The organism is Streptomyces sp. NPDC093089, from assembly GCF_044754405.1.
Lineage (GTDB): Bacteria > Actinomycetota > Actinomycetes > Streptomycetales > Streptomycetaceae > Streptomyces.
In genome coordinates this window covers 1-181,311 of the sequence record NZ_JBIVPA010000005.1, presented here as the reverse complement: position 1 = coordinate 181,311, position 181,311 = coordinate 1, and the positions used below count along the sequence as shown (strand labels likewise).

Genomic DNA, 181,311 nt, shown 5'->3' with positions numbered 1-181,311 from the left:
GGGGGGGGGGCCCGGGGGGGGGGGGGGGGGGGGGGCCCCGCCCGGGGGGGGGGGGGGGGGGGGGGCCCCCCGGGGGGGGGGGGGGGGGGCGGGGGGGGGGGGCGGGGGGGGGGCCCCCCCCCCGCGGCACCCGCTGATGGTGTCGTCGGTGCTCACGCACGCGGGTGCGCGCGTGCCCCGCTCATGGGGACGCGGCGGTGTCCGCGCGTCGGCGCGCGGGCGTCAGAGGGCGAGCGCCTGCGCTCGGCGCTTCACCTCCGTGCCGCGATTCTCGTTGAGCGCCTGCGCGGGCGTGCCCGGCAGGCTCTCGTCCGGAGTGAAGAGCCACTCCAGCATCTCCTCGTCGGTGAAGCCGTCGTCCCGGAGCACGGTCAGCAGCCCGACGAGGCCCTTGACGATCCTGTCGCCCTGGATGAAGGCGGCGGGAATCTGCAGGGCGTTGTTCTCTCCACGGCGTACGGCGATCAGCTGGCCTTCCTTGATCAGCTGCCGCACGCGCGTCACCTCGACGTCGAGCATCTCCGCGATGTCCGGCACATAGAGCCAGGCGGGGATGAGCGCATCGGTCTTCACGTCAATCTCGGTCACGGGACAAGCCTGCCATCCCGGACTGACACCCGGTAGTCGGGCCCTACCCGACCGCCGCCTTCAGGGGGACGGACGGGTCGGACGCGCGCGCGGGATCGACCGGGGTGGCGCTCTCGATGAGCTTGCGGCCCTGGGCCAGGTCGCGGGGGCGGCCGACGGCGAGGAGGGCGACCGGAACGCCGTCCCGCAGCCAGAGCACGGACCAGGCCTCGTCGGCCGGGTCGCCGCGCCACAGCAGTTCGTCGGCGCCCGTGTGGTGTCCCGCGTACTGGACGAAGCGGCCGAACTGCTCGGACCAGAAGTACGGCACGGGGTCGTACGGCCCGGAGTCGGCTCCGGTGATCGCGGCGGCGACCGTGCGGGGGCCCTGGAGCGCGTTGTCCCAGTGGTGGACGAGGAGCCGCTCGCCGTAGCGGGCGGAGGGGAAGGAGGCGCAGTCGCCGACGGCGTACACGTCGGGCAGGGAGGTGCGCAGCCGGTCGTCGGCGGTGACGGCGCCGCTCGGGTCGAGGGCGACGCCGGAGCCGGCGAGCCAGCCGGTGGCGGGGCGGGCGCCGATGCCGACGACGACGGCGTCGGCGGGCAGGGCGCGGCCGTCGGCGAGGACGACCCGGCCTGGTTCGACGGTGTCCACGCGCGCGTGGGTGAGGAGTTCGGCGCCGCTGCCCGCGTACCACTGGGCCATCGGGGCGGCGACCTCGGCGGGGAGGGCGCCGGTGAGGGGGAGGTCGGCGGCCTCGACGACGGTGACGGCGCAGCCGGCCTCGCGCGCGGCGGTGGCGAACTCGGCGCCGATCCACCCGGCGCCGACGACCACGACGGCGTGCCGCCGTTCCAGGACGGGGCCGAGGCGCACGGCGTCGTCGAGGGTGCGCAGCAGATGGACGCCGGGGACGCCCTCGGCGCCGGGCAGGGTGATCGGGTGCGCGCCGGTGGCGAGGACCAGGGTGTCGTATCCGACGGGTCCCGCCTCGGTGTCGATCTCGTGGTCGGCGGCGCGCAGGCCGGTGACGTCGAGGCCGAGGCGGAGTTCGATCCCGAGGTCCTCGAAGTCGATGTCGAAGGCGGAGTCCTCGGCCTTTCCGAGGAGGATGGCCTTGGACAGCGGGGGCCGGTCGTAGGGCTGGTGGGGTTCGGCCCCGATGAGGGTCACGGGGCCGGTGAAGCCCTGCTCCCGCAGGGCGACGGCGGTCTGGACGCCCGCCATCCCCGCACCCACGATCACCACGCGCTGCTGGGCCTGCTTCTGCTCGCTCACCCGACCACCTTACGTATCTGACGGATCATCAGGAAGGGTGGGGTCTGTGACGCCTCCACCGCGGAAGCTAGTGTGGCGGGCGTAAAGCACTCGCGGGAGCCCGGACGACCGGGCTGAGAGGGAGGCTGGACCGGCCTCCGACCGTACGAACCTGATCCGGGTCATGCCGGCGAAGGGAGGGGCTGGACGCCCATGCGTTCTTCCGATGTCCTCAGCGACGACGGCGCATCCGATTCCGGATCCGACGTCCTCGTGATCGGGGGCGGCATCATCGGCCTGGTCACGGCCTGGCGGGCCGCGCAGCGCGGACTGCGCACCGCCGTCGTCGACCCGGACCCGGGCGGCGGCGCCGCACGGGTCGCGGCCGGCATGCTCGCCGCCGTCACCGAACTCCACTACGGCGAGGAGACCCTGCTCGGTCTCAACCTCGCCTCCGCCGCGCGCTATCCCGCGTTCGTCGCCGAACTGGAGGAGTGCACCGGCCACGACGTCGGCCACCGCTCCTGCGGCACCCTCGCCGTCGCCCTCGACGCCGACGACCGGGCCCACCTGCGCGAACTGCACGCCCTCCAGACCCGCTGCGGGCTCAGCTCCGAGTGGCTCAGCGGGCGCGAGTGCCGCCGCCTCGAACCGATGCTCGCCCCCGGGGTGCGCGGCGGTCTGCGGGTGGACGGCGACCACCAGGTCGACCCCCGCCGGCTCGCCGCCGCGCTCCTCGTCGCCTGCGAGCGGGCCGGGGTGGTCTTCCACCGCGCCCTCGCCGAACGGCTGACGGTGGTACGGGACCGGGCCCGCGGCGCCGTGCTCGCCGGCGGCGGCGAACTGACCGCCGACCAGGTCGTCCTCGCCGCGGGCAGCCTGAGCGGGCGGCTCGCCGGCGTGCCGGACGAGGTGCTGCCGCCCGTGCGCCCGGTCAAGGGCCAGGTGCTGCGGCTGCGCGTGCCCGCCGCGTACGCCCCCTTCCTCTCCCGGACCGTCCGGGCCGTCGTCCGCGGCAGCCACGTCTACCTGGTGCCCCGCGAGAACGGCGAACTGGTCGTCGGCGCCACCAGCGAGGAGCTCGGCTGGGACACCACGGTCACGGCCGGCGGAGTGTACGAACTGCTGCGCGACGCCCACGAGCTCGTCCCCGGGATCACCGAACTGCCGCTCACCGAGACCCTGGCCGGCCTGCGCCCCGCCTCTCCGGACAACGCGCCGATGCTCGGCCCCACCACCCTGCCCGGCCTGCACCTGGCCACCGGCCACTACCGCAACGGGGTGCTGCTCACTCCCGTCACCGGCGACGTCATGGCCGAGGCACTCACCACCGGCGTCCTCCCCGACGAGGCGCGCCCCTTCACACCCCGCCGATTCTCCCCCGTACGTCTGGAGCAGTCCGTATGAGCCTGTCCCTGTCCGTATCCGTGAACGGAGAACCCCGCGAGCTCTCCGGCCCCGTCTCCCTGGACACCCTCGTGGCCACCCTGACCACGGCCCGCTCCGGGGTCGCCGCCGCCCTCAACGAGACGGTCGTGCCGCGCGGCGAATGGGCCGCGACCCTGCTCGGCGACGGCGACCGGATCGAAGTCATCACCGCGGTGCAGGGAGGCTGAACGCGATGTCCGACGACACCTTCCTGCTCGGCGGCACGGAGTTCTCCTCCCGCCTCATCATGGGCACCGGCGGCGCGCCCAGCCTCGACGTCCTGGAACGCTCCCTGGTCGCCAGCGGTACGGAGCTCACGACGGTCGCCATGCGGCGCCTCGACCCGACCGTCCAGGGCTCGGTCCTCTCCGTGCTCGAACGGCTCGGCATCCGGGTCCTGCCCAACACGGCGGGCTGCTTCACGGCCGGCGAGGCGGTCCTGACGGCCCGGCTCGCCCGGGAGGCGCTCGGCACCGACTGGATCAAGCTGGAGGTCGTCGCCGACGAGCGGACCCTCCTGCCGGACGCGGTCGAGCTCCTCGACGCGGCGGAGACCCTCGTCGACGACGGCTTCACCGTCCTGCCCTACACCAACGACGACCCCGTCCTCGCCCGGAAGCTGGAGGACGTGGGCTGCGCGGCGATCATGCCGCTCGGCTCCCCCATCGGCTCGGGCCTCGGCATCCGCAACCCGCACAACTTCCAGCTCATCGTCGAGCGCGCCGGCGTTCCCGTCATCCTCGACGCCGGGGCGGGCACCGCCTCGGACGCGGCCCTGGCCATGGAACTCGGGTGCGCGGCGGTCATGCTGGCCTCCGCCGTGACCCGCGCCCAGGAACCCGCCCTCATGGCCTCGGCCATGCGGCACGCCGTCGAGGCCGGCCGCCTCGCCCACCGCGCCGGCCGGATCCCGCGCCGCCACTTCGCCGAGGCCTCCTCCCCCGTGGAGGGCCGGGCCCACCTGGACCCGGAGCGTCCCGCGTTCTGAGCCCGGGCGGCCGGGGCGCTCGTCACAGCTGCGCTGCAGTACCCGCCCGTCCGGGCGGGCGGCGTGTCCACGGCTCGTAGACTCGACGCCGTGGACACGACCCTTCAGGACCCCCTCGTCGGGCGGCTGCTCGACGGCCGCTACCGCGTCGACGCGCGCATCGCCGTCGGCGGGATGGCCACGGTCTACCGGGCCGTGGACACCCGCCTCGACCGGGTGCTCGCGCTCAAGGTGATGCACCCGGCACTGGCGACCGACGCCGCGTTCGTGGAGCGCTTCATCCGCGAGGCGAAGTCGGTGGCCCGGCTCGCCCACCCGAACGTCGTGGGCGTCTTCGACCAGGGCGCCGAGGGCGCGTACGTGTACCTGGCGATGGAGTACGTCGCCGGCTGCACCCTGCGCGACGTCCTGCGGGAGCGCGGCGCGCTGGCGCCCAGGGCTGCGCTCGACATCCTGGAGCCGGTGCTCGCCGCGCTGGGTGCGGCGCACCGGGCGGGGTTCGTGCACCGGGACATGAAGCCGGAGAACGTCCTGATAGGGGACGACGGGCGGGTCAAGGTCGCGGACTTCGGTCTGGTGCGGGCGGTGGGTTCGGCGACCGCGACGACCGGCTCGGTGCTCGGCACGGTCTCGTACCTGGCGCCGGAGCAGATCGAGCACGGCACCGCCGACACCCGCGCCGACGTGTACGCCTGCGGTGTCGTCCTGTACGAGATGCTGACCGGCGCGAAGCCGCACGGCGGCGACACCCCGGCCCAGGTGCTCTACCAGCACCTCAACACCGACGTGCCGGCCCCGTCGGCCGCCGTCCCCGGGCTCGCCCTGGAGCTGGACGAGCTGGTCGCGACGGCCACCGCCCGCAACCCCGACGTCCGCCCGCACGACGCCGTGGCGCTGCTCGCGCTGCTCCGCGAGGCCCGCGCCGCGCTCGGCGACGACCAGCTCGACGCCGTACCCCCGCAGGCGCGGTCCGAGGACCGGGACACCGCCGACGACCGGACCAGCGTGATCGCCCGGCCCGTGGCGGCCCCGGCGGACGCCGCGCAGGTGCTGCACACCAACCGCATGCCGGCGCCGGAGGCGCCGCCCTCGTCCCGGCGGCGGCCCCCGCGCGGCCCGCTGCTCGCCGTCGTCGCCGTCCTGCTCGCGCTGGGCCTGGGCACCGGCGTCTGGTACATCAACTCCGGCCAGTTCACCCGCGTCCCCGCCGTCCTCGGGCAGACCGAGGCCGTCGCGACGCAGCGGATCACCGACGCCGGCCTGGAGGTCGGCTCGACGAAGCGCGCCTTCAGCGACGTGTACGCGCGCGGCACGGTCATGGCCGTCGACCCGGCGCCCGGCGAACGCCTCCGGGGCAACGGCACGGTCGTCCTGACGCTCTCCCGCGGCCCCGAGATCGTGAAGGTGCCCAACCTCAGGAACAAGCCGCTCGCGGAGGCCAAGCGCCTCCTGGAGCGGGAGGGCCTGGTGCCCGGGGTGATCACCACCGAGTTCAGCGACTCCGTGGCACAGGGTGCCGTGATCGGCTCCGACCCGGAGCCCGGCACCGAGCGCGCCCCGGACTCGGCCATCGCCCTGGTGGTCAGCAAGGGCACCCCGATCGACGTGCCCGGCGTCACCGGCGAGACGGTCGCCGACGCCACGGCCGCTCTCCAGGAGGCCGGACTCACCGTGAAGGTCGCCCCGGAGCGGGTCCACTCGCCCGAGGAGGCCGGCACCGTCGCCGCCCAGTCCCTCGCCGAGGGCAGCCGCGCCGCCGAGGGCGACACCATCACCCTCACCGTCTCCAAGGGCCCCCGGCTGGTCGAGGTCCCGGACGTCACGGGCGAGACGACCGCGGACGCGCGCGCGGCCCTGGAGGACGCGGGCTTCGAGGTGAAGGTCGACAAGTCCTTCCCCTACCTCGGCGACACGGTGTCCGGCCAGTCCGTCAAGGGCGGCGGGACGGCCCCCGAGGGCTCCACCGTCACGATCACGATCAAGGGACTGTAGAGACTGATGCGCAACCCCGTCGGCGGCCACGTCCCCGTGGCCGGTGGTCTCGCCACGACCGGCCTCGGCTACGCCCGTGAGCTCGGAGCCGAGACCGTCCAGGTCTTCGTCGCCAACCCGCGCGGCTGGGCCACCCCGGTCGGCAACCCGGCCCAGGACGAGCGCTTCCGGGCCGAGTGCGAGGCCGAGTCGATCTCGGCCTGGGTCCACGCCCCGTACCTGATCAACTTCGGTTCCCACACCGAGGCCACCGTCGAGAAGTCGGTCGAGTCGATGCGGCACTCGCTGCGGCGGGGCCGGGCGATCGGCGCGAAGGGCGTGGTCGTGCACACCGGCTCGGCCACCGGCGGCCGCCCGCGCGCGGTGGCGCTGGCCCAGGTCCGGGAGCGGGTGCTGCCGCTCCTCGACGAGCTGACGCACGAGGACGACCCGCACCTCCTCCTGGAGTCGACGGCCGGCCAGGGCTTCTCGCTCTGCTCGCGCGCGGAGGACTTCGGGCCGTACTTCGACGCCCTCGACCACCACCCCAAGCTCGGGATCTGCCTCGACACCTGCCACATCTTCGCCGCGGGCCACGACCTGACCGGCCCGCACGGCGCCGCGCGGACCCTCGACCAGCTGGTGGCGACGGTGGGCGAGGGACGGCTGAAACTGATCCACGCCAACGACTCCCAGGACGTCGTCGGCGCCCGCAAGGACCGCCACGCGAACATCGGCGTCGGCCACATCGGCGAGGACGGATTCCGCAACCTCCTCCGCCACCCGGCGACCGACGGCGTACCGCTGATCATCGAGACGCCCGGCGGCAAGGCCGGCCACCTCGCGGACGTGGAGCTGCTGAAGAAGCTCCGGGACTGATCCGCATTCCCGTTGAGGAATACCCCAGGGGGGTATACGGTTCTTGTGAAGGCAGGCACCGCTACCCGACCATGGGGGGCACCCGATGCAGCACGACGAGCACACCCACCACGAGCACGGCACCCACACGGACCACTCGGCTCACGGGAACGACGCGGCGCACACCGCCCACGAGGGGCACTCCGCCCACACGGGGCACGCGGGGCACCACGGAACCGGGCACGACAACCACACCGGCCACGCGGGCCACACAGGGCACGCCGACCACCAGGGTCACCACGGCCACCAGGATCACGCCATGGGCGAGGTCTCCTGGGCCATGGCCGCGAAGGCCACGCTGCACTGCCTCACCGGCTGCGCCATCGGCGAGGTCCTCGGCATGGTCATCGGCACCGCGCTCGGCTGGGGCAACGTGCAGACGATGATCCTCGCGATCATCCTGGCCTTCTTCTTCGGCTACGCGCTGACCCTGCGCGGCATCCTGGCCGCCGGCGTCGACTTCAAGACGGCCTTCAAGGTCGCCCTCGCCGCCGACACCCTCTCCATCACGGTCATGGAGGTCATCGACAACGGCGTCATCGCCCTCTGGCCCGGCGCCATGGACGCACACCTCTCCGCACCGAAGTTCTGGATCGTGCTCGCCATCGCGCTCGCCGCCGCCTTCGTGATCACCACGCCGATCAACAAGTGGATGATCGGCCGCGGCAAGGGCCACGCGGTGGTCCACCAGTACCACCACTGACCGGCCCGCGGGACGACCCGCACCGAGGGACCCCCGACGGTCCGGAGCCCCTACAGCTCCGGGCCGTCTCCCGGTTCCTCCTGGTACGAGTAGCGCTGCTCCGTCCACGGGTCACCGAGGTTGTGGTAGCCGCGCTCCTCCCAGAAGCCCCGACGGTCGGCCGCCATGTACTCCACGCCCCGGACCCACTTGGGGCCCTTCCAGGCGTACAGGTGCGGGACGACGAGGCGGAGCGGGAAGCCGTGCTCGGCGGTGAGCAGCTCCCCGTCCTTGTGGGTGGCGAAGATCGTGCCGTCGGCCGCGAAGTCGGCGAGCCGCATGTTGGCGCTGTAGCCGTACTCGGCCCAGACCATCACATGGGTGACCGAGGGCGCGGGCGGGGCGAGCTCCAGGATCTTGCGGGCGGCGACGCCGCCCCATTCGGAGCCGAGCATGCTGAATTTCGTGACGCAGTGCAGATCGGCCACGACCGAGGAGAACGGGAGCGCCGAGAACTCCTCGTGGTTCCAGCACCGCTTGTCGCCGTCGGCCGTCGCCCCGAAGACGCGGAACTCCCAGCGGTCCGGCTTGAACTTGGGTACGGGCCCGTAGTGGGTGACCGGCCAGCCGCGCTGGAGCCGCTGGCCCGGCGGAAGATCCGGCGAACGATCCGGCTGCCCCGCTTCCCGGTGTACTCCGCTCTCCGGCTGACCCATGTCATCCATGGTGACAGACCGCGAGGGGTGGTCATGACCAGCCGACCTTCCGGCCGATCCAATTCGGGCAACTGCCACTAAGCCTGCACTTACTGGACGCCCCCCATTCGGGGTGCGAGGATGCGGCCATCCTGCCCAGTGACGGCGTAGACACACAGCGTGGAAGTGGAAGGAGCCTCTGCGATGCAGGGCGACCCCGAGGTCCTCGAGTTCCTCAACGAGCAGCTGACCGGCGAGCTGACGGCCATCAACCAGTACTGGCTGCACTACCGCATCCAGGACAACAAGGGCTGGACGAAGCTCGCCAAGTACACCCGCGAAGAGTCCATCGACGAGATGAAGCACGCGGACAAGCTGACCGAGCGCATCCTGATGCTCGACGGCCTGCCCAACTACCAGCGGCTCTTCCACGTCCGTGTGGGCCAGACGATCACCGAGATGTTCCAGGCGGACCGCCAGGTCGAGGTGGAGGCGATCGACCGCCTCAAGCGGGGCATCGAGGTGATGCGCGCCAAGGGGGACATCACGTCGGCCAACCTCTTCGAGGAGATCCTCGCCGACGAGGAGCACCACATCGACTACCTGGACACGCAGCTGGAGCTGATCGAGTCCCTGGGCGAGGCGCTCTACATCTCGACGCTCATCGAGCAGCCGAGCTAGTCGGGGAAGTCGCTCAGGCCGCTTCGCCGAGTTCGGCGACCGCGTCGGACCCAGAGGCCAGGGCGGGCATGCCCTGGTCCACGAGCTCCCGTCGCGGGCAGTTGCCGCGCCCGAGAATGGCCTGAATCCGACGGACGCAGGAACCGCAGTCCGTTCCGGCCTTGCAGGCGGAGGCGATCTGGCGGGGAGTGCAGGCGCCCGCGTCGGCGTGCTCCTTGACCTGCTTCTCCGTGACACCGAAGCATGAGCAGACGTACACGCGGTTCACCTCCCGCCGAGATCGATAAGGCTAACCTAACCTTACCCGGCGGCCGGGAGCCTCAAAAGCCCCCGATACCACGATGGGGCGCGGATCACATGGATCCGCGCCCCATCGTCGTAGGTATCTACTTACTGATCGCGGTACATCTCGGCCACCAGGAACGCCAGGTCGAGCGACTGGCTCCGGTTGAGGCGCGGGTCGCAGGCCGTCTCGTAGCGCTGGTGCAGGTCGTCGACGAAGATCTCGTCGCCGCCGCCCACGCACTCGGTGACGTCGTCGCCGGTGAGCTCGACGTGGATGCCGCCCGGGTGGGTGCCGAGGCCCTTGTGGACCTCGAAGAAGCCCTTGACCTCGTCGAGGACGTCGTCGAAACGGCGCGTCTTGTGGCCGGAAGCAGCCTCGAAGGTGTTGCCGTGCATCGGGTCGGTGACCCACGCGACGACCGCACCCGACGCGGTGACCTTCTCGACCAGCTCGGGGAGCTTGTCGCGGACCTTGTCGGCGCCCATGCGGACGATGAAGGTCAGCCGGCCCGGCTCGCGGTCCGGGTCCAGGCGGTCGATGTACGTCAGCGCCTCGTCCACCGTGGTGGTCGGGCCCAGCTTGACGCCCAGCGGGTTGGCGATCTGCGAGCAGAACTCGATGTGCGCGTGGTCCAGCTGACGGGTGCGCTCGCCGACCCAGACCATGTGGCCGGAGGTGTCGTACAGCTTGCCGGTGCGCGAGTCCGTACGGGTCAGGGCGCCCTCGTAGTCGAGCAGCAGCGCCTCGTGGGAGGCGTAGAACTCGACCGCCTTGAACTCGGCCGGGTCGGTGCCGCAGGCCTTCATGAAGTTCAGCGCGTTGTCGATCTCGCGGGCGAGCGCCTCGTAGCGCTGACCCGAGGGGGACGACTTCACGAAGTCCTGGTTCCAGGCGTGCACCTGGCGCAGGTCGGCGTAACCACCGGTGGTGAAGGCGCGCACCAGGTTGAGCGTCGAGGCGGAGGCGTTGTACATCCGCTTCAGGCGCTCGGGGTCCGGGATGCGGGACTTCTCGTCGAAGGCGAAGCCGTTGACCGAGTCGCCCCGGTAGGTCGGCAGGGTCACGCCGTCACGGGTCTCGGTGCCCTTGGAACGGGGCTTCGAGTACTGGCCGGCGATGCGGCCGACCTTCACCACGGGCACGGAGGCCGCGTAGGTGAGGACGGCGCTCATCTGGAGCAGCGTCTTGAGCTTGGCCCTGATGTGGTCGGCGGACACGGCGTCGAAGGCCTCGGCGCAGTCGCCGCCCTGGAGCAGGAACGCCTCGCCACGGGCGACGGCTCCCATCCGGGCACGCAGCTGGTCGCACTCGCCGGCGAAGACGAGCGGAGGATACGACTCGAGGTCCGCGATCACATCGCGCAGAGCCTCGGCATCGGGGTACTCGGGCTGCTGCGCCGCGGGCAGGTCTCGCCAGGTCGCCTTGGCGACGGCGTGGGAATCAGCGTTCACGGTCACGCGCACAACATTACGGGGTTCTTCGTCCGCTCCTGTCCCACTGACCAGTGGCTGAGACGCGTGCCCGAAATGTCACCCGGTGCCGTTCACGCATTCGAGTGGTGTTACCCTCTGGCCCGTTTCACAAGTACACAGTCGAACCACAGGGGTGGGTGTGACCCAGAGGCACCGCAGGGACCGCAAGAAGAAACGACTCCTGTACGGAGCGGCGGCCGCAGTCGTCGCCACCGCCACGATCGGCACCATCGCGGTCGCCTCCCCGGGCCTCCTCGGCGCGGCCGGCGACTCGTCCGGAGGTGACCTTTCCCTCCAGGCGCAGTTCGCAAACGCGGCACGCGAGTTCGACGTGCCGCAGAGCGTGCTGATGGCGGTGTCGTACAACCAGACGCGGTGGGAGTCGCACGACGGGCTGCCGAGCGTCACCGGCGCTTACAACGTCATGGGTCTGACCAAGGTCGACCCGGAGGACATCGAGGAGGACGCGGCCGAGGACCTCGCCCACCTCCTGAACGGCACGGGCGACCCGTCGATCGACAAGAAGATCGACAAGAAGAAGGTGCTGGCGTCGCTCCCCAAGGAGACCGTCGACACCGACGACCCGAAGCTGCACACCCTGGACAAGGCCGCCGAGCTGATCGACGGCTCGACCGACGCCGTCCAGAAGGACAGCGCCGCGTCGATCCGGGCAGGTGCCGCGCTCCTCGCGGAGTACCAGAGGCAGGCGGGCGCGGAGCTGTCCGACGACCCGGCCGCCTGGTACCCGGCGGTGGCCCGCTACAGCCAGTCCGATCGCAAGGGCTCCGACCTCTTCGCACAGCGCGTCTTCGAGTCCATCAAGACGGGCGAGCAGGAGATCACGACGGACGGCGAGCAGGTCGTCCTGCCGGCAGACCCGTCGGTGAACCCGGTCAAGCCCTCGAACGTGCCGCTGGCCGCGAGCTTCGCGGCCACGACCGCGACCCCGGCGGCCGAATGCCCGACCACCGTCGCCTGCACCTTCACCCCCGCGCTGTACACGGAGGACCAGGGCAACTACAACATCGCCAGCCGCACCAAGAACGGCGGCGGCGGCTTCGACGTCCGCCAGATCGTCATCCATGACGTCGAGGGCAGCCACGACGGCGCGGTGAGGGTCTTCACCACCCCCGATGCGTGGGCGAGCGCGCACTACATCGTGCGGGCCGACGGTCGTGTGACCCAGATGGTCGAGACCAAGAACGAGGCGTTCCACGCCAACAACAAGACCGTCAACATGCACTCGATCGGCATCGAGCACGAGGGCTACGCGATCAAGGGCGACGGCGGCTGGTTCACCGAGCCGCAGTACGAGGCCTCCAAGAACCTCGTGAAGTTCGTGGCGGCGAAGTACGAGATTCCCCTGGACCGCGAGCACGTCATCGGGCACGACGAGGCCCCGAGCGTCCACGACGCCCTGACTCAGGACCACTGGGACGCAGGCCCGTTCTGGGACTGGAACCACTACATGCAGCTGCTCGGCGCCCCCACCGGTGCCGGCAACGCGGGCGGCCTCCTCCAGGCCGGCCAGCTGGTGCGGATCGTCCCGCCGTTCACGTCGGCGAACCAGCAGGCGATGAAGTACAGGGAGAAGGTGGACGGGGTCGTCGTCACCAAGACGACCGTCCCGCTGCCGGTCAATTTCGGGTACCTCTTCTCGGAGCCCGTGGCCGACCAGACCAAGGCGCTGACCGACCCGTACTTCACCGAGGGCTGGCAGTACGGCTCCAACTGGGCGAACAAGGTCACGGCCGGCAGCAGCCATGTCGTCGCCGACGTCAAGGACGACTGGACCGCCGTCTGGTACGGCGGCAAGAAGGCCTGGTTCCACAACCCCGGCGGCCAGTACACGTCCGTCGTCGACGTGAAGAACGCGATCACGGCCAAGGACGGCGCCACCTCGATCCCGGTGTACGGGCGCGCGTACCCGGAGGACGCCGCCTACGCCGGGACCGGTGTCGCCGTCCAGCCGAGGAACGGAGAGTCGCTCACCAGGTACAGCCTCCCCGCGGGGCAGCTGTACACCAAGGCCGGCGGCCCGGTGCCGGGCGACTACTACTCCAGCGCGTTCAACGTCGACGGCACCCGGGTCGAGGGCAAGACCAACGTCTTCATCCCGATCCGGTTCAACCACCGCATGGGTTACGTGAAGGCGAGCGACATCAAGGAAGTCGCCACCAAGGCCCCCGTACGTACGGACAACCGCTACAACCTCCTCGCCCGTGACACCTCCGGTGGGCTCTGGCAGTACCAGGGCAGCGGGAAGGCCTCCGCGCCGTTCCTGGCGCGGTACAAGGTGGGCACGGGGTGGAACGCGTACAACCTGGTGACGCCGCTGACGGCGCTGCGGGCGGACGGTACGGGTGACGTGATCGCGCGGGAGCCGAGCGGTGCGCTCTGGTACTACCCGGCCAGCGGGAACCCGGCGCAGCCGTTCAAGACGCGGGTGAAGGCCGGCACCGGATGGGGCGTGTTCAACCAGGTCGTCGGCGTGCGGGACCAGACCGGCGACGGCAAGCCCGACGTGATCGGCCGGGAGAGCTCGGGCGTGCTGTGGCTGTACCCGGGCACCGGGAACCCGAGCTCGCCGCTGGGGCCGCGCCTGAAGGTGGGTACGGGCTGGCAGACGTACAACAGCATCGTCAGCACGGGTGACCTCACGGGCGACGGCAAGCCCGACGTCATGGGCCGCGACACGACGGGCGCGCTGTACCTCTACAACGGCACCGGCGTGGCGTCCAAGCCGTTCGGGCCCCGGCTCAAGATCGGCACGGGCTGGCAGACGTACAACACGATCCTCGGCCCGAGCGACCTGAACAAGGACGGCCGTCCGGACGTCATCGCCCGGGACGGATCGGGTGCGCTGTGGCTGTACGCCAACAACGGCAACCCGACGTCGCCGTTCCCGCCGCGCATGCAGGTCGGCAACGGCTGGCAGATCTACAACCTGATCTTCTGATCGGGTAGTTCGGCACACGGCCACGGCCTCCGGGGCCCGGTCCGCACCGTTCACGGTGCGGACCGGGCCCCGTTCCGTGCCCGGCTGGGTTACAGTGCTCGCATGTTCGCGCCTCAGATCCAGAACTGGTGGTGGACCGCTCATCCGGCGGCCCACTGACTGCGCGTACACCGAACGCACACAGGCCGCCCCGAGGGGCGGCCTTTCTCGTACCCGGGCCGTTCCTCCCCGCACTCCACCGGAAGGAACGACGCACCCCATGGACCTCTCCCGTCTCCTCGACGACGACTGCCCTCCCTTCGCCCTGCTGCGCAGGCGCACCCCGGGCCGCGACCACGACACCGTCGAGGTGCTGATCGGCCCCGTCCACGAGGCCGAGCGCCTCGCGGACCTGCCGGTGGGACCGCTGCCGACGCTCGCGCTCGTGCCCTTCCGGCAGATCAGGGAGCGCGGCTTCGACGTGCGGGACGACGGCACCCCGCTCTCCGTCCTCGTCGCCGAGGAGTCGTACGAGCTGCCGCTCGCCGACGCCCTCGACGCGCTCCCCGCGCACGGCGTGACGGTCGAGGGCGGCCGGTTCGACGTCTCCGACGAGGAGTACGCCGGGACCGTGCGCCGGGTCGTCGACGAGGAGATCGGCTCGGGCGAGGGCGCGAACTTCGTCATCCGGCGCACCTACACCGGTGAGATCCCCGGCTTCGGGCGGGCCGACGCGCTGGCCCTGTTCCGGCGGCTGCTCGCGGGCGAGCGGGGCGCGTACTGGACGTTCGTCGTCCACACCGGCGACCGGACGCTCGTCGGGGCCAGCCCCGAGGTGCACGTGCGGATGTCGGGCGGGGGGAGCGAGCGCGAAGCGCTCTCGGCCGAGGGCGGTGGTGGGCGACGGGCGGGCGGGACGGTCGTGATGAACCCGATCAGCGGCACGTACCGCTACCCGGCCGGCGCCGCCCCGACCGCCGAGGGCCTGCTGGCCTTCCTCGCCGACCGCAAGGAGACCGAGGAGCTCTCCATGGTGGTGGACGAGGAGCTGAAGATGATGTGCACGGTGGGCGACATGGGCGGGGTGGTGATCGGCCCGCGCCTGAAGGAGATGGCCCATCTCGCGCACACCGAGTACGAGTTGCGCGGACGGTCCTCCCTCGACGTGCGGGAGGTGCTGCGGGAGACGATGTTCGCGGCGACCGTGACCGGCTCGCCCGTGCAGAACGCCTGCCGGGTGATCGAGCGTCACGAGACCGGCGGCCGCGGCTACTACGCGGGCGCGCTCGCGCTGCTCGGCACGGACGAGAACGGGGCGCAGACGCTCGACTCCCCCATCCTGATCCGCACCGCCGACATCGACGCGGAAGGGCGGCTGCGGGTGCCCGTCGGGGCGACCCTCGTCCGGCACTCGGACCCGGCCGGCGAGGTGGCCGAGACGCACGCCAAGGCCGCCGGGGTGCTCACCGCGCTCGGTGTGCGGGAGGGCCGGCCGGCCGACGGCGACGCCCCGGCGCCCGTGCGGCTCGCGGACGATCCCCGGGTGCGGGCCGCCCTGGACGCGCGCCGGGCGGACCTCGCGCCGTTCTGGTTGAAGATGCAGGTCAGGTCGGCGGAACTGGCCGGGCACGCGCTCGTGATCGACGCCGAGGACACGTTCACGGCGATGCTGGCGCACGTGCTGCGCTCCTCGGGCCTTGAGGTGTCGGTGCTCCGCTACGACGAGCCGGGGCTGCGGGAGCTGGCGCTCGCCCACGAGGGGCCCGTCGTCCTGGGACCCGGCCCCGGGAACCCCTCGGACACCGCCGACCCCAAGATGCGCTTCCTGCGGGCCCTGACGGCCGAGCTGGTGCGGGACCACCGCCACGGCCTGCTCGGCGTCTGCCTCGGGCACGAGCTGATCGCCGCGGAGCTGGGCCTGGAGATCGTCCGCAAGCGGACCCCCTTCCAGGGGGCGCAGCTGCGGATCGACCTGTTCGGGCAGGAGCGGACCGTCGGCTTCTACAACAGCTTCACGGCCCGCTGCGACGACCGGTCGGCGACGGAACTCGCCCTGCACCGGATCGAGGTCAGCCGTGACGAGGAGACGGGCGAGGTGCACGCGCTGCGCGGGCCGGGCTTCGCCGGCGTCCAGTTCCACCCGGAGTCGGTGCTCACGACGGACGGCGCGGCCCTGACGGCCTCGCTCCTCGCCGGGGTGCTGGTCTAGGCGCGGCGCCGGGCCCTGCGAGCCCGGCAGGACCCCCGCTAGGACGCCCTCGGGACCAGGACGTTCTCGCTGCGCCGCCCGGCGGTGTAGTCGAGGACGTTCCGCACCGTGGTGTCGATGATCTGGCCGACCGCGTCGACGGTGTAGTAGGCCTGGTGCGAGGTGACCAGCACGTTCGGGAAGGTGACGAGGCGGGCGAGGGTGTCGTCCTCGACGACCTCCAGGGACTTGTCGAGGAAGAAGAGCCCGGCCTCCGCCTCGTAGACGTCCAGGCCGACGCCGGCGAAGCGGCCGGCCCGGAGTTCGGTGACGAGGGCGTCGGTGTCGATGAGTCCGCCGCGGCTGGTGTTCACCAGGATCGCGTCGTCCTTCATGGACCTGAGGGCGGCGGCGTCGATGAGGTGCCGGGTGACGGGGAGCAGCGGTACGTGGAGGCTGACGAGGTCGGCCTCGGCGAGGAGCCGCTCCTTCTCGACGTACGTCATGCCCAGCTCGGTGCAGGCGGGGTTCTCGGCGACGTCCCAGCCGAGCAGTTTCATGCCGAAGCCGTGGGCGATCCGGGTGAAGGCCTCGCCGATCTTGCCGGTGCCGAGGACGCCGGCGGTGCGGCCGCGCAGGTCGCGGCCCATCAGCCCGTCGAGGCGGAAGTCGAAGTCGCGGGTGCGGATGGAGGCGCGGGTGATGCGCCGGTTGACGGCCGTCGCGAGGGTCCAGGCGAACTCGGCGACGGAGTACGGCGAGTAGTACGAGACGCGGGCGACGGTGATGCCGAGGCGTTCGGCGACCTCCAGGTCGATGTTGTTGAAGCCCGTGGAGCGCTGGGCGATCATCCGGGTGCCGCCGGCGGCGATGGTCTGCAGGACCCGGTGGTCGAGGCTGCAGTTGACGCTGGTGGAGACGATCTCGTAGCCGGCCGCGATGGGGGCGGTGTCCTCGGTGAGGAAGACGCCCAGGGAGCGGACGTCGTGGTGGGCCTCGAACGCCTTCTCGATGAGGGGCGCCTCGTCCGCCTGCACGCCGAATGCCAGGATCTCCACGGGTTTCCCCTTGTCGTCGCCTTGGGCCGCACATGCACGAATATCGCGAATATACGGCCCCTCGCGGCGCCCGGCCGCCTCAGGCGTCGTCGAGGCCGCGTTCGATGGCGTAGCGGACGAGCTCCACCCGGTTGTGCAGCTGGAGCTTGCCGAGGGTGTTCTGGACGTGGTTCTGGACCGTCCGGTGCGAGATCACCAGGCGCTCGGCGATCTGCTTGTAGCTGAGCCCCTTGGCGACGAGCCGCAGGACCTCGGTCTCGCGCTCGGTCAGCTGCGGGGCCTTCGGCTCGTCGCCGCCGGCCGCCGGGGCGGGCTCGGAGGCGAGCCGGCGGTACTCGCCGAGGACGAGCCCGGCCAGTCCGGGGGTGAAGACGGGGTCGCCGACGGCCGTGCGCCGCACGGCGTCGGTCAGCTCCTCCGTACTGGCCGACTTGAGGAGGTAGCCGGTGGCGCCGGACTTGACCGCCTCCAGGACGTCGGCGTGCTCGCCGCTCGCCGAGAGGACGAGGACGCGCAGGGCGGGGTGCGCGCCGACCAGTTCCTTGCAGACCTGGACGCCCGGCTTGACCGGCAGGTTGAGGTCCAGGACGAGGACGTCGGGCGCCGCCGCCGTGGCCCGGCGCACGGCCTGCTCGCCGTCGCCCGCGGTGGCCACCACGTCGAACCCCGCCTCGGCGAGGTCGCGGGCGACCGCGTCCCGCCACATCGGATGGTCGTCGACGACCATCACCCTGATCCGGCGCTCGGCCTGCTGCTCGCTCACTTCTCCCCTGCCTTCCCCCGTGGAACCTTCAACTCGACTTCCGTGCCCTGGCCCGGTACCGAGATCAGCTCGGCCGTGCCGCCCAGATCCCGCAGCCTGCCCCGGATGGAGAGGGCGACGCCCATCCGGCCCTCGCCCTCCGCCTGGGTGAGACGGCCCTCGGGGATGCCGGGGCCGTCGTCCCTGACGGTGACGATCACTTCGTCCGGCCAGTCCTCGACCAGGATCCAGGCGCGGGCGTCGTCGCCCGCGTGCACCCGCACATTGTCCAGGGCGGCGCCGACTGCGGCGGCCAGCTCCCGGGCGGCGGGCGCCGGCAGCAGGACCGGGGCGCCCGGCTCGGAGAGGGTGACGCGGGCCCCGGCGCGCGGGGCGAGGAGCAGGCGCAGGTCGACGGGTGCGTCGTCGCCGGGCTCCTCGTCGACCTCGACGACCCTGACGACCGCCCCTTCGGACTCGTCCTCGGAGACGAGGCTGGGCCGGGCGAGCCCGCCGGCGACGAGGGTGCGGAGCGCCACCTCCTGCTCGCCCGCCATCCGGCCGAGTTCGGCGGCCTCGCCGCCGAGGGCGGTGCCGCGCCGCTGCACCATGGCGAGGACCTGGAGGACGCTGTCGTGGATGTCGCGGGCGAGCCGTTCCCGTTCCCGGGTGGCGGCCTCGATCTCCAGGGCGCGGGCGAGGGTGCGCTCGGAGGCGCGGGCGACCTCGACGACGTAGCCGATGGCGATGGAGGCGACCCAGACGAGCAGCACGTTGTGGAGGGTGTCCCGGCTGGGGTGGCCGCGCTCGACGATGTTGGCGACGGCGACCAGGGAGGAGGCGACTCCGGCCCAGCGCCAACCGCCCTTGATCGCGTACGCGAGGACGGAGCCGGCGGTCCATATGGACGGCAGCGTGGGGCCGTCGACGGACTGGGCCTGGGCGTCGGCGAGCGGGGTGAGGAGGATGCCGGCGAGGGCGATGGTGAGGTCGGCGACGAGGAAGCTCTTGGTGCAGCTGGCCGCGTTCGCCACCTTGGGGAGGGTGGCGAGGGTCCAGACGCACATCACCGCCAGGTAGCCGACGGCGATCCAGGGCCGTTCGTAGGCGCCCCGGTCGAACGCGAACAGCAGGACCGCGTAGACCATCGTCAGCACGCGGTAGCCGGTCAGCGCCCGCCACAGCGGCTGCTCGACCGACATGCGCACGACACGCTCGCGCTTGACCATCTCCCCCACCCCCGGAAAAACCCCTCGCGGGGAGCTACGCGCCGGACTCTTCCCGCGCGGCGATCTCGGCCTTGACGGCCTCCTTGGCCGCCTTCTCGGCGTCCGCGATCTGCCGCTTGGCGGCGGTCGCGTAGATGTCGACGTACTCCTGGCCGGACAGCTTCATGATCTCGTACATGACCTCGTCGGTCACCGAGCGGAGGATGAAGCGGTCCCCCTCCATGCCCTGGTAGCGGGTGAAGTCCAGCGGCTTGCCGATCCGGATCCCGGGGCGCATCAGCTTGGGGACGACCTTGCCGGGCGGCTGGATCTTCTCGGTGTCGATCATCGCGACCGGGATCACGGGCGCGCCGGTGGCCAGGGCCACGCGGGCGAGGCCGCCGGGCTTGCCGCGGTAGAGGCGGCCGTCGGGCGAGCGGGTGCCCTCGGGGTAGATGCCGAAGAGGCCACCGCCCTCGATGACCTCGATGCCGGCCTTGATGGCCGCCTCGCCGGCGCCGCGGGCGCCCGAGCGGTCCACCGGGAGCTGGCCGACGCCCTTGAAGAAGGCGGCGGTGAGCTTGCCCTTCACACCGGGCGTGGTGAAGTACTCGGCCTTCGCGATGAAGGTGACCTTGCGGTCGAGGACGGCGGGCAGGAAGAAGGAGTCCGAGAACGAGAGGTGGTTGCTCGCCAGGATCGCCGGCCCGTCGGCGGGAACGTTCTCCAGACCCTCCACCCAGGGCCGGAAGGCAAGCTTGAGAGACCCTCCGAGGGAGAACTTCATTGCGCCGTAGATCAACTCGCCATGCCTTCCGTGTGCCGTCGCCACGACTTTATCCCGTACCGGCGCACGCCCCCCGCTACGGCCCTGGTCGGTGTCGGTCCGGTCGCGTAACGTGAAGGTCCTTCCCCATTTTCCGTCGCTCCGGCGCCCCCGAACACGCCGGAGTCGCAACGAACAGGAGACCCCGGTGCCGGTCCTTCCCGGAGCCGAGCCGTACCGCCATGAAGGCGGAGAGGTCGGCGTCCTTCTCTGTCACGGATTCACCGGTTCCCCGCAGTCGATGCGCCCGTGGGCCGAGTATCTGGCCGAGCGCGGGCTGACGGTGTCGGTGCCGCTGCTGCCCGGCCACGGGACCCGCTGGCAGGACATGCAGGTCACCACCTGGCACGACTGGTACGCGGAGGTGGACCGGGCGCTGCGCGAGCTCCTCGACCGGTGCACGACGGTCTTCGTCTTCGGGCTCTCCATGGGCGGGGCGCTGACCCTGCGGCTCGCGGCCCGGTACGGGGACGCGGTGAAGGGCATCGTCCTGGTCAACCCGGGGAACAAGGTGCACGGCCTGGCGGCCCACGCGCTGCCGGTGGTCCGGCACCTGGTCCCCTCGACCAAGGGCATCGCGAGCGACATCGCCAAGGAGGGCGTGACCGAGGTCGGCTACGACCGGGTGCCGCTCCACGCGGCGCACTCCCTGCGCCAGTTCTTCCGGACCGTGGACGGGGAGCTTCCGCAGGTCACGCAGCCGGTGGTGCTGCTGCACAGCCCGCAGGACCACGTCGTGCCGCCCGTCGACTCGGCCCGGATCCTCTCCCGCATCTCCTCGACCGACGTCCGGGAGATCCTGCTGGAACAGAGCTACCACGTCGCGACGTTGGACCATGACGCGGAGCGGATCTTCGACGAGAGCCTGGCCTTCGTCGAGCGCCTCGCGCCGGGGCTTGTCGACGGAAAGGGGAGCAGGAGCGGTGGCTGAGCAGCAGGACGGCGGCGAGCGGGAGCCGCAGCCCATCGACGAGGAGGCGGCCTGGGCCGCGATCGTCGCCGGGTACGGCCAGGAGCCCGCGGACCCGCCGGGGGCGAAGCCGTTCCGGCCGATAGAGAACCTGCCGCTGCCGGAGCCCGAGGACGAGGCCGGCGACGGGTCCGACGAGGAGGTCCGGCCCGTGCGGCCGAGGCCGACGGTCGGGGAGGGCACGCCCTGGAAGCCGCGGCCGAAGACCGGGGGGACGCCGCCGGAGGCCTCGGACGGGCCCGGGACGGACGACGGGCCCGGGGCGGGCGACGGGCCCGGGACGGACGACGGGCCCGAGGACGGCGACGGCCCCGAGAAGCCGGCGCTCGGCAGCTCGATCGTCTTCGCGCCCGGGGTGCGGCCCGCCGGCCCCCGGGACTACTCACCCGCCGAACCGGAGGACGGCCCGGAGGGCTCCGACGAGGGCCATTTCGTCCCGCCGGAGCCGCCGCCGCTGCCCGAGACCGACGTGACGACCAGGTTCGCCTGGCTCGCCGTGGTCGGCGGCCCGGTCCTCATGCTGGTGGCCGTCCTCCTCCGGTGGGACATGACCTGGTGGCTGACGACCCTCTGCATCGGCGGCTTCCTGGGCGGTTTCGCCACCCTGGTCGGGCGCATGAAGCACGACGACGATGACGACGGGTTCGACGACCCGGGCCGCGGGGCGGTCGTCTGACCCTCCCGGCGCCGACCCGGCACCGGTCGGCGCCGGGGCGCCTCCCTGGCCGCGGCGGCCTCGCCCGACTCCGTACGGCGGGGGCGTGGCGCGGCCGTCGGCGCCCGTCGTTCAGTCGGCCGCGGGGACGCGGACGGCCGCGAGGACCGGCAGGTGGTCGGTGGCGGCCCGCAGGTCCGCCGGGTCGAGGTGCGGGGGGACGCCGCAGCCGAGGAACTCGACGCCGGGCGTGGCCAGGATCGCGTCGATGCGCTGGTGGGGGTCGCCGGGTGTCCAGGTGTGCTCGCCGCCCCAGGGCGCGGTCTCCCAGCCGTCCCGGAGTTCCGCGGTCAGCCGGGTGTGGGCGGGGCCTCCGGGACGTTCGTTCAGGTCGCCGGCGACGACGGTGTACGGGGTGCCCAGGGCGGCGACCCGGTCGAGGACCAGGCCTGCCTGGGCGTACCGCTCGTCCTTTCGCAGGCTCAGGTGGCAGCTGATCAGCCCGACCCGGGCCCTGGCGAAGCGGACGACGGCGGTCGCCAGGCCGCGGCGGTGGAGGCCGGGGGTGAGCGGCAGCAGGACGTCCTCGGTGCGTTCGACGGTGGCGCGCAGGGAGCAGAGCAGCAGGGGGCCGGCCGCGGGGGCGCCGCCGCCGAGGACGACGAGGTCGCTCTTGGCGGCGAGCCGGGCGGCGTGCTTGCGCCAGCGGAAGAAGCGCGGGGCCTCCTGGACGAGGACGACGTCCGGGGCGCAGGCGCGGACGATCCGGGCGAGGGCGTCCTCGTCGTCGCGCAGGGAGCGGACGTTGTAGCTCATGACCCGGACGACGGCCGAACCGTCGTCCTCGGTGCGGGAGCCGGGCAGTTCGCTGATCGCCATGTCGGGCAACATACGCCGACCGCCCGCCGGGTCCGTGGGGACGCGGCGGGCGGTCGGCGTACGCCTTGGAGGCCTGTCGGTGCGGGCGGTCAGCCCTGGCGTGCCAGGTCGGCGGCGCCGACGAGACCGGCCTTGTTGCCGAGCTGGGCGGCGAGGACCTGGGCGTGCGGACGCCACTGTCCGCCGATCAGCCAGCGCCGGAAGGACTTACGGATCGGGTCGAGGACGAGGTCGCCCTCGTCCGAGACGCCGCCGCCGACGATGAACGCCGACGGGTCGAAGAGCGAGGCCAGGTCGGCCAGTCCGGCGCCGGCCCAGCGGGCCAGCTCGCGGAAGGAGTCGACGGCGACCGGGTCGCCGGCGCGGGCGGCCTGGCTGACGTGCTTGCCCTCGATGCCCTCCGGGGTGCCGTCGCCGAGACCGAGCAGGATCTCCGCCCGTTCCGGGGTGGCGTTGGCGCGCTGCCGGGCGTACCGGACGAGCGCGCGGCCGGAGGCGTACTGCTCCCAGCAGCCCTGGCTGCCGCAGCCGCAGAGCAGGCCGTCCGGGACGACCCGGATGTGGCCGAATTCGGCGGCCACGCCGAAGCGCCCGCGGCGGAGCTTGTTGCCGATGATGATGCCGCCGCCGAGGCCGGTGCCGAGGGTGATGCAGATGACGTCCTCGTGGCCCTGGCCGGCGCCGAACTTGTACTCGCCCCAGGCCGCCGCGTTGGCGTCGTTCTCGACGACGACGGGCAGGCCGACCCGCTGCTCGACCTTGTCCTTGAGCGGCTCGTGCCGCCAGTCGATGTTCGGCGCGAAGAGGACGGTGGCACGCTTGTCGTCGACGTAGCCCGCGGCGCCGATGCCGACGGCCTCGATCGAGTGTCCCTTGCCGGCCTCGGAGACGGCCGCGCTGATCGCGTCGACGATCCCCTCGGGGGTCGGCGGGGTGGGCACCTTGTGCGTGTCGAGGATCTTGCCGTCCTCGTCGACCACGCCGGCCGCGATCTTCGTGCCGCCGATGTCGACGCCGATGGTGAGTCCCATGTGTCCCTCAGTTTTCGGTCGAGCCCCGCTAGGGCCCACCGTACCCGAGGGCGGGACGGCTACTGATCAGTCAAGGTCGATGTGCTGGCCGGTTCCGGGCCCTTCGTCGTCCTTCCGCGGCCCGTCGCCGTCCGCCCGGGGCCCGTCGGCGTCGCGGCGCGGGTCGTCCTCGGCCACGGGGCCGCCGCGGGTCCAGCGGCTCTCGTGGCCCTCGACGGCCGAGCGGTAGGCGGCGAGGAGTTCGCTGCCGGCGGCGGCGAGGTGGTCGAAGACCTGCGGGTTGCGCTCGATGACGGGCTCGACGACGGCCTTCGCCTGGTTGACGAGCTGCTGCACGGTCTGCACGGCCTGGCCCGCGAGGAGCGGGTTCCCGAGACCGCCGGACACCTTGTCGGCGACGGCCTCGAAGAGCTTGCGGAACTCCTCCGCGGGCGAGCCCGGCTCGGCCCCGCCCTGCGCCCGGCGGCGGGCCTTCTCCGCCTCCAGGTCCTCGGCGCAGGCTTTGGCCCAGGCGTCCGAATCGCTCATGGCGCACTCCTCACTGGCTGGTACTTCGACGGTACACGGCCTCAGGGAGTGCGCGGCCAGAGTCCCGGGTCGGGCGTGAAGCGCACGCGGAGGTCCCCGTCGACGAGGCCCGCCCCGGTGACGGTGCAGCGGCGCAGGGCGCCCGGCAGGGGGATGCTGCGCCGGAACGGCCCGACGGTGAGCAGCAGTTCGTCGCCGCGCCGGACGAGCCCGAGCTCCTCCTTGACGGCGCCCGGCAGGGCGATGTGCCAGACGAGGACGCCGTCCTCCTCCCGCCGGTCCTCGACGGGCCACGCCGGTACGGGGGCGGGCGGGGCGTCCGGCCGTACCGGCGCGAGGAGGGCGAGGTCCTCGGCTCCGCGCGGGTCCCGGCCGAGGTGCGGGAGCTCGTGCAGGACGTCGGTGGCGGTACGGAGCTCCGCCAGGTGCCGGTGCTGCTCGGCGGTGAGTCCGGCGAGCCAGGGGTCCTCGGACGCGGCGGGCAGCAGCCGGTTGGCGACGACGGCCTCCAGCGCGAGGCCCTGGAGGGCGAGTCCCAGCCGTGCGGTGCGCAGGGCCCGGACGGCGGCGGGGCCGGGTTCGACCACGAGCCGGACGCCGGTCCGGGGGGATTCCACGACGGCCTGGACGGCGGCGAGCTCCGCCTCCCAGCGTGCAGTCGTCTCGTACAGCCACTGCGCGGGCATCGGGACGCCGGCGAGCTGGGCCAGCATGGGGCGCAGGGCGCGGGCGGCCTGCCGCTCGGGCGGGAGGAGGCGGCGCACGTAGCGGCGGAGCTGCTCGGGCAGGGCGAGGACGGCGAGCGCCTCGGCCGTCGGCGGCAGGTCGACGACGGCGACGTCGTGGTCGCCGCGGGCCGCGTCGCGGACCGCTCTCAGCAGCGCGAACTGCCGGCTGCCGGGCAGCTCGGTCAGTTCCGCGTCCTCGAACGGGGCGGCTCCGAGGAGGTCGAGCGCGGCCCGTGACCTCGCCTGGAACCCGAGGAACTCGCGCCGGAAGTCGGCCGCGGGATCGGGCCGCAGCACCGTGAGCCCCTCGCCCTCCACGCCGGCGGCGGCGTCCTCGGAGAGGAGCACCACCCGCTTCCCCGCGCCCGCCTCCGCGAGGGCGGTCGCGGCGGCGACGGTGGTGCGCCCCGCGCCGCCGGGCCCTGTGACAAGGATGATCCGCATGCGGAGGACGTTACCCGCGCCCTCCGAGGGGTCACGCGCCGGATTCGACGCGCTTCTTCAGGCCGGCGAGGGCGCGGTCGATGATGACCTTCTCTGCCTTGCGCTTGATCATGCCGAGCATGGGGATCTTGACGTCGACGGTGAGCTGGTAGGTGACCTCGGTGCGGTCGCCGCCGAGCGGGGCGAGCCGGTAGGAGCCGTCGAGGGAGCGGAGCATCTGGGACTTGACGAGGGTCCAGCTGACCTCGTTGGCGCCGGTCCAGGTGTAGGCGAGGGTGTGGTCGTCCTTGATGGCGCCGGCGTCGAGGAGCAGGCGGACCTTCTCGGCGCGGCCGGAACCGTCGGTCTCCAGGACCTCGGCCTCCTTCACCTCGCCGGTCCACTCGGGATAGCGGGCGAAGTCGGCGATCACGCCCATGACGTCGGCCGGCGCCGCCTCGATGGTGATGCTCGAGCTGGTGTGTTCGGCCATCGCGGTGGCTCCTCCACGGTGCGGTCCGGCGGAAGTGAAAGGGCACAGGCGTGCCTACACGGCAGGCTATCGCGCCGCGAGTCGGGCCCCGTCACCACTCCAGGGCGAAGGGGGTGCCGGTCGAGGCGAAGTGGCCGACGTTCACGCACTCGGTCGAGCCGATCCGCATCCGCCGCGCGAGCGGCTGGTGGACGTGGCCGAAGAGGGCGTAGCGGGGCCGGACGCGGTGGATCGCGTCGAGCAGGGCCCGGCTGCCGCGCTCGAAGCGGCGGGCGACGGTGTCGTAGGTCAGGTCCGGCACGTCCGGCGGGATGTGGGAGCAGAGGACGTCGACGTCCCCGAGCGCCTCGACCTTCGCCGCGTACTCCTCGTCGGAGATCTCGTAGGGGGTGCGCATGGGGGTGCGCAGGCCGCCGCCGACGAAGCCGACGGTGAGGCCGCCGAGCTCGATCCGCTCGCCGTCGAGGACGTTGGTGCCCGGTCCGGCGAAGTCGGGCCAGAGCCGGGGGATGTCGACGTTGCCGTAGGTGGCGTAGGTGGGGGTGGGGAAGGCGGCGAAGAGTTCGGCGTACTGGCGGCGCACGGCGGCCTCGATGGCGGTGTCCCGGTCGACGTCGAGCGCGGCCCAGAGGCTGCGCCCCAGGTCACGGGCCTCGTCGAAGCGGCGGGCGGTGCGCAGCTCGACCAGCCGGTCGGCGTTCTCGGTGCCGAAGAGGTCGGGGAAGATCCCGCGGCTGTGGTCGGCGTAGTCGAGGAAGAGGACCAGGTCACCGAGGCATATCAGGGCGTCGGCGCCCTCCCCGGCCTTGGCGAGGTCGCCGGCGTTGCCGTGTACGTCACTGACCACATGGACTCGCATGAGCCCACCTTAGGGGGTGTCACCTGCGGTTACTTGGGAGTCGCGAAACCGGTGGATTACTGTGCGCAGAGCACCGCCACATATGTGTGACGCACGGAACATCTGGCCGGGACCCCCTATCGGGAACCATGTACTGGTGGGTAACGTCCGGGCAGTCCAGTCGTGCTCACCCCCACTGAGCACCTGCCCGAACATGGACTTCACCGGTGCATCACACAGAGCCGTGGCGCCGGCGCCCGATGAGGAGCAGCAGTCTTGCGCGAGTTCAGCCTTCCGGCCCTGTACGAGGTCCCCGCGGACGGCAACCTGACGGATCTCATCCGCCGCAACGCCTCCCAGCACCCAGACGTCGCCGTGATGGGGCGCAAGGTCGACGGCGCCTGGACGGACGTCACCGCCACGCAGTTCCTCGCTGAGGTCCGCGGGGCGGCCAAGGGCCTGATCGCCGCGGGCGTGGAGCCGGGCGACCGGGTCGCGCTGCTCTCCCGCACGCGCTACGAGTGGGTCCTGCTCGACTTCGCGATCTGGAGCGCCGGCGGCGTGACCGTGCCGGTGTACGAGACGAGCTCGCCGGAGCAGATCCAGTGGATCCTCGGCGACTCGGGCGCGACCCTGGCCCTCGTCGAGAGCGCCGCGCACCTGGCCTCGGTGGAGTCCGTACGGGCGAACCTGCCCGCGCTCAAGGGCGTCTGGCAGATCGAGGACGACGCGGTCGCGCGGCTCACGGCCACCGGCGCGGACGTCTCGGACGAGCTGCTCGACGCGCGCATGTCGGCGGCGAACGCGGACGACCCGGCGACGATCGTCTACACCTCGGGCACGACCGGCCGCCCCAAGGGCTGCGTCCTGACCCACCGGGCCTTCTTCGCCGAGTGCGGCAACGTGGTGGAGCGGCTGAAGCCCCTCTTCCGTACGGGCGAGTGCTCGGTGCTGCTGTTCCTGCCGGCCGCGCACGTCTTCGGGCGGCTCGTCGAGGTCGCGTCCGTGATGGCGCCGATCCGGCTGGGCTGCGTCCCGGACATCAAGAACCTCACCGACGAGCTGGCCTCGTTCCGGCCGACGCTGATCCTGGGCGTGCCGCGGGTCTTCGAGAAGGTCTACAACTCGGCGCGGGCGAAGGCCCAGGCCGACGGCAAGGGCAAGATCTTCGACAAGGCCGCGCACACGGCCATCGCGTACAGCCGGGCGATCGGCACCCCGCAGGGCCCGTCCCTCGGACTGAAGCTGAAGCACAAGCTCTTCGACAAGCTGGTCTTCAGCAAGCTGCGGGCGGTGCTCGGCGGGCGCGGCGAGTACGCGATCTCGGGCGGCGCGCCGCTGGGCGAGCGGCTCGGCCACTTCTTCCGGGGCATCGGCTTCACGGTCCTCGAGGGCTACGGCCTGACGGAGTCGTGCGCGGCGACGGCGTTCAACCCGTGGGACCGGCAGAAGATCGGCACGGTCGGCCAGCCGCTGCCGGGCTCGGTGGTGCGGATCGCCGACGACGGCGAGGTGCTGCTGCACGGCGAGCACATCTTCACGGAGTACTGGAACAACCCGGCGGCGACGGCCGAGGCGCTGGCGGACGGCTGGTTCCACACGGGTGACATCGGCACGCTCGACGAGGACGGCTACCTCGCGATCACGGGCCGCAAGAAGGAGATCCTGGTGACGGCGGGCGGCAAGAACGTCGCCCCGGCGGTCATCGAGGACCGGATCCGGGCGCACGCGCTGGTCGCGGAGTGCATGGTGGTCGGCGACGGGCGCCCGTTCGTGGGCGCGCTGGTCACCATCGACGAGGAGTTCCTCGGCCGCTGGGCGAGCGAGCACGGCAAGCCGGCCGGTTCGACGGCGGCTTCCCTCCGCGACGACGCGGACCTCATGGCGGAGGTCCAGCGGGCGATCGACGACGGCAACGCCGCGGTCTCCAAGGCCGAGTCGGTCCGCAAGTTCCGCATCCTGCCGGCCCAGTTCACCGAGGAGGCGGGCCACATCACGCCGTCCCTGAAGCTGAAGCGGAACGTGGTGGCGAAGGACTTCGCGGACGAGATCGAGGCGATCTACCAGGGCTGAGGCCCGCGGACGGATCATCCGGCCGGAGGCCCGGGGCGACACCGCCCCGGGCCTCCGGCCGTTCCGCACCCTCCCCGGAATCAGAGTTGAACACGTTCAACTCCGGGTGGCAGGATGACCCCCGTGAAGACCACGAGGGGAAACGCGCCGCGCGCGCTCACGAGGTACGGGGCGGTGGCGGCCCTGCTCGCCACCCTGACCGCCTGCCTCGCCGGGCCGGCCCAGTACTACGAGGGGACGGGCGTCCACGACGCCACGGCGGCCGAGGTCGCCGGGGCCTGGGAGTCCGTGGAGGGCACCGCGATGACGCTGCGCCCGGACGGGACGGCGAGCGTCACCCGGCTCGACGGCCAGGACTTCGACTTCGACCAGGGCTGGCGGCTCTCCGGCAAGGGCACCTGGTCCCTGGCCGACGACCGCGGCGGGCAGGGCGTGCGCCTGGAACTCACCACGCGCACCGAGGTCGACCACCGGGCCGACGCGACCATGCCGCTGCCGGCCGGCACGGACGCGCCCACCACCTACTCCTGGTGCTTCCACGTGGACCGCGACGACAAGCGCAGGCTCGTCCTGTTCTTCTTCTTCGGCGACCCCGACGGCGGCAGCACCTACGTCATGACGCGGAAGCCGTCCGCTACAGCAGCTCCCTGAGCCGCTCCGCCAGCAGGTCCCAGCGCCACTTCTCCTCGACCCAGGCACGGCCCCGCTCCCCCATCCGCTCCCGCAGCTCGGGGTCGAGGAGGAGGGTCGCGACGCGGTCGGCGGTGTCCTCGGGGGAGTCACCGCGGACGACCCAGCCGGTCTCCCCGTCGAGAACGGCGTCGGGGGCGCCGCCGGAGTCGCCGGCGACGACCGGAAGACCGGTGGCCGAGGCCTCCAGGTAGACGATGCCGAGGCCCTCCACGTCGAGGCCGCCGCGCCGGGTGCGGCAGGGCATGGCGAAGACGTCGCCGGCCCCGTAGTGGGCGGGGAGCTCCGACCAGGGGACGGCGCCGGTGAACCGTACGGATCCGGCCACGCCGGTCTCCGCGGCGAGGCGCCGCAGATCCTTCTCGTACGGGCCGCCGCCGACGATCAGGAGGACCGCGTCCGGCACCCGGCCGAGGATCCGCGGCATGGCCCTGATCAGGGTGTCCTGGCCCTTGCGCGGGACGAGCCGCGAGACGCAGACGACGACGGGGCGGTCGCTGAGCCCGAGCCGGGCACGGACCTCGTCACCGCCCGAGCCGGGGTGGAAGGTCCTCTCGTCCACCCCCGGCGGCAGCTGCACCATCCGGTCGGCCGCGGCGGGCGTGAGGGCCGCCGCGATCCGGGAGCGGGTGTACTCGCCGAGGTGGGTGATCGTGTCCGTGCCCTCGCCGATCCGGCGCAGCAGCTGCCGGGAAGCGGGCAGCTGGGCCCAGCCCGCCTCGTGGCCGTGGGTGGTGGCGACGAGCCGCCGCGCTCCCGCCCTGCGCAGGGCGGGAGCCATCAGGCCGAGCGGCGCGGCGGCACCGAACCACACGGACTCGCAGCCGTGCTCGCGGAGCAGCGCGGTGGCGCGGGCCGTGACCCGAGGGGTCGGCAGCAGCATGGTGGTGCGATCCCGGACGACCGTGAAAGGCTGCTCGGCGTCGAACGCGGCCGTCGCCTCGATCCCTTCGCGGCTGCGCTTCCACGTGGAGGCGTAGACGACGATCCGATCGGGATCGAGGCGGAGCGCCATGTTGTGCAGGAAGGCCTGGATTCCGCCGGGACGCGGCGGGAAGTCGTTGGTTACGATCAGGGTCTTGTGCATCGTGGCCGACAGTACCGCGAGCGCGCCCACCACCCGGCACCACCACTTCCTCCCGTACGAACGAGCCGACAGGACAGGAACCAGGACGGTCATGACGGGTGCGGCGGGCAAGGACTCCTGGATACACCTGCGGCTCCCCCTCCTCCTCTGGGGCCTCACCCGGATCGTCGTGCTGCTGTGCGCCTTCAAGGTCGTGGTGGTCCCCGGACCGGACGTGACGCGCGAGGTCGGGGAGATCTACCGGGGCTGGTTCGAGGTCCTGCGGTCCGGTACGTACCCTCTGGACGACGCGACCTGGCAGTACCCGCCGGCCGCCGCCTTCGCCGTGCTCGCGCCCGCGCTGCTGCCGTTCCTCGGCTACACGGCCGCCTTCTTCCTCCTCGCGTTCCTGTGCGACGCCTTCGTCTTCGGACTCCTCGTGCGCACGGGCCGCCGTCCCGGCCGGTCGATGCGGGGCGCCTGGCTGTGGCTGGCGGCGGTGCCGCTGCTCGGCCCGACCGCGTACGCCCGCTACGACATCATGGTGGCCGCCGTGGCCGTGGCGGCCCTGCTCGCCGCCGTCCGCAGCCCGCGGACGCTCGGCGTGCTCGCCGGCTTCGGCGCGGTGCTCAAGGTGTGGCCGGCACTGCTGCTGGTGGGCACCCCCAAGGGGCGGGTGACCTGGCGCTCCTGGCCGGTGGCGGCGGGCGCGGGTGCCGCGGTCCTGCTGTGGTGCGCGGTGTGGATGCCGGGGTCGCTGGCCTTCCTCTCCTACCAGAGCGAGCGGGGCACGGAGGTCGAGTCGATGGGCGCGATGGTGTTCCACGTGGCCCGGAACCTCGGCTGGGACGGCGTGGCGCGGATGAACTACGGCTCGATGGAGTTCATCGGCCCCTACGTCCCGTGGGTGTCGGCCGCCGCGATGGGGACGACGGTCCTGGCCTTCGGCTGGCTGGCGCTCTGGCGGTTCAGGGCCCGGCGCTTCGTCTCCTCGACGACGGCGGACGCGGCGTTCGTCGCGGTGCTGCTCTTCACCGTGACGAGCCGGGTGATCTCGCCCCAGTACATGATCTGGTTGTTCGGTCTCGCCGCGGTCTGCCTCGCCTACCGGTCGAGCAGGATGCGGCGCCCCGCCCACCTGGTGCTGTGGGCGACGGCCGTCACGCAGTTCGAGTTCCCCGTCTGGTTCTGGCACGTGACGGAGAGCGATCCGCTGGGCATCGCGGTCCTGTTCCTGCGCAACGGCCTGCTGGTGGCCGCCGCCCTCTCGGCCTGCCGCATCCTGTGGCGGCACACGGTGACGGAGGCCGGCGTGGTCCGCATCGCCGTCCCCGCGGACCGGCCGGAAGGCGAGCGGATACTGACGGGTTCGGGCCCGTCCCGTCGATAGGTGCCGGTGCTACCCTGATGGACCTTTGTCTCCCTGTTAGGTTCCCCTACTGACATGAACAACCCGAATATCTCGGTCGACACGCTTCAGCGGCGCACGGGGACAGAGGGCGCCGGGAGAGCCGTACGGGAATCACGGCAGGCCTCGGCGGGGAAATTCCCGAAGCGCGCGTACCTGGTCCCCGGCGCTTTCTTCCTGGTGTACCTGCTCCTGTCGGTGCGGCGCCACGCGGCGAACCTCTCGACGGGCTACGACCTGGGCATCTTCACGCAGATCGTGAAGTCCTATTCGGAACTCTCCGCTCCGTATTCACCCCTGAAAGGGCCCGACTACAACACCCTCGGGGATCACTTCCACCCGATCCTCGCCCTGCTCTCTCCGGCTTATCGGGCATTTCCGTCCAGTTATACCCTGCTCGTCTGCCAGGCGGCCCTCGTCGCCTTTTCCATAACCCCCTTGATGAAGTGGGCGTACGAGGTCAGAGGGCGTAAATTCGCCTACTGGATCGGCGTCTCGTACGGGGCGTCCTGGGGCCTCGCCAAGCTGATCTCCTTCGACTTCCACGAGGTCGCCCTCGCCGTACCGCTGCTGACGCTCTCCCTCTGCGCCGCCGGGCGGAAGAACTGGCGCGCGGCCCTCCTGTGGTCGCTTCCGCTGGTGCTCGTCAAGGAGGACCTCGGCCTCACGGTCGCCGCGATCGGCGCCTACGCGGCATGGAAGGGGCCGCGGACCGTGGGGCTCGCCGTCGCCGCCTTCGGGGTCGCCTCGACGGCCCTGGAGATGCTGGTGATCCTCCCGTACTTCAACCCCGTCGGGAAGTTCGCCTACTGGCCCACGCCGACCCCCGAGGAGACGGGCCTGCTCGTGCAGGCCGCCGAGGCCTTCTGGCCCCCGATCAAGTGGCTCACGGTCTTCATGATCGTCGCCCCCACCGGATTCCTCGCCCTCCGCTCCCCGCTCCTGCTCGTCGCACTGCCGACGCTGGCCTGGCGCTTCACCTCGCCGAACCCCTTCCACTGGGGGACGGACTTCCACTACAGCGCCGTCCTCATGCCCGTCGCCTTCGCCGCCGCCGTCCACGCCGTCGCCACGGGCCGGGTGACCGCGCGCGCGTTCCTGCCCGCCTGCGTCATCGGCGCGCTCACCACCGGCGTCACCTTCTTCACCCACCCCCTGCACGAACTCGTGCTCCCGCGCACCTGGAGCGAGACCGCCTACGTCAGGACGGCGGACTCGCTGCTCGCCGAGATCCCCGACGGCGCGACCGTGGCCGCGTCCAACCGCCTGGCCGCCCAGCTCGCCGACCGAGCCACCGTCAGCGAGATATGCCTGTTCCCCCGGTCCTTCCCCCCGTCCGAGCCGCCCCAGTGGCTGATCTACGACGCCGCCGACCCGAGCGACCCGGAGTGCGCCGCCGGCAAGGCGATGGAAGCGGCCGCACCGGACGTTCCCGGCTACCGCATGGTCGACCGGCGCGACGGGATCTCCCTCTTCCGCAGGGACTAGGCCTGGGACCAGGCCTAGGACTCGCCGCCGTCGAGCCGCTCGGCCAGGTAGGTCCGCCAGTCGGCGGTGAAGCGCTCCGGGGTGGTGTCCAGGACGTCGTGGAAGGCCTTCTCCGCCGCGCCCTCACGGGCCGGGTGCGCGCCGACGGCACGGTAGAACTCCGTCAGCTTCGCGGCGCCCCAGCGGTCGGCGATCAGCTCGCAGGCGAGCCAGCCGCCCTCGTAGGCGCGCGCGAGGACGTCCGCGCCGCCACCGAAGGTGAAGTCGGCGTCGTCCGGGAGCCGGGCGGGCGGCTCGCCGGCGCGGACCGCGCGGCGCAGCTCGGGCGCGGCCTGGGCGGCGGTGCGGCCGGTGCCCCGGTAGGCGACCCAGTCGGCGAAGCCCTCGGAGAGCCAGACCGGGGTGGCCTCGGTGGTCTGGACGCGCGTGGCGACGTGGGTGGTCTCGTGGGTGAGGACCAGCTGCCGGCCGAAGGAGCCGAGCACCGCGTACGCGTCCGGGTTGACGATCACCCGGTCGGCGGGCGCCAGCGGGCCGCCGCCCGTCTCGCCGGTCGTGACGGCCGCGATCCCCCGGTAGTTCGCGGCCGGCCCGCCGAGGAGCCGGCCCATCGCGTCGACCGACGCGGGGACGAGGACCACGATCCGGCCCGCCCAGCTCCCCTTCCAGGCGTCGCCGACCGCGGGCACCGCCCGGTCCGCCGCGGCCGCGATCTCCCGCAGCCGCTCCGTGCTCTGCCCCACGCCGAGGACGAGGCTGCGGCGGCCGGTCACCGTCTCCACCTCGCCCTGCTGCCACAGCTGCTGCGGGGCGCCCTCGGCGGCGCGGTCACCGGTGACGTACCAGCGGCCGTCCCGTTCGACGAGGTCCAGGATCCGCTCGGTGGTGGCGGGCCCGGAGTCGTAGCCCTTGATCCGGTATCCCAGCTCGACCTCGGCGGTGGCCCTGCCCTCGCCGGTCCGGTCGACGTCGGTGACCCGGTAGTCGAGGCCGCCGAGCGGGATCTTCGCGAGCCGGTCGAACTCGGTGCGGGCGGCCGGTGCGAGCGCGGGGTCCAGGGCCGAGAGGTAGCCGGCCTCGTCGCGGTCGAGCAGCGCCTCCGCGTGCCGGTCCAGCAGGCTCTGGATCTCCCGGGGCGACGGGTCGGCCGGCCCGGGGGCGGTGCACCCGGCGAGGGCCAGCACGGCCGCCGCCGCGCACGCGACCGCGCCGCGCGCCGCTCCACTCCCCTGACCTGCCACGCCCCGATCGTACGGGCGGATCGGCGGGCGCGGCCTCCGGCCCGGTCTCAGACCCGGGTCACCGTCGCGTGGGACATCATGTTCACCGGGTCGTAGCGGACCCGGGCGCCCGGGTAGGGGGCGTGGATGACCTGGCCGTTGCCCGCGTAGATCGCGACGTGGCTGGCGTCCCCCCGGTACGTGACCAGGTCCCCGGGCTGCGCCTGCGACAGCGGCACCCGGCGGCCCGCGTACCGCTGCGCCGAGGAGGTGCGCGGCAGGCTGATGCCGGCCTGGCGGTACGACCAGACCATCAGGCCCGAGCAGTCGAAGGCGGAGGGCCCGGTGGCCCCCCACACGTACGGCTTGCCGATCGCGCTGCGGGCGGCGATCACCGCGGCGGCGGCCCGCGAGGAGGCCGGGCCGAGGTCGGCGAGGGGCGGCAGGTCCTCGGCGGCAGCGCCGTCGCGGCGGCCGTCCTGGCCTCCTTCACGGCCGCCGTCCCGGGACGCGCGGTCGAAGTCGGCGCGCTCCTCCGCGGTGAGGGAGGCGAGCACCCGGCGGGCCTCGGCGAGCTTGCGCTCGACGGTGCGCTTGTGGCGGGCGACCTCGGCGCGGCTGCGCTCCAGTTCGTCGAGGGCCGTGCGGGCCTCGGTCCGCTTCTGGTTCAGCCGGCGCTGCTCCCGCTGGAGTTCGCCGAGCGCGGCGCCCTGGCGGGCGTTGGCCCGGTCGAGGGCGGAGGCGCGGTCGAGGTAGCTGTCCGGGTCGGAGGAGAGCAGCAGCGCGAGGGTGGGGTCGATGCCGCCGGAGCGGTACTGGGCTCCGGCGACCGAACCGAGCGCGCCCCGCATGCGGTTGATGCGCTCCTGGCCGCGGGCGAGGCCGTCGCGGGCCTCGGCGACCGTGCGGCGCAGCGCGTCCGCCTTCTCGTCCGCGCGGTTGTAGCCCTCGGTGGCCCTCTCCGCCTCCTCGAAGAGGCGGTCGACCGTGGCGCGGGTGGCCTCGGTTCCCGCCCCGGGGTCGGCGCTCGCGGGGACGGCCCCGAAGGACGCCGCCGCGGTGGCCGCGGCGGCGGCGGTGAGGACGGTGACCCTGACGGGTCGGCGGTGGGACGCCACGAAGCGCGCTCCGTTCGTGTCGACGCGGACTGGCGCGGCAGACAGTAGCCGCTGATCACTCCGCGTCCAACGAAGGCGCCGGGCACACAAAGTGACGCCCCGCCGGAGAACACAGGTCACCGGCGGGGCGTCAGGTCAGTGTGCGTCGCGGCGAACCACCCGATTGGGCGCCTTGCCGTGGCGGTTCGTCGGGTGTCAGCCGCCGATCCGGACGCCGAACTGGAAGGTGCCCATGTAGTTCATGGACTCGTAACGGACGACGGCGCCCGGCTTGGGGGCGTGGAGGATCGTGTTGTTGCCCGCGTACAGACCCACGTGCGACAGGCCGTTGAAGAAGACGAGGTCGCCCGGCTTGAGCTGGCTGCGGCCGATCTTCACACCGTCGTTCTGCTGGGTGTACGTGGTGCGGGTGAGGTCGACGCCTGCCTGGCCGTACGCCCACTGGGTCAGACCCGAGCAGTCGTACGCGCTGGGGCCCTCGGCACCGGAGACGTACGGCTTGCCGAGCTGGGTGGCAGCCGCCGAGAGCGCGGCGGCACCGAAGCCGTTCGCGGGAACCTCGTTGCCCAGGTTGACGCGCTCGCCGGCGTCGCGGCTGGCGCGCTGCTCCGCCTGCTCGATCTTGGCCCTCTCCTCCGCCGTGAGGGTGTTGAGGAGCTTCTGGGCCTCGGCCAGCTTGCCCAGGTACTTCTTCTTCTTCTCGCCGAGGGTCTTCCGGACGTCCTCGAGGTCGGCCAGCTTCGTGGTGGCCTCGGCCCTCTGCTGGGCGAGCGTGCGCTGCTTGGCCTGGATCGAGGTGAGCACGTCGGCCTGCTGGGCGCTCAGCTGGTCGATCGCGGACGCCTTGTCGAGGTAGGTGTCCGGGTCGGCGGAGAGGAAGAGCTGGAGCGCCGGGTCGATGCCGCCGGAGCGGTACTGGGCGCTGGCGACGGAACCGATCTGGTCGCGCAGGGTGTTGAGCTCCTGCTGACCGCGGGCCACCTTGTCCTGAAGGTCGCCGATCTCCTTCTGCAGCTTGCCCCGCCGCTCCTCGGCGAGGTTGTACTGCTCCGTGGCCTCCTCGGCCTCGTGGCCCAGCTTGTCGACCTTCGACTTGACGTCGTCGATCTTGGGGTTGGCGGGAGCCGCCTGGGCGCCGGACTGGGCGGAGAGCGCGACGGCGGCGGCCGCTGCCGCGGTGAACACGGTCACACGGGCACGGCTCGGCTGCTTGGGTCGACGGTGGGACGCCACGAAGGCGAGCTCCTTCTTCCTCAGAGCCGCCCAACCGGTCAGGGGCAGGCGGTTCCTCCGCCGTCACCCCGGATGGGTGATCAACCGCGCGAAGGTTCGATGCCCGACCCTAGTGACCAAGCTGTGATCAGTTCAAATCCCACCGGCAAAAATATTGCTCACGCGGCACTTTGTTTACACGTACCGCACGCGCGGTGACGGCGACTTGACGATCCGCCATCCACAATCCGGGCATAAAGCGCACTAGTTGCGAGGGGTCACGAGAGGCGCGAAAGCCGCTTCAGGAGCAAGACGGACGCGACGGGCCGCGCGCCCGCCTTCGCCACCCCGTCGGCCACCTCGCGGTCGGTGGAGACCACCACCACCGGCCGCCCCGGCGGCTCGGCCCGCACCAGCTGACGGATCAACTCGTCCGCCGTGACGCCCGGCTTGGAGAACAGCACCCGCACCCCGCGCGGCGGCGCGAGCAGCACCGGCGCCGCCAGCTCCGCCCCGTCGAAGACGCAGGTGACCTCGGCGCCCGAACGCGCCGCGAGCGCCGAGAGGCCGCCCAGCAGCCGCAGCCGCTGCTTCTCCAGCGGCATCGTCGGATAGCCGGTCTTGGTGACGTTGTAGCCGTCGACCACCAGATGGGCCTGCGGCAGTGCGAGCAACTGGTCGAGCAGCGCCGGATCGGTCTCGGAGAGCGCCCGGGCCGCGATGTCCTTCGGGGACATCCGCCCCGGCTCCACCGCGTCCACGGTGTCCGCCGGGTGCACCGACACGGGCGGCAGCGCCAGTTCGCGACGCAGCCCCTGGGCGGCGTCGAGCACCGTGTCCAGGAGCAGCCGCAGCCGCATGTCCTCCACCGAACGCCCCTCGCGGGCCGTCCGGCGGCTCGCCTCCAGGGCCGCCTCGACCTCGCCGAGCCGCGCCTTGAGCCGCCTCGTCTCGCTCTCGGCGGACGACAGCTGGGCCGCCCCCTCGGCGCGTACGGCGTCGATCTCGCCCTGGACGCGCCGCAGCGCGGCCTCACCGCGCTTCACGTCGCTCTGGGCGCTGCGCAGCTTGCGGTGAAGCGATTCCGCTTCCTTGCGGGCCGCTTCGAGGTCGTGGCGCAGCTGCTCGGTCTCGCCCCTGGAGCGGTCCCGGGCGGCCGTGAGCTCCTCGCGGAGCCGCTCCAGCTCGCGCCGGCCCGCCTCGTCGGCCCGCTCGGCGTCGGCCCGCTGGGCCTCCTCGCCCGCGGCGGCCACGAGCTTGACCCAGCCGGGCGGCCGCAGCACATAGGCGGCGGCGGCCACGTCGACGGGGTCTGCGGCGGCCGGCGGGGCACCGGTCTCCACGGCGCCGGCCAGTTCGGGCTGGCCCTGCTTGAACCGCTCGCCGATCCGCTGCCGGAAGAGCGGGTCGCTCTCCAGGGCGGCCGCCATGGCGTTGCCGGCGAACTTGGCCCGCCGGCTGGCGGTGAAGCGGGCGTACTGCCGCAGGGGTGCGGGGAGCTCCGCGACGGTCAACCCGCCGAAGGCCTCCGCGACCAGCGCGACGACCCGCCGCCGTACGCCTTCCGGCAGTGGGTGGTCGAGCGTCTCGGCAGCGTCACCTGCCGCGCCGGCCGGCTCTCCACCGTGCGCGGGCTGCTCCACGATCCGTCACCCCTATGTCGTCCGCGCCGTCCCTCAGGAGGCGGCGCCCGGCCTGTCCACCAGTTCGATCTGGTCCACCGCGTTGCACCAGCGGCAGCGGACCGACTCGATGGTCTCACTGACCACCTGCCGCTCCTCGACCGTCGGATCGCCCGCGAGGTCCAGATGGACGTACTCGACGACCTTCGAGGAGCGCGTCACGTCGAAGCGGGTCAGGTTGCCGCAGAGGGTGCAGCGCCAGCGGGTCTCGGCGGTCGGCAGGGGAACCGTCGTCATCGTGCCGTCCTTCTTCCTGTTGCGTGGTACCAGGTGCGGGAGCCGCGGTGCGCCGTCGAACTGCGGTCGTCGTGCCCGTAACCCTACGGCCTCCCCGGTACCCCGGGGCACGGCGAGGCACTCTGTCCACTTCGGCCCCGGTACGCCATGATCTGTCCATGATCGACTGGCGAGGAGCGGCCCGCGGTGCCTGGCAGGGCGCGCGCAAGGGGCCCACGGTGACCTACGGACTGATCGCCGCCTGCTGCCTCCTCTTCGTGGTCAGTCCCGTCTCCGGGGTCAACCCGGTGTACGGCACGGGGGACGCGCTCCTGGCGGCGCAGGGGACGTACTTCCGCCGCTGGGGCGTCGTCCCGGCCGAGCTGACGGGCGGCGAGCCGCACGCCCTGCTCACCCCGCTCACCGCGCTGTTCGTCCACGGCAGCTGGCTCCACCTGCTGGGGAACATGCTCTTCCTGTACGTCTTCGGGGCCATGGCCGAGGAGCGCATGGGCCCGGCCGGCTTCGCCCTCTTCTACCTGAGCACCGGCTACCTGGCGCTCCTCGGGTACGCGGTGGCGCACGCGGACAGCGAGCAGACCCTGGTGGGGGCGTCGGGGGCGATCTCCGGGGTGCTCGGGGCCTTCCTCTTCCTCTTCCCGCGCGCCCGGGTCACCAGCCTCTTCCCCTTCCTCCTCTTCCTGCCGCTGCGCTTCCCCGCGTGGATCGTCCTGATCTTCTGGTTCGTGCTCCAGTGGCTGGCCGCGCGCGCGGCGGGGCCGGGTCCCGGCGTCGCCTACCTGGCCCATGTCGTGGGCTTCTCCGTCGGATTCCTCTACGCCTGGGGGTGCTACCGGGGTGGGGATAGAGTGAAGGCTCCAGCCGCGGCGACCGAGGGAGAAAGCCAGCCGTGATCACCGCGATCGTGCTCATCAAGACCAGCGTGGACCGCATCCCCGAGATCGCCGAGTCGATCGCCGCGCTCGACAGCGTCAGCGAGGTCTTCTCGGTGACCGGCACGTACGACCTCATCGCCATGGTCCGGGTGCCCCGCCACGACGACCTGGCGGACGTGATCCCCGGCCGCATCAGCAAGATCCCCGGCGTCGAGGCCACGGACACCCACGTGGCGTTCCGCACGTACTCCCAGCACGACCTGGAGGCGGCCTTCGCCATCGGTCTGGAGTCCTGAGCGCCGGACCGCGGGACACGTGAAGGGGGCCTCCCGGACGGGAGGCCCCCTTCACCCGTACGAGTGATAGATCAGCCGCGGTCCGGGACGCAGCGGCCGTCCTCGGTGCGGTACTTCCACTGCGCGCCGTCCCGGACGAGCTCCTTCACGGCACCGACGAACCGCTCCACGTGCTCGTCCGGCGTACCGGCGCCGAAGCTCACCCGGATGGCGTTGAGCGAACGCTCGCCGGGCGCGGCCTCCGGGGCGCCGCACTCGCCCGGGTCCTGCGGGTCGCTGCCGAGCAGGGTGCGGACCAGCGGGTGGGCGCAGAAGAGGCCGTCGCGGACGCCGATGCCGTACTCGGCGGAGAGCGCGGCGGCGAAGTGGGAGCTGTTCCAGCCCGCCACGACGAAGGAGATGACGCCCACGCGCGGCGCGTCGTCGCCGAAGAGCGAGAGCACGCGCACCTCGGGCACCTCGGCCAGGCCCGCGCGGACCGTGTCGATCAGGTGCTGCTCGCGGGCGACGAGGGAGTCGAAGCCGGCCTCGGTGAGCGCCTTGCAGGCGGAGGCGATCGAGTAGACGCCGATGACGTTCGGCGAACCGGCCTCGTGCCGGGCCGCGGTGGTGTGCCACTCCACGTCCACACCACCGTCGGCCCGGCGGGCCACCTTGCGGGAGGCGCCGCCGCCCGCGAGGTAGGGCTCGGCGTCCCCCAGCCAGTCGGCGCGGCCGGCGAGGACGCCGGAGCCGAAGGGCGCGTACAGCTTGTGCCCGGAGAAGGCGACCCAGTCGACGTCCAACTCCCGCACGGAGACCGGGTGGTGGGGTGCGAGCTGGGCGGCGTCGAGCACGATCCGGGCGCCGTGGGCGTGCGCGGCGGCGGCGAGTTCCCGCACCGGCCACAGCTCCCCGGTGACGTTGGACGCGCCGGTGACGCAGACCAGCGCGGGACCGTGAGGATCGCGGTCGGCGAGGGCGCGCTCCAGGGTCTCGACCGCCTCGGCCGGGGTGCGCGGCGCGTTGAGGTAGGTGACGCGGGCGTCGCGCCAGGGCAGCAGCGAGGCGTGGTGCTCGGTCTCGAAGACGAAGACCTCGCAGTCGGCGGGGAGCGTGGCGGCGAGCAGGTTCAGCGAGTCGGTGGTGGAGCGGGTGAACACGACCTGGTCGCCGGGACGGCAGTCGAGGAACTCGGCGACGGTGGCGCGGCTGTTCTCGAAGAGGTCGGTGGAGAGCTGGGAGAGGTAGCCGGCGCCGCGGTGGACGCTGCCGTAGTAGGGGGCGTACGCGGCGACGTCGTCCCAGACCCGCTGGAGGGCGGGGGCGCTGGCCGCGTAGTCGAGCGCCGCGTAGGTCACCTCGCCGCCGGTGACGAGCGGGACGGTGACGTCCCGGCCGAGGACGGGCAGCGGGGCCGCGCAGCAGGGGTCGGCGGACTCGGCGGCGACGGAATCGACGGTGGCGGCGGCGGTGTTCGGGCGTGCGGACATGGCGGTATCTCCCGGCGGGCGGTGCGGAATGGCTTCGGTGATCCCGTACGCGGCCGGATCGGCGGGGTACGGGTGATGCCTCGGAGGCGACGGGGGACGCACGCCGGTACGCGGGTACGCGGAAGTGACCCTGTTCCGAGGGTGAAGAAAGGGGCGGATTCGCCCTATCGCATTCGCTTGCTCACGGAAAACGCTCCTCGAGAGACCAGGACCCCTGGTGTTCGAGGGGTCCGCGCTTGCCGTAGACCTCGCTGCCTACGGCCTGGTCATCACCCGGGGCACCCCGCCACGGACGGAGGGTTGCCGGACAGCAAGCCGGGGCCTAAACGCTGTCACTCGTGACCTGGAAAGCATCCTGCCACATGATCGCCGATGCGCAAGACCCCGGTCCGCATGGCGGACCGGGGTCGTACGACCGAAGGCGGCGGCCGTCAGGCGTTGCTGGCCGCGATCCAGCGCTCCAGGCTCCGACGGGCCGCGCCGGAGTCGATCGACTCGGCGGCCTTCGCCATGCCCGCGGACAGCTGCTCCGCCAGGGTGCCCCGGCCGGGCTCCAGGGCGGTCAGCGCCGCCGCCGCGTTGAGCAGCACCGCGTCCCGGACCGGACCGGTCTCCCCCGCGAGCAGCCGACGGGCCACGTCGGCGTTGTACGAGGCGTCCGCGCCGCGCAGGGCCTCCAGGGGCACGAGCTCGATGCCGACGTCCCGCGGGTCGAAGCGCTCCTCGGCGACGGCGCCGTCCCGGACCACCCAGACCCGCGAGGTGGCGGTGGTCGTCAGCTCGTCCAGGCCGTCGTCGCCGCGGAAGACCAGGGCGGAGTTGCCGCGCTCGGCGAGGACTCCGGCCACGATCGGCGCCATGCGCGGGTCGGCGACCCCGACGGCCTGGGCCTTCACCTTGGCCGGGTTGGTCAGCGGACCGAGGACGTTGAAGGTCGTCCGGATGCCCAGCTGGCCGCGCGCCGCGGCGACGTGCCGCAGCGACGGGTGGAACTTCACCGCGAAGCAGATGGTGATGCCTGCTTCCTCGGCGACCTCGGCGACCCGCTGCGGGGTGAGGTGCAGGTTGATGCCGAGCTTCTCCAGGACGTCGGAGGAGCCGGAGGCGGAGGACGCGGCGCGGTTGCCGTGCTTGACGACCTTCGTGCCCGTGCCGGCGACCACGATCGACGCCATGGTGGAGATGTTCACCGTCTTGGCGCCGTCGCCGCCGGTGCCGACGATGTCCACGGCGGGACCGGGCACCTCGATCACGTTGGCGTGCGCGTACATGGTCCGCACGAGGCCGGCGATCTCCTGGACGGTCTCGCCCTTGGCCCGCAGCGCCACCATGAAGCCGGCGATCTGGGCGTCGGTCGCCTCGCCGCTCATGATCAGGTCCATCGCCCAGGCCGTGTCGTCGGCGGTGAGGTCCCTGCCGTCGAGCAGGCCGTTCAGGAGGACGGGCCAGGAGCGGCCCGCCGACGTAGGTCCTCCAGCGGGGGTCGCAGCGCTCATGGCAGCTCCTGATGATCGTGACGGGTACGGACCCACCCTATCGAGCCGGGGGGACGGCAAAGAGCCCCGTCCATCGAATGGACGGGGCTCTCGCCGTGGCGACCTTCAGGAAGTCAGGAGGTCAAGGTGATCAGTGGTGGCCGTGGCCGCTCTGGATCTCCTTGTACTCCTCGGCCGTCGGCTTGGCGATCTGGCTGTCGCCGCCGTAGTAGCCCTTGTTGAGCTTGACCCGGAGCTTCTCCAGGGCACCGACCTTGCGCTCCACGCCGTTCTCGTCGACGGCCGGCGGAAGCTCCGCCGCGTCGTACTGCTCGTGCGCGGTGAGGCGGTGCAGTTCGCCCTGGCTGAGCGGCTCGTGGATCTCGACGAACTCACCGTGCGGCAGGCGCTTGATGATGCCCGACTCGCGGCCGTGCAGCACCTTGTCCTTGTCGCGGCGCTGGAGGCCGAGGCAGATCCGCTTGGTGGCGATGAACGCGATGACCGGTCCGACGAAGAAGAAGATCCGGACGAACCAGGTGATCGAGTTCAGCGACAGGTGGAAGTGGGTCGCCCAGAGGTCGTTTCCACCACCGATCAGCATGATCATGTACGCGGTGATCCAGGCGACGCCGAAGGCGGTGCGCGTCGGAGCGTTGCGCGGGCGCTGCGCGATGTGGTGCTCGCGCTTGTCGCCGGTGATCCAGGACTCGATGAACGGGTACACCGCGATCGCGGCGAGGACCGCCGGGAAGATCGCCAGCGGGATCATCACGCCCAGGACCAGCGTGTGGCCCCAGAGGTTGATCTCCCAGCCCGGCATGACACGGATCAGACCCTCGGCGAAGCCCATGTACCAGTCGGGCTGGGCGCCGGTGGACACCTGGTCCGGGCGGTACGGGCCGAGGGCCCAGATCGGGTTGATCGAGGCGATCGCCGAGATGACCGCGATGACACCGAAGACCAGGAAGAAGAAGCCTCCGGCCTTGGCCATGTAGACCGGCAGCAGCGGCATGCCCACGACGTTGTTGTTCGTGCGGCCGGGGCCGGCGAACTGCGTGTGCTTGTGGAAGAACACCAGGATGAGGTGCGCCACCACGAGGCCGAGCATGATGCCGGGCAGCAGGAGCACGTGGGCCGAGTAGAACCGGGCCACGAAGTCGCCGCCGGGGAACTCCCCGCCGAACAGGAACATCGACAGGTACGTGCCGATGACCGGCACGGACAGGATCGCGCCCTGCATGAAGCGGACACCGGTGCCGGAGAGCAGGTCGTCCGGGAGCGAGTAACCGGTGAAGCCGGTGAACATGCCCAGGAAGAACAGCAGGAAGCCGAACAGCCAGTTGATCTCACGCGGCTTGCGGAACGCGCCCGTGAAGAAGACGCGCATCATGTGCACGAACATGCCGGCGAGGAAGATCAGCGCCGCCCAGTGGTGGATCTGCCGGATGAGCAGACCGCCGCGGACCTCGAACGAGATGTGCATCGTCGAGTTGAACGCCTCGGACATCAGCTGTCCCTGGAGCGGGACGTACGGTCCGACGTACTCCACCTCGTTCATCGACGGGTGGAAGAACATCGTCAGGTAGACGCCCGTCAGGATGATGATGAGGAAGCTGTAGAGGCAGATCTCGCCCAGCATGAAGGACCAGTGGTCCGGGAAGATCTTCCGCATGTTGGCCTTGGCCAGCGTGTAGATCCCCAGGCGTCCGTCGGCCCAGTCGGCGACCCGCTCACCGGCGGGTGCTTTCTTCGTATCGGTCACGGTGCTCATCCGCGCTCCCAGAAGGCAGGACCGACGGGCTCGTCGAAGTCGCCGAGCGCCTCCAGGAAGCCCTTGTCGTTCACGCCGATCCGCAGCTGCGGGAGGGCGTGACCGGCCGGGCCGAAGATGACGCGGGCGCCGTCGGAGAGGTCGAAGGTGGACTGGTGGCACGGGCAGAGCACGTGGTGCGTCTGCTGCTCGTACAGGGAGATCGGGCAGCCCACGTGGGTGCAGATCTTCGAGAAGGCGACGATGCCCTCGTGCGACCACTCGAGCTCGCGCTTGTCCTTGATGTCCTCCGGCTGGATCCGGACGATCATCAGGGCGGCCTTGGCGATCTCGACCTGGAAGTGGTGGTCGTGCTCCGAGAGGCCCTCGGGCATCGCGAACGTCAGCGAACCGACGGCGACGTCCTCGGGACGCAGCGGCTCGTTGGTGTTCATGTTGATGAGCTGGAGGCCCTTGGTCCACATGGTGGTCCGGAGCTTCTTCTCGGGCAGCGGGCCCATGTCACGCAGCAGCACGAGGCCGGAGAGCGGGACGAGCGACAGCGCGCCGAACATCGTGTTGCGGATGAGCTTGCGGCGGCCCATACCGGACTCGGCGGCACCGGCCGCGAAGTCCGCCATGACCTTCGCCTTGGTCTCCGGGTCGGCCTGGATCGGGTGCCGCTCGTCCGCGATCTCGACGTCGGACATCAGGGTGCGGGCCCAGTGGACCGCGCCCGCGCCGATGAAGAAGAGAGCGAGACCGAGGGTCCAGCCCAGGGCGAAGTTGAGCGCGGACACCCGGCCGAACGGCCAGATGTACACGATCTTGTCGACCGGGAAGATCACGTACGAGGCGATGAAGCCGACGGTGGCCAGCATCGACAGCGTGAACATGAAGGCGACCGCGCGCTCGGACCGACGGGCGGCACGCTCGTCGATGTCCTGGATGCGGGGCTTGTGGGGCGGGAGGCCCGGGTCGGCGAACGGGTCGTCGGCGACCTTCACCGCGCCGTGCGCGGTGTCCTGCCCTGCCGGCAGGTTCTCTTCTGGAATCTCTTGGCTACTCATGACTTCTTGGCCTTAGCGGTGTGGGCCGCGACCCAGATGGCAACTGCGATCAGCGCACCCAGACCGAAGACCCAGGCGAACAGGCCCTCGCTGACGGGGCCGAGGCCACCGAGCTTGAGACCGCCCGGGTTGTCGGCCTTGTCGCTGTTGACGGCCTGGACGTACGCGATGATGTCCTTCTTCTCCTTCTCCGGCATGGTCGTGTCCGGGAAGGAGGGCATGTTCTGCGGGCCGGTCTGCATGGCCTCGTAGAGGTGCTTCGGGCTCACGCCTTCGAGGTTCGGGGCGTACTTGCCGTAGGTCAGCGCGCCACCCTCACCGGTGAAGTTGTGGCACTGGGCACAGTTGGTGCGGAACAGCTCGCCGCCCTTGGCGATGTCCGCACCCTCAGGGCTGTACTGGCCCTCGGTCGGCGTGATCGGGCCGGCACCGAGAGAGGCGACGTACGCCGCGAGCTGATCGATCTCAGCCTGCGAGTAGATGACCTTCTTCTTCGGGACCTGGGCGCCCGGCTGCTGGGCCGGCATGCGGCCCGTGCCGACCTGGAAGTCGACCGCGGCGGAGCCGACGCCGACGAGAGACGGGCCGTCAGAGGTGCCCTGACCGCCGGTTCCGTGGCAGCTGGCGCAGCCGACGGAGTAGAGCTTCTTCCCCTCCTCGATGGCGAGGGACTGGGCGGTTTCATCGGCCTTCGCCGTGCCCGCGGGCGCGAACGCGGCGTACAGCCCCCCAGTGGCCGCCAGCGCGAGAAGTAGGACGACGACCGCCGCCAGCGGATGGCGTCGTCGTGCGGAGAGCTTTTTCACGGATTACCCCGGTGTCAGGATCTTCTGCGTCGATGCTTGCTGGATGTCTCGGTCCGCCGTGTCGGCGGGACCGATTACTTGATCATGTAGATCGTGGCGAAGAGGCCGATCCAGACGACATCGACGAAGTGCCAGTAGTAGGACACGACGATGGCGGCGGTTGCCTGCTCGTGGGTGAACCTCTTGGCGGCGTACGTCCGGCCGAGGACCAGCAGGAAGGCGATGAGACCGCCCGTCACGTGCAGGCCGTGGAAGCCGGTGGTCAGGTAGAACACCGAGCCGTACGGGTCGGACGAGAGCGAGAGGCCCTCGTGCTTGACCAGCTCCGTGTACTCGAAGACCTGGCCGCCGATGAAGATCGCACCCATCACGAACGTGATGATGAACCACGTCCTGAGCTTCTTCACGTCGCCCCGCTCGGCGGCGAACACGCCGAGCTGACAGGTGAGGGAGGAGAGCACCAGGATCGTGGTGTTGGTCGCCGAGAAGGGGAAGTTCAAGGCCGAAGCCTGTTCCGCCCAGAACTCGGGACCCGTCACCGATCGCAGGGTGAAGTACATCGCGAAGAGGGCCGCGAAGAACATCAGCTCGGAACTCAACCAGATGATGGTTCCGACGCTGGTGAGGTTCGGTCGATTGACCGACGGGTGCGCGTGCCCTGTTTCTACTGTCGTTACTGTCGCCACGACCGACATTATGTCGGTCGCTTATCCCGCCCTCACTCCGGGGGGTGCCGTTCGGAGTGTCCGGGGGCCGTGTCCAGCCCGAACGGCCCAGTGGAAGCGCCCCGGAGCACCCTTCGAACAGGTGTTGAACGGGTGTTGACGGGGTGTGGACCGGAGTAGCATCCGGCGCATCGATCGACGACCATCCCACGGACTTCCACGCGGAGGAACGATGCAGTCGAGTGCCACGGTCCTGCTCTACAGCGACGACGCGAACACCCGCGAGCAGGTACGCCTCGCGGCCGGGCGCAGGCCGGCGGCCGACGTTCCCCCGGTCGAGTTCGTGGAGTGCGCGACGCTGCCGGCGGTGCTGAAGCGCCTGGAGGAGGGCGGCATCGACGTCTGCGTCCTCGACGGCGAGGCGGTGCCCGCCGGCGGCATGGGCGTCTGCCGCCAGATCAAGGACGAGGTCTTCCGCTGCCCGCCGGTGCTGCTGCTCATCGGGCGCCCGCAGGACGCCTGGCTGGCCACCTGGAGTCGCGCAGACGCCGCGATCACCCTTCCGGTGGAACCGGTGGAGTTCGCGGCGTCCCTGGCGTCCCTGCTGCGCTCGCGCCTGTCGATCGACGCGTGAGCCGGTCAGATCGACGGGCGTAGGCGGGCCTTCTCGGTGGGGGCGACCGGGCTTCCGGCGGCCTCCACCAGGGCGCTTCCCTCGCGCCACTTGTCCCAGGACAGGTTCCAGTCGCCGAAGCCGTTGCCGAAGGCGTCCATCGTCTCGCCGATGCTGTTGACGACGCGGACGACGTCTCCGGGGCGGACGGTCTTGTAGAACCAGGCCGCGTTCTCGGTCGACATGCCGACGCAGCCGTGACTGACGTTCGCCACGCCCTGCGAGCCGACCGACCAGGGCGCGGCGTGGACGTACTCGCCGCTCCAGGTGACCCGGGTGGCGTAGTAGACCGGGAGGTCGTACGACTCCGCGCTGCCCTCGGCTATGCCGATGCTGGTGCCGCGCATCCGGACGTAGTACTCCTTGCCCAGGATCACTTTGACGCCGTTTCGGGTGGAGAAGCCCGGTTTGCCGGTGGTCACCGGAATGGTATTGATCACTTCTCCGTTGCGCTTCACGGTCATGTGGTGCGACCCGGCGTCGGCGACCGCTTCTATCCGGTCGCCGATCGTGAGTTTCAGGGGCTTGGACGCGCCGCCGTAGAGCTTGTCGCCCACCTTGAGGCCGTCCAGGTTGCCGGTGACCGTGACGAGGGCGCCGGCGGGCCAGTACTCCTTCGGACGGAAGTGCAGTTTCTTGTCGTCCACCCAGTACCAGGAGCCCTCGACGAAGGGCGTGGAGCGGACCTTGAGGGCCCGTTCGACGGCCGCGCGGGCGGCCAGGTCCTTGACGGGGAGGCTGAGGTCGGCCGTGATGGGCTGCCCGACGCCGTAGGTGCCCGCCTGCGGCCCGAAGGTCGCGGTGAGGGCCCGTTCGGCCGGAGCCGTCTGGAAAGTGAACGTACGGGCCCCTGGGGCGCCGTCGGCGTCCTCCGTGGCCACCCGGACGGTGTAGCGGGCGCCGGCCGCGAGGGCGACCGTGGAGCGCCAGCGCCGGCCGTCCGCGGTGAGTTCGCCCGCGAGGTGGCGCCCCGACTCGTCGGTGGCGGTGACGTCGGTGATCCGGCCTTCGTCGCCCTTGGCCGTGACCTCCAGGGGCTTCTCGGGGTCCGCCTTGGCTCCGTCGGCGGGGGCACTGACCGCGAGCTGGTCCGCCGCGTCGTAGGCCTCGGCCGACAGCGGGTGGCCGTCGGAGCCCGCACACGCCGTGGCGGCTGCGGTGACGGTGACGGCCAGAAGAGTGGAGCTCAGAACAGTCCGAATGCGCGGCGTGTCGTTCATGACTTCACGCTAAGGACTGTCCTCGGCGCCAGCGCGCCGAGTGCGGCAAAAGAGGGGCCCGGACACTTCGGTGACGAAGTGTCCGGGCCCCTCTGCGTGCTCCGGAGCGGAGCGGGGTACCGCTACTGGTTCTGGTTCTCGCCGCGGTAGAACTCGAAGACCCAGCCGAAGAGGCCGACCAGGATCAGCGGGGCGGAGAAGTACAGGATCCACCAGCCCATCGCGATGGCGAGGAAGGCGAGCGCGCCACCGACGGCCAGCGAGAGCGGCTGCCAGCTGTGCGGGGCGAAGAAGCCCACCTCACCGGCCTCGTCCGCGACGTCGGCCTCCTTGTCGTCCTGCGCCATCGCGTCGACACGCTTGGCCGTGAAGGCCAGGTAGTAGCCGATCATGATGGACAGGCCGAAGGCCAGGAAGAGCGCCGTCGTACCGACCGGCTCCTTGGACCAGACGCCGTAGAGGATCGCCATGGCAAGGATGAAGACGCTCAGCCAGATGAACATCTTGCCCTGGATCTTCACTTGCCGGCCTCCTTGCCGCCCGTGACGGCCTCAACCACGTGGCCCTTGTTCTCGAGCTGGTCGAGAGCGGCGATCTCGGGGTGGTGCAGGTCGAACGCCGGCGATTCCGAACGGATCCGCGGCAGGGTGAGGAAGTTGTGCCGCGGCGGCGGGCAGGACGTCGCCCACTCGAGCGAACGGCCGTAGCCCCACGGGTCGTCGACCTCGATCTTCTTGCCGTACTTGGCGGTCTTCCAGACGTTGTAGAGGAACGGCAGGATCGACAGGCCGAGCAGGAACGAGGAGATCGTCGAGATCGTGTTCAGCGCGGTGAAGCCGTCGGCGTCGAGGTAGTCCGCGTAACGACGCGGCATGCCCTCGGCACCGAGCCAGTGCTGCACCAGGAACGTGCCGTGGAAGCCGATGAACAGCGTCCAGAACGTCATCTTGCCGAGCCGCTCGTCCAGCATCTTGCCCGTGAACTTCGGCCACCAGAAGTGGAACCCGGCGAACATCGCGAAGACCACGGTGCCGAAGACGACGTAGTGGAAGTGCGCGACGACGAAGTACGAGTCGGAGACGTGGAAGTCCATCGGCGGCGAGGCCAGGATGACACCGGTCAGACCACCGAAGGTGAAGGTGATCAGGAAGCCGATCGTCCAGAGCATCGGGGTCTCGAAGGACAACGAGCCCTTCCACATCGTTCCGATCCAGTTGAAGAACTTCACGCCGGTCGGTACGGCGATGAGGAACGTCATGAAGGAGAAGAACGGCAGGAGCACACCGCCTGTGACGTACATGTGGTGGGCCCACACCGTCACGGACAGACCGGCGATCGCGATGGTCGCGGCCACCAGACCGATGTAGCCGAACATCGGCTTGCGGCTGAAGACCGGGATGACCTCGGAGACGATGCCGAAGAACGGCAGCGCGATGATGTACACCTCTGGGTGTCCGAAGAACCAGAAGAGGTGCTGCCAGAGCAGCGCTCCACCGTTGGACGCGTCGAAGATGTGCGAGCCGAACTTGCGGTCCGCCTCCAGGGCGAACAGCGCGGCCGCCAGGACCGGGAAGGCGAGCAGGACCAGGACACCGGTCAGCAGCACGTTCCAGGTGAAGATCGGCATGCGGAACATCGTCATGCCCGGAGCGCGCATGCAGATGATCGTGGTGATGAAGTTGACCGAACCGAGGATCGTGCCGAAGCCGGAGAAGGCCAGACCCATGATCCACATGTCGGCGCCGACACCCGGCGAGCGGACGGCGTCCGACAGCGGGGAGTAGGCGAACCAGCCGAAGTCGGCGGCACCCTGCGGGGTGAGGAAGCCGGCGACGGCGATGATCGAGCCGAACAGGTAGAGCCAGTAGGCGAACATGTTCAGCCGCGGGAACGCCACGTCGGGCGCGCCGATCTGCAGCGGCATGATCCAGTTCGCGAATCCGGCGAACAGCGGCGTCGCGAACATCAGCAGCATGATCGTGCCGTGCATCGTGAACGCCTGGTTGAACTGCTCGTTCGACATGATCTGCGTACCCGGACGGGCCAGCTCGGCGCGCATGAAGAGCGCCATGAGTCCGCCGATGCAGAAGAAGACGAACGACGTGACGAGGTAGAGCGTACCGATCGTCTTGTGGTCGGTGGTGGTCAGCCACTTGATGACCACGTTGCCGGGCTGCTTGCGCCGTACGGGCAACTCGTTCTCGTACGAGTCCTCAGCTGCGGCGGCACCCTGGGTTTCGTTGTGGATGCTCACAGTTGGTTCTTCTCCGCATTCCTGGCCGGGTCCGTCTGCTCGATGCCAGACGGGATGTAGCCGGTCTGCCCCTTCTCGGCCAGCTCCTTCAGGTGCTGCTGGTAGCGCTCCGGGGAGACCACCTTGACGTTGAAGAGCATCCGGGAGTGGTCGACACCGCACAGCTCGGCGCACTTGCCGAGGAAGGTGCCTTCCTGCGTCGGAATCACTTCGAAGGAGTTGGTGTGACCCGGGATGACGTCCTGCTTCATGAGGAAGGGAACCACCCAGAAGGAGTGGATGACGTCACGAGAGGTCAGGACGAACCGGACCTTCTCGCCCTTCGGCAGCCACAGGGTCGGACCCGGGTTGCCGGTCTGCGGGTTCCGGTCGCCGGGGATACCGGCGTCGTAGACACCGCCCGCGTTCTCCGGGAAGTCCGCGAGGAACTTGTCCGGAATGGACGCGAGGTTCTTGTCCGTCTTGGCGTCGCCCTCTACACCGGGCACGTTCTCGACGTAGTTGAAGCCCCAGCTCCACTGGTAGCCGACCACGTTGACCGTGTGAGCCGGCTTCGGGGTGAGCTCGAGGAGCTTCGACTCGTCGCGCGCGGTGAAGTAGAAGAGCACCGAGACGATGATGAGCGGGGTGACCGTGTACAGCGCCTCGATGGGCATGTTGTAACGGGTCTGCGGAGGTACCTCGACCTTGGTCCTGCTCCGCCGGTGGAAGATGACGGACCAGAGGATCAGGCCCCACACCAGGATTCCGGTGATGAGCGCGGCGGCCCAGGAGCCCTGCCACAGGGAGAGGATCCGAGGCGCCTCTTCCGTCACAGGGGTGGGCATGCCAAGGCGAGGGAAGTCTTCCCAGTTGTACGAGCAGCCCGTGGCTGTCGCCAGGATCAGGCCCGCAGTCAGCACCTGCGGCAGCTTCCGCCGCATCGGGCGCCGCGACGAGCGGTCGGAGCCGTTGGGACTCACGTAGCGCCTTCCCGAGAGTCTCGGCCCGCAGTGGTCGGCCACGGCCGTCCGTCTCGCTGGTCGGTCGCCGCCCCGGCCGCGGGCAGGGGTTTGGATGTTTATGCGGACCAAACCCTACTGGACGCTATTTGGGGTCGCGCGGGGAGGGTGCCCAACGCGCCGTCCGAGCCCCCGAAGGGGTGGACTCCACCGTTCCGGAGGGGGGTCCCACACCCCCGTTCGGCCGCCTGCCGACGCACCGCACCGCACTTCTGACGGGGGCTCATCGGGGGGGTGGGGGTGCGTGGGGAGTGCCCCGGGGGGTGGTGAGGGGAAGGGGTGGGAGCGCTGGGGGTGGGAGGAGGGGATGAGGTGGGGGTGGGGCGGGGTGGGGGCTGCCTCGGCGGGGTCGGGGTCAGGGTCGGGCCCGGTGCCCCGCTCACCGTCGCGGCGGGCGCGGGGGGCCTGGGGTCGGCCGGATGCGGGGGGCCGCGGCTGTCGACGTGGGTGGGAGTGGATCGGACGGGGGCAGGGCCTACCGTGGGCGGATGCCGTACTTCGATGCCGCGTCCGCCGCTCCGCTGCACCCCGTCGCCCGCCAGGCGCTGCTCGCTTCTCTGGACGAGGGGTGGGCCGACCCGGCCCGGCTGTACCGGGAGGGGCGGCGGGCCAGGCTGCTGCTCGACGCGGCGCGGGAGGCCGCGGCAGACGCCGTGGGGTGCCGTCCGGACGAGCTCGTGTTCACTCCTTCGGGGACACGCGCGGTTCACGCGGGGGTGTCAGGGGCGCTCGCGGGGCGTCGGCGCGTCGGAGACCGGCTCGTGGTGTCGGCGGTCGAACACTCCTCCGTCCTGCACGCGGGCGAGACCCACGCGGCGGCCGGCGGCACGGTGACCGAGGTACCCGTGGGACGGTCCGGCGCCGTGGACCCGGCGGTCTTCGCCGCCGCGCTCGGGCCCGACACCGCCCTCGCGTGTCTCCAGTCCGCCAACCACGAGGTCGGCACCGAGCAGCCGGTGGCCGAGGTCGCCGAGGCCTGCCGCGCGGCAGGCGTCCCCCTGCTCGTGGACGCGGCCCAGTCACTCGGCTGGGGGCCGGTCGACGGCGGCTGGTCCCTGCTCACCGCCAGCGCCCACAAATGGGGCGGCCCCGCGGGCGTGGGCCTGCTCGCCGTACGGAAGGGCGTCCGCTTCGCGCCCCAAGGCCCTGCGGACGAAAGGGAATCGGGGCGCGCGCCCGGCTTCGAGAACCTCCCCGCGATCGTCGCCGCGGCGGCCTCCCTGCGAGCGGTACGCGCCGAGGCCGCCGCCGAGGACGCCCGCCTCCGCGGCCTGGTCGACCGCATCCGCACCCGCGTGCCCGAGCTGGTTCCGGACGTCGAGGTCGTCGGCGACCCGGTCCGCCGGCTCCCCCACCTCGTCACCTTCTCCTGTCTCTACGTCGACGGGGAGACCCTTCTGCACGAACTCGACCGCGAGGGCTTCTCCGTCTCCTCCGGCTCCTCCTGCACGAGCTCGACCCTGACCCCCAGCCACGTCCTGCGCGCGATGGGCGTCCTGAGCGAAGGAAACGTCCGGCTCTCCCTGCCCGCCGGCACCGCCGCGTCCGACGTCGACGACTTCCTCGACGTCCTGCCCCGCGTCGTCGCGGTCGTACGCGAACGCCTCGGCGCCACCTCCTCCGCCCCCGCCGCCTCGGCCGCGCCCCCCTCCGACTCCCCCTCCCTCGTCGTCGACGCCCTCGGCCGGCGCTGCCCCATCCCCGTCATCGAACTCGCCAAAGTCATCGGCGACGTCCCCGTCGGCGGAACCGTCACCGTCCTCGCCGACGACGCGGCCGCCCGCCTCGACATCCCGGCCTGGTGCGAGATGCGAGGGCAGGAGTACGTAGGTGAGAGCCCGGCGGGTGGGGGCGGCTCGGCGTACGTCGTCCGCCGGCTCTCCTGAGAACGGCGGGCGTCGCTCGACCGCGTCGCTCGACCGCGGGGCTCGGTCTGCGGGCTCGGCCGCCGGGCTCGGCCTGCGGCGGGGCGGCCCTTCCGTGACGTGGGCCGTGCCGCTCCGCGCGCCGCGTGGGCATGTGCCCGCCGCCCTCGGCTCGTGCGGGCCGCGGCCTGCCGCCCACCTCCGTGTGGGGCGGCGCCCCGCCGCGTGGCCCGTGCCTGCCGCCGGCCGCCGCGCCCTGCCGCGTGGGCCCCGCGCTCCGGGCCCTTGTGCGGGATGCGGCCCCGCCCGGGCCGTCGCCCACCCCCGTGTGGACCCCCACGCCCCAGCGGGACGATTGCCCACAACGAGGCGGGCCAGGCCGAGCCCGGACGGGTCGGACGGAGGTGCGACGTCCGTTGTGGCACAACGAGGTGGGTCGGGCCGGGGCGCGGCAGCCGTTGTGGCGCAACGGGGTGGGTCGGGCCGGGGTGCGGCAGCCGTTGTGGCGCAACGGGGTGGGCCGGCGGTTGTGGCCCGGCGGGGAAGGGGCGTCCCCCGGGGTGGGGGGTTAGGGGAGGTGGGGGTGGAGGTCGGCGGTGGCGGGGTCGCCGTAGGCCTTGGTGAAGCGGTCGATGAAGTTGGCGCGGGCGAGGGTGTACTCCTGCGTCCCGAGCGTCTCGATGACGAGCGTGGCGAGCATGCAGCCGAGCTGCGCCGCGCGCTCGAGGCCGACGCCCCAGGAGAGCCCGGTGAGGAAGCCGGCGCGGAAGGCGTCGCCGACGCCGGTCGGGTCGACCTTGGCGTTCTCCTCGGGGCAGGCGACCTCGATCGGGGTCTCGCCGACGCGCTCGATGCGGACACCGCGCGAGCCGAGCGTGGTGATGCGGTGGCCGACGCGGGAGAGGATCTCGGCGTCGGTCCAGCCCGTCTTGGACTCGATGAGGCCCTTCTCGTACTCGTTGGAGAAGAGGTAGGTGGCGCCGTCGAGGAGCGTGCGGATCTCCTCGCCGTTCATACGCGCGATCTGCTGGGAGAAGTCGGCGGCGAAGGGGATCTCGCGGGCCTTGCACTCCTCCGTGTGGCGGAGCATCGCCTCGGGGTCGTCGGCGCCGATGAGGACGAGGTCGAGGCCGCCGACGCGGTCGGCGACGGCCTTGAGCTCGATCAGCCGGGCCTCGCTCATCGCGCCCGTGTAGAAGGAGCCGATCTGGTTGTGGTCCTGGTCCGTGGTGCAGACGAAGCGGGCGGTGTGGAGGACCTCGGAGATGCGCACCGAGCCGGTGTCGACGCCGTGCCGGTCGAGCCAGGCGCGGTACTCGTCGAAGTCGAAGCCGGCGGCGCCGACCAGGACGGGGCGGCTGCCGAGCTGGCCCATGCCGAAGCAGATGTTGGCGGCGACGCCTCCCCGGCGCACGTCGAGGTTGTCCACGAGGAAGGAGAGGGACACCGTGTGGAGCTGGTCGGCCACGAGCTGGTCGGAGAACCGGCCGGGGAAGGTCATGAGGTGGTCGGTGGCGATGGAGCCGGTGACTGCGATACGCACGGCGGGGTGCTCCTGCGGGAAGGCGGTAATGACAGTTCACGCTACCGGTTGGGCGGTGTCCTGCCGAACAGTGGAAACTACCCCAGAGTAGGGCTTTTCTCCGGAGCGGTGCCGTGCATACGGTGCGGCCATGACCACCTACCCCGCTCCTCGTGAGCGACACGAGTCCGAGTTGAGCCTCGCGCAGCTGTGCGGGGACGGCGCCCGGATGGCCCCGCACTGGGTCGCTCCGGTCTCCCCCGCGCCCGCTCCGGTCTCCCCCGCCCTGATCCACGGGGTGGTCGTACCGGACGCCTCGGCCCGGCTGATCGACGCGACCGCCGAGTACGGCGGCTGACGGACGGAACCGTCCGCCCGCCCGCTCCGTCCCACCTCTGTCCGATCGAGACGAGGGAGCGTTGCGGTGAGCGGTACGGAGAACGTACGGAGGCGACGGAACGTCATCGCCGCCTCGGTGGCGGCGGGAGTGCTGCTCGCCGGCGGCGGCGGGGTCTACCTGGCCGCGACGGCGTCCGGCGAGGCGACACCGGCCGGGGCGGGTGGCGCGGCCGCCGACGCGGGCGGCTCGCCGCCGCCCCTGCGCCTGGAGAGCGGCAGCGGCGGCGCCGGCATCGCGCCGGGTGAGCCGGACCCGGGCGGCGACCCCCGGGGGACCGTCTACACAGCCAAGGGCCCACTCCCCCAAGGGCCCTCCTCGGCCGCGGTCCACCGGCCCGAGGGCCTGGTCACCTCGGCCGAGGTGACCAGGCTGGCCGAAGCGCTGGGCGTCTCCGGCAGCCCGGTCCTCGACGGCCAGGTCTGGACGATCCGTCCGGAGAAGGACGGTTCGGGACCGCGTCTCGACGTGGCGCGGAAGGCCCCGGGGAACTGGACGTACTCCTGGTACGACGGCGGTCCCGTCGGCGACACCTGCCTCAAGGGCAAGGCCTGCCCGCCGCCGGGCGAGGCGAAGCCGTCGCGCGGCGGCTCCCCGGTGAGCGAGGCGGCGGCGAGGGCCGCGGCGGCACCGATCCTGAAGGTGCTCGGGCAGGACGACGCGAAGGTGACCGCGTCGCAGGTCATGAACGGCTCGGTGCGGGTGGTCAACGCCAATCCGGTGATCGGCGGACTGCCGACCTACGGCTGGTCGACGGGGCTGCACATCGGTCCCGACGGCCGGGCGGTCGCCGGCAGCGGGATGCTGGACGAACCCGCGGCGGGAGCCACGTACCCGGTGATCGGGGCCTCGAAGGCGCTCGCCGAGCTGAACGAGAAGTCGAAGGGCACCGGCCCGATCGACATCGGCGGCTGCGCCACGGACCCGCCGGCGAGCACCGACGGCAGCGAAAGCGGGAACGGGGCCGGAGCCGGCAGCGGCAAGGGCGAGGACCCGACCGGTGTCGACGGGAGCGGGAAGGGCGACGACCCGGCCGCGCCCTGTCAGTGGATCGCGCAGATGGCGCCGCCGGCGGAGGTCCCGGTGACGGGTGCGGTGTTCGGGCTGGCTGCGAAGGACGTGGCGGGCGAGCGGGTGCTCGTACCGGCGTGGCTGTTCACGGCGGACCCGGTGGACGCGGCGCCGTACACGGTGGTCGAGACGGCCGTGGCGCCGGAGTTCCTGGCGCCGCCGGTGAAGCCGACGCCGCCGGAGCAGGGCGCGGCGCCGGTCCGGCAGGTCGAGTCGTACCGGACGGGCGAGGACGGCCGGAAGCTGACCGTCACGTTCTGGGGCGGGGTGTGCAGCACGTACACGGTGACGGCGCAGGAGACCGCGGAGCGCGTCACGGTCCGGATCACGGAGGCTCCGACCGATCCCGACCGGGTGTGCGTCGCCATGGCGGTCGAGGTCTCGAAGACGGTGGCCCTGGACAACCCGGTCGGCGCGCGGACCGTGGTCGACGCGGCGAGCGGGCAGCCGGTGCCGCGCCGCTGACGGAGCCGGCGCACGCGTGAGGGCGGCGGCCCGGGACCTGGTCCCGGGCCGCCGCCCTCACGTGCGTACGGGTTTAGCTGAACGAGTCGCCGCAGGCGCAGGAGCCCGTGGCGTTCGGGTTGTCGATGGTGAAGCCCTGCTTCTCGATCGTGTCGACGAAGTCGATCGAGGCACCCCCGAGGTACGGGGCGCTCATGCGGTCGGTGACGACCTTGACGCCGTCGAAGTCCTTCACGACATCGCCGTCGAGCGAACGCTCGTCGAAGAACAGCTGGTAACGCAGGCCGGAGCAGCCACCGGGCTGAACGGCGACGCGCAGGGCCAGGTCCTCGCGGCCTTCCTGGTCGAGGAGGGCCTTGACCTTGGCCGCGGCGGCGTCGGACAGGAGGATGCCGTCGCTGACAGTGGTCTTCTCGTCCGATACGGACATCTGCTTCTCTCCCGGTGTGTACGGAGACTGCTTGCCGACGGTTGCAACCGGCGGTGCCCCGGATTCATTCCGGGTCGGGCGGGTCTTTGCTTCTTTCATGCTCGCACACCATGTCCACGAGTGCGGACGGCGAATTCGTCACATCGACACTATGGACATCGTCAACATGACGTGAAGCAGTTATGATAGATAGCGTCATTTAGACGAAAAGGTTTCCCCGAAGACCCGAATGAAAGGGTGCGTGACGTGACCACCGCCCAGCCCCTGGATGTGCAGCCGACGCCGCTCGCCCTGCTCCTGCTCGGCCGCGAGGCCGACCCGAAGAGCGAGCGGGGTGTGGAGTGTCCCGGCGACCTGCCGTCGCCCTCCGACCCGGACCTCGTGGAGCGCGCCCGCGCGGCCAAGGAGAAGCTCGGGGACAAGGTGTTCGTACTCGGCCACCACTACCAGCGTGACGAGGTCATCCAGTTCGCCGACGTCACCGGCGACTCCTTCAAGCTCGCCCGCGACGCGGCGGCCAAGCCCGAGGCCGAGTACATCGTCTTCTGCGGTGTGCACTTCATGGCGGAGTCGGCCGACATCCTCACCGGCGACGACCAGAAGGTCGTCCTGCCCGACCTCGCGGCCGGCTGCTCGATGGCCGACATGGCCACCGCCGAGCAGGTCGCCGAATGCTGGGACGTGCTGACCGAGGCCGGCATCGCCGAGCAGGTCGTGCCCGTCTCGTACATGAACTCCTCGGCCGACATCAAGGCCTTCACCGGCAAGCACGGGGGCACCATCTGCACCTCCTCCAACGCCGAGCGGGCCCTGAACTGGGCCTTCGAGCAGGGCGAGAAGGTGCTGTTCCTGCCGGACCAGCACCTGGGCCGCAACACCGCGGTGCGCGACATGGGCATGTCCCTGGACGACTGCGTGCTCTACAACCCGCACAAGCCGAACGGCGGCCTGACCGTCGAGGAGCTGCGGGCGGCCAAGATGATCCTGTGGCGCGGTCACTGCTCGGTGCACGGCCGGTTCTCGCTGGACTCGGTGAACGACGTCCGCGAGCGCATCCCGGGCGTGAACGTGCTCGTCCACCCCGAGTGCCGGCACGAGGTCGTCGCCGCCGCGGACCACGTGGGCTCGACCGAGTACATCATCAACACCCTGGAGGCGGCCCCGGCCGGCTCGAAGTGGGCGATCGGTACGGAACTGAACCTGGTCCGGCGTCTGGCGAACCGTTACGCCGACCAGGGCAAGGAGATCGTCTTCCTCGACAAGACGGTCTGCTTCTGCTCGACGATGAACCGCATCGACCTGCCGCACCTGGTGTGGACCCTGGAGTCGCTTGCCGAGGGCAACCTCGTCAACCAGATCCAGGTCGACGAGGAGACGGAGAGCTTCGCGAAGCTCGCGCTGGAGCGGATGCTCGCTCTGCCGTAACGGTTCTCCATCGCGTACGACGGAAGGGGCGCCCCGCGGAGACCCGCGGGGCGCCCCTTCCGTCTGCCGTCCGGACTCAGTCCAGGAGATCCAGCAGGCCGGCATCCAACGGCGTGACGTCCGGCTGCTCCGGGATCTCCGTCGCGTCGCCCTTCTTGCCCTTCCTGCCCTTCGTCAGGGTGCTCTCGGCCCCCCTCTTCGCCGCCCTCTTCTGCGCGCGGCGCTCCTTGCGGAGCTCCACCATCGCGTAGAGCGTCGGGACGAGGAGCAGGGTCAGGAGCGTCGAGGTGATCAGGCCGCCGATCACCACGACGGCCAGCGGCTGGGCGATGAAGCCGCCCTCGCCGGTGATGCCGAGGGCCATCGGCAGCAGGGCGAAGATCGTCGCCAGGGCGGTCATCAGGATCGGGCGGAGCCGGTGCCGGCCGCCCTCGACCACCGCTTCGACGACGCCCAGACCCTGGGCCCGGTACTGGTTGATCAGGTCGATCAGGACGATCGCGTTGGTGACGACGATGCCGATGAGCATCAGCATGCCGATCATCGCCGGGACGCCCATGGCGGTGCCGGTGATCACCAGCAGGCCGATGGCGCCCGTCGCCGCGAACGGGATCGAGACCAGCAGGATCAGCGGCTGGATCAGCGACCGGAAGGTCGCCACCAGCAGCATGAAGACGATCGCGACGGCCGCGAGCATCGCCAGGAGGAGGTTGATCTGGGCCTCCTCCAGGTCCTCGGTGGCACCGCCGACGGTGGCGGTGGCACCCTTCGGCAGGTCGAGCTTCGCGACCTTCTGTGTGAGGGCGTTGCCCACCGCGCCGGTGTCGTCACCGGTCGGCTTGGCCGTGACCGTCGCGGAGCGGGCGCCGTCGATCCGGGTCATGGAGACCGGGCCGGGGACCAGTTCGACGGTGGCGATGTCGCCCAGCTTCAGCGGGCCGACGGGCAGGGCCTTCAGCTCGGCCAGGGTGGTGGCCGGCTTCGCCGAGGTGATGAGGACGTCGCGCTCGCTGTCGTCGAGGATCGCCTTGGCGGCCGGGGTGCCCCGGACGGCCTGGGCGACGATCGCGCCGAGCGAGGTGGTGTCGAGGCCGGCGTCGGCGGCCTTGTCGTTCGCCTTCACGGAGATGCGCGGGACGGACCGCGAGAGGTCGCTCTGGACGTCGGTGACGTCCGCCAGCTCGGCGACCGCGGCGCGGACCTGCTCGGAGGCCTGCTTCAGGACCTCCGGGTCGGCGGCCTTCACGACCACGCTCAGGTCCTGGTTGCCGAAGCCGTCGCCCGCGGCGATCGTGGTGTCGCCGATGCCGTCGAGCGCGCCGAGCGCCGTGTCGAGGGCGTTCCGGGTCTTCTCGTACGAGGCGGACTCCTCCAGGCTGACCTTGTAGGTGGCCTGGTGGGAGCCGGTGGCGCCGCCGAAGGCCGCCATGAAGCCGGAGGAGCCGACGGTGACCTGGTAGTCCTTGACGCCGTCGGTCTCCGCGAGGACCTTCTCGATCTTCTTCGCGGCCGCGTCGGTGGCGTCCAGGCCGGTGCCGGGCTCCAGCTCCTGCCGGATGTTGAGCACCTCCTGATCGCCGGGCTCGAAGAAGTTCGTCTTCAGGAGACCGCCCATGGCCACGGTGCCGGCCAGCACGGCGAGCGCGATGGCCACGCTGGTGAGCCGGCGCCGGGTCGCGAACCGCAGGACCGGCACGTACGCGCGCTGGAGACGGCTCTTCTCCTCCTTCTCCTCGGCCAGGCGGCGGGCCTGCTCCGGGTCCTCGGACGTGCCCTTGGGCGCGCGCAGGAACCAGTACGAGAGGACCGGGACCACGGTCAGGGAGACCAGCAGCGAGGCGAGCAGGGCCGCCGTCACCGTCAGCGAGAACGAGCCGAACATCTCGCCGACGATGCCGCCGACCAGGCCGATCGGCAGGAACACGGCGACGGTGGTGAGGGTCGAGGAGGTGACGGCGCCCGCCACCTCGCGGACCGCGGTGAGGATCGCGCTCCGGCGCTCCTCGCCGTATCCCAGGTGCCGCTTGATGTTCTCCAGGACCACGATCGAGTCGTCGACGACCCGGCCGATGGCGATGGTGAGCGCGCCGAGCGTCAGCATGTTGAGCGACAGGTCGCGGGCCCACAGCACGATGAGGGCGAGGACGACCGAGAGCGGGATGGAGACCGCGGTGACCAGGGTCGAGCGGATCGACGCGAGGAAGACCAGGATCACCAGGACGGCCATGACGAGGCCGAGCGCGCCCTCGGTGGTCAGGCCGGAGACGGCCTTGGCGACGGCCGGACCCTGGTCCGAGACGATGGTGAGCTCGGCGCCGGCGCCGAGGTCGCGGCGCAGCTCGGGGAGCTTCTCCTCGACCGCGTCGGAGATGGCGACGGCGCTGCCGTCCTTGTCCATGGTGGCCATGACGGCGAGGGTCGGCTTGCCGTTGGTGCGGGTGAGGGAGACGCGCGGCGACTCCTCCTGGCGCACGGTGGCGACGTCGCCGAGGCGGACCGCCTTGCCCTTGCCGGGGACGGCCGCCGGGATGCGCAGGTCCTCGATCTGGCGCAGCGAGGTGTAGCCGCCGCCGATCTGGATCGTGCGGGACTTGCCGGCCTCCGAGAAGGCGCCGGCCGGCATCGTGGCGCCGCCGGAGCGCAGGGCCTCGGCGAGCTTCATGGTGGTGAGTCCGGCGGCGGCGAGCTTCCGCTGGTCGGGGGTGACGGAGACCTGGAGGTCCTGGACGCCGCTGACGGCGACCTGGCCGACGCCGTCGATGCCCTCCAGGGCGGGCACGACGGTCCGCTCCAGCTGGTCGGCGAGGGCCTGCTGGTCCTTGTCGGACGCGGCGGCGAGGACGACGGTCGGCATGTCGTCCGTCGAGCCGGCGATCACCTGCGGGTCGACGGAGTCGGGCAGCTGGGCGCGGGCGCGGTTCACGGCCTGCTGGACGTCGGCGACGAGCTGCTTCGTCGACTCGTCGCCGTAGTCGAAGGAGGCCATGACGACGGCCATGCCCTCGGAGGCGGTGGAGGTGACCGACTTGAGTCCGTCGACGGACTTGAGGTTGTTCTCCAGCGGCTCGACGACCTGCTTCTCGACCACATCGGGAGAGGCGCCCTGGTACGGGGCGAGGACCGAGACCATGGGGAGCTCGATCGAGGGCAGCAGTTGCTGCTTCAGCTGCGGGATCGCGATCACCCCGAACAGGATCGCGACGATGGACATCAGCCCGATCAGGGCCCTTTGCGCGAGGCTGAATCTGGACAGCCAGGACATGGGGTCTCTCTTCTGTGGCGTACTCGTCGGCAGGCGGGAGCAGCGAAGACCCGGGCCTTGATCCGCCGGAGATGCCCCCGCCCATACGATCTGCCATCCGCGGCCGGAAGTCCTCGGCCCCCGGGTGCACTTCCTTATCCCGCGCATACCGCGTCTGGAGTACGCCGCCGTGATCCGTCAGTCCACCCGGGGACGTACCAGTCCCGATTCGTAGGCCGTGACCACCAGCTGGGCCCGGTCGCGGGCGCCCAGCTTCGCCATGGTCCGGTTGACGTGGGTCTTCACGGTGAGGGGGCTGACGTCGAGCCGCTCGGCGATCTCGTCGTTCGACAGCCCGCCCGCGACGAGGACGAGGACCTCGCGCTCGCGGGCGGTCAGGGCGGCGAGGCGTTCGGAGCGGGCCTTGCCGCCGCCGGTGTCGGCGCCGGACCCCGCGCCCTGGGCGAGGAAGGTGGCGATCAGGCCCTTCGTCGCGGCCGGGGAGAGCAGCGCCTCGCCGGCGTGCGCGATCCGGATCGCGCCGAGCAGCTCCTCGGGTTCGGCGCCCTTGCCGAGGAAGCCGGAGGCGCCGGCGCGCAGCGACTGCACGACGTACTCGTCGACCTCGAAGGTGGTCAGCATGACGATCCGTACGTCCGCGAGCTCGGGGTCGGCGGTGATCATGCGGGTGGCCGCCAGGCCGTCCGTGCCCGGCATGCGGATGTCCATCAGGACGACGTCGGGCCGCTCGGAGCGGGCGAGGGCGACGGCCTCGGCGCCGTCGGGCGCCTCGCCGACGACCTCCATGTCCGGCTCGGAGTTCACCAGGACCTTGAAGGCGCTGCGCAGCAGGGCCTGGTCGTCGGCGAGCAGTACCCGGATCGTCATGTGTCCTCCCCCGTGCGGGACGTCACCGGCAGTATCGCCTGGACGCGGAAGCCGCCGCCGTACCGGGGAGCGGCGGTCAGGGTGCCGCCGAGCGCGCCGACCCGCTCGCGCATGCCGAGGAGGCCGTGGCCGCCGGACCCCTCGGGCGCCCCGGTCTGCGGGACGCCGTTGTCGAGGACGGTGATCTCGACCGTACGGCCCACCCGGACGACGCTGACCTCGGCCTCGGCGTCCGGTCCCGCGTGCTTGCGGACGTTGGTCAGCGCCTCCTGCACGATCCGGTACGCGGCGAGGTCGACGGTCGCGGGCAGCGGCTTCTCGCCGTCGGCGCGTGCCAGGGCGACCGGGAGGCCCGCCTTGCGGAAGCTGTCGAGCAGCCCGTCGAGGACGGCGAGCCCCGGGGCGGGCTCGGTGGGCGCCTCGGGGTCGCCGGACTGGCGCAGCAGGCCGACGGTGGCGCGCAGCTCGTCGAGCGCGGAGCGGCTCGCCTCGCGGACGTACGAGAGGGCTTCCTTCGCCTGGTCCGGGCGCTTGTCCATGACGTGGGCGGCGACGCCGGCCTGCACGTTCACCAGGGCGATGTGGTGGGCGACGACGTCGTGGAGGTCGCGGGCGATCCGCAGCCGCTCCTCGGCGACCCGGCGGCCCGCCTCCTCCTCCCTCGTCCGCTCGGCCCGCTCGGCCCGTTCCCTGATCGCGTCGACGAACGCCCGGCGGCTGCGGACGGCGTCCCCGGCCGCGGCCGCCATGCCGGTCCAGGCGAACACCCCGAGGTTCTCCTGCGCGTACCAGTTCGTCGGCCCGAAGATCATGGCCGCGGTGGTGAGCAGCGCCATCGTGGCCAGGCCGACCCGCCACGTGGTGGGCCGGTCCGTGCGGGCGGCGACCGTGAAGAGCGCGACGACCACGCTCATCGCGATCGGCGCCGGCCGGCTCGCGCTGACCAGCTCGAAGAGGCTGATCGCCACGGTGAAGCAGAGCACGCCGAACGGCCTGCGGCGGCGCAGCACCAGCGCGGCCGCCCCGAGGACCATGACCAGCACGCTCCACACGTCCGGCGCGTGGTCGCCGAACGTCGGCCCGTCCGGACTGCCGTGCGGGTCGGTGAACGACGCCGCGATCATGGACACGAGCACGCCGAAGGCCAGCACCGCGTCGAAGGCCAGCGGATGGGCCCGGAACCCGTCGCGCACACGGACGTACGGGGTCCCGGTGGAAGGGCCGGTGGGGGTCACGGGTGACAACGGTACGGGGCGCCGGACCCCAGGGGTACGGGGCCGGGCCCGGAAACCGGACGGAGGACGTACCGGGGGCTCGGGGCGGCGCCGGCGCACAGGGGGCGGCAATGGTGCGGGCCGGGCGCGGAGGGGCTCCGGGGGCCGGAGACACGGCCAGGCCGGGTGTGGCGGCGTCAGGCCGGGTGTGGCAGCGACTTGCGGGCCGGGGTGGCAGCGGATGCGCGGGCCGGGGGCGGACGCGCCGCGGTCCCGGCGCCCGTGGGGGCGGCGGGACCGTCGGGTGAGGGGTTCAGCCCGGGATGAGGCCGTCGTCGGAGAGCATCGCGCGGACCTCGTCGAGGCTCGCGTCCGGAGCGGGGAGGATCAGCTCCGAGGGCTCCAGGGCATCGTCGGGGAGGGGCTCACCGAGCCGCCGGACGGCGTCGAGCAGGCCGCCGAGCGTGCGCAGGAAGCCTTCCTGGTCCCCCGACTCCATCTCCGCGAGCAGCTCGTCGTCGAGGCCGTTCAGCTCGGCGAGGTGGCTGTCGGCCAGCTTCCACTGGCCCTCCCCCATGATCCGTACGATCATGACGCGTCCTGTCTGTCGCCTACTTCTCGAAGCGCGGGTGGGACTGCTGGGTGCGGTCCTCCGGCGCGGCCGCGCCACCGCCCTCGATGGCCTGCTGCTGCGCCGACGGGCCGCCGGCCAGTTCGGCCTTCATCCGCTGGAGCTCGAGCTCGACGTCCGTACCGCCGGAGAGCCGGTCCAGCTCCGCCTGGATGTCGTCCTTCGCGAGCCCCGACTGGTCGTCCAGGGCGCCCGAGGCGAGCAGCTCGTCGATCGCGCCCGCGCGCGCCTGGAGCTGGGCGGTCTTGTCCTCGGCCCGCTGGATCGCGAGACCGACGTCGCTCATCTCCTCCGAGATGCCGGAGAAGGACTCGGCGATCCGGGTCTGCGCCTGGGCCGCCGTGTAGGTCGCCTTGATCGTCTCCTTCTTGGTGCGGAAGGCGTCGACCTTGGCCTGGAGGCGCTGGGCGGCGAGGGTGAGCTTCTCCTCCTCGCCCTGCAACGTCTGGTGCTGCACCTCAAGGTCGCTGACCTGCTGCTGGAGGGCGGCCCTGCGGGACAGCGCCTCGCGGGCCAGGTCCTCGCGGCCGAGCGCCAGCGCCTTGCGGCCCTGGTCCTCCAGCTTGGCGGACTGCCCCTGCAACTGGTTCAGCTGGAGTTCGAGCCGCTTGCGGGAGGTGGCGACGTCGGCGACGCCGCGCCGCACCTTCTGCAGCAGCTCCAGCTGCTTCTGGTAGGAGTAATCGAGCGTCTCGCGCGGATCCTCGGCCCGGTCAAGGGCCTTGTTCGCCTTCGCGCGGAAGATCATCCCCATACGCTTCATGACACCGCTCATGGGCTTCGCGCGCCCCCTTCTGACGGACTTCGGCTCCAGCTCTCCAACAGGATCCACAGTACGGGCCCTGTCTCCATTACCGCACTGTTCGGAGCCTGATGCGCTCCTCCCCAAGGACGACTACGAACGGCGTTTCCTCCGGCCCAGGGTGTAGAGGGATCTAGGGGAAACCACGCCCTTCCTTCGTGCGTACGACCAGAGACGCAGTCCGTTAGCGGATCGTTCCCGCCCCGCATGGGGTTCATGCCCACCACCCCGTACCCTTGGGTTTTGTGTTCCGTAGCCGTTCGAAGGACGAGAAGGCCCCCACCGACAAGGTGACGGCGGACCTCTCCACCAAGCAGCCCCGCGACCCCGAGGCCCCCAAGGGCCGCCCGACCCCGAAGCGGAGTGAAGCGCAGACCCAGCGTCGGCGTGCCGCGACGGTGCCGACCGACCGCAAGGAGGCCGCCAAGCGCCAGCGCGAGGCACGCCGCTCCGACCTGGCCCGGCAGCGCGAGGCGCTGGCGAGCGGCGACGAGCGTTACCTGCCGGCCCGCGACAAGGGTCCGGTCCGCCGTTTCGTGCGCGACTTCGTCGACTCGCGGTTCGCGATCGCCGAGTTCTTCCTGCCGATGGCCGTCGTGATCCTCGTGCTGTCGCTGTTCGGCAACGCCAACCGGGCGCTGCAGAACATCTCCCTGCTGCTCTGGCTCGGTGTGATCATCCTGATCGTCATCGACTCGATCGGCATCTGGCTCCGGCTGCGCAAGCAGCTGAACGAGCGCTTCCCGAACGAGCCGAAGCGCGGCGCGGTCGCCTACGGTCTGATGCGTACGCTCCAGATGCGCCGACTGCGACTGCCGAAGCCGCAGGTCAAGCGCGGAGAGCGGCCCTGAGCGCCGACAGCTCGGAGCGCGGCGAACCCACTCTCGGCGAACCCACGCCCGGCGAGGGCGCCTTCGGTGAGGGCGCCTTCGGCGCGGCCACCTCGGAGGCGGGCGGTCCCGTACTGCCCGCCGTCGCGCAGCCGACCGGTCCCGGTGGCCTGCGCGACACCATCCGCCAGGAGATCGTCGCCCGCCAGCTCGACGAGCAGATATCCGGCCGCTACCCCGTGGGGCAGCGGCTGCGCATCCTCGACGCCGGCATGGGGCAGGGCGCGCAGACGCTGCGCCTCGCCCGCGCCGGGCACACCGTGACCGGCCTGGAGGCCGACCCGGAGCTCCTCAAGGCGGCGCGCGAGTCGCTGGCGACGGAGCCCGCCGGAATCCGCGAGCGGGTCCGGATGATCGAGGGCGACGGACGCGAGACCGGCGTCCACTTCCTGCCCGGCAGTTTCGACGTGGTCCTCTGCCACGGCGTGCTCATGTACGCGGACGAGCCGGACGCGCTGCTCGCGGGCCTGGCCCGGATGCTGGCGCCCGGCGGTCTGCTCTCCCTGGTGGTGCGGAACGCGGAGGCCCTCGCCATGCGGCCGGGTCTCGCCGGGGACTGGTCGGGGGCGCTCACGGCCTTCGACTCCGACGTCTACACCGACGACCACGGCGTGAAGGTGCGGGCCGACCGCCTCGACGCGCTGACGGCGACGCTCGCGGGCATCGCGGCGCCGCTGCACGCCTGGTACGGGGTGCGGGTCTTCACGGACGGCGTCCCCGCCGGCGCGGGCCTGCCGGCCGCCGAGGAGCTGGACCGACTGCTCGCCGCCGAGGACCGGGCGGGACGCGTGGAACCGTACCGGCGGATCGCGGCCCTGCTGCACCTCTGCGGAGTACGGCGGGCCTGAGGGCCCGCACTTCCTCGGCGCACCGCGTGCGTGTGCCCGTGCGCGTCGACACACCGTCCTGCGGCGCGGCCGGAAGGGAGCGGGGAGAACCGCGCCCCCTTCCGGGCGCCGGGGTGTCAGCCCTCGGCGTCGAGGGGCATGGGGCCGTAGATCTTGGTGCCGTCCTCGGAGAGGGTGACCTGGTCGGCGCCGCCGCCGAGGAGGTCACGCCAGTGCTCGCCGATCCAGCTCTCGGCGTCGCCCTGGGTGGTGAACTCCTCGGGGGTCACCACCGGGTCGACCTGCGTGCCGTCGGACTTCTCGAACCGCCACGTCCATGCCATGTCCGCCTCCTGGCGCTCACCGGATGATCGGTTTCCTGCCCGCAGCGTAGCCGGGCGCGCACGCCTCGCGGCGGCGCGGGAGGATCTGAGGGTGGAACTGACTCTGCTCGGCACCGGAGCCCCGCTCGGACTGCCCCGCCCCGCATGCCCCTGCGCCGTGTGCGCGCTCTCCCGCGGAACCCGGGCGCGGGCCGCGACGGCGCTGCTCATCGACGGGGCGCTGCTGCTCGACCTGACCCCGGGGGCCGCGCTGGCGGCGGCCCGTTCGGGGCATTCACTCGTGGGTGTGCGGCAGGTGCTGCTCACGCATCCGCACGACGGTCCCGCGGTGGAGGTGCCGGCGGGGCTGCCGACGGCGGGCCGGGTGCCGGACGGCCGGGAGTTGACGCTGATCAGCGGGCACGCGGTGCGGGCGGTGCCGATGGACTCCCCCGGGACGGGGTACGAGGTGACGTCGGCGGACGGCGAGCGGCTGCTGTACCTGCCGCCGGGCGGGGCACCGGCGGGGCTGTCGGATGACCACCGGGTGCCGTACGACATGGTGATCGGCGATGTGACGGGCCGCCCGGACGGGCTGGCACGGCTGCGGGCGACCGGGGCGGTCGGGCCGGCCACCGAGGTGATCGCGGTGCACCTGGACCACGACGCGCCGACGGGGGCCGAGCTGGACCGGCGGCTGGCGGCGGCGGGCGCGCGGACGGTGCCGGACGGGACGACGCTGTACGTCGGCGAGTACCACGAGGTGCCGGACGTGCCGCGGCGGACGCTGGTGACCGGCGGGGCCAGGTCGGGGAAGTCGGTGGAGGCAGAGCGGCGCCTGGAGGCCTTCCCCGAGGTGCTGTACGTGGCGACGGGCGGGTCCCGGGAGGGCGACGCGGAGTGGGCGCAGCGGGTGGGCCTGCACCGGGAGCGGCGGCCGGGTTCCTGGCGTACCGCCGAGACCTGCGAGCTCGTACCGCTGCTCGCCGGGGACGGGCCCGCGCTGCTGATCGACTGCCTGTCGCTGTGGCTGACGGACGCCATGGACCGGGTGGGTGCCTGGGACGACGAGAAGTGGGCGGACGGCGGGCAGGCCGCGCTGCGGGAGCGTACGGCGGAGCTGGTGGCGGCGGTGCGGGCGACGGGCCGCACGGTCGTGGCGGTGACGAACGAGGTGGGTGCGGGCGTGGTGCCGGGCACCGCGGCGGGGCGCCGGTTCCGGGACGAACTGGGCCGACTGAACGCGGCCTTCGCCGACGAGTGCGAACAGGTCGTCCTGGTGGTCGCAGGACAGCCGCTGGTGCTGCGCGGGTAGGGTGCGATCACCGATGGCCACCGGACAGGCCCTGGCTGATTGTCACAAGGCGGAACCCGTGAACCTGGACGACTTCTCCGATCTGATCGAACGCCCCGACGGCGGGATCCGGCGTGACGCCGAGGAGCGCCGGGAGCGGCTGGTCGTGCCGCCCGGAGCGCTGGGGCGCCTGGACGAGCTGGGCGAGTGGCTGGCGGCCGCGCAGGCGACCGTCAAGGTGCGGGCGATCGAGCAGCCGAGGGTGGTGCTGTTCGCCGGTGACCACGGGGTGGCCTCGCTCGACGTGTCCGGCCGTGCGGCGGGCACCGCGCACGAGCTGGTGCGGGCGGTCCTGGACGGGGCGAGCCCGGTCGCCGTGCTCGCCCGGTCGATGAACGTGCCGGTGCGGGTCGTGGACGCCGGTCTGGACTGCGAGCCGGAGCTGCTGCCCGCCGACGTGGTGCGGCACCGGGTGCGGCGCGGCAGCGGCCGGATCGACGTGGAGAACGCGCTGACGGTCGAGGAGACGGAGGCGGCGGTCCGGCTCGGCATCGCGATCGCCGACGAGGAGGCGGACTCGGGCACCGATCTGGTGGTGCTCGGCGACCTGAGCGTCGGCGGGTCGACGCCGGCGTCGACGCTGATCGCGGCGCTGTGCGGGACGGACGCGTCGGTGGTGACCGGCCGGGGCGGCGCCGGGATCGACGACCTGGCCTGGATGCGCAAGTGCGCGGCGATCCGGGACGCGCTGCGGCGGGCCCGGCCGGTGCTCGGCGATCAGCTGGAGCTGCTCGCGGCGGTCGGCGGGGCCGACCTGGCGGCGATGACCGGTTTCCTGCTGCAGGCGTCGGTGCGGCGGATGCCGGTGATCCTGGACGGTGTGGTGGGTGCGGCCTGCGCGCTGGTGGCGCAGCGGGCGGCGTTCCGGGCGCCGGACTGGTGGCTGGCGGGCCAGGTGAGCGGGGAGCCGGCGCAGTCGAAGGCGCTGGACCGGATGGCGCTCAACCCGCTGCTCGACCTCGGCGTCCATGTGGGTGAGGGAACCGGGGCGTTGCTCGCGCTTCCCCTCGTCCAGGCCGCGGCGGCGCTCGCCGCGGAGCTGCCCGAGCGTCCGGATCCGGCCATGTCGGCCGCCCCGGACTCCTCGGACGCCTCGGCCGCCTCGGCCGCGCCGGACGGGGAGCACTGAGGGAGGACGGACCGAAGGGCTCCGGAGGCGGTCGGCGCGCCACGCGCGCGGCCGCCTCCGGCGTCTCGGCACGGCAAGCAGCGCCCCATATGATCGCTTTTCATGGGAGAGGTCCGTTTGTCCGCCGAAGCAGCGCCCCGGGGCACCACCGTCCGATCGCGGCGCAGCGCCGCGTTCGCCGTCTGGTACCTGCGCGTCGTCACGTTCATCAACTTCCTGAGCGCCGTCTGGGTCTCCTTCGGACAGGACCTGCGCCGGCACAACGAGGACAACTACTTCACGCCGTACATGCTCACGGCGGGCTTCGCCTCCGGGGTCTTCACCCTCTTCCTGGCCATCACCATGCGGCGCCGCAAACGGGCCGCCTGGATCCTCAACATGGTGCTCGGCGGCCTCTTCCTGCTGCTCTTCGCGCTCGTGATGGTCTTCCCCGAGATCCGGCAGCACGCCCAGAACTGGATCTCGCTCGGCCTGACCGCCGCCTTCGTCGTGGCGCTGCTGCTCGGCCGCAAGGAGTTCTACGCGAAGGGCGACCGCTCCAACCCGCTGCTCGCCGCCGCCGTCGCCGTCGGCGGACTGCTCGTCACCTCGCTGCTCGCCGCCGTCCTGGTCACCGTCACCAACACGTCCACGGTCCCCTCCACCTTCCTGGAGCGCTGGCGGTACGGCGTGATGCGGCTGATCACCCTGGCCGCCGACGACTCGCGCCTGCCCGGGATCTCCACCCCCGGCTGGGTCGACGTCACCATCAACGTGCTGTCCACGCTGCTCCTGTTCGCCGTGCTCTTCGCGGCCTTCCGGTCCCGGCGGGCCACCGACCCGCTGACCGAGGAGGACGAGGAGCGGCTGCGGATCCTCCTCGACAAGCACGGCGACCGGGACTCGCTCGGCTACTTCTCGCTGCGCCGCGAGAAGAGCGTCGTGTGGTCGCCGAGCGAGAAGGCGGCCGTCACCTACCGGGTGGTGGGCGGGGTGTCCCTCGCCTCCGGCGACCCGATCGGCGACCCCGAGGCCTGGCCCGGCGCCATCGAACCGTGGCTGGCCGAGGCCCGCGAGCACGGCTGGATCCCTGCGGTGATGGGCGCGAGCGAGGAGGCCGGGGTCATCTACGCCCGGCACGGCCTCGACGCCCTGGAGCTCGGCGACGAGGCGATCGTGGAGACCGACGAGTTCACCCTGGACGGCCGGGCCATGCGGACGGTCCGGCAGGCGTACAACCGGGTCAAGCGGGCCGGTTACGAGGTCCGGATCCGGCGCCACGAGGACATTCCGGCCGACGAGACGGCCGAGCTGCTGCGCAGGGCCGACGACTGGCGGGACGGAGCCACCGAGCGGGGCTTCTCGATGGCCCTCGGCCGGCTCGGCGACCCCAGCGACGGCCGCTGCGTGATGCTGGAGTGCACCGACGAGCAGGGCGAGCTGCGGGCCGTGCTGTCCTTCGTGCCGTGGGGCCCGAAGGGCCTCTCGCTCGACCTGATGCGCCGTGACCGGGAGTCCGAGAACGGACTGATGGAGTTCATGGTCATCGAACTCCTCCAGCGCGCGAAGGAGATCGGGATCACTCAGGTCTCGCTGAACTTCGCGATGTTCCGCTCCGTCTTCGAACGTGGCTCGAAGCTCGGGGCGGGACCCGTGCTGCGCATGTGGCGTTCGCTGCTCAGCTTCTTCTCCCGCTGGTGGCAGATCGAGTCGCTGTACCGCGCCAACGCCAAGTACCGACCCATCTGGGAGCCCCGATTCATGCTCTTCGAGAAGAGTGCCGACCTGCTGCGCATCGGCCTCGCCGCCGGCCGGGCCGAGGGCTTCCTGGAAGCCCCCGTCCTGCCGAAGTGGATGCACCGCAGGCATCTGGAGAGCGGCCGTTGAGCGGGGGCTTCAAGGGATTCGCCCGCCGCGAGTGGGGGCCGCTGTTCACCACCGTGCGGACCGGGCTCGCCACCCGGCACTGGCGGGCGGTTCCGATGACGCTGGCCGCCGTCTGCCTCACCGCCCTGTTCCAGGTCGTGCAGAACCAGGACTGGGGCTACCAGCCGGTCCAGAACATCGGTTCCGTACGGGCCGAGGACCCCTTGTGGCTCTCGCTGCTGAGGACCCCGCTCTCGCTGTTCGTCCCCGCGCTCGACCTGCCCGTGTGGGGCGCCCTCGCCCAGGTGCTGCTGGTGTTCGGGATCGCCGAGATCTGCCTCGGGCGGTGGCGGACGCTCGCCGTCGCCTACCTGGCGACCCTGGGCGGCACCCTCTACGCGCGCGTGGGCATCGCCCTCGGCCCCGACAGCCCCCTCGGGCTGCCCGCCGGCGACGCGCAGGTCGTCGACACCGGCCCGTCGGCGGCCGTCGTGGGCCTCGCCGTCTACGCCTGCTGGCGGTACGGGGCCCGGTGGACGGGCGGTCTCGTCGTGGTGGCGATGGTGATCGAGGTGGTGATCAAGCCGAACCTGGCCGGCAAGGAGCACCTCGCGGCGATCTTCGCCGTCCTCGTCCTGATCGGCGTCCAGGCCTGGCGCGAGCGGCGTCAGGACGGGGGCGCGTCCCGCCCCGGCGCGCGCTCCTGGAAGCCGCCGATCACGTCCTGAACGCGGCGCCGCACCTTGTTCCAGCGCTTGTCGTGGTGGTAGGCGCGGATCGCGCAGCGGGCCCTGGCCCGGTGGCGGCGGCCGTAGAAGCGCCGGAACCACCAGGAGCCGGGGCGGGCGAGGCGGACGGCGCCGACGATCGCCACGAACGGGATCAGGGCGCCGAGCACGGCCATCCGGAACTTCCCCTTCAGCAGGGCGACGAGGACGAAGAGGAAGTTCACCGCCAGGGTGAGGAGGAACGTGCCCCGGTTCTGGCGCTCGTCCGCCGTCATGTCGTCGACGCCGAGCGGTGAGAAGCCGCTGAGCGTGAGCCCCACCAGCGCCGCGGTGAGGACGACCACCTCGACGCTCTTGCGGCCCTCGTCCGTCCAGTACACGTCGTCGAGGTGGAGGATCAGCGCGAACTCGTCGAGGACGAGCCCCGCGCCGACCCCGAAGACGACGGCGAAGACGCACGCGCCCACGCCGTGCCGATCGCTGGCCACCGCGCCGAATCCGCCGACGACGGTGAGGACGACGCCGGGCACGACGTGATGGATGTGGAGCCCTCCTGAGGAGACGTTCCGGAAAGGCCCCTTCCCCGCCCGGATGAGCCGGGTGACGGTGCGGGTGACCAGGAATGTCAGGACGAAGGAGGTCAGAGCGAGCAGCATCGGGAGCTTGCCCGGCTCGACGATGTTGCGGGAGAACCAGTGACCCATGCCACCCCGTTCCGATATGCGCGATATGCGCAATCTACCGTCCGGGGGCGGCGATTACCCTGCCCGGATGGACGGCCTGCGTTTCGCCTTCGGCACCCTCACGGTGTTCCCCGCCCGCATCACCCGCTGGGACCGGGACGCGGCGCGCGCCGGCATGCTCTGCGCCCCCGTGGCCGGACTGGTCGTGGGACTCTCCGCCGCCGCGCTCGGCGGGACGCTCCTGCTGCTCGGGGCCGGCCCGCTGCTCTCGGCCGTCGCCGCCACCGCCGTTCCCGCCGTGCTCACCCGCGGCCTCCACCTCGACGGCCTCGCCGACACGGCCGACGGCCTCGGCAGCGCCAAGCCGGCCGAGGACGCGCTGCGCATCATGAAGCAGTCGGACATCGGACCGTTCGGCGTCATCGCGCTCGTCCTCGTCCTCCTCGCCCAGGTCGCCGCACTGTTCCGGCTGTACGAGCAGAGCTGGGCGCACGGCACCGTCGCCATCACGCTCGCCGCCACCGTCGCCCGCCTCGCCCTCACCCACGCCTCCCGCCACGGCGTCCCGCCCGCCCGGCCCGAGGGCCTCGGCGCGATCGTCGCGCAGACCGTCCCGGTCCGCTCCTCGACCTTCTCCACCGCCGTCGTCCTGGTCGCCTGCGCGGCCGCGGGCCTCCTCTCCTCCCCGTACGACGCCGTCCGCAACGTCCTCGCCGCCGGCGCCGCCCTCGGCGCGGCCGCGCTCCTCCTCCGCCGCTGCGTCCGCCGGTTCGGCGGGGTCACGGGCGACGTCTTCGGCGCCGTCGAGGAGACCGCGGCGACGACGGCCCTGGTGGCGCTGACCCTCGGGTGATCGTTCCGTGACCCTCCGGGGGGCAACCCTCCGCTCCGCCGCCGGGTCTTGAAGGCGTGATCAGACACGCCGTCCGCGCCTCCGCCCTGCTCGCCGCCGCGGTCCTCTCCCTCACCGCCTGCGGCGGCGACGACACCGCGACCCCGGCCGCCCCGGCCCACCCGGTGTTCTCCGAGCCGGTCGCCCGGCAGGTCAACCTCGCCCTCCGGCACACCCAGAAGACCGGCGGCGCCGCCTTCCGGCAGACCCTCACCTTCGGCACGGGCAAGAGCACGGCCGTCCAGGACCTCGCCGGCCGACTGGACTTCGCGGGCTCACGCGGCGAGGCGACGAGCCGCTGGACCATCGACGGGGCCTTCCCCGTGGACGCCCGGGAGACGGTCCTGGGCGCCTTGCCCGGACGCGGCACCGGAACCACGGCCGGGCGCTACACCGTGGACACCCGGGCCATCCACTACCGCGCGGACTCCGCCGGATACTGGCTGCGGTACGCGGGCGACATCAGGCCTCTGTGGGGCGTCGACTCGATCAGCCACCTGCGGGGCACCGAGGGCGCGATCGGCGGCACGCTCCTGGAGGTGCTGGGCGGCGTACGGCCGGCCGCGCAGGTGCCCGGCGCCGACGGCGGCCGGTCGTACCGGGCGGACTTCCCGATCGGCGAGGCCCTCGACCTCTTCCCGCTGGACCTGCGCCAGGAGTTCGTGCCCACGCCCCTCTACGACACGGTCGCCGGCCCGCCGATCCCGGTGACCGTGGACGTCGACCGCGAGGGCCGGATCGTCCACGCCCGAGCCGACCTCTCTCCGCTGCTCTCCGACGACGAGGACAGCCTGCTCGCCGGGGTGACCACCCTCCGCGCCGACCTGACCCTGAGCGGCTTCGGCGCGCCGGATCCGGCCGTCGCCGCCGTCCCCGGCGGCCGGATCCTGGACGGCGCCGACGTCGTCACCCCCACCTACGAGATCGCGGCCGGGGCCTGCATGGACTTCAACACCGGCATGCGGCACAGCCGCCTGGTCACCCGCGTGCCCTGCACCGGCCCCCACGACGGGAAGGTCCTCGGGCAGCACGCGCTGCCGGGCACCTACCCGGGGTACGACGCCGCCCACGACCGGGCCGAGCGGGCCTGTGCGAAGGTCACCGGCCGCGGGGCCTCCTGGTACACCTGGTCGACCGAGCGGGAGTGGACCGACCGGGGCGCGGGCCACGCCACCTGCTGGGCCGTGGCCGCCCGGCCCGCGACGGTCTGAGGCGTCGCGCCGGAGGCCGCGGGACCTAGCAGGGCTTGCGCCAGGCGCCCAGGTCGTAGTGCTTCAGCATCGAGCTGAGGCCGAGTTTGCGGGCCTGGGGGCAGAACTGGGAGGTCGTCAGCTCGTACTCGACGTGGAAGACCGCCTTGCCCGCCGCGACGAACGGGGCGAGGCGGCCGCACTCGTCGTACTCGGCGCACTGCTCGTTGACGGCGAAGTCGAAGTCGGGGAGGAGCTGGGGGATCTGGTCGAGGTCGTTCTTGAGGCCGACGGAGAGGCCGCGGTCGTGGGCGAGGCGGGCGATGAGGCGGTTGTAGCGGAGCTGGTCGGCGGCGGTCAGGGGGAAGCCGGTGGTGTTGCGGTAGCCGTCCATGTTGTCGGGCTCGACGGCGTCGAACCCCTTGTCGCGGCACATGTCGAGGCGCGCGGCCATGAGGGGTTCGAGGAGGTCGGTGCGGCGGATGTCGAGCCAGCGCTCGCCGTCCCAGCCGTTGCCCTTGCCGAGGATCGACCGGGGGAACTTCGCCGCGTCCGGCCGGAAGTCCTCCCAGGCGCCGGTGGAGAGGTAGCAGACGACCTTGCGGCCTCGGGCGTGCAGGTCCTTGACGGTGGCCGCCGAGTGGTCGAAGCCGTCGATGTCGTACACGGGGACGTCGACCGTCGGGTCGAGGCGGCCGCTGAGCTGCCACTGCCAGGCGAGGCCGGGCTTCGGCCGCCAGCGGTCCGCGTCCGTCGCCTTCGGGTCGGGGCCTGGGCCGGGGCCCGTCGTGCAGGCGGTGGCGAGCAGCAGCAGCCCCGCGAGCAGGGGCAGCAGGCGCCGCGTCGGGCGGGCGGTTCTCATCGGGCGGGCTCCAGGAGGTGCGGAAGGGTGCCCCAGGGGTGGGCGCCGGCGCCGGGGACGGCGCAGTGCACCGGAGTGGCGGGGCGGACGCCGGACGGGGCCGCGTAGACGAGGTGGCAGTAGTGCGGGGCGACCGGGAGGTCGAGCGTGCGGTACGTGTCCCAGGGGCCCTCGAAGGTGACGAGGAGGTCGGCCTGGGCCTCGTAGCCGGGGTCGGGGTGGGCGCCGTGGTTGAAGACGAGCGTGGCGGCCCCGGCGGCCCGCGCCGCGACCGCGATCCGGTGGTAGTGGGCGAGCGCGCCGGGCGCGGTCGCGACCTGGTCGAGGAAGGCCCCGGCGGCGCCGTACCAGTCGCGGTGGCGGAGCAGTTCGGCGACGACCTCGGCGTGCGGGCGGCGGCCGTAGGCGGTGTCCACGTAGCCGAGGACGCGCACGCCGGCGGCCCGCAGGCGCCCGGCCGCGTCGGCGAACGCCGGGTCGGGCGCCTCACCGGCGCCGCTCGCCGGGTTGAGGACGACGCCGTACAGCGAGGGCGCCGCGTCGACGAGGGCCGCCCAGGCCTCGGGGCGCTCGGCCGGGTGCTCGTAGTACGGCACCAGGAGCGAAGGGGTCGTCACGGTCCCCCCTAGACGCGGTGGACGGTCGGTCGTACCAGCAGAACACAGCTCAGCACGGCCAGCAGCGCCGCCGCTCCCCCGGCCGCCGCCGGTCCCGCGGCGGCCGGCAGCGCGGTCTGGGCCGCCGCCGCGAGCAGGCAGACGGCGGCCGCGCTGAGCACCGCGCCGAAGGCCTGGAGCAGCAGGCCGAGCCAGAGGACGCTGCCGATCAGGAGCAGGGTGACCAGGCGCGGGAGCGTCGGCCAGGGGGCGTCCGGCCAGACGAGGGTGGCGGCGAGGGTGAGGGCGAGCAGGACGGTGAGGTAGCCGCCGAGGCAGAGGACGAGGGTGCCGGTGACCGCCCGGCGGAACTCCCGGGCCGTCGTGAGGGTCCGCAGCCGGGCGAGGCTCTCGTCCCTGAACCGGTGGAGCAGCCACTCGGCGGGGCCCATCGACAGGGTGAGCGCGATGACCGCCCCCGCCCCGCCGACCAGCGTGTCGTCCGCGCCCGCCCGGAGCACGAGCAGGCCGCTGCCGAGGCCGAACAGGCCGTACGGCAGCGAGACCGCCTGCGGGGGCCCGCCGCGCCCGCGCGCGCCCCGCCGCACGCCCGGCCGGAGCACGAGCGCGGCGCAGGCCGCGGACGCGGCCAGCGAGGCGAGGAGCAGACCGGCCCGCAGCGGGTCGGGCAGGTCCCAGCGGAACGCTGGCACCGCCCCGGCCAGCGGCGACAGGGCGCAGAGCAGGGCCCGTTCGCGACCCAGGACCAGGAGGACGGTCGCGGCGGCGAGGTACAGCGACTGGCCGGCCGCGAACACGGCGGCCGGGGTCTCGCCCGGCCCGGCGACGGCGAGGGCGACGGCCGTCCCGGCGAGCGCGCCCGCCGGTGCGCCGACGAGCAGCGCGCGGGCGGCGGCGGGCCGGTCGCCGAGGCCCAGCCAGGTGTACGCCCGGTGGGACAGGGCCTGGTTCCACACCCAGCCGGTGACGGCCCCGGCGAGGAGCGGGAGCGCCCCCGCGGGAAGCCCCGACCGGCCCTGCTCTCCGGCCAGGAGCGGCGCGGCGAGCACGTACGCCAGGCCTGGCAGGGCGAAGACGAGCCCCCGCAGCAGGCAGCCCGCGAGCTCCGAGTGCCAGGGGCCGCCCCGTCGCGCGGTCGGCTCCGGGTGGCGCCGCTCCACGCGCGCGTAGAGGTCCTCGGCGAGTGCGAAGGAGTCGGCGCGGCCGTAGGTGAGCCGGATGTGGTCGTCGGTCATGCCGTCGGACTCGAGGATCGCGGCGATCTCGTCCGGGTGCACGGCGACGGCGACGAAGCCGTCGAGCCGCTCGGCGAGTTCGTCGAGGGGATCCCCGGCGAGCCCGTCCGCGGGCGCGGTGTCGGAGGCGGGCGGGGGCAGGGTGTCGGGCGCGGTGTCGGAGGCGGGCGCGGGTGGGGTGTCGGGCGCGGGCGGCGCCGCGGGCGGGTGCGGGTGCGGGTGGGCGGCGCGTTCCGCGGGCCGCGGCGCGGTGCGTGCCGCCGGGTTCCCGCAGCGGCGGGGGCGCGGGATCGCGGGGAGCGGGGTCGTGGTCGCCGGGGGTTTCAGCCAGAGGGAGCCGCTCATGCCGGAGTGCCTCCTGGGACGAGGGCCGCGGGGGCACGGCGCGGGGCGGGGATGCTGAGGCGGAGGGGCGCGGGGGTGACGGTCGGCGCCGGGCGCGGCGGGCGGGCGCCCGCCAGTTCGCGGTAGATCTGGCGGAAGCCGTCCACCGAGCGGTTGAGGGTGAAGCGGTCGATGACGCGCTGCCGCGCCAGGCGGCCGAGTTCGGCGCGCCGGGCGCCGTCCCGGAGGAGTGCGGTGACGGCGGCGGCCATGACGGCCGGTTCGCGGGGCGGGACGACGATCCCGGTGTCTCCGACGGCCTCCCGTACGCCGCCGACGTCCGTGGAGACGGTGGCCCGGCCGCAGGACATGGCCTCGATGAGGGAGAAGGGGAAGCCCTCGCTGATGGAGGAGAGCATGACGACGCTTCCCGCGGCGTAGGCGGAGGGCACGTCGGAGACGCGGCCCTCGAAGGACACCCCGTCGGTGACGCCGAGTTCGGCGGCGAGCTTCTCCAGGCGGGTGCGGTAGTCCTCGTTGCCGGCCGGGACCGGGCCGAACAACCGGAGACGCAGTTCGGGCAGTTCGGCGCGGCAGATCGCGTACGCCCGGACCAGGGTCTCCAGGTCCTTGATGGGGTCGACGCGGCCGCACCAGCTGAGGGTGGGGGTCTCGGGTTCGGGTCCGGCCTCGGGGAAGAGGGCGGGGTCGACGCCGTTGTAGACGGTGCGGATGCGCTCGGCGGGGGCGCCGCCGCGCTCCTCCCAGCGCCGGTTGTACTGGTTGCAGGGGGTGATGAGGTCGGCCTTGACGTATCCGAGGGTGTTGAGCTCGCGGTAGAAGCCGAGCATGAGGGCCTTGACGGGCCAGCGCTGTGCTTCGGTGCGGTAGCCGAGGTAGCGCTCGCGGAGGTAGATGCCGTGTTCGGTGAGCAGGAAGGGCACCCCTTCGAAGTGCTGCGCGGCGAGCGCGGGCAGGGTGGCGAGACCGCTGGAGACGGCGTGGGCGACGCTGTCCTCGGCCAGCCTGGCGGCGAGCGGCCGCAGGGCGTGTTCCAGCAGGTCGGTGGCGGTGAGTGCGTCGTGGACGGTGGGCCGGGCCGCGCGCGTCGGCAGGTGCGGCATGGTCCAGATCCACATGAGGGAGCGGAGGGCCGGCTCGGAGCGGAGCGCGGCGGTCAGCCGCCCCTGCCGGGCGAGGGCGGCCAGTTCGTAGAGGCTCGCGCCGAAGTCGCGGCCCGCGTCGGGGTCGAGGAGGGCGAGCAGGAGCCCTTCGTACGCGTCGAGGAACAGGCGGCGTTCGCGCCCCCGCAGGGGCCGGCTCGCTCCGGTGAACAAGCCGGGGGCGGCCGGTCCCTGCGGGGGCCCCCAGAGGGGGTACGCGGTGTGCCGGGTGACGTTGGCCGGCAACTCCCAGGTGACGGGTTCGCGACCGCTGCCGGTGAGGGCGAGGATCTCGAAGTCGACCTCGGGCATGCCGCGGACGAGCTGGTCGCACCAGGTGCTGACGCCTCCGTGGACGTGCGGGTAGGTGCCTTCGGTGAGCATGGTGACGTGGCGGCCACGGCTCGGCATGTGCGTTCCCCCCAGAACGTGCTGGTCAGGCGGTCGGGAGCGTGAGTGTGACGGTGCTCTGGAGCGGTTCGGGCGTGGTCCAGGCGGAGCGGCTGCCGGCGTAGGGCGTGCCGAAGGCGGCGGTGCCGAGGAGGAGCCGCTTGCGGGTGCCCTCGGGGGCGGTGACGGGCGCGGTGACGCCGGAGGGGGCCTTGACGGTGACCGTGGTGCCGATGCGGTAGGCGGTGACCTTGCCGGCGGCGAGGGCCTGGTCCCAGGCGGTGCGGCGGCCCAGTTCGGTGCCGACGTCCCGCTGGGCCGGGTTGACCAGCGGCGCGTTGGGCGCGAACAGGCCCCGGTAGTCGGCGAGTACCCGGTCGAGGACCGGGTAGAGGAGTCGTTCCTCGGCGAGGTTGGACTGGTGCACGTAGTGCGGGCGGGGGTCGTTGTTCATCACGTGGGAGAGCGCGGTGCGGGCCTCCTGCGGGACGATCCGCTCGGCGTAGCCGGTGGCGGTGTCGAGGGGGGCGGGCAGGCAGGTGGAGGCCGGGTTGGACTCGCAGATGCCGCTGCCGCCGTCGGCGCGGGAGGTGTAGACCCAGTTGTACTCGTCGGCCATCTCTGCGGCCGTGCCCACGTTGTAGTACACGTTCATGGGGTGGCGGGGCACGGTCCGCGCGGCGCCGGAGCCGGTGCCGACCGCGCGCTGCTGCGGTTCGCGGGAGTTGTCGCTGCCGATCCACTTGACGCCGTTGTCCGCGAGGGCGCCGGCGAGGTGGGGGTTGTCGACGGGCTGCTGGGGCAGGGTCTTCAGACCGGAGTGCTCGCCGGTGACGAGTTCGCCGCGGTCGACGGAGATGCCCTTGCCGACGGCCCAGTTGTGGTTGTTGCGGATCTGTGCGGAGAGTTCGGAGCGGCTGACCCAGAGGGTGTTCCCGGCGGTGTCCTTCGCGCACTGCCAGGGGACGACGGTGTTGTCCTGGACGCATCCGAGGAAGGGGTGGGTGTAGGTGTGATTGATCCACCGGTACTGGGCGCGGTCGGCCACCAGCCGGTCGGTGAGCGGGTCGGTGCCGCCGTGTTCGGTCTTCCACTGCTCGCCCTGGCCGCCGTTGTAGACCATGTCGAGGGTGAAGCCGGAGGACTTCTGCCAGGCGGCGGCGTACTGCGCGTCGGCGACCGTCATGCGGATCGGGTTGACGCCCTCGCCCTCGTCGCCGACGCAGTCGAAGTCGCCGGGGGTGCAGTTGAGGGCGGTGTCCCAGCGGGCGTCGGGGGCGAAGACGTCGTCGACGTGGACGGAGAGGTAGTTGCGGCTCTGTCCGAGGTGGACGCCCTGGGTGAGCCATTCGACGATGCCGCGGGCGAGGGCCCGGAACTGCCGCTGGTACTGGTTGTAGGCGAAGGTGACGACGAGCTCGCGGCGTCCGTCGGCGGCGTACTCGCCGACGAGGCTGGCCCGGCCGCCGCCGGTGACGGGGATGTCGACGTAGCTGGTGTAGCCGGCCCGAGGGCGGCCCGCGTAGCCGTAACTCTCGCTGATCGCGGGGTCGTTGTCCTCGAAGGTGAGCGATCCGGTGAGGTAGCGGAAGGGGCCGGCCCGGCCGGCGGTGGTGACGCCGGCCGTGGTGCCGTCGAGGACGCCGGACCAGCCGCCCTGGTCGGTGTAGTCGAGGCCGACGCCGGGGTGCGACCAGGTGTAGGCGTCGACCTGCGGGATCCCGAAGGTCCGCTCGTACGTCTGGAGGGCGGTGTGCTCGGCGGAGCCGGGGCCGAAGGCGCTCTCGTGGGGCAGGACCACGCCCTGGTACTTGGCGCGGGGGCGGCCGTCGACCGTGTCGCTGAGGAAGGCCGCGTCGAGGACCGGCCGGTTCGGGTCGTCGAGGTCGATCGTGCGGTACGGGACGCCGGAGCCCTTGAGCTCGGCGGTGATCGCCTCGACCGCGCTGCCGCCGTCGTCGACGACGAGGACGGTGAGGTCGATCCGGGGCACGGGTGCGGCGACCGCCTGCGCGGACGGCACGACGGTGGCGAGCAGCGCGGCGGCCGCGAGGACCGCGAGCCGGGCGCCGCGGGGAGCGCCGGTACGGGGTGCGGGGCGGGCGCCGTGCGCGGCGCGGGGCGCGGTTCTGGGCATACGGATTCGGCCGGAGTCCATCGGGTGTGTCCCCCCTCGAACAGGTCAGCCCGGGCCGTCGTGGGATCGGGGGGACCTGTGGAGATGATGCAGATGGTGCAAAGGCGAGAGAGTCGTCCTTGCGGGAATGAGGCGAGTGTGGAGCAGCTCTCCGGGCCTGGAAGGTAAACATGAAAGAGACACCACGGATGAGTGAACCAACGCCGCCGTGAGCGAACCGGGCGAGCGAGCGTAGGCTCGTTCTCGGCCCTCTTCGGGCCGAAATACGATGAGGCGGGCACGGTCGGCCCATCCCTCGACCACCCCGAACCGAACGAAAGCGAGATTTCACCACCGTGACTGCTCTCACTCTCAGCACCGCCGGCGCGGCGACGCTGCGTGCCGACGCCCTCGTCATCGGCGTCGCGAAGTCCGGCAAGACGCTCGTCGTCGCCCCGGGCGCCGAGGCCGTCGACAAGGCCTTCGACGGCCGGCTCGCCGCCGTCCTGGAGACCCTGGGCGCCTCGGGTGCCGAGGGTGAGGCGACGAAGCTCCCCGCCCCCGCCGGCGTGAAGGCCCCGGTCGTCGTGGCCGTCGGCCTCGGCACCGCCCCCGAGGACGGCGAGTCGTACGGCTCGGAGGTCCTGCGCCGCGCCGCGGGTACCGCCGCCCGCGGCCTGACCGGCGTGAAGAAGGCCGCGTTCGCCCTGCCGATCGCCACCGCAGACGACGCCGCCGCCGTCGCCGAGGGCGCGCTGCTCGGCGCGTACTCCTACACCGCGTTCCAGGACACCACCGACGCGAAGAAGCCGCTGGCCGAGGTCGCCCTGCTCGGCGCCAAGCCCCGCGACAAGGCCTACAAGGCCGCCGCGGAGCGCGCCCTGGCCGTCGCCGAGGAGATGAACCGCGCCCGCGACCTGGTCAACATGCCGCCCAACGCGCTGACCCCGGCCACCTTCGCCGCCGCCGCCCAGGCCGCCGGCAAGGAGCACGGCCTCAAGGTCCAGGTCCTCGACGAGAAGGCGCTCGCCAAGGGCGGCTACGGCGGCATCCTCGGCGTCGGCAGCGGCTCCGTGAACCCGCCGCGCCTGGTCCGCGTCGCCTACACCCACCCGAAGGCGGAGCGGACCCTCGCCCTGGTCGGCAAGGGCATCACCTACGACTCGGGCGGCATCTCGCTGAAGCCGGCCGGCCACAACGAGACGATGAAGTGCGACATGGCCGGCGCCGCCGCCGTCCTGTCCACCGTCGTCGCCGCGGCCCGCATCGGCCTCGAGGTCAACGTCACCGGCTGGCTGGCGCTCGCCGAGAACATGCCGTCCGGCTCCGCCACCCGCCCGGGTGACGTGCTGAACATGTACAGCGGCAAGACCGTCGAGGTCCTGAACACCGACGCCGAGGGCCGGCTCGTCCTCGCCGACGCGCTGACGAAGGCCTCCGAGGAGCACCCGGACGCGATCGTCGACGTGGCGACCCTGACCGGCGCGATGGTCCTCGCCCTGGGCGACCGCACCTTCGGCATCATGGCGAACGACGACGACTACCGGACCGCGATCCACGAGATCGCCGAGGAGGTCGGCGAGCAGTCCTGGCCGATGCCCCTCCCCGCGGACCTGCGCAAGACGATGGACTCCCCCACCGCCGACATGGCCAACATGGGCGTCCGGATGGGCGGCGGCCTGATCGCCGGCCTGTTCCTGCAGGAGTTCGTGGGCGAGGGCATCACCTGGGCCCACCTGGACATCGCGGGCCCGGCCTTCCACGAGGGCGCCCCGTACGGCTACACCCCCAAGGGCGGCACCGGCTCCTCGGTCCGCACCCTGGTGAAGCTGGCCGAGCGCACGGCGGCCGGCGAGCTCTGAGCTCACCCGTGACAGGTACGGCCCCGGGCTGCGCGCCCGGGGCCGTACCTGTTCGCCTATTGTTCGCTCGCGACGAAATCCGTAGGTTCGTACGCCGCGCCGACCCCGCCGTACGGACGATCGGCCGTCTCAGAGCACGGCCCCGCGTCCCGCCGTCCGTCAACAAGTGCGAAGATGGGTTCTCGGCAGGACAGGGCCCCCACCACAGGGCCGAAATAAAGCGGCCGAACACCAGCCGCCGCCCGGTCATCGAAGACCGGCGACGAGCGCACATGCATGGAGGACGTGACGTGGCGAACGACGCCAGCACCGTTTTCGACCTAGTGATCCTCGGCGGCGGTAGCGGCGGTTACGCCGCGGCGCTGCGCGGAGCGCAGCTGGGCCTGGACGTCGCACTGATCGAGAAGAACAAGCTCGGCGGCACCTGCCTGCACAACGGCTGCATCCCGACGAAGGCCCTGCTCCACGCCGGCGAGGTCGCCGACCAGGCGCGCGAGGCGGAGCAGTTCGGTGTCAAGGCCTCTTTCGAGGGCATCGACATCAAGGGCGTGCACAAGTACAAGGACGACGTGATCTCGGGCCTGTACAAGGGTCTGCAGGGTCTCGTCGCCTCCCGCAAGGTGACCTACATCGAGGGCACGGGCCGCCTGTCCTCCCCGACCTCCGTCGACGTGGACGGCCGTCGCGTCGAGGGCCGGCACGTCCTGCTGGCCACCGGCTCCGTGCCGAAGTCGCTCCCCGGTCTGGAGATCGACGGCAACCGGATCATCTCCTCGGACCACGCGCTGACCCTGGACCGGGTCCCGGAGTCCGCGATCATCCTGGGCGGCGGCGTCATCGGCGTCGAGTTCGCCTCGGCGTGGAAGTCCTTCGGCACCGACGTGACGGTGATCGAGGGCCTGAAGCACCTCGTCCCGGTCGAGGACGAGAACAGCTCGAAGCTTCTTGAGCGCGCGTTCCGCAAGCGCGGCATCAAGTTCAACCTCGGCACCTTCTTCCAGTCCGCCGAGTACACCGACAGCGGCGTCAAGGTCACCCTGGCCGACGGCAAGACCTTCGAGGCCGAGGTGCTGCTGGTCGCCATCGGCCGCGGCCCGGTCTCCGCCGGTCTCGGTTACGAGGAGCAGGGCGTCGCGATGGACCGCGGCTACGTCCTGGTCGACGAGTACATGCGCACCAACGTGCCGACGATCTCGGCCGTGGGCGACCTCGTCCCGACGCTCCAGCTCGCGCACGTCGGCTTCGCCGAGGGCATCCTCGTCGCGGAGCGCCTGGCCGGCCTGAAGGCCGTCCCGATCGACTACGACGGCGTGCCCCGGGTGACGTACTGCCACCCCGAGGTCGCCTCCGTCGGCATCACCGAGGCCAAGGCCAAGGAGATCTACGGCGCGGACAAGGTCGTCGCCCTGAAGTACAACCTCGCGGGCAACGGCAAGAGCAAGATCCTCAAGACCGCGGGCGAGATCAAGCTCGTCCAGGTCAAGGACGGTGCCGTGGTCGGCGTCCACATGGTCGGTGACCGCATGGGCGAGCAGGTCGGCGAAGCACAGCTGATCTACAACTGGGAGGCGCTGCCGGCCGAGGTCGCGCAGCTCATCCACGCCCACCCGACGCAGAACGAGGCGCTCGGCGAGGCCCACCTGGCCCTGGCGGGCAAGCCGCTGCACTCCCACGACTGACGCTCACGTCATCACAGGGCGCGACGACCACTTTCCGCAATTCGTTAGGAGCAACTGAAACCATGTCGGTTTCCGTAACCCTGCCGGCGCTCGGCGAGAGCGTCACCGAGGGCACCGTCACCCGCTGGCTCAAGGCCGAGGGTGAGCGTGTCGAGGCCGACGAGCCGCTGCTCGAGGTCTCGACCGACAAGGTCGACACCGAGATCCCCGCCCCCGCCTCGGGCATCCTGGCCTCCATCAAGGTCGCCGAGGACGAGACGGTCGAGGTCGGCGCCGAGCTGGCCATCATCGACGACGGCACCGGCGCCCCCGCCCCGGCCGCCGCCGCCCCGGCCGCCGAGGCCGCTCCGGCCCCGGCCGCCGCCCCGGCCCCCGTGGCCGAGGCCCCCGCCGCCCCGGCGCCGGTCGCCGAGGCCCCGGCCGCGGCTCCGGCCGGTGCCGCCTCCGGCACCGACGTCGTGCTGCCCGCGCTGGGCGAGTCCGTCACCGAGGGCACCGTGACCCGCTGGCTGAAGTCGGTCGGCGAGACCGTCGAGGCCGACGAGCCGCTGCTCGAGGTCTCCACGGACAAGGTCGACACCGAGATCCCGGCCCCCGTCTCGGGTGTCCTCCTGGAGATCGTCGTCGCCGAGGACGAGTCCGCCGAGGTCGGCGCCAAGCTGGCCGTCATCGGTGCCGCGGGTGCCGCTCCGGCCCCGGCCGCCGCTCCGGCTCCGGCCGCCGCTCCGGCTCCGGCCGCGCCCGCCGCGGCTCCGGCTCCGGCCGCTCCGGCCGCTCCGGTCGCCGCCCCGGCTCCGGCCGCCCCGGTCGCCGCCCCGGCCCCGGTCGCGCCCGCCGCCCCGGTCGCCGCTCCGGCCCCGGTCGCCGCCGCCCCGTCGATCGCCCCGGCCGTCGTGACCCCGGTCCCGGCGACCCCCGCCCCGGCTCCGGCCGAGGACGGCGCGTACGTGACCCCGCTGGTCCGCAAGCTCGCCACCGAGAACGGTGTCGACCTGGCGGCCGTCAAGGGTTCGGGCGTCGGCGGTCGCATCCGCAAGCAGGACGTCCTCGCGGCCGCCGAGGCCAAGAAGGCCGCCCCGGCCCCCGTCGCCGCCGCTCCGGCCGCCGCGTCGAAGGCCCCGGCCCTCGAGGTCTCCCCGCTGCGCGGTCAGACCGTCAAGATGACCCGCATGCGCAAGGTCATCGGCGACAACATGATGAAGGCGCTGCACGGCCAGGCCCAGCTGACCTCGGTCGTCGAGGTCGACATCACCAAGCTGATGAAGCTGCGCGCCCGCGCCAAGGACGCCTTCGCCGCCCGTGAGGGCGTCAAGCTCTCCCCGATGCCGTTCTTCGTGAAGGCGGCGGCCCAGGCGCTGAAGGCCTTCCCGGTCATCAACGCCCGGATCAACGAGGACGAGGGCACGATCACCTACTTCGACACCGAGAACATCGGTATCGCGGTGGACTCCGAGAAGGGTCTGATGACCCCGGTCATCAAGGGTGCGGGCGACCTCAACATCGCCGGCATCTCGAAGAAGACCGCGGAGCTGGCCGGCGCCGTGCGCGCCAGCAAGATCACGCCGGACGACCTGGCCGGTGCGACCTTCACCATCTCCAACACCGGTTCGCGCGGCGCGCTGTTCGACACGATCATCGTGCCCCCGAACCAGGTCGCCATCCTGGGCATCGGCGCCACCGTGCGCCGTCCGGTCGTCATCAACCACCCGGACCTGGGTGAGACGATCGCGATCCGCGACATGACGTACGTCGCGCTGTCCTACGACCACCGTCTGGTGGACGGCGCTGACGCCGCCCGCTACCTGACGGCCGTCAAGGCGATCCTGGAGGCCGGCGAGTTCGAGGTCGACCTCGGCCTCTGAGCCGCGGTCGCAGGCCCTCCCCGAGGCGCAACGTAACGAGCCTCACCTGCGGCGCCCCCGTTCGGAAGTGTTTCCGGACGGGGGCGCCGCCGTATTGTCTAAGGGTCAACACTCCCCGAGGAGCCTTCATGACCGTCCCCGTCGTCCACTCGCTGCGCGAACAGATCCGCGAGCACATCGTGGAGGGGATCGTCAGCGGCCGCTGGAAGCCGGGGGAGCGGATCGTGGAGCGCCGGATCGCGACCGAGCTGGAGGTCAGCCAGACCCCCGTCCGCGAGGCGCTGCGCGAGCTGGAGTCGCTGCGGCTGATCGAGTCGGCGCCCAACAAGGGCGTCCGGGTCCGCAACCTCACCGCCGCGGACCTGGAGGAGAGCTACCCCGTGCGGGCCGGCCTGGAGCAGATCGCGGCCGAGCTGGCCGCGGGCCGGCTGGCGACCGACTGCTCGGCCCTGGAGCCGCACGTGGCGGCGCTCTACGAGGCGGACGCGACCTCCGACGGCACGGCGCAGGTGCGGCACACGGTGGCCTTCCACCGGGAGTTGGTGAAGGCGGCCGGGAACGGCGTCCTGCTGCACACCTGGGAGACGCTCGGCATCGAGGTCTTCACGGCCCTGTCGATCCGCTGGCTCGGCACGGTCCAGAAGTCGTACGCGGAGGAGCACCAGGAGCTCGTGGAGGCCTTCCGGCGGGGCGACCCGAACATCGGGGCCCTCGTGAAGGCCCATGTGCTCGGCTGCGCCCCGAGGGCCTGACCCACGGCGTGACGCACAGTGATCGGGTCCACCGTCCGGTGGGCCCGCTCATTCGTGCGCACTCCCCCTCAGACAGCGGGTCCCACCTGCGAAAACGGGGCGGAAACCAGGCACCGGGTGCCCTTTTCGCTGGCACCCTGTGCCGACTTTCTCGATCTGAAGAGGTTTTCCCCTTCAACCCTTTGATCGATCATCGATCGCCGGTTTACAGTCTTCGGCGGGCCGTCACCCGGCCCTTCGCCCTGTCCTGCCAGACAAGGCCCCCTTATCTCCACCCCCACCTGTCCGGAAGGCGGCGATCATGACCGATCCCGTAGGCAAGATTCCGAGCGAGCTCGACCAGCTCCCGGACCGTGACACCGAGGAGACCGCCGAGTGGGCGGCCTCCCTGGACGCCGTCACCAAGGCCGCCGGCCCCCACCGGGCCGCCTACCTGATGCGCCGCACGCTCCAGCACGCCGAGGGCGCGGGCCTCGCCCTGCCCAAGCTGCTGGAGACCGATTACGTCAACACCATCCCCACCTCCGCGGAGCCCTCGGTCGGCGAGTTCGGCGGCGACGAGGAGATGGAGCGGAAGATCACCGCGTGGAACCGCTGGAACGCGGCCGCGATGGTCACCCGCGGTTCCAAGTACGGCGTCGGCGGCCACATCGCCACCTTCGCCTCGGCGGCCTGGCTCTACGAGACCGGCTTCAACCACTTCTTCAAGGGCAAGGAAGCCGACGGTTCCGGCGACCAGCTCTTCATCCAGGGCCACGCCTCCCCCGGCATCTACGCCCGCGCCTTCCTCGACGGCCGCCTCACCGAGGCGCACCTCGACAAGTTCCGCCAGGAGTCCGTCGGCGAGGGCCTGCCCTCCTACCCGCACCCGCGCCGGCTGCCCTGGCTGTGGGAGTTCCCCACCGTCTCCATGGGCCTCGGCCCGCTCTCCGCGATCTACCAGGCGCGCTTCAACCGCTACCTGACGAACCGCTCCATCAAGGACGTCTCCGCGTCCCACGTGTGGGCGTTCCTCGGCGACGGCGAGATGGACGAGCCCGAGGCGACGGCGGCGCTCGCGCTGGCCGCCCGCGAGGGCCTGGACAACCTGACCTTCGTCGTCAACTGCAACCTGCAGCGCCTCGACGGCCCGGTCCGCGCCAACTTCAAGATCGTGCAGGAGCTGGAGGCCCAGTTCCGCGGCGCCGGCTGGAACGTCGTGAAGTCGCTGTGGGGCAACGCCTGGGACGAGCTGTTCGCGCTCGACACCACCGGCGCCCTGGTCCGCCGCCTCCGCGAGGTGCCGGACGCGCAGGTCCAGACGTACCAGACCCGCGACGCCGCCTACATCCGCCAGGACTTCTTCGGCAAGGACCCGGCGCTCGCCGCGATGGCGCAGCTGCTGAGCGACGACAAGATCCTGGAGTGCTTCCACCTCTCCCGCGGCGGCCACGAGCCCCGCAAGGTGTACGCCGCGTACAAGGCCGCCGTGGAGTTCAAGGGCGCGCCGACGGTCATCCTCGCGCAGACCGTCAAGGGCTTCACCCTCGGTGAGGGCTTCGCGTCGAAGAACGCGAACCACCAGATGAAGAAGCTCTCCACCGACGAGTTCAAGAACATGCGGGACCTCCTCGAACTCCCGATCTCGGACGCGCAGTTCGTCGACGGCCAGGTGCCCTACGGCCACCCCGGCGCCGACTCCCCCGAGGTCCGCTACCTCCAGGAGCGCCGCGCGGCCCTCGGCGGCCCGGCCCCGGCCCGCCGCACCCACGCGCTCGCGCCGCTGCCGGCCCCGGCCGACAAGTCGTTCGCCGCGTTCGACAAGGGCTCCGGCTCGCAGTCGATGGCCACGACGATGGCGTTCGTCCGCCTCGTCAAGGACCTGGTCCGCGACAAGGAGACCGGCAAGCGCTGGGTCCCGATCGTCCCGGACGAGGCCCGCACCTTCGGCATGGAGTCGCTCTTCCCGTCGCTCGGCATCTACTCGCCGAAGGGCCAGACGTACGAGCCGGTCGACCGCGACCAGCTGATGTACTACAAGGAGGCCAAGAACGGCCAGATCCTCAACGAGGGGATCACCGAGGCCGGTTCGATGGCCGACTTCATCGCCGCGTCCACCGCGTACTCCACGCACGGTGAGGCGATGATCCCGTTCTACATCTTCTACTCGATGTTCGGCTGGCAGCGGACCGCCGACCAGATGTGGCAGCTCGGCGACCAGCTCGGCCGCGGCTTCCTCGTCGGCGCCACCGCCGGCCGCACCACCCTGACCGGTGAGGGCCTCCAGCACGCCGACGGCCACTCGCCGGTGATCGCGGCCACCAACCCGGCGGCGCTGACGTACGACCCGGCGTTCGCCTACGAGGTCGCGGCCATCGTCAAGGAGGGTCTGCGCCGGATGTACGGCGAGGCCGCCGAGGGCGAGGACCAGAACGTCTTCTACTACCTCACGGTCTACAACGAGCCGATGCCGCAGCCGGCCAAGCCGGCCGGGATCGACGAGGGCATCGTCAAGGGCCTCTACCGCTTCAACACGGCCGAGTCCGCCGGTGTCGACGTGCCCGCGAACGCCTCGCGCATCCAGCTCCTCTCCTCCGGCACGGCCATCCACTGGGCCCTGGAGGCGCAGAAGCTGCTCGCCGCCGAGTGGGGCGTGGCCGCCGACGTGTGGTCCGCGACCTCCTGGACGGAGCTGCGCCGCGACGCGCTGGAGGCCGACGCGGCCCTCCTGCGCGGCGAGGAGCGGGTGCCGTACCTCCGCAAGGCCCTGGAGGGCATCGACTCCCCGGTCCTGGCGGTCTCCGACTACATGCGCCAGGTCCCCGACCAGATCGCGCAGTGGGTCGAGCAGGACTGGTCCTCGCTGGGCGCCGACGGCTTCGGCCTCTCGGACACCCGCGACGCGGCCCGCCGCCACTTCGGCGTCGACGCCCAGTCGATCGTCGTCGCCGCCCTCGCGCAGCTGGCCCGCCGCGGCGCGGTCCGCGCGACGGCCGTGAAGGAGGCGCGCGAGCGCTACGGCCTGTAAGGGCCCTCACCCCGTGAGGCGGGCGGCACGCATGATGGAGTCATGCGTGCCGCCCGCCTCATCAAGTTGGTCCTGCTGCTCCAGTCCCGCCCGTCCATGACGGCGGCCGAGCTGGCCGCCGAGCTGGAGGTGTCGGAGCGCACCGTCACCCGGGACGCGCTCGCGCTGTCCGAGGCCGGGGTGCCGGTGTACGCGGACCGCGGGCGGACCGGCGGCTACCGCCTGGTCGGCGGGTACCGCACGCGCCTGACGGGGCTCGCCCGCGGCGAGGCCGAGGCGCTGTTCCTGTCGGGGCTGCCGGACGCGCTGCGCGATCTGGGCCTCGCGGACGCGGCCTCGGCGGCCCGGCTCAAGGTGTCGGCGGCACTGCTGCCCTCGCTGCGGGACGCCCCCGACGCGGTCGGCCGGCGCTTCCACCTGGACGCGCCCGCCTGGTACCAGGAGCCGGAGACCCCCGAGCTGCTGCCCCCGGTGGCCGAGGCCGTCCGGGAGGACCGGTGGATCTCGGCCCGCTACCGGCGCGGGGACGCCGAGGAGGTGGAGCGGGAGCTCCAGCCGTACGGACTCGTCCTCAAGGCGGGCGTCTGGTACGTCTGCGCGCGCTCCGGCACGGCCTTCCGCACCTACCGGATGGACCGCTTCACCGCCGTCGCCGTCTCCGACGAACACTTCACCCGCGACGAGGACTTCGACCTGGCGGCCTTCTGGACCGAGCGCTCCGCCGACTTCGCCCGCTCCCTCCTCCGGGCCGAGGTCGTCGTACGGCTCTCCGCCGCGGGAGCCCGCAGGCTGCCGCACGTCACCGACCGCGCGGCCGCCGAGCGGGCACTGGCGGCCGGAGCACCGGACGCGGACGGCCGGGTGACCGTGACGCTCCCCGTGGAGAGCGAGGACGTCGCCCTCTCCCAGCTGCTCTCGCTCGGCCCCGAGGCCGAGGTACTGGCCCCGGCCTCCCTCCGCGAGCGCTGCGGCGAGGCCGCCCGGGGCCTGGCGGCGCTGTACGCCTGACGTACGGGACCGGCCGCGCTGCCCCTCGTACGTACGGGACCGGCCGCGCTGCCCCTCGTACGTACGGGACCGGCGCGCTGTCCCCCGTACGTACGGGGCCGGCCTGGCTGTCCCCGTACGCCTTGAGACGGCCGCCCTACCGGTAGTCGGCGACGTCCGGCTCGCCCGTCTCGCCGGCGATGATGAAGCCCCAGGCGTCCGGGCGGGAGCCGTCGGCGTCGGTGAAGCCGTACTCCCGCGCGAGCTGCCCGCTGGAGAGGGAACCGCCGTTCCAGCGGTGCCGGTCCGGGTCGGCGGCGAGGGCGGCGACGGCGCGGCCCACGTAGACCGGGGACTCGGAGATCGCGAAGTCGGGGGTCTTCCCGACGGCGTCGCGCCAGTTCTCCTCGGTGACGCCGAACGCGGCGAGCATCTGCTCGGAGCGCAGCCAGCCGGGGGTGAGGGCGACCGCCGTGCCGCCGTGTTCCGCCAGTTCCTCGCCGAGGCCGAAGGCCATGCGGAGGGGGGCGTTCTTGGCGAGGTCGTAGAAGAGGTTCTCGCGGAAGCGGGTGCCGTTGTACTCGGCGGTGCCGTCGGTGACCTCGACGACGAGCCCGCCGGGGTGGCGGATCAGCAGCGGCAGCGCGGTGTGCGAGGTGATGGCGTGGGTGCGCACGCCGAGTTCGAGCATGCGGAGGCCGCCCGCGAGGTCGTTCTCCCAGGTCCTGCGGCCGAAGACGAGCAGGTGCTCGCCGCCCCACACGTCGTTGACGAGGACGTCGAGACGGCCCCGCTCGCGGTCGATACGGTCGACCAGGGCGCGGACCTGGTCGGGTTCGAGGTGGTCGGTGGGGACGGCGACGCCCTCGCCGCCGGCCGCCGTCACCAGTTCGGCGGTCTCCTCGATGGTCTCGGTCGCCCGGCCGACCTCGCTGAGGTGGTCGCGGGTGGTGCGCCCGGTGACGTAGACGGTGGCTCCGGCGGCCCCGAGCTGGACGGCGATGGCCCGTCCGGCGCCCCGGGTGGCCCCGGCGACCAGGCAGATCCGTCCGCGCAGTGGTGTGGTCTCAGTCGTCATGGCGCCAGGCTGACAGGAAAGCCCGACATCCTCTGTCCGGATTCGTTTCGGGGTTTCCGGGTGCGTCGCACTCGCCGGGGCAGGATGCTGGTCCCGTGATGGACGAGACCGCGTTCTGGGAGATCATCGACGCCAGCCGCGTGGCCGCCGACGGCGACCCCGAGGAGCAGGCCGACCTGCTCGTGGAACGGCTGACGGGCCTGGACCCCGACTCCGTGCTCGACTACGCGCGCCACTTCGAGGCCCGCTTCAACCGCGCGTACCTCTGGGACCTGTGGGGCGCGGCGGCCGTGCTGTTCGACGGGGCGGGCGACGAGACCTTCGACTCGTTCCGGTGCTGGCTGATCGGCCAGGGCCGGGAGGTGTACGAGGGGGCCGTGCACGATCCGGACGCGCTCGCGGAGCTGCTCGGCGACTTCGACCTGGAGATCGACGGGGACGGCGAGGAGATCGGCTTCGCGGCGGACGAGGCGTACGAGGCGCTGACCGGCGCCGAGACCCCGGACCTGGGGATCCCGGTGCCGGGCGAGGACCCCCTGGGCACGCCGCTCGACCTGAACGACGACGACGCGCTCTCGGCCCGTTTCCCCCGGCTGTGGGAGCGCTTCGGGGCGGTGTAGCAGAGATCCCGGAGGAGGGTTCCGGGATCCCCGCCCGATGACCGGAGCGGTGGGCGGCGACGGCTCCGGGTGGGCTCAGAAGTGGGTGCCGCCGTCGACGCGGACCTCGGTGCCGGTGATGAACTTCCCGTCCTCGCAGGCGAGCATCGCGACGACGCCGGCGACGGTCTCCGGGCCGGCGAAGCCCTGGCCGAGGGCGGGGGCGAGCTTCGCGAAGAGGGACCAGTCGGTGTCCTCGGGCAGGCCGGGACCCGCGGACTGCTTGCTGGCACCGCTGCCGTCGGTCATGCCGGAGGAGATGGAGCCGGGCTGGACGGCGGTGAAGCGGATGCCCTGCTTGGCGTACTCGGCGGCGAGCGCGTGGGTCATGGACTGGATGCCGCCCTTGCTGGCCGCGTAGGCGGACATGTAGGGGTGGGCGAACATCGCGGAGGTGGAGGAGAAGTTCACGACGGCGGAGCCCTCGCCCTCCAGGAGGGCGGGGATCGCCTCGCGGATCACGAGGAAGGTGCCGGTGAGGTTGATCCGGATCACCTGCTCGAAGGAGTCGAGGCTCGTCTCGTGGGTGTGCGAGGAACGCAGGATGCCGGCCGCGTTGACCAGGACGTCCAGGCCGCCCAGCGCCTCGACGGCGGCGGCGACGCCGGCCCGTACGGAGGCCTCGTCGGCGACGTTCAGGACGACGGTGGTGAGGCGGTCGGCGGCCTCGCCGGCCTTGGCGACGGTGTCCTTCAGTCCGTCCTCGCTGATGTCGGCGGCGACGACGCGACCGCCCTCGGCGAGCATGCGCAGGACGGTGGCCTGGCCGATGCCGGAGCCGCCGCCGGTGATGAGGGCGCGGCGTCCTTCGTAACGGGTCAGGTGGTTCATGGCGGCAACCTCTCGATGTCAAGCATTCAATAGAACGCTGACACCGTACGCCTGGATGGCACGTTTTGCCATACCTGCACGTTGTGCACTCCAGGCCCTCCCGGGCGTACGCTTCGTACGGTGAGCACCAAGCCCCCCTCCCCGTCACTGACGGAGCGCCGCAAGGCCGCCACCCAGCTGGACATCGCCCGCGCCGCCGCCGAGCTCTTCACCGAGCGCGGCCCCGACGGCACCACGGCCGAGGACATCGCCCAGCGGGCCGGGGTCGCCCTGCGCACCTTCTACCGCTACTTCCGCTCCAAGCAGGACGCCGTGGCCCCCCTCCTCGCCGGCGGCGCCGACCGCTGGCGGCAGGAGCTCGCCGAGTCCGGCGCCGAGGCGGGAACCGGCCTCGGCGAACTCCTGGAGCGTTCGATCGCCACGTCGCTCACCCCCCGGGACGAGGCCTCCGCCGAGGGCCTGCGCTGGACCCGCGGGATGCTCCGCGCCGCCACCCGCGACCCCGCCCTCCGGGCCGTCTGGTACCGGGTCAACCAGGAGTCCGAGGAACGGCTCCGCGAGGTCGTCGCCACGCTCGCCGGACCCGGCGCCGACCCGCTGGAGGTACGGCTCGTGGCAGCCGCGGCCACGGACGCCATCCGGATCGCGCTGGAGAGCTGGTCCGAGACCGGCCCGGAGGCGGACACCGGGGACGGGACCGACGCCGCGGACGGGGCCACCGCCGGGCACGGGAGCGGCGCCGGAGGCGGGACCGCGTCCGGGCGCGGGACCGGTGCCGCGAACGGAACCGCCGCCGGGCACGGGGCCGACGCCGGCGCGCCCGTGCGCGGCGAGGGCTCCCCGGCCGCCCTCGCGGTCCGCTGCCTGCGCGAACTGACCGGCGGGATGCGGCTGCTGCGCCACTCGGCCGAGTAGCGACTCAGCCGAGTAGCGAACGGCCCATCAGGACATCGTCCACGTACACCCCGTCGAGCAGGAACTCCCCCGGCTGCACGCCCTCGACGGCGAAGCCCTCGGAGGCGTACAGCGCGCGGGCCGGCGCGTTGTGCCCGAGCACCCGCAGCGTGATCCGCCTCGCGCCGTCCTCCCGCGACCGGTCCATGGCCGCCCTCAGAAGCGCCCTGGCGACCCCCCGCCCCCGGGCGGCCTCGGCGACGACGAGGCCCTGGATCTGGCGGACGTGGGCGTTGGTGACGAGCGGGGTCGGCGGCACCACCCGGACGTAGCCGACGAGCGCTCCCCCGCGCACGGCGACCAGGTAGTGCCCCGGCACGTGGCGGTCGTCGAAGAAGGGTTCGTACGGCTCCGCGGGGGCGGGCCCCACGGCGTGGAGGGTCGACCAGGCTGCCCGGTCGAGCACGCCGAGGGCGTCCTCGTCGTCAGGTTCCGCTGAACGTATGTGCGTCTCCGGCGCGATCATGACGGCCACTGTGTCACGCACCGGGCGGGAAGGGCAGGATGGTGCCCATGCAGCGTTCCACGATCCGCAAGCGTGTCGCCGTCACCGGCGCCTCCGGGCTCATCGGCTCCGCCCTCGTCCGCTCCCTCCGCGCCGACGGCCACGACGTCCTCCGGCTCGTCCGCCGCCCGGCCGAGGCCGCCGACGAGGTCGAATGGGACCCGAAGCGGCTGCACGTCGACGCCGCCGGGCTCGTCGGCGTCGACGCCGTCGTCCACCTGGCGGGCGCCGGGGTCGGCGAACGCCGCTGGAACGAGGCCTACAAGAAGGAGATCCGGGACAGCCGGGTGCTCGGCACCACGGCGATCGCCCAGGCGCTCGCCTCGCTCGCCGACCCGCCGGAGGCGCTCGTCTGCGGCACGGCGCTCGGCTGGTACGGGGACACCGGAGACCGCGCGGTCGACGAGAGCGCACCCGCCGGCACCGGCTTCCTGCCCTCGGTGTGCGTCGCGTGGGAGGCCGCCGCCGCCCCCGCCGAAGAGGCCGGCATCCGCGTCACCTACGCCCGTACCGGCCTCGTCGTGGCGCGCGAGGGCGGGGCGTGGGGACGGCTCTTCCCGATCTTCCGCGCCGGGCTCGGCGGACGGATGGGCGACGGCCGCCAGTACTGGTCGTACATCTCCCTCCACGACGAGGTCGCCGCCCTCCGCCACCTGGTCGACACCCCCTCCGTCACCGGCCCTGTCAACCTCACCGCCCCCGAACCCGTCACCAACCGCGAGGTGACCGCGGCGATGGGCCGGGTGCTCCGCCGCCCGACCCTGTGCACCGTGCCCGCCGCCGCCCTCAAGGTCGCCCTCGGCGACTTCGCCCAGGACGTGCTGGGCAGTCAGCGCGTCCTCCCCGGACGCCTGTTGGAGTCCGGCTTCGACTTCGCCTTCCCCACGATCGACGACGCGATCCGCGCGGCGGCCCACTGACGGACGCACCGGACTCCCGCGCCGCTTCCCCGCACCCACCGCGCTGCACACGTGCCTCCGCATGCCTGCCGGGGCGTGCCCGCCCCCGTGGACCAGCCTCCGTGGGCCTGTCCCGCGCGCCCGCCTCCGTAGGTCTGCACCCCGCGTGCCCGCCTCCGTACGCCCGGCTACGCGTCCCTGTGCTCCCCCGTGCCGCACGCACCCCGGTGCGCGCGGCTGGCAGTTGTGGGAGCGCTGCCTAGGCTCGACCCGAACGGCGAACTCGGGCATTCCGGAGGCCCGTTGGGGGCATAGGCCTCCCACCGGCCGCGCCGACCTGGGGAGGGGCACGTGCTCAGCAGCGCAGACAGCGCAAGGACCGCACAGCGTACGGACGTCGTGGAGACCGTCGACGTCGTGATCGTGGGAGCCGGCATCGCGGGACTCACGGCCGCCCACCGGCTGACCGGCGCCGGACTCTCCGTCGCCGTCCTGGAGGCGGAGACGCAGATAGGAGGCCGGCTGGCGACCGACGCCGTCGACGGCTTCCTGCTCGACCGGGTGGGAGCACCGCTCACCCTGTCGTACGAGGAACTACGGGCGGTGCCGGGGCTCGACGGCCTCGTGCTGCGCCCCTACGGCCCCGGGGTGCTCGTGCACACCGACGGCCGGTACGCGCGATGGGGCGCACCGCACCCCCGCAGGACCCCCGGAGGGGCCCGGGGCGGGGGCCACCGGAGCGTGGGGGGAGCGTTCAGCGTGGCGCGCGCCCTCGCGAGCGCCCCCCGGCATCCGGCCGCCTCGCTCGACCAGGCGCGGCTCGGCGCGTCCCTCGTCCGGCTCGCCGCGACCCCGACGCAACGGCTGCTCGCCCGCCCGGAGCGGACCGCGCGCGAGGCCCTCACGTCCAGACTGCCCGCGCGGACCGTCCAGGGAGTGCTGCGGCCCCTGCTCGCGGCGCTCCTCGCCGACCCCGACCTCGGCACGTCCAGCCGCCAGGCGGACCTGGCGCTCCGCGCGTTCGCCCGGGGGCGGCTGTCCGCGCCCCAGGGCGGCTCGGCGGCGCTCCCCCAGCGGCTCGCCGCCACGCTGCCGCCCGGCACCGTCCGTACCGGCGTACGGGTCACGGAGGCGTCCGTCTCGCGGGTCACGACGGCGGAGCACGGCGTGCTCGGCTGCCGCTCGATGATCCTCGCGACCGGGGCGCGGTCCGCCGCGGCCCTGCTGCCCGGCCTCCGGACGCCCGGCTTCCACCCGGTCACCGTCCTCCACCACACGGCGCCGGTGGCACCCACCGCGGACCCGACGCTCATCCTGGAATCCGACCCCGGCGGGCCCGTGGCCCACACCGCCGTCATGAGCGCCGTCGACCCGAGCCGCGCGCCGGCCGGGCGGGCCCTCATCACCTCCACGGTGCTCGGCACGCCGCCCGACGACACCGAACGGCGCGTCCGCAAACACCTCGCCACGCTGTACGGCACGTCCACCGACGAATGGGAGCTCCTCGACCTCCACCACACGCCGGACGCCGTCCCCGCGATGCCGCCCCCGCACGACACCGGCCGCTCCGTACGCCTCCTCGCCGGCCTCTACGTCTGCGGCGACCACCGTGCCGCCGGCACCGTCCACGGCGCCCTCACCTCCGCCCACCGCGCCGCCACCGCCCTCCTCACCGACCTCGGCCTCCCCCTCACTCCCGCCCCCGCCCCCGAACAGGCCGCCTGACCCCCCCGCACGCGCGGCGGCCCGCGCCCCGAGCGCCCAGGTTCCGCGCCGCACCCGGCAGTACGGGCTGCGCCACGGGGCCCGGAGTTGCGAGCCGCATCCCCGGACGCCGGGGGTGCGGACCGCCCTCCCGGGCGCCGGGGACAGGCCGCCGTCCCCGTTGCGGGCAACCACCCACCAGGGAAGGGCCCACCCCGTTGTGGCCCACCGGCCGGCTCAGCCGGGCCTGACCTGGCCCACCCCGTTGTGGGCAATCGTCCGCCAGGGGCGTGGGCGCGGGTGGAAGGGCACAGGGCTCGGGTTCCGGGCTCAGAGGCTCGGGCCCCCAGGCTCAGGGGCTCGGGCCCCGGAGGTCGGGTTCCCGGGCTCGGGCCCTGGTTCCCAGGGCTCGGGTTCCGGGACTCGCACTCGGACTCGCACTCGGACTCGGACTCGGGCCCTGGGGTACGGGGCACGGATTTCGGGGTTCGGGCCCCGTAGGGGGTGGGTTAGTTGAGGGTGGCTACTCGGTCTCGGTAGGTGCGGGCGGCGGCGGCGTCGCGGTAGGGCTCGAGGCGGCGCTCGAAGTCGCGGACGTATTCGACGGCGCGGGCGGACCGCATTTCGGAGGCCTGCTGGGCGGCCTCGGCTCCGAGCACGCAGGCTTGGTCGAGTTCGCCGAGGGCGAGGCGGGAGGTGGCGAGGACGACCCGGCAGAAGAGGCGGCTGCGGGCGAAGCCGGGGGCGCGGAGTTGGAGGGCGCGTTCGGCGTGCTGGGCGGCGGGCCGGTACTGCTGGAGGTCGCGGTGGCAGTGGCCGAGCTCGTCGGCGAGCTGGGCCTCGTCGAACATGCGGGCCCAGTAGGGCACCTCGTCGCCGGGCCGGGCCGCTTCGAGGGCGCGTTCGGCGCGGACGAGGGAGGCGCTGCAGGCGCGGGCCTCGCTGAGGACGGCGTGTCCGCGGGCCTCGATGGCGTGGAGCATCGCCTGGACGACGGGCGGCGCGGCGGGGCCGACGCCCTGCTGGGCGACCCGGGCGAGCTGCACGGCCTCGCGTCCGTGGCCGAGGTAGACGGCCTGGCAGCTCATGGTGAGGAGCACGTACGAGCCGTAGGCCCGGTCCCCGGCGGCCTGGGCGAGGCGCAGCGCCTGGACGAAGTAGCGCTGGGCGAGGCCGTGGGCGGCGATGTCGTACGACGTCCAGCCGGCGAGCCGGGTGAGGTCGGCGACGGCGGCGAAGAGGCGGCGGCCGGTGGTCTCGCCGTACGTGCCGCGCAGCATGGGCTCGGCCTCGTGCTCCAGGTAGCGGACGAGGGCCTGGCGGGCGTGGCCGCCGCCGTAGGCGTGGTCGAGGGTGCGGAAGAGTTCGCCGACGGAGCGGAGGGCGGCGATGTCTCCGCTGGAGACCCGCTGGCCGGGTCCCCGGTCGGTGCCGCGCTGGCGGGGTACGGAGAAGCGGCCCTGGGGCGGGACCCGGGGGTCGTGCGGGGGCGTGCCGGCGGGGGGCCGGGTGGCGGTGGGTGCGGGTTCCCCGCGTGCGACCCGGTCGTCGGCGCGGCCGATCAGCCAGTCGCGGCTGGGGACGACCAGGCCGGCGGGGGTGAAGGCGATCTTGCGGAGTTCGGCGTGGCTGCCGGAGTCCTTGCGCCACAGGCCGCTGACGATGTCGACGGCCTCCTCGGGGGTGGCGGCGAACTCCAGGCCCGCGTAGACCGGCGCGCAGGCGTCGAGGCCGAGGTCCTGGGCGGAGAGCCGGCGGCCGAGGCGGCGGGTGAAGACCTCGGCGATGAGGGCGGGGGTGGTGCCGCGCGGCTGCTGCCCGCGGAGCCAGCGGGTCACGGAGGTCTTGTCGTACCGCAGGTCGAGGCCGTGTTCCAGACCGAGCTGGTCGACCCGTCTCGCGAGGCCCGCGTTGGAGAACCCGGCTTCGGCGATGAGCGCGGCGAGCTGGCGGTTCGGGATGCGCTGCGGTGGTCGTTCCGTCATCAGCTGTGCGGTCTCCTGCCTTCCGGGTCCCGGCGTCAGCCCCGTCGGACCCTCATGGAACGGCGCGAATTTAGCGGTCTCCGCGGCCCGTACCGCCACCTTCGCCCCACATTCATCCGATCGTGTGAGGATTGACGGCATCGCTGACGTAGGCGCCCCCGGTCACCTGCCGGAGGGGTGTCCGCGCCGCCGCCGTACAGTGGCATGGGCGCGAATGACGCATCGGTGCCGAGCCGGCCCGGGATGATCCCCGGTCCCCGGTCGCCGGCACCCAGGAGGAGGCATGGCCGTGAGTGAGCTGCGATTCGTCCGCCTTGGGTTCGGCGCGGAAGCCGTCGAGTACCAGGTGGCCTGGGACAAGCAGCGCGAGGTGCACGCCGCGCGGTTCGCCGACGAGATCGATGACACCTGCCTGCTCCTGGAGCACCCGCCGGTCTACACGGCGGGGCGGCGCACGGCGGAGAGCGAGCGCCCGCTGGACGGGACGCCGGTGGTGGACGTGGACCGCGGCGGGAAGATCACTTGGCACGGCCCCGGCCAGCTGGTCGGCTATCCGATCATGAAGCTGCCCCGCCCGGTGGACGTCGTCGCGCACGTCCGGCGCCTGGAGGAGGCCCTGATCCGCACGGCCGCCGAGTTCGGCGTGGAGACGTCGCGGGTCGAGGGGCGCAGCGGGGTCTGGGTGCTCGGCGACCCGGTCGAGCAGCGGCCGTCGTTCGGCGGGCTGTCCCTCGACTTCGATCCCCGGCTGACGGACGAGGAGTTCGACCCGCGACTGAACGGTCCCGAGTACGCCCCCTCCAACGCCGGCCAGCGCCGTGAGGACCGCAAGCTCGCGGCCATCGGCATCCGGGTCGCGAAGGGCGTCACCATGCACGGCTTCGCCCTCAACGTGAACCCGGACAACACCTGGTTCGACCGCATCATCCCGTGCGGGATCCGCGACGCGGGCGTGGCCTCGCTCGCGAACGAGCTGGGCCGGGACGTCACGATCGAGGAGGTGCTGCCGGTGGTGGAGCGCCATCTGCGGGAGGTCCTGGAGAGCGCGGAGCTGAAGCCCCGCGAGATCGAGCGCCCGGCGGAACCGGCCTCGGCCTGAGGGTCCCGGGAGGAGTCCCGGACCCCGGGAGGAGTCCCGGACCCCGGGAGGAGTCCTGGGGTCCGCGGGAGGAGTCCCGAGGTCCCCCCGGAGGAATCCCGAGGGTCCCCGGGAGGAATGCAGGGTCCTGGCCAGAGGTTGGCCAGACGTAGTAAGGCATGGGAACCAACGGCGTACCCTGGTGTGCGCCGAAGAATCGAAGCTACAGGAGCCGATGTGTCCGCAGTCGCCCCCGACGGACGCAAGATGCTGCGCCTGGAGGTCCGGAACGCCCAGACCCCCATCGAGCGCAAGCCCGAGTGGATCAAGACCCGCGCGAAGATGGGTCCGGAGTACACGAAGATGCAGAGCCTCGTGAAGAGCGAGGGCCTGCACACGGTCTGCCAGGAGGCGGGCTGTCCCAACATCTTCGAGTGCTGGGAGGACCGCGAGGCCACCTTCCTCATCGGCGGTGACCAGTGCACCCGCCGCTGCGACTTCTGCCAGATCGACACGGGCAAGCCCGAGGCGCTGGACCGTGACGAGCCGCGCCGCGTGGGCGAGTCGGTCGTCACGATGGACCTGAACTACGCCACGATCACGGGCGTCGCGCGCGACGACCTGGAGGACGGCGGCGCCTGGCTGTACGCGGAGACCGTGCGCCAGATCCACCAGCAGACCGCGGACCGCGCCGAGGGCCGGACCAAGGTCGAGCTGCTCGCCCCCGACTTCAACGCGGTGCCGGAGCTCCTGGCGGAGGTCTTCGCCTCCCGCCCCGAGGTCTTCGCGCACAACGTGGAGACGGTCCCGCGGATCTTCAAGCGGATCCGTCCCGGCTTCCGCTACGAGCGGTCCCTGGACGTCATCACGAAGGCGCGGGACTACGGTCTGGTCACGAAGTCGAACCTGATCCTCGGCATGGGCGAGACCCGCGAGGAGGTCAGCGAGGCGCTCCGCCAGCTGCACGACGCGGGCTGCGAGCTCATCACGATCACCCAGTACCTGCGTCCGTCCGTCCGGCACCACCCCGTCGAGCGCTGGGTGAAGCCGCAGGAGTTCGTGGAGCTGAAGGAGGAGGCCGACCAGATCGGCTTCTCCGGCGTGATGTCGGGCCCGCTGGTCCGTTCCTCGTACCGCGCGGGGCGCCTCTTCCAGCAGGCGATCGAGAAGCGCGGCGCGGTCGACAACGCCACGCAGGCCGTCTGAGACGGCGCGCGGTGCACGCGAAGCCCGTGTGAATCCGCGCACAAGTAGTTACTGGCCAGTAGTGGCCGGATCCGGTGCGGCCCGTACGGCCCCGCAGCTCAGCGGGGGCGTACGGGCCGCACCGGCGTTCCCGCACTCGCCCGACCGGCCGCATCAACGTTTCATCAGTGTTTGACCACCGGGTCACGCCCTGGTAACACCGATCTGTGAGCCTGGATTCACTCACCGCCACCACCCGCCCGCATCCCCCCACCTCGTCTCACCCGCAATCGAGAGAGGACCCCGACATGCCGGCCGCATCGACGCACGTCCGCGTCACCGCGATCCCGTCCGTCACCGACGCCCTGAAGGCCGTGGAGGCGCTGCTCCTCGGCGCCGGGCAGCGCACCGCCCGGCGCAACGCCTGGAACTCCGTCCTGGAGGACCGCCGCCGCGCCCGCGACCGGGTCGAGGCCCAGCATGTGATGGAGGCCGCGTCCGGTCGGACCTCGCGGGCCACGTAAACTTCAGGACATGGCGAGGAAGGCAAACACGGGCAGCGCTGACGCTGCGACTCCAGGGCGACTGAAGCAGATCGCCCTCACGTACCAGATGACCCGGAAGGCCGACCCCAAGGTCGGTCTGGTCGTCGCGGGCGTGGGCATCGTCGTACTCGGTGCCCTCCTCGGGATCGGCTTCCTCATCGGTCATCCGGTCTATCTGGGCATCCTGGGCTTCGTCCTGGCGCTCCTGGCGGCGGCCATCGTGTTCGGACGGCGCGCCGAGCGCGCCGCCTTCGGGCAGATGGAAGGCCAGCCGGGCGCGGCCGCGGCGGTGCTCCAGAACGTCGGACGCGGCTGGACCACGACCCCCGCGGTCGCGATGAACCGCAGCCAGGACGTCGTGCACCGCGCGGTCGGCCGCGCCGGCATCGTGCTGGTCGCCGAGGGCAACCCGAACCGGGTCAAGACCCTGCTCGCGGCCGAGAAGAAGCGGATGAACCGCGTCGTGGTGGACGTGCCGGTGCACGACATCATCGTCGGCGACGGCGACGGCCAGGTGCCGCTGAAGAAGGTCCGCACGACCATGCTCAAGATGCCCCGGGTGCTCACCGGCCCCCAGGTCACCGCCGCCAACGACCGGCTGCGGGCGATGGGCGACCTGATGAGCAACATGCCGCTGCCGAAGGGTCCGATGCCGAAGGGCATGCGGATGCCGCGCGGCGGAAAGACGCGCTGACAGGACGATTCCGCACTCCGTACGAGGAAGGCCCCGGACCGCTCGGTCCGGGGCCTTCCTCGTACGCGTGCCGCGAGCGGCTCAGATGCGGACCTGGACGGCGCCGGAGAGGCGGTCGTGGAGGCCGCGGCCGTCACGGTCCCAGATGAGGGCCGGGAGGGCGAGGCAGAGGAGCAGGGAGCGGACCGCCACGCGGCCGAGGCCCAGCCGTCCGCCGTGCGCCGAGACGACCCGCAGGCCGAAGACGCGCTTGCCGGGCGTCGAGCCGACGGTGCCGACCGTCAGCACGCTCAGGACCAGCAGGATGCCGAGTGCCCAGTTGCCCGTCGCCTGGCTGTAGCCGTCGGTGACGAGGCCGTATGCGATCAGCAGGCACAGGGCCCAGTCGACGGCCAGGGCGCCGAGGCGCCGCCCGGGACGGGCGATCGAACCGGGGCCGTGCTCCGGCAGCCCGAGCTGCTGACCGCGGTATCCGAAGTCGACGCCTGCGTCCTCGGCCGCCGCGCGGGGGCCGGAGAGCCAAGATCCGAGTGCTTGCCTGTTGTCCACCCGACCACGGTACTGCGCCCGGTTTCGATCACTTCGGCCCGGGTACGCCTACGGCTTCGGCGCGCGCGATGACACCCACCCCGGTTAACTTCGACGAAACAATTGGGTCATGCTTGAGAAATCCCGTCTGCCTATGGTCGGGTCCAGCGTGTGCCACCGCACTGGCCGCATGACCGAGCTGCAACCCCGCCCCTCCCCGGGCCGGGAGTAGGAGGAGTTGGATGTCCGAGAAGCACGGGTTCCAGAACGCCGACGAGGTCCAGAAGTTCATCAAGGACAACGACGTCAAGATGGTCGACGTCCGGTTCTGCGACCTTCCGGGCGTGATGCAGCACTTCACGATCCCCGCGACGGCGTTCGACCCGTCCGAGGAGCTCGCCTTCGACGGCTCGTCCATCCGCGGCTTCCAGGCGATCCACGAGTCCGACATGGCGCTCCGCGCCGACCTGTCGACGGCCCGCGTGGACCCCTTCCGCCGCGACAAGACGCTGAACATCAACTTCTTCATCCACGACCCGATCACGGGCGAGCAGTACAGCCGTGACCCGCGCAACATCGCGAAGAAGGCCGAGGCGTACCTCGCCTCCACCGGCATCGCCGACACCGCCTACTTCGGCCCCGAGGCGGAGTTCTACGTCTTCGACTCGGTGCGCTTCGAGACCTCCGCGAACCAGGGCTTCTACCACATCGACTCCGAGGCCGGCGCCTGGAACACCGGTGCGGAGGAGAACAACCGCGGCTACAAGGTCCGCTACAAGGGCGGCTACTTCCCCGCCCCGCCGGTCGACCACTTCGCCGACCTGCGCTCCGAGATCTCCCTGGAGCTGGAGAACGTCGGCCTCCAGGTCGAGCGCCAGCACCACGAGGTCGGCACCGCCGGCCAGGCCGAGATCAACTACAAGTTCAACACGCTGCTCGCCGCGGCCGACGACCTGATGCTCTTCAAGTACATCGTGAAGAACGTCGCCTGGCGCAACAACAAGACCGCGACCTTCATGCCGAAGCCGATCTTCGGCGACAACGGCTCGGGCATGCACGTCCACCAGTCGCTGTGGTCGAACGGCGACCCGCTGTTCTACGACGAGACCGGCTACGCGGGCCTCTCGGACACCGCCCGCTACTACATCGGCGGCATCCTCAAGCACGCCCCGTCGCTGCTCGCCTTCACCAACCCGACGGTGAACTCGTACCACCGCCTGGTCCCGGGCTTCGAGGCCCCGGTCAACATGGTGTACTCGCAGCGCAACCGCTCCGCCGCCATGCGCATCCCGATCACGGGCTCGAACCCGAAGGCCAAGCGCGTCGAGTTCCGCGCGCCGGACCCGTCCTCGAACCCGTACCTCGCCTTCTCCGCCCTGCTCCTCGCGGGCCTCGACGGCATCAAGAACAAGATCGAGCCGGCGGAGCCGATCGACAAGGACCTGTACGAGCTCGCTCCCGAGGAGCACGCCAACGTCCAGCAGGTCCCGACCAACCTCGAGGCCGTCCTCAACGCCCTCGAGGACGACAACGAGTACCTCCAGGCCGGCGGCGTCTTCACCTCCGACCTCATCGAGACCTGGATCGACTACAAGCGCACCCACGAGATCGCCCCGATCCAGCTGCGCCCCCACCCGCACGAGTTCGAGCTCTACTTCGACCTCTAAACCGCGGGTCCGCACCGACGCGTGCCGTGTGCCGAAGGCCGCCACTCCGGAGTTCCGGGGTGGCGGCCTTCGCCGTTCTCAGGACTTGGTGAGGGTGAGGGCGGTCGTGTCGTAGCGGGTCACGGTCGCCGGGTAGTCGCGGTCGTCGGTGGTGCTGTACGTGTTGAGGGTCGCGGCGCCGGGCTGGAAGGTGGCCGTGGGGTCGATGTTGCTGGGGAAGGACGTGGTCCACGGGACCGGGGCGCCCGGTTGGCAGGGGACGATCAGGTTCTCGTGGGAGCCGGTCGCCGCGGCCTTCTTCTGGGTCTGGTTGGCGCTGACGTTGAAGGTGACGTACGCCGTCTTGTTGCAGGTGACGGTGCCGCCGACGGTGATCTCGCCGGTGCGGCCGTCGACCGTGCCGGTGGGGTTCAGACCGACGTCGACGGTGAGGACCGGGGGCGGCTCGGGCATCCGGGCGTGGAGTTCGCCGCGTACGGGAAGGGTGGCGCCGGTGCAGGTGCGCTCGAAGGTGGCGTCGATCTCCCGGATGTAGCCGTAGGGGCCGTACACGATGTGGGAGACGGTGAAGGAGCCGGTGCCGCTCTCGCAGTAGCGGTCGCCGGAGAACTGGAGCTGCGGGTCCTCCGGGCGGGCTTCGGGCCAGCTGCGGGCGTTGGTGTACGTGACGCCCTCCTGGAGCTTCTGGCCGTACGGCGCGGACATGCCGAGGGCCCAGCGCTCGCCCTCCGGGGTCACGACGACGGCACCGGCGCCGGATTCGCCCGAGGGGCCCGTGACGTCGAACAGGTCGGTCGACTCGGGCGTCAGGGCGTAGGACTGCCCTCCCGAGATGTACTCCCCCGGGTCACCGGCGAACACGAGGGAACCGGTCACCGCCTCGTGGGCCTGCGCCGTCCCCGTCAGCGGGCTCGCCGTCACCGCCAGGGCCAGGACTGCCGTGAGGACGGCGGCCGGGCGGGAGAAGCGGGCGGGCTTGAGCGATCTCATCGAACGTCTCCTTGTGAGAGGTGTGGGCTTCGATCGGCTACCGCGTCGTCGAGGGGGTGGCGATGATCTCCTCGGCAGCACGTCGGCGAACCTAACAAGCCCCACTGACAACGCCGTTCGACGGCGAAGGCCGCCGCCCCGGGCTGGGGCGGCGGCCTTCGGTCGTGCGGGTGCGTGCGCCTACGGGGGCGCGTGCGTCTGCGCGTGCTGGTGCGGGTCAGCGGCCGTAGCGGATGAGGGCGCGGACCATGCGGCAGGTCGTGTCGGACGGCGGGTGGATGCCGATGCTCTCGGCGGTGGTGCGTATGGTCGTGTCGGTGGCCTTCGACGGCAGGTACACGCCCGCGTCGAGGAGGGCGATGGCGAGGCGCATGGCCTTGAGCCGCCGGTTGTGCGTCACGTACCACTCGCGGGGTCGGCCCGCGGGAAGCGGCTTCCGCTGGAGGGGCTTCCAGGGTTCGATGGACGGCGTGCGGATCACGGCGAGAGCCATGGGCTACCTCCTGGCGAACGGCGGGATGGGGGCCCTCCCCGGGACCCTCACCTTCACCCCCCATTTTAGAGACCCCCACTGACAATCGCCCCTGGCCAGATAGGGTTTAGGGGGTGGTGGCCGGAGGCCTGGGGGGTACCGTGTCGGGCATGGAGATCTGGATCAACCCCGCCTGTTCCAAGTGCCGCAGCGCCCTCACCCTGCTCGACGCCGAGGGCGCCGACTACACCGTGCGCCGCTACCTCGAGGACGTCCCGTCCCCGGACGAGATCCGGAGCGTCCTCGACCGCCTCGCGCTCGAACCGTGGGACATCACGCGCACCCAGGAGACCGCCGCCAAGGACCTCGGCCTCAAGGAATGGCCCCGTGACGCCGCGAACCGGGAGCGGTGGATCGAAGCCCTCTCCGCGCACCCCAAGCTGATCCAGCGGCCCATCATCACCGCGGAGGACGGCACCGCCGTCGTCGGCCGGACCGAGGAAGCCGTACGGGACGCGCTGTCCCGGTGAGCCGGTGAGCCGGTGAGGCTGTGAGCCGGTGAGGCTGTGGCTCGGTGAACCGGGGGCTCAGCGAGCCGGTGGCTCACGGAGCCGGTGACCCTCTGACCCACTGACCCTCTGACCCTCTGACCCGGTGACCCTCTGACCCGGTGACCTGGAGCGACGACATCGTGCTCGGCAACGATCTGCATCTCGACCTCACCGCGGGCGGCAGCCGACGAGCCGCGCTCATCGCGGCGCTGCGCGAGGCCGTACGGTGCGGGCGGCTGGCCCCCGGCACGCGGCTTCCGCCCTACCGATCGCTCGCCGCAGACCTGGGCATCGCCCGCAACACCGTCGCCGACGCCTACGCCGAGCTGGTCGCCGAAGGCTGGCTCACCGCCCGCCAGGGCTCCGGGACCCGCGTGGCCGAGGGCGTCACCGAGGGCTGGTCCAGCGCCCACCAGGGGGCGGGGACGCGGGCGGCCGAGACCGAGGGGGCACCCGCGGGCGTTGGGGCCGCCCAGGGTTCGGCGCCCGGCCGCCGAGGGACGGGAGCGGGCGCCGCCGAGGGTTCGACGACCGCGCGCCGCGGGGCGGGGGGCCGCCCGGCCGGCGGGCGCGCCGTGCCCGCCCCCGGGGCGGCGCCGGTTGCCGTGCAGACGCAGCCGCCCGCGCCGTACGACCTGGTGCAGGGCAAGCCGGACCCGGGAGCCTTCCCTCGCGGGGCCTGGCTGACGGCGGCCAAGCGGGCGTTGACGGCCGCGCCGCACGAGGTGTTCGGGATCGGGGACCCACGGGGGCGGGTCGAGCTGCGGACGGCGCTGTCCGCGTACCTCGCACGGGTGCGCGGGGTACGGACCGGGCCCGAGCGGATCGTGGTGTGCTCGGGCGCGGCGCACGCGCTGCGACTGCTCGCCCGGGCCGTCGGGGAGGCGGGGCCGTGGGCCGTCGAGGCGTACGGGCTGCCGTTCCACCGCGGGCTGCTCGCCGAGGCCGGGGTCGGCACGCTGCCGGTGCCCGTCGACGGGGAAGGGGCGAGGGTCGCGGAGATCCCCGCCGGGGCGGGCGCCGTGCTGCTCACCCCCGCCCACCAGTTCCCGACCGGCGGCCCCCTGCACCCCGAGCGGCGGGCCGGCGTCCTGGAATGGGCCCGGCGGACGGGCGGGCTCGTGATCGAGGACGACTACGACGGGGAGTTCCGCTACGACCGGCGACCCGTGGGCGCCGTCCAGGGCCTCGACCCCGAACGCACCGTCCTCGTCGGCTCCGTCAGCAAGAGCCTCTCCCCCTCCCTGCGCATCGGCTGGATGTGCCTGCCGGCCGTACTCGTGGACGGTGTCGTCGCCGCGAAGGGCGAACGCGAGCCGTACTCCTCGGCCACCGAGCAGCTGACGCTCGCCGACTTCGTCGACTCCGGCGCGTACGACCGCCACGTCCGCCGCATGCGCCAGCGGCACCGGAGCCGCCGCGACCTGCTCGTCGCGGCACTCGCCGAACGGGTGCCGGCAGTACGCGTCACGGGCATCGCCGCCGGCCTGCACGCCGTCCTGCAACTGCCCCCCGGCACCGAGGCCACCGCCCTCGCCGCGGCCGCCCGCCACGGCGTCGCCGTCGAGGGCCTCGCCGCCTACCGCCACCCCGACGCCCTCGGCCCGGCCCGCCCCGACGGCCTGGTCGTCGGCTACGCCACACCGCCGGAACGTCTGTACGGCGCCGCCGTGGACGCCCTGTGCACGGCGCTGGCGGAGGCCGTCGGGTCTGAGGAGTGAGGTCCGTGCGCAGCGCATGGCGGGGGCGGGGGGCCGGGGCCGTCGGGGCGCACTCCCGATGCCCGCGCCCCGCGCAGGGCGAGGGCAGAGGCCGTCGGATTCCACTGCCGGCACACGCGCCCCGCCCACGGCGGCGGCGGGGACCTGCGGGTCTCGCTCCTGCGGCCGCAGGCGCTTCCACATGATCGTCTCGGGGGTGGTCACGCCGTCCGCCGTGCAGCCGAGCCGCCCGTACAGGGCGAGGGCCGGAGCGTTGGACGTGAGCACGGCCAAGCGGAGTGCGGGGGCGCCCGTGGCGCGGGCCCAGGTCTCGACGGCGGTGATCAGGCGGGCCGCGAGGCCGTGCCCGCGGGCGGCCGGGGCGACCCGGACCGAGCGGAGCTCGGGGACTCCGTCGGATGCCCGGAGCCCGGCGGCGAGGCCGACGGGCCGGGCGCCGAGCACCGCGAGGACGCCGTACGCCGTCGGATCGTCGAAGCGGGCCCGCCACCGCTCCTCGCCGCCGCGCTCCCAGTCGGCCGGCCGCGCCTTGAACGCCTCGGGAGAGGTGGCGAGGGAGGCGAGGCGGGCCTCCCGCCAGAGCGGCCAGTCGGCGGGGGTGACGGGCCGGACGACCGGAGGCCCGTCGCCGCCGCCGTCAGGCACGACCGGCCCGACGGCCGGGACGGCCCGAGCCCCCTCGCCGCCGCTGTCGGTCCCGACGGTCTGGACGGCCCGAGGTCCGTCGCCACCACCCTCAAGCCCGACCGGCCCGACCGGCCGGAACGTCCCGAACGGCCGGAACCTCCTCGCCGCCACCTTCAGGCGTGGCCCGCCGCACGGCGCTCCGCCTCCGTCAGGATCTCGGTGAGTCGGAGGCCGAAGCGGGCGTCGCAGGGGTGGGGGCGGCCGGTGCGGGCGGAGGTGACGAGGGCGTCGACGGCGGCGGCGAAGGCGGTGACGGCGCCGTCCCAGCGGGGCAGCTCGGCGCGGCCGGCGGTGCCGTGCAGGGTGAGGGCCGCCTCGGCCGCGGCGGGCGGGGCGCCGAGGGTGAGGGTGGCCGTGCTGCTCGCGCCGGACGCGTGGCGCAGGACGAGGTGGTGGGTGTCGCCCGGGCCCGGGACGGCGGTGATCGCGGTGACGTCGCCGAGGACGGGCAGGTAGACGGAGAGGACGTGCGGGCCGACGTCCCAGAGGCCGCCCTTCTCCCGCCGCCACGGGGAGGCCGCGTAGGCGCTCGCGGAGCCGGGGCCGTAGAGCGAGCCCAGCCAGTGCGCCTCGCCGAGGAACCAGCCGCCCGCCGCCGCCTGCTCGTCGATCCAGCGGGCCGTCGGCTCCGCGAACCGCAGGGTGCAGAAGACCACCGAGGCGACTCCGGCCGCGTCGACCGCGTCGACCACCGTGCGGGCCCCGGCCACGGTGGTGGCGACCGGCTTGTCCAGGAGCACGTGGCAGCCGGCCTCCGCGGCCCGTACCGCCAGGGGTGCCTGGACGTCCGGCGGGAGCGCGAGGGCGACGGCGTCGCTCGCCTCGAAGAGCGCGTCCACGTCGTCGAACGCGCGGGTGCCCGACGCGGCGGCGAGCGCGGCCGCGGCCTCGGGGCGTCTCCCCCACACGCCGCTGAACTCGGCGTCCGCGTGCCCCGCGAGCGCGGGCGCGTGCGTCCGGGCGGCCCAGGGGCCGGTTCCGAGGAGTCCGATACGGGGCTTCGCGCCCACCTTCTTCGCCATGGGAGCCAGTCTGCCGGGTGCCGCCGACAACCGGGCCATGGGCGTCGGACGGACAGGACCGGCACATCTGGCAGTCGTCCCGGAAAACCGCTGGCCGGCCTCCCCCGCGCCGGTGTTAGCGTTCGGGTGCCGGCCGCGGGACTCCGGCGCGACTTCCGGAACCTGCCTCTGAAGCAACGTCTTCGCTGTTCGCGCCCTCATTCCCCGGCCGGCTTCCGGGTGAGAAGGGGGAGCGCCGTGTCCGAGCTGGTGGCCGCAGAGGACGTGCTCCTCTTCGTGAACGCCGCGGTGACGGCCACGGGGCAGCGGGAGTTCCGCTCGTCGGCCGACGAGCAGCGGTTCTCGCTCTCGTTCCTCCACGAGTACGTACGGGTCAACTACCGGCCCGTGTACGCGGCGGCGCTCGCGCTCGACGTCAACCACCACAACGCCGCGCTGATCGTCGAGGGGCTGCTGCGGACCGCCGGGGAGGCGGGCGGGGTCGAGGAGAAGCGGGCCGAGGGCCGGCTGATCGCGGCGCGGCTGGCGCTCCTGCCGCCGCAGCGGGTCTACCGGCTGTTCCGCGCGCTGCGGGCCGCCGGGGTCAACAACCGGCGCACGCGTGCGATCGTGCGCGGGTGGCTCGCGGCCCGCCCGGATCCGGCGCTGGACGCGGTGAAGTACCGCAGCGGGGTGAAGGCGGCCGTGCGGCACGTCCACGGCCGTCCGGCCGACCCCGAGACCGGAGACTTCCTCTTCGCGCCCGGCCGCCGCGTGCGGTACGGGAACGCCGTGCTCGACGCGTACCGCCGGGCGCACTACGAGCAGTCCGCGCTGTACGAGCTGCCGTTCACGGTCGCCGAGGGGTTCGCCGCGAGGCACGGGGTGCCGCGTGCGCTGTTCCTGGAGCGGATCGCGCCCCGGATGACCCGCCTCGAACGGCTCAGGACGGACCGGGCGGCGGGTGGCGGGGCCGACCTGTCCGTGATGCCGCTGACCCGGCTCGCGCTGTACGTCCTCGGGCTGCCGTTCGGCGAGCGGGTCGAGCGCCGGGCCGAGCTCACGCGGGCGCTGCGGGCGTCGGCCCGGCGCGCGGCGGGGCCGTACGCCGGGAGCTGGGGGCGGGTGACGGCGGTGCTCGACGACAGTTTCTCCTCGTCGGGTTCGGCGGTGAAGCGGCGTCGGCCGCTGGCGGTGGCGCTGGGCGGCCACTTCCTCCTGGAGGCCCTCGCGGCGCCGGGGGCGTACACCGCGCTGTGGACGTCGGGCGGGGACGATCCGCTGCTGGTCCGGCCGTACGGGGCGACGCCGCTGGGGACGCGGATCCTGGACGCGCTGGAGACGGCCCCCGAGCGGGTGGTGATCGTCTCGGACGGGTGGGACAACGCGCCGCCGGGGCTCGCGGGCGAGGTCCTGCGGGTGTGGCGGGCGCGGCTCGATCCGGGGCGGCGGACGAGCGTCGTCCACCTCAACCCCGTATACGACGCGGACGGCTTCGACGTGCGCCGGCTGGCGCCGAGCGTGCCGACGGCCGGGATCCGGGACGCGGAGGACCTGGCGGCGCTGGTGGAGATCGCGCAGTTCGCCGAGGGGCGGACGGGCTTCACGGAGCTGCGGGCCTATCTCGACCGCCGGGTGGAGCTGTTCCTGAAGGAGGCCGGGGCATGACCCGGATCGACCTGACCGGCCTCGACGTGCGCCCGGCGCAGGTGTGGGGCGGGGTACGGCTGGTACCGCTGGTGCGGGCCGAGCCGGTGGCGGGGCTGCGGCTGCGCCGGGAGGTGTACGAGGGGTGGGGCGCGACCACCGTCGACCTCGGCGACCGGACCTCGTACACCTCCTACGTCCCGCACGGCTTCGTCGCCGACTGGACGGGCACCGGGACGGGGGCCGAGCAGGCCGCGTACGGGACCCGGCTCGGCGGCGAGGGCGCGCCGCCGGGGGTGCCCGTGCGCCGCGTCCACCGGATGGCCAAGCGGCGCCAGGGTGAGCGGCGGCTGCGGTTCCTGCCGCTGCACCTCGCCCTGGAGGGTTATCTCGCGCTGCACTTCGGCGGGCCTTCGGTGGTCTGGGACGACTGGTCGCGGGAGGCCGTGCGGCGCGGTCTGTCGCCGCGCGCGGAGGCGGCGTACGCGGGGTGGTCGGTGCCGGGGCTCGCGGAGGCGCTGCGAGTCTTCGAGCTGCACCCGGGGCAGTGCGGGCTGCTGCTGTACGTGGCCGACTCGCTGGCCGCGTCCTTCGTGGTGCCGCACCCCGAGGACTACCGGCTGCTGCATCCGACGCTGGTGGAGGACCTGTACGGGGAGCTGGTGCACCAGTACGCGTACTACGGCGCCCCGGTGCCCGAGTTCACGGCGCGGATCCGGGACGGGGCCGGCGGCATCCGCACCCTGGCCGACCTGCGGGCGGCGGCGCGGGAGCAGGAGCGGGCCTGGGCCGTGGCGCACGACGGGCTGATGGCGCGCGACCTCCTGGAGACGCCGTACGCGTTCGAGCGGGTGTACCGGATGGGGTCCTTCGACCTGTACCGGTTCCTGCCGCCGTTCCTGCGGGGCGGGCAGGAGCAGCACATCGGCGAGCTGATCACCGACCACAAGGGGCGGACGGCCTATCTGAAGAGCTTCCGGCTGTCCGAGGGCCAGATCCGCAAGGGGTACCTGCTGCGGCGGCTCGCCGGTGCCGACTGGCACCTCGGGCGGACGGCGGAGGCGCTGGGCACCTCGTACGCGGAGGTGGTGCGGCGGATCCGGGCCGCGGGGCTCGGCGGGCTGCTCGACGCGCACGTCGTCGCACAGCGGCTGCGCGAAGATCAGGAAAGCTGAGTAACACGGGGTTCACAAACGGGCAACCGACGGGAAATCCCGTGTTGCGAAGCTGCGGTCGAACACCACAGCGCAGTCAGCGCAGAACCGCAGCTTCTCGCAGTGCCGCGAGCCGCGACGGAACCCCGCAGCAGCACGCCAAAGGATGAGACCCGTGACCTTCAAGGCTGAGTACATCTGGATCGACGGCACCGAGCCGACCGCGAAGCTTCGCTCCAAGACGAAGATCATCGCCGGCGAGGGCCTCGCGCTCGACGAGCTGCCGATCTGGGGCTTCGACGGTTCCAGCACGAACCAGGCCAAGGGTCACGCGTCGGACCGCGTCCTCAAGCCGGTCTTCGTCTGCCCGGACCCGATCCGCGGCGGCAACGACGTCCTGGTGCTGTGCGAGGTCCTCAACACGGACATGACGCCGCACGAGTCCAACACCCGCGCCGCGCTGGCCGAGGTCGCCGCCACGTACGCCTCCCAGGAGTCGATCTTCGGCATCGAGCAGGAGTACACCTTCTTCGACGGCACCCGCCCGCTCGGCTTCCCGGTCAACGGCTTCCCGGCCCCGCAGGGCGGCTACTACTGCGGCGTCGGCGCGGACGAGATCCACGGCCGCCCGATCGTCGAGGCGCACCTCGAGAACTGCCTCAAGGCCGGTCTCGGCATCTCCGGCATCAACGCCGAGGTCATGCCCGGCCAGTGGGAGTTCCAGGTCGGCCCGCTCTCCCCCCTCGAGGTCTCCGACCAGCTGTGGATCGCCCGCTGGCTGCTGTACCGCACCGCCGAGGACTTCAACGTCTCCGCCACCCTCGACCCCAAGCCGGTCAAGGGCGACTGGAACGGTGCCGGCGCGCACACCAACTTCTCCACCAAGGCGATGCGCGAGGGCTACGACGCGATCATCACCGCCTGCGAGTCCCTCGGTGAGGGCTCGAAGCCGCTGGACCACGTCAAGAACTACGGCGCCGGCATCGACGAGCGCCTGACCGGCCTCCACGAGACCGCCCCGTGGGACGAGTACTCCTACGGCGTCTCCGACCGCGGCGCCTCGGTCCGCATCCCGTGGCAGGTCGAGCAGGACCAGAAGGGCTACATCGAGGACCGCCGCCCGAACGCCAACGTCGACCCGTACGTGGTGACCCGCCTCATCGTGGACACCTGCTGCGAGGCCCTCGCCAAGGCCGGCCAGGTCTGATCCGCACCGGGCCAGGACCCGATCAGCGCCCGATCCGGCACCTGATCAGCGCCTGATCACGCACTCCGGAAGGGGCGCCCACCGTTCCACACGGTGGGCGCCCCTTCCGTCATGCCGCCGCTGCATTCAGGAACGAGAGACGAACGCGCGTTCCACTCGTCACGCGATCCGCGATCCGCGATCCGCGGATCGCGGATCGCGGAGGGATCTACGCCTTACGCGGTCCCGCGCCGGATAGCGTCCGCGCCGTGAAGCCGGCTGGACGCAGCCGGACCTCGCCGAAGCCATCGGCGATCCGAGCGGCAAACCCGGGGACCGATCTGTTTCCCGAGTAGTAGACTAGGGATATGGCCATCATGAAGAACGACACCGCGACGGGTCGTCACGACCTCGAGCCGTTCTGGCCCTCTCGGCAGCATCACGACTTCGACCGGGTGTGTTGCCGCGCGATGAAGGCGTCGGCCCTCTAAAGCCCTGATCGGTACGGTCCGATCCACGGCCTTCGGCTGACGCGCATGACGACTGGCGTTCGACGCATGTCCGTCCCTTCTCGCGCGAAAGAGCTGAGTTCCCCATGGTGCACACCCAGATCACTTCCACCGCTTCCTCTCTGACCTCCGTGCGGCCCGGCCGGCATCGGCTGCGGGCCGTCGATCCGAACGAGGTCGTCGACCTGTCGCAGGTGGCGGGTTTCCTGCCGCCGGGGGCGACGTTGGTGCCGGCGCCGCAGCACACGCTGCCGGCGCTGCCGGGCAGGCCGCCGATGGTCGGGTACCTGGTGCTCGTACCGGCGGACCAGCAGGCGCAGTTGCCGGTGGCGCCGGTGCCGGGGCCCGCGGCCGCCACGGGGGCGGAGGAGCAGGGGCCGGTGAGCATCGACGACGTGCAGCGGATCGCCGTCGTGGACGGACAGGCGCTGGACCTGACGTACTTGGAGTTCGAGCTGCTCGCGCACCTGGTGGCGCATCCTCACCGGGTGCACACGCGGGACCAGTTGGTCACGACGGTGTGGGGGTACGGGCACGTCGGCGACGGTCGGACGGTCGACGTGCACGTGGCGCGGCTGCGGCGGAAGCTGGGCGCCGAGCACCGCCACACGATCCGGACCGTGCGGCGGGTCGGCTACAAGTACACGCCCTGATCAGGCGGTTCGGCCCGGGCGGGCCCTCACCTTCGCCACGGCGGCGAGGGTGAGGTCCACGGCGAGGAAGGCCAGCAGGCTGAGGCCGAGCAGCGGGACGAACCAGCCGACGAGCGCCGTGGCGGCGGCGAGCGGCAGGAGGAGGGTCACCGGGACCTTCCGCCAGGCGCCGCGGGCCACAGGTCGGCCGGGGCGGCGCAGCCACCACATGCGGTAGCCCCAGAGGATCAGCAGGATCAGGGCGAGCGCGAGGGCGGCCAGGGCGAGCTGGTTGAACAGGCCGAGGAAGACGCCGGTGTGGGCGTCGATGCCGATGCGGGTGAGCTTCGCGAGGAGCGGGTGGTCGGCGAAGGCGAGGCGGTCGAGGACCGCGCCGTCGGCCGGGTTCACGGCCACCGAGTCCAGCTGGAGCGGGAACTGGGTGTCGGTCTCCTTGACCACGTACCCCTTGCCCTCGACGGGCAGGACGACCGAGATCCGCGGGCTGTCGATGCCCGCCGCGCGGGCCGCCGCGACCGCCTTGTCGAGGCCTGCGTCCGCGCCCGCGGCGGGGGCGGCCGGGGTGTGGCCGGCGCCGTGGCCCTCGTGCTCGGAGGAGCCGGCGGCCGCGCCGCCGAGGGTGGCGGTGAGGGTGGGGGTCGCGCCGCCGAGGCCGTCCTGCACGGTGCCGATGTTCTCGCCCGCGTACCGCGACCAGGTCAGGCCGGTCGCGGAGAGGAGGACGAGGCCGGTCACCGCCCACAGGCCGACCGAGCCGTGCCAGGACAGGGTGCGGCGGCGGGACTTCGGGCCCCGCTCGGGCAGGACGAGCGCGCGGCGGGCGCGGCGGCGGCGGCCGAGCCAGAGCAGCAGGCCGCCGAGCGCTATCACCCACAGCCAGCTGGCGGCGAGCTCGCTGTAGTTGCGGCCGAACTCGCCGAGGTGCAGGTCGCGGTGGAGATCGGCCATCCAGGTGCGCAGCGGGAGGGCCCCGGAGCTGCCGTAGCTGGGCAGCTGCCCGCGTACCTCGCCGGTGTACGGGTCGACGAAGACGGCCGTCGAGGCGCCTTCGGGAGCGTCCGGGTCGGCCATCAGGACCCGGGTGGTCGCCCCGGGTTCGGCGCCGGGCCAGACGGCGGTGACGGTGCCGTTCGGGTTGGCGGCGCGGGCGGTCTCCACCTGCCGCGAGAGCGGAAGGGTCGTGTCGCCGACGGGGACCTCCAGCTCGTGCGCGTAGTACACCTTCTCGGCCTGGAAGGAGAGCGCGTAGAGCAGGCCGCTGACGGCGGCGACGAGGAGGAACGGGGCGACGAGGACGCCCGCGTAGAAGTGGAGGCGCATCACGAGGGGGCGCAGGGCGCTCCAGGTGCCGCCGGTCGCACGCGGCTCGGGGGCGGTTTCCGACGGTGGCGCCTCGGAGGTGTCCGGGCGTGCGGGATCGTGGAAGGTCGTCATGACGTGGCTGTCCTCGGAGTTCGTTGCAGACAGGGGAAAGGGACCCCCGGTCAGACGTGTGCTCCGAGGGTCGTGGCGCGGGGTGCGGACAGCCGGGGCGGGCCGCGCCGGGACAGGGTGTGCGCGAGGACGACGGTGTGCGGGCGGCGGGCGTTCCGGCGCTGCCGGCGGTGCGGCCGCCGCGGGGCGTCGGGCACGGCGACGCGTACGGTCAGGGCGCGCAGCGGGGTGAACGCGTACGCGAGGGCGGCTCCGGCGAGCGTGAGGAACGCGGCTTCGCCGCGGGCCAGCCAGAGGCCGCAGAGCAGTGCGGCGAGGAGGTGGACGGCGAGCATCCCGGCGCCGGAGGAGGCGGGATGCGCCGTGGTGACGGCGGTCGCGGCGTGGTCGGCCATGCCGGGCATGGCGTGCGCGTGGTCGGCCATGGCCGTCATGCCCGGCATCGCGTGCGCGTGGTCCGCCATCGCGTGCGCGTGGTCCGCGATGCCCGCCGTGCCCGGCATCGCGTGCGCGTGGTCCGCCATCCCCGTCATGCCGGCCATCGCGTGCGCGTGGTCGGTCGTCCCCGGTGGGGTGTTGGGGGGCGAGGGCGGGGCGGCCGTAGGGGGGTGGGCGGCGGTGGTCGAGAAGGTCAGGTGGAGGGCGCCTTGGAGGACGAGGAGGGCGCCGGCGATCGTCGGGGTGCTGCGGTGGCGTCCGGCGGCGGCCCAGGCGACCGCGGTGGTGGCGGTGAAGGCGGCGAGGAGGGTGGAGGCCGGGAGGGAGTGCGCAGACATGGACGAATGCCCTACAGCTGCCAAGCTGACGCAGACCGCCGCGAAGAGTGCGGCTCGCAGGGCACGCAGGGGCGACCGGGGATGCGTCATCGTCCGCCATGATGTCATCCCGGCCGGGTGGCCTGAAAGACGGCCTCCGGCGCCGTTCCTCCCGTGGCGGAATCCTCCCGGAGCGGAAGTTCCTGGCCCTGACACGTGAGGCCGGGCAGGCTTCGGATCATGAGACTGCTGATGCTCGGAGGTACGGAGTTCGTCGGCCGCGCGGTCGTCGAGGAGGCGCTGGGCCAAGGCTGGGAGGTGACGGTCTTCCACCGGGGCCGCCACACGCCTCCGGAGGGGGTCGTGTCGCTGATCGGGGACCGCACGGCCCCCGGGGGCCTGGCCGCCCTCGAAGCGGGTTCCTGGGACGCCGTGGTGGACACCTGGTCCGCCGCGCCGTCGGTGGTGCGGGACACGGCGCGGCTGCTCGCGGACCGGGTCGGGCGGTACGCGTACGTGTCGAGCCGGTCGGTGTACGCCTGGCCCGCGGCGGCCGGACTCGCGGAGGACGGACCGCTGGTGGAGGGCTCGCCCGACGACGGGGACGTTCCGTACGCGGAGGCCAAGCGGGGCGGCGAGCTGGCCGCCGCGGCCGCCTTCGGGCCGGAGCGGACGCTGTTCGTCCGGGCGGGGCTGATCCTCGGTCCGTACGAGAACGTGGGCCGGCTCCCGTGGTGGCTGGGCCGGATCGCGCGGGGCGGCCAGGTCCTGGCGCCGGGGCCGGACACCCTGCCGCTCCAGTACGTCGACGCCCGCGACCTGGCCGTGTGGACGCTGGACGCGGTGGAGGCCGGGCTCTCGGGGCCGTACAACCTCATCTCGCCGGCCGGGCACGCGACCATGGGCGAGCTCCTGGACGCCTGTGTGCGCGTCACCGGCTCGGACGCCGCGCTGCGCTGGACCGCGCCGGACGCGGTGCTCGCGGCGGGGATCGAGCCGTGGACGGAGCTGCCGGTGTGGATGCCGCCGGGCGAGATGTACGACGCGATGCACGCCGCCGACGTGTCGCGGGCGGTCGCCGCCGGGCTGCGCTGCCGGCCGGTGGCGGAGACGGTCGCCGACACCTGGGCCTGGCTGCGGTCGATCGGCGGGACCGCGCCGCAGCGCCCTGACCGGCCGCCGGTCGGCCTCTCCCCCGAGCGGGAGGCGAAGGCCCTGGCCGGGCCGGGGGTTCCCGGGGCGTGAACGAGGTGCTCGTGCCCGCCCGTACGGATCGCCATGATCTGCCTGTTTCCGGGCGATCCACTACGGTCGACACGAACATGTACGAACCGGAGGAGCCGACGCCATGCCCGCCATCCCCGCCGCCTCCGTCGCCAACCTCCGTGACCTCGGCGGCCTGCCGCTCGGCGACGGGCGGGCGGTGCGGGCCGGCCGGGTCCTGCGCTCCGCGCAGCTCGACCGGCTCGACCCGGAGGAGCCGGTGGTGGCGGGCCTGGGCATCCGCACGGTCGTCGACCTGCGGACGGAGCGGGAGCGCTCGGAGCGGCCCGACCGGCTTCCGGCCGGTGCGCGGGCGCTCGTCGCGGACGTGCTCTCCGACCATCTGGCCGGCAGCGGACTCCCGCCCGCCGCGCGGCTGAAGACGCTGCTCGCCGACCCGGCGCTGGCCGAGGAGCACCTGGGCGGGGGCCGGGTGCGGGAGGCGTTCGCGCGGACCTACCGGACCTTCGTGTCCGGGGACTCCGCCCGCGCCTCGTACCGCGCCCTGCTGGGCGAGCTGGGCACGCCGGGGGCCGGGCCGCTGCTGTTCCACTGCTCGGCGGGGAAGGACCGGACGGGCTGGGCGGCGACGGTGGTGCTGTCGCTGCTCGGCGCGGACGAGGAGACGGTGCGGGACGAGTACCTGGCGGTGAATCCGGCGGTGCGGCAGGCGTTCGCGCCGATGATCGAGGGGTTCACGACGCAGGGCGGCGACCCCCAGTTGGCCCTCGACCTGATCGGGGTGCTGCCGGAGTACCTGGACGCGGCGCTCGACGAAGTGGCGGTCCGGCACGGTTCGATGGAGGCGTACGTACGGGAGGGGCTCGGCGTCCCGGACGAGGTGACGGCGCTGATCCGGGAGCGGTTGACGGTCACCGCGGCCTGACCCCCGACCCGCGCGGCGCCCTCTCGCGGCGCCCCCGCACGGCCCCGGCACGCCCCCGCACGGCCCCGACGGCGACCGCGGGCCGCCCGCGGGCCGGGGTGACCATCGCAAGAATCGCTCGTTCTGCTGAACGTGAGCACCCAGGATCTCGTTCCCTCGCCCGTGGGCCCCGTCGACGTCGAGCAGGCCGAGGCCGCGCTCGTCGAGCGCTATCCGCGCCTCGTGCGCATCGCCTATCTCGTGCTGCCGCCGTCGCTGGGCCGCAACCGCCGGGTGCTGACCGCGCACGCGCTCGTCCAGCGCTCGCTGCCGCGCCGCCGGGTGCCGGGCACCGCCTCCGTGCCGGGGCCGCGGCGGGCCGAGGACGCGGTCGATCCCGGCTACGCGTACGTACGGGGCGAGGTGCTGCGGCAGGCTCTCGTCGCCGGGCTGCCGCTGCGGCGGCTCGCGCTGCCGCGCCGGGCGCAGTTCCCTCCGCTGCTCCCGCACGTGTGGGGCCTGCGGCTCTTCCCCCGGGTCGGGGGCGCCGACGAACTCGCCCTGGACCAGCACCTGTCCCGCCTCTCCGGCCCCGGCCGCGCGGCCTACGTCCTGCGCGGCCTGGAACGCCAGGGCGATCCCGAGGTCCTGCGCGTCCTCGCCGCGGCCGGCGTCGACGACCCCGAAGCCGCCCTGGACGAGGCGGACGCGCTGGACGCGCTGGAGACCCTGGACGCGCTGGACTCCGCCGACGGCGCCCCGGGCGGTCCTGCCGGGCCGGCCGGAACGGTCACCCCCGGTGGATCCGGCGAGCGGGTCGGCGAACAGGCCGGTCCGGGGCGGGGGCGGGATCGACCTGGTGGGCGCGGGGGGCATGGTGGGCCCGGTGGTCACGGAGGGCCTGGTGGGTCTGTGGGGCGCGAGGAGGGAAACCCGGGGCTCCGGGCGGACGGCGACGGCGGAGCCGAATCGGGCTCCGGCGGTACGGGTCCCCGTGGCGCCGGTGACGCCACTCCCCTCGGCGCCGGGGGTGCCGGCCCTGCCGGGCCCCGTGGCGTCGCCGGTGGTGCGGCGGCCGGTCCGTTCGGGGACGGGAGGGGCGGGAGGGCCCGGCGGGTGAGCGGGGCGGCGCTGCTGGAGTCGGACGAGTTCGATCCGTGCGCGCTGCAGGCGCGGCCGACGGATCTGATGCGGCGGCGGCAGCACGGGCGGGCGGCGCTGGTGGCGGTGGCGGCGCTGGCGGTCTGCGGGATGCTGCTGGGGCTGCCCGGTGACGGATGGGGAAGAAACGGTGCTGCGGCGCCGTCGTACGCGCGCAACCCGGCGGCCGAGGCGGCGCTCGACCCGGCGGCGGTGAAGCGGGTGGACGCGGCCGCGTGGCCGGGTTCGACGCGGCAGGACTTCTCGGTGTGGCCCGCGCGCGGCGGTCTGCTCGGGGACGGGGCGCTGGTGCGGCGGGCGCTCGCCGTGTGGGCGCGGCCCGGGCTCTCGGTGCGGTCGTCGGCGACGCCGGGGACGCCGGTGGGGCCGCCGATGGGGCCGCCCCAGCTGCTGTTCGCGGGGGTGGTGGACGGGGCCCGGGTGGTGCTCTTCCACGACGGGCTGCGGGTGGTGCGCTACGCGGAGCCGGTGCGGGAGGGTGCGGGGGCGGCGCTGGACTTCGCGCGGACGGACGGGGCCGACACGGCCGGTTCGACGGCGCTCGTCCTGTCCAGGGCCTCGGGCAACGTCCGCTATCTGACGGCCCCCTGGGTGCGGGAGGCGGCGGTGCGCGACCTGCTGGCGCCCGCGAAGGAGCCGTGGCCGCTGGCCCGGGACACGTACGGGGTGACCGAGCCGGTGCCGAGTCCGGCGGAGGCGAAGGGCTGCGTCCGCTGGAACACCCTCCAGGTGCGGGACGGTTCGGGGGTGCGGATCCTGTCGGACCTCGGCGAACTGGCGCCCGCGCGGCTCCTGTGGGGCCCGCCGGCGGCGCCGGTGGACGCGACGGGCCGCGAGGCGCGGGAGGCGTGGGCGCGGACGGCGTGCCTGCTGACGGCGGTACGGGCGCACGGGGTGCGGTCGGTGAACGCCTGGCGGTTCGCGCGGCAGCAGCTGCCCGAGGGCGCCGGGCGGGGCACCTGGCTGTGCACGCGCGCGGAGACCTGGCGGGGTACGGGCGCCCGGGTCCTCGCCCAGTTCCTGGTCCCGTCGGCGAAGGTGCCGGCGGCCCTCGCGGCGCGGTCCGAGGGGTCGCCCGCGTGCGGGGTCCGGGATCCGCGGGTCCTGGCGGGCGTGCTGTGGAAGGCGCCGCGCGGCGGCTGGTACGTCCTCGCCGCGGGCAGCCCGGAGTTCACCGCGCTGGAGCTGTCGGGCGGGGTGAAGGGGCGTTCGACCGGGCCGGTGCTCGCGGTGCGGGCGAAGGCGGGGGCGCGGGCGGACCTGGACGGGACGCTGGCGGACGGCACGCGGCGCGGCGCCCTGCGGTGACCCGGCCTGGCCGGGCCGGGGGCGGGGCGCCCTCACCGGCCGGGACCGGAGCCGGGCCGGAAGCACGCGCGCGCGAGGCGAGGCCACGGCCGGAGGAACTCGCGTACCGGGGCCGGGGGCACGCGCGAGGCGAGGCGGGCCGGGCCGGAAGCACGCGCGCGAGGCGAAGCCAGGCCAGGCGCACGCGCGCGGGCCGGCCCCCGGCGCACGCGCGCGGGCCGTAGCCGGCGGAACACGCGGATCACGGGCCGGAAAAAGGCGGTGCAGGGGCCTGTTGCCCCGACCTACCCCTCAGTACATTGACGTCATGTCTAATACGCAGCCTGCCCCGGTGGCGTCGGAACACGTCGAGCTCAAGGCCCGAAAGGTCTCCTTCGACTGGGAGGAGACCCCTCTCCACTGGGTCCCCGGCGACCCCTTCACCACGCACACCATCAACGTGCTGCACCTGCTGCTCCCGGCCGGCGAGCGCTGGTTCGTGCACGTCTACAAGCAGGCGCTGCCGTACATCACCGACGACCGGCTGCGCGAGGACGTCATCGGCTTCATCGGCCAGGAGGCCGTCCACTCCCAGGCCCACGACGACGTCCTCCCCCACCTGCGGAAGCTGGGCCTCGACCCGACGCCGTACACCGCGCAGGTCGACTGGTTCTTCGAGAAGCTCCTCGGGGACCGGACCCTGCCGCCCGGCCGGCCGCGCCGCTGGTGGCTGATGGAACGGGTCGCGATGATCGCCGCGATCGAGCACTACACGGCGTTCCTGGGCAACTGGGTGCTCAACGCCGAGGAGCTCGACCGGGTCGGCGCCGACCCGGTGATGCTGGACCTGCTGCGCTGGCACGGGGCGGAGGAGGTCGAGCACCGCTCGGTCGCCTTCGAACTGTTCATGCACCTCGACGGCGGCTACCGGCGCCGCGCCCGCACCTGGGCGCTCGCCTTCTCCGCGCTGGTGTTCCTGTGGCAGCGGGGCATCCGCTTCTTCATGGAGAACGACCCGAGCCTGCTCGACCCGAAGGCCTCCTTCGCGGACTTCGTCCGCAGGGGCCGCAAGGGCGTGCTGCCCTCGACCCCCGACATGCTGCGCTCGATCCCCCGCTACCTGTCCCGCGCCTACCACCCCTCACAGGAGGGCGACACCGCGCAGGCGATGGCCTACCTGGCCTCCTCCCCCGGCGCCAACGGAGGCCGCTGATGCCCCGGTTCACCACCGTCGTCCTGGCCGCGGGGGCCGCGCTGCTCGTCCGCCGCGCCGTCCGCAGCCGCATGTCCACGGCCCCGCTCTGGCCGATGCCCGCCCTCGACGAGCCCGTCTCCGGCTACGGCCGGGGCAGCACCGTCCCCCGCAAGGTCCTCGTGGCCGGCCGGACCACACCGGCCGAGGGGGTCGTCGAACTGCGCCTGGAGGGTGCGGGACTGCCCGCCTGGCAGCCGGGCGCGCACATCGACCTCGTCCTGCCGTCGGGCCTCGTCCGCCAGTACTCGCTCTGCGGCGACCCGGCCGACACCGGCGCGTACACGGTGGCGACCCGCCTCGTCGACGAGGGGCAGGGCGGCCGGGGCGGCTCGCGCGAGGTCCACGAGCAGCTCCACGAGGGCGTGGAGGTCGAGATCCGGGGGCCCCGCAACCGCTTCCCGCTGGTCGACGCCCCCGCGTACGTCTTCGTCGCCGGCGGCATCGGCGTCACCCCGGTCCTGCCGATGGTGCGCGCCGCCGAGGCGGCGGGGGCGGACTGGCGGCTCGTGTACTGCGGGCGGAGCCGGGCCACCATGCCGTACCTGGCGGAGGTCGGGAGGCTCGGCGCGGACCGCGTGACGGTCGTCGCGGAGGACGAGTCCGGCTTCCCCGACCTGGGCGTGCTCGGCGGGCTGCCCGAAGGGACCGTCGTCTACTGCTGCGGCCCCGACGGTCTGATGGACGCGGTGGCCGCGGCGATGCCGGAGGGCCGGACGGCGCGCTTCGAGCGCTTCTCGGCGGCGGCCACGACCGGCGGCACCGCCTTCGAGGTCGAACTCCGCCGGTCCGGCCGTACGTTGACGGTGGCGGCCGACCAGTCGGTCCTGGAGGCGGTCCGCGAGGAGCTGCCGGGGATCACGTACTCCTGCCGGCAGGGTTTCTGCGGGACCTGCCGGCAGCAGGTCCTGGAGGGCGAGATCGAGCACCGGGACGAGCTGCTGACGGATGCCGAGCGGGACGACTCGATGCTGATCTGCGTCTCCCGCTGCGCGGGGAAGCGGCTCGTCCTGGACCTCTGAGCGGGGCCTACGGGAGGATCAGCCAGTCGAAGGCGAGCGCGGCGGCCAGGCCTCCCACCAGGAGCCATGTGGCCAGCCGCGTACGGCCGTTGCGGGAGAGTTCGATCACGACGCCGCACAGGATCATCGCGAGGCCGTACACGCCGACGACCAGGACGGACGTACGGCTCGCGAGGCGGACGACCAGGACCACGGCGAGGGCGACGAGCAGGACGGACGCGGCGGCGACGCGGAGGCGCCGCGCCTGCTTGGGGGAGAGGCCCTCACCGGGGACCGCCTCGTCGTCGGCGTCGTCCTCGTCGTCCTCGTCGTCGTCGTCGAGTACCTCGTCCTCGTCGGCCTCTTCGTCCTCGTCGAGCGCGTCGCCCCGGTCGGCCTGATCGGCCTTCTCGGCGGTGTCGTCGTTGCCGGCGTCGTCGCCGCTGTCGTCGGCGCCGTCGGGCTCGGAGGCCTCGTCGGTCTCCGGGGCCTCGGCCGCCTTGGTGTCCTGGTCGGAAGCGCTCATGAAGCAGGAGCGTAACGGACCCCGTTAGGCTGTTCGTATGACGACCGGGGTACGCCGCAGGATGGGCGTCGAGGAGCGCAAGCAGCAGCTGATCGGGGTGGCACTCGAACTCTTCAGCCACCGCTCTCCCGACGAGGTGTCCATCGACGAGATCGCCGCGGCCGCGGGGATCTCGCGGCCGTTGGTCTACCACTACTTCCCCGGCAAGCAGAGCCTGTACGAGGCGGCGCTGCGGCGGGCGGCCGACGAGCTCGCGGCCCGGTTCGTGGAGCCCCCGCGGGGTCCGCTGGGGGCGCGGCTGCTGCGGGTGATGGGCCGGTTCTTCGACTTCGTGGACGAGCACGGGCCGGGTTTCGCGGCGCTGATGCGGGGCGGCCCCGCGGTGGGTTCGTCGACGACGAACGCGATGATCGACGAGGTGCGGCAGGCCGCGTACGAGCAGATCCTCGCGCACCTGGAGGTCGAGAAGCCGTCGGCGCGGCTGGAGTTGGTCGTCCGGTCCTGGGTGTCGCTCGCCGAGTCGACGGCGCTGCTGTGGCTGGACGGCCGCCGCGTCCCGCGCGCGGAGCTGGAGTTGCAGCTCGTGCACGACTTCGCGGCGCTCGCCGCGGTGAGTGCCGCCTACGACCCGGAGATGGCGGGGATCCTGGTCGGGATCCTCGCCGACGAGCCGGCCGACGGCCCCTTCGCGGACCTGGTGGCCCGGCTCGTCACGCTGGTGCCCTCCGTCGGGGCGGCTCCGGCCGTGCCCGATCAGCGCTTGCGGTAGGACGGGTCGAGGTCGCGGACCTCGGCGGCGAGGCGGACGCCCTCCGTCTCCTTGAGGTAGGTCGGCAGCAGTGCGAGGACTGCCTCCGAGAGCCGCGCCTTGAGCGCCTCCGGGCGGCCGGGCAGCAGGGCGATCTCGACGTGCACGACGACGTCGTCGGTGGCTCCGTCGCCGACGACCAGTTCCTCGACCTCCCGGAAGCGCGTCTTGCAGTCCTCGACGGCGATGTCGACGGTCTCGGCGACGAGCGGGTGCAGGGCGAGCGCGAAGCCGCGCCGGTCGAGGGGTGCGGAGTAGTCGACGGTGATCTGCGGCATGAGGGTCGCTCCTGGCCAGAGGGGGTACGGCTGTCGGATGTCTGGCCACACCTTTACGGTGATCGTCGTGACGACACAAGTGGCCTTCCGGCGGGCGGACGCACGCGACCTGGACGTTCTGGTGGGGCTGTTCGACGGGGCGGCGCGCTGGATGGTGCGGAACGGGATCGACCAGTGGAAACCGGGCGGGAAGGGCGCGGAGCACTTCCGGGCGCGGATCGCCGGGGGCGAGGTGTGGCTGGCGTCCCGCGGGGACCGGGTGGTCGGCGCGTACGAGCTGTGGTGGGAGGACCCGGAGGTCTGGGGGCCGCAGCCGCCGGTGGCGGGGTACGTGCACCGGCTGATGACCGACCGGGAGGCGGCGCCCGCGGGCGCGGGGCGGGAGCTGCTCGCGCACGCGGAGGGGCGGATCGCCGCTTCGGGGCGGACGCTGGCCCGGCTGGACTGCGAGACGCGCAATCCGCGCCTGGGGACGTACTACGAGGGCGCCGGGTACACGGCCCTCGTCCCGCACCTGGAGAAGGTCGGCGCCGACGGCCGGCGGTACGCGGTGACGCTGATGGAGAAGGCCCTGGCGTGACGGGGGCGTCACGCCAGGGCCCGGGTCGACCGGAGGTCAGCTCGCGGCCTTGAACACCGCCACCGAGCGCGCCGGGACCGTGAAGGTGCCCGAGGCGGTCTCGTAGGTGGCGGACTTCACGACGGTGTCGGAGCCCGCGGCCTGGACGGGGTGCAGGGCGTAGCCCTTCCCGGCCAGGTCGGCGACCTTCTGCGTGGTGCTCCGCGGGGTCGCGTTGAGGACGACGACGAGGTCGCCGAGGCGCATGGTGATCACGCCCGGGGTCTCGTCGGTGCCGGAGAGCGGGAAGCTCAGGGCCGACTGGACCTGTCCGGCGGTGGCCAGGGAGAACACCGGCTCGGTGGAGCGGATCTCCTGCAGGTCCCGGTAGGCGGCGGAGGTGCCGTCGATCTGCTCGCAGCCGACCGTCAGGGCCGGGTTCACGAGCAGCGGCTTGCCGTAGGACCACTTGGCCTTGTTGTCGGCGGCCGGCGGGAGGCCGCGGCCGAAGCCGTTGCCGTCGCGGCAGTCCCAGTGGATGGCGTTGAACCAGTCGCCGCTGTCGTAGGAGTTGCGGTCGAGGGACTTGGAGCGCAGCAGGTCCGAGCCGGCCTGGGAGAGCGCCGGGCCCTGGGAGAGGGTGGCCGTCGCCATGGCGAGGACCTGCATGCGGGCGCGGTCGGCCGGGGAGGTGCCGGCCGGGAGCTTGAACGCGAGCGCGTCGTACAGGCTCTCGTTGTCGTGGGCGTCGACGTAGGCGAGGGCGTCGCCGGGTGCGGCGGCGTAGCCGGCCGGGGAGCCGTTGTAGTCGACGTCGGAGCCCTTGACGGTGCGGCCGGAGGTGTCGGTGAAGGTGTAGGCGGCGAGGTTGCCGCTCAGGCCGACCTTGATGAGGTCCTGGTAGTGCAGGAGGCGGGCCTTCTGCTGCTCCGGGGTGCCGTTGGCGGTGGAGGAGTTGGGGTCGGTGTAGAGGCCGGAGGCGAAGCCTTGGATGCCGGGGTCCTCGTCGAAGGGGCCGCCGCCGCGGACGGCGTCGCGGGCCCGGTCGGAGAAGGTGGCGATGCCGGTGCCGGCCATGTTCCGCTGGGTGGCCTGGACGAAGCGGGCGTCGTCGGCGACCTCGCCGAAGTTCCAGCCCTCGCCGTAGAGGACGATCGCCTTGCCGTCGACGCCGTCCTTCTCGACGGTCAGGGCGTCGAGGGCCTTGCGGACGGCGAGGATGTTCTCCTTCGGGTGGTGGCCCATGAGGTCGAAGCGGAAGCCGTCCACCTTGTAGTCGCGCGCCCAGGTGACGACCGAGTCGACGACGAGCTTGCCCATCATGGCGTTCTCGGTGGCGGTGTTGGCGCAGCAGGTGGAGGTGGCGACGGAGCCGTCGGCCTGGAGCCGCTGGTAGTAGCCGGGCACGATCTTGTCGAGGACGGACTTGTCGGACTGTCCGGCGGCGACGGTGTGGTTGTAGACGACGTCCATGACCGTGCGCAGGCCGTCGTTGTTGAGGGCCTGGACCATCTGCCGGAACTCGACCGTGCGGCGGGTGCCTTCGGGGTCGGTGGCGTAGGAGCCCTCGGGGACGGTGTAGTGCAGCGGGTCGTAGCCCCAGTTGTAGGCGTCCTCGGCCGCGGCGGCGGTGACGCAGGCCTGCTGCTCCTCGGAGTCGGGGGCGTAGACCTTCAGGTCGCAGGCGGGTTCGGTCCGGTCCGACTTCTTCTCGGGGACGGTGCCGAGGTCGAAGGCGGGCAGGAGGTGGACGTAGGAGGTGCCGGAGGCGGCGAGGGCCTTGAGGTGTCGCGAGCCCTTGCTGTCCTTGTCGGTGAAGGCGAGGTAGGTGCCGCGGTGGTCGGCCTTCGCCGTGGTGTCGGCGACGGAGAAGTCGCGGATGTGGAGTTCCTGGATCTGGGCGTCCCGCAGCGGTACCGCGGCGGGCTTCCTCAGGTCCCGCCAGCCCCGGGGGGCGAGCTTCGGGTCGGTGAGGTCGACGGCGAGGCTGCGGGCGGAGTCGGTGGTGAGGGCGGTGGAGTAGGGGTCGGTGACCTTGTTGACGACGACCTTGCGGACGCTCGGGGCCCAGACCTCGACCACGTACCGGTAGGGCTTCCCGGTCCAGGACTTCGGGCCGGTGGCGGACCAGACGCCGGAGGCGTCGTCGCGCCGCATGGGCACGGTCTTCCCGTCGAGTTCGAGGGCGACGGTCCGTGCCGTGGGGGCCCAGAGGGAGAGGGTGGTGCGGCCGCCGGTGAAGACCGGGCCGAGGCGCGCCTTCGTGGCCTCGGTCGCGTAGAGATCGTCGAGGACGCCGGCGGTCTGGACGCCGGTGGCGGCGAGGAGGGCGCCGTTGGCGGCGCGCTGGGTGGCGATCAGCTGGCCGCGCAGGGAGTCGCGGACGCGGTCGGCGTCGCGCGGGTCGACGGTGAAGGCCGGGTACGCCGCGAGGTGGGGGTACTTGGCCTTCTGGGCGTCGCTGAGGGAGGAGGGGGCGAGCCGGAGCCACTGGCCCTCGGTGTTCAGGGCGCCGTCGGTGACGGCGATCCCGCCGTCCTCGGCGTACACCAGCTGCTGGCTGGTGGCGTCGGTGGGCTTGACCTTCCAGACGACGGTGTTCCGGTCGATCCACTGGGCCTCGGAGGTGCCGAGGTCGAGCGCGGGGGCACCGCCGACGGTGGGGAGCAGGTACTTCTGCTGTGCGGACAGTGCCCAGATCTCGTGGCCGTAGGTGGCGAGGTCGAGGGACTGGTCGGTGGGCAGGTCCTTCTGGTCGCCCTTGTGGAGGATGTACGAGAGGGAGGTGGCTCCGGAGGTGAGGGGCACCTCGTAGACCGCGCCGTAGGCGTCGAAGCGCACCGGCATGAGCGGCTTGGACCAGTCGGTGGGCTGGGCGGCGCCGGTCCAGGTGTGCAGGCCCCAGCCGTCGTAGTCGCCGTCGGGCCGCTGGTAGTGGATGACGGCCTTGGTCTTGTCCGGGGTGGCGGGGGCCGGGTTCGTGTCGGACTGGCCGTCGGCGCCCTGCGTGATCCAGACCTCGCCGGTCCGGCCGAGGTTGATGCTGCGCTGCGGGCCGTCGGCGGTGCCGTCCTTCTCGACGGTGTAGGCGAGGGCGGAGGCGCCTTCGGGGACCTTGACCCAGGCGAAGGCGCCGTGGGCGTCGCGGCCGGTGAACGCGGCCTCCTGGCCGGCGGCCTTCAGCTTCCAGCCGTCGTAGTTCCCGTCCTCGCGGCGGTAGTGGACGACGGCGTGGGTCCGGTCGACGGCGACCGGCTTCTCGGGTGCCGGGGGCGCTCCTGCCGTGGTGGCGGCGGTGGCGCTCGCGGTGCGTCCGGCGGAGTCGACGACGACGGCCTTGTAGCGCAGGGCGGTGCCGGCGGGGGCGGTCACGTGCTGGGTGACCTTGTAGGGGGCGTGGTCGGCGGTGCCGAGGGTCTGCCAGCGGCCGTTGCCGACCTGGGCGGCGAAGACGACCCGGTTCAGCTGTCCGCCGGTGACGTCGGCGGTGAGCTCGACGGTGCCGGTGGCTCCGGCGGCCGGGGCCCTGAGGGCCACGGTCGGCTCGGCGGCCGGGGCGGGGAGGGCCTTGTCCGCCTTGAGGACGAGGGAGGAGAGGGCGGGGACGGTGACGGTGACCTTGCCGTCCCGTGCGGCGACTGCGCCCTGACCCCCGTACAGGGCACGGAAGTTCGCGGAGTCGACGGGGAGGGTGACGGTCTTCGCGGTGGTGGCGCCGTTGGTGGCGACGAGGTACTCGGTGCGCGTGGCGGCGTCGGTGCGGGAGAAGGCGTAGACGGAGCCTTCGGCGTACCGCTCCTGCTGGACGCCGTCGCGGAGGGCGGGGTTCTCGCGGGTGAGCTTGGAGAGCGCGGCGATCGACCGGTACACCGGGTGGGTGGTGTCGTAGGCGTCGGTGGCGTGGGTGCGGTCGGTGCCGATCAGGTCGTCGTCGAGGTAGTCGGCGGCCTGGGAGGCGAAGAGGGGCTGGCGGGCGTCCTTGTCGCCGCCGGCGCCGGTGAAGCCCTGCTCGTCGCCGGAGTAGACCACCGGGTTGCCGCGGGTGAGGAACATCAGCTCGTTGGCGAGCCGGGTGCGGTCGACGAGTTCGGCGTCGGTGGCGTTCGGGTTGTCCTGCTTGAGGAAGGTGCCGAACCGGCCCATGTCGTGGTTGCCGAGGAAGGTGACCTGCTCGTAGGCGTTGGCCTTGTCGGTGGTGTAGCGGTAGTCCTCGGCGAAGACCTTGGCGAGCCGGTCGGCGCCGGCGCCCTGGGAGGCGAAGGCGCGGGCCGCGTCCTGGAAGGGGAAGTCGAGGGTGGCGTCGAGCCGGCCGCGGGTGACGTAGGGGGCGGTGACGGTGGTGTCGGCGGAGTAGACCTCGCCGAACATGAAGAAGTCCTCGCGGCCCTGCTTCCGGGCGTACGCGTCGAGGGCGGTGGCCCACTGGGTCCAGAAGTCCAGGTCGACGTGCTTGACGGTGTCGATGCGGAAGCCGTCGATGTCGAAGTCGCGGACCCACTTCTCGTAGATCCTCTTCATGCCCTCGACGACCTCGGGGCGCTCGGTCCAGAGGTCGTCGAGGCCGACGAAGTCGCCGTACTCGGCGGACTCGCCGACCCAGGTGGAGTCGCCCCGGTTGTGGTACATCGTCGGGTCGTTGAGCCAGGCCGGGACCTTGGTGTCCGCCTTCCCGGCGGGGGTGACGGGGGTGTACGGGAAGGAGCCGGCGTCGACCTTGCCGACGGCGTCGCGGTCGTCGAAGGGGCGGCCGTCCTCGTCGAGGTAGGGGTAGGCGCCCTTGGGGCGGTAGCCGTACTTCTGTTCGGCGTAGTCGACGGTGTCGGCGGTGTGGTTGGTGATGACGTCGAAGAAGACCTTCATGCCCTTGGCGTGGGCGGCGGCGATCAGCTTCTTCAGGTCCTCGTTGGTCCCGAAGTGCGGGTCGACCTGGGTGAAGTCGGTGATCCAGTAGCCGTGGTAGCCGGCCGAGGCGTCCTTGCCGGTGCCCTGCACGGGCCGGTTCTTGAAGATCGGCGCCATCCAGATGGCGGTGGTGCCGAGGCCCTTGATGTAGTCGAGGCGCCGGGTGAGGCCCTTGAGGTCGCCGCCCTGGTAGAAGCCCTTGTCGGTGGGGTCGAAGCCGGTCTGCGTACGGCTGCCGGTGAGGCCGCCCCGGTCGTTGGACGTGTCGCCGTTGGCGAAGCGGTCCGGGAGGACGAAGTAGAACTGCTCGCGGGTGAGGTCCTGGCGGGTGGGCTGGGCGGCGAGCGCCCGGTCGGACGGCGGGGCGGGGGGCCGGGGCGCTGCGGCGGCGGGGACGGCGGGCACGAGGGCGGCGCACAGGGCGGCGGCCAGTGCGACCGCCGTTCTCTTGCGTGTCACGGGGGTGCTCCCTGGAGGTACGGGAAGAGAGGGCCGCCCCGGCGGGGCGGCCCTGGTGCGTGCGGGGAGGCTCAGCTGCGGAAGGTGTCGTTCAGGACGATCTGGCCCGAGGCGGGGACGGTCGCGGTGCGGTTGGCGCCGGACTCCCAGGTGACGTTTCCGGCCGCGTCCTTGCGGATGTACTTGTACTCGAAGGACGTTCCGGCGGGCAGGGGGACCGTCAGCTTCCACACGGGGTAGGCGGCCGGGTCGAGCTTGAGGGCGGAGGCCGGGGCCCAGTTGCCGAGCTCGGCGCGGTTGCCGGTGACGTAGATGTTCTGGCCGACGACCGTGGTGGCGTTGACGTTGAACGAAGCGCCCGCGGTGGCGGGCGGGGTCGTCGTCGGCGGCGTGGTGGGGGTGGTCCCGCCGCAGTTGGTGGCGTTCACGTGCAGGGCGACCGCGGTGTTGGCGGCGAGGGTGGCCGTGAACTGGCCGGAGGCGTTGACCGTCACGGCCGTGTTGCTCTGCACGTCGCAGTAGGCGCCGGCGGGCAGGGAGGTCTGGAAGGTGCGGGTGAGCGCCGAGGACTCGTGGTTGATCGCCACGTAGGCCTTGGAGCCGCGGCCGAACGCGATGGCGTTGCCGGCGTTGTCCCACCAGTTCGTGACGGCCTGGCCGCGCGCGGTGTTGCGGAAGGCGACCATGGAGGAGATCTCGCGCCAGGCGTGCTGGCACTTCCAGCCGTCGGTGTAACAGGCGTTCACCTGGCCGCCGTTGGGCGGGCCGGCGTCCTTGTCGGTCCACTCGTAGCCGGAGTGGACGTCCGGGGAGCCGTAGGGCCAGGCGAGCATGAAGACGGAGGCGAGGGTGTAGTTGGCGCCGTCCTTGTAGGACAGGGTGTCGCCGCCGCGCTCGGTGTCGTGGTTGTCGACGAAGACGCCGGACTGGCCGGAGGGCATGTAGCCCCAGGCCTCGCCGAAGTTCTTGAGGTAGGCGAGCTTCTCGTTCTGCAGGACGCGCTTGAGGTCGCGGGCGTAGCGGAACTCCTGGACGTCGCCGCTGCCGAGGTACTCGCTCGGGGAGACGGCCTCGCCGGCGCCGTGGATGGCCTCCTGCTTCCAGTAGGCGTTCGGGTTCGTCAGCCGGGACTTGATGTTGGCGAGGTCGGCGGCCGGCATGTGCTTGGCGGCGTCGATGCGGAGTCCGTCGACGCCGAGCGAGAGGAGGTCGTTGAGGTAGCCGGCTATCTTGCCGCGGACGTAGTCCTCGCCCGTGTCGAGGTCGGGGAGTTGGACCAGTTCGCAGTTCTGGACGTTGGCGCGGTCCTGGTAGTTGGTGATCGAGGAGCGGCAGTCGTCCATGTCGGAGCCGGAGTAGAGGCCCGGGTAGTCGTACTTGGAGAACGGGGTCCCGCCCGTTCCCGTACCGGAGCCGTTCGCCATGTGGTTGATGACGGAGTCGGCGACGACCTTCACACCGGCCGCGTGGCAGGTGTCGATCATGTTCTTGAAGGCGGTGCGGTCGCCGAGGCGTCCGGCGATCTTGTAGCTGACCGGCTGGTACGAGGTCCACCACTGGCCGCCCTGGAGGTGTTCCTGGGGCGGGGAGACCTGGACGTATCCGTATCCGGCGGGGCCGAGGCGGTCGGTGCACTCACGGGCCACCGAGGCGAAGTTCCATTCGAACATCACCGCGGTGACGTCCTTCTCGCCGGGCGGGGTGGCCTGCGCCGGGGCGTTTCCCGTGACGGCCACAGCGGCAGCTCCCGCCACGAGGGCGAGTGCAGCGGCCACGGTTCTTCTGGCCATGCTTCCTCCTGTACGACATCTGTGTCGCAAGAAGTTGCCGAAAACTTCAGCAACTGTTTTCAGCCGTGACCGTACGAGTGCCCCGGCGCCCGGTCAACCCTCCGGACACCACTGCGCAAGTTGTTACGAAAGACCTTGCGGACCCCTGGGAGGCTGCGCCGTGGAGCCGCGTACCACCAGCTCCGGCTGGAACACGAACTCCGTGCGCTGCACCGGATTTCCCTCGATCTCCTCCAGGAGCGCGCCGACGGCGGCGGTCGCCATCGCCTGCACCGGCTGGCGCACGGTGGACAGCGGCGGGCTGGTGAAGGCGATCAGCGGGGAGTCGTCGAAGCCCACGACGGAGACGTCGTCGGGCACCTCGAGGCCCCGGGCCCGGACCGCGCGGATCACGCCGAGCGCCATCAGGTCGGAGGCGCAGACGATGCCCGTGCACCCCTCGCGCAGCAGGATCTCGGCGGCCGCGTGGCCGCCCTCGACGCCGAAGAGCGTGGGCCTGATGAACCGTTCGGCGTCCGCCCGCTCGACGCCGAGGAGCTCGTACAGCTCGGCGGCGAAGCCCTCGGCCTTGCGGCGCGAGGGCACGTAGCGGGTGGGGCCGATGGCGAGGCCGATCCGCTCGTGCCCCAGCTCGACCAGGTGCCGGACGGCCATCCGGGCCGCGGCCCGGTCGTCGGGCGAGACGAAGTTGGCGTCGATGTGCTCGTTGTAGCCGTTGATGAGGACGTACGGCACGCCCCGGGCGCTCAGCCGGGCGTAGCGGGCCGGGTCGGCGCTGGCGTCCGCGTGCAGCCCGGAGAGGAAGACGATGCCGGCCACCCCGCGCTCCACGAGCTGCTCGACGAGCTCGTCCTCGGTGGCGCCGCCGGGCATCTGGGTGCAGAGCACCGGCGTGTAGCCGTGCCCGGCGAGGACCTGTTCGACGACCTGCGCGAAGGCCGGGAAGATCGGGTTGGTCAGCTCGGGCACCACGAGCCCGACGAGGCCCGCGCTGCGGCGTTTGAGCCGTACGGGACGCTCGTAGCCGAGCACGTCGAGCGCCGCGAGCACCTTGTGCCGGGTCGCGCCGGCCACCCCCGCCTTGCCGTTGAGGACGCGGCTGACGGTGGCCTCGCTGACGCCGGACTGGGCCGCGATGTCCGCGAGCCGCGGGGCGCCGTTCCCGGCACCCCGCGGCAGGGGGATCGTCACACCGCCCACCAGACGGTGGTGTCGGCGGGCACTTCCGCCTCGTCGTCGACGATCCGGACGTCCTCGTTGGAGAGGAGGTACCGGCCGGGCAGCGGGACGGAGATGGCCCGGCCGGTGGTGTTGGCGGTGCAGACGAAGCCGTCGCGGCGGAAGGAGAGCACACCCTCGGGTGCCTCCAGCCACTCGACGTCCTCGCCCGCACCGAGTTCGGGGCGCTCGCGGCGCACGGCGAGCGCGCTGCGGTACAGCTCCAGGGTGGAGCCGGGGTCGCCGGTCTGCGCCTCGACGCTCAGTCCGCCCCAGGTGGCGGGCTGCGGCAGCCAGGAGCCGCCGGTGCCGAAGCCGTACGACGTGCCCTCGGCGGTCCACGGGATCGGCACCCGGCAGCCGTCGCGGAAGCCGTCCTGGCCGCTGGCGCGCCAGAAGGACGGGTCCTGGCGGACCTCGTCGGGCAGGTCGGTGACGTCGGGCAGGCCGAGCTCCTCGCCCTGGTAGACGTACGCCGAGCCGGGCAGGGCCAGCATCAGCAGGGTCGCGGCGCGGGCGCGGCGCAGGCCGAGGGCGCGGTCGCCGGCCTCACGGAGCTGGGTGCCGAGGCCCGCCGGGTTGGCGAAGCGGGTGGCGTGCCGGGTGACGTCGTGGTTGGACAGCACCCAGGTGGTGGGGGCGCCGACCGGGCGCATCGCGTCGAGCGAGGCGTCGATGACGGCGCGGAGCTCCGCGGCGTCCCAGTGGGTGCCCAGGTACTGGAAGTTGAAGGCCTGGTGCATCTCGTCGGGGCGCACGTAGTTCGCGGTGCGGTCGACGGTCGGGGTCCACGCCTCGGCGACGAGGACGCGCTCCCCGTCGTACTCGGCGAGGACCTTGCGCCAGGTGCGGTAGATCTCGTGGACGCCGTCCTGGTCGAAGAAGGGCATGACGTCGTTGCCGAGCAGCTTCAGCTGGTCGTGGGCGCCGATGTCGGGCAGGCCCGGGGCCTTGACCAGGCCGTGGGCGACGTCGACGCGGAAGCCGTCGACGCCCATGTCCAGCCAGAAGCGCAGGATGGAGCGGAACTCGTCGCGGACGGCCGGGTGCTCCCAGTTGAAGTCGGGCTGCTCCGGGGCGAAGAGGTGGAGGTACCACTCGCCGGGGGTGCCGTCCGCGTTCTCCGTACGGGTCCAGGCGGGACCGCCGAAGATGGACTCCCAGTCGTTGGGCGGCAGTTCGCCGTTCTCGCCCTGGCCGGCGCGGAAGTGGTAGCGCTCGCGCAGCGGCGATCCGGGGCCCTCGCGCAGGGCGCGCTGGAACCACTCGTGCTGGTCGGAGGAGTGGTTGGGCACCAGGTCGACGATGACGCGCAGGCCCAGTTCGTGGGCCTCGCGGATCATCGCGTCGGCGTCGAGGAGCGAGCCGAACATCGGGTCGATGGCCCGGTAGTCGGCGACGTCGTAGCCGGCGTCGGCCTGCGGCGAGGCGTAGAACGGGGAGAGCCAGACGGCGTCGACGCCCAGGTCCTTGAGGTACGGCAGCCGGCTGCGGACGCCCTCCAGGTCACCCATGCCGTCACCGTTGCCGTCGGCGAAGCTGCGCGGGTAGACCTGGTAGATCACGGCGTCTCTCCACCAGCCCGTGTGCGTGCCGGTGGTGGGGGCGTCGGCCGGGGTGGCGAGATGCTGGGTCATGTCTTCCCTGGGAGGTAAGGAGGTGCGTTCGGGCGGGGTGCTCAGGGCCGTCAGCCCTTGACGGCACCGGCCGACATGCCGGTGACCAGGTGCCGCTGGGCGAAGAGGAACACCAGGGCGGCGGGGACGGCGATCAGTACGGAGGCCGCCGCCATCGGGCCCCACTGCGCCCCGTACTGGTTGACGAACTTCTGCAGTCCGCCGGCGAGCGTCAGGTTCTCGTCGCCGACCATGAAGGCGGAGGCGTAGGCCACCTCGCCCCAGGCGGTGATGAAGGAGTAGAAGGCGGTGACGGCGATGCCCGGCTTGGCGAGCGGCAGGATCAGCCGCCAGAAGGTGCCGAACGGGGTGAGGCCGTCGACGTAGCCCGACTCGTCGATCTCGCGCGGGATGGTGTCGAAGAAGCCCTTCATCATCCACGCGCAGAACGGGACGGCGATCGTCAGGTAGGTGACGACCAGGCCGACCGGCTGGTTGAGCAGGCCCATCGACGCCATGATGTTGTAGATCGGCACGATGAGGACGGCGACCGGGAACATCTGGGTGATGAGCAGCGTCCACATCAGTCCGCGCTTGCCGGGAAAGCGGAAGCGGCTGACGGCGTAGCCCGTGGTGGCGGAGACGAAGACGCCGATGACGGTGGTGAGGCCGGCGACGAGCAGCGAGTTGCCGAACCAGGTGAGGAACGGGGTGTCCCGCAGCAGGTTCGTGTAGTTCTCGAGCGTCGTCTCCTTGAAGAAGTCCGTGGTGATCGCGTACTTCGCGGGCTTCAGCGAGGTCAGCAGCACCCAGAGGACCGGGAAGACGGCGATCACGGACGCGACGATCAGCGTGGCGTGCAGCGCGACCGAGGCCAGCGGCGAGCGGCGGCCGCGGATCGGGGTGTTGGCGGGCGCGGCGTGACGGGCGGGGGTCGTGGTGGTCACCAGACTTCTCCCTGCTTGCGGAGGACTCGCCGGTAGACCGCGGCGAAGATCATCAGGAGGACCAGGATGAGCACGCCCCAGGTGGACGACTGGGCGAAGTCGCGCGGGCTGACCTCGAAGGAGAACTTGTAGGCCTGGGTGACGAGGATCTGGGTGGCCTCGCCGGGCCCGCCCCGGGTGAGCAGGAAGATCACCGGGAACATGTTGAAGGTCCAGATGGTCGACAGCAGGATCACCGTCGTCGACACGGAGCTGAGCCCGGGCATGGTGATGTGCCGGAACCGCTGCCAGGCGTTGGCGCCGTCCATCTCGGCGGCCTCGTACAGCTCGCCGGGGATGGACTGGAGCCCGCCGAGGAGGGCGACCATCATGAACGGCACGCCGAGCCAGACGTTGACGAGGATGACCGAGAACTTGGCCCAGGTGGGGTCGTTCAGCCACGGCAGGGCGTCGATGCCGCCGCCCGCGAGGATCTTGTTGAGGAGGCCGTTGTCCTGGTTGTAGAGGAAGCGCCAGGCGAAGACGGAGACGAAGCCGGGCACGGCCCACGGCAGGATGAGCATCAGCCGGTAGGCGCCGCGGCCGGCGATCCTGCGGTTGAGGATGTTGGCGAGGGCCAGGCCGAGGGCGAAGGTCACCGACACGCAGGCCACCGTCCACACCAGCGTCCAGCCCAGGGTGGAGAGGAACTGGCCGCCCGTCAGCGCGTCCGCGTAGTTGTCCAGGCCGACGAACTCGTAGCTGGCCGGGATGTGGTTGACGCCGATGGAGCGCTCGACGTTGCGCTCGTTGGCGTCGGTCAGCGACAGGAAGATGCCGCGGACCAGCGGATAGCCGATGATCACGGCGATCACGACGGTCACCGGGGCGACCATCGCCCAGGCGTACCAGTGGGTGGCGAGGGAGCGCTTCGACGCGCCCCGGGGCTTACCAGTTCCGCGGCTCCGGCCGCGGGCGCTGTCGCCCGCGGCCTTCACCACCGACTGGCTGGGGGTGTCCACAGCCATCAGCCGGCCTGCCTTCCTTCCTCTTCCTGCTACTTCCAGTCCTTCAGGAGCTTGCGGTAGCCGTCACCGGTCGCCTTGGCACCCGCCTCGGGGGTGGTCTGGCCGGTCAGGACCTTGGTGTACTCGGTGACGAGCGGCGCGAAGAGGCTGCCGGTCTCCGGGATCCAGGGGCGCTCGACGGCCTTGTCGACGACCGGCTTGAAGAAGGTGATCATCTCGTTGGTCGCGACGTCCGACTTGATGTAGACGGACTGGCGGGTCGGGAGGAGGCTGAGCTCCTTCGCGATCGTCGCCTGGGTCTCGACCGAGGTCATGTACTCGGTGAAGGCGTAGGAGGCGTCGAGGTTCTTCGAGCCCGCGTAGACGGCGAGGTTGTGACCGCCCTGCGGGGCGCCCTGGCCGGCGGAACCGGCCGGGACCGGGGCGATGCCCAGGTTGGCCTTGTCCGTGAACTCCTTGCCGGCGTAGGTGTCGGAGACGGCCCACGGGCCGTTGATCATCATGGCGACCTTGCCGTCCTTGAAGGCCGTCTGCATGTTGTTCCAGCCGTCGGTCGCGTCCGTCTTGGCCGCGCCGGAGTCCACCAGGTCCTTGACGGTCTTGAAGGCCTTCACACCGGCGGGGCTGTCGACGGTGACGGTCTTCTTGTCGGCGTCGACGAGGTCGCCGCCCTCGCCGTACAGGAAGGAGAGGAACCAGTAGGCGTCGTCGCCGCGCAGGTAGAGACCGGTCTTGCCGGTCTTCTCCTTGATCTTGGCGGAGACGGTCTTGAGCTCGGCGATGGTCTTGGGGACCTCGACGCCGGCTTCCTTGAAGATCTTCTTGTTGTAGAAGATGCCCATGGAGTCGATGACCTGCGGAACGGCGTAGGTCTTGCCCTTGTACTGGGTGGAGGCCGACGCCTGCTTGAGGAAGTCGTCCGCGCCCTTGAGGGCGGGGGTCCCGTCGAGGGGGGCCAGGTAGCCGAGGTCGGCGAACTCGGGGGTCCAGGCGACCTCGGAGCGGATGACGTCGGGGGCACCGGAGCCGGACTGCGCGGCGTTCTTGAACTTGTTCTGCGCCTCACCGAAGGGCACGTTGACGTACTTGACGGTGACCTTGGGGTGCTTCTTCTTGAAGTCCTCGGCGACCTTCTTGAAGACCTTGTCCTCGGAGCCGACCGTGGACGTGTCCCACCAGGTCACGGTGCCGGAGAGCTCGCCCGAGCCCTTCGCGCCGCCGTCCTTCGAACCGCTGTCACTCCCGCACGCCGCCAGGGTCACGCCCAGGGCCGCGACCAGCGCGGTGGCCGCTATGCCACGCCGCATGTGAACTCCTTCGATGATCCCGGGGAGACGAGGGGCTGGAACCTTCCTCATGCGACCGCTCCCTCGCGGCGCTCCGGGTTGCCAGGAACGTAACAGGGATGAAAACGAGCCGAAAGAGCTTGCGGGGAATTTCTGCAAGACCCGGCGATCGTTACATCCGCGTGTCCCGAAGGTTGCCTACGAGCCGCTTGACAGGGTCTGTTTCGGGCATCTCACACGCGGAAAGCCCCCGCGGAGCCCCGCCACCAGCGCGAAAGGGCCCCGCAAGCCCTGCAAGACCTTGCGCAACGGCTCGAACCTTGCGGTCCCCTCCCGACGCCGGTGAACCGGTGGGAAATACGCGCTGTGACCGGTACAGTCCCTTCTCATGACCGCGCGGCTCTCCGACATCGCAGCCCAGGCGGGGGTCAGTGAAGCCACAGTCAGCCGCGTGCTCAACGGCAAGGCCGGCGTGGCGGCGGCCACCCGCGAGTCCGTCCTCGCCGCCCTCGACGTGCTCGGCTACGAGCGTCCCGTACGCCTCCGCCAGCGCAGCGCGGGCCTCGTCGGCCTCATCACCCCCGAGCTGGACAACCCGATCTTCCCCGCGCTCGCGCAGGTCATCGGACAGGCCCTGACCCGGCAGGGGTACACCCCCGTCCTCGCCACCCAGACCCCCGGCGGGTCCACCGAGGACGAGCTCACCGACATGCTGGTGGAGCGCGGCGTCGCCGGCATCATCTTCGTCTCCGGACTGCACGCCGACACCACCGCCGACATGACGCGCTACGACCAGCTGCGCGGCAAGGGCGTCCCGTACGTCCTCCTCAACGGCTTCTCCCCCAAGGTCCAGGCTCCCTTCGTGTCGCCCGACGACCGGGCCGCGATGGTGCTGGCCGTGACGCACCTGGCCGCCCTCGGGCACACCCGGATCGGGCTCGCCGTCGGACCGAAGCGGTTCGTGCCGGTGCTGCGCAAGATAGAGGGCTTCCAGAAGGGCATGGAGGAGCGGCTCGGCCTCGGCCCCGACGAGTCCGAGGCACTGATCCAGCACTCCCTCTACACCCTGGAGGGCGGCCAGGCGGCCACCGCGGCGCTGATCTCCCGCGGCTGCACGGCGATCGTGTGCGCGAGCGACATGATGGCGCTCGGCGCGATCCGGGCCGCCCGCCAGCAGGGGCTCGACGTGCCGCGGGACATCTCCGTCGTCGGCTTCGACGACTCTCCGCTCATAGCGTTCACCGACCCGCCGCTGACCACCATCCGCCAGCCCGTACAGGCGATGGGGCAGGCCGCGGTCCGCGCGCTGCTCGAAGAGGTCGGCGGCACTCCGGCGCCGCACTCCGAGTTCGTCTTCATGCCTGAGCTGGTCGTTCGCGGTTCAACGGCCTCCGCTCCGTCCCCCGCGCGCACTCCTTCCTGAGACGGAGGGGGTGCGCCCGGACCCCGACCGGGGGATGATCGGTCGGGGGGTGGGGATCTGGCAGACTCTCTCCCTATGGGTGAAACGACCGTGAAGAGTTTGGACGACCGGACGACCCCGTCGTCACCCACAGTGGCCGACGGCAGGCTCGCGCGCCTGCGCGCGCGCACACCCCGGCGCCCCACGATCTGGTTCGAGATCCTGCTCATCGCGGTGAGCTACTGGACGTACTCCCTCATCCGCAACGCGGTGCCGGAGCAGAAGGCCCAGGCGCTCAGGAACGCCGACTGGATCTGGCAGGCCGAGGAGTCCCTCGGGCTCGCCTTCGAGCACGCCGTGAACCAGGCCGTGAACTCGGTGACGTGGCTCATCGTGTCGATGAACTACTACTACGCCACGCTGCACTTCGTCGTGACCATCGGTGTGCTCGTGTGGCTGTACCGAGGGCACCCGGGCCGCTACTCCGCGTTCCGCACCGTCCTGTTCGCCACCACCGGTGTGGCCCTGGTCGGCTACTACCTGTATCCGCTCGCGCCGCCGCGGCTCATGAACGGCCAGGACTTCATCGACACGGTGCTCGTCCACCACACCTGGGGCTCGATGGCCTCGGGCAACCTCAAGCACGTGTCGAACCAGTACGCGGCGATGCCGTCGATGCACATCGGCTGGTCGCTCTGGTGCGGAGTGACGATCTTCCTGCTGGCCAAGGCGCCCTGGGCGAAGATCCTCGGCCTGCTCTACCCGGTGGCCACCCTCGTGGTGATCGTCGCCACCGCCAACCACTTCTGGCTGGACGCGGTCGGCGGCATGATCTGCCTGGCCTTCGGCTTCGGCGTCTCCTACTGCTGGTACGGCTCCCGGCCGCACCGGCTGCCCCGCCTCGTCGAACCCGCAGGCGCCGTCGCCCGCGGCGGCCCGCGCCCGGCGGCGGAGCCCGACCGGGCGACCGACGCGGAACGGCCGGTCGGCTCCTCCAAGTGAGGCCGCCGGTCGGCGGGCCCGTCCCGGGGCCGTAGACCTCGGGCCCCGGCGACCCCTGCGGCTCCGCACCCGCTCCCGGTCCGAAGGGCCGGCGATCCGCAGGGCCGACGCACGGGGCCCGCGCCCCTACGCTCCGTAGAACAGCTCCTCCACGACCGCCCGGGCGCGGCGGGTGATGCGGCGGTAGTCGTCGACCATCTCGCCGACGTGGCCGGGGGCGTACCCCAGGTACCGGCCCACCGCGGCGAGCTCGCGCGGGTCGGAGGGGAAGGTGTCGCCGGCCCGACCGCGCACCAGCATCACCGCGTTGCGGACGCGGGTCGCGAGCACCCAGGCCTCGTCCAGGGTCTGCGCCTCCTCCGTCGGGATCAGGCCGGCCGCGTGCGCCGCCCGGAGGGCCTCGCGGGTGCGGGTCGTCCGCAGCCCGGGCTCCGCCCAGCCGTGCCGCATCTGGAGGAGCTGGACCGTCCACTCGACGTCGCTGAGGCCGCCGCGCCCGAGTTTGGCGTGGAGCGTCGGGTCGGCGCCGCGCGGCAGCCGCTCCGACTCCATGCGGGCCTTGAGGCGGCGGATCTCGCGGACCGCGTCCTCGCCGAGGCCCTCGGCGGGGTAGCGCAGCGGGTCGACGAGCTCGACGAACCGGTCGGCCAGGTCCAGGTCGCCCGCCATGGGCGCGGCGCGCAGCAGGGCCTGGCTCTCCCAGACCAGGGACCAGCGGCGGTAGTAGGCCTCGTACGACTTGAGGGTGCGGACCATGGGGCCGCTCTTGCCCTCCGGCCGCAGGTCCGCGTCGATCAGCAGCGGCGGGTCGGCGGTGGGGAGCTGGAGGAGCCGGCGCATCTCGGCGACCACCCGGTTCGCGGCGCGGGCCGCCTCCTGCTCGTCGACGCCCTCGCGCGGCTCGTGGACGAACAGGACGTCGGCGTCGGAGCCGTACCCCAGCTCGTGGCCGCCGAAGCGGCCCATGCCGATGACCGCGAACCGGGTCGGCAGCGTCTCGCCCCACTCGGCGCGGACGGCGGCACGCAGGGCGCCGGCGATGGTGGCCGCGTTGAGGTCGGTGACGGCCTCGCCGACCCGGTCGACCAGGGCACCGGGGTCGGGTTCGCGGAGGTTGTCCTCGGTGCCGTACGAGCCGATGAGGTCGGCCGCCGCGGTGCGGAACAGCTCCCTGCGGCGCACCCCGCGGGCCGCGGCGACGGCCTGCTCGGCGTCCTCCGCACGGCCCACCGCAGCCAGGACCTCCTGCTCCAGGTGGTCGCGGCCGCGCGGCTTGAGCCCCTCCGGGTCGCCGAGGAGCGCGACCGCCTCGGGGGCGCGGAGCAGCAGGTCGGGGGCGAGGCGGCCGGCGGAGAGCACCCGGGCGAGGTTCTCGGCCGCGGCACCCTCGTCGCGGAGGAGCCGCAGGTACCAGGGGGTCTTGCCGAGGGCGTCCGAGACCTTGCGGAAGCCGAGCAGGCCGGCGTCCGGGTCGGCCGAGTCGGCGAACCAGCCGAGCAGCACCGGGAGCAGCGTCCGCTGGATCGCGGCCTTGCGGCTCACCCCGGAGGCGAGCGCCTCCAGGTGGCGCAGGGCGGCGGCGGGGTCGTCGTAGCCGAGCGCTTCGAGGCGCTGCCCGGCCGCCTTGGGGCTGAGCCGGATCTCGCCGGGGGCGAGCTGGGCGAACGCGTCGAGCAGCGGGCGGTAGAAGATCTTCTCGTGCAGCCGGCGGACGACGGCCGCGTGCCGCTTCCACTCCTTGTTGAGTTCGGCGACGGGGTCGGTGCGCAGGCCGAGCGAGCGGCCGAGGCGGCGCAGGTCGTCCTCGCCCTCGGGGACGAGGTGGGTGCGGCGCAGCCGGTACAGCTGGATGCGGTGCTCCATGGCCCGCAGGAAGCGGTAGGCCTCGTCGAGCTGGGCGGCGTCGGCGCGGCCGACGTAGCCGCCGGCGGCGAGCGCGGCCAGCGCGTCGAGGGTGGTGCCGCTGTGCAGCCCGGCGTCGCTGCGGCCGTGCACCAGCTGGAGGAGCTGGACGGCGAACTCGACGTCGCGCAGGCCGCCGGGGCCGAGCTTGAGCTCGCGCTCGACCTGGGCGGCGGGGATGTTGTCGACGACCCGGCGGCGCATCTTCTGGACGTCGGGGACGAAGTTCTCGCGCTCGGCGGCCTGCCAGACGAGCGGGGAGACGGCGTCGATGTACTGGGCGCCGAGTTCCGGGTCGCCGGCCACCGCGCGGGCCTTCAGGAGGGCCTGGAACTCCCAGGTCTTCGCCCAGCGCTGGTAGTAGGCGAGGTGGGAGGAGAGGGTGCGGACGAGGGGGCCGTTGCGGCCCTCGGGGCGGAGGTTGGCGTCGACCGGCCAGATGGTGCCCTCGACCGTGGTCTCCGAGCAGATCCGCATGAGGTGCGAGGCGAGCCGGGTCGCCGCCTGGATCGACTTCCCCTCGTCGGCGCCCTCGACCGGCTCCCCGACGAAGATCACGTCCACGTCGGAGACGTAGTTGAGCTCGTGGCCGCCGCACTTGCCCATCGCGATGACGGCGAGCCGGCACATGGCGGCGTCGGCGGGTGCGGCGGTACGGGCGATGGCGAGCGCGGCGCGCAGGGTGGCCGTCGCCAGGTCGGCGAGCTCGGCGGCGGCCTGGGCGACGTCGGTGGTGCCGCACACGTCACGGGCGGCGATGGCGAGCAGGCAGCGGCGGTAGGAGACCCGCAGTGAGACCGCGTCGGTGGCGTCGGCGAGGCCCTGCTCGAACTCGGGGACGCCCGGGTGCAGGTCGGCCGCCTCGTAGGTGACGAGGGACTCCCAGTCGCGGGGGTGCCGGGCCAGGTGGTCGGCGAGGGCCTCGGAGGCGCCGAGGACGCCGAGGAGCCGGTCCCTGAACGGCTTGGCGGAGAGCAGCGTGGCCGTGAACGTCTGCCGCTCGGTCTCGGGCTGCGCCTCGGCCAGGCGGACCAGGCCGCGCAGGGCGAGGTCCGGATCGGCGGTGGCGCCGAGCGCGTCCAGGAGGACGGAGTCGTCCCGCAGCTCGGACAGCTCGGGCGCGTCGAGCAGTCGTTCGGCCCCCGAGGGGTCGGTGAACCCGTGCCGCAGCAGACGTGAGAACGTACTGCTCCTGCGTCCCGGCACCGTCATTCCGCCGCTCCCTCCGAGCAGGTCAGCCCCAAGGGCCGAGCCTATCCGGCGCGGGGGCCGCGGGCGCCCCCGCCCGGCGGTCACGTCGCGCCGGACGGCTGCCCGATCCGGCGCGTACGTGGCGCATCCCACGCCCCCTCGCACGTGAGATCCGGCACAAAGATCCCTTTCGGGGCGAATGAACCGTAAATCTAGAAGATCCGTCTTGCTGCGCGCGGGACGCCCCCGCACCGCCGGGAGCGGCCGGCCGCCGCACGCGTCCCGCAGCACCTTGCTCGACCCTGCTCGTTCCTGTTCACTCCCGCTCCTCCCTGCACAGCCCTGCTCGTTCTTGCTCCACCCCGCACCGCCTGCTCCACCCTGCTCTGCCCCGCCCCGCCCGTCAGTGAAAGTGCCGCCGAACATGCCTGTCCGCCTCCGCCTCCGCCGCCCCTCCCGTCGCAGAATCGTTTCTGCGACCGCCGCGACCCTCCTGGTCGGCGGCACGTTCGCCGGGCTCCTCTCGGTGACGGCGGCGAAGCCGGCGGCACCCGCCGTACCACCGCCGGCCCACGAGGCCAAGGCGCCGGCGAAGCCCCCGGCCGAGCCCGTACGGACCCCGCACGCCGCCACCTCGGTGATGCAGGTCGTGGCGCACCCGGACGACGACCTGTTCTTCATGAACCCGGACGTCTCGCAGTCGCTGCGCTCCGGCAGCCCACTGACCTCCGTCTACCTCACCGCCGGCGAGTCGGACGGCGTCAACGCCCGCCCGAGCGACGCCGCCGCGGCCGCGCCGGACAAGGCGGGCTACGCCGAGGCCCGGCAGAACGGCATACGCGCCGCGTACGCCGAGATGGCGACCGGCAGCCGGACCGCCGTCTGGGACCGGGTCGCCCTCCCCACCGCCGGCGGCGCCGCGGCCGAGCTGGACACCCTGCGCGCGAAGCCCCAGGTCAAGCTGGTGTGGCTGCAGCTGCGCGAGGCCGGCTCGATCAGCGGCGACCGCCCGCACAGCCTCAACGGCCTCTGGCACGACCGGATACCCGCGCTGGCCTCCCAGCGCGCGACCGGCACCCCCGTCGCGGCCGACTTCACCTACACGAAGGACCAGGTCGTCGCGACCCTCACCGGACTGCTCGAACATTTCCGGCCGACCTTCGTCCGCATGCAGGACCCGACCCCCGGCACCTGGTCGGAGGCGAAGCCCGGGACGGGGACGACGACCGCGGCAGGCGCGGGGTCATCGGCCGGCGCAGGCACCTCGACCGGCTCGGGCTCCACGGCCGGCTCGGGCTCCACGGCCGGCTCGGGCTCCACGACCGGCTCGGGCTCCACGGCCGGTTCAGGCTCCGCGGCCGGTTCGGGGGCCGGGGCGGTGAAGCTCCGGGACCATCAGGACCACCTCTACGGGGCGCGGTTCGTCCAGGCCGCCCTGGCCCGGTACGCGGACGTGCCAGGGCACCCGCACGTGGGCGTGCAGAACTACCTGGGCTACCCCACCAGCTCGCTGCCGCACACGCTCGACCCCGAGACGGCGGGTGCGAAGCTGCGGACCCTGAAGACGTACGCCTGGACGGACGGGGTCAACGACTGCGGCACCGCCGCCGGCTGCGGCGACCTGAAGGTGGCCGCGCGGCCCGGCGGGCGGGGCTGGACGCAGACCGTCAGGTACGCCCGCTCCACCTCCACCTCGTGGGTGCAGCGGGACGGCACCGGCGCGCTGCACGCCTTCTCCGTCCTCGACGGACGGCTCGCCGAGTGGCGGAAGCCGGCCGGCACCGAGGCGTGGCACGGGCCGACGCTGCTGCCCGGCGGCGGCCTCGACAGCGGCGTCACCTCCGTCGTCCTGCCCGACGGCCGCACGGCGGTCTTCGGCACCCGTACGACGCTCGGCGCCGACGCCTCCGCGTACGGCCGCGAGGTCGTGACCACCGCGCAGACCACGCCCGGCGGCGCGTTCGGCCCGTGGCGCTCGCTCGGCACACCGGAGCGGGACGACGCCGGCGGCACCTCCGACATCAGCGCGCCCGCCGTGACCGTGGACGACGCGGGCCTGGCGACCGTGCTCCTGCGGGACAGCGGCCACCGCCTCACGGCCCGCGAGCAGCGCGCCGACGGCGGCTGGGGGCCGTGGCGGACGCTGGGCGGCACGGACGTGACGGGCGACCCCGTGGCGGCCACCGACGGCACCGGCCGCGGCTACGTCTTCGCCAGTACCCCGAAGACCGTCCTGACCTGGGCCCAGGAGCGGCCCGGCGGCCCCCTGGCAGGTCCGGTGCGGACGGGTCTGCCGCCGACCACGCTGGCACTGAGCGCGCGTCCCGCACCGGACGGCGACGGGGTACGGCTCTGGTTCCGCAAGCCGTCCTCCGGCGACCTGCGGAGCGCCGACTTCTCGGGCGCGGGCCCGGTGTCCCCGTTCACCGAGCTGCCCGGCTCCGGCGTCGCGGGCTTCGGCCCGGTCAGCGGCGGCGACGGCCTCCTCGCCGTACGGTCCCGGACGGGCTTCCTGGCGACGGCGCCGCACGGCCGGACGGCCGGGGCGCCGCCGGCGTGGACCCTGGAGAAGTTCCTCTTCGCCGGCGCTCCGGACGCGGGGACGGACGGGGTGGCGGCGATCGGCCTCGACGGCCGGCTGCACTGGACTCCCGCTCCGCGCTGACCCGTTCCGGGTGCGCGGGGCCCTCCCGTGCGGGAGGGTGTCCCTCATGAATTGGACACTGGAAGTGGTCCCGGTACCCGTCACGGACATGGACCGGGCCAAGGAGTTCTACGGCGACAGGTGCGGTTTCAAGATCGACCTCGACGACGAGGTCGCGCCCGGCATGCGGATCGTCCAGGCGACCCCGCCGGGCTCCCGCTGCTCGATCGCCATGCTCAGCGGCATGCCGCCGATGCCCGGCACCAAGGACATGGCCCCCGGCACCCTGCACGGCCTCCAGCTCTGCGTGACGGACATCGAGGCCGCGCGGGCGGAGCTGGTCGAGCGGGGCGTCGACGTCTCCCCGGTGATGCACGTCGGCGCGGCGGGCTGGGAGGACGGCAAGGGCGACACCTGGAACTCGTTCATGACCTTCGAGGACCCGGACGGCAACGGCTGGGTCGTCCAGGAGGCCCCGTCGGAGCTGTCCGAGCGCTGACGGCGGCGCCCCGGCGCCGTCAGAGCGCCAGGTAGAAGTGGCGGAGCTTCTCGTCCTCCGCCACGCACCGCATCCCGGCGGCCTCCATCACCCGGTGCGAGGCCGGGTTGGTCAGGTCGGCGTCCCCCTTCACCCCGGCGGCGCCGGCCACCCGGGCCACCTCGACGAGGGCCCGCAGTGCCTCGGACGCGTAGCCGTTCCCGCGGACCTGCGGCAGCAGCCCGTATCCGACGGTCGCGACCCCGATCTCGTCCGGCGGTCCGTGGAAGCCGATGCCGCCGACGGTGACGCCGTCGAGCCGTATCTCGTACGTCCGGAACACTCCCGGGTCGCCGCGCTCGGCGAAGCCCCTCAGGAAGCCGTCGGCCGAGCGGACGTCCCCGGCTCCGGGGTAGCCCTCCGCCCACCGGTCGTCGGGGCCGGCCTCCCGGCCGACGACGCGTTCGGCCCGGTCGACGGTCATGGGACGCAGCACGAGCCGCTCGGTCGTGACGTTCTCGATCTTCACTGCCGCAGTGTGCGGCGCACCCCGCCGCCCGGGCAACGCAATTCCCCGCGCCGACCCCCGGCGCGGGCTCGTGCCCCGCGCCGGGGGGGAACGTCGAGAACCGGCCTCCTCCCCCACAACACCGGAGGTTCTTGCGGAGTTCGAAAATAGGCCCACGCCAGCGCGTACATCCGCTCGCCGACGACCTCCGCCGCGTCGATCTGGCCGTAGTCGCCGCTGAGCTCGATGACCGCACCGGTGCCCGTCGGCACGGGGTGACGGGCATCGATGGGAACGTTCCGCTCCAGGGCTCCGGTGTCGCGGTCGAAGGCCGCCGCCATCAGCTCGACGTCCCCGCCGTTGTCGGAGCCCGGGTCGTCCGCGTCCTCCCCGCCGCAGGCCAGGACGGCGTGGACCTGTTCCTTGCCCACGAACGCGTCCCCCACCCCGCACGTGCCGGGAACGGCCGCCGTGCACGGCCCCCGCGAGCGGCGTTCCGGAGACCCGCCCGACACGTTGGTCTTCGAACGACGGTCAGGCCAAGGGCAGGGCTTCCCAGCGGTCCATGCCGATTCGGCGCGGGTGGAGGACGTGTCGGCCGAGGGCGAACCGCGAACGCCGCCGGCGGCGGCGCGACGGTCGGCGGGACGGGCCCCTCCGGCGTCGGACGGCCCGCGGACGGCCCGGGGCGACAGGAACGGGTTCGGGCCGCCGGCGGTCCGCCGGCGGCCCGAACCCTCGCTTCAGGGGTGCACTGCTTCCGACCTGCGCTTACAGCACCGGCAGGTTCTTGCGGAGTTCGAAGGCGGTGACCTCGGAGCGGTACTCCTCCCATTCCTGCTTCTTGTTGCGGAGGAAGAAGTCGAAGACGTGCTCGCCGAGGGTCTCGGCGACCAGTTCACTCTTCTCCATGAGGGCGATGGCCTCGCCGAGGTTCTGCGGGAGGGGCTCGATGCCCATCGCGCGGCGCTCGGAGTCGGAGAGGGCCCAGACGTCGTCGTCGGCGCCGGCGGGGAGCTCGTAGCCCTCCTCGATGCCCTTGAGGCCGGCGGCCAGGAGGACGGCGTAGGTGAGGTAGGGGTTGGCGCCGGAGTCGATGGAGCGGACCTCGACGCGGGAGGAGCCGGTCTTGCCGGGCTTGTACATGGGGACGCGGATGAGGGCGGAGCGGTTGTTGTGGCCCCAGCAGATGTACGAGGGGGCTTCGCCGCCGGAACCGGCCGTGCGGGAGGAGCCGCCCCAGATGCGCTTGTAGGAGTTGACCCACTGGTTGGTGACGGCGGAGGTCTCGCCCGCGTGGCGCAGCAGGCCGGCGATGAAGGAGCGGCCGACCTTGGAGAGCTGGTACTCGGCGCCCGACTCGTAGAAGGCGTTCCGGTCGCCCTCGAAGAGGGAGAGGTGGGTGTGCATGCCCGAGCCGGGGTAGTCGGAGAACGGCTTCGGCATGAACGTGGCCTGCACGCCCTGTTCGAGCGCCACCTGCTTCATGACCAGGCGGAAGGTCATGATGTTGTCGGCGGTGGAGAGGGCGTCGGCGTAGCGGAGGTCGATCTCCTGCTGGCCGGGCGCGCCCTCGTGGTGGGAGAACTCCACCGAGATGCCCATCGACTCGAGCATGGTGATGGCCTGGCGGCGGAAGTCCATGCCGACGTTCTGCGGGGTGTGGTCGAAGTAGCCCGAGTTGTCGGCCGGGGTGGGCCGGGTGCCGTCGAGCGGCTTGTCCTTCAGGAGGAAGAACTCGATCTCGGGGTGGGTGTAGAAGGTGAAGCCGAGGTCGGAGGTCTTGGCCAGGGCCCGCTTGAGGACGTAGCGCGGGTCGGCGAAGGACGGCGAGCCGTCCGGCATGAGGATGTCGCAGAACATGCGGGCCGTGCCGGGGGCCTCGGCGCGCCACGGCAGGATCTGGAAGGTGCCCGGGTCCGGCTTGGCGATCATGTCCGATTCGTAGACGCGGGCGAAGCCCTCGATCGCGGAGCCGTCGAAGCCGATGCCCTCGTCGAAGGCCTGCTCCAGTTCCGCGGGGGCCACGGCCACCGACTTGAGGAAGCCCAGCACGTCGGTGAACCACAGGCGCACGAAGCGGATGTCGCGCTCCTCGAGCGTACGGAGCACGAATTCCTGCTGCTTGTCCATTTCCACACCCATCCTCGCTGGTCAGGCCGCCTGCTCCCACCGCCTCGGGTACATCGGGGGGCACCTGAGCATCCCACCACATGGTTTCGCGCACGTTGCACACCCATAGTGCCTGCTCGGGTGTGACACAGGTAACGCGGAACGGCCGATTCCGGGTGTCTGTTCGCCCGTCCGGCGCCTGCCTCCGATCTCCGGGTGGTACCCCGTTCGGCCCACGGGCGGCCCGCGCCCACTACGATCTGCGCCCATGGGGGCCCCACGGCTCGTACGCCTGTCCGGAGACGCGCGTCCCATGGCACTGGCGAGTGCCGTGGCGACGCTCCTCGCCGCGCTCTTCCTCTGCCTGGGGACGGGTCCGGACCGGCAGGAGGCCCACCACGAGGGGGACACGGCCCTGCGGGCGGTGACCACCACGGGCGAGTACGTCTGCCCGTACGACCGCGGCGGCTGCTCGCTCTTCCCCTCCCTCTCCCCCGCGGTGCTCAGCGCGCCCCCGCTCGACCCGCCGCTGCACGAGGAGGGCGGGTCGCCGCGGCTCGCGCCGCCGTCGGGCGACGGCCCCGCGCGCCGCTCGGGCGCCCAGCCGCGCGCTCCGGACCTGCACGTCCTTCAAGTTCTCCGGACGTAGCGGCGGCGGGCTCCCGCCCCGCTGCGTCCACCCCCGAACTCCACCCCCACCCCTGAAGAAGGACGACACCACCATGGCCGCCAACCGCTCCGCCAACGCCGACCGCCGCGCCCGAATAGAGCAGATGCGCCGCGCCGAGCAGGCCCGTGAGCGCCGCAACCGCCTGATCACCATCGGCGTCTCCGGCGTCGTCGTCCTGGGCCTCGTCGGCTTCGGCACCGTCGTGCTGATGAAGAAGTCCGACGAGCAGGACGCGAAGGAGGCCGCCGCCAAGGCGCCCATCGCGTCCGAGAAGTCCTGGGACGCGAAGAAGCTCGGCCGCAACCACGTCGAGACGGCCGTGAAGTACGACATGAAGCCGCCGGTCGGCGGCGACCACCACCCGGTCTGGATGAACTGCGACGGCGTGGTCTACAAGGAGAAGATCGCCGAGGTGAACGCCGTGCACTCGCTGGAGCACGGCGCCGTCTGGGTGACGTACAACAAGACGGCCTCCCAGGCCGACGTGAAGCAGCTGGCCGACAAGGTCGGCAAGACGAAGTACACGCTGATGAGCCCCGTGGACGACCAGGCCGGGGCGATCATGCTGTCCGCCTGGGGCAAGCAGGTGACCGTGGACGGCGCCGACGACCCGCGCGTCGACGCGTTCTTCACGAAGTACGTGCAGGGCCCGCAGACCCCGGAGCCGGGCGCGGCCTGCACCGGCGGCATCGGCGCGGACGGCGCCGGCGGCGCGGGGATGGGCCAGTGAGGCTCAACCGCACGCAGGGCGCCGCGGTCTCCGCCGTCGCCCTCGCGCTGCTGTTCGCCGGCGGGGCGGTGACCGTCGCCTCCGCCGACCGCGAGGAGACCCCCCGCACCCCCGACTCCGCCTCGGCGGACGCCGGTTTCGCACGGGACATGTCCGTCCACCACCAGCAGGCCGTCGAGATGTCGTTCATCGTCCGGGACCGGACGAAGGACGAGGAGGTCCGCAGGCTGGCGTACGACATCGCCAACACGCAGGCCAACCAGCGGGGCATGATGCTCGGCTGGCTGGACATGTGGGGCCTGCCCAAGGTCCAGTCCGGCGTCGAGCCGATGACCTGGATGGGCATGGGCGGGTCCGGCGACACCGGTCCGCTGGACGGGGCGCTGATGCCCGGCATGGCGACCAACGCCCAGCTGGACGAGTTGCGCAAGGCCAGCGGCCGGGAGGCCGAGGTCCTGTACCTGAAGCTCATGACCGAGCACCACAGGGGCGGGGTCCACATGGCCGAGGGCTGCGCGCAGAAGTGCTCCGTGGACATCGAGCGCGGGCTCGCGCAGGGCATGGTCGACGCCCAGCAGTCCGAGATCGCGCTGATGGCCGACATGCTGAGGAAGCGCGGGGCCTGACCCCGGTCCGGGGCCGGCCCGGGACGGTTCCGGCCTTCACGGCCCCTCACGGCCCCCGTGACCCTTCGTGGTCGCGGGGGCCGTCGCACGCGCCCCGCGGACCGTGGGCCGGGCCCGGTGCCGACGAGTCGCGCGGGGCGGGCCGCGCGCCGACAATGAGGGGGCTCGGGGAGTTCGTACGACGACGCTCGACGAAAGGTACGCACCCCATGACCACGGCGAAGGACATCATGCACACCGGGGCCCGGTGGATCCCGGAACACGAGACGCTCGACCGGGCGGCGCAGCTGATGCGGGACCTGAACGTGGGCGCGCTGCCCGTCGCCGACGCGAACGAACGGCTCTGCGGCATCGTCACGGACCGCGACATCGTGGTCCGCTGCGTGGCCATGGGCCACGACCCGTCGAAGATCACCTGCGGCGAGATCACCCAGGGCACGCCCCGCTGGATCGAGTCCGGCGCGGACGTGGGGGCCGTCCTGGAGGAGATGCAGAGCCACCAGATCCGGCGCCTGCCCGTCATCGAGGACAAGCGGCTCGTCGGCATGATCAGTGAGGCCGACCTGGCCCAGCACCTGTCGGACGAGGAGCTGAAGGCGTTCTGCGCGAGCGTCTACGCCGCTTCCTGACGCTTTTCCGGGACCGCCCGGGCGCGCCACCGCGTCCGGGCGGTCCCGCATGACCGGACGGCCCGGGGCCCCGACGAGGACGAGGCGAGTTCGGCGCCGACGAGGGCGGTGGGCAGCAGGAGGACGAGGGCGGGGAGCAGGTGGAGGAAGACCGCGGCGAGTCCGTGGACGGCCGTGGACGGCGAGGGCCGCAGGCTCGCGACGGACGCGGTGGTCATGGGGGCGAGGGCCGGCCAGGAGATGAACCGGCGCTTCGTGCCGTCGTCCTGGACGACGCCGCCGGCGGCCACGGTGGCCGGCGTCGACTCCGCGGCTCGTCAGTGGTCGTCCGGGCCCATGATCAGCGGGGCGGGCGGCCCCGCATGTCGGCGCGGGGCGGGGCCGCCGGTGCGCGCGGCGGGAGGTGACGGACGGGCGCCGATTCCCCCGCCGCTCGGAAAGCCGCTGGCCGGGGCCCGTTCGCCGGTCTACCGTCGACGCTTCGGATCACCTCGGAGGACCCCGCATGACCACGCCCGCAGACACGCCCGACTCGCCGCCCTGGGCCCCGCCCGGTCCGCGCCCGCCCGCCGAACCGGAGGCGGCCCGCGCGGAGATACCCGGCTCGGAGGCAGTCGGCTCGGAGGCGGCCGACCCCGAGGCAACCCCTGTCGAGGCGGGCCGTGCGGAGACGGCCCCGGCCGGGGCGGTCCACGGGGCGGGGGTGCCGCAGGGGCTCGCGACGGCAACGCCGGCTCAGGCGCCGGTCCAGGCCCCGGCCCCGTTCCCGGGTTCGCCGTACGGGCCGGGAATGCCGCACGGGCCGGGGATGCAGCACGGGCCGGGTGTGCCCGGGGCGGGTCCGTACGGCGTGCCGGCCGCGCGGACCGGGCTCGGGGTGGGGGCGCTGGTCATCGGTGTCGTGGGGCTGGTGTTCGGGATCATCCCGTTCCTGTTCTGGCTCGGCGGCTTCATGGGCGTCCTGGCGCTGGTCCTGGGCATCGTCGGTTACGGCCGGGCGGGCCGGGGCGAGGCGACCGACCGGGGGCAGGCGGTCGCGGGCATCGCGCTCGGCGCGGTGACGATCGTGGTGGCGACGGCCTGGCTGGTGGTGCTGGTCGTGGCGGCGCAGGTCGTGGAGCGCGTCGACGAGCGGGTCCGCGAGGAGGGGGGCGCGTCCGCCGAGCCGTTCGCGCCGGACGGCCGGCCGGACGGCACGGCGCGGCCCGAGCCCTCGCCCGAGCCGACGGAGACGGCTCCGTCGACGCTCGCGTTCGGCCGGACCCACACCTACGAGGACGGGGTGAAGGTCACCGTCTCCGTGCCGAAGCGGTACCGGCCCGACGGGTTCGCCGCCGGGTACGAGAAGGGCGACACCGCGCTCCGGGTGACGATCACGATCGTCAACGGCAGCGGTGAGGCCCTCGACGTGACGACCGCGCTGCCGGACGCGCGCGACGCGGAGGGCGCGCGGGCGAGCACGATCTTCGACGGCAGCAGGGCGACCGAGATGTTCCGGGGCACGGTCCTCCCGGGCAAGCAGGTCAAGGCCGGGTACGCGTTCGCGCTGCCGGCGCACGCGGACGGCGAACTGCAGATCGAGCTGGCGCCGAAGCTCCTCGCGTACGAGCCGGTGATCTGGACCGGTCCGGTGAAGTAGGCGCGGACGGGGCCGGATCACAGGACATAGCGTCGGTCTGACGATTACACTGGGCGGGTGCCTCAACTACGCCTCGCCCTCAATCAGATCGACTCGACCGTCGGAGACATCGCCGGGAACGCCGAGGCGATCGTGCACTGGACCCGGCACGCCGCCGGACAGGGCGCGCATCTCGTCGCGTTCCCCGAGATGGCGCTGACCGGATACCCCGTCGAGGACCTCGCGTTGCGCGGCTCCTTCGTCGAGGCGTCCCGGGAGGCCCTGCGCGGGCTCGCCCGGCGCCTCGCCGACGAGGGCTTCGGGGAGCTTCCGGTCGTCGTCGGCTACCTCGACCGCTCCGAGCGGGCCGAGCCGGGGCTCGGCCGGCCGGCCGGGTCGCCGGAGAACGCCGCCGCCGTGCTGTACCGCGGCGAGGTGGCGCTGCGCTTCGCCAAGCACCACCTCCCCAACTACGGCGTCTTCGACGAGTACCGCTACTTCGTGCCGGGCGACACCCTGCCGGTCGTCCGCGTGCACGGCGTCGACGTGGCCCTGGCGATCTGCGAGGACCTCTGGCAGGAGGGCGGCCGGGTGCCGGCGGCGCGCTCCGCGCGGGCCGGGCTGCTGCTGTCGGTGAACGCCTCGCCGTACGAGCGGAACAAGGACGACACGCGGCTCGAACTGGTCCGCAAGCGGGCCAGGGAGGCCGGGTGCGTGACCGCGTACCTGGCGATGACGGGTGGTCAGGACGAGCTGGTCTTCGACGGGGACTCGATCGTCGTGGACGCGGAGGGCGAGGTGATCGCCCGGGCCCCGCAGTTCGTCGAGGGCAGCGTGATCCTCGACCTGGAGCTGCCGGCGGCCGAGGCCGACGCGCCCGAGGGCACGGTCGACGACGGGCTGCGGATCGACCGGGTGGTGCTCTCCGACAAGCCTCTGCCCGCGTACGAGCCGGAGTTGACGGGCGGTTACGCGCACCGGCTCGACGACGACGAGGAGGTCTACTCGGCGCTGGTCATCGGGGTCCGCGCGTACGCCGCGAAGAACGGTTTCCGTTCGGTCCTGATCGGCCTGTCGGGCGGCATCGACTCGGCGCTCGTCGCCTCCATCGCCTGCGACGCGCTCGGCGCGGAGAACGTGTACGGGGTGTCGATGCCCTCGAAGTACTCGTCCGACCACTCGCGCGGCGACGCGGCCGAACTGGCGCGCCGGACCGGGCTCCACTACCGCACGGTGCCCATCGAGCCGATGTTCGACGCCTACATGGGGGCGCTGGGTCTCACCGGCCTCGCGGAGGAGAACCTCCAGTCCCGGCTGCGCGGCACGACCCTGATGGCGCTCTCCAACCAGGAGGGGCACATCGTGCTGGCGCCGGGCAACAAGTCCGAGCTGGCGGTGGGCTACTCGACGCTGTACGGCGACTCCGTCGGCGCGTTCGGGCCCATCAAGGACGTCTACAAGTCGGACGTCTTCCGGCTGGCGCGCTGGCGCAACCGGGCGGCGGAGGACCGCGGCCAGACCCCGCCGATCCCGGAGAGCTCGATCACCAAGCCGCCCAGCGCCGAGCTGCGCCCCGGCCAGGTCGACACGGACTCGCTGCCGGACTACGAGGTCCTGGACGCGATCCTCGCGCTGTACGTCGACCGGGACCTGGGCCGGGACGCGATCGTGGCCGCCGGGTTCGACGAGGAGCTGGTGACGCGGACGCTGCGGATGGTGGACACGGCGGAGTACAAGCGGCGCCAGTACCCGCCGGGGACCAAGATCTCGGCGAAGGGCTTCGGCAAGGACCGCCGGCTGCCGATCACGAACCGCTGGCGGGAGACGCCGGCGGCCGGCTGACCGCCGTGCCCTGCCGGAGGGTCAGAGCTTCACGCGGGCGGCGATCGGAAGGTGGTCGCTGTTCGTCTCCGGCAGGGCCCAGGAGGACATCGGCTCCACCCCCTTCACCATGATCTGGTCGATCCGGGCCATCGGGAAGGACGCCGGCCAGCTGAAGCCGAAGCCGTCGCCGGCCGCGCCCTGGGTGGAGCGCAGCTGCGAGGTGACGGCGTTGAGCGCGCGGTCGTTCATGGTGCCGTTGAGGTCGCCGAGGAGGACGATCCGCTCGTGCCGGTCGCGGGCGATGGCCTCGCCGAGCGCGTTCGCGCTGGCGTCCCGCTGGTTGGCGGTGAAGCCGGCGTTCATCTTGACGCGCACGGACGGCAGGTGGGCGACGTACACCGCGACGTCGCCGCCGGGGGTCACGACGGTGGCCCGCATGGCGCGGGTCCACCCCATCCGGATGTCGACGGGCTGTGCGGCGCGCAGCGGCAGCTTGCTCCAGAGCCCGACGGTGCCCTGGACGGAGTGGTACGGGTAGGCCTTCGCGAGGCCCCGCTCGTACGTCGGGACCATGTCGCCCTTGAGCTCCTCCAGGGCCAGGACGTCGGCGCCCGAGCCGGCGAGCTCGCGGGCGGTGCCCTCGGGGTCCGGGTTGTCGGCGTTCACGTTGTGGGTGGCGACGGTCAGGTCGCCGCCGGAGGCCGACTTGTCGGCGACGAGGCCGCCGAAGAGGTTGAGCCAGACCACCGCGGGGAGCAGGAGGGCGATCAGGGCGGTGGCGGAGCGGCGCACGAGGGCGAGGACGAGCAGCAGCGGCAGGAAGAGGCCGAGCCAGGGCAGGAAGGTCTCGGTGAGGCTGCCGAGGTTGCCGATCCTGTTGGGGATCTCGGCGTGGAACACCATCAGGAGCGTGACCGCCACCGCCGCGAGGGCGAGCACGATGCCGCGGCGCCAGATCCCCGGGTCGCGGCGGAACCGGTCGAGGGCGGTCCCCAGACGGGACCCGGAGTGCCCGTTCCCGGCGCCGCCGTGTTCGGTCTCCGTCATGTCCACCCGCGCCATCGCACTGTCCTCACTGCTGCCTTGCCGTCTTGCGTGACCCGGTGTCGACACTAGGCGATCCCGGGTCCGTCGTACTCCCCCAGGGACGACGGAGCCGCGTGGCGGGTTCCTGCAGGTGGCGCAGGCGCCGTCCCTGTGACAGAACGCGCACATTCGGGCGGCTCGGCGGCTTCGCACGGCTCGGCACGTTCGTACCGCGGCGGCGGCTTCGTACCGGACCAGCGGCATCGTGCCGGGTCGGCACCTTCGTACCGGACCGTCGGCATCGTGCCGGGTCGGCGCCTTCGTACCGGACCGTCGGCATCGTGGCGGGTCGGCGCCTTCGTACCGGGTCGGCACCTTCGTACCGCTTCGGGTCAGGCGCGGGGGCGCAGGCCCTCCATGACGGCGTCGACGACCCGTTCGGCGAGGCCGGGCTCCAGGGTGGCGCCGGGGCGGATGACGGTGCGCAGCAGCAGGGGGCCGGTGAGGAGGTCGTTGACGAACTCGACGTCGAGGTCCGCGCGGATCTCCCCCCGCTCCATGCCGCGCCGCACGGCGTCGAGGCCGATCCGGCGGCGGGGTTCGATCACGGTGTGGTGGTACGCGTCCCACAGCTTGGGGTAGCCCTGCATCTGCGAGAACACGTGGTGCAGCACGGCGGAGCTGCGCTTGGCGAGGCCGCGCTGCCGCAGCGACTCCAGGAGCGCGACGAGGTCGTCCCGCACCGAGGTGCCGGGCAGCACCGGGTCCGGGGGCTCCACGGAGCGGACCAGGTCGACGAAGAGCTCCTCCTTGCCGGCCCAGCGGCGGTAGATCGTGGCCTTGCCGACGCCGGCGGTGCGGGCGATCCGCTCGACGGACAGGTCGGCGAGCGGTACGCCCTCGTCGAGCAGCCCGGCCGCCGCGTCGAAGATCGCCTGTTCCACCGCCTCGCTCCGCGGCCGCCCCCGCCGGGCGGGGGCGGACGCGGGCCCGCTCCCGGACCCGGCCCCGGAGGCGACCTCGGAGGCGGCGCGCCCGGCCGGCGTCCCGGCGCCGCCCGCGGCTCCGGCCGTGGGGCCCGCCGGCGTCGCGGGGCCCTCCTCGGCCGGGGAGCCCGCGGGCGGGCGCCCGTCGTCGTGGGGGGTCGGGGACCCGCCGTCCTGCAGCGACACGTGCGCTCCGCCTCTCGTCCGGTCGGTGGCCGGGTGGTTCACCGTCGGGCCGATTGTCCCGTCTCGCCGCCGGGTGCGGACACCGAGGCCCGCCGGGTGTCGCCGGGGGTTCCGGCGCCGGGGGCCGCGCCGGGGCCGGTCGGCGTGCGGCCCGGGAGGAAGGCGGCGACGACGGCGGCGCCGGCCAGGGCGATCACGGCCGAGGCGACGGCGGTGGTGTGCATGGCGCCGAGGAAGGCGTCGTACGCGGGGGCGACGAGGTCCCGGCCCGCGGGGCCGAGCTTCTCCGCGACGGCGAGCGTGGCCTCGACGGACTCGCCCGCCGTGTCGCGCAGGGCGGCCGGGACGCCGTCGAGGTGCCCCTCGATCCCGCCGCGGTAGGCGGAGGAGAGCACCGAGCCGAGGACGGCCACGCCGAGGGCGCCGCCGACCTGCCGGAAGGTGTTGTTGATCGCCGAGCCGGAGCCCGCCTTCTCGCGGGGCAGCGCCTGCATGATCGAGACGGTGACCGGCGGCATGATGTGCGCCATGCCCGCGCCCTGGAGGAAGAACACGACCTCCAGGACCCAGACCGGGGTCGTGGCGTCGAAGAGGGCGAAGGCGGCGAGGCCGAGGGCGACCAGCAGCATGCCGCCGGTGCACACCGCCTTGGCGCCGAAGCGCTCGACGACGAGCCGGGCGCGGGGCGCGAACACCATCTGCGCGACGGCGAGCGGCAGGATGAGCAGCCCGGACTGCAGCGCGCTGTAGCCGCGGACGCTCTGCAGGTAGAAGGCGGAGAAGAAGGTCACGCCCATGAGGGCGAAGAAGACGAGCGCGATGGCGGCGACGGCCGCGGAGAACGCCGGCTTCCTGAAGTGGGTCATGTCGATGGCCGGGTGGTCGCTGCGCTTCTCGTGGAGCACGAAGCCGGCGAGGACAGCGAGGCCGCCGAGGACCGGGGCGAGGACGGTGGCGTCGGTGAAGTCGGCGAGTTCGCCGCCGCGGATGATCCCGTACACGAGGAGGACGAGTCCGACGACGGAGAGCAGCACGCCGGGCACGTCGATGCGGCCGGGGTTCGGGTCCCGGGAGTCGGGCACGAGCCAGAGCATGAGGCCGAGGGCCAGCACGACGACGGGCACGTTGACGAGGAAGATCGATCCCCACCAGAAGTGTTCGAGGAGGATGCCGCCGGTGATCGGGCCGATCGCGATGGCGAGGCCGACGCTGCCGGCCCAGATGCCGATGGCCTTGGGCTGCTCGTCCCGCTCGAAGACGTTCATGAGGACGGCGAGGGTGGCCGGCATGACGAACGCGGCGCCGAGGCCCATCACGGCCCGGTAGGCGATGAGTTCGCCCGGGGAGCCGGAGAAGGCGGCGAGGGCGGAGCCGATGCCGAAGACGGTGATGCCGAAGAGCAGCACCTTCTTGCGGCCGAGGCGGTCGCCGAGGAGGCCGGAGGTGAAGAGGAGTCCGGCGAAGACCAGCGTGTAGGAGTTGATCGACCACTCCAGCTCGCTCTGGGTGGCGCCGATGCCGGTGGGCGCGGGGGCGGCGATCGTCTTGACCGCCACGTTCAGGATCGAGTTGTCGAGGACGACGATGAGCAGGCTCAGCATGAGGACGCCGAGGACGGCCCAGCGGCGCCGGTGGACGGCCTCGGGGACGCGGGGCGCGGCGGGGGCGGAGGACTGCGGTGACATGCTCACCACTCTAGGCGTATTTTCGATACGAGACCGTCTCGTATCGAAAAACTGACCGAGGCTTTACGTTGCCGCGGTGTGAACAGCGCCACTCGCGCCCACTTCCCCGCCCGCCCGGCGAAGTGCCACCATGGATGTGGTCCGGGGACGCCGTGAGGGCGCCTCGAGATGACACAACAAGGAGCCGTTCACCATGACGCTTCAGGCTGCCCCGAAGACGTCCGCCGACAGCAGCAAGGCGCTGTACGGAGGCAAGGGCACTCGCCGCATCACCGTCCACGACATCGCCTCCGCCAAGGTCCGCGGCGAGAAGTGGCCCATGCTCACCGCCTACGACGCGATGACCGCCTCCGTCTTCGACGAGGCCGGCATCCCGGTGATCCTCGTCGGCGACTCGATGGGCAACTGTCACCTCGGCTACGACACCACCGTGCCCGTCACGATGGACGAGATGACGATCCTGTCCGCCGCCGTCGTCCGGGGCACCCGGCGCGCCCTCGTCGTCGGCGACCTCCCCTTCGGCTCGTACCAGGAAGGGCCCGTCCAGGCCCTGCGCAGCGCCACCCGGCTGGTCAAGGACGCGGGCGTGCACGCGGTCAAGCTGGAGGGCGGCGAGCGCTCGCTGCCCCAGACCGAGCTGCTCGTCCAGGCCGGCATCCCCGTCATGTCCCACCTGGGCCTCACCCCGCAGTCCGTGAACACCATGGGCTACCGGGTGCAGGGCCGCAGCGACGAGGCCGCCCACCGGCTGCTCAGCGACGCCAAGGCCGCGCAGGACGCGGGCGCGTTCGCGGTCGTCCTAGAGCTCGTACCGGCCGAACTGGCCGCCGAGGTCACCCGCTCGCTGCACATCCCGACCATCGGGATCGGCGCCGGCTCCGGCACCGACGCCCAGGTCCTCGTCTGGACCGACATGGCCGGCCTGACCGGCGGCAAGGTCCCGCGCTTCACCAAGCAGTACGCGAACCTCCGCGAGACGCTCGGCGACGCCGCCCGCGCCTTCGCCGAGGACGTCTCCGGCGGGGCGTTCCCCGCCGAGGAGCACACGTTCCACTAGTCGCACCCACGGACCGTCCGGTCCGTGACCAGTCGCACCCCGGACCGTCCGGTCCGTGACGGCACAGGACCGGACGAACCGTACGAGCCACTGCGGCACCACCTACAGCCCGCCGACATCCCCCATCGGCGGGCTGTAGGCCTTCTGTAGGGGGATTGTCGGTGGCGCCTGGTCTAGTAGCGACCATGACGCGATCACACATCAACGCCGTCGAGGTCCGGGGCCTCGTGAAGCACTTCGGCGAGACGAAGGCCCTCGACGGGGTCGACCTCGACGTCCGGGAGGGCACGGTCCTCGGGGTCCTCGGCCCCAACGGCGCCGGGAAGACCACCCTCGTCCGCTGTCTGTCCACCCTCCTCGTGCCGGACTCCGGCACCGCCACCGTCGCCGGCTACGACGTGGTGCGGCAGCCCCGCCAGCTCCGCCGCACCATCGGCCTCACCGGCCAGTACGCCTCGGTCGACGAGAAGCTGTCCGGCTTCGAGAACCTGTACATGATCGGGCGGCTGCTCGACCTCTCCCGGAAGGACGCCCGGAGCCGCGCCGACGAGCTCCTGGAGCGCTTCTCCCTCACCGAGGCCGCCAAGCGGGCCGCGATGACCTACTCCGGCGGCATGCGCCGCCGGCTCGACCTCGCCGCCTCCATGATCGGGAAGCCCGCCGTCCTCTACCTGGACGAGCCGACGACCGGTCTCGACCCCCGGACCCGCAACGAGGTCTGGGACGAGGTCCAGCGGATGGTCTCCGAGGGCGTCACCGTCCTCCTCACCACCCAGTACATGGAGGAGGCGGAGCAGCTCGCCAACGAGCTGACCGTCATCGACCGCGGCCGGGTCATCGCCAAGGGCAAGGTCGACGAGCTGAAGTCCAAGGTCGGCGGCCGCACCCTGAAGATCCGCGCCGCGGACCCCGCCGAACTGCCGGCCATGGCGTCCGCGCTGCGCGAGACCGGGCTCGACGGCGTCGCCGGTTCGACCGTCGTGCCGGACGAGGACGCGCTGTACGTGCCGATCCTCACCGACCAGCAGCTGACCGCCGTCGTGGGCCTGCTCGGCGCGCGCGGCTTCGGCATCGCCCACATCGGCACCCACCTGCCCAGCCTGGACGAGGTGTTCCTCGCGATCACCGGCCAGAAGTCGACCGCGTCCGACGCGCTTCCCGAGGAGGTCGCCGCATGAGCGCCACCACGACCACCACCCCGCTGTCCAAGTCCCCCGTCGACGCCCCCGAGCCCGGCCCGGCCGTGGCGCGCAAGGGCTCCGGCGAGGGCCGGATCGGCGTGCGGGCCAACCTCCGCCACATCGGCGCGCTGGCCCGACGCAACGCCCTCCAGATCAAGCAGGACCCGGAGTCGATGTTCGACGCCGTCCTGATGCCGATCATCTTCATCCTGCTGTTCGTGTACGTCTTCGGCGGCGCCATCGCCGGCAAGGGCAACAACGACGCGTACGTGAACTACGTGACCCCCGGCCTGATGGCGATGATGGGCATGAACATCGCCATGGGCGTCGGAATCGGCATCAACGACGACTTCAAGAAGGGGGTGATGGACCGGTTCCGGACGATGCCGATCGCCCGCTCCTCGGTCCTCATCGCCAAGATCGTCGTCGAGGTCGGCCGCATGATGATCGCCACCGCGATCCTGCTCGGCACGGGCTTCCTGCTCGGCCTGGAGATCAAGACCTCGTTCGTCGAACTGCTCGCCGCCATCGGCCTGTCCGTCGTCTTCGGCGCCTCGCTGATGTGGATCTTCATCCTGCTCGGCCTGACCATGAAGACGGCCCAGGCCGTCCAGGGCATGGCCATGCTCGTCCTGATGCCGCTGCAGTTCGGCTCCTCGATCTTCGCCCCGCCGACCTCGATGCCCGGCTGGCTGGAGACCTTCACCGACTACAACCCGCTGTCGAACCTGGCCGACGCCGCCCGTGCCCTCATCAACGGCGGCCCGGTCGCCCACTCGGTGTGGATGACCCTCGGCTGGGCCCTGGCCATCACCGTCGTCACGGCGCCGCTGGCGGTCTCCAGGTTCCGCAAGAAGACCTGACACCGGAGCGGGGGCTCAGGACTCGGTGCGCTCTCTGATCGCGTCGGCGGCGCGACCGAGCACGGCGGCGGCCTCTTCCAGTGAGAGGCCGTCGCCTTCGGCGTGCGCCACGGCGAACTCGTCCTCGCCGATCACGGACCTGACCAGCTCGGTCGCCCGGTCCAGGTTCTCCCGCTCCAGCGGCGGCGGCAGGTGCTCCGCGGGCAGCAGACCGTCCCGGGCACCCAGCAGCACCGCCCCGGCCCGCGCCGCCTCCGGCCCGCCCGGCCCGGCCAGCGCCCAGGCGGCGGTGACCAGGTGGACCGCCGGCATCTGCGGGGCGACCATCATCGACAGCGGCCCGAGGGACCGCTCGTACGCCCGCGCGGCAAGGTCGAGCCCCGGCCCGTACCGCCCGTCCAGGTTGTCCAGCCAGCCCAGGCTGCCGATCGCGAAGCCCTCGAAGATGGAGAGGGTCGCGGAGTCGAACTCGCGCCGCAGCAGGTGGAGGTGCTCCCGGGCCTCGGCGGTCCGGCCGGTGCGGCCGAGCGCCAGGGCGAGGAACAGCCGGGCGCCCAGCACGGGTTCGTGCCCCCGTCCGTGGCTGCCGTCCAGGATCCCACGCAGGATCGCCTCGCCCTCCTCGAGCCGCCCGGTCTCGACGAGGGTGCCCGCGTACCGGGCCCGCAGCAGCGCCATCTGCGACTGGGCGCCGATCCGCTCCGCGTAGCCGATGGCGGCGGCGAAGTCCTCCGCCGCGCCCGCGAATTCGAGCCGTCGCTCGCGGGCCTCGGCGCGGGAGGACAGCGCCTCGGCCGCGCCCCACGCGTCGCCGAGACGGACGAAGATCTCCAGGCTCTCCTCGGCGTCGGCGCCCGCCCTGTCGGCCCAGTCGGACCGGTTGGCGAACATGTTGGCGCGCAGCTGGAGGGCGTTGGCCAGCTCCCAGTCGTAGCCGTGGCGGCGGCAGGCCTCCACGGTCGCGTCGAGGAGCTCCCGCAGCCGGCCCGCCTCGCCGATGAGGAGGACCGCGAAGACGGCGAAGGAACCGGGCAGCCGGCAGGTCTGCGGCAGGCCCGGCGCGTAGACCGCGGTCATCTCGCGCAGCCGCACCACCCCCTCGGGGGTCGTCCAGCGCCCGGTCTCGTGGTCCATGTTCAGGAGCTCCACCAGCCGCACCCCCCGCCGGGCCTCCCAGCGCTGCTCCTCGGAGAGCGGCGGCGGCAGGGCCGTGCACGGCTCGTGCAGGGCCACGACGGGGGCCGCGGGCGGCGTGAACGGGTCGGGCCCCAGGGCGGCGGCCGCCCGCGCCCAGTGCAGCGCGTCGACGCGCAGGTCGCGCATCTGCCAGTACCAGAGCAAGGAGTGGACGAGGACGAGCGCCTCGTCCTCGTCGCGGGCGGCGACGGCCCGGCGCAGCGCCGTGCGGAGGTTGCCGTACTCGGCCCCGAAACGGGCGATGGCCTCCACCTGCCCCTCCCCCCGCAGTTCGGGGTCGGTCCGGCGGGCCAGCTCCCGGTAGTACGTCAGGTGGCGGTGCTCGGCCGCCGCCCGCTCCCCCGCCTCGTCCAACCGCTCCGCCGCGTACTCGGCGACGGTCTCCAGGAGCCGGTAGCGCATCCCGGTCTCCGCGGGCGCGGAGACGACGAGGGACTTGTCGACGAGGGAGCCGAGCACGTCGAGGACGTCGGCGGGGGCGAGGGCGGGGGCTTCGGCGGGGATGGCGGCGGGAGCGGGGGCGGGGGCGCCGGCGGAAGCCAGGGCGCCGGCCGGAGCAGGGGTGCCGGCGGGGAGGTCGGTCACGGTGCCCGCGCAGACCGCTTCCGCCGCCTCCAGGTCGCTGCCGCCGGTGAACACCGACAGGCGGCGCAGGACGGCCCGTTCGGGCTCGTCGAGGAGGTCCCAGGACCAGTCGACGACCGCGCGGAGGGTCTGCTGGCGGGGCAGGACGGTCCGGGCGCCCGAGGTCAGCAGGCGGAACCGGTCGTCGAGCCGGTCCGCGATCTGGCGCAGGGTCAGCATCCGCAGCCGGGCCGCGGCGAGCTCGATCGCCAGCGGGAGCCCGTCGAGCCGCCGGACGATCTCGGCCGCCGCCTCCGGGTCCTCCTCGGTCCGGAAGCCGGGGCGGACCGCGGCGCCCCGCTCCCCGAACAGCCGCAGCGCGGTCTCCGCCGGCAGCGGCCCGAGCGGGCGCAGCACCTCCCCCGGCACCCCGAGGGGTTCCCGGCTCGTCGCGAGGACCCGGAGTCCGGGGCAGCGGGCGAGCAGGGCCTCGGCCAGGTCGGCGGCGGCGGCCACCACGTGCTCGCAGTTGTCGAGGAGCAGCAGCATCCGGCGTCCCGCACAGTGCTCGACGAGCCGGGCGAGCGGGTCGTCCCCGGCGCGCAGCTCCTCGGCCCCGGCGCCGCGCAGCACGGTCTCGCGGGCGCCGACGGCCGCGAGGACGGCCTCGGGCACGGCCTCCGGATCGCGTACGGGCGCGAGCTCGGCCACCCAGACGCCGTCCGGCCACGCCTCGGCCCCCCGCTCGGCCGCCTCCTGCGACAGCCGCGTCTTCCCGGCTCCGCCGGTGCCGAGCAGCGTGACGAGCCGCGCCCCGCGCAGGTCCTCCCGGAGGGCGCCGATCTCCTCGTCCCGCCCGACGAAGCTGGTGAGCCGCGCCCGCAGGTTCCCGGGGGCGGCGGGGGTCCGCGGGGACGCGGGCGCCTCGGCGGGTCCGGACGCCGGTCCGGGTGCCGGTGCCCCGGAATGCGCCCCGGTCGGCGCCTCCGCCGGGGCCTGCACCTGCGCCTGTTCCGCGGTCTCGGCAGGGGCGAGGAGTTCCGCGTGGAGGGCGCGCAGGGCGGGCGACGGGTCCGCGCCGAGGCGGTTGGCGAGGGCGCGGCGGACCGACTCGTACGCGGCGAGCGCCTCGGCGGCCCGGCCGGTGTCCCGGAGGGCGCGGATCCGCAGGGCCTGGAGGAGCTCGTCCAGCGGGTGTGCGGCGCAGAGGGCGGTCAGCTCGGGGAGGGCGGCGGACGCCCCGCCGAGGGCGAGGGCCGCGTCGAGGCGGGCGCGGCGGGCGTCGAGCCTGCGGGCCTCCCAGCGGGCGGCCTCGGCGTCCCGGTCCGGCAGGTCGGCGAGGGCGGGCCCGCGCCAGAGCCCGAGGGCCTCGTCGAGGACGGCGGCGGCCCGGTCCGGGGCGCCGGCGCCGAGCGCGGCCACTCCCTCGGCCGCGAGGTGCTCGAAGCGCCGGGTGTCCACGTCCTCGGGCCGGGCGTCGAGCCGGTAGCCGCCCTCCGCGGAGACGACCCGGTCCCGGCCGACGGCCTTGCGCAGCCGCCCGACGAGGGCCTGGAGCGCGGCGACGGCGTCGGCGGGCGGCTCGTCGCCGTGCCACACCTCGTCGACGAGGTCCGGCACGGGCACGGTCCGGCCGGCGCGCAGGGCGAGCACGGTCAGCAGCGCGCGGACCCGCGGGCCGCCGACGGTCACGTCGGTGCCGTCGGGTGCGTGGGCGAGGGTCGGGCCGAGCAACGAGTAGCGCACGGGCCCATTGTCCGCGAGACGGTCCCCGGCCGAGGAACTCGCCCCGGTACCCGGTACGTTTCCCGCACACCAGTCCTCCGTCCCTGGGAGTTCCCGCGATGACCACGGCCACCACCCGGCGCCACGAACGGCGGATCAGCCCCGTCTTCCTGGCGATCCTCGCCGTCATGGCCGTCACCGGCTGGGCGGTGTGGACGGACTTCGCCGCCTTGCCGGGCCTGGCGGTCTTCCTCTTCGTGACCTCGGCGTGGGTGGTGTCGCTCTGTCTCCACGAGTACGCGCACGCCCGTACGGCGCTGCACGGCGGGGACATCACGGTCGGTGCGAAGGGGTACCTGACCCTCAACCCGCTCGCCTACACGCACGCGGTGCTGAGCGTCGTCCTGCCCGTGCTGTTCGTGATCATGGGCGGCATCGGCCTGCCGGGCGGCGCGGTCTTCATCGAGCAGGGCCGGATCAAGGGCCGCTGGAAGCACAGCCTCATCTCGGCGGCGGGCCCGCTGGCGAACGCCCTGTTCGCGCTGGTCTGCACGGCCCCGTTCTGGCTGGACGCGCTGGACGGCGTGCCGGTGGCCTTCCAGTTCGCGCTGGCGTTCCTGGCGTTCCTCCAGGTGACGGCGGCGCTCCTGAACCTGCTGCCGGTGCCGGGGCTCGACGGCTACGGGGTGGTGGAGCCCTGGCTCTCGTACAAGCTGAAGCGGCAGATCGAGCCGTACGCGCCGTACGGCTTCTTCATCGTGATCGCCCTGCTGTTCGTGCCGGCGGTCAACAACGCCTTCTTCGACACGATCGACGCGCTGATGCAGTCGCTCGGGGTGCCGGAGGAGACCCGGTACTGCGGTTCGCAGCTCTTCCGCTTCTGGCAGGAGACGCCGGAGTTCTGCGGGGTCTAGGAGGCTCGGGGGCCAGGAGGCTCGGGGGCTGGACACCCCCGAGCCGGGGCCAGGGGCCTCTAGCCCTGGGCCTCGGCGGCCTTCTCGGCCTTGGCACGGCGGACGTAGTACCAGGCCATGTTGGAGGACAGGCCCGCGAGGAGGACCCAGATCACGCCCAGGAAGTTGCCCTGGACGAAGGAGACGACGGCCGCGGCGACGGCCAGGGCGCAGACCACGAGGGCGTAGAGGGCGAGGCGGGGCATGGGGGACGGCTCCTGTCCGGGTACGGCCGATGGTGCCCGTCCAGTGTCCCCCATGCCCGGAAGCGCCCGGTCTCCGGCTCCGCCCTCCGCGCAGCGGGGGCGGCTCGGACCTCGGCCCGGCTCCGTCCTCCGCGCGGCGGGGCGGCTCAGACGTCGGTGACCCGCAGGCCCGCGTGGGCCTTGTAGCGGCGGTTGACCGAGATGAGGTTGGCGACGAGCGACTCGACCTGGTGGGCGTTGCGCAGCCGGCCCGCGAAGACGCCCCGCATGCCGGGGATACGGCCGGCGAGGGCCTGGACGATCTCGACGTCGGCGCGCTCCTCGCCGAGGACCATCACGTCCGTGTCGATCTCCTCGATGGAGGCGTCCTGGAGGAGGACGGCCGACAGGTGGTGGAAGGCGGCGGCGACCCGGGACTCCGGGAGCAGCGCGGCGGCCTGCTCGGCGGCGGAGCCCTCCTCGGGCTTCAGGGCGTAGGCGCCCTTCTTGTCGAAGCCGAGCGGGTTGACGCAGTCCACGACGAGCTTGCCCGCGAGTTCCGCGCGCAGGGACTCCAGGGTCTTGGCGTGGCCGTCCCACGGCACGGCGACGATCACGATGTCGCTGCGGCGGGCGACCTCCGCGTTGTCGGCGCCCTCGACGCCGTGGCCGATCTCCGCGGCCACGTCGCGGGCCCGGTCGGCGGCCCTGGAGCCGATGAGCACCTGCTGGCCGGCCTTGGCGAGCCGGTAGGCGAGGCCGCGGCCCTGGTCGCCGGTGCCGCCGAGCACACCGACGACGAGACCGGAGACGTCGGGGAGGTCCCACGGGTCCTTGGGGGCGGGCTTGCTGTCAGTCGTAGTCATGGCCCCGACATTACCGACCGGTCGGGTCCGTGGACCTCCCGTACGGGTGGAACGTCGGCAACCGGCCGCGCGGCGGGCCCCGCTGCGGCAGGATGCGGGCCCATGGATGCCGTACGGGTCGCGTTGCTGCGGGAAGTGCTCGCCGGGACGGAGTGGCCGGGCGAGGCCCGCCGGTTCGCGGGGGCCCTCCGGTCGTCGGTCGTCCCGCACCGGGGCGGACTGCTCCTGGTGGGCACGGAGGAGTACGAGCCCTGGCACCTGGCGGCGCACCTGGTCGACGAGGCCGCCTGGTCGGGGCTGCCCGAGCTGGCTCCGACGCTGGTGCGGCACCGGGTGCGGCCGGGCGACCCGGTGCATCTGGCGGTCGGGCTCGGGCGGCTGGAGGCGGCGGGGCGCGGGGCGACGCTGCTGATGGTGGCGCCGGAGCGGCCGGACGCGGGCCTGCTCCAGCGGGTGCACGACGCCCGGCGGGCGGGGGCCACGGTGCTCTCGCTCGACGGAGGCGACGCGGAGGTGCGGGGCCTGTCCCACGAGGCGCTCACGGTGACGGAGGACGCGGGCGTGGACCTGGACACGGTCCAGCACCTGGTGAGCGCGGCGGCCGGTGAGAACAGCCTGCCGTCGCCGCGCGGCAGCCGCCGCTTCCGCGACCGCCTCTCCGGCCTCGCGGACCGCCTGACGGCCCCGCCGCCGACCCGCTGGTAGCCCCCGGGCGGCACCGTCCGGCGGGGGCCACCGACCTCCGGGCGGCCCCGTCCGGCGTGGACGACCGGCACCCGGGCGGCACCGTCCGGCATGGACGACCAGCCCCCGGGCGGCACCGTCCGGCATGGACGACCAGCCCCCGGGCGGCACCGTCCGAAATTCGGTTGCCCGCTGCATCCTGCGGCCGGAGCATGGCGCCTCGTGTCCTCCCCCCTCCTTTCCAAGCTCTCCGCCCTGCTGCCCGATACGGCGCCGTGGCGGTCGTCCCGCGACTTCCGGCTCCTGTGGGTACAGGGGCTCGTCACGTACTTCAGCAGCGCGCTGGCGATGGTCGCCCTGCCGCTGCAGATCAAGGAGCTGACGGGGTCGCCGCTCGCGGTCGGCGCGATGGGCGCGGTCGAGCTGGTGCCGCTGGTGGTGTTCGGCCTGTACGGCGGTGCGCTCGCGGACGCGGCGGACCGGCGGAAGGTGATCGTGGCGACGGAGGCGGGGCTCGGGCTGCTCGCCGGCCTGCTGCTGGTCAACGCGCTGCTGCCGGAGCCGATGCTGTGGCCGCTGTACGTGGTGGCCGCCGGGGTGTCGGCGCTGGCGGGGCTCCAGCGGCCGGCGCTCGACTCGCTGCTGGCCCGGATCGTGCCGCACGAGCAGCAGACGGCGGCGGCCGCGCTGAACTCGCTGCGCTGGCAGATGGGCTCGATCGCGGGTCCTGCCATCGCGGGTCTGGTCGTGGCGTACGCGGGGCACGCGCCCGCGTACGGAGTGACGATCGCCGGTTTCGCGGTCTCCGTGCTGATGTGCCGCCGCCTCTCCCCCGCGCCCGCGGCGCACGACGCGGAGAAGCCCTCGCTGCGGGGCATCGCGGAGGGCGCGCGGTACGCCTGGTCGCGGCCGGTGCTGCTCGGCACGTACACGATCGACCTGGCGGCGATGTTCTTCGCCTTCCCGAACACGATCTTCCCGTTCCTCGCGGACGAGCTGGACGCCGACTGGTCGCTGGGTCTGATGTACGCGGCGGGCTCGGTGGGCTCGCTGGTGCTCGGGCTGACCAGCGGCTGGACGTCGAAGGTGCGGCGGCACGGCCTCCTGGTGGCCGGCGGCGCGGCCGGCTGGGGTCTGGCCATCGCGGCGGCGGGCTGGTTCGGGAACGTCTGGCTGGTGCTGCTCTGCCTGGCCTTCGCCGGCGCGGGCGACATGCTGAGCGGGCTCGGCCGGGCCACGATCTGGAACCAGACGATCCCGGAGGAGCTGCGCGGCCGGCTCGCCGGCATCGAGGTGCTGTCCTACAGCGTCGGCCCGCAGCTGGGCCAGGTCCGGGCGGGCGTGGCGGCCGGCTGGACCGGCACCCGCGCGGCCGTCTGGTCGGGCGGTGTCGCGTGCGTCGCCTCGGTGGGGCTGCTGTGCCTGGCGCTGCCGAAGCTCCTGACGTACGACGCCGACACGGACGAGGACTCGCTGCGCCGCAAGGCCCAGCAGGACCGGGAGCGGCGGGAGCAGGAGCGTCGGGACGGTGTCCGGCAGGAGACCGCCGGGTCCGCCTGAGCGGTCCCGGCGGCTCCCGCGCGGTCATTCGTCCGGCGTCCGGTCCTTCCCGGCCTCGTCGTGCCAGCGCGGGTCGGTCTCCCACTCCAGGTTCCGCTCGCGGGCGGTCTCCATGGCGTGGGAGGCCTCCTCACGGCTGGTGTACGGGCCGAACCGGTTCTTGGCGGGGCACTCGGGGCCCTCCTCGACCTTCTTGTGCTCCAGGCAGTAGTACCACTCGCCCGGTTTGCCCGCGGCGCTCTTCTTGAACAGGGCCATCGTCGTCGGCTCCTTCCTCCGAGACCATGCTGCCCCAGACCCGGTCGTTAGACTCGCTGGCATGTCTGGCCAGTCGCTTCTCGTACCGGGGGAGCTCTCCCCCCACCGTTCCGTTCCGGGCTCCATCCGCCGCCCCGAGTACGTCGGGAAGCCCGCACCGGCCCCGTACACCGGGCCCGAGGTGCAGGATTCCGACACCATCGAACGGATGCGGATCGCCGGCCGCATCGCCGCCCGGGCGATGGAGGAGGCCGCCAAGCACATCGCCCCGGGTGTCACCACCGACGAGCTCGACCGGGTCGCCCACGCGTACATGTGCGACCACGGCGCCTATCCCTCGACCCTCGGCTACCGCGGCTTCCCGAAGTCGCTGTGCGCCTCGATCAACGAGGTCATCTGCCACGGCATCCCGGACTCCACGGTGCTGCGGGACGGCGACATCGTGAACCTGGACGTGACCGCGTACATCAACGGCGTCCACGGCGACAACAACGCAACCTACCTCTGCGGCAACGTCGACGAGGAGTCGCGGCTGCTCGTGGAGCGGACCCGCGAGTCCCTGAACCGGGCGATCAAGGCCGTGCGGCCGGGCCGCCAGATCAACATCATCGGGCGGGTGATCGAGTCGTACGCCAAGCGCTTCGGCTACGGCGTCGTGCGCGACTTCACCGGGCACGGCATCAACTCGTCGTTCCACTCCGGCCTGATCGTCCCGCACTACGACTCCCCCCACCACACCACCGAGATCAAGACCGGCATGACGTTCACGATCGAGCCGATGCTGACGCTCGGCACCCACGACTACGACATGTGGGACGACGGCTGGACCGTGGTGACCAAGGACCGGAAGCGGACCGCGCAGTTCGAGCACACGCTCGTGGTGACCGAGAACGGGGCCGAAATCCTTACGTTGCCCTGATCTCCCGAACGGGTAGCGTTTTACCGACAGGACGTCGGGAACCAGTTGACTTAGGTAACCCTAACTCGGCAGGATCGTCACTGGTTCCCGTCCCATCGGTCTCGGAGGCACGCCTTGGACACGCCCTTCTCCACCCTCATCCGTACGGCCTCGCACGAGCAGCACACGGAGGCGGAGACGTCGTCCTTCATGGGGGACCTCCTCGGCGGGCGCCTGGCCGTCGACGCGTACGCGCGGTACACGGAGCAGCTCTGGTTCGTCTACCAGGCGCTCGAAGAGGGTGCCGAGGCGCTCCGCGAGGACCCGGTCGCCGGGCCCTTCATACAGCCCGAGCTGTTCCGCACGGCCGCCCTGGAGCAGGACCTCGCCCACCTGCGGGGCCCCGACTGGCGCGCCGGAGTCTCCCCGCTGCCCGCCACCGAGGCGTACGCCGGGCGGGTCGCCGAGTGCGCCCGCGACTGGCCGGCCGGTTACGTGGCCCACCACTACACGCGCTACCTGGGCGACCTGTCGGGCGGTCAGATCATCCGCGACAAGGCGGAGCGGACCTGGGGCTTCACGCGCAAGGGCGACGGCGTGCGGTTCTACGTCTTCGAACAGATCGACAACCCGGCCGCGTTCAAGCGGACGTACCGGGAACTGCTGGACCGGGTGAACGCCGACGACCTGGAGAAGCAGCGGATCGTCGACGAGTGCAAGCGCGCCTTCGCCTTCAACAGCGCGGTCTTCCACCAGCTGGGCGGCGAGTTCCCGCTCAGCGCCTGAGCCGGAGCTGCCGCAGCAGCCACGGCCACACACCGACAAGGGCAGCCTTCCGCTGCCCTTGTCGCGTTTCACCGAAGCCCCCGGAATCACGCACGAGAAATTCGCCTCGCGCCCGCCATTCGACCGGCAAAAGCTCCGGAGATACCCCCACGCGCCAAGGCCCCCCGCCCCCCACCTGCGCTTTCATGTCGATCTGAACCCCTATGGCCCACATTTCCCAGCAAGATCATGATTGGCTTCCTTTCGGCCGCACATGCCCGACCAGAGCCACCGAAATCAGGTCGAGCGACTGTTAGCCTGCGCCTGAATGATGTTGATCATCCATGAGGGGTGGGGCGTGAAACGCTTTAGTAAGCGAACTCGCAAAAGAGGAATTTCACTTGCATTGGCCACTGCGATATTCGCCGGTGCGCTGCCGGCCGCAGCAGTGGCGGCGGGGGGCGAAAGCCGTTTGCGGCTACCGGAGTTGAAGCAGCCGAAGGCCGTTCCGGTGTCCGGCGTGCGGGCAGGCGGGCCCGTGCGGCCCGACGCCGCCTCGCGCACGGCGAAGCCGAAGTCCGCGTGGCCCGCGGCGGACACCGTCCGGGTCCCCGCGGGCCGGGGCGGCCGGGCGGGCGAACTGCCGGTGTCCGTGTTCCCGGAGCCGGCGGCGCGTCCGAAGACGGCCGGCGCCCAAGCGGCACCGGCCGCGGACAGCGAACTCGAAGTCTCCGTCACCGACAGGCAGGCGGCCCGCAGGGCCGGGGTCGACGGCCTGGTCCTCTCGGTCAAGCGCCTCGCGGGGGCGGCGGCTCCCCGCACTCCGGCCACGATCGAGGTGAACTACGACTCCTTCCGTCACGCGTACGGTGGCGACTGGGCAGGACGACTGCGCCTGGTCCAGCTCCCGTCCTGTGCGCTGACCACCCCGGACCGCCCGGCGTGCCGCACTCAGAAACCACTGGAGACCAGCAACGACGTCCAGGGCGGAAAGCTCTCCACCCGGACCGCTCTGGGCTCCACCGCGATGGTCCTCGCGGCGACCGCCGAGGCCGGAGGCCCCACCGGCGACTTCAAGGCCACGTCCTTGCAGCCGTCGGGCACCTGGAGCGCCGGCGGCTCCACCGGATCCTTCAACTGGTCCTACCCGATCCAGGTGCCGCAGGTGCCGGGCGGCCCACAGCCCTCGATCTCTCTCGGCTACAGCTCACAGGCGGTGGACGGCCTGACCGCGGCCTCCAACACCCAGCCCTCGTGGATAGGTGACGGCTGGTCCTGGGAACCGGGCTTCATCGAGCGCAAGTACAAGTCGTGCGAGGACGACAAGACGGGTGGGACGAACACCACCAAGGTGGGCGACCTGTGCTGGTTCAACGACAACGCCACACTGAATCTCGGCGGTAAGAGCACCGAACTGGTCTACGAGTCGGGCAAGGGCTGGCACCCCGCCTCCGACAGCGGCGAGAAGGTCGAGAAGCTGACCGGCGCCGTCAACGGTGACGGGGGCACGGACGGCGACGACGGCAAGGGCGAGCACTGGAAGGTCACCGGCACCGACGGGACCCAGTACTTCTTCGGCCTGAACCGGCTGCCCGGCTGGACCGACGGCGGCACCATCACGCCCGACGACGACAGCCCGTCGACCAACTCCACCTGGACGGTCCCGGTCTTCGGCAACCACTCGGGCGAGCCCTGCTACAACGCCACCTTCGCCGACGCCTGGTGCAAGCAGGCCTGGCGCTGGCAGCTCGACTACGTCGTCGACCCGCACGGCGCGGCGATGGCCTACTACTGGAACACCGAGGCCAACAACTACGGCCGCAACGTCTCGCAGGACGGCAAGGCCACCGTCACCCCCTACATCCGGGGCGGCTGGCTCGACCACATCGACTACGGTCTGCGCGACAACGCCGTCTACACCGGCAAGGCCATGGGCCAGGTGAAGTTCGACGTCGCCGAGCGGTGCCTCACCGCCTGCGGCACCTTCGACGAGACCAACGCCAAGAACTGGCCCGACACCCCCTACGACCTGAACTGCAAGGACGGGGTGACCGAGTGCAAGGACCAGTACTCGCCGAGCTTCTGGACCCGCAAGCGCCTCACCGGCATCACCACCAAGGTGCTCACCACCAGTGGTCTCAAGGACGTCGACAGCTGGACTCTGGACCAGAACTTCCCGCCCTCGGGTGACGGCATCTCCACCCCGATGTGGCTGAAGTCCATCCAGCACACCGGCAAGGCGGGCGGCACCCTCACGCTTCCGGCCGTCACCTTCGCGGGCGAGCAGCTGGCCAACCGGGTCGACAAGACCGGCGACGGGCTGGCGCCGTTCATCCGCCTGCGCATGTCGCAGGTCACCACGGAGACAGGTGGCACGACCGGGGTCTACTACTCCCCCCAGGACTGCAGCCCCACGGCACTGCCTCCGGCGGACGGCACCAACACCACCCGGTGCTACCCGGTGAAGTGGGCCTTCGAAGGTGAGACGGCCGAGCTGGACTGGTTCAACAGCTATGTGGTCACACAGGTCGTCGAGGGCGACAACCTGGCCGAGTCCCCCGACAAGGTCACCACGTACTCCTACCTCGACGGGGCCGCCTGGGCCAAGAGCGACAGCGAGTTCACCAAGGCCGAAGACCGGACCTACTCCGTATCCCGCGGATACGAACGCGTCCAGACCCGTACGGGCGCGGCCGACGACCCCCGCACCCTGACCGAGGCCCGCTACTTCCGCGGCATCGACGGCGCGACGGTCAAGGACTCCGCGGGCGTCGGGGTCACCGACCGCCCCGAGTTCGCGGGCATGGCCCGCGAGAACCTGACGTACAACGGCGACGACACGTCGAAGCTCGTCACCTCGACCTCGTACACCCCGTGGCGCTCCGCCGCGGTGGCCACCCGCACCCGGCCCGGTCTGCCGGCGCTGGTGGCGTACAAGACGGGCGTCGAGGGCGAGACCGCCCGGACGACCGTCACGGGCGGCACCCGTACCACCGAACTGACGCGCACCTTCGACAGCTACGGCATGATCGCCACCGAGTCGTTCACCGGTGACGAGGCCGAGCCCGGCGACGAGCAGTGCACCACCAAGAGCTACGCCCGGAACACCGGGAACGGCATCCTGGACCGGGTCAGCCGGGTCGAGACCGTCGCCGTCGCCTGCGGGGCGACCGTCTCCCGGCCCGGCGACGTCATCAACGACGTCCGGACCTACTACGACGGCGGAACCCTCGGCACCCTGCCGGGCACCGGCCTGATCACGAAGACGGACAGGATCAACGGCAAGGGCGACGGCTACGACGTCGTCAGCAGTGTCCCGAGCATCTGCGGAGCGGACGGCCTGCAGCTCTGCTACGACGTCCACGGCCGGCAGACCGCCGCCGCCGACGCCTACGGCAAGGTGACCCGGACCGCCTACGTGCCCTCCTCGGGCGGCCTGGCGACCACGGTGACCATCACCAACCCCAAGGGCCACACCGAGACCTCGGTGATGGACCCGCTGCGAGGTCAGCCGACGCAGGTCACCGACGCCAACAACAGGGTGACCTCCACCGCGTACGACGCCCTCGGCCGGGTGACCGGGGTCTGGCTGCCGACCCGTTCGGCCGCGACCTACCCGGACTCCCCGAACAACGCGTTCACGTACACGGTCCGCAAGGACGGCCCCGTCATCACGGCCACGAAGACCCTCGGCCACGACTCCACCTACCGGACGGCCTACGCGTTCTCGGACGGCATGCTGCGGCCCCGGCAGACGCAGGAGCCGTCGCCGGACGGCGCCGGACGGCTGATGACGGAGACCTACTACGACACGCGCGGGTTCGCCTGGCGTTCCTCCGGCCGGTTCTTCGCGACCGGCGCCGCGGAGCCGGTACTGGCCATGGGCGAGGCGCTGAACTACCCGGCGTCCACGGACACCGAGTACGACGGCGCGGGCCGCGTCACCGCCGTGATCTCGAAGCGGTTCGGCGACGAGACCAAGCGCACCACCACCTCTTACACGGGTGACACCACCACGGTGGTCCCGCCCCGAGGCGGCACCGCCACGACGACCGAGGTCGACGCCCTCGGACGCACCGTCACGCACAAGCAGTACACCGCCGCGGACCTGTCGGCCGGGCAGACCTCCTCGTACACCTACGACAAGCGCGGCCGCGTCGCCACGACGGCCGACCCGTCGGGTTCGACATGGACGTACACCTACGACGTCCGGGGGCGGCTGAGCCAGCTCGACGACCCGGACAAGGGCACCTCGAAGTACACCTACGACCAGGGCGACCAGGTGACGACCATCACCGACGGCCGTCTGATCACCCTGAGCACCACCTACGACGAGCTGGGGCGCCCGACCGCCCTCAAGAAGGGCACGACCCTCCTCACCGAGTGGGTCTACGACACGGCCACCAACGGCAAGGGCCGACCGGCCAAGTCGATCCGCTGGGTGAACGGCCAGGCGTACGAGTCCGCCACCACGTCGTACAACGCCCTCTACCAGCCGGTCCTCCAGCAGGTGACCGTCCCGTCCGTCACGGGCCGGACGGCGCTGGCGGGCACGTACAAGTGGACCAACTCCTACAACGCCAACACCGGCCAGGTCATGTGGGTGATGCAGCCCGCCGCCGGCGGACTGCCCTCGGAGAAACTCGCCAACACCTACACGGCGGGCGCCGGACTGCTGAACACCGTCGGTGCCGGCACCGACACGATCATCTCCGCGAACACCTACGACCACTACGGCCGCAACGTCAAGCAGGAGTACGGGGCCTTCGGCCAGCACCTGTGGGCGTCGAGGCAGTTCGACGAGCACACCGGCCAGCTCACCCGCTCCTACCTGGACCGGGAGGTGGCACCCCAGCGCATCGAGGACGTCAAGTACTCCTACGACCCCTCCGGCGCCATCACCTCCATCGCCTCCGCCTTCGGCCAGGACGCCGCCCGCACCACCGACACCCAGTGCTTCCGGACCGACGCCCTGCGCCGCGTCACCGAGGCCTGGACCAACACCGGTGAGACCTGCGCCGCGGCCCCCTCGACCTCGGTCGTGGGCGGCCCCGACGCCTACTGGACGTCATACACCTACGACGCCGTCGGCAACCGCAGGACCGAGACCGACCACAAGACGGCCTCCGGCCCCACCGCGGACACCCTGCGCACCTACGCGGCCCC

155 protein-coding genes, 1 pseudogene and 2 riboswitches are annotated in these 181,311 nt (G+C 72.6%); of the genes and pseudogenes, 79 read left to right on the top strand and 77 right to left on the bottom strand.

Going from position 1 to position 181,311, the window contains the following annotated elements; all coding sequences use genetic code 11:
- Positions 1–222: 222 nt before the first annotated feature.
- Positions 223–588, bottom strand: a complete 366-nt coding sequence (locus tag ACIQFX_RS13550) for an Rv2175c family DNA-binding protein (RefSeq protein WP_402462006.1) — start codon at positions 586–588, stop codon at positions 223–225.
- Between the two features lie 43 nt (positions 589–631).
- A complete protein-coding gene (locus ACIQFX_RS13545) occupies positions 632–1,795 on the bottom strand; it encodes an NAD(P)/FAD-dependent oxidoreductase (RefSeq protein WP_402462840.1) in 1,164 nt (387 codons plus the stop codon).
- Between the two features lie 133 nt (positions 1,796–1,928).
- Positions 1,929–2,041, top strand: a riboswitch (TPP riboswitch).
- Between ACIQFX_RS13545 and thiO the strand changes: the two genes are divergently transcribed.
- The 6 genes from thiO (at position 2,039) to ACIQFX_RS13515 (ending at position 7,833) form a co-directional block, all read left to right on the top strand.
- Entirely contained in the window at positions 2,039–3,232 is a 1,194-nt protein-coding gene (gene thiO / locus ACIQFX_RS13540) for a glycine oxidase ThiO (protein WP_402462003.1), read from the top strand. Its footprint overlaps the riboswitch before it by 3 nt.
- On the top strand, positions 3,229–3,441 hold the full coding sequence (gene thiS, locus ACIQFX_RS13535) for a sulfur carrier protein ThiS (RefSeq protein WP_402462001.1): 213 nt from the start codon (positions 3,229–3,231) through the stop codon (positions 3,439–3,441). The genes thiO and thiS overlap by 4 nt, the downstream gene beginning before the upstream one ends.
- 5 nt (positions 3,442–3,446) lie before the next feature.
- Entirely contained in the window at positions 3,447–4,241 is a 795-nt protein-coding gene (locus tag ACIQFX_RS13530; RefSeq protein ID WP_402461999.1) for a thiazole synthase, read from the top strand.
- A 90-nt stretch (positions 4,242–4,331) separates the two neighbouring features.
- Positions 4,332–6,233, top strand: a complete 1,902-nt coding sequence (pknB, locus tag ACIQFX_RS13525) for a Stk1 family PASTA domain-containing Ser/Thr kinase (RefSeq protein ID WP_402461996.1) — start codon at positions 4,332–4,334, stop codon at positions 6,231–6,233.
- 6 nt (positions 6,234–6,239) lie between these two features.
- Complete coding sequence (locus tag ACIQFX_RS13520) at positions 6,240–7,091, top strand: deoxyribonuclease IV (RefSeq protein ID WP_402461993.1); 852 nt, start codon at positions 6,240–6,242, stop codon at positions 7,089–7,091.
- Between the two features lie 85 nt (positions 7,092–7,176).
- Positions 7,177–7,833, top strand: coding sequence for a DUF4396 domain-containing protein (locus ACIQFX_RS13515; protein ID WP_402461990.1), 657 nt, complete (start codon positions 7,177–7,179; stop codon positions 7,831–7,833).
- A gap of 50 nt (positions 7,834–7,883) precedes the next feature.
- Here ACIQFX_RS13515 and ACIQFX_RS13510 read toward each other — a convergent pair whose 3' ends face one another.
- Positions 7,884–8,528 carry a sulfite oxidase-like oxidoreductase gene (locus tag ACIQFX_RS13510; protein ID WP_376489124.1) on the bottom strand — a complete coding sequence of 215 codons (645 nt, stop codon included), beginning with the start codon at positions 8,526–8,528 and terminating at the stop codon, positions 7,884–7,886.
- Between the two features lie 183 nt (positions 8,529–8,711).
- On the opposite strand from ACIQFX_RS13510, the gene bfr reads away from it, so the two are divergent.
- The gene (gene bfr, locus ACIQFX_RS13505) at positions 8,712–9,188 is read left to right on the top strand and encodes a bacterioferritin (RefSeq protein WP_015032978.1); all 477 of its coding nucleotides are present in this window, start codon (positions 8,712–8,714) and stop codon (positions 9,186–9,188) included.
- 13 nt (positions 9,189–9,201) lie between these two features.
- Here the strand turns inward: bfr and ACIQFX_RS13500 are convergent, their stop codons facing one another.
- A complete protein-coding gene (locus ACIQFX_RS13500) occupies positions 9,202–9,456 on the bottom strand; it encodes a bacterioferritin-associated ferredoxin (protein WP_402461986.1) in 255 nt (84 codons plus the stop codon).
- Between the two features lie 122 nt (positions 9,457–9,578).
- Positions 9,579–10,931 (bottom strand): class II 3-deoxy-7-phosphoheptulonate synthase, encoded by a 1,353-nt coding sequence (locus ACIQFX_RS13495; RefSeq protein WP_402461984.1) that lies wholly within the window; start codon positions 10,929–10,931, stop codon positions 9,579–9,581.
- Between the two features lie 154 nt (positions 10,932–11,085).
- Here ACIQFX_RS13495 and ACIQFX_RS13490 point away from each other — a divergent pair, with 154 nt between their 5' ends.
- The 3 genes from ACIQFX_RS13490 to ACIQFX_RS13480 all read left to right on the top strand — a co-directional run bounded on the left by ACIQFX_RS13490 (position 11,086) and on the right by ACIQFX_RS13480 (position 16,093).
- Entirely contained in the window at positions 11,086–13,905 is a 2,820-nt protein-coding gene (locus tag ACIQFX_RS13490) for an N-acetylmuramoyl-L-alanine amidase (RefSeq protein WP_402461981.1), read from the top strand.
- Between the two features lie 102 nt (positions 13,906–14,007).
- A complete protein-coding gene (locus ACIQFX_RS13485; RefSeq protein WP_071892416.1) occupies positions 14,008–14,064 on the top strand; it encodes a trp operon leader peptide in 57 nt (18 codons plus the stop codon).
- A gap of 100 nt (positions 14,065–14,164) precedes the next feature.
- Positions 14,165–16,093 (top strand): anthranilate synthase family protein, encoded by a 1,929-nt coding sequence (locus tag ACIQFX_RS13480; protein WP_402461978.1) that lies wholly within the window; start codon positions 14,165–14,167, stop codon positions 16,091–16,093.
- Between the two features lie 38 nt (positions 16,094–16,131).
- On the opposite strand, the gene ACIQFX_RS13475 is transcribed toward ACIQFX_RS13480, so the two are convergent.
- The 4 genes from ACIQFX_RS13475 to ACIQFX_RS13460 all read right to left on the bottom strand — a co-directional run bounded on the left by ACIQFX_RS13475 (position 16,132) and on the right by ACIQFX_RS13460 (position 19,882).
- Positions 16,132–17,130: a 2-hydroxyacid dehydrogenase gene (locus ACIQFX_RS13475; RefSeq protein WP_402461976.1), complete on the bottom strand. Its 999-nt coding sequence runs from the start codon at positions 17,128–17,130 to the stop codon at positions 16,132–16,134.
- A gap of 79 nt (positions 17,131–17,209) precedes the next feature.
- Positions 17,210–17,857 carry a response regulator gene (locus tag ACIQFX_RS13470; RefSeq protein WP_402462837.1) on the bottom strand — a complete coding sequence of 216 codons (648 nt, stop codon included), beginning with the start codon at positions 17,855–17,857 and terminating at the stop codon, positions 17,210–17,212.
- 32 nt (positions 17,858–17,889) lie between these two features.
- Complete coding sequence (macS, locus tag ACIQFX_RS13465) at positions 17,890–19,101, bottom strand: MacS family sensor histidine kinase (protein ID WP_402461973.1); 1,212 nt, start codon at positions 19,099–19,101, stop codon at positions 17,890–17,892.
- A gap of 34 nt (positions 19,102–19,135) precedes the next feature.
- Positions 19,136–19,882, bottom strand: a complete 747-nt coding sequence (locus tag ACIQFX_RS13460) for a lysophospholipid acyltransferase family protein (protein WP_402461971.1) — start codon at positions 19,880–19,882, stop codon at positions 19,136–19,138.
- 172 nt (positions 19,883–20,054) lie between these two features.
- Between ACIQFX_RS13460 and ACIQFX_RS13455 the strand changes: the two genes are divergently transcribed.
- Both ACIQFX_RS13455 and ACIQFX_RS13450 read left to right on the top strand, forming a co-directional pair.
- The gene (locus ACIQFX_RS13455; protein WP_402461968.1) at positions 20,055–20,837 is read left to right on the top strand and encodes an alpha/beta hydrolase; all 783 of its coding nucleotides are present in this window, start codon (positions 20,055–20,057) and stop codon (positions 20,835–20,837) included.
- On the top strand, positions 20,830–21,552 hold the full coding sequence (locus ACIQFX_RS13450; RefSeq protein ID WP_402461966.1) for a hypothetical protein: 723 nt from the start codon (positions 20,830–20,832) through the stop codon (positions 21,550–21,552). Before ACIQFX_RS13455 ends, ACIQFX_RS13450 begins: the two co-directional genes overlap by 8 nt.
- Before the next feature lie 111 nt (positions 21,553–21,663).
- Here ACIQFX_RS13450 and ACIQFX_RS13445 read toward each other — a convergent pair whose 3' ends face one another.
- From ACIQFX_RS13445 to ACIQFX_RS13420, 6 genes are all read right to left on the bottom strand, one after another.
- On the bottom strand, positions 21,664–22,410 hold the full coding sequence (locus ACIQFX_RS13445) for an endonuclease/exonuclease/phosphatase family protein (RefSeq protein ID WP_402461963.1): 747 nt from the start codon (positions 22,408–22,410) through the stop codon (positions 21,664–21,666).
- Positions 22,411–22,499: 89 nt separating this feature from the next.
- A complete protein-coding gene (locus ACIQFX_RS13440) occupies positions 22,500–23,441 on the bottom strand; it encodes an ROK family glucokinase (RefSeq protein WP_402461960.1) in 942 nt (313 codons plus the stop codon).
- Positions 23,442–23,507: 66 nt separating this feature from the next.
- The gene (locus ACIQFX_RS13435; RefSeq protein WP_402461957.1) at positions 23,508–23,969 is read right to left on the bottom strand and encodes a DUF5304 domain-containing protein; all 462 of its coding nucleotides are present in this window, start codon (positions 23,967–23,969) and stop codon (positions 23,508–23,510) included.
- A 41-nt stretch (positions 23,970–24,010) separates the two neighbouring features.
- Positions 24,011–25,141 carry an ArsA family ATPase gene (locus ACIQFX_RS13430; RefSeq protein WP_402461954.1) on the bottom strand — a complete coding sequence of 377 codons (1,131 nt, stop codon included), beginning with the start codon at positions 25,139–25,141 and terminating at the stop codon, positions 24,011–24,013.
- A 31-nt stretch (positions 25,142–25,172) separates the two neighbouring features.
- The gene (locus tag ACIQFX_RS13425) at positions 25,173–25,613 is read right to left on the bottom strand and encodes an SRPBCC family protein (protein ID WP_384101196.1); all 441 of its coding nucleotides are present in this window, start codon (positions 25,611–25,613) and stop codon (positions 25,173–25,175) included.
- A gap of 91 nt (positions 25,614–25,704) precedes the next feature.
- Positions 25,705–26,472, bottom strand: coding sequence for a metallophosphoesterase (locus tag ACIQFX_RS13420; RefSeq protein WP_402461950.1), 768 nt, complete (start codon positions 26,470–26,472; stop codon positions 25,705–25,707).
- 255 nt (positions 26,473–26,727) lie between these two features.
- On the opposite strand from ACIQFX_RS13420, the gene ACIQFX_RS13415 reads away from it, so the two are divergent.
- Together ACIQFX_RS13415 and ACIQFX_RS13410 are read left to right on the top strand one after the other, a co-directional pair.
- Positions 26,728–28,524: an AMP-dependent synthetase/ligase gene (locus ACIQFX_RS13415; protein ID WP_402461947.1), complete on the top strand. Its 1,797-nt coding sequence runs from the start codon at positions 26,728–26,730 to the stop codon at positions 28,522–28,524.
- Between the two features lie 123 nt (positions 28,525–28,647).
- On the top strand, positions 28,648–29,175 hold the full coding sequence (locus ACIQFX_RS13410) for a hypothetical protein (protein ID WP_402461944.1): 528 nt from the start codon (positions 28,648–28,650) through the stop codon (positions 29,173–29,175).
- On the opposite strand, the gene ACIQFX_RS13405 is transcribed toward ACIQFX_RS13410, so the two are convergent.
- Positions 29,159–30,301, bottom strand: a complete 1,143-nt coding sequence (locus ACIQFX_RS13405) for a glycosyltransferase family 4 protein (RefSeq protein WP_402461941.1) — start codon at positions 30,299–30,301, stop codon at positions 29,159–29,161. The two genes, ACIQFX_RS13410 and ACIQFX_RS13405, sit on opposite strands and share 17 nt — an antisense overlap.
- Before the next feature lie 91 nt (positions 30,302–30,392).
- Here ACIQFX_RS13405 and ACIQFX_RS13400 point away from each other — a divergent pair, with 91 nt between their 5' ends.
- Both ACIQFX_RS13400 and ACIQFX_RS13395 read left to right on the top strand, forming a co-directional pair.
- Positions 30,393–31,670: a glycosyltransferase 87 family protein gene (locus ACIQFX_RS13400; RefSeq protein ID WP_402462835.1), complete on the top strand. Its 1,278-nt coding sequence runs from the start codon at positions 30,393–30,395 to the stop codon at positions 31,668–31,670.
- 54 nt (positions 31,671–31,724) lie between these two features.
- Positions 31,725–33,176 (top strand): DUF2079 domain-containing protein, encoded by a 1,452-nt coding sequence (locus ACIQFX_RS13395; protein ID WP_402461939.1) that lies wholly within the window; start codon positions 31,725–31,727, stop codon positions 33,174–33,176.
- Positions 33,177–33,190: 14 nt separating this feature from the next.
- Here ACIQFX_RS13395 and ACIQFX_RS13390 read toward each other — a convergent pair whose 3' ends face one another.
- The 5 genes from ACIQFX_RS13390 to ACIQFX_RS13370 form a co-directional block, all read right to left on the bottom strand.
- Positions 33,191–34,417, bottom strand: a complete 1,227-nt coding sequence (locus ACIQFX_RS13390; RefSeq protein ID WP_402461936.1) for a hypothetical protein — start codon at positions 34,415–34,417, stop codon at positions 33,191–33,193.
- Between the two features lie 47 nt (positions 34,418–34,464).
- Positions 34,465–35,514: an NlpC/P60 family protein gene (locus tag ACIQFX_RS13385; RefSeq protein WP_402461933.1), complete on the bottom strand. Its 1,050-nt coding sequence runs from the start codon at positions 35,512–35,514 to the stop codon at positions 34,465–34,467.
- A gap of 195 nt (positions 35,515–35,709) precedes the next feature.
- Positions 35,710–36,747: an NlpC/P60 family protein gene (locus tag ACIQFX_RS13380; protein WP_402461930.1), complete on the bottom strand. Its 1,038-nt coding sequence runs from the start codon at positions 36,745–36,747 to the stop codon at positions 35,710–35,712.
- A 257-nt stretch (positions 36,748–37,004) separates the two neighbouring features.
- Complete coding sequence (locus tag ACIQFX_RS13375) at positions 37,005–38,369, bottom strand: NYN domain-containing protein (protein ID WP_402461926.1); 1,365 nt, start codon at positions 38,367–38,369, stop codon at positions 37,005–37,007.
- A 33-nt stretch (positions 38,370–38,402) separates the two neighbouring features.
- Positions 38,403–38,645 carry a hypothetical protein gene (locus tag ACIQFX_RS13370; protein ID WP_017238847.1) on the bottom strand — a complete coding sequence of 81 codons (243 nt, stop codon included), beginning with the start codon at positions 38,643–38,645 and terminating at the stop codon, positions 38,403–38,405.
- A 158-nt stretch (positions 38,646–38,803) separates the two neighbouring features.
- Here ACIQFX_RS13370 and ACIQFX_RS13365 point away from each other — a divergent pair, with 158 nt between their 5' ends.
- Both ACIQFX_RS13365 and ACIQFX_RS13360 read left to right on the top strand, forming a co-directional pair.
- On the top strand, positions 38,804–39,538 hold the full coding sequence (locus ACIQFX_RS13365) for a rhomboid family intramembrane serine protease (protein ID WP_402461923.1): 735 nt from the start codon (positions 38,804–38,806) through the stop codon (positions 39,536–39,538).
- Positions 39,535–39,816, top strand: coding sequence for an Lrp/AsnC family transcriptional regulator (locus tag ACIQFX_RS13360; RefSeq protein ID WP_017238849.1), 282 nt, complete (start codon positions 39,535–39,537; stop codon positions 39,814–39,816). Before ACIQFX_RS13365 ends, ACIQFX_RS13360 begins: the two co-directional genes overlap by 4 nt.
- A gap of 71 nt (positions 39,817–39,887) precedes the next feature.
- On the opposite strand, the gene ACIQFX_RS13355 is transcribed toward ACIQFX_RS13360, so the two are convergent.
- The 6 genes from ACIQFX_RS13355 to ACIQFX_RS13330 all read right to left on the bottom strand — a co-directional run bounded on the left by ACIQFX_RS13355 (position 39,888) and on the right by ACIQFX_RS13330 (position 47,087).
- Positions 39,888–41,288, bottom strand: a complete 1,401-nt coding sequence (locus tag ACIQFX_RS13355; RefSeq protein WP_402461919.1) for an aminotransferase class V-fold PLP-dependent enzyme — start codon at positions 41,286–41,288, stop codon at positions 39,888–39,890.
- 227 nt (positions 41,289–41,515) lie between these two features.
- Positions 41,516–41,632: riboswitch (SAM riboswitch) on the bottom strand.
- Positions 41,633–41,719: 87 nt separating this feature from the next.
- Positions 41,720–42,784, bottom strand: a complete 1,065-nt coding sequence (trpD, locus tag ACIQFX_RS13350; RefSeq protein WP_402461916.1) for an anthranilate phosphoribosyltransferase — start codon at positions 42,782–42,784, stop codon at positions 41,720–41,722.
- A 130-nt stretch (positions 42,785–42,914) separates the two neighbouring features.
- Entirely contained in the window at positions 42,915–44,537 is a 1,623-nt protein-coding gene (locus tag ACIQFX_RS13345) for a cytochrome bc complex cytochrome b subunit (protein ID WP_402461913.1), read from the bottom strand.
- On the bottom strand, positions 44,534–45,586 hold the full coding sequence (locus ACIQFX_RS13340; RefSeq protein WP_402461910.1) for a Rieske 2Fe-2S domain-containing protein: 1,053 nt from the start codon (positions 45,584–45,586) through the stop codon (positions 44,534–44,536). Before ACIQFX_RS13340 ends, ACIQFX_RS13345 begins: the two co-directional genes overlap by 4 nt.
- Positions 45,583–46,392 carry a c-type cytochrome gene (locus ACIQFX_RS13335; RefSeq protein WP_366302416.1) on the bottom strand — a complete coding sequence of 270 codons (810 nt, stop codon included), beginning with the start codon at positions 46,390–46,392 and terminating at the stop codon, positions 45,583–45,585. Before ACIQFX_RS13335 ends, ACIQFX_RS13340 begins: the two co-directional genes overlap by 4 nt.
- Before the next feature lie 74 nt (positions 46,393–46,466).
- Positions 46,467–47,087 (bottom strand): heme-copper oxidase subunit III, encoded by a 621-nt coding sequence (locus tag ACIQFX_RS13330; protein ID WP_017238854.1) that lies wholly within the window; start codon positions 47,085–47,087, stop codon positions 46,467–46,469.
- Positions 47,088–47,289: 202 nt separating this feature from the next.
- Between ACIQFX_RS13330 and ACIQFX_RS13325 the strand changes: the two genes are divergently transcribed.
- The gene (locus ACIQFX_RS13325; protein ID WP_402461905.1) at positions 47,290–47,691 is read left to right on the top strand and encodes a hypothetical protein; all 402 of its coding nucleotides are present in this window, start codon (positions 47,290–47,292) and stop codon (positions 47,689–47,691) included.
- A 5-nt stretch (positions 47,692–47,696) separates the two neighbouring features.
- Here the strand turns inward: ACIQFX_RS13325 and ACIQFX_RS13320 are convergent, their stop codons facing one another.
- The 4 genes from ACIQFX_RS13320 to coxB form a co-directional block, all read right to left on the bottom strand.
- Complete coding sequence (locus ACIQFX_RS13320) at positions 47,697–48,950, bottom strand: Ig-like domain-containing protein (protein WP_402461902.1); 1,254 nt, start codon at positions 48,948–48,950, stop codon at positions 47,697–47,699.
- Between the two features lie 122 nt (positions 48,951–49,072).
- Positions 49,073–49,471, bottom strand: a complete 399-nt coding sequence (locus ACIQFX_RS13315; RefSeq protein WP_266890999.1) for a cytochrome c oxidase subunit 4 — start codon at positions 49,469–49,471, stop codon at positions 49,073–49,075.
- Positions 49,468–51,204, bottom strand: coding sequence for a cytochrome c oxidase subunit I (gene ctaD, locus ACIQFX_RS13310; protein ID WP_402461898.1), 1,737 nt, complete (start codon positions 51,202–51,204; stop codon positions 49,468–49,470). The genes ACIQFX_RS13315 and ctaD overlap by 4 nt, the downstream gene beginning before the upstream one ends.
- Positions 51,201–52,166 (bottom strand): cytochrome c oxidase subunit II, encoded by a 966-nt coding sequence (gene coxB / locus ACIQFX_RS13305; protein ID WP_402461895.1) that lies wholly within the window; start codon positions 52,164–52,166, stop codon positions 51,201–51,203. The genes ctaD and coxB overlap by 4 nt, the downstream gene beginning before the upstream one ends.
- 527 nt (positions 52,167–52,693) lie before the next feature.
- Between coxB and ACIQFX_RS13300 the strand changes: the two genes are divergently transcribed.
- Positions 52,694–54,091: a cysteine desulfurase/sulfurtransferase TusA family protein gene (locus ACIQFX_RS13300; RefSeq protein ID WP_402461893.1), complete on the top strand. Its 1,398-nt coding sequence runs from the start codon at positions 52,694–52,696 to the stop codon at positions 54,089–54,091.
- Positions 54,092–54,638: 547 nt separating this feature from the next.
- On the opposite strand, the gene ACIQFX_RS13295 is transcribed toward ACIQFX_RS13300, so the two are convergent.
- Positions 54,639–55,613, bottom strand: a complete 975-nt coding sequence (locus ACIQFX_RS13295; protein WP_402461890.1) for a carbohydrate kinase family protein — start codon at positions 55,611–55,613, stop codon at positions 54,639–54,641.
- Positions 55,614–55,743: 130 nt separating this feature from the next.
- On the opposite strand from ACIQFX_RS13295, the gene ACIQFX_RS13290 reads away from it, so the two are divergent.
- Both ACIQFX_RS13290 and ACIQFX_RS13285 read left to right on the top strand, forming a co-directional pair.
- On the top strand, positions 55,744–55,950 hold the full coding sequence (locus ACIQFX_RS13290) for a hypothetical protein (protein ID WP_402461888.1): 207 nt from the start codon (positions 55,744–55,746) through the stop codon (positions 55,948–55,950).
- A gap of 66 nt (positions 55,951–56,016) precedes the next feature.
- A complete protein-coding gene (locus ACIQFX_RS13285; RefSeq protein WP_402461885.1) occupies positions 56,017–57,525 on the top strand; it encodes a hypothetical protein in 1,509 nt (502 codons plus the stop codon).
- 73 nt (positions 57,526–57,598) lie between these two features.
- Here ACIQFX_RS13285 and ACIQFX_RS13280 read toward each other — a convergent pair whose 3' ends face one another.
- Complete coding sequence (locus ACIQFX_RS13280; protein WP_015033024.1) at positions 57,599–57,955, bottom strand: iron-sulfur cluster assembly accessory protein; 357 nt, start codon at positions 57,953–57,955, stop codon at positions 57,599–57,601.
- A gap of 246 nt (positions 57,956–58,201) precedes the next feature.
- Between ACIQFX_RS13280 and nadA the strand changes: the two genes are divergently transcribed.
- On the top strand, positions 58,202–59,380 hold the full coding sequence (gene nadA, locus ACIQFX_RS13275; RefSeq protein WP_402461882.1) for a quinolinate synthase NadA: 1,179 nt from the start codon (positions 58,202–58,204) through the stop codon (positions 59,378–59,380).
- 76 nt (positions 59,381–59,456) lie between these two features.
- Here the strand turns inward: nadA and ACIQFX_RS13270 are convergent, their stop codons facing one another.
- The 5 genes from ACIQFX_RS13270 to ACIQFX_RS13250 form a co-directional block, all read right to left on the bottom strand.
- The gene (locus ACIQFX_RS13270; RefSeq protein ID WP_402461879.1) at positions 59,457–62,642 is read right to left on the bottom strand and encodes an efflux RND transporter permease subunit; all 3,186 of its coding nucleotides are present in this window, start codon (positions 62,640–62,642) and stop codon (positions 59,457–59,459) included.
- 177 nt (positions 62,643–62,819) lie between these two features.
- Positions 62,820–63,509: a response regulator gene (locus ACIQFX_RS13265; protein ID WP_402461876.1), complete on the bottom strand. Its 690-nt coding sequence runs from the start codon at positions 63,507–63,509 to the stop codon at positions 62,820–62,822.
- On the bottom strand, positions 63,506–64,744 hold the full coding sequence (locus ACIQFX_RS13260) for a sensor histidine kinase (RefSeq protein ID WP_402461873.1): 1,239 nt from the start codon (positions 64,742–64,744) through the stop codon (positions 63,506–63,508). Before ACIQFX_RS13260 ends, ACIQFX_RS13265 begins: the two co-directional genes overlap by 4 nt.
- Before the next feature lie 292 nt (positions 64,745–65,036).
- Positions 65,037–65,315: a hypothetical protein gene (locus ACIQFX_RS13255; RefSeq protein WP_402461870.1), complete on the bottom strand. Its 279-nt coding sequence runs from the start codon at positions 65,313–65,315 to the stop codon at positions 65,037–65,039.
- A gap of 19 nt (positions 65,316–65,334) precedes the next feature.
- Complete coding sequence (locus tag ACIQFX_RS13250; protein WP_402461867.1) at positions 65,335–66,129, bottom strand: PspA/IM30 family protein; 795 nt, start codon at positions 66,127–66,129, stop codon at positions 65,335–65,337.
- Between the two features lie 272 nt (positions 66,130–66,401).
- Here ACIQFX_RS13250 and ACIQFX_RS13245 point away from each other — a divergent pair, with 272 nt between their 5' ends.
- Positions 66,402–67,007 carry a DUF3043 domain-containing protein gene (locus ACIQFX_RS13245; protein ID WP_402461863.1) on the top strand — a complete coding sequence of 202 codons (606 nt, stop codon included), beginning with the start codon at positions 66,402–66,404 and terminating at the stop codon, positions 67,005–67,007.
- A gap of 149 nt (positions 67,008–67,156) precedes the next feature.
- A complete protein-coding gene (locus ACIQFX_RS13240; protein WP_402462831.1) occupies positions 67,157–67,894 on the top strand; it encodes a class I SAM-dependent methyltransferase in 738 nt (245 codons plus the stop codon).
- Positions 67,895–68,010: 116 nt separating this feature from the next.
- Here ACIQFX_RS13240 and ACIQFX_RS13235 read toward each other — a convergent pair whose 3' ends face one another.
- On the bottom strand, positions 68,011–68,217 hold the full coding sequence (locus tag ACIQFX_RS13235) for a hypothetical protein (protein ID WP_402461860.1): 207 nt from the start codon (positions 68,215–68,217) through the stop codon (positions 68,011–68,013).
- Between the two features lie 91 nt (positions 68,218–68,308).
- On the opposite strand from ACIQFX_RS13235, the gene ACIQFX_RS13230 reads away from it, so the two are divergent.
- The 4 genes from ACIQFX_RS13230 (at position 68,309) to ACIQFX_RS13215 (ending at position 73,252) form a co-directional block, all read left to right on the top strand.
- Entirely contained in the window at positions 68,309–69,511 is a 1,203-nt protein-coding gene (locus tag ACIQFX_RS13230; protein WP_402461857.1) for a bifunctional adenosylcobinamide kinase/adenosylcobinamide-phosphate guanylyltransferase, read from the top strand.
- Positions 69,512–69,569: 58 nt separating this feature from the next.
- A complete protein-coding gene (gene cobT, locus ACIQFX_RS13225) occupies positions 69,570–70,679 on the top strand; it encodes a nicotinate-nucleotide--dimethylbenzimidazole phosphoribosyltransferase (protein WP_402461855.1) in 1,110 nt (369 codons plus the stop codon).
- 102 nt (positions 70,680–70,781) lie between these two features.
- A complete protein-coding gene (locus ACIQFX_RS13220) occupies positions 70,782–72,545 on the top strand; it encodes a phosphatidylglycerol lysyltransferase domain-containing protein (protein ID WP_402461852.1) in 1,764 nt (587 codons plus the stop codon).
- On the top strand, positions 72,542–73,252 hold the full coding sequence (locus tag ACIQFX_RS13215) for a hypothetical protein (RefSeq protein WP_402461849.1): 711 nt from the start codon (positions 72,542–72,544) through the stop codon (positions 73,250–73,252). The genes ACIQFX_RS13220 and ACIQFX_RS13215 overlap by 4 nt, the downstream gene beginning before the upstream one ends.
- Here ACIQFX_RS13215 and ACIQFX_RS13210 read toward each other — a convergent pair.
- Complete coding sequence (locus ACIQFX_RS13210) at positions 73,192–73,956, bottom strand: hypothetical protein (protein WP_402461846.1); 765 nt, start codon at positions 73,954–73,956, stop codon at positions 73,192–73,194. The genes ACIQFX_RS13215 and ACIQFX_RS13210 overlap by 61 nt on opposite strands.
- Positions 73,957–73,981: 25 nt before the next feature.
- Between ACIQFX_RS13210 and ACIQFX_RS13205 the strand changes: the two genes are divergently transcribed.
- Together ACIQFX_RS13205 and ACIQFX_RS13200 are read left to right on the top strand one after the other, a co-directional pair.
- Positions 73,982–74,788: an adenosylcobinamide-GDP ribazoletransferase gene (locus ACIQFX_RS13205; RefSeq protein WP_402461843.1), complete on the top strand. Its 807-nt coding sequence runs from the start codon at positions 73,982–73,984 to the stop codon at positions 74,786–74,788.
- Positions 74,789–74,844: 56 nt separating this feature from the next.
- Positions 74,845–76,038: a hypothetical protein gene (locus tag ACIQFX_RS13200; RefSeq protein ID WP_402461841.1), complete on the top strand. Its 1,194-nt coding sequence runs from the start codon at positions 74,845–74,847 to the stop codon at positions 76,036–76,038.
- A 25-nt stretch (positions 76,039–76,063) separates the two neighbouring features.
- Here the strand turns inward: ACIQFX_RS13200 and ACIQFX_RS13195 are convergent, their stop codons facing one another.
- The 5 genes from ACIQFX_RS13195 to ACIQFX_RS13175 are packed head-to-tail and all read right to left on the bottom strand — an operon-like array spanning position 76,064 to position 82,766.
- A complete protein-coding gene (locus ACIQFX_RS13195) occupies positions 76,064–76,879 on the bottom strand; it encodes an endo alpha-1,4 polygalactosaminidase (RefSeq protein WP_402461838.1) in 816 nt (271 codons plus the stop codon).
- Positions 76,876–77,496, bottom strand: a complete 621-nt coding sequence (locus ACIQFX_RS13190; RefSeq protein WP_402461836.1) for a spherulation-specific family 4 protein — start codon at positions 77,494–77,496, stop codon at positions 76,876–76,878. Before ACIQFX_RS13190 ends, ACIQFX_RS13195 begins: the two co-directional genes overlap by 4 nt.
- Before the next feature lie 8 nt (positions 77,497–77,504).
- Positions 77,505–79,076, bottom strand: coding sequence for a hypothetical protein (locus ACIQFX_RS13185; RefSeq protein ID WP_402461833.1), 1,572 nt, complete (start codon positions 79,074–79,076; stop codon positions 77,505–77,507).
- Positions 79,073–80,629, bottom strand: coding sequence for a GT4 family glycosyltransferase PelF (pelF, locus tag ACIQFX_RS13180; protein WP_402461830.1), 1,557 nt, complete (start codon positions 80,627–80,629; stop codon positions 79,073–79,075). The genes ACIQFX_RS13185 and pelF overlap by 4 nt, the downstream gene beginning before the upstream one ends.
- Before the next feature lie 25 nt (positions 80,630–80,654).
- Positions 80,655–82,766, bottom strand: a complete 2,112-nt coding sequence (locus ACIQFX_RS13175) for a hypothetical protein (protein WP_402461828.1) — start codon at positions 82,764–82,766, stop codon at positions 80,655–80,657.
- 314 nt (positions 82,767–83,080) lie between these two features.
- Here ACIQFX_RS13175 and ACIQFX_RS13170 point away from each other — a divergent pair, with 314 nt between their 5' ends.
- The 6 genes from ACIQFX_RS13170 (at position 83,081) to ACIQFX_RS13145 (ending at position 92,894) form a co-directional block, all read left to right on the top strand.
- Positions 83,081–84,586, top strand: a complete 1,506-nt coding sequence (locus ACIQFX_RS13170) for a leucyl aminopeptidase (protein ID WP_402461825.1) — start codon at positions 83,081–83,083, stop codon at positions 84,584–84,586.
- 290 nt (positions 84,587–84,876) lie between these two features.
- On the top strand, positions 84,877–86,265 hold the full coding sequence (gene lpdA / locus ACIQFX_RS13165) for a dihydrolipoyl dehydrogenase (protein ID WP_141296013.1): 1,389 nt from the start codon (positions 84,877–84,879) through the stop codon (positions 86,263–86,265).
- 62 nt (positions 86,266–86,327) lie between these two features.
- Positions 86,328–88,127 carry a 2-oxoglutarate dehydrogenase, E2 component, dihydrolipoamide succinyltransferase gene (sucB, locus tag ACIQFX_RS13160; protein WP_402461822.1) on the top strand — a complete coding sequence of 600 codons (1,800 nt, stop codon included), beginning with the start codon at positions 86,328–86,330 and terminating at the stop codon, positions 88,125–88,127.
- Positions 88,128–88,255: 128 nt separating this feature from the next.
- On the top strand, positions 88,256–88,879 hold the full coding sequence (locus tag ACIQFX_RS13155) for a GntR family transcriptional regulator (RefSeq protein WP_402461819.1): 624 nt from the start codon (positions 88,256–88,258) through the stop codon (positions 88,877–88,879).
- 301 nt (positions 88,880–89,180) lie between these two features.
- Positions 89,181–91,886 carry a pyruvate dehydrogenase (acetyl-transferring), homodimeric type gene (gene aceE, locus ACIQFX_RS13150; RefSeq protein ID WP_402461816.1) on the top strand — a complete coding sequence of 902 codons (2,706 nt, stop codon included), beginning with the start codon at positions 89,181–89,183 and terminating at the stop codon, positions 91,884–91,886.
- Between the two features lie 42 nt (positions 91,887–91,928).
- Complete coding sequence (locus tag ACIQFX_RS13145) at positions 91,929–92,894, top strand: helix-turn-helix transcriptional regulator (RefSeq protein ID WP_402461813.1); 966 nt, start codon at positions 91,929–91,931, stop codon at positions 92,892–92,894.
- 136 nt (positions 92,895–93,030) lie between these two features.
- Here the strand turns inward: ACIQFX_RS13145 and ACIQFX_RS13140 are convergent, their stop codons facing one another.
- Entirely contained in the window at positions 93,031–93,951 is a 921-nt protein-coding gene (locus tag ACIQFX_RS13140) for an SDR family oxidoreductase (RefSeq protein WP_402461811.1), read from the bottom strand.
- A gap of 98 nt (positions 93,952–94,049) precedes the next feature.
- Here ACIQFX_RS13140 and ACIQFX_RS13135 point away from each other — a divergent pair, with 98 nt between their 5' ends.
- The gene (locus ACIQFX_RS13135; protein WP_402462828.1) at positions 94,050–94,571 is read left to right on the top strand and encodes a DUF4240 domain-containing protein; all 522 of its coding nucleotides are present in this window, start codon (positions 94,050–94,052) and stop codon (positions 94,569–94,571) included.
- Between the two features lie 75 nt (positions 94,572–94,646).
- Here the strand turns inward: ACIQFX_RS13135 and ACIQFX_RS13130 are convergent, their stop codons facing one another.
- A complete protein-coding gene (locus tag ACIQFX_RS13130) occupies positions 94,647–95,441 on the bottom strand; it encodes an SDR family NAD(P)-dependent oxidoreductase (RefSeq protein ID WP_402461808.1) in 795 nt (264 codons plus the stop codon).
- Positions 95,442–95,561: 120 nt separating this feature from the next.
- Between ACIQFX_RS13130 and ACIQFX_RS13125 the strand changes: the two genes are divergently transcribed.
- Positions 95,562–96,356, top strand: coding sequence for a TetR/AcrR family transcriptional regulator (locus ACIQFX_RS13125; RefSeq protein WP_402461805.1), 795 nt, complete (start codon positions 95,562–95,564; stop codon positions 96,354–96,356).
- 4 nt (positions 96,357–96,360) lie between these two features.
- On the opposite strand, the gene ACIQFX_RS13120 is transcribed toward ACIQFX_RS13125, so the two are convergent.
- Positions 96,361–96,861: a GNAT family N-acetyltransferase gene (locus ACIQFX_RS13120; RefSeq protein ID WP_402461802.1), complete on the bottom strand. Its 501-nt coding sequence runs from the start codon at positions 96,859–96,861 to the stop codon at positions 96,361–96,363.
- Between the two features lie 38 nt (positions 96,862–96,899).
- On the opposite strand from ACIQFX_RS13120, the gene ACIQFX_RS13115 reads away from it, so the two are divergent.
- Both ACIQFX_RS13115 and ACIQFX_RS13110 read left to right on the top strand, forming a co-directional pair.
- Complete coding sequence (locus ACIQFX_RS13115) at positions 96,900–97,820, top strand: TIGR01777 family oxidoreductase (RefSeq protein ID WP_402461800.1); 921 nt, start codon at positions 96,900–96,902, stop codon at positions 97,818–97,820.
- A gap of 330 nt (positions 97,821–98,150) precedes the next feature.
- Positions 98,151–99,524: an NAD(P)/FAD-dependent oxidoreductase gene (locus ACIQFX_RS13110; RefSeq protein WP_402461797.1), complete on the top strand. Its 1,374-nt coding sequence runs from the start codon at positions 98,151–98,153 to the stop codon at positions 99,522–99,524.
- 488 nt (positions 99,525–100,012) lie between these two features.
- On the opposite strand, the gene ACIQFX_RS13105 is transcribed toward ACIQFX_RS13110, so the two are convergent.
- Positions 100,013–101,488, bottom strand: a complete 1,476-nt coding sequence (locus ACIQFX_RS13105; protein WP_402461794.1) for a regulator — start codon at positions 101,486–101,488, stop codon at positions 100,013–100,015.
- Between the two features lie 289 nt (positions 101,489–101,777).
- Here ACIQFX_RS13105 and lipB point away from each other — a divergent pair, with 289 nt between their 5' ends.
- The 4 genes from lipB (at position 101,778) to ACIQFX_RS13085 (ending at position 104,990) form a co-directional block, all read left to right on the top strand.
- Positions 101,778–102,587 carry a lipoyl(octanoyl) transferase LipB gene (gene lipB / locus ACIQFX_RS13100; protein ID WP_402461792.1) on the top strand — a complete coding sequence of 270 codons (810 nt, stop codon included), beginning with the start codon at positions 101,778–101,780 and terminating at the stop codon, positions 102,585–102,587.
- A gap of 216 nt (positions 102,588–102,803) precedes the next feature.
- On the top strand, positions 102,804–103,772 hold the full coding sequence (lipA, locus tag ACIQFX_RS13095; RefSeq protein WP_402461789.1) for a lipoyl synthase: 969 nt from the start codon (positions 102,804–102,806) through the stop codon (positions 103,770–103,772).
- A gap of 287 nt (positions 103,773–104,059) precedes the next feature.
- A complete protein-coding gene (locus tag ACIQFX_RS13090) occupies positions 104,060–104,275 on the top strand; it encodes a hypothetical protein (RefSeq protein WP_367825120.1) in 216 nt (71 codons plus the stop codon).
- Positions 104,276–104,285: 10 nt separating this feature from the next.
- Positions 104,286–104,990, top strand: a complete 705-nt coding sequence (locus ACIQFX_RS13085) for a DUF4191 domain-containing protein (protein WP_402461785.1) — start codon at positions 104,286–104,288, stop codon at positions 104,988–104,990.
- Between the two features lie 81 nt (positions 104,991–105,071).
- Here ACIQFX_RS13085 and ACIQFX_RS13080 read toward each other — a convergent pair whose 3' ends face one another.
- The gene (locus ACIQFX_RS13080) at positions 105,072–105,539 is read right to left on the bottom strand and encodes an RDD family protein (protein ID WP_402461782.1); all 468 of its coding nucleotides are present in this window, start codon (positions 105,537–105,539) and stop codon (positions 105,072–105,074) included.
- Positions 105,540–105,760: 221 nt separating this feature from the next.
- Here ACIQFX_RS13080 and glnA point away from each other — a divergent pair, with 221 nt between their 5' ends.
- On the top strand, positions 105,761–107,185 hold the full coding sequence (gene glnA / locus ACIQFX_RS13075) for a type I glutamate--ammonia ligase (RefSeq protein ID WP_402461779.1): 1,425 nt from the start codon (positions 105,761–105,763) through the stop codon (positions 107,183–107,185).
- Between the two features lie 78 nt (positions 107,186–107,263).
- Here glnA and ACIQFX_RS13070 read toward each other — a convergent pair whose 3' ends face one another.
- Together ACIQFX_RS13070 and ACIQFX_RS13065 are read right to left on the bottom strand one after the other, a co-directional pair.
- On the bottom strand, positions 107,264–108,175 hold the full coding sequence (locus tag ACIQFX_RS13070) for a hypothetical protein (protein ID WP_402461776.1): 912 nt from the start codon (positions 108,173–108,175) through the stop codon (positions 107,264–107,266).
- A gap of 217 nt (positions 108,176–108,392) precedes the next feature.
- The gene (locus ACIQFX_RS13065) at positions 108,393–108,668 is read right to left on the bottom strand and encodes a hypothetical protein (RefSeq protein ID WP_386249172.1); all 276 of its coding nucleotides are present in this window, start codon (positions 108,666–108,668) and stop codon (positions 108,393–108,395) included.
- Positions 108,669–108,817: 149 nt separating this feature from the next.
- On the opposite strand from ACIQFX_RS13065, the gene ACIQFX_RS13060 reads away from it, so the two are divergent.
- Together ACIQFX_RS13060 and ACIQFX_RS13055 are read left to right on the top strand one after the other, a co-directional pair.
- On the top strand, positions 108,818–109,177 hold the full coding sequence (locus ACIQFX_RS13060) for an arsenate reductase family protein (protein WP_402461773.1): 360 nt from the start codon (positions 108,818–108,820) through the stop codon (positions 109,175–109,177).
- Between the two features lie 140 nt (positions 109,178–109,317).
- Complete coding sequence (locus ACIQFX_RS13055; protein ID WP_402461770.1) at positions 109,318–110,919, top strand: PLP-dependent aminotransferase family protein; 1,602 nt, start codon at positions 109,318–109,320, stop codon at positions 110,917–110,919.
- Positions 110,920–111,150: 231 nt separating this feature from the next.
- Here the strand turns inward: ACIQFX_RS13055 and ACIQFX_RS13050 are convergent.
- A pseudogene (locus ACIQFX_RS13050) lies at positions 111,151–111,564 on the bottom strand (GNAT family N-acetyltransferase); the annotation flags it as partial.
- 155 nt (positions 111,565–111,719) lie between these two features.
- On the bottom strand, positions 111,720–112,628 hold the full coding sequence (locus tag ACIQFX_RS13045) for a Gfo/Idh/MocA family protein (protein ID WP_402461768.1): 909 nt from the start codon (positions 112,626–112,628) through the stop codon (positions 111,720–111,722).
- A 237-nt stretch (positions 112,629–112,865) separates the two neighbouring features.
- Between ACIQFX_RS13045 and ACIQFX_RS13040 the strand changes: the two genes are divergently transcribed.
- The 5 genes from ACIQFX_RS13040 to ACIQFX_RS13020 all read left to right on the top strand — a co-directional run bounded on the left by ACIQFX_RS13040 (position 112,866) and on the right by ACIQFX_RS13020 (position 117,756).
- Positions 112,866–114,275, top strand: a complete 1,410-nt coding sequence (locus ACIQFX_RS13040; protein ID WP_402461765.1) for a hypothetical protein — start codon at positions 112,866–112,868, stop codon at positions 114,273–114,275.
- Complete coding sequence (locus tag ACIQFX_RS13035; protein WP_402461762.1) at positions 114,272–115,429, top strand: ARPP-2 domain-containing protein; 1,158 nt, start codon at positions 114,272–114,274, stop codon at positions 115,427–115,429. Before ACIQFX_RS13040 ends, ACIQFX_RS13035 begins: the two co-directional genes overlap by 4 nt.
- 154 nt (positions 115,430–115,583) lie before the next feature.
- A complete protein-coding gene (gene glnII, locus ACIQFX_RS13030) occupies positions 115,584–116,615 on the top strand; it encodes a glutamine synthetase (protein ID WP_402461759.1) in 1,032 nt (343 codons plus the stop codon).
- A gap of 347 nt (positions 116,616–116,962) precedes the next feature.
- Positions 116,963–117,085 (top strand): hypothetical protein, encoded by a 123-nt coding sequence (locus tag ACIQFX_RS13025; protein ID WP_402461756.1) that lies wholly within the window; start codon positions 116,963–116,965, stop codon positions 117,083–117,085.
- Between the two features lie 104 nt (positions 117,086–117,189).
- The gene (locus ACIQFX_RS13020; RefSeq protein ID WP_402461753.1) at positions 117,190–117,756 is read left to right on the top strand and encodes a winged helix-turn-helix domain-containing protein; all 567 of its coding nucleotides are present in this window, start codon (positions 117,190–117,192) and stop codon (positions 117,754–117,756) included.
- On the opposite strand, the gene ACIQFX_RS13015 is transcribed toward ACIQFX_RS13020, so the two are convergent.
- Positions 117,757–119,190 (bottom strand): PepSY-associated TM helix domain-containing protein, encoded by a 1,434-nt coding sequence (locus ACIQFX_RS13015; RefSeq protein ID WP_402461750.1) that lies wholly within the window; start codon positions 119,188–119,190, stop codon positions 117,757–117,759. It abuts the gene before it with no gap.
- A gap of 50 nt (positions 119,191–119,240) precedes the next feature.
- Entirely contained in the window at positions 119,241–119,966 is a 726-nt protein-coding gene (locus ACIQFX_RS13010) for a hypothetical protein (protein WP_402461747.1), read from the bottom strand.
- Between the two features lie 219 nt (positions 119,967–120,185).
- Here ACIQFX_RS13010 and ACIQFX_RS13005 point away from each other — a divergent pair, with 219 nt between their 5' ends.
- From ACIQFX_RS13005 to ACIQFX_RS12985, 5 genes are all read left to right on the top strand, one after another.
- Entirely contained in the window at positions 120,186–121,190 is a 1,005-nt protein-coding gene (locus tag ACIQFX_RS13005; RefSeq protein WP_402461744.1) for an NAD-dependent epimerase/dehydratase family protein, read from the top strand.
- A gap of 103 nt (positions 121,191–121,293) precedes the next feature.
- Entirely contained in the window at positions 121,294–122,094 is an 801-nt protein-coding gene (locus tag ACIQFX_RS13000) for a tyrosine-protein phosphatase (protein WP_402461741.1), read from the top strand.
- 132 nt (positions 122,095–122,226) lie between these two features.
- On the top strand, positions 122,227–124,542 hold the full coding sequence (locus ACIQFX_RS12995) for a hypothetical protein (RefSeq protein WP_402461738.1): 2,316 nt from the start codon (positions 122,227–122,229) through the stop codon (positions 124,540–124,542).
- Positions 124,543–124,849: 307 nt separating this feature from the next.
- On the top strand, positions 124,850–125,734 hold the full coding sequence (locus tag ACIQFX_RS12990) for a metal-dependent hydrolase (RefSeq protein ID WP_402461735.1): 885 nt from the start codon (positions 124,850–124,852) through the stop codon (positions 125,732–125,734).
- Positions 125,734–126,795 carry a PDR/VanB family oxidoreductase gene (locus ACIQFX_RS12985; protein ID WP_402461733.1) on the top strand — a complete coding sequence of 354 codons (1,062 nt, stop codon included), beginning with the start codon at positions 125,734–125,736 and terminating at the stop codon, positions 126,793–126,795. The genes ACIQFX_RS12990 and ACIQFX_RS12985 overlap by 1 nt, the downstream gene beginning before the upstream one ends.
- A gap of 7 nt (positions 126,796–126,802) precedes the next feature.
- Here the strand turns inward: ACIQFX_RS12985 and ACIQFX_RS12980 are convergent, their stop codons facing one another.
- Positions 126,803–127,300: a hypothetical protein gene (locus tag ACIQFX_RS12980; RefSeq protein ID WP_402461730.1), complete on the bottom strand. Its 498-nt coding sequence runs from the start codon at positions 127,298–127,300 to the stop codon at positions 126,803–126,805.
- Positions 127,301–127,337: 37 nt separating this feature from the next.
- Here ACIQFX_RS12980 and ACIQFX_RS12975 point away from each other — a divergent pair, with 37 nt between their 5' ends.
- A complete protein-coding gene (locus ACIQFX_RS12975) occupies positions 127,338–128,069 on the top strand; it encodes a TetR/AcrR family transcriptional regulator (protein ID WP_402461727.1) in 732 nt (243 codons plus the stop codon).
- On the opposite strand, the gene ACIQFX_RS12970 is transcribed toward ACIQFX_RS12975, so the two are convergent.
- The gene (locus tag ACIQFX_RS12970) at positions 128,054–128,386 is read right to left on the bottom strand and encodes a 5-carboxymethyl-2-hydroxymuconate Delta-isomerase (protein ID WP_402461724.1); all 333 of its coding nucleotides are present in this window, start codon (positions 128,384–128,386) and stop codon (positions 128,054–128,056) included. The genes ACIQFX_RS12975 and ACIQFX_RS12970 overlap by 16 nt on opposite strands.
- A gap of 37 nt (positions 128,387–128,423) precedes the next feature.
- On the opposite strand from ACIQFX_RS12970, the gene ACIQFX_RS12965 reads away from it, so the two are divergent.
- Positions 128,424–128,966 carry a GNAT family N-acetyltransferase gene (locus ACIQFX_RS12965; protein WP_402461721.1) on the top strand — a complete coding sequence of 181 codons (543 nt, stop codon included), beginning with the start codon at positions 128,424–128,426 and terminating at the stop codon, positions 128,964–128,966.
- A 36-nt stretch (positions 128,967–129,002) separates the two neighbouring features.
- Here the strand turns inward: ACIQFX_RS12965 and pulA are convergent, their stop codons facing one another.
- From pulA to ACIQFX_RS12930, 7 genes are all read right to left on the bottom strand, one after another.
- The gene (gene pulA, locus ACIQFX_RS12960) at positions 129,003–134,306 is read right to left on the bottom strand and encodes a pullulanase-type alpha-1,6-glucosidase (RefSeq protein ID WP_402461718.1); all 5,304 of its coding nucleotides are present in this window, start codon (positions 134,304–134,306) and stop codon (positions 129,003–129,005) included.
- Between the two features lie 71 nt (positions 134,307–134,377).
- Positions 134,378–136,096: a carbohydrate-binding module family 20 domain-containing protein gene (locus ACIQFX_RS12955; RefSeq protein WP_402461715.1), complete on the bottom strand. Its 1,719-nt coding sequence runs from the start codon at positions 136,094–136,096 to the stop codon at positions 134,378–134,380.
- Positions 136,097–136,219: 123 nt separating this feature from the next.
- Positions 136,220–137,296, bottom strand: coding sequence for a LacI family DNA-binding transcriptional regulator (locus ACIQFX_RS12950; protein WP_402461712.1), 1,077 nt, complete (start codon positions 137,294–137,296; stop codon positions 136,220–136,222).
- The gene (locus tag ACIQFX_RS12945) at positions 137,284–138,951 is read right to left on the bottom strand and encodes an alpha-amylase family glycosyl hydrolase (RefSeq protein ID WP_402461709.1); all 1,668 of its coding nucleotides are present in this window, start codon (positions 138,949–138,951) and stop codon (positions 137,284–137,286) included. The genes ACIQFX_RS12950 and ACIQFX_RS12945 overlap by 13 nt, the downstream gene beginning before the upstream one ends.
- 50 nt (positions 138,952–139,001) lie before the next feature.
- The gene (locus tag ACIQFX_RS12940) at positions 139,002–139,880 is read right to left on the bottom strand and encodes a sugar ABC transporter permease (protein WP_402462826.1); all 879 of its coding nucleotides are present in this window, start codon (positions 139,878–139,880) and stop codon (positions 139,002–139,004) included.
- On the bottom strand, positions 139,874–140,884 hold the full coding sequence (locus ACIQFX_RS12935; RefSeq protein ID WP_402461706.1) for a carbohydrate ABC transporter permease: 1,011 nt from the start codon (positions 140,882–140,884) through the stop codon (positions 139,874–139,876). The genes ACIQFX_RS12940 and ACIQFX_RS12935 overlap by 7 nt, the downstream gene beginning before the upstream one ends.
- A 29-nt stretch (positions 140,885–140,913) precedes the next feature.
- Positions 140,914–142,191: an extracellular solute-binding protein gene (locus ACIQFX_RS12930; protein ID WP_402461703.1), complete on the bottom strand. Its 1,278-nt coding sequence runs from the start codon at positions 142,189–142,191 to the stop codon at positions 140,914–140,916.
- Positions 142,192–142,558: 367 nt separating this feature from the next.
- Here ACIQFX_RS12930 and ACIQFX_RS12925 point away from each other — a divergent pair, with 367 nt between their 5' ends.
- Both ACIQFX_RS12925 and ACIQFX_RS12920 read left to right on the top strand, forming a co-directional pair.
- A complete protein-coding gene (locus ACIQFX_RS12925; protein ID WP_402461700.1) occupies positions 142,559–143,593 on the top strand; it encodes a LacI family DNA-binding transcriptional regulator in 1,035 nt (344 codons plus the stop codon).
- Positions 143,594–143,668: 75 nt separating this feature from the next.
- Complete coding sequence (locus ACIQFX_RS12920) at positions 143,669–144,574, top strand: phosphatase PAP2 family protein (RefSeq protein WP_402461697.1); 906 nt, start codon at positions 143,669–143,671, stop codon at positions 144,572–144,574.
- Between the two features lie 126 nt (positions 144,575–144,700).
- Here the strand turns inward: ACIQFX_RS12920 and ACIQFX_RS12915 are convergent, their stop codons facing one another.
- On the bottom strand, positions 144,701–147,688 hold the full coding sequence (locus ACIQFX_RS12915) for a bifunctional [glutamine synthetase] adenylyltransferase/[glutamine synthetase]-adenylyl-L-tyrosine phosphorylase (protein ID WP_402461694.1): 2,988 nt from the start codon (positions 147,686–147,688) through the stop codon (positions 144,701–144,703).
- A gap of 403 nt (positions 147,689–148,091) precedes the next feature.
- On the opposite strand from ACIQFX_RS12915, the gene ACIQFX_RS12910 reads away from it, so the two are divergent.
- The gene (locus tag ACIQFX_RS12910) at positions 148,092–150,332 is read left to right on the top strand and encodes a PIG-L family deacetylase (RefSeq protein WP_402461691.1); all 2,241 of its coding nucleotides are present in this window, start codon (positions 148,092–148,094) and stop codon (positions 150,330–150,332) included.
- Between the two features lie 46 nt (positions 150,333–150,378).
- Positions 150,379–150,810: a VOC family protein gene (locus ACIQFX_RS12905; protein ID WP_402461688.1), complete on the top strand. Its 432-nt coding sequence runs from the start codon at positions 150,379–150,381 to the stop codon at positions 150,808–150,810.
- A gap of 19 nt (positions 150,811–150,829) precedes the next feature.
- On the opposite strand, the gene ACIQFX_RS12900 is transcribed toward ACIQFX_RS12905, so the two are convergent.
- The 3 genes from ACIQFX_RS12900 to ACIQFX_RS12890 all read right to left on the bottom strand — a co-directional run bounded on the left by ACIQFX_RS12900 (position 150,830) and on the right by ACIQFX_RS12890 (position 153,430).
- Positions 150,830–151,318: a GNAT family N-acetyltransferase gene (locus ACIQFX_RS12900; protein ID WP_402461685.1), complete on the bottom strand. Its 489-nt coding sequence runs from the start codon at positions 151,316–151,318 to the stop codon at positions 150,830–150,832.
- Entirely contained in the window at positions 151,315–151,728 is a 414-nt protein-coding gene (locus ACIQFX_RS12895; RefSeq protein ID WP_402461682.1) for a hypothetical protein, read from the bottom strand. Before ACIQFX_RS12895 ends, ACIQFX_RS12900 begins: the two co-directional genes overlap by 4 nt.
- Before the next feature lie 340 nt (positions 151,729–152,068).
- Complete coding sequence (locus ACIQFX_RS12890) at positions 152,069–153,430, bottom strand: glutamine synthetase family protein (protein ID WP_033209691.1); 1,362 nt, start codon at positions 153,428–153,430, stop codon at positions 152,069–152,071.
- 292 nt (positions 153,431–153,722) lie between these two features.
- Between ACIQFX_RS12890 and ACIQFX_RS12885 the strand changes: the two genes are divergently transcribed.
- The 4 genes from ACIQFX_RS12885 to ACIQFX_RS12870 all read left to right on the top strand — a co-directional run bounded on the left by ACIQFX_RS12885 (position 153,723) and on the right by ACIQFX_RS12870 (position 156,064).
- Complete coding sequence (locus ACIQFX_RS12885; protein WP_402461678.1) at positions 153,723–154,058, top strand: hypothetical protein; 336 nt, start codon at positions 153,723–153,725, stop codon at positions 154,056–154,058.
- Between the two features lie 73 nt (positions 154,059–154,131).
- Positions 154,132–154,809: a DUF3105 domain-containing protein gene (locus ACIQFX_RS12880; RefSeq protein ID WP_402461675.1), complete on the top strand. Its 678-nt coding sequence runs from the start codon at positions 154,132–154,134 to the stop codon at positions 154,807–154,809.
- Entirely contained in the window at positions 154,806–155,435 is a 630-nt protein-coding gene (locus ACIQFX_RS12875; RefSeq protein ID WP_402461672.1) for a DUF305 domain-containing protein, read from the top strand. The genes ACIQFX_RS12880 and ACIQFX_RS12875 overlap by 4 nt, the downstream gene beginning before the upstream one ends.
- A gap of 209 nt (positions 155,436–155,644) precedes the next feature.
- The gene (locus ACIQFX_RS12870; protein WP_402461669.1) at positions 155,645–156,064 is read left to right on the top strand and encodes a CBS domain-containing protein; all 420 of its coding nucleotides are present in this window, start codon (positions 155,645–155,647) and stop codon (positions 156,062–156,064) included.
- On the opposite strand, the gene ACIQFX_RS12865 is transcribed toward ACIQFX_RS12870, so the two are convergent.
- Positions 156,049–156,354, bottom strand: coding sequence for a hypothetical protein (locus ACIQFX_RS12865; RefSeq protein WP_402461666.1), 306 nt, complete (start codon positions 156,352–156,354; stop codon positions 156,049–156,051). The genes ACIQFX_RS12870 and ACIQFX_RS12865 overlap by 16 nt on opposite strands.
- Before the next feature lie 215 nt (positions 156,355–156,569).
- Here ACIQFX_RS12865 and ACIQFX_RS12860 point away from each other — a divergent pair, with 215 nt between their 5' ends.
- Both ACIQFX_RS12860 and ACIQFX_RS12855 read left to right on the top strand, forming a co-directional pair.
- Positions 156,570–157,703 (top strand): hypothetical protein, encoded by a 1,134-nt coding sequence (locus tag ACIQFX_RS12860; RefSeq protein WP_402461663.1) that lies wholly within the window; start codon positions 156,570–156,572, stop codon positions 157,701–157,703.
- Positions 157,704–157,760: 57 nt separating this feature from the next.
- Entirely contained in the window at positions 157,761–159,524 is a 1,764-nt protein-coding gene (locus tag ACIQFX_RS12855) for an NAD+ synthase (RefSeq protein WP_402461660.1), read from the top strand.
- A gap of 21 nt (positions 159,525–159,545) precedes the next feature.
- Here ACIQFX_RS12855 and ACIQFX_RS12850 read toward each other — a convergent pair whose 3' ends face one another.
- The 3 genes from ACIQFX_RS12850 to ACIQFX_RS12840 all read right to left on the bottom strand — a co-directional run bounded on the left by ACIQFX_RS12850 (position 159,546) and on the right by ACIQFX_RS12840 (position 163,389).
- Positions 159,546–160,568 carry an endonuclease/exonuclease/phosphatase family protein gene (locus ACIQFX_RS12850; protein ID WP_402461657.1) on the bottom strand — a complete coding sequence of 341 codons (1,023 nt, stop codon included), beginning with the start codon at positions 160,566–160,568 and terminating at the stop codon, positions 159,546–159,548.
- Positions 160,569–160,924: 356 nt separating this feature from the next.
- Positions 160,925–161,704, bottom strand: a complete 780-nt coding sequence (locus ACIQFX_RS12845; protein WP_402461655.1) for a TetR/AcrR family transcriptional regulator — start codon at positions 161,702–161,704, stop codon at positions 160,925–160,927.
- A gap of 38 nt (positions 161,705–161,742) precedes the next feature.
- The gene (locus ACIQFX_RS12840; protein ID WP_402461652.1) at positions 161,743–163,389 is read right to left on the bottom strand and encodes an MFS transporter; all 1,647 of its coding nucleotides are present in this window, start codon (positions 163,387–163,389) and stop codon (positions 161,743–161,745) included.
- 193 nt (positions 163,390–163,582) lie between these two features.
- Between ACIQFX_RS12840 and panB the strand changes: the two genes are divergently transcribed.
- The 3 genes from panB to ACIQFX_RS12825 all read left to right on the top strand — a co-directional run bounded on the left by panB (position 163,583) and on the right by ACIQFX_RS12825 (position 166,490).
- Positions 163,583–164,446, top strand: a complete 864-nt coding sequence (panB, locus tag ACIQFX_RS12835) for a 3-methyl-2-oxobutanoate hydroxymethyltransferase (protein WP_402461649.1) — start codon at positions 163,583–163,585, stop codon at positions 164,444–164,446.
- A 185-nt stretch (positions 164,447–164,631) separates the two neighbouring features.
- Entirely contained in the window at positions 164,632–165,624 is a 993-nt protein-coding gene (locus ACIQFX_RS12830) for an ATP-binding cassette domain-containing protein (protein ID WP_402461646.1), read from the top strand.
- Positions 165,621–166,490, top strand: a complete 870-nt coding sequence (locus ACIQFX_RS12825; protein WP_402461643.1) for an ABC transporter permease — start codon at positions 165,621–165,623, stop codon at positions 166,488–166,490. Before ACIQFX_RS12830 ends, ACIQFX_RS12825 begins: the two co-directional genes overlap by 4 nt.
- Before the next feature lie 15 nt (positions 166,491–166,505).
- Here the strand turns inward: ACIQFX_RS12825 and ACIQFX_RS12820 are convergent, their stop codons facing one another.
- The gene (locus tag ACIQFX_RS12820) at positions 166,506–169,997 is read right to left on the bottom strand and encodes an AfsR/SARP family transcriptional regulator (protein WP_402461640.1); all 3,492 of its coding nucleotides are present in this window, start codon (positions 169,995–169,997) and stop codon (positions 166,506–166,508) included.
- Between the two features lie 98 nt (positions 169,998–170,095).
- Here ACIQFX_RS12820 and ACIQFX_RS12815 point away from each other — a divergent pair, with 98 nt between their 5' ends.
- A complete protein-coding gene (locus ACIQFX_RS12815; protein WP_402461637.1) occupies positions 170,096–170,890 on the top strand; it encodes a site-2 protease family protein in 795 nt (264 codons plus the stop codon).
- A gap of 59 nt (positions 170,891–170,949) precedes the next feature.
- Here the strand turns inward: ACIQFX_RS12815 and ACIQFX_RS12810 are convergent, their stop codons facing one another.
- Together ACIQFX_RS12810 and npdG are read right to left on the bottom strand one after the other, a co-directional pair.
- Positions 170,950–171,189, bottom strand: a complete 240-nt coding sequence (locus ACIQFX_RS12810; protein ID WP_402461634.1) for a hypothetical protein — start codon at positions 171,187–171,189, stop codon at positions 170,950–170,952.
- 92 nt (positions 171,190–171,281) lie between these two features.
- Positions 171,282–171,980, bottom strand: coding sequence for an NADPH-dependent F420 reductase (npdG, locus tag ACIQFX_RS12805; RefSeq protein ID WP_367825063.1), 699 nt, complete (start codon positions 171,978–171,980; stop codon positions 171,282–171,284).
- A gap of 102 nt (positions 171,981–172,082) precedes the next feature.
- Between npdG and ACIQFX_RS12800 the strand changes: the two genes are divergently transcribed.
- Both ACIQFX_RS12800 and ACIQFX_RS12795 read left to right on the top strand, forming a co-directional pair.
- Positions 172,083–172,685: a hypothetical protein gene (locus ACIQFX_RS12800; RefSeq protein ID WP_402461630.1), complete on the top strand. Its 603-nt coding sequence runs from the start codon at positions 172,083–172,085 to the stop codon at positions 172,683–172,685.
- Between the two features lie 201 nt (positions 172,686–172,886).
- Positions 172,887–174,224: an MFS transporter gene (locus tag ACIQFX_RS12795; RefSeq protein WP_402461627.1), complete on the top strand. Its 1,338-nt coding sequence runs from the start codon at positions 172,887–172,889 to the stop codon at positions 174,222–174,224.
- A 24-nt stretch (positions 174,225–174,248) separates the two neighbouring features.
- Here the strand turns inward: ACIQFX_RS12795 and ACIQFX_RS12790 are convergent, their stop codons facing one another.
- Positions 174,249–174,482: a hypothetical protein gene (locus tag ACIQFX_RS12790; RefSeq protein ID WP_402461624.1), complete on the bottom strand. Its 234-nt coding sequence runs from the start codon at positions 174,480–174,482 to the stop codon at positions 174,249–174,251.
- A 61-nt stretch (positions 174,483–174,543) separates the two neighbouring features.
- Between ACIQFX_RS12790 and map the strand changes: the two genes are divergently transcribed.
- The 3 genes from map to ACIQFX_RS12775 all read left to right on the top strand — a co-directional run.
- Positions 174,544–175,401: a type I methionyl aminopeptidase gene (gene map / locus ACIQFX_RS12785; RefSeq protein ID WP_402461621.1), complete on the top strand. Its 858-nt coding sequence runs from the start codon at positions 174,544–174,546 to the stop codon at positions 175,399–175,401.
- Between the two features lie 114 nt (positions 175,402–175,515).
- Positions 175,516–176,166, top strand: coding sequence for a heme oxygenase (biliverdin-producing) (locus tag ACIQFX_RS12780; RefSeq protein ID WP_402461618.1), 651 nt, complete (start codon positions 175,516–175,518; stop codon positions 176,164–176,166).
- A gap of 517 nt (positions 176,167–176,683) precedes the next feature.
- The coding region (locus ACIQFX_RS12775; protein ID WP_402461616.1) for a hypothetical protein at positions 176,684–181,311 on the top strand (4,628 nt) is incomplete at its 3' end.

Coding starts and splice junctions, on each gene's coding strand:
- ACIQFX_RS13545 (WP_402462840.1), bottom strand. CDS start 1,795: ATGGCGGGCGTCCAGACCGCCGTCGCCCTGCGGGAGCAGGGCTTCACC.
- thiO (WP_402462003.1), top strand. CDS start 2,039: ATGCGTTCTTCCGATGTCCTCAGCGACGACGGCGCATCCGATTCCGGA.
- thiS (WP_402462001.1), top strand. CDS start 3,229: ATGAGCCTGTCCCTGTCCGTATCCGTGAACGGAGAACCCCGCGAGCTC.
- ACIQFX_RS13530 (WP_402461999.1), top strand. CDS start 3,447: ATGTCCGACGACACCTTCCTGCTCGGCGGCACGGAGTTCTCCTCCCGC.
- ACIQFX_RS13520 (WP_402461993.1), top strand. CDS start 6,240: ATGCGCAACCCCGTCGGCGGCCACGTCCCCGTGGCCGGTGGTCTCGCC.
- ACIQFX_RS13515 (WP_402461990.1), top strand. CDS start 7,177: ATGCAGCACGACGAGCACACCCACCACGAGCACGGCACCCACACGGAC.
- ACIQFX_RS13510 (WP_376489124.1), bottom strand. CDS start 8,528: ATGGGTCAGCCGGAGAGCGGAGTACACCGGGAAGCGGGGCAGCCGGAT.
- bfr (WP_015032978.1), top strand. CDS start 8,712: ATGCAGGGCGACCCCGAGGTCCTCGAGTTCCTCAACGAGCAGCTGACC.
- ACIQFX_RS13480 (WP_402461978.1), top strand. CDS start 14,165: ATGGACCTCTCCCGTCTCCTCGACGACGACTGCCCTCCCTTCGCCCTG.
- ACIQFX_RS13470 (WP_402462837.1), bottom strand. CDS start 17,857: ATGGTCGTCGACGACCATCCGATGTGGCGGGACGCGGTCGCCCGCGAC.
- macS (WP_402461973.1), bottom strand. CDS start 19,101: ATGGTCAAGCGCGAGCGTGTCGTGCGCATGTCGGTCGAGCAGCCGCTG.
- ACIQFX_RS13445 (WP_402461963.1), bottom strand. CDS start 22,410: ATGGCGATCAGCGAACTGCCCGGCTCCCGCACCGAGGACGACGGTTCG.
- ACIQFX_RS13440 (WP_402461960.1), bottom strand. CDS start 23,441: ATGGGACTCACCATCGGCGTCGACATCGGCGGCACGAAGATCGCGGCC.
- ACIQFX_RS13435 (WP_402461957.1), bottom strand. CDS start 23,969: ATGAGCGATTCGGACGCCTGGGCCAAAGCCTGCGCCGAGGACCTGGAG.
- ACIQFX_RS13430 (WP_402461954.1), bottom strand. CDS start 25,141: ATGCGGATCATCCTTGTCACAGGGCCCGGCGGCGCGGGGCGCACCACC.
- ACIQFX_RS13425 (WP_384101196.1), bottom strand. CDS start 25,613: ATGGCCGAACACACCAGCTCGAGCATCACCATCGAGGCGGCGCCGGCC.
- ACIQFX_RS13420 (WP_402461950.1), bottom strand. CDS start 26,472: ATGCGAGTCCATGTGGTCAGTGACGTACACGGCAACGCCGGCGACCTC.
- ACIQFX_RS13405 (WP_402461941.1), bottom strand. CDS start 30,301: ATGCACAAGACCCTGATCGTAACCAACGACTTCCCGCCGCGTCCCGGC.
- ACIQFX_RS13400 (WP_402462835.1), top strand. CDS start 30,393: ATGACGGGTGCGGCGGGCAAGGACTCCTGGATACACCTGCGGCTCCCC.
- ACIQFX_RS13395 (WP_402461939.1), top strand. CDS start 31,725: ATGAACAACCCGAATATCTCGGTCGACACGCTTCAGCGGCGCACGGGG.
- ACIQFX_RS13370 (WP_017238847.1), bottom strand. CDS start 38,645: ATGACGACGGTTCCCCTGCCGACCGCCGAGACCCGCTGGCGCTGCACC.
- ACIQFX_RS13365 (WP_402461923.1), top strand. CDS start 38,804: ATGATCGACTGGCGAGGAGCGGCCCGCGGTGCCTGGCAGGGCGCGCGC.
- ACIQFX_RS13355 (WP_402461919.1), bottom strand. CDS start 41,288: ATGTCCGCACGCCCGAACACCGCCGCCGCCACCGTCGATTCCGTCGCC.
- trpD (WP_402461916.1), bottom strand. CDS start 42,784: ATGAGCGCTGCGACCCCCGCTGGAGGACCTACGTCGGCGGGCCGCTCC.
- ACIQFX_RS13345 (WP_402461913.1), bottom strand. CDS start 44,537: ATGAGCACCGTGACCGATACGAAGAAAGCACCCGCCGGTGAGCGGGTC.
- ACIQFX_RS13340 (WP_402461910.1), bottom strand. CDS start 45,586: ATGAGTAGCCAAGAGATTCCAGAAGAGAACCTGCCGGCAGGGCAGGAC.
- ACIQFX_RS13330 (WP_017238854.1), bottom strand. CDS start 47,087: ATGTCGGTCGTGGCGACAGTAACGACAGTAGAAACAGGGCACGCGCAC.
- ACIQFX_RS13325 (WP_402461905.1), top strand. CDS start 47,290: ATGCAGTCGAGTGCCACGGTCCTGCTCTACAGCGACGACGCGAACACC.
- ACIQFX_RS13320 (WP_402461902.1), bottom strand. CDS start 48,950: ATGAACGACACGCCGCGCATTCGGACTGTTCTGAGCTCCACTCTTCTG.
- ACIQFX_RS13300 (WP_402461893.1), top strand. CDS start 52,694: ATGCCGTACTTCGATGCCGCGTCCGCCGCTCCGCTGCACCCCGTCGCC.
- ACIQFX_RS13290 (WP_402461888.1), top strand. CDS start 55,744: ATGACCACCTACCCCGCTCCTCGTGAGCGACACGAGTCCGAGTTGAGC.
- ACIQFX_RS13280 (WP_015033024.1), bottom strand. CDS start 57,955: ATGTCCGTATCGGACGAGAAGACCACTGTCAGCGACGGCATCCTCCTG.
- ACIQFX_RS13270 (WP_402461879.1), bottom strand. CDS start 62,642: ATGTCCTGGCTGTCCAGATTCAGCCTCGCGCAAAGGGCCCTGATCGGG.
- ACIQFX_RS13265 (WP_402461876.1), bottom strand. CDS start 63,509: ATGACGATCCGGGTACTGCTCGCCGACGACCAGGCCCTGCTGCGCAGC.
- ACIQFX_RS13255 (WP_402461870.1), bottom strand. CDS start 65,315: ATGATCGTACGGATCATGGGGGAGGGCCAGTGGAAGCTGGCCGACAGC.
- ACIQFX_RS13250 (WP_402461867.1), bottom strand. CDS start 66,129: ATGAGCGGTGTCATGAAGCGTATGGGGATGATCTTCCGCGCGAAGGCG.
- ACIQFX_RS13235 (WP_402461860.1), bottom strand. CDS start 68,217: ATGGCATGGACGTGGCGGTTCGAGAAGTCCGACGGCACGCAGGTCGAC.
- ACIQFX_RS13220 (WP_402461852.1), top strand. CDS start 70,782: ATGGGAGAGGTCCGTTTGTCCGCCGAAGCAGCGCCCCGGGGCACCACC.
- ACIQFX_RS13210 (WP_402461846.1), bottom strand. CDS start 73,956: ATGGGTCACTGGTTCTCCCGCAACATCGTCGAGCCGGGCAAGCTCCCG.
- ACIQFX_RS13205 (WP_402461843.1), top strand. CDS start 73,982: ATGCGCAATCTACCGTCCGGGGGCGGCGATTACCCTGCCCGGATGGAC.
- ACIQFX_RS13195 (WP_402461838.1), bottom strand. CDS start 76,879: ATGAGAACCGCCCGCCCGACGCGGCGCCTGCTGCCCCTGCTCGCGGGG.
- ACIQFX_RS13185 (WP_402461833.1), bottom strand. CDS start 79,076: ATGAGCGGCTCCCTCTGGCTGAAACCCCCGGCGACCACGACCCCGCTC.
- pelF (WP_402461830.1), bottom strand. CDS start 80,629: ATGCCGAGCCGTGGCCGCCACGTCACCATGCTCACCGAAGGCACCTAC.
- ACIQFX_RS13175 (WP_402461828.1), bottom strand. CDS start 82,766: ATGGACTCCGGCCGAATCCGTATGCCCAGAACCGCGCCCCGCGCCGCG.
- sucB (WP_402461822.1), top strand. CDS start 86,328: ATGTCGGTTTCCGTAACCCTGCCGGCGCTCGGCGAGAGCGTCACCGAG.
- ACIQFX_RS13155 (WP_402461819.1), top strand. CDS start 88,256: ATGACCGTCCCCGTCGTCCACTCGCTGCGCGAACAGATCCGCGAGCAC.
- aceE (WP_402461816.1), top strand. CDS start 89,181: ATGACCGATCCCGTAGGCAAGATTCCGAGCGAGCTCGACCAGCTCCCG.
- ACIQFX_RS13145 (WP_402461813.1), top strand. CDS start 91,929: ATGCGTGCCGCCCGCCTCATCAAGTTGGTCCTGCTGCTCCAGTCCCGC.
- ACIQFX_RS13140 (WP_402461811.1), bottom strand. CDS start 93,951: ATGACGACTGAGACCACACCACTGCGCGGACGGATCTGCCTGGTCGCC.
- ACIQFX_RS13135 (WP_402462828.1), top strand. CDS start 94,050: ATGGACGAGACCGCGTTCTGGGAGATCATCGACGCCAGCCGCGTGGCC.
- ACIQFX_RS13130 (WP_402461808.1), bottom strand. CDS start 95,441: ATGAACCACCTGACCCGTTACGAAGGACGCCGCGCCCTCATCACCGGC.
- ACIQFX_RS13120 (WP_402461802.1), bottom strand. CDS start 96,861: ATGATCGCGCCGGAGACGCACATACGTTCAGCGGAACCTGACGACGAG.
- ACIQFX_RS13115 (WP_402461800.1), top strand. CDS start 96,900: ATGGTGCCCATGCAGCGTTCCACGATCCGCAAGCGTGTCGCCGTCACC.
- ACIQFX_RS13105 (WP_402461794.1), bottom strand. CDS start 101,488: ATGACGGAACGACCACCGCAGCGCATCCCGAACCGCCAGCTCGCCGCG.
- ACIQFX_RS13090 (WP_367825120.1), top strand. CDS start 104,060: ATGCCGGCCGCATCGACGCACGTCCGCGTCACCGCGATCCCGTCCGTC.
- ACIQFX_RS13085 (WP_402461785.1), top strand. CDS start 104,286: ATGGCGAGGAAGGCAAACACGGGCAGCGCTGACGCTGCGACTCCAGGG.
- glnA (WP_402461779.1), top strand. CDS start 105,761: ATGTCCGAGAAGCACGGGTTCCAGAACGCCGACGAGGTCCAGAAGTTC.
- ACIQFX_RS13070 (WP_402461776.1), bottom strand. CDS start 108,175: ATGAGATCGCTCAAGCCCGCCCGCTTCTCCCGCCCGGCCGCCGTCCTC.
- ACIQFX_RS13065 (WP_386249172.1), bottom strand. CDS start 108,668: ATGGCTCTCGCCGTGATCCGCACGCCGTCCATCGAACCCTGGAAGCCC.
- ACIQFX_RS13060 (WP_402461773.1), top strand. CDS start 108,818: ATGGAGATCTGGATCAACCCCGCCTGTTCCAAGTGCCGCAGCGCCCTC.
- ACIQFX_RS13045 (WP_402461768.1), bottom strand. CDS start 112,628: ATGGCGAAGAAGGTGGGCGCGAAGCCCCGTATCGGACTCCTCGGAACC.
- ACIQFX_RS13035 (WP_402461762.1), top strand. CDS start 114,272: ATGACCCGGATCGACCTGACCGGCCTCGACGTGCGCCCGGCGCAGGTG.
- ACIQFX_RS13025 (WP_402461756.1), top strand. CDS start 116,963: ATGGCCATCATGAAGAACGACACCGCGACGGGTCGTCACGACCTCGAG.
- ACIQFX_RS13020 (WP_402461753.1), top strand. CDS start 117,190: ATGGTGCACACCCAGATCACTTCCACCGCTTCCTCTCTGACCTCCGTG.
- ACIQFX_RS13015 (WP_402461750.1), bottom strand. CDS start 119,190: ATGACGACCTTCCACGATCCCGCACGCCCGGACACCTCCGAGGCGCCA.
- ACIQFX_RS13010 (WP_402461747.1), bottom strand. CDS start 119,966: ATGTCTGCGCACTCCCTCCCGGCCTCCACCCTCCTCGCCGCCTTCACC.
- ACIQFX_RS13005 (WP_402461744.1), top strand. CDS start 120,186: ATGAGACTGCTGATGCTCGGAGGTACGGAGTTCGTCGGCCGCGCGGTC.
- ACIQFX_RS13000 (WP_402461741.1), top strand. CDS start 121,294: ATGCCCGCCATCCCCGCCGCCTCCGTCGCCAACCTCCGTGACCTCGGC.
- ACIQFX_RS12990 (WP_402461735.1), top strand. CDS start 124,850: ATGTCTAATACGCAGCCTGCCCCGGTGGCGTCGGAACACGTCGAGCTC.
- ACIQFX_RS12985 (WP_402461733.1), top strand. CDS start 125,734: ATGCCCCGGTTCACCACCGTCGTCCTGGCCGCGGGGGCCGCGCTGCTC.
- ACIQFX_RS12980 (WP_402461730.1), bottom strand. CDS start 127,300: ATGAGCGCTTCCGACCAGGACACCAAGGCGGCCGAGGCCCCGGAGACC.
- ACIQFX_RS12975 (WP_402461727.1), top strand. CDS start 127,338: ATGACGACCGGGGTACGCCGCAGGATGGGCGTCGAGGAGCGCAAGCAG.
- ACIQFX_RS12970 (WP_402461724.1), bottom strand. CDS start 128,386: ATGCCGCAGATCACCGTCGACTACTCCGCACCCCTCGACCGGCGCGGC.
- ACIQFX_RS12965 (WP_402461721.1), top strand. CDS start 128,424: ATGTCTGGCCACACCTTTACGGTGATCGTCGTGACGACACAAGTGGCC.
- ACIQFX_RS12955 (WP_402461715.1), bottom strand. CDS start 136,096: ATGGCCAGAAGAACCGTGGCCGCTGCACTCGCCCTCGTGGCGGGAGCT.
- ACIQFX_RS12945 (WP_402461709.1), bottom strand. CDS start 138,951: ATGACCCAGCATCTCGCCACCCCGGCCGACGCCCCCACCACCGGCACG.
- ACIQFX_RS12935 (WP_402461706.1), bottom strand. CDS start 140,884: ATGGCTGTGGACACCCCCAGCCAGTCGGTGGTGAAGGCCGCGGGCGAC.
- ACIQFX_RS12930 (WP_402461703.1), bottom strand. CDS start 142,191: ATGCGGCGTGGCATAGCGGCCACCGCGCTGGTCGCGGCCCTGGGCGTG.
- ACIQFX_RS12925 (WP_402461700.1), top strand. CDS start 142,559: ATGACCGCGCGGCTCTCCGACATCGCAGCCCAGGCGGGGGTCAGTGAA.
- ACIQFX_RS12920 (WP_402461697.1), top strand. CDS start 143,669: ATGGGTGAAACGACCGTGAAGAGTTTGGACGACCGGACGACCCCGTCG.
- ACIQFX_RS12915 (WP_402461694.1), bottom strand. CDS start 147,688: ATGACGGTGCCGGGACGCAGGAGCAGTACGTTCTCACGTCTGCTGCGG.
- ACIQFX_RS12910 (WP_402461691.1), top strand. CDS start 148,092: ATGCCTGTCCGCCTCCGCCTCCGCCGCCCCTCCCGTCGCAGAATCGTT.
- ACIQFX_RS12905 (WP_402461688.1), top strand. CDS start 150,379: ATGAATTGGACACTGGAAGTGGTCCCGGTACCCGTCACGGACATGGAC.
- ACIQFX_RS12890 (WP_033209691.1), bottom strand. CDS start 153,430: ATGGACAAGCAGCAGGAATTCGTGCTCCGTACGCTCGAGGAGCGCGAC.
- ACIQFX_RS12885 (WP_402461678.1), top strand. CDS start 153,723: ATGGCACTGGCGAGTGCCGTGGCGACGCTCCTCGCCGCGCTCTTCCTC.
- ACIQFX_RS12880 (WP_402461675.1), top strand. CDS start 154,132: ATGGCCGCCAACCGCTCCGCCAACGCCGACCGCCGCGCCCGAATAGAG.
- ACIQFX_RS12870 (WP_402461669.1), top strand. CDS start 155,645: ATGACCACGGCGAAGGACATCATGCACACCGGGGCCCGGTGGATCCCG.
- ACIQFX_RS12860 (WP_402461663.1), top strand. CDS start 156,570: ATGACCACGCCCGCAGACACGCCCGACTCGCCGCCCTGGGCCCCGCCC.
- ACIQFX_RS12850 (WP_402461657.1), bottom strand. CDS start 160,568: ATGGCGCGGGTGGACATGACGGAGACCGAACACGGCGGCGCCGGGAAC.
- ACIQFX_RS12840 (WP_402461652.1), bottom strand. CDS start 163,389: ATGTCACCGCAGTCCTCCGCCCCCGCCGCGCCCCGCGTCCCCGAGGCC.
- panB (WP_402461649.1), top strand. CDS start 163,583: ATGACGCTTCAGGCTGCCCCGAAGACGTCCGCCGACAGCAGCAAGGCG.
- ACIQFX_RS12830 (WP_402461646.1), top strand. CDS start 164,632: ATGACGCGATCACACATCAACGCCGTCGAGGTCCGGGGCCTCGTGAAG.
- ACIQFX_RS12825 (WP_402461643.1), top strand. CDS start 165,621: ATGAGCGCCACCACGACCACCACCCCGCTGTCCAAGTCCCCCGTCGAC.
- ACIQFX_RS12815 (WP_402461637.1), top strand. CDS start 170,096: ATGACCACGGCCACCACCCGGCGCCACGAACGGCGGATCAGCCCCGTC.
- ACIQFX_RS12810 (WP_402461634.1), bottom strand. CDS start 171,189: ATGGGGGACACTGGACGGGCACCATCGGCCGTACCCGGACAGGAGCCG.
- npdG (WP_367825063.1), bottom strand. CDS start 171,980: ATGACTACGACTGACAGCAAGCCCGCCCCCAAGGACCCGTGGGACCTC.
- ACIQFX_RS12800 (WP_402461630.1), top strand. CDS start 172,083: ATGGATGCCGTACGGGTCGCGTTGCTGCGGGAAGTGCTCGCCGGGACG.
- ACIQFX_RS12790 (WP_402461624.1), bottom strand. CDS start 174,482: ATGGCCCTGTTCAAGAAGAGCGCCGCGGGCAAACCGGGCGAGTGGTAC.
- map (WP_402461621.1), top strand. CDS start 174,544: ATGTCTGGCCAGTCGCTTCTCGTACCGGGGGAGCTCTCCCCCCACCGT.